Raw genomic sequence first — 185,648 nt, 5'->3', positions numbered from 1 at the left:
TTGGATAGATATCATTTCAGAGCGCACCAGGGAATAGATCGAAAAAAGCCTGCAGAGCTGTTTGAAATGTGCGCCTAAAACAACTAACAAACCTAAATTAGTGGTCTAACATAATCGAGGTATCATAAACAAACACATTACTTGCACAAACAACCACCAAGAAAAACGACCTATATCTAAACCAAGAACTTCCAGGTGTAGTCCCAGTTATTTTTGCCCTGGATTTAATTTCGTTGAAAGATCGGTATGAATATGGATCAGTGTTTTCGAAAGATGGAAAGGAGTTCTACTATGCTGTAATTGTGAATGGAAAGCCGCAAATCCAGTGTAGCCGCTATGATAATAATAGCTGGACATCTCCAAAGACTGTTATCGGCAGTGCTGATTACGAGTATAATGATCCGTTCCTGTCACCGGATGAACAACGGTTGTATTTCATTTCAGACCAGAACAAGGACGGAAAAGGAGAAAAGAAAGACTTTGATATATGGTATTTAGAACGGGAAAATGACATGTGGTCACAAACTCCCATTAACGCTGGCCCAAATATCAATACAGAAAAAAATGAGTATTATATGTCATTTACGCAAACCGGCATGATGTATTTTTCTTCAAACGGCTATGCGGATCAAACAACCGGTAATAACTATGATATCCGTTCATCCCCTTTTTTGGAAGGTGGATTTAAGCCTTCTGTCAAGCTGACTAATGCTGTTAACTCAGAGCACTATGAAGCTGACGTCTTTGTAGCTCCTGACGAACAGTACATAATTTTTTGTTCAGAACGGCCAGGCGGTCTTGGAAAAGGTGACCTATATATTAGCTTTAAAAACATAGAGGGAAAATGGGAAAAGGCAAAGAATATGGGCAATGTAATCAATACAGAGGGATATGAATTTTGTCCATTTGTTACAAGTGATGGAAATCATCTATTCTTTTCACGCGATGGTGATATCTATTGGCTGCAAGCAGAGGTTATTAATTCATTAAGGTAAGACAATCAATTCTCACCTTCCGTGTAGCCCTCAATTACCACTACTTTACATTGTAAATTTATGGGTGCCAAGATCTATAATAAGTTAAAAGCATTATAAGTTGAACATTAACTAAGCATCTGCTCTCTTTGCCCAAACAGGAACGTTTTTTTATACACGCATTTATATTCCACACGATCATTATTGAAGTACTCCCTACTTTTCAGACCATCAGTTGATTATTGATAATTAAGTTAAAGCAGCATTCAGGTAAAGATTTACTGGTTTTTTGCAGTTAATATCTTGATGCTTTCTGCAATTATATTGTTTAACAAAACGATTAATTCCTTGGTATAGATCAAGGCCGTTTTACTCGGGATTTATATAAATATACTTTTGCTTGATTGTCCGAAACCAACGCTCGATGAACGCATTATTGGTGGCTCTACCTTTACCATCCATACTAATCCTAATTTTAAGGTCATTCAGTGTGCTTACCCAATGCTCACAAGTATATTGAGAACCCTGATCCGTATTAATTATTTCTGGCTGTAATAGTCCCCAAAATTGAGACCATCGAACGGAAAAACATGCTGATGAGAAAAGTAGAAACTAAAAAAATGGCTGTCTGATAAATGGGGTACTTACATAAAAAATAATCGCAGTTTTGTGATTTAACTGACAGTGCTGCGAATAATTGTTTGTACATAAAGTAATTATTAGTCAAAATAAATACCAGATGCTGCTTCAACGAAATACAACCAATTTCCTGAATGTGATCGAGGAAAACAAGGGTATTATCTACAAAGTGGCAAATGCATACTGTATGAATAAGGAAAACAGAAAAGACCTTATTCAAGAAATTACGGTGCAACTCTGGCTGGCCTTTCCCAAGTATGATGATCAATTTAGGATTACGACCTGGATGTATCGCATTGCCTTAAACGTATCTATTTCCTTTTACCGGAAGGAGTCGGGCCGCAGTAAGCGCAATCATCCGCTAACTGACGAAATAATCAGCTTGGTAACTGACGATGAGCAGTCGGAGCTTGAATTTGATTTGTCCATACTGCACAGTTTTATCCGGCAACTGAAAGAGTTTGACCGTGCAATTATTTTACTGTTTCTGGAAGAAAGAAGCCAGCATGAAATAGCGGAAATCTTGGGTATCACTCCATCAAATGTATCAACGAAGGTTGCCAGGATCAAAGAACAACTCAAACAAAAATTCGCCACATTAAAACTCTAAGAATATGCAGGAATCCGAATTGATTGCCTTATGGCGGTCCTATGATCAAAAGCTGGAAGAGAACCTTGTGTTAAACCGGCAAAATGCAAGTGCCATAACGCTTATCAAAATCCAGTCTTTGCTAAGCACAATGGCTCCCATAAAAATCCTTGTCATTATCGGCAGCTTACTCTGGGTTACATTCCTGGGTATTGTTCTCTATAATACATATGCTTATGCAAGCCCGTTTTTCTGGTTTTCGATAGCCACACATGCTGTGACACTAACTATTGTAACCGGAATTTACATTTATCAGGTTATTTTGATTTACCAGACAGATCTTAGTGAAGCGCTGCTCAAAACACAGTACAGACTGGCCTATCTGAAAAGTTCTACACTTTGGATATATAAGTTGATGTTTTTACATGCGCCGGTTTGGACAACTTTCAGCATCCAACAAAAAATGTTTAGTAACCCGGCGTGGCTAACTGCCCAGGTAATAGTAACATTTATTTTCTTGGCGGTAGCGTTTTGGCTTTTCTGTAACATTAAGTATGAAAACCGAAACAAGAAGTGGTTTCAATTCATTTTTAGTGGAAAAGACTGGTACTTTGTCATTAAGTCAATTGAGATGCTCAAACAAGTTAAAGGTTACAGAAATGCTATACCTGATCCTGCATAAACTTCCTTACAAAACGCCTGTTATTCAACAAACATAATCGATCACGACGTGCTGACTGAGTGAAAATGCTGTTAGGAAATTAAGTATCGCTGCATGCGAATTCTACTGAAATCCATTGATAATTCTTGACTTTACTCCCTTCATGCTTTTATGGCCTGAAAAACTGGCATAGTTCAAATTAATTTCCGCCGTTTTCTTAATGTGTCATAGAACCTCAAAATTTTTAGTAACAAAAACGAGGGTTTTCTTTACTAAGGGTAGTTAGCAGTAAAAAGACGAAATACTGTATCAAAAACAGTTAATAAACTTGGTAAATAAATCAACGTAAAGTATATTTAAATTTTAATGAGTTTATTTACTAATTATGCTGATAGGTTACGCCAGGGTCTCGACTCTTGATCAAAAGCTGGACGCCCAGGAAGATTTATTCCGGGCTGCAGGATGTGAAAAGATAATAATGGATACAGTAAGTGGCACGGCAACCGAAAGGGCTGGGCTCCACGAGATCAAAAAGATTCTCCGCTCCGGAGATACATTGGTAGTCTGGCGGCTGGATCGGCTGGGCCGTTCACTCAAAGACCTTATTGATTGGGTTGCTTACCTGGAAAATCATGGAATAGCCCTGCACAGCCTGCATGAATCCATTGACACGTCTACTTCGACTGGCAAACTGGTTTTTCATCTTTTTGGGGCGTTGGCTGAATTCGAACGAAATTTAATTAAGGAACGAACCATGACCGGTTTGTCTGCTGCCCGCTCCCGTGGCCGACTGGGTGGACGCCCCAAGCAGTTGAATGCAGACAAGCAGCAACTGGCCGTCCAACTGTATGAGGCTAAAAAGACGTCAGTCAAAAAGATATGCGAGATGCTTGAAATCAGCAAGCCTACCCTTTATGCATATATAAGGGAAAGTACAAAACAATAATATTCTCTTAACTGTTTGTCCTCATTAATATAGCAATTCCATAAGAGTTTTGGTCGAAATAATTGACTTAATGGATGACTACAAAGTTGGCTACGCTTGGAGTGACGGACGCTACGAAAAATATGATTTTCGACAAGAACTTTTAGGTGAGAATTCTTGACAAGTGAGTAAAACTGCCACCAACATGGGTTTTGAAATATTGGGGCGGACAAACAAAGTATTGTACATTTGTTTTTCAAAAAAAGGCATTTGTTGTTGGTTGGTCTGACGTTCAATGAATGCCCCAATATCGCAAAGTACTGAAACGTTAGCGGCAACTCATGGCGACAAATACAACATTTGAATTAGGCTCTAAGGAACTCTTAAAAGAGGGATATGTTGCCTTACAAGGACAACTGAAAGTAATTGAAAGTGCGTTTAAAAAGTTAATGACAAGCGATGAGGAGCTTGCTTTGAATCTTTACACACTTTTATTTTCGGTTTATGATTCCTGCAAAACCATTTTAATATTAACGCCTCATTATCAGGTTAGAGATTGCTTTTTAACTGCAAGGACAATTTATGAACTTACACTCAATATAGGATATATTGCAGCAGGCGGCAAGGAAGCTCTAGACAAAGCACAAAGGCATTTGCAGCAAAAATCATATCGTGATCTGCAGCGAGAATTGAATATCGAGAGTATTAATATTTCTGTTAAGACTTTAGGAATTAAAAATCTGATAATTAGCAAGGATTTGCAAGACGCGTTGGAAGAGTTTACTACGAAAAAAGGATTTGAAGTTCGTTCTTGGACTGGTGACAATGTCTTTTACAAAATAGAAACAATTTCAAAAAAATATGGACAAAAAATAAAAGATATTTTGAATATTGGACTCTTTAATATTTACAGACATGCTTCTGAAATTGCTCATGGAACATTGTTCGGACTTTTCTATATTATTGGCGCAACAGAAATGAAAAAACGACCACAAGACACACAACAATTATTGACATTTCACCGTCAACATTTAACTCTAATCATATTAACAATTTGCTTGCTTATAGAGGCGAATCTTACATTTATGAATGATTTCTCTGACTTGAAAGATGAAATTAGCGAATCAGAAAAAATTACCCTTTGTTTCTCTGCAAAATCTAAGCGGACGGATTGAGCAGCCGTTAGTAGTGTGTTCATAAAATTGTGTCTGGACGTTAAGCATTCAACTTTAAATCATTATTTTGATTTTGGGGTTAATTTCAACTGACGGTTTTCAATTGCCACAACTTCATAAACACTTTAACGTAAGCGACAAGCTTAAAGACCATCATCATGCCAGATCAAAATATTAAACGATTTCAGGAATCAATAACAAGAGAACTCAAACTAACAAAAGACCGTGTTAGAGATTTAATTGGTAATGCAAATTGGGGAGCTGACGGAGGATATAAGGAAGCAATTTTGCGAAAAACAATATCGCAGTTCCTGCCTTCTAATTTGAGCATTGGTACAGGTTTTATAATCGGCAATACCGACCATTACCAAGGTCAGTCAGGGAGAATATCTACACAACTCGACATTATTATTTATGAAAATAAAACACCAGTAATTTTTCGTGAAGGCGAATTCATCATAATCACCGAAACTGCTGTAAGGGCAGTTATTGAAGTAAAAACAAAAATCACAAATTATAGCGATCCTGAATCTGGAAATGGACAAAACACTTTAAACAAAATCATAAACAAAATAAATAAACTGATGGATTTTCCATCTTTTAATCCTCTCAATCAGCAACGAAAGAAATTTGTTGGAATATTCTCTTTTGAATATGACCAAGATTTTATGAACGAACGTGTTGCACCTGCGCTAATCGCTTCTAATGGCCTTGTAAACCACATTTCATTAGGGGCTGACAAATTTATTAGATATTGGAAAAATAGCCAAGGATTAAATTTGCCCGACAACTATATAGGAAGATGTTACATCAGGTATAATCTAAGAAATTTATCATTTTCGTACTTCATTTCCAACCTTCTTCATATCGTTTCTGATGAAGACCCAATTGAAAGATATTGGTTTTCATTTCCTATTGAGGGCACAAAAGAAATTTACAGGCAGGAACCAATAGTTCAACTTGCATAACAGTTGACCAGACCAAGCCTGCCACTTACATAGGTTTTGGCTTATAATATACTGACGAACAAAGGCTTACCTTTAGTTTTTCAATTGGGCTTTTGGCTATGGGCTAAGCTGACGTTCTCTGATTCCTACCACAATACAAAGCCCTAAACCGTTGACTGAAATTTTTTAGAACCACTTACTATATGACACTTTGTTTAGCTTGGAAGAACAATAATAATTTAAGCCTTATGTCGGACTCAAGGCTTACAGGACCCAATGGTGTTATTACAGACAACGCAAACAAAGTCTTCACAATTAAAATTACGGTTTCAAAGAATAATGATGTAGTATTTGATTCTGCTTACGGAATGTGTTTTGCAGGTAGCTACTTAAATGGGAGTAACCTAGCAAATACAATTGCTGAATTAACTTCTGAAATTAAAATATATAATGATGAAATAATCAACTTTGATGGAATATCTGAAATATCATTTATTTTATATGAATACATTTCTAAACACTTAGTTGGAATAAATAGAGAACGAGGAGTTTCAGAAGTTTTCTTTACAGGTGTTTGTCCAGAAACTGGTGAAATTAACTTATCTAAATTTTATTCAAAAATAGGTGAAGAGGGAATTTTAGAGTTCCAAAGAGAAAATATTGAGTTAGACAATAACCAATTTATATATCTTGGGGACTCTAATGCCATTGAAATGGCAGAACAACTTAAAGCGAAAATCAAGCATTCATATACTGAGTTTCATTTACTTGATGAAATCATTAAAAATGAAAATATTTCAACTGTAGGTGGATGTATCCAATATGGCTGCATAGTTGCGGACAAATTTAGAACTTACGGTATAGTTGATTATGAACTATATATTCCTCAAAATGAAACAGAAACATACAAAGAAAATTACAGGGTTATAGATAAATTCAGCTTTAGGTCAATACCATTCAATTGGGAAGATTCAAAACTTAGTAAATTAAAAATTCATTTAGGTAAAGTATTTATGGCTCCATTTATTGACAGAAAAAATACTATACAAGAAGAATCAGATAAACAAAATAAGCTTAAAGATGAAAAATAAAATTACAGCCATCTGGGGCTTGATGCTATGGGATAGAAGAACATGGGATGTAGTACAGTATTTCAATTTATCTTTGGTTGACACTATCTCAAAATCTGTGTAAAGTTTAAATCGGGGTTTTAACTCCGATTTTTTACTTTTAACAAAACATAGTTTATGAGACCAGAGGATTTGTTGACAGATGAATTTTTGAAGCAGTTTAAGAGCCGTGACACGCTCAATGACTTTCTTGGCCAGTTGCAGAAGCGAGGCCTTGAAAAGATGCTTGAAGGGGAACTAGACGTGCATTTGGGCTATGATAAGCATGAGCAATCGCTGAACAGTAATTCCCGGAATGGCTATGGGAAGAAGCGTGTTAAGACCAGCTATGGCGAATCGGAAATACGTATTCCCCGTGACCGTGACGCTAGTTTTAATCCTATGATCATTCCCAAACGGGAGAATATGGTAGATGGCATCGAAGAAGTGATTGTGTCACTGTATGCCAAAGGAATGAGCGTTGCTGATATTGAAGACCAGATCAGTGACGTTTACAACTTTGAAGTATCGACATCTACGATCAGTCGCATTACTTCCCGGATAGCAGAAGATATTGTCAGTTGGCAAAACCGGCCTTTGGAGCCCGTTTATTTGATTGTCTGGACTAGGCGTCCCCGATGTCCGGAATTGTCTTCAAAGTGCGTGAGAATAGCAAGGTGGTTAACAAGACAGTTTATATAGCAGTAGGACTTAAACGGGACGGTTACAAGGAAATCCTGGGCATGTGGCTTGGCAAAAATGAGTCTGCCGCCTATTGGATGAGTGTTTTGACGGACATGAAGGCACGCGGACTGCAAGACATCCTGATCACGGCCACCGACAATCTCAACGGTTTTACCCAGACGATCCGGTCTGTTTTTCCTGAATCCGCCACTCAGATCTGCGTCGTTCACCAGATTCGGAACAGCTGCCGTTACGTGGTTTGGAAGGACAAGAAAGAGTTTAGTCGTGATTTGAAAGACATTTACGGAGCTCCAACCCGGCAGGCTGCCCTGGCAGCTCTGGACAATATGGAGCGCAAATGGAATAGCAAATATTCATACGCGATCAAAAGTTGGAGGGAAAACTGGGATGAGCTGACAGTCTTCTTTGATTTTCCATTAGAGATTCGCCAGATCATATACACCACAAACCTTATTGAGAACCTGAATGGGAAAATAAGAAAGTACACGAAAAATAAGCTGTCGTTTCCTACTGATGAAGCAGTAATGAAATCCGTATATTTAGCACTTAGAGAAGCTTCGAAAAAATGGACCATGCCCATTCGGAATTGGGGCATGATCCTGAATCAATTTTTGACTATTTTTGAAGACAGGGTCCGGCTGTAAGCTTTGCCCAACCCCGATTGAAAAGTTTACACAGTTAATGCGATAGTCTCCTTTGGTTTATGGGCTGGGCTGATGAGCCTTAATTTTCCCCATATCACCAGCCATAAACATTGGCTGCAATATAATTGTGTCATCCTGTTTTATTTTAAGCTCCATTTTACTAGTTGTCAACTCGTCTTCTTCTCAGCCAGTATTTATCACCTGTAGTACTCCCCAAAATTGAGACCATCGGTTAAGTTTAGTAACTTGATTTAAAACCGATGAACAAAATGAAACAGAGCCGGAGAAAATTTACATCAAAGTTTAAGGCGATGGTAGCCGTTGAAGCCTTAAAAGAGCGGCAATCGCTGAGCGAATTGGCTTAAATTTAATTGTCAATGATCAACTGGTGGTCCGAAAAGTAGGGAGTACTTCATATCTATATACCTAGTACCACATTACTGTATTTTAAAAAGGCAACTTATAAGATGCCTTTTTCGTTAAAACTTATATAACTTTGTGACAAATGCAGTAATGTTAGGAGTGTATTAGTAAAAAGACATCAAGTGGGTGACAGCACATTATTGAAGGTTGACAAGATTAAGATAGTTGTTCCAAAGACGCTTTTATCCGCCCAGTTTTTTGGTAGTGAGAAAGACGAGTTAGCTCGTATTTTTAATCTATGGAGAAATGTGATACATCTAGAAGAGTTTTTTGAAGAAAATTATTCTGATCTAAGTGCCAAATATTATAATATACACTCAGTTGAAGAAGCTGTTTTTAAAACGATTGAGCAGGCAACGAGTTTTCGAAACCTTATTATTCAACATGCAAATAGTAATAATGAAAATAACCTAAGTAAGCTGTTTGTACCATATCATAATAGTTCTGTTAGCTTAGCCAGGGAAAGTAGTAAGGCAAAAAATTCATGGTTAAGAATATACGCCATAAGGCTGGATTACAATTTGTTTATAGTGTCAGGTGGTGCTATAAAATTAACTAGGCGAATGGATCGCAACCATTTGCAAATTGAAGATAAAAAAATGAAAATTCTGCAGGCATATTTAAAAGCAAACCATATTGACTCAGGGGATGATTATGGCTATATAGACCTAGTATAATTATGAGCAATAAAGAAGATTTTTATACCAAGATCCAGCATTTGATTTCGGATGAACCGAGCGACTGGCTGGAAGATGAAAAATTTCAGGAAGAAAATAAGGAGTGGTTACACCACTCGCAGCAAGTAGCATTGCAAGTTCTGCGACAGCTTCGAAAAATTGGAATGAGTCAAAATGAGCTAGCATTAAAAATGAATGTTTCGCGGCAACAAGTTAATCGATGGTTAAAAGGGTCAGAAAATTTTACTTTTGCAACCGTAGATAAGTTGAGAAAAGCTGTTGGTATAAACTTGATGTCTACTGATTTGAACTCGGTAGAATCCAAGCCAACTGAGATTCGTGGAGCATCTGAAGCCGTAATTTTAATGGGTACAATCATTTATGCAGCAATGCTAAGAGAAAGGTATGAAATTTCTCAGCCAATAGCTTCTTCAAATTATGAAGAATTACACGAAGTGAACAATGGAAGAATTATGCAGTTGTATCCAAATATAAAATTACTTCAAAGTCAATAATATAGCATGATGAACAAAGAAGTAACCTATCAAATTTCAAAAGTCGTTACTGATCAATTTGCCACAATGTCAGATGTTGAAATTGATGAAAGAAATATGTCGATTTTTGCAGGTGTTAATTACCAAGTAGATTCCAAAGTTTACTCTATAAGATGTTTTACGGACTTTGGTATTATGTCCAATGGAAATGCTTTTATAAAAATATCCGTTTCAGTTTACTACTTTATCAAGCCTGAAGATTGGAAAAGATTTGATATCAAAGATAAACAAGTAGAAATACCAATGTCATTTGTCAAGCATCTTGCAGATTTGACACTAGCAACAACCAGAGGTATATTACATGCTAAGACGGAAAATACTTCCTATAATAAATACATAATGCCATATCTGAATGCAGATGCATTAGTTAAAACCAAAGTACTTGTTAGCTAGGCTTGAATAATTTTCAAATAAAACTGGCTTAAAAACGGTATTCTGTTTTCAATAGCTATTATACCTGAAGAAAACATAGTGATAATTCCGGAGTACAATGACATACACCTGATTAAGGTAGTACCATACCATGATGTCTGACATCGTGTTTGTTTGAAGTAGTACTTACAGCCTGCACATAACTGAGTGGGCTGTTTTTGTTAAAAACTTGTATTTATAAATTTAAAATAAATAAGTGAAAATCTCCCCTGTTGCGTCAGTAATAATAGCCTCCCAATTTCTCGACTGAGGGTTGTAAGTGTCCCTAAAAACCAGACAGTTTAAAAGTTGAGAAAAACACTTAATTTTAAACTGATGAAAAAGACGCGATTCACAGAGACGCAGATCGTCTCAATTCTCAAACAACAGGAATCTGGAATTCCTACAAAGGAAATCTGCCGCTAACATAGTATTTCTGAGGCAACTTTTTACACTTGGAAAAGCCGGTATGGTGGTATGGAAACTTCTGACGTCAAACGGCTTAAAGATCTGGAGGAAGAAAATGCCCGATAAAAGAAGCGGCCGCCGCTGCGGATGTATGCCGATTTAAGTCTGGACAATCATATCCTTAAAGAACTTTTTACAAAAAAAGGCTGGGCTCTGCCGCAAAAAGGCAATTAACGGAAGAGATTGTTCAGGAGCATAATATTGCCGTAAGCAGGGCCTGTAAAATAGTTAAACTAGTACGCTCCCAATATTATTATAGAAGCAAAAAGAATGATACCTTAGTTATCGATTCCCTTCAGGAACTGGCCTTTAAGCATCCATCCTATGGTTTTCGGAAGCTATTTGCCTATCTGAGAAAATCAGGGAAGGCCTGGAATCATAAGAAGGTGTATAGGATTTATAAGCTGTTAAAGCTAATTAAGAAACGAAAAGGGAAAAGAAGGTTGCCAGTAAGAGTTAAACAACCTTTGGTAGAACCAGACCGGGTTAATAAAAGCTGGAGTGTAGATTTCATGAGCGATAGTATGGTCGGAAACCGGAAATTCAGGACGTTTAATGTAATTGATGACGGTACAAGAGAGGCCTTAGTAATTGACGTTGATACTTCCCTATCATCTAAGCGTATTATCAGGACTTTGGAGAAAGTTATCGCGCAAAGAGGTGCTCCTGATTCTATAAGATCCGATAATGGTCCTGAATTTACCTCAAAAAATTTTCAGTTGTGGTGTGAAGATAAAAAGATTGCAAATCAATTTATCCAGCCAGGGAAACCAATGCAGAACGGTTATATTGAACGTTTTAACCGTCTTTACCGGGAAGCGGTGCTCGAGCATATTTGTTTTTGATCTCGACCAAGTCAGGCAACTGACAGAAGAATGGATCGATGAATACAATCATAGGCGGCCTCATGAAGGACTTCAAAACATGACGCCAATTGAACGGAAACACATACTGATGAGAAAAGAAGAAACTAAAGAAATGGCTGTCTGACAAATGGGGACACTTACAATGAGTAAATAGGATAAAATGGATTCTATGAAAATCTATTTGCCTAGGTTCGCTTATGAGATGGTAAATATATCCCTTTACTTGAGGTGTATTTAAATCCATTCGAAAGCCTGGCGCCGCCCAAAACTGACAGTGCTTTTCTGAATGATGAGGCTCCTAAAAACTAATTCAGGTAGTTCAAAAAATCTAAAATCACTAACAACTAACTGTCACGTTTCCAAGGCAACTTGTTATCCGTTAATAAAATAATTTTTTGATAAGAAAAGACTAGTTTTATGGCATGAACCTTCCGCAAACAGGTTGGATATGAAAATCTAATGCTGGTTGCTTCTATACCGTAAAAATCGCTATATGTACATATCCAAAATCATTATTGAGGGATTCAGAAATTTCCCTAACAATACAGTTGAGTTTAATGATGGCGTAAATGTAATTATCGGCCATAACAATGCCGGAAAAACCAGTTTACTAAAAGCGATAGGCCTTCTCATAGATCACAACATGCCCAAAAGGCTAGAGATCGATGATTTTTCCAAGAATATTACATTGGGAGAGTTGCAGGCAGAACCTCCACAGGTCAGCATCACAATGGTGATAGATCAGACCACCGGTGAAGATCTAACGGGCGATGACTTGGTTACGGTGGCCGATTGGTTGACTAAGCTTGACGAGCCTTATAAGGCTGTCTTGACCTATAAGTTCTTCCTTCCCTATGAGAAACACGAGGATTACAAGAACACCCTCGCTACATGCGCGAATAAAAATGACGCATGGATTGCCATTAGACATGACTTTTTGAGATTCTACACTAGTAAAATCTATGGCGGAGACCCGAACAACAAGTTAGTTGCTGACAGCAATGCGCTCCAGAAATTTGACTTTCAATTTTTGAATGCTATTAGGGATGTAGAGAGGGATATGTTCACGGGAAAAAACACAATGCTTCGTGACGTCCTCGATTTTTTTATGGACTATGAGATCAAATCTGCCGATGAGAGCATAAAAAGCAAAACTGCGAAGCACGCAGAAATTAAGGGTCTAAAGTCTGAGTTCACAACAAAGGCAGGCAGACTTATCGAGGACCTGCAAAATCGCATGAGAGCAGGCAAACGACATATTTTATCGTATGCTACCCAGACAGGAGCCACGTTCAATAACGCGCTTCCGGACTTCGACGGCGCGATCTCCGACGTAGAACTGTACTCCGCGCTAAAACTTATTATCGGCTATTCCGGACTGGACATCACCATACCTGCAACGCACAATGGGCTGGGATACAACAATCTTATTTTTATGTCCCTTTTGCTTGCCAAAATGCAAGTCAACGCCGACGGCAATTATCTAGGCAGCAATGCAAAAAATTTTCCAGTCTTGGCAATTGAAGAACCAGAAGCTCATCTCCACCCTTCAATGCAATATAAGTTTCTCAAGTTTCTGAAAGAAAACATGAGTGAACGCAAGGTAAGGCAGGTATTCGTGACGACTCATTCAACCCAAATTACCTCTGCTGTTTCGTTGGACGAGATTATTTGCCTGCATAATGAAAATGGCATTATCAGCGCCGGGTATCCGGGAAAGGTATTCCCGGATACTCCTGATGGTAAAGAAGCAAAGGCGTATGTTCAACGTTTCCTCGATGCAACACGATCCGATATGCTATTTGCTCAGAAGGTTATGCTGGTCGAAGGACTAGCGGAGGAGCTGCTGGTCCCTACACTAGCAAAGTACTGCGGTAAACACCTTGAGGACCACCATATTGCTGTCGTTCCAGTCGGAGGCAGGTTTTTTGACTATTTTCTCATGCTTTTTGATACTGACAACCCCTATGCTATTCCTAAAAAAGTCGTTTGTATCAAAGATCGTGATCCGGAACGAAAGCTAAATGATGATTCTTATTTTGTTAGGTGCTACCCGTTCGAATTTGAACAGGATGCCGCGAATTATACTTATCAGGATCATTTAACCACGAAAATATCGAAGTACATTGCTCACCGTAACATCCGATTCTTTGGGCAAAACCATGCTAAGGGCAAAACATTTGAGTATGAACTTAGCTTATCAAACGCAAACTCGAAAATACTTTTAACCAAGTCAATCACAAATAGAAAAGAGCTCGTGGATCTGATAGATTTTTATCAAAAAGGGAACCCATTGAGTGATTTTTTGAACCGACTTGGACGGAGCGATTCTAACACCCTATTAAAGGCGTCAATTAGCGCCAACGTGGATCCCTCTTGGACGGATGAGGATAAAAAGAAAGCTTTGATAGCTACACGATATCTAAATTCTGTCGGTAAAGGTGAGAATGCACTCGAACTTGCCAACCACCTCGAAGCAAATCTTAAATTGCCGACCGTAGTAACTGCTAGTCCTCAGGGAGGCCCGGCTATGCCCACCAGGGAAGCATTCAATGTTCCTTTCTATATACAAGAATCAATTAATTGGATATGTCAGTAACTACCATTGCGTCAGATGATGCAATTGATATTGAGAAGCCTTTCAAAGTTAAAGCAGGTCCAGGGGCGGGAAAAACCCATTGGTTGGTAGCTCATATAAAAAACGTACTCACAAACTCTAGAAGATTGGGGTCTTATCGAAAAGTTGCCTGTATCACCTATACAAACACTGCAGCGGACACAATAATTAGCAGGCTTAATGAAGGCGCCGATAGGATCGAAACTTCTACCATACACAGTTTTATATACAATAATATCATCAAGCCTTACATGCATTTCATTGCCAGTCAATATGACTTCAATGTCAAGTATATGGACGGCCACGACGAACATTTCATTTCCCGTAAGTACATAAAGGAATGGGTCGATGCTCATCCTAACCTTGCGAGGCTAAGCAATCCATACACTAGAAACCAATTGCTGAAATTGGAAGGCAATTTGAAGGCATTAGGTAATTGGTTGTCGTCCATTGATTACAAATTCGAGAGCAGGGACCTACTAATCTCAGCAGATAATTCCAAAGCATATGACATCGCAACAAATACACGCCTGGGAAAAACGGGATGTCTAGATAAGCTGGCACCGGCATTGCTCGAGTATAAGAAGATCTTCTGGCGTAAAGGGAGGCTACATCATGAGGATATATTGTTTTTTGGACATAAGCTCATAACTCAATATCCCTTCATTGTCACCGTCTTGCAAGCAAAATTCCCGTACTTTTTTATCGATGAGTTTCAGGACACAAACCCGGTACAAACGGAAATTATTAAGCTTATTGCACAGAAAGAGACCATCGTAGGGGTTATCGGAGACAGGGCACAAGCGATCTATAGTTTCCAGGGAACATCCTCTGCGGACTTCGACAGGTTCACTTTAGTCAATCAACAAGATTTTCTTATTGAAGACAATAGACGAAGCACCGACAAAATTGTTCAGGTGCTGAACCACCTTAGGCCTGACCTTCGGCAAAAGCCTTTGCGAAATGTTCCAGGTGCAAAACCAGTACTTTATGTGGGCACCAAAGAACACGCTTTCACTTATGCACAAAGTATTTGTGGGAACGAAGCCCTTATAAGTCTTTCGCGAGACAACGTTATGGTCAATGCCATGAAACGACTTTACAATGCCGCTATTCCAAGCGTAAATCTTTTGGACGAGCTTTTTGCCAAGGACAATGCCGATCGGGTGAAGGTAGTTGTTCGATGCATTAGGGCTGTGGAGCTAGGCGTTGAGGGCAGATATAAAGAAGCAATAAAAGAAATGGAAAAGAACAATAGCGGTATTTCGGACAAAGTGCTACGGAGGAAAAAATCCTTCCACCAGTTGTCGTTGCTACTGTCCCGATACTCCTCATATAATAATGAGCCGCTCTATTCTTTTTACGAACTTGTAAAAACACATGTCAATGCTTCGATCCCTTCACTTATACGTGGAACGATCAAAGACTTTTACACGAACAATACTTTTGCTCAGGTAGGATTATTTGTGGACACAAAAAATGACGTGTCTCCCTGTAAAACGATCCATAAGGCGAAGGGTGATGAATTTGACAATGTGTTTGTGACCATGCTTGGCAGCTCCGACGTTGGCTATCTGATGTCTCCGGATTTGAATGCTGAGGAACAGCGAGTGAGGTATGTCGCTTTGAGTAGGGCAAGAAATAGATTATTTATTAGTGTTCCTTCTCTAACGGCCACTCAGGAAGCTACCCTCACGACATTATTTGACATCCAGCGGCCGATTTAGAGAGCTTTATCATCAACTGTTACTGTTATTTATTAATCTTATGCAAATCGGATGTATTGGGTGGGGATCTCTTATCTGGAAGCCCGGCGACCTTCTGGTCGATAAAAATTGGCGCGACGATGGGCCTCAACTACCTATTGAGTTTCTAAGAACGTCGCAGGACGGCAGACTCACGCTGGTAATTTGCGATTTGTTCCCCCTTACTTTCACCTACTGGTCATTGATGACGACAAGCAATATTCCGGAAGCAATTGAATCGTTAAGAGACCGAGAAAACTGCCCGACGGCCAAGCCAATTGGTATGCTAAAGAGGCTTGACCTAGTCCCTGAAAATGCCGTCAAAAAGACAATACATAGTTGGCTTCAGAGCAAGGATATTGATGCCGTTATTTGGACAAATCTCGGGCCCAAGTTTAACGATGAAAGAGGGCGAATCGCAACAGTAGAAGAAGCATTGGATTATCTGTCTAATCTGTCTCTCAAAGAACAAGAGCTAGCTGAAGAATATGTTCGGAAAGCACCTGGAAAAGTTGCTACCGTATATCGCTCTAAGTTTGAAGAGGCGTTCGGCTGGCTACCGATCTATCCTGTACTATAATCGAGCATTCCGCAGCGCCAATCAGGTCTTAAGGTTTACATTATGTGCTCGTCCATCTACCAAGGTATTTTGGAGTTTTCGGTTGCTATTTACATGTCGGCCACGTCCACCAAGCCGGATTGCGTAAGCGTGTCGACAATTTCCTTTATTGCACTTACCTTTTGAATACGAATGTTTCCATAGCCATCCGTTCTGGATTGGGAGAACGTGAAAACCACCCTTTGCTTCGCCCGCGACAGCGCCACAAAGAAAGTGCAGTTATCTTCGCTAGCTTGGTTTTTATAAGTCCAAAATGCTCTGTCTTCCAACCCCACAAAAATTACTGTGTGATATTCCAGGCCCTTGCTTTTATGAACCGTCATTACTGGAATTGTATTTTCTCCAGCAAAACGTTGTATTGCCCTTACGATGCCTTGACCGGGAACCACAGTTAGTTTCAGCTCTTGAATGAACTGGGTAATAGTCAGGTCCAGAAAGGTATCATTCGTATAGATTGGATAAGCATTTTTTATACGGCTCCTTCCTGCAAATTCTATCAATTCTTTAACAATCAGATCAATTTCACTCTTCTTAGAAGGTTTATAAGTCTCCCGGACTTTGCGGGTAAATTTATAGAACGATTTTTCTAATGAAAGCAGATGCTCGTCAGTCATCTCGGTGCTAGTATTAGCCAAAAACGAGAGACAGATCCTTTTTGACTCTCCCGACCTTTCGTCATAGATGACATAAAATGCGTGAATAAAGTATTGCACCAGCTCCTGGCCAATCAAATCCTGCAATAGACTTTCATCCCTAGCAGCTAAGCCATTTTTCTGAAAATAAGCAATTAGATTGCCCACATATGTTTGCAGGCTCCCTTTGACCAAGATGCAGATTTCGTTTGCTTTTAGTCCGTCAATTTCAATCCAATATTTAACTTGTTTTAGAAGGGAGGCCATTTCAGCTTTCTCTGAGCTATAATTCCAGAGAAAACACTCGCCCTCATCCAACGGTTTCCGGCTGTCCGGTTCCGCAAAGTCAGTTTTCCCTAAAAGATGTTCGGTTAAATAATTAAGCAAGGCTACTAGGCGTGGTGCACAGCGGAAATTCATTTTCAACGTTTTCAAAATCGCTTGCAGTTCTTTTTGATAATCTTCAAAAACAGTTTCCTTCGCACCTGCCCACAACATTATCCGCTGTTTGTCGTCACCCACGGCTGTAACCTGGCAATCACTTCCCCAAAAACAGCTCTTAAAGAACTCGTACTGAATGGACGTAGCATCCTGAAACTCGTCGAGAAACACATGACTATAGGTCTGTCTAAGGAAAGACCTTACCGGTTCATTGCTCCTGATGATATATTCGGCTAGCCGCATGATCATCTTAAAAGTCAGCTTGGAAGGAGTCGAGCCAAGCATTTGTCGCCAGGTATTTACTCGCGCAATGTCTCCTTTTGAATTACTATGAAGAGGAAATGCTGAATGGGTGTGAAATGACATTAGCTTGGTGTCTTGGTTCTGAAAGCGAAAGTCGCGATCAACACCTTCATAATAGTCCAATATCGTCTTCTCATTCAATAATACCTGGTAGTCCTTCGAAACTTTTAGGTCATGAGGCAGTTGGTTACGAAAGTGGTCGAGTAGTAGCTTTGCGAACGTATCAAAAGTCCATGAATCAAAACGCAATGAAAGCTCCTTGCCGCAGCGAAGGCGGACACGATCCTTTAAGTTATAGGATGCATCCCGTTTGAAGCTTATGGCCAGAATACGTCTAGGATATTGACATTGATTGGTTTGTAGCAAGAAAGCTGCTTTCTGAGCAAGTAATTCAGTTTTTCCAGCTCCCGGACCTGCTACGACCAAAAAGTGCCCGGCCTGGGTGATTACGTCAATAGCTGCTTGTTCAAGCCGAAGACCATCGGCCGGTACCCAATCCGTTGCTTTAATTCTTCTCATCCGCTTCGGTTCTAAGAAGTCCTTGTATCCTCTTGAATATTTCTTTAAAAACCGATGGCAAACCTTTCCTAATTTGTTCGTCCGTCATCAACGACATCGCCTCAATATGTGTCGCGGGCTTTCCCCTGCCCAGAAAATGATAGTTATACCAGATCATTAGCTCCTTTTGTTGCTGGCTATACAACTTTCCTACCGCTTTCTCTGACTTTAGGGTAGCCTTTACTGCGGCCTTTATTTTTTTATCAAAGGCATCCGGATCACCGCCAGGATCAGGAATGTCCGGTCCACCTCCATCTGGGATTGCCTCCTTATAAAACTCATCATAGCTAGTCAACATCAGGAAGTCGATATCGAGCGGACCTGAGTAGAATACATCATATTTCTTAACACGATTTACCCACGCATTCAAATTTGTCTCGTTCCCAATATCCCACGTGTGCATAGTATCGAGATCTTGCTCGGACATTACACTGTCGTCACTAAGTAACAACAGGTCATTTCGCTCAAACCCAATCAATAATAATTGTTGAAGAGCATATTTGATCCGACCCCATGCTCCACCAGTTCTTTCAAGGTCAAAATCCAACAATGTCACATACGGGATACCCAAAGTATCTAGCAACTTCCAGATATGGTTCACAAACCTATGACCAAGCGGAGCAAACGTAATCATATTGTCGTCAAAGTCGAGGTCGAACACGCGCATTAGCCGATTAAAAATAGCCCCTTCACTATCGCCTTCACCAATAACCACCACCTTGGCGAAATATATCTCCGGATAGTTAATTACTGCTTGGCGTACATATTTATACGCATCTGAACTTATTTTTGGCAAAGATATCTTACGCACTTTCGTCTGATAGGACCTACTTATCCGAAAATGCCTAATAGCTTCCGGGTCAATCCTTTTTATGATGGCTGGTGTATGTGATGAAAGGATTACTTGCGAGGTGCCGGTTTTGGAAATCCTATCGAGAATACGAACAACCCTCCCTAACAATTGCGGAGCGATATGGTTTTCAGGCTCTTCAATGGCAAACAATGTCAGCAATGGCCGGCTTTTTCCTATTTCATCTTCGTCGGCCTTAGCGGCAAATTGTTCTTCGATATCCAGTAATGAGCATACAAGGGTCAGGTAAAATAGCGAGCGGAGTCCATCACCAAGTTCATCGAGCCGAAAGTCATTCGTTGTCGCGGTAGGACCGAAGGAAATCTCGAGTTTTTTCAGGATCGAATCGAAGTCGCTGTCACCAAATCCAACGTAGGTCTCCCGGTACCGTTCTTCCCTGTGAAACTGCTGCCAGAATTGGTTAATCGAGCGTTCGACTGTATCGAATTCCGGCAATGCTTTAAATCCATTATTTATTTCTTTAATCTGTTGCTTAAATGTTTGGGTAAAAGCCTCAGACCATTTTATTTTTCTTAAAACCCGGTGTAACAGGCTGCCGGATGCATACTTCAGCTGTTCGGATGGACGACGGATGGCTGGTACGTATATGACTTGGATAAGGCTTCGCAGGTGACCAGGAAAGGGAAGCTTATCACCATCTGAAACTTCCTCTCCCTCTGGTACCCGGATGGTATACATATTTGTCTCTATCTCACCATCGGGTTCAATCTGGGATTTTTTCCAGCAGGACTCCAGCCTAACCCTCAGATAAGGAGTCTCTCCTGGGTTTCCGGCTACCATGCCAGAAAAGAAGTGCGGTATCGCGTCGGGATTGTCACCGAAACTAAAATGGGTCTCAATGGATAAAAAACGTTCTGCTAGATCCTCGATTACTTCGCCCTTAAAATGGTGGAAATCTTTCGTCTGGAACTCGCGCTCGGAAAATGTCGAACTAAACATTTTTCTGAGTGCGTCCATCGCGGATGTTTTGCCGGAACTGTTCAATCCAATAAAACCCGTCAGGTCCGGTCTTATTTTAATGGTAATTTGCTTACCAAAAGAACGAAAACCTTTGATTTTTACTTCGGCCAATTTCATTGGAATATTAGGGAGGTTAGTAAAGTTTGTTGTTCTTGACCAAATAAAAGCTAGTAATGTAAGTATCTATATGGATACATTAGATCGCGTGTAAACCAATCGAGGTATGAAATTCAATAACGTTACATTATAACATTTTTTGAAACTTTAGGCCTATTTGATAATTCTGAGTCATGCTAATTAAACTTCTCTTTATTATTTCTCTCCCAACCCTCAATCACAATTCCTTCATGTCGAAGATAATTGTATAAAGTCGCTTTACTACCTATCTTCAATTGCTCACAAATCTGCATGGTTGTATATTTTTTACTCAAGTACAGAGTTGCAGCTAGGCCTACAAGTTCCTTTGATTTTTGAGTGAGTCCTTTTGGCCGCCCCCCTACCCTGCCGCGGGCCCGTGCCGCTTCCATACCTGCCAGGGTATGTTCCATCAAAACCTCTCTTTCATTTTCGGCAAAGACTGAACTGAGCATATACCACAGCCTGCCCATTTTGGTAGAAGTATCAATCCCCTCTGAAATACTCTGGAAGTCCACTCCCATTTCCTTCCATTCAATCATGAGCTTGATCAGCTCATAAGTAGTTCGACCCAGTCGGTCAATTCGCCAGACAACTATGACATCCCCTTTCCGAAGCTCCGAGATCATCCTTATATATTCTAGTCGTTGCACGGAAGCACCCGAAACCTTTTCATTATATATTTTCTCGCAACCTGGTTTTTTGAGGGAGTCAAATTGAAGGTCCTGGTTTTGCTCAGTCTTTGAAACCCGTATGTATCCAACCACCATTCTAAATAGTACAGTTTAACGTGGTAGTTTGCTATATACAGTAAATAGTTTTGATGTACCACAAATCTGTAATTTCAAAGTACCAAAAATGGCAGTTTTTAGAACTAAAAGGGAAGAAAATTTAGGTGTCTGAGAGTACAGTTTAACCACCGAATTTTTTGATAATCGTTTTATATAGATTTTGTTTATAACTCAGCTTTTTAGCTGAATTTTGAAAGTTTCGAAAAGCATTCTATTATATCTTTATCAAAAAGAAAGCCTGCACTATGAGAAAGAAAAAGCTTAATCATTTTTGTTGGCAAAATCCTGGTGATCTTAATAGCTCTATCCTTATTACTGCATACTAATAAGCTCCTGTGAACATTGCAGAAGTTGTACAATCATTTTCTATCCTATTTTCCGCCGAGATTCAGCATGCAGTAATTTATCTAGTAAGTAACTTTTGTATAATGTTCAGTACAAATCGTGATATATTACAGTCTAATAAAAGAAGATCCTAATTCATTCGACTCTACATTTCAGCTAACTTCAATGCAATCATTTTTACAATCAGATTTCCACCTTATATCCAGCTATGTCCAGGTGACATTCTCATGGCTTCAATCCTTAAATGGTTTTGGCCCTATTTACAGACCGAAAACTGCACGGTTTAAATTTTTGTGGCCTATAGTTCTATTTTATTTTTCGTCCCCTAGCCTTATGGCGCAGCCCGCAGTAGAGTGGGATAAAGTTCATTCACTGCCACCGAAATTCAACCTTTCTGAAAGTTTGACTAGGCCTACGCCTGATGGCGGTGCCATCATGGGGTTTTCTTCAAATTCAGGAGACTGGGGTTATTTCATCAATAAATTCGACCAGAACGGCACAAAGCAATGGGAGAAAAAATTTGTCGGAGACCAATATGATTCAGTGCAAGAAATTCTTTCAACCTCAGATGGAGGCTATCTGCTGGGCGGTTACTCCAATTCCGGTGCAAGCGGAGACAAGTCTGATCCTTCATTTGGCACATTTGACTATTGGATCGTCAAGATTTCCGCAGACGGAACCAAACAATGGGACAAGACTTTCGGGGGAGTTGAATTAGACTATATTACCTCAATGAAACAGACAGCGGACGGCGGGTATATCCTTGGAGGCACTTCAAGCTCACCTGCCAATGGCATAAAAACAGAGAATTCAATTGACCTTGATTACTGGGTTATTAAGATCAGTGCAACCGGAATCAAACAATGGGACAAGACGATTAGAAGTACAGGTTGGGATAGACTGACCTATGTAGACCAAACAGTAGATGGAGGCTACCTTGTGGGTGGTTATTCCTATTCCAATGCGGGTGGGGACAAATCCGCTAATAGCAAAGGTGGTTTCGACTATTGGGTAGTCAAGCTGGATTCCAAGGGCTCTAAATTGTGGGACAAAACTTATGGTGGCAATAGCAATGAGGAATTTGTACAAATCCAGCGTGCAAAAGGCGGTGGTTATATACTAGCAGGCCGATCAACATCCATCGTTAGTGGGGACAAATCAGCAACTCCCTATGGTTATGAGGATTTTTGGGCTATCAAGATTAATTCAGATGGAGAAAAGCAATGGGATAAAGCATTTGGCGGAACGGGTCCGGAATATGTTACAACACTTGCACAAACAGCAGACGGCGGCTACCTGATTAGCGGACAATCTTTTTCTGAGGTGAGTGGCAATAAGACCGATGCACCAAAATCAAGTGGTGATTATTGGGTTGTGAAAATAGATGCTAATGGAAATAAGATATGGGACAAGAGTATCGGCGGTCACAAATGGTCGAGCAGTTATTTAACCGGAGCTTTTCAGGCGCCGGATGGAGGATATACTTTATGGGGAATAAACAATAGTGATAGCACAGGTGGTGATAAGACCCAAACCGGGTCAGATATATGGATTGTAAAGATCCTGTCTGAGTCAAACAACAAGAAGCTGGCATTTTCTGCTGATTCACTGGATTTCAGCCTTACAAACACAACGCCTGACTCTTTACAAAACGTAAGTCTTTCTTCCAATAGTGGTATGCCGGCCGTTACAATTAGCAAATCATCTGCAGACTGGCTGGGTTTACCTTCACCGGCACTGGGATCTTTGCCATTCACGGTTAGAACTAATGGTGTTACAGCAGGCAAGTATAACGCCATTGTTGCCGCAACGGCACCGGGGTATGCCAGGGCATTGCTGAGTGTTAATCTGGTGGTAAACGATGTGACCATGGTTCCGGTACTCAGGCCTATTGGTGAGAAGGAGCTCATGCCAGGCGGCTCACTCCAGTTTATTGCAACTGCATCAACCGGATTTGGACAAACCAAGTCGTTTTCACTTCTGAACGCGCCAGCAGGTGCCGCGATTGATGCCGCTACAGGTGCTTTCAGCTGGGTTGCACCTCAGCAACCGGGTACTTATGAAATCACCGTTAGAGTGAGCATTGTTAACTTCTCTGAACTTTATGACCAGGAAACAATTAAGGTAAAAGTGCTGGACCCGGTAGATTATCCTGTTGTCCGGATTAATGCAGGCGGCAAGGCTTTCACCGCTTCCGGCGCAAGACTATTCGGGGCTGACCGGTACTATGCCGGCATTGACCGCACCAGCTCGGTGGCTACTGGTGATATCCTGAACACAACGGATGATGAACTCTACCGCTCAGGCCGCTGCTCACCCTCTTTCAGCTACAACATCCCGGTTGCTAATGGCAAGGTAAACGTGATCCTGCACTTTGCTGAAATCTGGTACGGCATTCCGGGAAAAGGTGCCGGCGGAGCAGGTAAAAGACAGTTCAACGTCACCATCGAAAACAGCCGAAAGCTGACCAACTTTGACATCTTTGCTGCTGCCGGCGGGGCGATGCGCGCTGTGCAGAAATCCATTCCGGTCACTGTTACGGATGGTATGCTGAACATTGACTTTACAAGTGGCGCAGCCGACCTGCCCCGCATATCCGCCATTGAAGTCGTCAGAACAAGTTCCACGCTCAAACCACTTGCTGATTCCTATGTACGGGATGGAAGCTACAATGCAACTAACTTTGGCGCTGCTATTAATCTGGATATCAAAAACAACATCAATGATCTTGCAACCGTACGATCCACTTATCTCCGGTTTAAGCTGCCAACGGCTACCGCTGTTTCCTCCGCCGTTCTGCGGATCTACGGCCATAATCATGAAAGCAGCAAGAATATCTCTGTACATGCTTACGGGGTAGATGAGGACCTTTGGACTGAAAACGGCATTGTCAACAGCAATGCCCCTGCTGCATCCACACGTTCACTGGGCTATGTAGCAGTCAATGATGCTTACAAGTATTATGAAATAGATGTGACCAGCTATGTAAAAGCCCAGCAGCAAGCAGGCGAAACACTGGTGAGTCTGCAATTGGCAGATCCGAATAGCCGGAATACCCGCGTTGTCTTCAACAGCAAAGAAAGCAGCTCCTACCCTCCTCAGCTGATTGTTCAGACCCCACCTGTTGTAATAAGTAACACACGGTTAAGCAAAGAAGAAATCAGCACAAACCTGAAAGCAGAACCTGAGTCCTCATCGGTTTACCCCAACCCGGTCAGAAACAAGTTTACGATACAAATTTCCGGCAAACACAGCGCAGATGTTACGCTTGATCTTACAAACAATTCAGGCCAGAGCTATCAACTTGTAGCAGCTCAGAAAGTGATTGCTGGTCAGAAAACAGAAGTGGATATTTCAAATCTGCCTTTAAGCAAAGGAGTTTATCTGCTGAAAGTACAGTCGAGTAACACCTCGGAGGTATTGAAGGTGCTGGTTACAGAGTAGCTTAATTATTCAAATGCCCGGACCAGATCACCGGGCATTTTTATTTATTCTGATTGAAGTTAACCCGTTCTTTTTAACCCTTAACTGCTGCAATTTATGCTTTTACATTTATCCTTAAAAATGAATTTACCAGGAAATTTTCTACAAAGGACTTTTCCCAATTACCTGAAATGGTGTATGATTTTGATCTTAGTCCCATTCTTGACCGGAAAACTGCTTGCGCAGCCTGCGGTGGAATGGGATAAGCTGCAAACACTTACGCCCGGTTTTGGACCTTATCCCACAGTAGCATGTCAAACGACGGATGGCGGGGTGATGATCGGATTAGCAGCCGGTGGTAATGCGGGTTCTAAATACTTTATACTTAAACTGGATCGTAAAGGAAACAAAGAATGGGAAAAAACATATGGTGGAAATAAAGACGACGAATTAAAGTCTGTTATCCAGACATCCGATGGCGGATACCTGATCGGAGGCCAGTCCGATTCTGATGCCGGTGGCGATAAGTCAGATTCGGCCTATTCCATTAGTACTGATTACTGGATTATCAAGATTACCGCAGACGGAACCAAACAATGGGACAAAACGTATGGCGGAACAGGCTCTGACAATCTGGGAACAGCAATACAGACTTATGACGGAGGATATCTCGTTGGCGGTTTGTCAACTTCTCCTGCCAATGGCATTAAAACCGAAAATTCGTTTGGAGAATCCGATTGCTGGTTGATTAAACTTGATGCAAACGGAAACAAGCAATGGGACAAAACCCTGGGCGGATCCTTGAGGGACGATGTTTCATCTATAATACAGGTACCGGATGGAAGTTTTATCATAGGTTGCAATTCCGATTCAGAAATCAGTGGAAATAAGACAGCAGGTTCCAAGGGTTCGTATGATTACTGGATTGTAAAACTTTCAGCCAGCGGCATCAAACAATGGGACAAAACCTATGGCGGCAATGGATTCGACAGCAATCCTATTATTGTTCAAACAGAAGACAACGGGTATTTGCTTGCCGGTGACTCCTGGTCCGATGCAGGTGAATACAAATCGGCTCCCGGTTTCGGCTATTACGATTTATGGATCGTTAAAATCAATTCAGAAGGAGAAAAGCAATGGGACAAGAGCTATGGCGGAAACGACCCTGATCTGATTCAATCCATTCAGCCAACACCTGATGGCGGATTTCTGATCGGCATGGTATATTATTCCGACCTCGGTGACACCAAGGCAGATCCAACAAGAGACCTGGATGATAACTGGATTATTAAAATAGATGCCAACGGGACCAAATTATGGGATAAAAACATTGGAGGCAGTCCTCGTTCAGTCAGCACGTTAGCTGGTGTTTTTACTACTTCTGATGGCGGGTATCTAACAACCGGAAATTCATATAGTAATAACATAGGCGGTGATAAGACCGAAGTTGGGCAAGGTGTCTGGACTGTGAAGTTGCTTGCTGAATCAAACGACAAAAAGCTTGCTTTTTCTACCGATTCACTGGATTTTGCACTTTCAAGTATCCCAACTGATTCTACCCGAAATGCCATCCTTTCTGCTAATACAGGCTCGCCAGAAGTTACATTTCGTAAATCTGCTGCCGATTGGCTGGATTTGCCTTTGCCTGCACTGGACACATTGCCGTTCACCGTTACTACTTCAGGCATTGCGTCGGGTCAGTATAGTTCGGTAGTTGCCGCAACGGCTCCCGGCTATGCCAGGGCATTGCTGAAAATCAACCTGAATGTAAATGAAGTTTCCATGCCACCGGTACTCAGTCCCGTAGGTGACAAAGTATTGCTGCCAGGCGGAACGCTCAGGTTTACAGCTACCGCAACGACAGGATTTGGACAAACCACGACATTTTCAGTTTTGAATGCGCCTGCTGGTGCCGTCATAGATGCTGTCACGGGTGCTTTCAACTGGACTGCACCTTGGGAAACAGGTTCCTATCAACTTACAATCCGGGTTGGTGTCGCCGGATCCCCAAACCTTTATGATGAGGAACTCATCACGGTGAGGGTAGTAGAACCGGCTAATTTTCCTGCTATCCGGATCAATGCGGGCGGAAAGGATTTCACGACTGCTGACGGACGGGTATTTATGGCGGATACTTTCTTTGTCGGCAATACGCGCACCAGCACGGTCAAGGATATCGATATTGTAAATACGCAGGATGACGAACTGTACCGTTCAAGCCGCTGCGATCGCTATTTTAGCTACCGGATTCCGGTACAATCCGGAATTTATAAAGTCACCCTTCATTTTGCAGAGGTATTCTGGGGCGTTTACCCCGGCAAACCCGGTAACGTTTCCAGCAGGCTCTTTGATGTTGCAGCAGAGCGTGCATCCAAACTCAATTTTTACAGTATCATCCAAAAAGCAGGCGGACCGCTCAGGGCAGTAACTGAAAGTTTTGAAGTAAAGGTCACCGACGGTTTTCTCGATCTGGACTTCGACTATGCGGACGCTGATCTTGCCAAGGTGGCAGCCATTGAAGTGGAAGTAATCAGCCCATTGACAGAGTTTTCGATAGGACCCGTTGCAGACGCCTATGTACGACATGGAAACAATTCGCAGACTAACTACGGCCTGGAACAAACCATTGACCTGAAAGCAACTACAAAGGCTGAACTCGCACGTGCGGCTTACATCAAGTTCTCCCTGGCCAGTCTGAGCGAAATCACAAGCGCCAAGCTTCGCATTTACGGCAGGAACTATGAAGGCACCAACCTGATCCGGGTCGGGCTCACAGGCATTGACAATGACAGCTGGTCGGAAACCGGCATTACGGCAAGCAATGCGCCAACGGGCTTCTCCACCTTTCTGGGATCTTTTGACATTAATGACCAAAAGCACAGGCCACGGTTTTTTGAGGTTGATATTACTGAATATGCAAAAGCGCAGCTGGCTCAGGACAAAATGCTGACGCTCATGCTGGCAGACCGAGGCGAGACTAACAAAAGGGCAACTTTCAACAGCAGGGAAAATGCGGTAAACCCACCCGAGCTGATCATTATAACCTCAGGCCCCATAACTCCAACCGCCAGAATAGCCCATACACCGGTACTCACTAAAACTGACAACAAGACTGAAAACGAACTGACTGCTTCCACCATTTACCCCAATCCGGTACAAAAACATTTCACTGTTCAGATCGGGAACCAGCATCAGGATAACATTTCATTACAGCTGATCAATGCGGCTGGCCGGAGCTATCCGGTCAAAACAAATGAGGAACTGCATGCCGGCAGCAAAGCCGAAGCGGATGTTTCCGGTTTGTCACTGAGCAAAGGTATTTATTTACTAAAAGTACAATCGAGTAAGACCTCCGAGGTATTGAAGGTGCTGATTACAGAATAGTTTGAAAATTCAAAATGCCCGGGAAGCTCCCGGGCATTTATTTATTCTGATTCAAGTAAATTTTATGATAAGATTTTCAAACGCCATCTTCACCTAATTTGTACTTAGTCCATTTTGTCTAACAATGCCATTCGCAAAACTATTTGAATTGAACTCAAACGAATTAATTCCACAACGCTAACAGATATACGTATTTACTAAACTACAAATAGTTTCTTGTAGCTAGCTGGGTCTTGTATCATCTCTATTTCACAAAGCACATCCATTACCGCGCTCAGTCCCTTGTACTGGTCTTCCATAATCTCCTGTTTGGTGTGACCCGAATAATTCTTGTAGTGAATTTCTGTGTTGGTGTCGAAGACATACTCGATTCTGGCCAACTCATCCGCCGAATACCCGGTTTCCTTGATGCATATTTTCACAAACCATTCTTTCTCTTTTTTATAGTCCCTGCTCTGAATACCATCTGTTGTGGAAAAGGCCATTCCCCACAGATCATTGGTTACTAAATCAGAGATATAAACTGGCTCCAGGCACTTTCCTACCTTTACCCCTGCCCCCCATGCAACCATCGTACCTACTGCGCAGGCACTGCATGTTCCCTTGGCCAGCGTTTCATTAAAGAACGCATACATTAATGCGTCGACCGCATTCTTGAATCTCTTTGTCATTGGAGTGATTGAAATTATTAGTTTAAATAATAGGATCTCCTGCTTTTTAGTCCAGGATAGATCTTTATGAATGAAAAAATGAACCTTTACTTCTGATACAAATATTCCCTTGATGACTCCTGATGCGCGTCAAACCACACGCTTAACAGTCCGTGTTAAGTAGTCAAGCATTAGCAAACAGCCATATGCCTATTAACCGCATCCAAAAAAGCATACGTAATAATAGAGTTAGTACTATAAAACTGGATGAAAATAGTTTAATCCTATTTGCTGAGCCAGCTAATCCTTACAGAACCTTGATCTCATCAAGCATGAAAAGATATGAAATCTAATTTTTGTAACCGGTTATAAATGTAATTAATTAACCATTAGTTAACTACTCATTCGCAAGTTTAAGTAGGCTTTAATGCATGCAATTTTCATATTCTTATTTAACGGTAATAATTCAATCCTCAACTGTTTTCATAATGACCTATATTACAGAAGATTATTGTATTATTTTTACAATTGCCTTTGCTTAAACGGTATTTTAAAGAAAATTATAGTATCTCAATAATCTGGAGAGATCCAGCATAAAGATTTTACAAATAAAAGATTTAATGATTGCCTGAATGCTTGATAGTACAATTTAGTAGCAGCCTTTATTACAAGACACTTGCTTTGCTAAAACTTGGAATTTTTATAATATCAGATTAATTTTTTAATACCTGTGCTAAAAACGTTAAAGCCGTCCTATTTTCACAGAACGGCTTTTGCACTTATGATGATTAATAATTCTTTTAACCACTTCTCAGGATCATTCCGTGATTAGCATTTTAATTACTTCTGTCACAGCTTCCGACTTGATCATGAGCATGTAAACTCCGGTGCTTAGAACATGCTTTGAAATATCTACTTCTACCTTCTGCCCAGCCCTTGCTTTCTCTGGTAGCTGTATTTTGTAGCTTTGGCCATTTTGGTTTACCAGGTTAAGATCAATATTTTCACTATGCTTGCCGGAAAGCTCTACGTTAAAATGCTGTGTGGCCGGGTTGGGGAATACAGTTGATTGCCCCGGCTCTTTCTCCAAATTGGCAGTAATTTCCTGCTGTCCTGTTCTGGCCGCAGCACTTGCCTGCTCTACGGTCTGTATGACGAGCTGCGGCGGGTTGACTGGATTTTCCCTGCTGTTAAAAGTTAGCCTGCTGTTACGGGCATTGTCGTCTCTTAGAAGAAAGTTAATCAGTAAGTCACCTGCCTGCTGTTTGGCCTTTACATAACCGGTTACATCCAGCTCATAGTACTTGGCCACATTGGTGACGCCAACCGAGCTTAACAAAGGCGTTGAAGCAGCAGGTGCAAAAGCATACCTGAGAAGCGATTCGACCCACATAGGAACATCATAGCCTTCTTCCGTACCATAAGCATGCAAGAATACTTCCCGGGCGTTTTCATAATTGTAGCCATACAAACGCAATTTAGCAGAGCCCACCTGCCCTACGCTAGCCAGTGTAAACCTTAGATAGGACATACGTTTTGCATCCGGGCTTCCATCTACATTTTTTACATCCAGATTGGTCTCCTTCCCAAAATTATTATATTGGTAACTGCCACTCCGTACATAGGAATCTTCAATGGGCTTCAAGCTGACACTGTTTACCTGTACTTCTATGGCCGAAACTCGTGGCTGGTCTGCTGATCCGGTCAAAAAGTCTATGTTCAGCATGCCGTCTGTTACGGTCACCGGAATTGTCTGCTTTACTGCCCGCATCGTTCCGCCTGCACGGGCATAGATATCATAATCGGTCAGCTTGCGGCTGCCTTCGATATTGACATGAAACTTTCTTTTACCCGCTTCCTTAAACCAGATCTCGGCAAAGTGCAGCACGACATTCACCTTGCCATTGGCGACAGGAATATTGTAACTGAACGATGGCGAGCAGCGGCCTGTGCGGTAAAGCGCATCGTCCATAGTATTAAAGATATCACCTGTGGCAACCGAGCTGGTGCGGTCGGTGCCGGCATAATACAGATCTTCTTTAAACTGCTTACCGTTTGATGCGGCATAAGCATCTCCACCTGCATTGATGCGCAGGTATGTGTTAGCAGCTTCTTCGCTGACTATCAAAAGCTTTACCGGAATCTGTACCCTGGTGTAACCTGGTGCGGTAATGGTAACAAGCGTGCTATAAGTACCCTCAGCCAAACCCGTGGCATCAATGCTGAAAGATAATGGACCGGTCGTTGTAGCCTGCGGGAGTTTCAGCCAGTCACTATCCTCAGGTTTGAAAAAGGTAAGGTTTTGTTTGCTTGTGCCGGCAGAAAGTGTAATCTCCTGTGCCGGGATCATACTGCCGGATTTATACGTAAATAAAAGCGAGGGAGTAGATGCTGTGAGTACTTTCTGGGATTGTTCTGCATCCAGCTTTACAATCCAGTAACTATAACGGTCATACCTGGAATAACCGGTTTCAGTTTTATCAAAACCTGCAGGTGAATCTGATTGTCCACCTAAAACAAAGCCCTTGTCGCTGGTCTGCTGGACATATTTTAGTGATTCATTAAACGTGGCTCCAATTGTTCTGTCCCATACAGCCTTACCATCCGGTGAGAGTTTGATGATCCAGAAATCTGAACCATACTCAGTCCCTCCTTCAACTTTATAATCTTCGGTTTTATCAATGCTTTTAGGTGAATAGGACCCTCCACCTACTAGATAGCTTCCATCAGCCAGTTGCACAATACTGCTTACGCCATCAGAGTCTGATCCTCCTAAAGTCTTATCCCACTGCTTTGTCCCGTTTTTGTCGACCTTGATAATCCAGTAATCATAACTCCCTCTGGAATCTTCGGACTTGTCCCTGCTTTTACCAGATAAAGAAGAACCTGCCAATAGATATCCCCCATCACTGGTTTGTATCACACTTTTAAAACTGTCAGTACTACTTCCTCCATATGTTTTATCCCACTCTGTTTTGCCAAGAGCTGTTAACTTGATTATTCTGTAATCATATTCTGGCAATATAGTATTACCACCAACTATATACCCCCCATCATTTGTTTGCTTTAAAATAGATACATCTATATTCGTGTACTTGTCAAGTGCTAACTTCGATTTTACATTACCTTCTGAGGTGATATTTACAATTTCTAAATCCGGAGTGGAAGAATAGAAAGGAGATTGACCACTTAACTGATAACCTCCATCAGCGGTAGTATTAATTGAAAGCAATCTTTCATACCCAGTTCCGCCAATGGTTTTGTCCCACTGCTTTGTCCCGTTTGCGGCCAGCTTTATAATCCAGTAATCCGTACCACCATTGCTTTCCTGCGATTTATCCGTTCCTGTACCAGCCGTGTAACCTCCCACTAAATAACCTTCATCTGGTGTTTGTAGAACAGTCGTATAATAATCATCATGACTGTTATCAGGAGTCGTGGCTAAAATTTTATCCCATTCTTTGCTGCCATCTGGCCTGAGCTTTACAATGTATAAATTACGCCGGGAATTAAGACCCGGCGTAGTGCCACCTAAAATGTAGCCTCCATCACTAGTTTGTTGCATAGTGCCGAATATATTGCTGTTACTGCCCGGTTTTAGGTCCGATTCGATTGTCCTGTCCCACTGGATACCGGGCTGAGCTGTAAGGCTATCCTTGAAAATAAAAAGCAGTAAAAGTACCAGCACAGGTTTAATCCAAGAATAGATTTGTTTGTTAGAGCTGATATTATCAGTAAAACTTTTAGTTTGTAAGAGTAACTGCCCAGGGGCATTTGCCGGCAAGCGGCAGCTTGTAAGTAGAGTTGTTGACATGATTGTAGGTTTCTTAGAATGGATTTTTTGTTACGAGAAATACTTTGTAATCTATAACCTGAAATATAGCACTATTTACTACATGGATCTCTTCTGCAATGCTCAGTATTCATTATTGAGCCAGAAGGCAAAAGAAACCAAGGCAGGTAAGCATCGACAGGTTTAAAGTACAGATCATCATAAAAAGCCGCCCTTTGCTTAAAAGGACGGCTCTTAAAAAAATTGCTCTATTAATTAATGCTTTTCAGAATCACTCCGCAATTAGCATTATAATTACTTCTGTTACAGCTTCTGATTTGATTTTTAGCATGTAAACTCCTGTACTTAGTAAATAATTGGTAATATCAACTTCCACCTTTTGGCCTGCTTTTACTTTCTCTGGCATTTGTATTTTGTAGCTTTGGCCATTTTGGCTGGTAAGGTCAAGATCAATATTTTCACTATGCTTGCTCGACAGCTCTACTGTAAATCGCTTTGTGGCCGGGTTAGGAAATACGGTTGATGGCTCAGACTCTGATTGCATAGTAGTTATCATTTCCTGCTGACCTGTTCTGGCCGCAGCACTTGCTTCCTCAACGGTCTGTATGACAAGCTGCGGGGGGTTGACTGCATTTTCCCTGCTGTTAAAAGTTAGTCTGCTATTACGGGCATTGTCATCACTTAAAAGAAAACTGACCAGCACATCACCGGCTTGCTGCTGCGCCTTTACATAACCGGTTACATCCAGTTCATAGTATTTGGCCACATTGGTTACTCCTACCGAGCTTAGAACAGGTGATGATGCAAATGGAGTTGATGAATAATTCATATACTTTTCTGTCCAACGGTCATCATCGATGCCATAAGCATGCATATAAATCTTTTTGGCATTCTCATAATTGTAGCCATACAAGCGCAGCTTGGCAGTACCGACCTGTCCGGCGCTAGCCAGTGAGAATTTCAAATAAGATGAACGTATTGCATCCGGACTTCCACTTACATTTTTCACATCCAGGTTAGGTTTTGAACCAAAATTGGTGAATCGGTAACTGCCGCTTTGTACATAGGTATCCTCAATTGGCTTTATGGTTATACTGTTTACCAATACTTCAATGGCCGAAACTCGTGGCAGATCTGCGGATCCGGTCAAAAAGTCGATGTTTAGCATGCCGTCTGTGACAGTTACCTGGATTGTCTGCTGTACTGCACGCATGCTTCCGCCTGCACGGGCATAGATATCATAGTCAGTCAGCTTGCGGCTGCCTTCGATATTGACATGAAACTTTCTTTTACCGGCCTGCTTAAACCAGACCTCGGCAAAGTGCAGCACTACATTTACCTTGCCATTGGCAACAGGGATCTTGTAGCTGAATGATGGCGAGCAGCGGCCTGTACGGTAAAGCACATCATCAGTGGTGTTGAGAATATCGCCTGTTGCAACCGAGCTGGTGCGGTCAATGCCGGCATAGTACTGATCCGCCTTGAACTGCCTGCCGTTTGATGCTGCATAAGCATCTCCACCGGCATTGATACGCAAATACGTATTCGCAGCTGCTTCACTGACCACCAAAAGCTTTACCGGCAGAACTACCCGGTCGTAACCCGGTGCAAACAAAGCAACCGTAGTGTTATAAGTACCCGCCGCCAGGCCACTGCCATCAATGCTGAAAGATAAAGGTCCGGGAGAAGGCTCCGGGATTGTAAGCCATTGACTTTTTTCTGATTTATCAATTGTTAGTTCCGGTGTGCCTGAACTGGCAGAGAGTGTGACAACCTGCGCAGGCGTTTCACTGCCTGGCTTATAGGTAAATGAAAGTGACTGTGAGGACAGCGAGAGTGTTTTCTGTGGTACTTCAGCAGCTAGTTTGACAATCCAGAAATCATAATAGCCACCTGTCTCTGATTTATCAAATCCAGCGTCTGATGCCGAGACCCCACCTAAAATAAAGCCCTTGTCACTGGTCTGCTGAATGTATTTAAGCTGATCGATATAACCGCCTCCGATTGTTTTGTCCCATATTACCTTTCCATCCTCTGACAGTTTAAGAATCCAGAAATCCTCCCGTTCATCAGGACTTCCATTGCCTATATAATTTTCGGTCTTATCACCACTTTTAGGTGAAAAGGACGTGCCACCTACCATATAGCTTCCATCTGCCAGTTGCACGATACTGTTCAAAGCATCAGAATCCGACCCTCCCAAAGATTTGTCCCACTGCTTTGAACCGTTTTTGTCAAGCTTGACAATCCAGTAATCATAATGCCCTTTTGAATCTTCGGACCTGTCCCCGCTTTTAACAGAAAATGAAGAACCCGCCAACATATAACCTCCATCATTGGTTTGTATAACACGCTTTAACTGATCATCATTACTACCTCCAAAAGTCTTGTCCCATGCTACCGTGCCATTAGATTTAATCTTGATTGCCCTGTAATCCACTATTCTTACGGGCTCATTTGGATCTAATGTATTGCCGCCAAGGATATATCCACCGTCATTGGTCGGCTGTAAGGTAGTAACTGAGATATTATCGTATTTGCCAAGGTTTACTTCTGACTTTACATTACCTTCAGCTGTTACATTTACCAGCCATATGCCAGAAGGAGAAAGTCCACCTAATTGGTAGCTTCCATCCGGGGTATTGATAACTGAGAGTAAACGCTCGTACCCAGTTCCACCGATGGATCTATCCCACTGTTTTGCTCCATTTGCTGCCAGCTTTATAATCCAGTAATCAAATCCGCCATTACTTTCCTGTGATTTATCCTTTCCTGAACCAGCTGTATAACCACCAACTAAATAACCGCCATCTGGTGTCTGTAAAACGGTCGTAAAATAATCTTCACCATTTGTACCTAAGATTTTCTCCCATTCTTTGCTACGATCCGGCCTTAGTTTTACAACATAATAATCAGTTCCACCAGTGTTATAATTTATTGTTCCTCCTAATATATATCCGTCATCAGTAGTTTGTTGCATAGTGACTAATACTTCAATATTTTCTGTTCCAATCGTTTTGTCCCATTGAATAGCAGGCTGGGCTGTAAGGCTATCCTTGAAAAAGAAAAGAAGTAACAGTGCCAGCACAGGTTTAATCCAAGAATAGGTTTTCTTGTTAAAGCTGTTATTATCAGTTGAACTTTTAGTTTGTAAGAGTAACTGCCCAAGGGCAATTGCCGGCAAGCGGCAGCTTGTAGGTAGAGTTGTTGACATGATTGTAGGTTTTCCTGATTGATTTCTGTTATGACAAATAATTTATAGTATATAAACTTAAATATACTACTCTTTACTGCCTGGATCTCTTCAGAGGATTAATCATCCGGGCAGAAGATAACAAAAATCAAGGCCTGTGAGCATCTGATAGATTATAGATAATTCTTAAAGTCAGTAATAGCAAGTGTTGTTAACTCTATTCATTAGAAGAAAATGGGCTTATTTTGTAAAAGTAGCATCCTTAATTTCTCAGGTGCTTATTAATGGTCGACCTAAATCAAAATCTTTAAGGGTGCAGATTTACAATTACGATTAAACCAGGTCAAAATCAATGTAAGTGTAAATTTTAACTTACAATTACCTGAATATTAAAATATTATATCATTTTGAAGTAAATACTAAATTTTACGATTATACCACCGAATTTTTTGACAATCATTTTATATAGATTTTGTTTATAGCTTAGCTTTTTAGCTGAAGCTCTCCTAAAAACCATTCTATTATATCTATATCAAAAACAAAGCTTGAACTACAAGAAAGAAAAGCTTTATTATTACTTGCTGGCAAAATCTTGGCAATCTTAATAGCTCTACTGCTTATTACTGCATTTTAATAAGCTCCTCTGAACAATGCAGAAAATTTGTACAATCATTTTTCTATCCTATTTGCCGCCAAAATTCAGCATGTAGTAATTTATTCAGTAAGTAACTTTGTATTAAATTCAGTACAAATCTTGATATATTACAGCTTACAAAAAGAAGATCCTATTTAATTCAACTCTACATTCCAGCTAACCTTAATGCAACCATTTTTACAACCTGCTTTCCGCTACATGGCCAGCTATGTCCAGATAACATTTTCATGGCTTCAATCCTTTAAATATGATAGCCATACTTACAGGCTTCAAACCGTATTATATGCATTTTTGCTATCAACAGTTCTCTTTTCTCTCTCGTCTTCAAATCTAATGGCCCAGCCTGCTTTTCAGTGGGATAAAACATTTGGAGGTGCACAGGATGATAATCTTTCATCTATCCGGCAAACTCCGGACGGTGGGTACATTGCAATTGGTGATTCTAAATCCGCCCAAAGCGGTGACAAAAGCCAGGCAAGTTATGGAGGTTATGAAGATATCTGGATTGTAAAAATGGCAGCCGATGGAACCAAACAATGGGATCTGACCCTAGGTGGTGATCGGGGTGATTCCAACGGTTATATTGAACTTACGCCGGATGGCGGATATATTGTTGGTGCAACATCCACTTCCGGAGTAGGTCCAATTAAAAGCCAGCCTCCCTATGGCACCGACTACGAGGAAATGTATGATTACTGGATCATTAAGCTTAGTGCCAGTGGTACCGTTGAATGGGACAAAACGATTGGAGGCCCAAAGCGTGAATTTCTTCAATCGCTGAAACCAACAACAGATGGTGGTTATATTCTGGCAGGTGTGTCCAGGTCACCCATTGGCAATGACAAGACAAAAGCCCCTTTTAATTCATATCTTTTTGACCACTGGATTGTAAAGCTGTCTTCGTCGGGGAAAGTACAATGGGATACTGTACTTAGAAGACCTCAGGATTATGATTTCAACAGTACTAATACAACTATTGAGCTCACATCAGATGGAGGTTATATCGTGGGTGGCTCTCAAGGCTCTGAGCAACCCGATCAGGGAGACTACTATCTGGCCAAGTTAAACCAGAATGGCGTGGTACAATGGGAGAAGAACTATGGAGGGGCAGATTATGACGAACTGAGGTCTGTACTTCAGACCAACGATGGCGGCTATCTCCTGTCAGGATGGTCAATTTCTGACATTGGAGGTGATAAAAGTGAGGCCAGTTACCCTTTTTCTGATTACTGGATTGTAAAAGTGGATGCCAATGGCAACAAATTATGGGACAATACCATTAGTGCAGGATTAATTACTGATCCAATCAATAATTCAAGTAGACTATGGTCCGTTTCCAAGACTAGTGACGGCGGATTTTTACTGGGTGGAAGTTCATACGGCCGTGAAGGAAGGGACAAAACAGAACCTTCAAGGAACCCGGAAATACCAGTGGAACAATTTTACCTTGCTAGAAATGATTACTGGGTTGTTAAAATAGCTGCCAATGGCAAGAAGATCTGGGACAAGACTATTGGAGGGCCTAGTAATGATGAACTCAGATCGATAGCAGTAACGATGGACGGCGGCATTATCCTCGGCGGTGTTTCTTACAGTCCAAAGGGGTACGAAAAATCAGAAGATGGACGTGGAGGAACTGATTTCTGGATTGTCAAGCTAGCTCCTGAGCCACTTGATAAAACTTCAATCCGTATCAATGCAGGCGGAGCGGCTTTTACCGCCTTCGGTGAAAGAAAGTTCAGTGCAGATCAGTACTATCAAGGCATTGACCGCACCAGCACAGTAGCCACTGGTGATATTCTTAATACCGCTGATGATGTACTTTACCGTTCAGGGCGCTGCTCACCCTCTTTCAGCTACAACATTCCGGTTGACAATGGCAAGGTAAATGTGATCCTGCACTTTGCTGAAATATGGTTTAAGGAAGCAGGAGAAAGACAGTTCAATGTCACCATGGAAAACAGCCGCAAGCTGACCAACTTTGACATCTTCTCTGCTGCCGGTGGAGCGATGCGCGCTGTTCAGAAATCCATTCCGGTCACCGTTACAGACGGTGTGCTCAACATTGACTTCACAAGTGGCGCAGCCGATCTGCCACGCATATCCGCCATTGAAGTGATTAGAACCAGTTCCACACTGCAACCTCTTGCTGATGCCTATGTACGCAATGGTAGCTACAATGCTACAAACCTTGGCTTTGCTCCAAATCTGGATGTAAAAAGCAACGCAGCCGACCTTTCATCAAAACGCTCATCATACCTGCGTTTTCAGTTGCCGCAAGCTGCCATCACTTCTGCTAAACTGCGTATTTACGGCCATAATCATGAAAACAGCCAGGATATTTCCGTTCATGCTTACGGCGTGGATGACGACCTTTGGACTGAAAACGGCATTGCCAGTAGTAATGCTCCTGCTGCATCCACACCTTCGCTGGGATATGTTGCTGTCAATAGTGAATATAAGTATCATGAAATAGATGTGACCAATTACGTAAAAGCGCAGCAGCAAGCGAGCGAAACGCTGGTAAGCCTGCTGTTGGCAGATCCGAATAACCGCAACACCAGAGTCGTCTTTAACAGCAAAGAGAACAGCTCCTACCCGCCTCAGCTGATCGTTCAAACTCCGCCTGTTGTAATAAGTAATACACGGCTTAGCCAGCAGGAGCTTTTAACTGAAACAGAAGTACAAGAAAAGCAGGAATCCGCTATTTACCCCAATCCTGTCAAGGACAAGTTTACAGTTTCGCTTTCCATGCAGCATGCCGGCCAGATCTCTTTTGAACTCATCAGCCAGTCGGGAAAAAGTTATGCAGTGCCGGCAAATAAAAGCGCCAGTGCGGGAGAAAAAGCAGAAGTAAATATTTCCGGCTTAACACTGAGCACAGGCATTTACCTGCTGCAAATCAAGTCGGATGCATTCACAGAAGTGGTCAAGATGCTTATTACAGAATAAGTGAAATGTAAGAAGTAAAATGCAATATAAAGAAGCAAGCCATTCATTTTTACAGGTGGACGGATTGCTTCTTTACGGATCAAATACACCAGAACCCTTACGGTTTTGATCAAGACTTATGATTTACAAGTGTCAATGCAAAAGGGGAAATGCGTAAAAGTACAGAAGCAACACGGTACTAAACGGTAACCCTTTACGATCAACAAGCCTGGACTTCGAAAGCATAATCAGGTTTAGTACTGGATATTTTAACAACTTTAATTTATTCAATCCTTGCAGCCGCTATCATAATTTATAAAAGTATCATACCGGATTTAAATCAATAAAAATCAGAACACCTTTTAACAAAAAACCTATTTATCTTACATGAGACCTGAACAATTAACTCAATTATTAATCAACAAACCATGAACAGAATTGTACTGTATTTAGTCTTAATCCTGATAAGTACGCAGCTGCTTTTAGCACAGGAAGGTACGCTTGTCAAAGACATTAATGTTTCGGGCCAGGTTACGAATAATGCCAAACCTCAATCCGTACCACTTGGCTTTACCCAAGTTAACGATGTGGCCTACTTTTCTGCCGATGACGGAATTCATGGCCGCGAGTTGTGGAAAACCGATGGCAGTACAGCAGGTAGCGTGCTGGTCAGTGACCTACAAAATGGGGCAAGCAGCTCCAATCCCGAGCAAATCACCGACGTAAACGGGACTGCATTTTTTGTTACCGTCGGTCCCTCACAGTTGTATAGCTTATGGAAAACGGGCGGAACTGCGGCCACTACCATTAAGGTCAGGGATTTTAGAAATTATGGGATAAAAGGGCTGATTAATGTAAACGGCACACTGTTTTTTGGATTGTATAGTTACAGCGGCAACATGCAGCTTTGGAAAAGTGACGGCAGTTCGGCCGGAACACAGCTGGTCAAAACCTTTCCTCAAACCAGTAATTTTTCACCTGTTACCTTGAACGGGCAGCTGTACTTCATCGCATACGACGGCATCAACAGCCTGGACCTTTGGAAAAGTGACGGAACTGCCCAGGGGACAGTGTTGGTAAAAGATGTGGCTGTTAGCCGGAACAACAGTGTATACGAAGGCAACATTCTGTACGAAACCATTGCAGTGGCAGGCAACTTTGTGTATTACATTGTATCCCAAAAAGCTACTGAACCAAGGGATAGTTACATTCTGGTTAAAAGTGACGGAACTACGAATGGAACAGCAGTTATCAAACAGTTTTCTACTGAACATGTCTATTTTTCCAGGCTCACAGCAGTAAACGATCTGGTATTTTTTATAGAAGTTGACACGAATGCATTTGATGATAATCTCGGTGAGGTAGTATGGAGAACCGATGGTACGGACAAGGGCACTTTTCCCGTAACAAAAGTGCATACTGATACTTATACACACAACTTCACAGCTGCAAACGGCCTGTTCTACTTTGCCCCTCATCTAGAAAAGCAATTATGGAAAAGCGACGGTACCGTTGAAGGCACCAGGGCAATAGAAAATATAAGCTCGCTGGAATACGGAGCATCAATCGAACATATGGCAACAATCGGTAAAACGCTATATTTTACAACCCTGGATCAAGCAAAAGGAGTTGAACTCTGGAAAACAAATGGCACCGCTGAAACCACCAGCCTGGCTTACGACATGAACCCGAACGGCTCTACGCAGTTTTACGAACTCGCAACCTTAAACAACACGCTTCTGATTTCAGCTGATAATGGCATGTACGGCACAGAGCTCTTCAAATATCAGCGATCTACTACTGCCAATACAGTCCGGATTAATGCAGGCGGACAGGCTTTCACTTCCGCTGCCCAAACGCTGTTCAATGCCGATCAGTATTATGCCGGGATTGACCGCACGAGCTCGGTTGCAAGCGGAGACATTTTGAATACGACCAATGATGAACTCTATCGCACGGGGCGCTGCTCGCCATCGTTCAGCTACAACATTCCGGTTCCTAATGGCAAGGTGAATGTGATTCTGCACTTTGCCGAAATCTGGTATGGTGTGCCAGGAAAAGGTGCAGGCGGTGCTGGGAAAAGACAGTTTAACGTCACCATGGAAAATAGCCGCAAGCTTACCAACTTTGACATCTTTGCCGCGGCAGGCGGAGCGATGCGTGCCTATCAAAAAACGATTCCGGTTACCGTTACAGATGGCATGCTGAACATTGATTTTACAAGCGGCGCTGCCGATTTGCCAAGAATATCTGCCATTGAAGTCATTACCACAAGCCAGACCTACAAAGTAGTGGCTGATTCTTATGTGCGTGAAGGAGGTTTCAGCGCGGCTAACTACGGAGACTTGCCTGAGCTGGATATCAAGAATGTAGCTGGTGGTGATGCATCCACAAAACGTTCAGCATACATCCGTTTTAAGCTGCCGCTAACATTTGCTATTGGATCTGCTAAACTGCAGATCTACGGACATAACCATGAAAGCAACAAAGATACTTACCTGCATGCATATGGCGTAGATGATGATAATTGGGCCGAAAACGAAATTGTCAAAAATAATGCGCCTGTCGCCTCCACTCCTTCGCTTGGCTATGTGGCTGTAAACAATCAATACAAGTATTACGAGATTGATGTGACCAGCTACGTAAAAGCTCAACAGGAATTCGGCAACGATCTTTTGACTTTGCTTTTGGCAGACCCAAACAGCCGAAATAACCGGCTTGTTTTTAACAGCAAAGAAAACAGCGTTAATGCTCCTCAACTGGTTATTCAGCCTGCATCTGTAAGCAATAGTGCGGCTCGGTTTAATCAGGAAGAGATTGCAGAAAATGCGCAATCTGAGCAAGAATCTGTCATTTTCCCTAATCCAGTAAAAGATCAGTTTACGGTTTCACTTTCCATGCAGCATGCAGGTTCTATTTCTTTTGAGATGATTAATCCAGCTGGAAAAAGCTATTCATTACGCAAAGCTGAAAATACCGGAGCGAGAAAAAAAGCAGAAGTAGATATTTCCGGCTTAACACTCAGTACAGGTATTTACATGCTGAAAATACAGTCGGATACCGCTACGGAAGTGATCAAAATGCTGGTTACCAGGTAAGAAGCTAAAATGTATGACAATCAGGAAAGCTGCGCATTTAAAAGATGGGCAGCTTTCTTGTTTATGTATCCTGTTTGTTCTGATTTTCACTTCGTTTTTGATTCAATCATTTGAAAGTAGATAGTAATAGTACCTTTAAAAAGTGGTGCGATTAAAATTACATTTAAACCCGTCATACACACACATTTAATAAATTAAAACACTTATAACTCATTCATTTTGAACAGAATAATAACTTGTAAATTTCTGGTATTAAGATAAAAAACCACCGGATAATTCTTGCGATTAAAATTATAGATCCTATCTATTACTCAACTTCTATTATGGCTCATAGAAGGATTTTGTCTTTCAGTAAAGGAAGCTGTATTAATCTGATTCAATTACGACGCATGCAAATCCAAATGCACTATTTAATTATAGTGACATTTTGAACAAAGCCATTTTGACATTCTAAACAAAACTGAGAGCACCTACACCCCATAATTTTGCTTCATAAACAATTTTGAATATGAAAGCAATTATTTTGAAAGAAGTGGGTGAACCAGAAAATTTGGTCCTGGCAGAAGTACCGATTCCCACAATATCAGAAAACGAGGTATTGGTGCAAGTAAAAGCGATCAGTGTCAATCCGGTTGATGCCTACTGCCGCAGAACTAAGCCCTATCTGGACATCATTTATCAGACTACCGGTACGGAGGAGCACATTATCCTGGGCTGGGACGTGGCCGGTATTGTGACTGAAACCGGAAAGAATGTAACAAAATTCAAAGCAGGCGACCAAGTGTTTGGAAATTTCAAATTCATTGGTCAGGCCAATGCTTATGCGGAATATGTGGCCGCGCCTGAAAAAGAGCTCGTCATAAAGCCAGCCAACGTAAGCTTTGAAGCTGCCGCCGGCGCCACGATGGCTGCAATGACGGCCTGGCAATCTTTGGTAAACATTGGGAAGGTAAAAAAAGGCGATAAGGTCATTATCCACGGAGCTTCCGGGGGCGTCGGGCATTATGCTGTGCAGTTTGCCAAGCATTTCGGCGCGTATGTGATAGGCGTTTCTTCGGAAGAAAACCGCGATTTTGTATTAGGGCTTGGAGCCGATGAATTCATCGATTACAAAACGCAGGTTTTTGAAGAGCTTGTCACCGACGCGGATATCGTACACGATACGGTATGGACCGAAGATGACAAACATGTTGAACGTTCTTTTAAAGCATTAAAGCCGGGGGGGACGCTGCTCAGCCTGATCGTATATCCCGAACCGGAATTTATCGAAAGAGCGCTTAGGGAAAAGAATGTAAAAGTGCTGCGGGTAAATGTAACTCCAAATGAAAACTATGAAGAGAACATGGAATATGTAGCACGGCTGCTATCGTCGGGCGAGGTCAAAACGCATATTTCGCACGTTTTTCCATTAGAAGAGATGTACAAAGCCCACGCGCTCATCCAGTCAAAAAATACAGTGGGGAAAATCATTGTGGTACCATAATCCAACTTGTCATGTCTAATCAATCCATCGTTAGGCTCCATGCAAAGGCTTCGGTCAATCCCAATGACTGGGAAACCTTCAAGCAAATGGTGTCTGCAACCAAAATCATTGTAGCAAAAGAGGGACCGGAGGCGGTGCTTTTACATGAATGCTATTATGACCTTGAAACCTTCGAATGCCTGATCATTGAAGGTTATGCCGATGAAGCAGCTTTTCTCAGCCACTTAGAGCTGATCAAACCACTATCCTCCAAATACCAAGTAGATTGGAAAATTGAGCGGTTAGAACTGCTTGGGCCTTATTCGGAGAATGTAGTAGCGGCCATGCGGGCCGGTAATGAACATGCTTTTTCCCATTACAGTGCTTCATTGAACATTTAGATCAGACTGGTTGGCGCATATCCAAACTGCTTTTTAAAGGCAAATGAAAAGTGGGACAAATTTTCAAACCCTGCTTCGAGGTACACGTCAACCGGTTTTCTATTTTTTTCAGTCAGCTGATAATAGGCAAGATCCAGACGCTTTTTAGTAAGCCATTTTTGTGGCGATGTATAAAAAACCTTTTTGAAATCCCGGTGAAAGGTTGACAGACTGCGCCCGGTCAGGTAACCGAACTTTTCCATCGGCATATTGAACATATAATGTTTCTCCATAAAATCTACCAGGTTAATCTTCCCGGGTTGGGAAAAGTCAGCCAACAGACCGTCCACAGTTTTGTCGAGCGCGCGCAAAATGGAGACGGCTTCCTGAAATTTCAGCGAGGCGATGTTCTCCGGCAATTCATCTTCTAGTTCAAAAATTGACATTAAAGATGCAAAGAAACCGTCCAACAATGGATGTTGGTTGAATTTCTTGGTTCCATAGTGAATCGCATGAACATTCTGGATTTTGTTTGTGGTGTAAAACTCTTTCAATCGATCGGTCGTCAGCCCGAGCACAACGGCTTTATAGGGCCTTCCGTCCTTGGGCCGCTTGATGACGGCCGACAGGTGGTTACGCGGAAAAAGCAGCGTATCACCAGCGCCGAATGTGTAGGAGTTATCCGCCTGGACTACCCTCATTTCCCCGGAAATAATCCGGACGAAGGAGTGAAATTCAAGGATAATCTCGTCTTTGAAGAAATTGTCCTCAGTGACGGTCCAGACGATTTTAGCAAATCTATTTTGCTGCTGTTCTGCCATGTTTTTGATGTAGATAAAGATCAAAAATACATCGATTTTTTGGGAGTAACTTTGCTTATAATGTCAACAATGTTTTGTTCTGCATCTCAATAGTCCATTGTAAAGCAGCTACCTTACGCTTGTAGGGTTTTTTCTGATGATCAATATTCCTTGTTCGTCAATTTGGAAACAACCTTCCTCGATCTGGAAACATCTTCAAGTTTTTTGCAGCCCAACTTTGCATTATCAAATTAATCAGACTAGATCATGAAAAAAACAATTTTCATTACCGGGGCTTCATCAGGATTAGGAAAAGCCACTGCCAGATTATTTCAAAGCAAAGGCTGGAAGGTCATCGCAACCATGCGGAACCCGGCGTCAGAAACAGAGTTGAACCAGCTCGACAATATTACACTGCTGCCCCTGGATGTGACGGATCCGCTGCAAATCACAGAAACCGTCGGCAAAGCGCTTGCCTTGGGCGATATTGACGTGGTTTTTAATAATGCAGGATATGGGTTAATGGGGCCGCTTGAAGCATTGACAGACGAGCAGATTGTGAAAGAAGTCAATACGAATTTACTTGGCGTGATCCGTGTCACCCAAGCTTTTATACCTGCTTTCAGGGCAGAAGGAAACGGGACCTTCATCACGACGACATCCATCGGCGGCTCGGTAGCATTCCCGATTTCATCCATTTATCATGCTACTAAATTTGCCCTGGAAGGCTGGTCAGAAAGTATGTGGTACGAGCTGAAAACATTGAATATCGCCATCAAGACTGTGGCTCCTGGCGGCATTTACACCGACTTTGCCAGCCGTTCTCTGGAATACAACACGCTACCCCATTATGCGGATTTGACAGAAAGCATGTTCGGATCTTTTGAGAAGTCTATGCAGTCGGCGTCTACGCCTGAATTCATTGCTGAAACGGTTTTCCAGGCTGCTACCGACGGCACAGACCAATTGAAATACGTAGCGGGAAATGACGCCATAGCACTTTACGACAGGCGCAAGGAAATTGGACAGCTGGCAACCATGCGGGAGATCAAACAATCATTTATCGGATAAATTTGTAGCCATGCAGCTTATAGAATCCATTTCCGAATTTCACCGTTTGCTTTCGCTCCCGGCCCCGCTACACCCGCTGGTGAGTGTGATCAATGTCAAGGATGTAAAACCGTTAGATAGCAATGTCTGGGCCAAATTCGCAGCCAATTTTTACTCCGTTTCCATTAAGCATGATGTGAAAGTCAAAGTGAAATACGGGCAGCAGTACTATGATTTTGACAAAGGGGTCATGAGTTTTTCTTCTCCCAAACAGGTGCAGGCCGTCGAGCTTGATGATTTAAACTCGCTGATCCAGGATTGTGGCAGTGGCTGGATGCTTTTGTTCCATCCCGATTTTTTATACGGGCACATATTGGGCACCACCATCAAAAGCTATGGCTACTTTTCATACGAATTCAATGAGGCGCTGCATCTTTCAGATAAGGAAGAACAGACCGTCGCCGAGATATATACAAAAATTGAAAGCGAATATCAATTCATCGACGCCCATACGCAGAACATCATTTTGACACAGATTGAGCTGATGCTGCAATACTGCGACCGGTTTTACCAAAGACAATTTATCACCCGGAAAAAAGCCAGCAACGCCCTATTAATTCAGTTCGAGAAGATTGTAAACCGATATTTCGATTCTCAAATTGCAATAGACAGAGGTTTGCCGTCCCTGGAAGATATTGCATCTCAACTGAACATTTCGCCCAGATACATGAGTGATATGCTGCGTACGTTAACGGGTCAGAGCGCCCAGCAGCACATTCAGGAAGTAGTTATCGAAAAGGCTAAGGAAAAGCTTTCAACTACAACCCTTTCCGTTGCCGAGATAGCCTATGAACTAGGTTTCGAGCGGCCTCAGTCTTTCAACAAGTTATTTAAAAACAAAACAAACCGGACACCCCTGGAATTCCGGGCAAGTTTTAATTAAGCACATCCCCGTCAGTTAAAGCTGACCTATAATCAAAATTTTCATGGAGAAGTGGACTACAGATAATATCCCGGATCTGTCCGGGAAGACTATGCTTGTTACCGGAGCAAACTCCGGGATTGGATTTGAAACCAGTTTAGCATTAGCCCAAAAGGGAGCGCTGTAATCATGGCCTGCCGTGATCAGAAAAAAGGAAATGAAGCAAAAGAGCGGATGACACGCTTGGTGCCGGATGTCCGGATTACGCTGGTTACCCTTGACCTGGCTGATCTGGATTCGGTCAGGAGATGCGCGGAAATGGTTGTGCAAACGCATGAGAGGCTGGATGTGCTCATTAACAATGCCGGGGTGATGGCCACGCCGTACTCCAAAACAAAACAAGGTTTTGAAATGCAGATCGGCACCAATTATTTGGGGCATTATGCTTTGACAGGTTTACTGTTACCACTCTTGCAAGCCACGCCAGGTTCCCGGATCGTCTCACTTTCAAGTTTGGGTGCCAATTATGGCAAGCTTGATCTGGACGATATCATGAGCGAGCATAAGAAATACAGAACCTACGACGCTTACAGCCAGGCGAAGCTGGCCAACCTGGTTTTTGCATTAGAATTGGCCCGAAAGTTGGAAGCTTCCCGGTTTGACACCATTTCTATTGCAGTGCATCCGGGCGGCTCTCCCACTAATTTGCAACGTTCCAGCGGTTTTTTGATGGCCAGGATCATTACGCCACTGCTTTCTCAATCTGCCGACAAAGCCGCTTTGTCCTCCCTGCTTGCAGCGACAGATACTTCCGCTACAAACGGCAGCTACTGGGGACCGGCAGGATTTATGAAGCTTAAAGGTTTCCCCGGTCCAGCCGCAATCCCCAAACAGGCAAAAGACCTGGGGGCAGCCAGCAAGTTATGGCAGCTGGGAGAGCAGTTGACTGGGGTTAGATACACATTTTAAGCCTAGGTGTGACTAGTCGAGAAGAAGCGGTTCCTGGAAATTACGCCTAATCTGATCGTCACAACAAAGTGAATTTGAACTTCACAACAAAGCTGGGCCTGCTGTAATGCACCAAATTTGCATCAGAATCTAATGAATCAAACTATGAACAATCAAACCGTATTAGTTACCGGCGGGACCGGATTTGTAGGGATCCATTCCATTTTACAACTTTTGCAGCAAGGATATATCGTTAAAACCACACTCCGGACATTATCCAAAACGCAAAGTGTCATTGACTCATTGAAAGAAACCGGGATTACCGATCTGTCGCAACTATCTTTTTTTAAAACAGATCTTACCAGCGACGAAGGCTGGGACCAGGCTGTGGAAGGCTGTGATTATGTGTTGCACGTTGCCTCCCCTTTTCCACTGGCAGAACCCGAAAACGAGAATGACCTAATTATCCCGGCGCGAGATGGATCCCTGCGGGTCTTAAAAGCAGCCAGAGATGCCGGCGTTAAACGGGTCGTGCTTACTTCCTCCTTTGCGGCGATCGGTTATGGCGTGGATCGCAAAGGCCATGTTTTCGACGAAAATGACTGGACAGACAAAACTGCCTCCATTCCAGCTTATATCAAATCCAAAACCGTCGCAGAAGAAGCTGCCTGGCAGTTTATCAAAGATCAGGGTGAAGGTATGGAGCTGACAGTGATTAATCCGGTTGGAATCTTTGGCCCGATCATTGGCGGCATTTATCCTGCTTCTTTTGAGGGGGTAATCCAGGCAATACTGGATGGTAAGATCACGGAAAACCCGCCTTTCACATTCGGCGTCGTGGATGTTCGCGATGTGGCCGATATCCATATCAAAGCGATGCTGTTACCCGATGCGGCCGGGCAACGTTTTCTGGCTACGTCGGAGGGAGCTGTGAGTTTTTATGATGTAGTAGAATTGATTAAAAAACAGCGCCCTGAAAGCGCTTCTCTGATTGCCGACCTGCAACCAACTGCCGCAGAAGCTTACACGAAAATGTCGAACAAAAAAGCGGTTGAAACCTTTAACTGGCATCCGCGCAGCAAGGAAGAAGCGATCCTGGCAAGTGTAGACACCCGGCCAATGTGATCAATTTTGCTTGAAATTTGTTACTGGAAAGTGGAAACCGACAAAATATATTCCTGCTACCTCGGCCCCGAAATTTCTCCGGAGTACTTCATACCCGAGCACTTTTTCATGTTCCTGTTGAAGGGTTCTATCAAGGCGTATGATGGTAATAAACGCTACTCGGTTTTTCCGGGCGACTACTTTGTCGCCCGGAAAAACCATTTGATCCATTATACCAAGTATAAAGAAGATGACCAGTTTGAAAAGATTATCATCGCTTTGGACGAGCCGTTTTTCAGGCGTTTTTTGGAGCGGCATCCTTATGTTGCCCAACCGTCGGACTATTCGGATTCTTTTTTGTTCGTAAAACAGAACCACTCATTGAAACACTACATCCAGTCTTTAGAGCCCTATTACCTGGGTAACTTCAAGCTGGATGAAACTTTTGCGGATCTTAAAAGGGAGGAACTACTGCTGATTTTACTTAAATCTCAGCCGGATCTTGCCAATATTTTCTTCAATTTCGGAATACCGGATAAAATCGACCTGGAAGAATTCATGAACAGGAATTTCCGATTCAATATCAGCATTCAGCGCTTTGCATTTCTGACGGGAAGAAGTGAGTCCTCATTTAAACGTGACTTTCAAAAGACCTTCGGAATGACACCCGGAAGCTGGCTGAAAAAGAAACGTTTAGACGAAGCCTATTTTCAGATCACCAGCATCATCAGCGGCCAAGCGATGTTTATCTGGAAGTTGGCTTTGAAGACCTGTCCCATTTTTCATACGTTTTCAAAAAACAGTTCGGTAAAGCACCTTCGCAACTAGCTTTGTAGCGTGACTTCTTTTATATCATTTGCTTGTACAATTTAACGTCACAGGCTTAGCTTAAATTGTACTCTTATGCTCATCCATTAGCGTTAAATGCAGATTTCTTGATTCTTCGTAATTTCACTTAAACGACGGTATTCATGTACACTAACAAACACTCAACACAAACCTTTAATCATCGTACCCCATCGAACCAAACCTCATATCTTAACTATTAAATATTAAATTGATAGTTTTTATAACGACAATCCTTTCTTGACAGACTTGACCTTTTCAACTGCCGTATTCAAAAGTGCAAACTGATTTTTTAGATTTTGTAAACTGTATTCTCTTGATATGTCAGACCCCTTGATCCGTTGGTTTGTCTGGCCATGAATGAATGTCAAACCCCGGCCAATGTCACATTTAACTCCTTGTTTTTTCATACGTGCAGTAAACTCGCTGAAATGTTTAGACTCTTTCACCACCTGTGGTAGTTTCAGCAAAAGCTCAGCTTTAAAATCAATTCCCATAATTAACTTTTCCTTTTTACCGCGCTGCTTCATTTCTGGCGTGATGCTTAACCCCATTTCGAGTTCAATCTTCCGGCAAAAATCTCCGGTACGGCGATAGTTGTTAAAATGATCTGCCGTATTCTTTCCGCTAGCGGCAATCCGGTTTGCTACAATGTGAAAATGCTGGTGAGCAGTATCTCGGTGGATAAAAGCAATCATTTGATTATTCCCGAACCCGAATTCTTCCGAAAACCGTTCACAAATACTCCGCACCGTTTCCGTTTTGACCTTCTCTTCAGGGGAAAAGCTGAACGTCTGGTGCCACACGAACTTGCTAAGATTTTTGTTATGGTTTTGGTTATGAACAAATTGCTTGGACAGATAATCAATGTTCAATCTCCCATCCGGTTTGAAATCAATTCCGAGATTTTGAATATAAACCAGTTCACCACGGACATCATTGATGGTTAACGTCTCCCGTTTGCGTTCTGAAAGATTGTTTTTTTCATAGTAGCAGTACTCTAAAATTCCTTTTGCGTAGTTGCCCAATCCAGCTTTACCAATCATAAGGATTGCAGAATTTGCTTGATCTCATTCTGAATTTCTGCATGAACATCTTCAACTACCGTGACTTTGTACGTTTGAAATATGGACAGATCGTGATCCAAGCGACTATAATAGCTTTTGTACTTCCCAAAGGTCAGCTCATTTATCTTGTAGAGTTTATAAACTTCGGAAAGGTAAATTCTTTGCTCTTCGGTGTCCTCCCCTGATCCAATCAAATGAAGTAATTTCTCAAATGAATGGATGTTGGTCTCGAAAAAATTCCTTAGTGCTGGTATTTCGAATTGTTCGAAGAGCCACTTTGAAACCAGTTCAGATAGTCGTCTAATTACCTGAGAACTCTTCATCCATTCGGAAGTAATCAACTGCTTGTCTTTTGTCCGATGTGCATAAAAAGCAAGGATACCTGATAGTTTTTCCAGGTTAATTATCTGCCGTGAAATGTGATCCGGAATGTCCCGGCGGGCTGGTAATTTCACTGGTACAAGTTCAAGCTGCGCCAAGATATATTGACTGGCAGAAAGATTACTTTTTGAAATACGTTCATCAATCTTCTGTTTTTGTTCTTCATTTAACCATACAGAATAATGAAGTCTCTTTTTCCTTTTAGAGGGCAATGATGGTCTTCCTTTTATCTTTTCCATTTCCTTTTTTTAAATATGAGCTTAAGCGAATATTGGGGTTTGGGGTTTCCCCAACAAGTTCTCGCCGGTACGCTCGCTTTTCGCGACGTACAGGCGATAGCTTGCTTTTAAACCATTTGCATAGGATGGTTCAACCGGGATCAATTAGGTTTAAACCGGTTTAATTGGTTTCATTCTCGTCTAATTGGGATCAATACACGATTGTTCTTCTTGTCATACAGATAGTTACGAGCAAATTCCACTTTATCTCCTTCGATTGGTTCAACTACAAGAAACTCATATCCATTTTGGCTGATAGTCTTACCATTCAGATAAATGTTTTTAAATTTCTCGATGGAAGGGTGTTGATTAACAAACTCTCTCCTTTCAGAAAAATCTTTTTCGGTGGTGTATATCCAGATAATTGAACAGATACCGAGAATGCCGGTCAATCCATAAAGTAAGTGGTTGCCCAATCCATAGAAAAAAGCCTCTTGTTTGTTATCAAAACGGACCTGATGTACCTGACCTGTAATTTTTTCAGAAGCAGCGCTGATTTCCTGAATACTTTCAGAAAGTTTTGAGCTGTTTTCCTGTCGTAATAGTGTAACCGCTTCGTTCACCTCGTGCAAAATGATTGCAGTCCAGTCATCCATGACAGTGGCATATTTTTCCGTATACCGACCTTTAATCCGGTTGAGATACTCTTGGTTAACCTCTTGCATCGATCCTAAAAATTAATGTTTTCAGTGAGTTCTTTCCGCATTCGGAGTTTCGATCCAGGGCTATACTCTTCAAGAGGAATACCCAGTCGTATAGAATCCAGAATCTGTCCTCCCAAATGGCTTTGAGGGTCAAAATCTCCAAACTTGCATAATTTCAGACCCAACTTATCACAGTTCTGCTGCAACTCTTTTAGGAGCATTGGTTGGTGATTAAAAGTTGTGATTGATGCCCATACCGTGAGGGATGTTTTATTGTCAACGATCCGGTAAAGGTTCTGCAGAAACTGGACTGAAGGGATATAAGCGCTTCCACCACCAATAACAATATGATAGTTAACTTTCATTTGAAGCATGTCCATAAATTCCTCAAATGGCAAATCTCTTTCGATCAATGCAGGAAACTGCTCTGACTCAGGCGCTCCAAAATCAAAGATGATTTCTTCAAACGGTGTGTTTACTAGGCTCTCGAGATATGATACTAAATTATCCCGCACCAAAACCTCCTTTTCATTAAGAAGAGAAACAGCCTCAAGTCTGTTTCCTCCCAGAAATTTCAGTTGTCTCATCGAGGACTTGGTGCTGCAATCCAGGTCAACGAAAGCCGTGGATTCTGAATTTTGACTTTTTAAGCCGATTAAAGCTGCTAGCAGGCTTTTGCCTACTCCACCTTTGCTCTGCATGATAAAATGTACTTGTTTCATGATCATTGGGAAAATTTAGTTTTTAAACTATTTTGATTGCTGCCTACTTCATCTGGGTTCGTCCAGGAAATACTTTCGGTTGTTGGAGTATGGTCGAAGCTTTCGAAAGCTTTGGGATGATTAACTAAGTTTGGCTTTGATGGCTTGTTAATTCGGGTTTTAAAGTGGTGCCTCGCATATTTGATTTCCCGCTCGGTAACCAAATCAAAACCCAAATCTTTGTTAATCCGATCTCGGATAAATTTCAGCGATGTATCCATTAAGATCCACTCGGAGTATACACTGAACAACGCAATCTTCCTTTTCCGGTCTCCACGCTGATATAGCTCTTTTAATAACTTTTTGTCCATTGTTCTGTTTTTGATATGCTAATTGGCTGACCCGCTCTCTCGTTTACTCTCTTACTGCTATTCACTTTCTACTTTTCAGGAATTCATTTAAATCCTTGTGATCAGAGTATAGGAATCTCTGGTCTTGTGCCATTGTAAATTGCTGTTTAAGTAGTTCTGTTGCCCTATCACCTGCGTCATCATTGTCAAAAAAAAGTTCGACACTTGCATAGCCCATAGGATTTCTTGCAAACCTTTGGATCATCGACACTGAGTTAAGCACTACATAATCAGCATCTCCATGATTCGAACTATTGTTAATTACCTTGAACGATAAGTAGTCAGACCAGCTTTCAAACATCCGGAGGATGCTTTGTGCATTGCAAATGCTGGTAATGTCCTTTCGCCCCAAGCACCGCTTAAACTTCAATGCATTCGAAATTTCATAGCCGCCTGAATCATTTTTAAATCCCACTCCAAAGAAGGTTTTCCCCAAATTGCAATAGCGAATTTCAACAAGCTCCCCTATCTCCGTATTGAGCTTTCGCCTGGTTAAATAATCTATCAGTGCAGGATGCTTTACGTCCGTAACTGCATCTATACAATTTGTGTCTGCTGCGACATCCCAACCGGGTGTTGAGAAGGTTTGAGAAAAGTTATTCAAGGATATAAAACTCAGGGCTTCTGCTACACTGCACCGTTTTATCAATTGAACGATACTAATGACATCGTACTTTTTCCCGGTGCCAAAATCAAATGCGGTATTATTAGAATAGTCGACCAATAAACTAGGAGTCCTTTCTTCCCGATCCAATGCAAAATAGAATGCTGACTTACGATTCTGTTTGCTTGGAAAAAGAGAGAAGCTTTCCATAATAATGCTTATCGGGACAGCGTTGGCTTGCTTGCAATTCATGTCATTTTTGGTAAGGTTGAAATTTCTTGCTTTTTTGATGAATTGATGAGAATTGCATTTAACTGGGTCGTTATTAGAAGATTTACCCTTCATCAAACGCTCATCAAGCACTCATCAAATCATTAAAGTCACTATTTGGCCTCATCAAACGCTCATCAAAAAGTGCGATGGATCAAATTTGATGAGCACTTTGATGAGAGGTAACTCATTGATTTTATCCAGCTTACGTCCTATCTCATCAATTCATCAAATTTTTCTAAGATAAATGAGCGGTTTATTGAAAAATAACGGCCTATTGCGCTTCCAGAATAAAAGCCCCCAGCATGATCAACAGTGTAACGCACGTACGTAAGCGAATTCTTCTGAGGTTCGATTTTCCAGACATCTTTGAGCACTTTTCGAATATCATTTATAGAGCAAAATCCCGATTTATGGAGCCTATTAACCATTTGGAAGACATCCTGAGGAATCACTGAAACTGCTTGCTCGTCGGTCTGTTCAAATAGTTCAAAGAAAAGCTCAATAAGCTTGGCCTCCAACCTGTTATTGTTTTTCCAAAGGAGTCTTTTTAAGGCCGTAGTTTTAAGGTCCTCTTTCTTAAACCACATTCTGCTTGAATTCTGTCTCAAAAAAGGCCGGTCCATAAGAAGTCGAAGGAAATATGGAATTTCCTGAATCAACCCATTCAAAAAATTTGTGTTCTCTTCCTTAATTGAACTAATCTTAAGAATCCAAAAACGAATCTCTTCTTCATCAATCTGGATAAAATTGTCTTCGTTGTTTGAACAGAGTATAAACTTGGCGAAAAAGTCAATTTCCTCTCTATCCTTTCCTTTTTGTTCAAGCTTATCTTTGTTGGTAGTGCTCAGGTATTTCAGTCTTTCAGTTATCTCCTTTTTATCGAAAAAAACTTCATCAATCGCCACCAGGAGCATCGAAGCCCAATCGCTATTGAACTGACTTGCAAACGAATCCCCTTTTATGTAAGTCATATTTAAGCCAAATATTTCTTTTAACCACTTTAAAAAGGTGGATTTCCCAGTAGATCTCTCTTTACTAACCAGACACACAATTGGCAACGTTTGAGTCGGAAACAAAAACAGAACCTTCAGATAGTCTAAACCAAGTTCAAACTGCGACCCGAAGATATGTCGGACGAAAGTCAACGATAAACTGCATCGCTGCATCAGATCTGAAAGCGTCAACTCTTCACTAGTTGGAAGGTAACCTATTTGACTATACGTATTATAAAAATCGCCAATAACCTTTTGGTAATCGGTATGGTTTGGGATACAGCAAAATCCAAGATACTTGGGGACCTTTAGGAGATAAGACTTTTTATGATCGTGTACGATTGTATCCCTTGACCACTTGACCAAAGTTGCCAGTGTCTCCCCTGCTATGGACGGCCGTCGTATTTCTCGGTAGTAGTTTATACCTACCCTTACATATGGAATTTCATCATTCATTAGAAAAATGTGATTTTAACTCCGTAACTTCGTTACACAGAGTTGTTAGAAAAAAGATTATCTGGCGTAACCATGGCGGTGGTTACGCTTTTTTTTGACCCCGTTTTCTCCCATATTCGAGTAACTCTGCCTTTGAATAAAGGTATCTACCGTTAAAGTTATAATGCGGTAAGGCTTTATGCTTGCGCCACTCTATAATGGTAGCGACAGAAATCTGCATAACTTTTGCTGCCTCCGCCTGTGGGATCAGTTCATCAAGTTCTTCCGCTGATTTTTTTTCTTTTACAAGCGATAAGCTGTTTGCCTTTTGAAGGATGATTTCAACGGCCTTTTCTAAGTCTCCCTTAGCGTGGGAATAAAGTTGGACTGACATGATTTTTAACTGGTTTAAATGAAACATGCATGACCTTAATGATCAATGCAAATTTCTAGTGAAACCAGTCAGATTTGACTTGGGACCCAAAGTGGCGAACTAAAACCTTGGAAATCAGCATTTAAATTAATAATCAATGGTTTTTGTTATCCCATTTACTTAAACCATTTTTAATTGTCTTTTCAGAATTAAAGGAATTTGGAAGTGCGTGGAAAAGAATTTCGGCCAGTTTTGTCTTAGTGATTGACTTAAATTCATTGGATAGTGCTGCAAAGGCTGTATAAATGCTATCCCTATTGTTTTTGAAAAATTCCTCATCCTTATACGGGCCGGTTGGCATGTTATATTTTTTACTGCCTTTTTCAACAAAGTGGTCATTAACTAGTTTTCGGATATCAGATATATTATTGCTTTTGAGCACCACGATTTTGTCACTCTCCAACTGCGTGATAAGGTATTCAGAAATATTCTCTTTCTTACACTCGTCTATTTCACAAATAATCCTGGGAGTAAGAGTGTACAATAATTTTTCGATCTTATCATTCTTTTGAGCTAGAACATCCAGCTTTCCTTCAAGTAGATTACTAATACCTGCCTCTACTTTGCGGAGTTCTTCGGCTGTCGCAAAATTCTGGCGCCTAGAAGGTTCATTGATCAAATCAGAGATTGATCGATTCAACTCTACCAGATTCTCCTCAGTAGCGCTATTCAGTTTAATCATTCTAATGTCTTCCAAGATCTCGTCCAACCTTTCAACGAAAATTGTCAAATCCTGATTGGACTGATTTGTTTTAACGGAATTTTCCACATACTCCTTTACGTCGGAAATCTTCAAGGCACGGTTACTATTTTGGGCGATGCTTTGTAGGCGACGCTCTATTTCACATAACCTATCATCCAAGATTTTAGATGCACTTTCTTGCCGGTTTAAGGCTACTATTTTACTGAATTGATCACTTACCAAACTAGATTCATAATGCAATCCAAAGTTGTCATCGAATTTAATAGAGCTGGGTTTTAATAGTGTGGATACTAAAAGAGAAAGATGATAATCATGAAGATCAACCGCCTCATTCAATAATTGTATTTCACGCAGCTCAGAGTAAATGTTCTTTCTGAATTTTGAATAGAAGAGCGTTCCAGTATAGTGCCGAGATTCTGAGTTTTCCAACCAATAATCGAACCTTTCAAAACTTATTGCTAAACCAAGCCTGGCGATATAATTTTCCTGAAAAAAGTCAACGAGCCCACCCTGCCCTAAATGTCTAATATCTAGCTTACTAAGCCTTCGTAAAACAACTCCGTAGACCTCTCTGCGCTCAGCTTCTGTAAGTGAATTATAATATCTAATACTCGATGAGTATTTATAAAATAGGAAGAAGTCCTTATCTGCACTGATCACTAAGTGTAATTTATACGATAATATGATAGAACAACAAAACAGACCCGCAGAAAAACAAATTGTTACCCAGTTTGCGCTGATATTCAGGAGGCTATATACGACAAAAACATTAACAAGAATGTTAAATCCAGGAAAACTGTAACGAAACCAACCAAAGGAACGAAAGAACAAGAAGTTCATGATTTTCTGAGATTCAATCTCAAAAACACCTCTGCTCAAATACATAAAATATTTTTGTACAAAAAAAGTCAGCACTGTCACTGCTATTCCTATCACAATGTAACTCGTCATTTCCATGCGTTGTCCATTTGAGAATCAGTAAATGCTTCTGTGACTTTCATATATTTATCTAGAACCGCATCTCTCTTGATGTTTGCAATCTTCTTGATCGCTTTCGGCTCCATACCTAGAAGTAAAGAGTTCGTAATAAAAGTTTTACGGGCAGTATGACTGGTAATAAATTTGTACTTGGGCTGCGTGATTGATTTCTTCTCCACCCCAACAAACCAGTGTGCAGTGAATTGCTGGTCAATACCTGCTAACTCGCAACACTCCTTAATATAATCATTGAATTTCTGAGAGGATATAGTGGGCAAGGGCTCATAAACAGTATTTTTATACTTCTCAAGGATTGCCTTGGCATATCTATTCAGCTTGATAGCGTGATTTTGAGTTTTTGTCTTTTGAATAGATATCACAATGTGCTCATCACTGATATTTGCTAAATGCAGCTTGGATAGGTCTGAAAATCTTAATCCGGTGAAACATCCCATGCAGTAAAAGTCACGCACATGTGCCAGTCTATTATTTTCAAAATCATGATTGTACAAGCACATCAGCTCCTCGAAAGTAAGGTAAACGATGTCTACATCATGTTCCGAAGCCCGAAAATCCTCAAAATTCCGATTCCCGTTATAGCCCTTCTTGATGCTCCACCTGAGCATGCTTTTCATAACCGCTACTATTTTTGCGAAATAGTTGTTTTTGATTTTCCTCTCTTTAATAGCGTATCTTGAAAGCTCTTCAAAAAAGACGTCATTAATGGAATCAAACAAAATTTTCGATGCGAAATCCGTTTCAAACTGCTTCAAGAAATTCATTACTGAGGTTTGCGCCTTTACGGTATTATAGGTTTTGGTAAGCTTTCCACCATCAATAAACTCACGAAAGCATTCGAAGAACTCAATCGTAACTGCTTTAATTTCAACCTCACTGTCGAACTTACTCAGGAACAGCTCCTTTGAGAATGGTAGTTTGTTTGCTCGGAAAAAGAAAAAGATATCATTTATCCTCTCCTCTACTTTCTGCAATTCATCATTGATGTGATGATAGTTATTGCTCGGTTCTTTTTTAAGGTTTGGTTTAACCCTGGATCCGTCCCAATATTTTTCTTGAACCGATACACCTACATTACGCCGGATTCGGACGCTATCAGCCCGCAGAACAAACTGCACAGGTATTAATCCACTTGAACTAACTTTTTCTTTTCTAAGCTCAAAACTTACTTTCATCTCTATTAAAACCAGTTAAGTGTAGTTAAAGGGTGGTCAAAAGGGTGGCTAAATGTAAATCAAAAGTAGATGAAACCAATGCTAAGCCCCCTACCAAAAACCCTACAATACTCAAATATACTGATATATAGATGATTAAACCTTGTTAAAAGCAGTTAAAAAAGTATGGTACTCCGGCTCCGGGTACGAAACGGAACTTAGACTGAAAATCGTCAAAAGTTCCGTTTTTGCTTTTAACAGGTTTCCGAATCTTCAGATTACAAGCCCGGCAACTTTACTGATTTTTCCGGTTTGCCAGCATCCATTTTTCTTTGGGTGGTCTTTTACTTTTACTCCTTTGATATAACAATAAAATTTGTCCTGAAAGCTGGATCTTCATTGTAAAACGGTCTCTTGATAAACAACTGCCATGCATCGTTCTTGAATTGACAACAAGTCTGTCCCATTAACTTCAAGAACTGTAAATGGAATTTTCCTATACACATGTTCGGGATAAAGTGCTGACTAAAAGCTTTCCACACGAACAAAACAGGCATGGCGTTTGTTTTATTTTGGCTACGAATGTCCTTGATCCGGTTACAGCTGAACAATGCAGATTCCCGAATGTTGCATTGTTCATTTACCAATTGACAAATTTATGAAACATCAAACCGGAGCATCCGCACCGCTGCAATTCCGGTCGGCTTTTCATTAACGGCAGCATTCCGGTTTGATTTGCTGTTAAGCCATGGAATAATCCGATTCTTCATATTCATTCCAAACCGTATGGACCCGAATTTACAATGTGCCGGATAAGTTGCGTAACTTCCGTTGAATTTCAAATGCAAAAAGCATCCTGCTCGTAATATTGGCATTTTATTTATCTTTGCACTCTCAAACCATTGCAAGCTTCATGTAAGAGCATCTTTCTTTCTGGAAAAATCAAATGGCGCCACCAACTGCGGCAGCCCTATTCATTTACGCTAACAAAAGAAAGAAATCATGCTTTTTCTTCAAGATGTCGCTTACGCACATCCGAACCGTGACCTTTTATTCTCTGATATAAACCTTGCTGTCAACAGGCAGGATAAAATTGCGCTTGTAGGCCACAACGGTACGGGCAAATCCACTCTTTTGAAGATACTGGCCGGAGCGTTAGTACCAACAGAAGGAAGGGTAATCGCCGGTTCAAAGCCTTATTATGTACCGCAGCTTTTTGGGCAGTTTAACGATTACACCGTTGCACAGGCACTGTGCGTTTCCGACAAACTGAATGCACTGAAAGCCATACTGGAAGGTGAACTTACGGATTCAAACCTTTCATTGCTGGCGGATGACTGGGCAATTCAGGAGCGTTGCGAGCAGGCGCTGGCGCACTGGAAACTGGATGGGCTGGACCTGAACCAGCGTATGGAAACATTGAGCGGCGGGCAAAAAACCAGGGTTTTCCTGTCAGGCATTATGATCCATAATCCTGAAATGGTGCTGCTGGATGAACCCAGCAATCATCTGGACCGGCAAGGAAGGAACATATTGTATGATTACATTACATCCACTCCGGATGCACTGCTGGTGGTAAGCCATGACCGCACCTTGCTTAATCTGCTGCATATCGTTTTCGAGCTTGACAAACGCGGCATTTCGGTTTATGGGGGCAATTATGATTTTTATGCCGGTCAAAAAGCCATTGAAAGTGACGCTTTAAACCAGGACCTGAAAAGTACGGAAAAAGCTTTGCGCAGAGCCCGGGAAACGGAACGTGAAACCATGCAGCGACAACAAAAACTGGATGCCCGTGGCAGGAAAAAGCAGGAAAAAGCCGGCCTGCCAACCATTGTAATGAACACTTTGAAAAACAATGCCGAGAAAAGTACCTCAAGAATCAAGGGTGTTCATGCGGAAAAGACAGAAGCCATAGCCAGAGATCTCGGTCAGTTGCGCAGCCAGCTTCCTGATACCGGGAAAATGAAACTGGATCTCGACAATTCCGCCCTGCACAAAGGAAAAATCCTGGTGACCGCAGAAAATCTGAATGCAGGCTTTGAACATTTACTTTGGAGAAAACTCCTGAACTTTCAGATCCTGAGCGGTGACCGGATGGTGATAAAAGGACTCAACGGAACCGGAAAGACCACCTTGATCAAAATGATTCTGGGCGATATCTTACCGGTTACAGGAACCCTGGAACGCGCGGACTTCAGAGCCATTTACATCGATCAGGATTATTCAGGGATTGACAATCATCTGAGCGTTTATGAGCAGGCTCAACGATGCAATACGACTGCATTGCAGGAACATGAAATCAGAACGCGCCTGAACCGGTTTTTATTTACCAGGGAATACTGGGACAAACCCTGCTCTGCACTTAGTGGCGGTGAAAAAATGCGATTGATGCTTTGTACACTCACCATTGGCAACCAGGCGCCGGACATGATCATACTGGATGAACCCACGAACAACCTCGACATGCAGAATATTGAAATCCTGACCAGCGCGGTTAATGAATACCAGGGAGCGCTGCTGATTGTGTCACATGATACTTATTTTCTGGAACAGGTACGAGCCGGAAAAATAATCGACCTCGACGAACTTGTATAAACGCAGATGATGATCAAAGCAGGCACTTGGATCAAATGCCTGCTTTGATAGGATTGTATACGAGGGCCTGTCTCGGGTCTTGCGGCACTCGCAATTTGCAGAAAGTGAATACCAAAAGGGATTATGTTATAAATTGTCAAACTTTTCCTGAAAATGCACAACGATGTTCTTGTAAAGGAGTGAATTTAGAAATGCACTTCAGGGCAGCCTAATTAAACTGATCCTTACAGGTCGGACTTGCAGGGATGATAAACAGAAGAAGGATCGTGGAGAAAAAATATGCGGGGATACTCACCATCGTGATCGGCTTGTTACTTGGCCTGGCTTTACCCGGTTTGACTTACGGACAAGGTTTGGGCCGGATAACAAGATATTCCATTCAGAATGGCCTTTCGTTTGGTGTCGTAAACAGTATCGCCCAGGACAACAAGGGTTTCCTGTGGTTTGCCACCGGCGATGGACTGAACCGGTTTGACGGCTACTCATTCAAGGTGTTCAGGCACAATCCGGAAGACAAATCCAGCCTTTCGGGAAATTACGTCAAATCTGTACTGAAAGACCGCAATGGTACCATCTGGGTTTCATCACGCAGCGGGCTTAATGAATTTATTGCTGCAAAAGAAAACTTTGCGCACTACGTTCCATCCCGGCAAAAACACGGCATTTCGGATGATGTAAGTGATATTTCCCATGCAGGAAACGGTGATCTGTGGGTGTCGCTGAACGGTTCCGGGTTTGCTGCTTTCAATAAGAAAAGTAAAAAATTCCGGTATTATGACCAGAAAACGCTTCCGGGACTACGCACCAATTCCATCCTGAATGTTTTTGAGGATTCCCGCGGACTGCTCTGGCTCGGGACCCGTGACTCCGGTATCGAGCTTTTTGAAATAGATAATGATAGAAAATTAAAAAAATCGGGTATTGATTTCAGTTTACTTCCAAAAGGCCGTATCAACCAGATTTATGAGGACCATTTTCACAACATATGGATAGCTTCGGGCAAAGGACTTTTTTTCTACAAGAGAAACGAGGCCAAATTCTATACGCTGCATATCAGCACCTTTCATAACAGCAATATTTATCTGTCGCTGGTTGAAAATCAGTCGGGAAAGCTGCTGGTCGGCGTTCAGGACGGCGGCGTATACAGCCTGGACCTCAAAGCCGCACAGCAGACAGCCCCTGAAAATTATTTGTTCGAACAGGTCAAGAACACCCGTAATCAGGGAATTACCCAACGCTCGGTCCAATCTCTTTATCTGGACAAGGACGATAATATCTGGCTGGGGACTTACGGCGAAGGCGTGTATCTGATCGGCAGCATACCCGAAAAATTTCGTCTGTTTGAAAAAAAAGTGACCGACAGCCGGGCAGAAACTTACCTCAGGTATTACGGCATGTGTGCCGACAATGAAGGAAATCTCTGGCTGGGAACGGACGGTGACGGGATTTACAAAACCAGTTCGTCCGGTCAGGTGCTCAAACATTACCGTGCCGACGGCAGCCCCGGAAGCATTACCGACGGCGCCGTCATTTCGGCATACAGGGACAGCGGCGGCAATCTCTGGTTTGGTACTTATTCCAAAGGTTTGTTGCTGTACAATCCATTCAGCGACTCATTTACACCATTTTTGAACGATCCTGAAAAACCGGAAAGCATTCCGGCCAATGATGTAAGGGTAATTTTTGAAGATTCCAGAAAAACAATCTGGGTGGGGACGAACGGCGGCGGACTGGCGCGCCTGGATCGCCGTACAGGAAATTTTACATGGTTTATCCCGTCCAACAGCAGCATCAACTCAAACGACATCAGGGCCATTACGGAGGACAAAAAAGGCAATCTCTGGATCGGAACGTACGGCGGCGGCCTGAACTATCTGGATACCCGCACCATGCAGTTCACCCCGTTCTTCAACAATCCGCGTCAGAGCATTTACCTGTCAAACCAGATCATATTTTCGCTGTATCTCGATGCCCGCGACAGGCTGTTTGTAGGATCGGAAGGAAACGGTCTTCTGATATATGATACGAACAGGAAAACAGCAGTACAATATCTGGAAAAGAATGGTCTGGCCAATAATGTAATCAATGCAATTCAGCCGGAGAGCACGGATAAAATCTGGGTCAGTACCAACAAGGGACTTTCCAGGATTGACCTTTCCAGCAATAAAATAGAAAACTTTGACCAAAGTGACGGACTGCAGTCAGGCCAGTTTAATCCGGGCTCGGTGCTGCATAATGCCAAAGAGGGCTATATCTGCTTTGGAGGAACCGAGGGCTGGAATTTATTTTATCCAAAACAGATCATTACTTCCAAATACAAGCCTTCCGTATTGGTTACCGGCATTCAGTTGTTTGGGAAAAAAGTGGAAGTCGGCAGCAGACAAAACGGCAAAGTCCTTCTCAATGAACCAATCGGGGATAAAACCAGAATTACGCTGGAACCGGACCAGTCGGTTTTTTCCATCCAGTATGCTGCCCTGAATTACGCTTATCCCGAAAAAAGCCAGTTTGCCTACAAGCTCGAAGGCCTGGATAAAGACTGGAACTACGTGCAGTATGAACGCACTGCCACTTACAGATATTTGCCCGCGGGCGATTATGAATTCAAGGTAAAATCTGCCAATCAGGATGGTGTCTGGTTTGAAGATTACAGCAGCCTGTACATCCGCATTCTGCCTCCCTGGTACCAGACCTGGTGGGCTTACCTGCTTTATGTAACGGCTGTCGGCGCAATGATCTATTATTACCGGAAATACCAGGACCGACAGGCAAAACTGAAATATGAAATCCAGCTGGCGCATTTTGAAACGCAAAAGGAAAAGGAACTGAACGAACGCAAGATTTCGTATTTCACCAACATCTCGCATGAATTCCGGACGCCGCTTACCTTGATAATCAATCCGGTAAGAGAATTACTCAACAATGACCCGAACCAGGATGCAGCAAACCTCAATATCATTCACCGGAATGCAAAAAGGCTGCTTAGCCTTGTGGACCAGCTGCTGCTTTTCCGTAAAGCCGACCAGAAACAAGACGAGCTGAACCTGGGCGTTCACGCCCTGCCCGTGCTGATCAAAGATGTGTTTCAATGCTTTCTGCACCAGGCTGAACAGAAGAATATTCAGTATGAATTCGTATGCGAAAAAGAAGATCTGGAAATCACAGCGGACATCGAAAAACTGGAAATTGCACTGTTCAATCTCATTTCCAATGCCATTAAATTCACACCCGACCATGGCCGTGTGACGGTCAGGCTTTCGGATAAAGGCGAGCAGATCGAGATTCGGGTAGAAGATACGGGCATAGGAATTCCTGCTGACGCCGGCGATCAGATTTTCTCTGTGTTTCATCAGTATCCCGACAAGCGGGCCGTATCCAAAGGCGGATTCGGCATCGGTCTTTTTCTGGCAAAAACCTTTGTACATAACCATTTTGGTGAACTCACGTACACATCCCGACCATCGGAAGGAACCACTTTTAAAATGCGGCTCTGGAAAAATCACCCCGAGTTGAAATTAAGCAAAGCCGAAGAAAATCACTTGCACCATTTCTCGGTTTTCCTGGAAGAATTATCCGTTCCGGACATGGTACCTTCCGGCGAAACGGACAGCGAATCGGAAAATACAAAACCAGTTACCGAACAACTGAATGCGAAAAAGCCCACCATGCTGATCGTGGACGACGATGACGAAATGCTCAAATACCTGGCCGGAATGTTTCAGGAAAAATACAGGCTCATCGAGGCCGGAAGCGGCGAACAGGGATTGCTGCAGATCAAAAAACATGCGCCGGACATTGTCATCAGCGATGTGATGATGGGCGGCATGTCGGGCATAGAAATGTGCTCGAAAATGAAAGAGGACATGGCGGTAAGCCACATCCCGATTGTATTGCTGACAGCAAGTTCATCGCCGGAATCAAGGCTGAAAGGGATTGAAGGCGGAGCGGACGATTACATCAGCAAACCTTTTGACAAGGACCTTTTAATTGCCAAAGTTGCTTCCATTCTGAAAAACAGGAACGATCTTCAGAAGTATTTTTATAATGAGATCACGCTGCAATCCGGTGATACCAAGATTTCGCCGGAGTACAAGGAATTCCTGCAGCGCTGCATTGCCATTGTAGAAAGCCACATAACCAATCCTGAATTCAACATCAAAGTGCTGGCATCGGAAATCGGGATGAGCCATTCTACTTTATACAACCGGATCAAGTCCATTTCAGGTCAGTCTACAAACGGGTTTATACGGTTTATCCGATTGCGGCGCGCGGCTGAAATAATGATCAGCAGCGACATGACGATTATGGAAACGGCGGAACAGGTGGGCATCAACGACATCAAGTATTTCCGGGAACAATTCAGCAACCTGTTCGGCATGAAGCCTTCTGAATATATAAAAAAATACAGAAAACCTTTCCACCGACAACATCCGCTCAGCAAGGAAATTTTCAAACCAAAATGAAGGTTTGTCACCAGAATATTGAAATATGTTAAGTTACAAATGCCTGATTCCAATAAAATCAGGCATTTTTATTGATATACCCCCCTTTTAATGTGAAAATGCCCCCTGCCGGCAACATTCAAATAATCCTACTTTTGGTTGGTCAGTTAATAAATCCGGATCCGGTTTCAGGAAATGATTATTATTCCAAGATCGGCATTTGTCCAGCCGCTCCTGTCAAGAAAAAAGAGCCTCACCCGGGATTATTGCTGATTCACAAGCCCATTATTTACCCATCAAAATCATTTACGTATGAAAAAAATTTTTCATAAACACGCTGTATATTGTCAGCTGTCTTACGGAAAACTCAGATCGGCCGCGCTGTTAACCATGCTGCTCTCAGCGCTGTCTGCATTTTCCTATGGACAGGCATTTACAGTAAAAGGAGTAATCACCGCCGAGAACGGCGAAACGCTTCCCGGAGCCAGTGTGATCCTGAAAGGAACCTCCACCGGTACCACTACGGATGTGGACGGAAAATATGCGATTAACCTTGCCGACGGCAACGGCACGCTTGTATTCACCTACATCGGCTATGTGGCGCAGGAAGTGGCCGTTGCAAACCGCAGCCAGATCGACATCAAGCTGGCCGCAAACGACAAGACGCTGAACGAGATCGTCGTTGTCGGATACGGAACGCAGAAAAAAGCAACGCTGACGGGTTCGGTGTCAGAAGTAAAAGGGGCCGACATCGTGAAAAGTCCCCAGCCCAATCTTTCCAATTCACTGGCTGGACGATTTTCCGGTTTTGTGGCCAACAACCGCGGCGGCGAACCGGGATATGACGGGTCGAGCTATACGATACGCGGTTTTGCTTCGACGGGCAACAATGACGTACTGATCGTGGTGGACGGAATTCCCGGACAGGTCGGCGGTCTGGATCGCCTTGACCCGAATGATATCGAAAGCATTTCCATTCTTAAAGATGCTTCGGCAGCCGTATATGGCAGCCGCGCTGCTAACGGCGTTATTCTGGTAACTACCAAACGCGGAACAACCGGAAAACCTGTTATCTCGTACAGTTTCAATCAGGGCTTCTCCTCTCCTACCCGTTTGCCCAAACTGGCCGATGCAGCAACTTATGCAACGATCCTGAACGAAATCGATTATTACAATAATCCAGACGGCGGAATGAACCAGTATTATTCGGCTGAGGAAATTGAAAAATTCAGGAACGGATCGGACCCTGTGAATTATCCGAATACCGACTGGCAAAAAGTGGCGCTGAAAAACTTTGCACTACAAAACCAGCACAATCTGGGTATCAACGGCGGTACCGAAAATGTTAAATACTACGTCTCGCTCGGAACGATTTATCAGGACGGGCTTTACCGCAGCGGCGCTACGAAATACAAGCAATACAACTTCCGCTCGAATATCGACGCCAACATCACAAAAGATTTCAAAGTGAGCCTCGGGTTGTCAGGACGGCAGGAAAACAGAAATTTCCCGATTTCTTCCGCTGAAAATACATTCCGTTCCATTTACCGCGCCTACCCTACTGTCATTGACCGTTTCCCGAACGGAAATTACTCAACGGGTGTCGAAAACAGCAATCCGGCTGTCCTGGGAACCGATATAGGCGGTACCAGCAGCAATCCGACTTCGATTTTCAACGGGATTGTGAGAGCGAGTTACAACCTGCCTTTCATAGACGGCTTGTCGGTGGACGGTTTTTACTCGGTAGACAAATCGTTCAATTTCACAAAGACTTTCTCCGTTCCGTATACGCTTTATAATTACAACAAAACCGCTGACAGCTATTCGCAGGTTGTAACGGGCGGTTCTGCGGGCAAGGCATCACTTGCCCAGAAGCAGATTAACCTGACCAACATTACGCAGAATATCAGGCTGAGTTATCTGAAACACATTGGCAAGCACAACATCAATACGTTTGTGGCTTACGAGCAGAACAAGAGAAATGAAATCACTTTCGAGGCATCGAGGATCAACTATCCGACGGTATCAACGCCCGAACTTTCGCAGGGCGGCGCTGCTGCAACGGACAAGAACAATTCCGGAAGCAGTTACAATTTTACCCGGAAAAGCTTTATCGGACGTTTTGCATATGATTTCAGTGAAAAATACCTGGCGGAAGTACAGGCTCGCGTAGACGGATCGTCTATTTTCCCGAAAGGCAAGCAATATGGCTTTTTCCCTTCGGTTTCTGCCGGGTACCGCATTTCGGAAGAAGACTGGTTCAAGAATACGGTCCGTTTTATCGATGACCTGAAATTCCGCGCTTCCTACGGATCACTGGGTAATGACAACGTGGGACAGTTTCAGTTCTACAACAACTATTCTTTCAACAATCAGTATGTACTTGGCAATAACGTTATTACGCCTGGAATTGACCTGACCAAACTGGCGAACCCGAACATTACATGGGAAACGGCCAAGAAAATGGATATCGGCCTGAACGCCATATTCCTGAAAAACTTCAATGTTGAAGTCATCTATTTTAATCAGAAACGTTCCAATATCCTGGCTGCGCGCAATGCATCGATCCCGAACACTTCCGGAATTGTAAACCCGCACGGCTCCGGTGCTCTGGTGCCGGATGAAAACCTTGGAAAGGTGAACAGCAGCGGCTTTGAAGCAACGCTGGGCTACAATCATGCCGGAACATTCAGATATAACATTTCGGGAAACATCACTTACGCCAAAAGCAAGATCATTTTCAAAGATGAAGCGCCCGGCGCACTGGATTACCAGCGCGAAACAGGCGGACCGCTTTATACGTATCTTGTTTATAAAACAACGGGCATTTACCGCACGCAGGCTGATCTGGACCAGTACCCGCATCTGGAAGGCGCCCAGCCGGGTGACCTGATTCTGGAAGATTACAATAAGGACGGCAAGATCACGGCAGACGACAAAGTAAGAACGGAATACGGAAATGTGCCTTTGCTTACATACGGTGTGGTTTTCAATGGCGGATACAAGGCATTTGATCTTTCCGTTGTTTTTTCAGGACAAGGGATGGTAAGCCAGTATGTACTTCCCGAATCGGGCCAGGTCGGCAACTTTTACAGCAGCTGGGCCGATAACAGATGGAGCCCGTCGAACCCGGAAGGAAGTTTTCCGCGCGCCGATACCCGTGCTTCGTCGTCGATCAACGGCGGGTTGAACCAGAACGATTTCTGGCTGAACAATGCCTCGTTTGTAAGGCTTAAAAACGTGGAACTGGGCTATACGCTTCCGAAAGCGGCTTTGTCCAAAATCAAAATCTCGTCATTAAGAATATATGCCAGCGGATTCAACCTGTTCACCCTGACCGGTGTAAAAGATTACGATCCGGAAGGAAGTCAGGGAAGCGGACAGTTTTACCCGCAGCAACGAATCATGAACCTTGGACTGAATATCAAGTTTTAATTGAAAAGAAAAATGAAGTATATAAAAAGAATGACCGTTTTATCAGCGCTTGCTGCGTCGATGTGCCTGGTATCCTGCAAGGAAAATTTCCTGGATGTAGTTCCTACCGACCGCGTATCAGATGCTTCCATCCTGTCGGACTCGGTGCTGTTTGAGGCTTTTGTAACCAACCGTTATATGGGAACCAGGCTTACAGACAAAGAAGCCGAAGGAACATTGCCCGGTTTTGGACGCGGTTTTGAATACGCCATGTGGTCATCGCTGACAGATGAATCCATTTACAATAACGACGACAACACCTGGCTGATCCAGCGCGGACAGATCGCTCCCGAAAACACCGGCATTGCAGGTACTTTCTGGGGAAGAAGCTACCGCAGTATCCGCGAAGTAAATTATGCGCTTGCCAATATAGACAAGGTCCCGATGAGTGAAGGGAAAAAGAAGATGCTCCGGGGCGAACTGCAGTTTATCCGCGCATTCCGTTATCATGACCTTATCCGCAATTACGGCGGTGTGGTGCTGATGGGCGACAAGGTGAGCGAGATCAGCGATGACCTGACAAGCCAGGATCTTTTCAACCGTGCAGACATCAAAGCCAGCATCGACTACGCAACGGCGCAGCTTGATGAAGCGGCTGCATTGCTGCCGGAGTCCAATGACAACAATACATGGAAACTGGGCCGGGCGACAAAAGGCGCAGCCATGGCGTTAAAATCAAGATTATTGCTTTATGCAGCCAGTCCGTTGTACAATGCCGGCACATGGCAACAAGCGGCTGCGGCAGCCAAGGCAGTAATGGATATGAATAAATACAGCCTGTACACAGGCGGTTATGGCAGCCTTTTCACCACAACGGATAATCCGGAAATCATCTTCGGAAGATTGTATGCCGTCGGTGCGCGCCACGTATGTCTGGAAATAGCCAACGGTCCGAACAGCTATAATGCATGGGGCGGCAATGTGCCTTTGCAGAACATCGTGGATGATTACGAAATGATGGACGGCACCAAAATCACCGATGCAAAAACAAGTTACGACCCGCAGAATCCGTACAAAAACCGTGATCCGAGGTTTTACGCAACCATTTTGTACAACGGTGCAACGTACAGAAACAGCATCATCGAGACTTATACGCCGGGCGGCAAAGACAGTAAAGACGGCCCTTCCAACTGGAATACTTCCAAAACGGGCTATTATCTCAGAAAATTCATGAACGACAATCTTCCCATTGACAATCCGTGGGACGTAGCCGGGACACAAACATGGATTTACTTCCGTTATGCAGAAATCCTGCTGAATTATGCCGAGGCACAAAATGAAGCGGTTGGGCCGGATGCTTCTGTATATGCAGCGATCAATGCAATTCGTCAGCGGATCGGGGTTGCCATGCCGGCGCTTCCTGCCGGACTTACACAGGCTCAGATGAGAGAACGCATCCGCAACGAGCGCCGCATTGAGCTGGCTTTTGAAGAGCATCGTTTTTATGACGTGCGCCGCTGGAAAATTGCGCTGGAAAAAGAGAACAAACCTGCTTACGGCATCGAAATCGGCAAGAATGGAACAGCTTATACCTACAAGCAAAAAGAAGCGCTGACAGGCAAAAGCTTTACCGAAAAGCAATACTGGCTGCCGATTCCCCGCGCGGAAATTCAGGCATCGAACAATAAGCTTACACAAAATCAGGGATATTAATTGAATAAAAACGGCCCTTTTCTCTAACCGGGAAAAGGGCTTTTTATATACCTCAGCCATGCCATCAGACAGCATTTACAGAAATTTAACTTTTTTATGTTTTTTCCTGACCGTCGTTTCCTGCAAGTCCGCCGAAAAAACAGCCGGGATCCCGAAAACGGACCAGGCACTGACCATCACCATCAATCCTGCCAGAACGTATCAGTCCATAGATCATTTCGGTGCCTCGGATGCATGGGCGTGCCAGTTTGTAGGCAACTGGCCGGATGCAAAAAGAAATGCCATTGCGGATCTTCTTTTCAGTCAGGAATCAGGCGCGGACGGCCAGCCAAAAGGCATTGGCCTGTCAATCTGGCGCTTCAATATCGGAGCAGGCACAGCCGAACAGGGCGAGCAAAGCGGTATCCGGGACGAATGGCGCCGGGCCGAATCCTTTCTGAATAACGATGGAACTTATAACTGGGATAAACAAGCCGGCCAGATCTGGTTCCTGAATGCAGCCAAGGCGCGGGGCGTCAATGAATTTCTTGCCTTTCCGAACAGTCCGCCGGTGCAGCTTACGGTCAACAAAAAAGGATATGCGCATAACGGAAAGCCCAACCTTGCGGCCTCTAACTTTCCTCAATTTGCAACGTATCTTGCCGATGTAATCACGGGTGTCAGCAAGAAAACGGGCATCACTTTCAATCACATCAGCCCGGTCAATGAACCGCAATGGGACTGGAGTGACGGCGGCCAGGAAGGAACGCCTTTTTACAACAATGAAATTGCGCAGATTACCCGGTCGCTCAGTTCCGCTTTATCCGGACAAAAACTCAGCACAAAGATTGACATCGCCGAAGCGGGACAAATTGAATACCTCTATTCAGAGCATAACAAACAGGATCGTCAGAATCAGATTTATGCATTTTTTGACAAAGCCTCGGCAAATTATGTCGGCGACCTGCCGAATCTTTCCAGATCCATTTCGGGACACAGCTATTTCACTACATCACCGTACAAAGCCGCGGCTGACAAAAGAACCAAGCTGGCCGAAAGCCTGAGAAACGTTGACGGTCTGAAATACTGGATGTCGGAATATTGTATTTTGGGCGACAATGAAGGCGAAATTAAAGGAGAAGGAAAAGATCTGGGCATAGACGCCGGATTGTACATAGCAAAAGTAATACACAATGATCTTGTAAATGCCAACGCTTCTGCCTGGCACTGGTGGCTGGCCATTTCGCCGTATGATTATAAAGACGGGCTGATCTCGATTGATAGAAACAAAACAGACGGAAATCTTCAGCCTACCAAAATGCTCTGGGCACTGGGCCAATACAGCCGATTTGTACGTCCGGGTGCGGTAAGAACAGCCGTTACGGTGGCCGGAGATGAAAAGGATCTGCTGGTCTCTTCCTTTTTAAATACGAACGGAGAACTTGTCAGCGTCATCATCAATTCCGGAACACAAGCCAGGGAATTTACCCTGAAATCGGGTCAGGAAAATTTTCAGGTTAAAAGTGCATACCAGACTTCCGGTAACGCCAGCCTTGAACCGGTAAATACAACCGGCTTTTCAAAAGGAATTTCAGTTAATCCGAAAAGCATTTTAACAATCATCGGAAAAGCAGATAAATAAGTAATTCGATGCAACGGATACGCTTTTGGTTCATTGCATAAATTCATATTCAAAAGGCCCGGCGAACTGATTTTCAATTAGCCGGGCCTTTTTCATTAACAAAATTTGCATGCAATCAAAAATCAAATTTCACATTTTACATCTCACATCTCACAAAAAACTTCAAAAATTACATTCATTCCGTAACAAGCACTTTCAACACTTCAATTGTGGCGGCAGAACGGACTTTCAACAAATACAGCCCTTTGCTCAGCGATAGCCCGGAAATGTCTACTTCGGTCTTCGCCGATTTTTGTTCAGGCAATGCAAGATCATAAGTTCTTCCCGGCTTGCTGATCAGCTGCAACGAAACGGCGCCTTCATGTTTTTCCTTGCTGTGAAAATACATTTTCCGGTTTCTGGCCGTAGGGTTTTTCAAAATAATGCTCACGATCCGATCAGATCCAAACTGCGCACGGACATGTTCGGTCACATCCAGTTCATAATATTTGGCTTCGTCATTAACATCTGCATAGCTCAACCAAATATAATTATGATATATGTGCAGATAGTATAACTATTCAATAAATACTGAATTTAATTCGGGAAATTTCAGAGGCAGCAAAGTCGTTTGGGATTAATATAATTGCATGGGAACAATATGTACAACAGCCATGTATTTTTTTACAAAATGAAGTAGTTTTTCCATGTAATTGCCCGCTGTTACACAAACACTTTTCGTTTTATTGATATGCCTGAAAAATATCAAAGCTTTTCAAGCCACTTTTGTAATCTCGTAATACCTTTTTACCAATCCGTTAATAAATCTTTTCAGATAATTCTCATTCAGAAAGACATTTGAATAGTTTTCAAACCGCTCGCATTGAACACCCAGATAAAAAAAATACAAGCTTAATCCCAGCACCGGAACAAGCGCTTTTTCATTTGTGCTGATTTTTGTAACCGATTCATACCCAGAAAAGAAGTTCTCAATTTTAGGCGTGTAATCCTTTGCTTCATACTTTTCAATATTGTGCAGTTGCATGACATAGTAAGCAATGTCAAAACAAAGCCAGCCGTTTCCGCAAAAATCAAAATCAAAGATTGTTATTTCGTTTTTATCCGTCACATTCAGGTTGTCAAACCAGATATCCAGATGCACAATTCCATTACGGATTGTATCGCCGTTTACTTTTGAAAATTCATGCAGCAAATACTTTTGCATCGACTTCATGAACTGCATTTCCGCTGTTTCCGGCGGTAGAAACAATTCCAGTTTTTTCAGTGCATCCACAAGTACGATTTCCGGTGTGTAATGAACCCTTTTCAATGTCCGGTTAAGCGTAATTTCATGAAAACGGCCTATTAACTGTCCTATTTTATAATGGGTTTCTGCCGGAACATCGTGCAGCTTTTCACCTTTTGCATAACTAAATAAAACAGCAAACCTGTCACCTTCCGGTGCATTCAGTATTTGAATGAAATTGTCTGCATGATCCGCAACCGGATAAGAAACAGAAATCTGATTGACACGTAGCAAGTTCAGTAAATTCAGTTCTTCCTCGATTTCAATCCTTGTCCGCCAGCCTGCGCTGTAAACCCTGAAAACAAACTGCTGCAAATCATCATTAACGAGATATGTGTCATTGATGCCCGCCCGGATCAGCCTGCATCTGGTGTTTTTACCCAATGCATATTTTGTTTGTATAAACAGCCCGAGATGTTCGGCAGAGAGATTGGAATTGGTTACCGGAAAGTGCGCCATTTGTGCCTGGAATATAAAATGGCTAAGTTAATTATTATATGCTGTTATTGGCAATTTGTATTTGGTTGTCAGCTTTTTGTTCCGGCAAATTACATATGGTAATTTATTCTTGCTCCGGAGGAGCATTCTGTTTTTTGCATAAGGAAACCCCGTCCGGGGTTAAAATCTTTTTTCATGTATTTCACATTTTCTACAAACAGGAAACCGCTCTGCGGTTATTGGTTGCTCCGGAGGAGCTCTCTGTTTGTAGCAATTCAATGCGGTATTTTGATTTTTTTGTTCCGGAGGAGCATCCTGTTTCTTGCTTAAGGAAACCCCGTCCGGGGTTAAAATCTTTTTTCATGGATTTCACATTTTCTATAAACAGGAAACCGCTCCGCAGTTATTGGTTGCTCCGGAGGAGCCCTCTGTTTGTAGCAATTCAATGCGGTATTTTGATTTTTTTGCTCCGGAGGAGCATCCTGTTTCTTGCTTAAGGAAACCCCGTCCGGGGTTAAAAACCATTTTCATGTATTCCGTATTTTCTACAAACAGGATACCGCTCCGCGGTTATTGTTACTTATCTCCGATTCGATATCATTTATACATAAATAAAAAAATAAAGACCTTCACAGGAAGGTCTTTATTAACGCTAAAACCAGAATAATTTACTTTATTGACGCTGCTTCGTTTTTTGCTTTTTCGTAATCATAAAACCATTTGAAATCCTTGTCATAGGGTTCCGCGCCCACTCTTTTGTACCACGCTGCATACTTTTCTTCCAGCTCTTTAACCACTTCCGGATATTTTGAAGAAAGATCGGCCAGCTCGGTGCGGTCTTTTTCTATGTCATACAACTGCCATTTTTCCGAACGTTCGGCGACCAGTTTCCATTTTCCGTCCCGGATGGCCCGGTTGCCTTCATGCTCCCAGAAAATCGGGTTTTTCCGGCTAATCGGTTTTCCGGTAAATGCCGGCCTCAGACTGGCGCCTTCCAGTGGCTGAATGGGCTGGTTATTGTATGTTGCCGGATATTTTGCACCGCCAAGATCAACCAACGTAGCCATGATATCAATGATGTGTGCGGGCTGTTTTTCAAATTTCCCGTTCCGGCTTGCCGGTATTCCTGCCGGCCAGGAAATGATGCCCGGCGACGAAATGCCGCCTTCATGCGTATGATGCTTGTAAGCCCAGAATGGTGTACAAGCTGCTTCTGCCCAGCCCTGACCGATAAACACCGCGGACTCTGCCGAACCCGGTTTTTCTCCTTCAAACTTCCCTTCAATGCCCGGCTCTGCATTGCCGCCGTTGTCCGAAACAAAAAGGATGACGGTATTATCAAAAACGCCTCTCTTTTTCAAACCGTTGACCAGATCCCCGATACTCTTGTCGAGCCTGTAAATCACAGCGGCATAAATTGCCATCATATGGTCGTATTTTTCCTTCTCTGCCTGGCTCAGACTTTCCCATTTCGGCACATTGGGATTAATCGGCGGCAGTTTCCATGACGGATCAATAAGGCCGAGCCGGATCTGCTTTTCATAGCGCTCCTGACGAAGTTTTTCATAACCTTTCAGATATTTTCCTCTGAATCTGGCTATGTCTTCTTCCGGAGCCTGTAAAGGAAAATGCGGTGCATTGTGCGCCAGATACAGCATAAACGGCTTTTTGGCAGCAATTCCTTCATCGATAAACCGGAGCCCGAAGTCGGTCCAGAGATCGGTTGTGTACCATTTTGCAGGCAGCTTGTCCGAATCATTGGCCAGCTCTTCGCCGTTCAGAAACAGCTTGGCTCCTTTTCCGGCACCGTAATAAAATCCGCCTGCGGGCGCATTCAGCGAACGGTCAAAACCGCGCTTCCACGGAACGGTTCCGTGCGGCTGCCCTACATGCCATTTTCCCGTCATGGCCGTAAAGTAACCTGCGCTTTTCATCACTTCGGCAATGGTCACACTTTTATCGTTCAGCTGTGCACGGTAAGCGGGATGATCTGCGCCTTTGTCTTCCATCATGTGGCCGATCCCGGCCTGATGGCTGTATACGCCTGTCAGCAACGCAGCACGGGTCGGGCAGCAGCGTGCCGTGTTATAAAAACTGGTCAGCCGTACTCCGTTCCGGGCAAGATTATCCAGGTTCGGCGTCGGGATTTCACTTCCGTAACATCCAAGATCGGCGTAACCGAGATCATCTGCTAGAATGACAATGACGTTCGGCTTTTGCTGGGCAAAAGAGGTATAAGTTGTAAAAAGCATCAACAGTAATACTGATTTCAATTTTGTATGCATGTTCCCTGCGTTTAAGTCCGTTTTAATATTTATTTTAAAAAAATTGATCTGTTACTCCCAGAGAACATTCTGCTTTAATAGCGGGTTGTTATCAAGCTCCGTCTGCGGGATCGGGTACAGGTAATTTTTCTCGGTCGCATTGGTTTTACCTACTTTTTGCAGGCTTTTCAATAAAATTCCGTTGCCGTCTGCGTCTTTCTCACGGATCAGGTCAAACCATCTCTGGTATTCATATACGAGTTCCAGCCTTCTCTCAAAATAAACCGAATCACGAAACTGGTTTTTTGTTAACCCAGCCGTCAGGTTTGGCAGACCGGCTCTTGCCCGCACTCTGTTGATTGATTTATAGGCTTTTACAGTCGGGCCGTTTACTTCATTTTCAGCTTCGGCGTGGATCAGCAGCAGTTCCGCATAACGGATGATCGGCACGTTGGCTTCGGAGTTTGAGGTTACAGCCGTGTTGTTCGGGTCCCACCATTTGTTCCAGAATGGCGTGGAATCATTTGGAACAGCCGGGTTCACAAGCGGCAATGCGTATTTTTTTCCATTGGCCGGACTGGTAAAACTTCTTACAAAAGTTACAGCCCTGCGCTTGTCCGTAGGTTTGAAAAGTTTGTAAATACTGAAAAACTTATCCTCTCCTTCCGTGTAGTAACGAACCATATGCGCATAGTTTCCGGTCAGGCCGGGAATGGCGGAGAAAATCGCACGGGACATTTCATTATTTCCCTGATTATAGGAATTTGCTTTCATCTGCGCAGAAAATATGTGCTCCGTGCCGTTTTTAAAAGCCGGCAGGAAAACCTTTGCATAATCCGTTGCCAGATCATAACCGTAAACCCCCGTTCCGCCGTCGGCCGGCGACAAGGCTTCTTCCGCTTTGGAAATGGCCTTTTGGTAATTTTCCGCCAGCTTTAAGGGAAGCGATGCCTTGATCAGATATACTTTTGCCAGCAGCGCTTTGGCAGCTCCGGAAGTTGCTCTTCCCAAATCCGGCGAACTGTAAGAAGCAGGCAAAACGGCTGCGGCTTCGGTTAAATCTTTCTCAATCTGTGCATATACATCAGCGGACGGGCTTTTTGCAATGGCATAATCAGACGGTGAAACGTAATTCTGATATTCGGTAACCAGAGGCACATCGCCGTAAAGCCGTACAAGGTTGAAGTAAAACAATGCTCTGAGAAATTTGGCTTCGCCCAGAATCCTTTCCTTATTGCCCGGAATACTGAAACTGATTGCCGGAATTTTGTTCAAAACCACATTGTCCTTACGGATAGCGGCATAATGCTGCTGCCAGATTTCATAAACCCGCAGATTACTGGAAGAATGCGACTGCACCGCCAGCGACCGTACGTCCGGATTCGTTGCGCCGGGTCCCGGATCTTCGTCATCGCTGCCCATGTTCATGCCCGTGTTGAACAAAGTATTGTAGGGCGTCTGAATCCTTCCGGAATTCAGGAAAAAGTATACGGCATTAATCGCGGTATTGGCATCGGATTCCGTTTTGTAATACTGTTCTTCGGTTATTACCGAAGCGGGTTCTTCGGTCAGGAATTCTTTGCAGGAAGCAATGAACAGCGTGCTGAGCGCGAGAGCGAGGTAAGAATATTTTTTCATTTTAAAAATCAATTGGAATGGCTATCAGAATGTCAGCGATAAACCGACCTGATAAGATTTGTTGTTCGGGTACACACTGTCGTCCACGCCTTTGTTGATCAGGCTTTGTCCGTTGGAACTCACTTCCGGATCAAAACCGGTGTATTTGGTCCAGGTGATGGCATTCTGGGCAGACACATAAATCCGCAGCGACTGAATGCGCACTTGCGAAAGCAATGCTTTTGGCAGTGAATAACCGAATGAAATATTTTTCAGCCTGTAATAGGTAGCATCTTCAATGAAGCGGTCCGAAATGGTGATCGCAGGGTCCTGATAAGCTTCTTTCACGTCCGTATCGGTGTTTGTCGGGGAATAGCGGTTCAGAAGTTCACGCGATGCATTGGTGTAACCCGTTCCCAGTTCAAGGTTTGCACGGTTTACATTGTACAGTTTGCCGCCAACGGAAGTCTGGAAGAAAACGGCCAGATCAAATCCTTTGTAATTGAAAGTGTTGGTCAGTCCGGCAGTGAATTTGATCTGGTTGTCAATGACTTCTCTGTCGCCGGCCTGCGTGATTTTGCCGTCGCCGTCCAGATCTTTGAACTGCTGTCCGCCCGGCCCTTTGTTGGCCTGCGGCGTCAGTGCGGTTTCACCATCCTGAATCACGCCGTCGGTTTTATACACGATGAATGAACCCAGCGGATGGCCGACTTTCGCGATGGATGGCGCCGAACTGGAAGGAATATACTGGTTTACGCCTGCGCCCAGATCCAGGATTTTGTTTGTATTGCGTGCAAAAATGAAGATCGAATTCCATTTCAGATCACCCGTCAGATTCTGGGAATTAATGGCCAATTCAAAACCCTTGTTTGAAACCGCGCCTACATTCTGGTAAATCGTGGAACCTTGCCCGGAATAGAAATCGGATAATCCTGATGTTCCCGGTACCGTTCTCGTAAGCAGCAGATCCGTGGTTTTCTTGTAATAATAATCCGCAGTAATGTTCAGGCGGTCTTTGTACAAACCGATGTCCAGTCCGGCATCCACCTGAAAAGTCTTTTCCCATCCCAGATTTTTGTTGGATACCGTACTCGGCGCATAACCTGAAACTGTACTCGATGAAAAATTATACGGATAATAAGTCAGCTGCGCAAGCGACTGATACGGCGGAATGCTCTGGTTCCCGGTCGATCCGGCGCTCAACCGCAGTTTCAGCAGGCTGACTTTCGTGATATTTTTGAAAAATTGTTCATTGGCAATGTTCCAGCCCAATGCTGCGGAAGGAAAGTAACCCCATTTATTTCCGGCCCCGAATTTGGAAGAACCGTCTGCACGAAGCGTGAACGTCACCAGATAACGGTCGTCAAAAACATAATTGATACGGCCCAGATAAGATGCCAGCGCAAAGTCGGTCGAAGATGAGCCCGGCGTTCTGTTGGTGATTCCTGTTCCAAGATTATTGTAGCCGAAAGCGTCGGATGAAAACCCGGCTGCCTCGGCAATGGCTCCTTTTGACTGTGACTGCTGGGCAGTAAAACCGATTACGGCGTTGATCCTGTTTTTATCATTAAGCTCTTTATCGTAACTTAATATATTTTCATTCAGCCAGTTCGTCGTAAAAATGGAACCTACCAAAGCATTTCCGTTCAGAGCCGTGCCTTCGTAAGTCGAAATCGGCAAATAGCGGTTCTGCTTGTTGTCCACGACATCCGCCCCGACCAGCACTTTGGCTTTGAGGCCTTCAATAATCGTATATTCAGCCGAAATATTTCCTAAAAAACGATTGGTAATGGTTTGGTTCAGCTGATTGTAAAGTGAATTGATCGGGTTGGCATAAACGGTTTCAAACGGACTGAACTTGACGAATTTTCCGTCTTCCTGATAAATCGGCAGAGACGGCGGCGTCAGGACCAGCGCGGAAACGACCGATGCGGGAGCCACGTTGGCTTTGGTATGGCTCCCGGTAATGCTGGACGTAAACCTTAACTTATCGCTGTAACTGTGATCAATGTTGAAGCGGGCCGAAAGCCTGTTGAAATCGGTATTCTGAAGAACGCCATTCTGTTTCAGGTAATTGGCTGAAATCCCGAGCCTTGTTTTGTCCGAACCGGAAAGAATGGAAATGCTGTGACTTTGCTGCGTCGCCTTTCTGAAAGCTGCCGCCTGCCAGTCGGTCCCCGCTCCCGTTGTATCCAGTGAAAACCCGATTACGCTGGGCAGAACCGGCGTTTTGCCCGAGTTAAAGGCTGCATCTTTCCGGAGCTGCCACCACTCGCCTGCATTCATCAAGGGCAAAGTCCGGATCACTTCCTGTCTTCCGAAATAGGATTCATAAGTAATCGAAGACTTGTTTTTGGAACCGCCTTTTGTTGTGATAATTACAACGCCGTTTGCTCCTCTTGATCCGTAAATTGCGGTTGCCGAAGCATCTTTCAGTACGTCAATGGATTCAATATCAGCCGTGTTCAGAAAGGAAAGCGGATTGATTTTGGAACCGGCCGTTACACCGGCATCGCTCACACCGTAATCATTATTGATCGGAAAGCCGTCGATTACATACAACGGATCGCTTCCTGCAGTAATGGAGTTGCTCCCTCTGATCTGGACGCTGACGCCACCGCCCGGCTGCCCGGAGGTCTGCGTTACGGTTGCACCCGCAATGGAACCCTGAAGTAACCTTTCTACGGAAACAACAGGCTGCGATTTGATTTCAATGGGAACGGAAGAAACGGAACCGGTAATGTCCTTTCTTTTTTGCTCGCCATAACCGATCACCACCACTTCATTCAGCAAATTGGCCGTTTTCAGGACCACTTCCACCGGCTCCTCCGACAGTTCATAAATTTCAATTTCCTGCTGCTGAAAACCGGTAATATTGATTTGTAATGTAAACGGAAATTCTTTGGAAGCAGGAATACTGAACTTTCCATCCAGGTCGGTAACGGTGTTTTTGGACGTGCCTTTTTCAATGATGGTAGCGCCGGGCAATCCCATTCCGGTTTCATCCTTTACAACTCCGGTGATGATATCCTGCGCATTTGCGAAAGTAGAGGCAAAGAGCAAGGTGCCCAATACTGCTATCAGGTAAATGTTTTTCATGATGACTTTTTTTAAAATAACTGCTCTGAACTGTTTCAGATGCGAATGGGTGATGGCAGGTTTTCAGGAAGTTTTTCGTTTTTGACTTCATCTCCGACCATAGGGCCGTCAGCAGCCAGTTCACTGCCGCTTTTCTTGGATTTCAGTATTGGCCACAACAATTGTGCATACCATTCTTCTTCCTTGTAATGCTTGATACCGAATGAAGTCGGGTATCTGCGGGTAATAATGCCGGTTCCGAAAATAATGTCCCAGAGAAAAAACATGTTGCCGAAATTGCCTTTGTAATAACCTACGCCGTCATCGGTTGTATCCGCATGATGCGCATAGTGCGTGGCAGGCGTTGATATAAATCGTTCCAGAACCCAGCCAATCGGGCTGAGCCATTTGATCGTATAAAACGGTTTATCCCATGGAATACTGGAATGCGCACCGGTTACAATCAGCGATTTGACCACTTTTACAAACAAAGCCGCATAGCCAAGTCCGACGTAGGTCAGCGCTACGGTCAGATAGGTCTGGGAAAAGAAAATGGTGTAGATGATGTTCTGTCTGCCGGCCATCGCCATACCCATGTACGGAGCGCTGTGATGTGTCCTGTGGAAACGCCATAACCAGGGCAATTGATGATGCAGGCGGTGATACCAGTATTGCGTGAGGTCGTCGGCTACGGCTATGATCGCAAATGCCCACCAGAAAGGCACCCATGAAAAGTTATCTTTGATACCGGGCAGAACTTTCGGAAGCAGTTCCAGACTGAAATACGTTACCAGCGGCGCAATGATGATTTTGGGAAGCACATAGCATGCAATATCCAGAAAGCGTTCGTTTTTGGTCCATTTGTTTTCGTAAAGACCGGCAATGAATTCAATAATGCCGAGCACAAGTACAATAACCGGAAGCCCCCACGAACTCAGATGCGTAAAAACGCCTTCGATAAAGTGAGGAACTTTGAAAGGCAGTGCGTTGCTGCCGGCCCAGGGTTTGTAATCCGTAAGATAAAATGCGGCAAACATTAAAAACACGGGTGTCAGATATAGTAATATACTGATCAATGCATCGCGCCTGATTTTCTGCACGACCTCTTTTTCAATTTTCATGATTGACAAGGATAACTGGATTGAAAATGATTACCGGATAATGCTATACGCAAGCCAGATTCCTCCGGCTATCAGAACAAACGGAACGATGGTGAGCAGGATACCGACTGCGATTTTTTTGGCAAGAAGTATTACGTCAGCAAATGTCATAACTGAAATAGCTATATTGAATATGAATACCAGAATACCCCACGGACAGTCCGCCAGTTAACGCAAATTGACAACCACCGAAAATTTACCTGAATGGCGGTACTGCCAAATGGGATATTCCAGGATATAACCGAAACAAAAAGATATTACATGCTACAACAATCCGCGCTGAATGGATTGGATTGTAAGAAAACCACCGTATTTGTCATGACAGACAAATCTGAAGAATGTAAAATAACCGCTTTCATATATAAATGATTTCAGGTTTACTTATAGTGCAGGGTGGTTCAGAACTATAAGTCTATAAAATTGATAGACAAAGTAATGTTAATGCATTTTAAATTGCAAGCGTTTGGATATTTATTTTTGATAAATGCATTTACATCCTGATTAATCCACTTTATGCCCTGCTGAAAACCAATCAGATAAGTGTACAAGATGCAATGTAATTTTATTCCGAGGTATACCGGTATTTGCGGCAAAAAGGCCGGAATCATCAGCTTTTGTATTTTAACCGCTATCAGATCATTAAGCTCCGAACCGGCTTACAACTGATTGTCAATAGCCGTAACCGGCACTGCATAATATTTTAACGCCTCCGAAAGCTGTTCCGAAATGCGCTTCTGCAGACTTGGCGGGCCTAAAATCCGGAGTTTGGGCCCAAAGCCAAGCAGCTCCCGTTCGAGCTCATAATTGTAAATTACCTGAATGCTGAAAACAATGCCTTCATCGTTGTTGCTCACTATTTTTTGCGTGGCATGCAGCGGCTTGGTGATTACATATGGCGCTTCGGTGTGGCTCATCCAGAAAGTCACTTCCATGCTGCGCTGGCCGGGGGTTTTAGTAACACCCAAAACATCCGCATAGTAGGTCGCAAGATCAATGGTCCGGTTTTCACGGTAATTTTCATGAAGGCTGTTTTCCAGTGACTGGAACCTGTCCAGTGCCAGCGTAAGCAACGGCGCATGCCGCTGATGCGGTTGCCCGAGTACAAACCACCGGTTTCTGTATTCTTTCAGAAGATACGGACTAAAACAGAATGTATTTGGCTGCTTTGCCTTGAACGACTGATAAGTTACACAAAGCACCGTTTTTGAAATAATGGCTTTGCGAATTCCTTCAATAAATTCCAGCCCTTTCAGATGATCGTTTTTCTCAAATTCAACCACAGGAAAACTGTGGGTTTTCTGCGCATAAATCCGGTCTTCCAGCTTGCTGACCATTTCCGACAGATCGCTAAAATGGCTGAATCCTTTAAATTGTTTCAACAAGCCCGAAACTTCACCGAGCACTTTCAGATCTTCATGGCTCAGAGGAATATTGGTAATGCTGTAATGCCTGTCGGAATACGTATAATATTTTTTATCAACGACCACAATCGGTGCTTCGTAACCAAGCTTGTCACTCCGCATCATTTCAATATCCGCCTGAACAGACCGGCGGCTTACGCCTTTGTCAATGCCTTCAAACTCGTAAAGTGCAGCGGAACAAGCTTCAATCAGATCGTCCAGCGTCCATTTGCGAAAACGGTTCTGCAGACAATTGTCAATCGTACGGTAACGAATCAGTGCGTTGCGGTTTACAGGCATAAAAAATATTTTCGGAAAATATAAAAATAAATCCTTCTGCGCAAAAAGACTGCGCAGCCGGGCTTTTGGTTTGCATTGTCAAAGAGAAAATGTACACAGCAAATTAACGAAAGGAGGTTACTATGAAATTCAATACGCAGAAAAGCAGCACGCGGCAGACCAGAAATCACGAAGGAGCAAAAGCATTTGTAATGAATCCTGAAATGCAGCTTTATACCGCCGTAGTAACCTGGTCGCTGAATGATACCTTCTATGAAAAAAACGACGAACGGCTTCACCGGGTTCGGGCGCTGATTGCTTCATGCGACCCGTTATTTGTAGCCAGACTTGCCGTATATGCCCGTCATAAAATGTACATGCGCTCTGCTCCGCTCGTACTGCTGACCGAACTGGCCCGGATTCACTCCGGCGATAACCTGATTGCCCGAACAACGGAAAAAGTAATCGCCCGTGCTGATGAAATTACGGAACTGCTCGCCTGCTATCAGCTCCTGAACGAACGTACCGGTCTGAAAAAGCTGAACCGGTTTTCCAAGCAGTTACAGAAAGGATTGTCGGCTGCATTCAACCGCTTTGATGAATACCAGTTTTCAAAGTACAACCGCAACGGAGATGTCAAGTTACGCGATGCATTGTTTCTGGTCCATCCGAAAGCCAAGGATGAAATGCAGCAAATGCTTTTTGACAAAATTGCAGGAAACAAACTGGAAACCGCTTATACGTGGGAAACGGAATTGTCTGCACTGGGCCAGAATCATTTTGAGAATGAAACCTCCCGTGCCGAAGCTTTCAAGCATAAATGGGAAGAACTGATCGATAGTAATAAAGTCGGCTATATGGCCATGCTGCGGAACCTGCGGAATATCCTTCAGGCAGGCGTTTCGTACGGACATCTGCAAAAAGTTTGTGAAATCATTTCATCAGCTGAAAAAGTGGCCAAAGCAAAGCAGTTTCCTTTTCGGTATCTGGCTGCCTACCGCGAATTACAGGCCGAAATGCAGGTAACGGCACCGCACTTTTCAGATAAGATCAAAAATCTTTTGTTTGGAAACACGGGTTATACGGGTGATTTGCTGGAAGCTCTTGAAAAAGCCGCCGCCCGCAGCGCGGCTTCCATGGCCGGCTTTGACCAGCATACAAGGGTTCTGCTTGCGTGTGACGTTTCGGGCTCCATGCAAATGCCGGTTTCACCCAAATCTAAAATCCAGCTTTTCGACATCGGGCTGATGCTTGCCATGCTGCTGCGCTCGCGCAGTAAAAATGTGGTTGTCGGAATGTTTGGTGACAAGTGGAAAACCATTACCGTACCTAAAAACAGCATTCTGGCCAATGTGCAGGAATTTTACAAACGCACGGGTGAAGTCGGGTACGCGACAAACGGCTATCTGGTGATAAAGGATTTGCTGAAAAGGAAAATAATCATGGATAAAGTCATGCTGTTTACCGACTGTCAGCTCTGGAACAGCAACGGCAGCCCGGAGCATATCCATGCGCTCTGGATCCGGTATAAACGTGAAATTGCACCCGATGCAAAATTGTACCTTTTCGATTTAAGAGGTTACGGCCAACCGCCTTTGCAGCTTGTGCAGAATGACGTGTACTTGCTTGCCGGATGGAGTGACAAGATTTTTGACGTCCTGCATGCGCTTGAAAACGGCCATTCCGCTTTGCACGAAATCAATTCAGTCATGCTTTGAATTGCGGATACCTGATAAATATGTATACGTTTCAACTAAAATATTTTAAAATGACAAATAGCCCAAAATTAAAACCCTGACAGCTAAAAGCTAACGGCCAAAAGCGGATCAACAACCATTAAGGATGCCGTAGAAACAGGATACTTCGCTGCACTTACGGGGTGGGCATTATGGTGAAAGCCAGGATGGAGGTTCGAGTCCTCAAAGCGGTTCCCCGGCCTGTTTTGCCTGTTGCTCCTTGAAAGAAAAAAGGTGTCGTAAATGCGTGTTACTTCGATCTGTCACATCCCGGGTCGCCGGTTCGAGTCCGGCTCTGTTGCGCAAGCTGCAGGTAGCTCAGTTGGTAGAGCAGGGCACCGCAAGGTGCATGTCACGCATTGATTTTTACCCTTTTTGTTATTTGAAAGATGTCGTACGAATGTGTTACTTCTTCTGGTAGAAACCGTGCAAACGGTCAGGTTCGAATCCTGTTTCACACATTTGGTTTGTTACTCTTTTGATTTTTCAAATTCATTTTAAACCGTTAGACTTTTTCATAACAGACGGAATACCAGCAGATTTCCGGCTGCTATGGATAAGTTTGTATGGCATCTCATATTTACAAATCACGTCTCTATTTCCAGCTATTTTTCCAGATCAATCCGGAGCCCGGTCTGAACGGAGATATTGGATTTCAGGTATGGATTCCCGATAACCCAGCCTTTTGTTTTTGCATTTACCCGGACGAATCCCGACAGGCTTCTGGTCATTGCATACCTTGTTATCATATCCACGGCTCCGCCGGCTGCGTAGTTGTTTTCCAGAAAATTTTCAGGTTGTTCCCAGGCATGAAGTATGATGTCTGCTTCCACTCTTTGGGCAACAGCATGGTTTAGAATGCCTAACTCCGCACCAAAACGGCGTTTTTCCAGATTGCTGTACCGGTGGAACGCGAACAGCAGATCGCGCCTTTTCAGCTGTACGGGTATAAACAGTGCCACATCGTTCCCGAAATGTGTGGGCGCATATTGGGTAAAGAAATTAAAAGCAAAATGCGAATTGATCCTGATGCGGTTGATAAAAAATATGGCCGGATTGATGAAGTTCAGCAAGGAAAGTTTTTTCTGTTTCAATAAATAATCCTGTGCTCCGGCAGACAGTTCTGAAAACCCGATTCTTCTGTTTACGCCTTCGCCGTCCGGAAATTTAGCACGCTCGGTAAAGGCTGTTTTCGGGCTGAACATGTCATAAGCCCATGCCGTAAGGTCCGCACCGGCAAAATCCCGTTCGGAAGCAACCGGACTTTCATGCGGCGCTGCCCAGATCTTCACTGAATCACTTTCCGGACTTGTTGAAAACCTGAAATAATTGTGAACATACCAGGCATTGTAAAGCAGCAGCGCATTTTTATAGAAAGTACGTTTCCTGTAAAAATTGTCAGTTGTATTTCTTTGGTTCATTAGCACTTCGGACTGTATGCCTGCCGTATAAGCATAAAGCAACGCATTCGGGTCTGAGCGTTTAAGATTACCAAGCGCTTCGTCGCTGATGCCGTACACCGTTCCGTCCCATCGGCTCAGAAACCAGTTGCCGTTTTTGGAAGCAATACCGTTTACGCCGAGAACGGAACGGTGAAATTCCTCATGCGCCCACACGCCAAGCGGTATCGGCAACTCACTTCCGTACCTGGAAAATCCCAGGCTCATGGCATATTTCAAAACGCCGTTCAGTACATTTCTGCCCACTGCGCCGGACTTCGGACGGACGATCCAATTGCCCAGCTTGTCTATTCCGGCAAAGGAAAGTTCATACATGCCGTTGGCCAATTCGATGGACTGGTTCATGGAAACATAACGCTGCGGCAGATCCTTGTTCTGGGGAAAATCCAGCAACGGGACCGAAATCCTGAGCTGGTAACGCGACGTATCCTGAGCGGATAAATTGAAACAGGCGCAAACGGCAAAGAGTAATAAAACAGACTTCCTGATTTTCATGGCTTATGATTGATTGGATTGTAAATGCTTGTAAAAACATGATTTTTCAGGCACGGCAAAGCGCTGTGCATGCATAAAAAACCCCGGGCAGAAGCAAAGCAGCGGCAATGTGCAAGCGGTGATTCATTTCCCTGATTTTTCCGCAATTTTGATCAAAGAAAACGGTCTGATCGTCTTTCCCGACAAGCTCAGACCTTATTATTCATTCCTTTAAAGCGCTGACAAATTGATTTCTGCCATTTTGATTTCCGGAATCCTGCAGGGAATATTTCTGATTTTTCTGCTTTATAACAAAGGGCTGAACAAGGTTCCAAACCGCATCCTGTCTGTCCTGATTGCAGTGCTGATCGGACATTTATCGCTGATTTATCTGGATGTAAAAGATCTGTTTCTGCAATTCCCGCATTTAAGCAGGTTATCGTGGCTGCTTCCGGTTTTGTACGGGCCGCTCCTGTTGATTCTTACGCAGAGTGTTGTTGATATTGATTTTTCCTTCAAGCCCCGGCATCTTGCATATCTTGTACCCTTCGCAATTTATTTGATCCTGCTTCTCCCCTATTTCACTGCCTCCGCTTCCTATAAGCTAGACATTTTAACAGATCCCGTCCGGCTTGCGCAAGCGGATTTCGGCTGGATGAATCATTTAACCACGTATCTGCATATTGCTTTTGTAACGGCGGCTTTGCTGTTTTTTTATCAGAGCAAAAAAAAGCGTGTTCTTTTCTTTTCCGACGATACGCATGTCCATGTTCGCTGGCTGGAAACGTTCCTCTGGCTTGTTCTGGGCGTTCTGGTTTTCTCGCTTTTCACTTTTTATGCACGCAAATACCAGCTTCCTTATTTTTCAGGAATATACCCGTCCCATTTTATTCTGGTCGTACTGCTGATTTACTGGATAGCCTACAAAATGATCCAGGGAAAAACCGAATGGCAGGTTGAAGTTGTTCCGGCAACGGAATTACAAGATGAAGATCAGATTGCCAAACCTGTAAAATATTCCAAAAGCGGGCTTTCCGACGAAGCTACAAAGACGATTGCCGTACAACTGCGCGATTTCATGTCAGCTGAAAAACCTTACCTTGATCCTGATTTGAACATTACAGAACTGAGTGTGCTGATCAATTTGCCCAGACATCAGTTATCGCAGGTTATCAATTCTGCATTTAACTGCAACTTTTTTGAGTTTGTCAATCAGTATCGTTTACAGGAATTCAAGCGGGAAGCTGTCAATCCGGCGAATAATCATTTGTCGCTGCTGGGTATTGCGCTGGAATGCGGCTTTAATTCAAAAGCTACATTCAATCAGGTTTTTAAGAAATATGAAGGAACCACACCATCCGGATATATCAGAAAATACAAGTCTGAAAGTCCGGTAAATTAAGAAGGAATTGGTTTGAGAAATCAATAGGATTTCAGGCACACGGAATAAAACTTCATTCGCGGTGACTGTTAACGTATCAACCGGAATGGTGTTTTAATGAAATAAACGGGCTCGGCCTATTCCTTAAAACTGCGCAATTTGTTCCCGAAATTTTCAAGAATCACCTGATGGATATACTGACTATTGTTACAGCGCTGATCATAACCAGTGCGGCATTTTCCTACCTCAACCAACGTTTTCTCAGGCTTCCGGGAACCATCGGCGTCATGACGATTACCAAGGTGGTTTCGCTTTTTATCATACTGATCGGTAAAACAGGTTCTGAAAACTCCGGACTGATCCAAACGCTGACCTATAACATTGATTTTTCAAAGGTACTGCTGGATGTCATGCTGGGATTTCTGCTGTTTGCCATGGCCATGCATTTTGATTATGAGGATCTTAAAAAGCTGAGAGCGCCTGTCATTTTGCTAAGCACCATGGGTGTTATTGTTTCCGCCGGTGTATTCGGCGGACTTTTTCATCTGGCAACCGTCTTGTTGAATGTTGAAGTTCCGCTGGTTTATTCATTCGTTTTCGGAGCGCTGATTTCACCCACAGACCCGATTGCCGTTGCATCCATTTTGAAACAGTCCAGAATTCCTGCCCGGCTGGAAACCATCATTTCGGGTGAATCCATGTTCAATGACGCCGTGGGTCTTATTCTGTTTGTCACCTTGCTCAGCATTGCCGATCAGTCGCAGGAAAGCTTATCGCTCATGCAATCGCTGGTACTTTTTTCACAGGAAGTCATCGGCGGTATTGTAATCGGTCTGATGGCAGGTTATACGGGTTACCGGCTTATGAAATCAATCAGCGATTTTCAGACAATATTTCTGATTTCGGTTGCGCTTGTCCTGGGGCTTTCGGTTGTAGCCGGACGTTTTCATGCGTCTGTTCCATTATCGGCTGTAACTGCCGGCCTCATCATCGGGAATAACCGTTTTGGAAAATCGCATCCGGCAGAACAGTCACTTAGCAAGGTTTGGCAGCTGCTGGATGAAGTTCTGAACACGATTCTGTTTGTCATGATCGGTTTGCAGCTTATCCTGCTTCCTTTTTTCAGCAATTACCTGCTGATTGGCTGTGTTTCGGTTCTTATCGTTCTCTTTGCCAGAATGATCAGTATTTCTATTCCTGCTATTTTCATTTTGCGCAGACTGAACCCGGACAACCTTGCCATCCTGACGTGGGCCGGACTGCGCGGCGGCATATCCGTTGCCATGGCGTTGCTGCTTCCGGCTTCTCCGTACCGGGAAGCGATTTTGTCATGCTGTTACTTTATTGTGATCTTTTCCGTCATTGTCCAGGGCCTTACACTAAACAGCGTTGTGAATAAATTTGCAGGCGACGAGGAGCAGTAATGCTTGTATTTTGTACAGCAAGCCGCGCATTTTGAATACATAATCGATTCTGTTTCCAGGATATAAATGGCATCGGTATAATAAAAGCAGATTCCGCTTTTCTGTTTTATACACCTATAACACAGAATTCTTTTATGAAATTTACAAAAATGCGGCATGCCGCGCTGGTCCGGATTCTTGCATTATCCGTTTTCTTTTTACTGCCAGCTTCGGGCTTTTCACAAACTGCTTCGAACATCATTCCCTTATGGAAAAACGGACCTCCCGGATTTGAGAAAAAGTCGGCAGAGCCGGAATCAGCCAAGGATTACTGGGTTAAAAACATCCATAATCCTTCTCTTCAGGTTTTCCTGCCGCCTGCCGGAAAGGCCAATGGAACCGCTGTTGTTGTTTGTCCCGGCGGCGGTTTCCGGCTGCTGGTTTACAACGCAGAAGGCATTGAGCCGGCAGAATATCTTGCAAAACTCGGCATCACCGTTTTTGTATTGAAGTACCGGCTTCCGCGGGAAGAAGGCTCGCCCTACTCGCTCGACAGGCATCCGCGCGAAGACGCACTGCGAGCGGTACGCATGGTTCGCAGCCGCGCCAAAGAATACGGCATTGATACAGCACGTGTCGGAATGCTCGGCTTTTCGGCCGGCGGGGAAGTCGTTGCTGCTGTGGCCTATGCTTCCGGCAAAGGTGATCCGGCTGCGAAAGACCCGATTGACAGGCTAAATGGAAAACCTGATTTTCAGATGCTTGTTTATCCCGGCCCGCTCGGGATTCCGGACGTCGTGCCCGCGGATGCGCCGCCTGTATTTTTACTGGCAGCCAACGACGATCCGTGCTGCGGCGTAACAACGGCCAGTCTCCTGATTAAATACAGGGAAGCCAGGCGGCCCGTTGAAGCGCATCTTTACACCAAAGGCGATCACGGGTTCAACATGGGAAACCGCTCTGAACTCCAGAGCATTAAATCCTGGCCTCAAAGAATGGCAGACTGGCTCAACGACAGCGGTTATCTGGAGAAAAATTAAATCAAGCGGTTAACTTTTAGCATTCCCTTTTTAACAAGCTGCATACATTATTTTTGTTTTTGCTACGGTAATTAGCAGCTCCGGAACGGCATACAAGACTGTTGCCAAGGAGTATCTGCTCTCTTCCCTTCACACTCCAAATTCAAGATCTTTATCGGAAATGTCAAATCTTTAACAACATACGAGGAGCATTCTGGTTATAGGAAGTTGCCTGCAGTATTTTTGTTTTTGCTTCGGAGGAGCATCCGGTTGAATGCAAAAGGAAACCCCGTCCAGGTTTTACAATTCATAATTATGCATTTCCTTTTTCTACAAACAGGCAACCGCTCTGCGGTTCTTTGCAGCTCCGGAGCATTCTGTTTATTGGAATTGCATCCGGTATTTTTGTTTTTGCTCCGGTAATTTGCAGCTCCGGAGGAGCACCCTGTTTATAGAAAATTGCATGTGGTATTTGTTTTTGCTCCGGAGGAGCATCCGGTTGAATGCAAAAGGGAACCCCATCCGGGGTTTTAATTTTTACAATTACACATTTCCTTTTCTATAAACAGGAAACCGCTCTGCGGTTATTTGCAGCTCTGGGGGAGTATTCTGTTTGTAGGAATTTGCATGCGGTATTTTTGTTTTTGCTGCGGTTATTTGCAGCTCCGGAGGAGCACCCTGTTTATAGAAAATTGCATGCGGTATTTGTTTTTGCTCCGGAGGAGCATCCAATTGAATGCAAAAGGGAACCCCATCCGGGGTTTTAATTTTTACGATTACACATTTCCTTTTCTACAAACAGGCAACCACTCTGCGGTTATTTGCAGCTCCGGAGGAGCTTTGGCCTAACAGCTTTTAACTGCCAACTAACCATTTAACTAATTGCCTCTACCCAATTTCTGACAATAAATGACTTGCAATAGATAAAAACCGATGACTAATTGAAAATATCAGTAAATGGTCAGAAATGACCAAGTTAAAAACCAGCAAAAACGGACAAAAATGGCCAAAGACCACTGATTATAACCAGTAACAACCAATGACTGAAAGCCAATAGCTAAAAGCTAACAGCTTATTTCAACGATTTAATAAACAATGTAACGGATTCAATGTCGGAATCTGACAGGACGCCGACGAACGAAGGCATTTCTTCATTATAACCTTTTACGATTTTTTTACCCGGTGTCAGGATGGATTCGCGGATGTAATTTTCATCTGCAATGGCCGTTGTGCCGTCTTCAAAATGCCTTTCCGACTTATACAGATGCTGAAACGGCGGGCCGTACATACCGTCTGTTTTCAGTCCTTCAGAATGACAGCCCGAGCATGCCATTTTCTGGAACAATGCTTTTCCTCTTGCTGCCGAAACAGCTTCTTCCTTTTCTGTTGCAGCCGGCTCTTCCTGTTTTTTTACCGATAGCAGCGCCAGATCCACATTCTGAAATCCGAAATCTTTTGCATTCAGTTCAGACAAATTATTTACCGTAAACCAGAAACCGTCGTGCATTATCTTGCCATCTTTGGCTTTCAGCCGGTAAGCGACGTCCATTTGCATGATTTCGGTCATATCCGGCACAAGCAGCAGTATTTTCTTACGGTCGGCCGACAAGTAGGAAGCTGCAACCTTCATCGATTCTTCACCCGAACTGCCGTTTGTTTTAAAATGGCCCGATCCGTACTCTTCCGTGCGTTGATAATTCCATCTTTTCACATCAAAACTGGAAGGGTTAACCGCGCTTTCGGCGTCTAGCTCCGCATCAAAGCCAAGAACAATTCCCTGCTTTACGGCCCGGAATTCGTTAGGCATGTAACTCTGTTTTCCCGTATAACGCAGCCTCAGCAATGCACTGATGCCGTTGGAACTGGAACCCCAGAGATTGAAACCGGCAATATACAACTGACCGTCAGCCGGATTGATTGCACCTTTGGATGTCGGGGCCGGATAGTCGGCATGAATGACAGCAACTCCGCCCTGAATGATACTGGAAGAACTGTCGATCAAAACCCTGAACAATCCCGGCCGCCCGAATGAAAAATGGACAAGGCTGCCGTTCAGCGGCCCCATTTTATTTCCCGTAACCCACGCCTGCCCAAGACTCGAACGATCCACGCTATGCGGAATCCATGTAAGCGGAGGCGCAACTTCGGGATGATCCGTACGATGCATTGTAGGCTCCACGCCGTAATAATCGCCCTTTTTAATCCAGAAAATCGGAGAGGAAGGCACAAAATTACCCTGCTGGTCGGTAGCTGTCAAAATTCCCTTTTCTGGATGAATTCCGAGATAAGGTCCCCTGAAGCCGGTTGCAATGACTTCAAACTGCTTTCCGTCCGGCGAAATACGAAGTACGGTTCCATTATGCTGCGATCCTGTACGAAAGCCTTTTCCGGCCTTGTCCGTCATGCCCGGACCGTTGTCCAGGCTGCCGCCCTTTGCGATGTAAAAGCTTTTGTCCGGCGCATAAACCATATCCGCAGCCCATTCCCTCGACTCCGGCGACTGATCCATTACATTGGAGAAATTCTCATAAAAATCGGCTTCGCCGTCTTTGTTCAGATCATGCAGACGAACAATGCCTTCCCTTCCGAAAACATAGATCGTATCTTTTATTACTTCCACGCTCATCGGCTCGTGCAGCCCGGATGCAAACCTGCGCCATTTGATATTCTGAAGATCGCGGTTAATGCCTTCAATCGTCCAGACGTCCCCTTCAAACGTTACGGCGGCAGCCCGGCCGTTGCCGAAAAAAGCGATATCTGCAACCCGGACGTTTCGTTTCCAGCGGTTTGGAAGCGGCAATGCAAGCTGGTCCGTTACGAATGCAGCCGTATCCGGCGATAATTTCCCCTTAGTCACAGCAGCCTCGCCCCAATGCGCTGTTCCGCCATTGCGGAATTCAGGCAGGTTTATACGTGTTTTAGCACACCATTTTTCAAAAGCAGCAAGCTGGCCTGCAGGTCCTTTCCAGATGGCCAGGGCAGCTTCCGGTTTTTTACCCGAAGCAACGCGAACGGTCAGGTAACGGTCAGCAGTTACTTCGGGTTTCAGCATGGAATGATCTTTCCCGAGAATGCCGATGGCCGTAACCGTATCTTTGCCGGAGCCGTGATAAATGTAGGCCATGCTGCCTTTTGTAGCACCGGAATTTCCGTTCACAACCTCGGCAGCAGTCAGGTAAAGTTCATTTTTTACATTGTTAATCCGGAAAGCTCTTGTAAAAACCGTCTGATCCGCAAACTTTGCGCTGCCCGGCATTTCGTACACTTCCGCATTTCCGACGGTGTAACTGAGTATGGCCTTGTTTCCATAAACAAAAACCCCACTCCATCTGCCTTTTTCCGCCGGCATCGCTCTCCAGAGCGGCTGGGTTGTGCTACCCGATGCTGAAATTCTGCCTGTGAAATCCGGTTTGCCGCTTGTCCAGCCGGGATATGAACCCGTTGCAATGGCAGGGTTGCCGGTCACAGTCGGGATCTGATTATTTTTATTGAAAAAGTCCTTGTATGAAATCTGCGCCATCAGAACCATAGGCAGAAACTTGCCCGTCCATGCCACGGACCATCTTAACAGATCGGTATCAAAACAGATATAAGCGCTGTCGCCCAGCGGCAATGCAAGCGTTCTGGCTGCGATGTTGTCGTCCGGAAAATGCGTTCCAAGTTTTCTTGCATCAATGGAAGTCGAAATAAAAGGAAAACCGGGTTCTGTAAACGAGTTCAGGTCAAGGGAATCAGCCGCATTGAAACTGCCGTTTTTGCAGCCGGTGTAACCAAACAGAAATACCGAAGCCAGAAACAGCATCCCGAGCCAGATTATACCCAGATTTTTGTAGTTGCTTTTAAAATAGGAAAACATATTATTATAAGGAATTTAGGAATAAGCTTAAAAGTCCGGAACGCTTTTGTTCTTACTGGAAAGCCCCGCCAAAATACTATTTAAATAGCAAATGCCATTGAAACAGCATGGCAAATTCCGGTTTGCATAGCCGGCAATTTTTAAAAACAGGCGCTAACCGGTATATTTGGAAGAAACCCGCTGCTATGTTCTCCTTTTTTGAACTGAAGAAAAATAATGTTTCACTATCCACAGAAATCCTGGCCGGCATTTCGTCATTTCTGGCAACAGCGTATATCATCGTCGTCAATCCGTCCATTTTAAGTCAGACCGGCATGCCGTTTTCGGCCGTTCTTACGGCAACAGTACTGGTTTCTTTTTTCAGCAGTCTGATGATGGGCGTTTATGCAAACAATCCCATTCTTGTTGCGCCCGGCATGGGGCTCAATGCATTTTTTACTTTTACGGCGGTATTTACCGAAAAACTGAGCTGGCAGGTTGCGCTTGGAACCGTTTTCTGGTCGGGTGTTTTCTTTCTGCTGCTGTCTGTTTTCAACATCCGGTCCTATATTGTCAAGGCTATTCCCAAAGCGCTCCGGTTTGCAATAGCAGCCGGAATCGGGTTGTTTATTACACTGATCGGTTTTGCCAATGCCCGGTTTATCGTTGCCAATCCGGCCACGATGATCAGTCACGGCAGCCTGAATGCTTCCACGCTTACGTTTATCGCCGGTTTGCTCCTGACGGTTGTTTTACTGATCCGAAAAGTAAAAGGCAGCATTCTGATCGGGATCGTGCTGACAAGCCTGCTCGCATGGCCGATCGGCCGATGGTGGGGCGGCCCGGAAGCTGTTGTTACAATCAATCATATTGTTTCCAGACCGGATTTCAGCCTTTTGTTTGAGCTTGATATGGTGAATTCACTCAAATGGAGCCTGGCGCCGATTATACTTGCATTTGTATTTACCGACATGTTCGACAGTCTGTCCACTTTCGTCGGACTGGCAGAAGCGGCCGATCTGCTGGATGAAAACGGGGAACCGCGCAACCTGCAGAAGTCACTGATTGTGGATGCATTTTCCACAACCGTCGCCGGACTGGTCGGCAGCAGTCCGGGCACCGCTTACATCGAGTCCGCAGTAGGAATAGAACAAGGCGGAAAAACCGGGCTTACAGCCGTAACAGGTGCTATTTTATTTCTTCCGTTTCTGTTTTTGTCGCCTCTGATCAGCGCGGTTCCTGCCATTGCAACGGCACCGGCTCTGGTACTGGTCGGCGTGTTCATGATGAAACCGGTTGTCAAAATAAACTGGAACCAGCTTGAAGAAGCGTTTCCTGCTTTTATTGCCATGGTGCTTATACCTTTCACTTATTCCATCACGCAGGGTATCATCTGGGGATTTCTGAGCTGGACGGCGCTGCATATTGCAACCGGAAAAATCAGGGAAATCAGCCTTGCTTTGTGGATTATTAACGTATTTGCGGTTCTCGCGCTCATTTTTTAAACCAACATGAAAAAGAATTTACTGCTTATTTTATTTTTTATCAGCACTTCCATTCTTCACGCTCAGGATATTACAGGCATACTCGGCGCTTTTCCGCCCGAACTCGTACTGCTCGAAAGTAAAATGGAGCACAAAAAAGACACGCTGATCGGACAAATGCGGTTTATAAAAGGCACCTTGAACGGCAAATCCGTCGTACTGGCGCAAACCGGCATCGGGAAAGTGAATGCAGCAATCGCCACTACGCTGATGCTGGAACATTTCAAACCCAGAGAAATTGTTTTTTCAGGCATTGCCGGCGGCATTGATCCTGCGCTTTTTCCGGGAGACATCGTGATCGGGACGCAGGTTACATACCATGATTACGGTGCCATTGAAGACCGCGGCATGCAGTACACCCCTACCCGCAATCCGTTCAGCATGGAGGCAAATCCGGTGGTTTTCAGCTGCGATTCAGTGCTGGTACAAAAAGCAGTCGCTGTTTCCCAAAGCCTGACATTTACCAAAATAAAACGGGAAAACGGAAGCTTTGCTCCGGCTGTAAAAAAAGGAGTTATTGTTACCGGCGACGTGTTTGTATCGTCCGTCATAGCCACGCAGCGATTGCGGAAAGACCTGAATGCAGCAGCCACCGAAATGGAAGGTGCCGCCATTGCGCAAACCTGTTTTCAGCAACACACGCCTTTTCTCATCATCCGCAGCCTGAGCGACAATGCCAATGACAAGGCCAGAAACGATATGCAGGCATTTTACAAGATCGCTGCCGAAAATGCCGCTATTCTGGTGATGGCCGTTGTAGGCAGCCTTAAATAAGGCTGCAGCCTAATTCCGGTAATTGTTTTTATAGAATGTTTTGATCAGGTCGATGACTACATTCTGGTTGCCGGGATCTTTTGCATACGGGTTTTTTACAATCGGGGCAATTTCTTTGATATGGCTGAATTCCCTTGCAGTCAGTGTACTGTAACCCATAGACCAGTTTTCAAATGATCGCTCCGGTATGTTTTGCATATATAAGGGCATAACCTGCGTATGCCTGCGGTCTCGGCTGATGACGTTGTAAAGTGATCTGACATTTTCCTCGTCGCCTTCCAGCACCTGAATAATGCTGCCGTTGAAATAGAGCAGTACGCCGGTGATATTGTATGAAGCATTATTAACGCGGCTTTTCTGTAAAATCGTTAACAGTTCTTCCTGGGAAAGCAAGTCTGTTGATGAACTGAGATATACAATACAATAATCCATTATGACGTCAGTTTGGTGCGAAATCGGATAAAAAAGTCATTGCAAGCTATTAACAAATGAGTAGAAGTACTTCTAAAATCAAATTTATATTTTTAAATATCCTGCCGGTAAAAAAAGCAGGAATATACGCATGGAACCATTTTTCAGTTAAAAAGCAATTCAGATTATCCTATCGAAACAGGTTCGGTATTTCCATTCTGCTGTTATTTTCCCACAGATTAATTCAGAGCACATTTCAGGATTAACCGGAAGGAACATTCACATAAAAAAATCGTGCTTTTTACGGTAATCGCCTTTATTGAATAATTAAAAACAAGTACAGAAGCCGGATTTGCACACCTTCATACGCATTACGGCACGTAATTTCAGCAGTCAGAATGACAAGAAAAATAGTGATACTTATTTGATACGATAAAAAATTAATTCTATTTAATTGTAGTATTATTAGTTCATATGATTTAAATTTCGGATGACTTTGGTAGTTCCTTTTGTTATTCAATCCTGTAAATCAGATTTTGATGATTGAACGACATGGAAGTGCCTGATTCATAATTTTAGGTAGTATTATATAAAGGAAGTTCTCCATGAGGGCTTCCTTTCTGTCTTTTTCAGCAGCCTGCACTGTTGCCCGGAAAGTAACGGAAGTTTCCTGTTGTGTGTAAATAAAGATTGATGTCGATGTAACTGGTACGATTTTTCAGCAACCACCTGTAACATGCAATCTTGGACTATGAATTCTGCAGAACAAAAAGATTTTGAATATATTACACCTACCGAAGAGGAAATTGACGCCACCATTGCAGTGATCAGCGGGTTACTTTCCTCATCCGAAACATTTCACTCCGAAAACAAAGATTTGCTATAAGGCTACGAAGAAGCAGAACGACTGCTGACTTCCCGTAAAAACAGTTATGACGAAATCAATCCGGCACTGGCCGGTACAAAGGGAAAAGCTGTTGCCGTACTGGCCGTCAAATACCTGAACGGCGAATGCAGCAGCGCTGTTTTAACGGACTTGTTCCGCAAATAACCCGTTATAGCGGTGTTTCGTCCGAAGATTATCCGCTGCGTTTCTGTTGTAAAATACACTTACATGGCAGAAAGTATAAATATTTTGCTGTTATTGAAGCGACAAACGGATTGTAAAACAGGATTCAGGCTGTAAATTGAAATCTGAAATCGTAAATATGGCATTGATTTTATAGCAAAATGACCCCGAAGTTAATCGGCTAATGTAAAAAGTAACCTTTATTCCATTCCATATGGACATAGAAGATCAGAAATATCAGAGGCTCAGTCAACTTTTTAATCGCTTGCCCAATGGAATTATTCTGTACAAGGTACTTTGTAACGAAACGGACATGCCTTGGGATTTCAGAGGAATTTATGCCAATTTAAAATCGGAGGACATTTTTGGTCTGCCTGTGGATCGTATCCTGAACAGCAATCTGAGCGAGCTGGATGCGGACTTCAGGCTTTTGCTCGAACATTGCAGGCTGGCAGCCAACAACCGGCAATCCATTTCCTTTTCCTGGGAACGCAATTACGCAGCTTACAATGGTTTTTCAGCAGCTGCCCGCTGGATCGACGTCCATATTGAATTGCTGGATGAAGACCTGTTTTGCTCTTTTACGGACGCAACAACTTATAAACAGGCCGAACTGGAAGCGCACCGCAATGCAGCGGCCCTGCAGTTTGTACTTGATTCTACTCAGTCCGGGGTTATATTGTACCGTCCGGTTTATGATGGCAAAAAACATATTACGGATTTTGAAATGCTGGCCTCCAATCAGGAAGCGTCCGGCGCTTTTCTTTCTGACCAGTTTGTACAAACCTTTTTGCCTGACGGAAACCGGAGCGAACTTTACCCGATTTTCAAGGAAGTTGTTGAAACCGGCAGGTTCCGGCGCTTTGAACGGCATTTTCAATGGCAGGAAACCGAAGTCTGGTATGAAGTTACGGCGAGCCGGACTTATGAAAAAAGCAATGCTTCCAACCTTTTAAGGCTTACTTTCATTGATATTACCAAAAGAAAGAAAGCGGAACAGGAAAAATTCAAGAACCTGATATTACTTCAGCAGACTGAGGATCTGGCCAATGCAGGAAGCTGGGAATTCAATCGAACCACCGGAATCCACACATGGTCTCCGGGAATGTACCGGTTATTCGGACTGACGCCCGGAACGGAGGTGACGCCAGACATCTACACTTCCCTAGCCATTGAGGAAGACCGTGACATTGCAAACCGGATCGTAAACCAGATGCGGCATGGCATGCAGGCGTTTGAAGAAGTACTGACCGTCAAAGTAGGTGATTCAAAAAAAATTATAAAGGTCAAGGGCGAGGCTGTCAACATGGAAAAAGACGTAACGGTCTGCTCCCTGGGTGTTGACCTTGACATTACGCAGCTGATTGAAACACAAAACAGGATTACGAGAATTGCAGACAATCTGCAGGCAGTCCTGAATTCCTCACCGGCATTTATCGGCATGCTGAAAGCCATCCATCATCCTGGCGACCATGCAGAAATAGTTGATTTTGAACTTGTGGTCGGAAACCAGAAACTGGCTGAATTTTACAATATGCCTTTGCCGCAACTGGTGGGAATGCGTGTGAGCAACCTGGCAGGAAAACTGTGGCAGGAAAAAACGGTTAACAACATGCGCTCGGTTTACCTTTCGAGGGAAACGATGTACATCGAGTATCAGATCATTTCTGAAAATGGCGAAGATCAATGGCTTGCTGTTTCCATTACGCGGCAGCAGGAAGGCGTGATACTGACCGGACTGGACATTACAACCCTGAAACACGGGCAGGAACAATGGCTGCAGCAACTGGAGCAATCCGATACAAATCTGAAATCACTGGATGAACTTAAAGAATACCTGAAGCAGCGCGGCGAACTGCTTCGTGCAACTTCTCACGACCTCCGGGGAAATTTCGGAGCTATTGCCAGTCTTGCCAGCCTTCTGATGATGTCCTCTTCGGATGAAGACCGTGCAAAAATGCTTGGAATGCTGCAGAGTACCATTACTCAGACGACCAAAATGCTTACAGATCTTTTGAACTATGCCCGTCTGGAATCCGGCAAGGAGGCCCGGAACATCGGTATTTTTAACGCATCCGAAGTATTGACCAATTTGGGAGAAAGCATCAGGCCGTTTGCCAGCGAACGCAATCTGGACGTGCGTATCAATGAAAATCCGGAAATTACGGTTGAAGGCGACGAGCTCAATGTGCTCAGGATTGCCCAAAACCTGCTTCTCAATGCAATCAAATATACAGAATCGGGTTTTGTTGAGTTAAGCTGGGGATTCGGAGAAACAAAAGAATTCTGGTGGTTCAGGGTAAAGGACAGCGGGCCGGGTTTTCCGGAGGCGTTTGTAAAGGAATGGGACCAGCATAAAAACGGCCAGCTGGCCAGCAGCCCGGTTCGGAATGCTGAAAATGAATTGCCGGACCCGAATATTTCCTGGACACCTTTGCACGGAGAAGGAATCGGGCTGAGAATTGTAAGACAACTTGGACAATTGCTGGGAGCCAATATCGTACTCAAAAGCAGCCCCGGTGCCGGTTCGGAATTTACCGTAACATTACCCGCAAAGTATTAATATCAGGTGTAAAAAACATTTAACAATTTTAAAGTTAAATTGAATAATTCCATTTTATTTATACTGTGGATTTGACGCCACAACCTATAACTCCCCATAAATCAGCAATTTGTGGCAAAAACAACATCTGCTGAATTTGCTTTCATTCTTCTGCTCATAAAGTCCTGTTTTGTACCGGTTCCTATGACCTGGAATCATGCATACACGTCATTTTAACTTTCCGGGACCAGCCTTTATTCTCAAAAACAAGACAGATACAAATCCGGGAGTTTGATATATTGCCAAATTGTTGTGGGGACTACGTATAACTGGGCAGGTTACCAACCGGGTTGTTTGTCCAGCAAATCGTTTACTTACTTTCCAGTTTCGTTCTTTCTGAATACCGCTATAACCAGCGGATTTACGGGTTTCTTCTGGTATGCATTTTTAACAGATGCTGACCAAAATAGGAACTTTCAACCTGCATTGTTGCACATTTCCGTATTGTAAATGTCATATGGAACGGACAACAAGGTATTAAACAAATGATAAATGGATTTTATAGAAGTACTGGGATTGGCCGCAGGAATTTGTACATCTTCAGCAATTATTCCACAACTGGTTACTACCATAAAAAAGAAAAAAGCGAGCGATGTTTCAGCACTTATGTTTATCGTTTTGCTCACAGGCAACGCACTGTGGGTTTATTACGGGATTGACAAAAAGGATATTCCCATTATTTCAACCAACATTTTCACCTTGCTGCTGAATATTGCAATGCTGTTTCTGAAAGTAAAATACAAGAAGAATGACGAGAAAGATAACAACTAACTGATTATTGTCACGCCGCAAGAAACTGACGGCCTTAATTACCCGAAACAATGGAAGAGAAGAATTACACAAACGTCATCCCCGGACAACAGGAAGGCGAAGTCATCAATGCTGAAAGCTCCGTAGAAACCGAAAACATCCATACGGCAAAAAAGTTGTTTGAGCGTGCCAAGCTGAAATTGATGGATGTTAACAACTGGCAGAAACAGGCTGGTGAAGCTCTGGCGGCATTTCAGCTTACCGATGCAGAAGGAAATGATGTGGCGGGCCCCGTGAAAGAAGGATATCATTTCAAAATTGATGTCCCCGGACCGGGATCCAAAGCAGGAGAAGGCTTTGACTGGGTTACTGTTGAAAAAATGGAAGAATATAACTCCGGCGATATAGAAAGCATAGGCATACGCGTAAGGCCGGCCTCCAACCCTACTACGGACAACGATGAAACAGCCCATTTTTATTCCAGTGATTCCACAAGCACATTCACTGTTACAAGGGAAGGAAACAAAGTGACTGCTGCTGTTTATGACCGAAATACAAAGGCCAATGCGGAATCGGAGGGAATTATTGATAAAATCCGGGACGTGCTTGTCGGCACCGCGGGCATTGCCACTTTTTCCAAAATTCAGTGGAAAAACCTTACTAACGGCCTGCTTGAACAGGATTGATTGATTCTATCTTTGATTTATAAAACAGCATAAAAAATGCGGGCAGAAATTTTAATTCCGTCCGCATTTTTTATTGGTGTTCTTTAAGCTGAAATCCGGTAATATTATGGATTTGAAGTAGAACCCGATGTGCCCGAACCAGAAGTTCCCGAACCGGAAGTAGAGCTGGAAGAACCGCTTTGGTTTCTACGTTGCTTTTTGGAGCTTTTCTTGTTGGAATCCATGTCTGTGCTGGTTCCTGATGAAGAATTCACACTTCCTGATCCGGTCGATGTACCTGCTGAACCCGTAGAGCCGGAACCTGATGTTCCTGTAGAGCCCGAAGTGCCCGAGCCGGTAGAACCTGTGGATGAGGACTGACCGGTGCTGCTACGAGGCTGGCCGCTGGTTCCTTGTGACTGACCGCTGGTTCCTTGTGACTGGATTGAACTTTCTGAATTGGATGTTCCCTGGTTTTGAGAACCGGTTCCCTGAGAACTTGTACCCTGCAATGATCCGGTTGACGAATTCACACCTGATTGTGTTGCACTGCTACCCGTTGTTCCCGATGAGCTGTTGTCTGACTGTACCCCGCTCGTTCCCGCGCCTGAACTTTGAGACTGTCCGGAAGTACCCTGTGATCCTGTTGTGGAACCCGTTCCCTGCGTAGTCCCTTGTTGAGACGAGCTGCCCGAAGTACTTGTCTGTGCGTAAACAGTTCCGGTAAGTACCATCAAAAATGTTGCGATGCTTATGGTTATCTTTTTCATTTTATTCCTAAATTTTATAATGGAAGTAATAATTAATTTGTTGATGCCATGATGGTTATAAAAACTGTTCCAGCAGATAAATAAATTTTGTTTTGCCTTGTTTCTTCGCGGTTCTTTTTGGTGTGCCTGAAAAAACTTCACATAAAGTTCATTTTAAACCTTCCCGAGGTGGTACAATTTTTTATCAAGCCATTACCTAAAATTTTTATCACCTTAACTGTTAATCATATGTTTTATCATGACGGAAAGCTTCAGTACAATGTAAGAGTAGATAAACCGAACCCTCAGTTTGCAAGGTTACTTCAGCAGGCGATCGGCGGCATTGAAGGCGAAATGCGTGTTTGTCTTCAATACCTTTTTCAATCCTGGAATTCAAGAGGCCCGGTAAAATACAGGGATATGCTGATGGAAACCGGAACAGAGGAGATTGCTCACATTGAAATGCTGGCAACAGCTGTTTGTCTGAATCTGGAAGGCTCGTCTACTGCGGTAAAAGACGAAATGGCGATGAGCAATCCAATGATTGAAGCTGTAATGGGTGGCCGCGATCCGCGTCATATTCTGTCTGCCGGACTTGGTGCAATGGCATCCGATGCGAACGGAGTACCGTTTAACGGTTCATGGGTTGTAAGCAGCGGAAACATTGCAGCAGATATGTATGCAAACGTAATGGCCGAGGCAACCGGACGTGTACTGGCTACCCGTTTATACGAACTTACCGACGATTCCGGTATGAAAGACATGCTTTCTTTCCTTATTGCAAGAGATACCATGCACCAGAATCAATGGATGGCCGTATTGGAAGAACTTGGCGTCAATGCCTCGCACCCGATTCCTAACAGCTTCCCTGAAAGTCTGCAGAACAACGATGTCAGCTATACATTCTTCAGTACAAGTGTAGACGGAAACACTTCGGCACAAGGCCGCTGGACACAAGGTACTTCCATCGACGGAAAAGGCGTATTCCGTATGGAACGGGCAGTTCCTACCGGCGGAAAACCTGTGCTGTCACCTGCCGACAAGGAAGTACATGCGCAGGTTGAGCAGGGCGTAAAGCCCGACAGCGGTTTTATTGATCAGGTAAAAGACTTTCTGAGCTGAGAAATGCCTTGCGGTTTGCAGAATAAACTGCACTGAATAAAATTATTAAGCAATGAAAAAAGACCGGATTTGACCGGTCTTTTTTCATATGCAATAAACCTTATCCCGTAAAGGATGCCTGAGGCCAGTATTTACTCCGGATTAAATCACCATGCAGCCAATATCTATGGCAGGAAAATTATAGTTTCAATCAATAGTGACTTCATACTGGCAGGACATTAAAAAAGATAATGAAAAAAACACTTCAGTTTTCCAACATCATTGCGCTCATTATTACGGTTGTTATGAATTACCTGTCCAACACGGGTATTTTCAATGGAAATACCATGGCAACCGTTTCAGCAAAATACCAGAATTCTTTTACACCTTCCGGATATGCATTTTCAATCTGGGGAATTATTTATCTGGGATTAGCAGCATTTGCTATTCACCAAAGCAAGGGATTATTTAAAAAAGTTGAATCGCCGTCCGTTGTCACGAGCATCGGCTGGCTTTTTGTTATTTCCTGTGCGGCCAACTGCGCCTGGATCCTTGCGTGGCTTTATGATTTTACAGGACTTTCGGTCATAATCATGGCAATCCTGCTGTTTTCCCTTTTACGCATTGTGATTACCACACGGATGGAACTGGATACGGTTCCTTTTAAAAAAGTAGCGCTGGAATGGTGGCCTTTTTCCATTTACACCGGTTGGATCCTTGTGGCTATAATTGCCAATATTGCGGCTTATCTTACCAAAATAAATTGGAACGGTTTCGGCATTTCAGGGGAAAGCTGGACGATCATCATGATTTGTCTTGCCGCAGTTATAAACCTTTATCTGATCTGGAACAGGAATATGCGGGAAACGGCACTTGCAGGTGCCTGGGGTATCACTGCGGTAGCTGTGGTTAACTGGAATGAAGCGCAGTCTGTTGCCTATACCGCCGTAATTGCAGCAGCATTTCTTGTTCTAAACACCGCTGTGCATGCATACCGGAACAGAGGAAATTTTTTCATTCTGAAATGATCAATGAAAGAGTACATGTTTTTAGCATGTACTCTTTCATTGAAGTAATAAAAAATTTTATCAAATGTATTTTTAAGGAACATAAACCCGTTCTAGATCACCGTTGTAGGTTCCTGCTTGGATAAAAATTTGATCCTTACCAGTGTTCCTTTTCCCGGAGCGCTTTCTATATCCATTGTGGCTTTCATCAGTTCACAGATTTTCTTGACAATATATAATCCAAGCCCTTCACTTTCCTTCATATTGCTTTCCTGTGCTTTTTCTGCCGGATTGCTGTTTGGCGGCGGCTGAATCATCTGAGATTCCTGATGGTTGGCGCTGTTTATGATAACGGGTTTGAGGTGTTCTGCCAGCAATGCAGTCCGGCTATTGGCGGAAAAACCCGGACCTGTATCCTGCACGCTCATGATCCATCGCGATTCATTTTCCTGGGTCCATGTAACATATATCCCACCCTTTTCGGTGTATTTCAACGCATTATGAAGCAGGTTTTGCAGTATACGCTGCACTTTTACCGGATCACTGCTGATTTCAAAAATCTCGGAACCTTCTGCCTGCAAAAACAATTTGCGGTTTTCAGCCAGCGGGCGGGCACTTTCAACGGTTTTCCGGATCAGACTGGCAACATCAAATTTTTTGATATCCAGCATTTCCTGGCCTGCCTCAATCCGGGCAAAATCGGTCAGCTGCATGAGCATATCCCTTATGGAAGACAGGTTTTTGTTCAGCATATTCATCAGCTGGTCCCGCTCGTTTTCCGTACCCGGCATTTCAAGCAGCTGCGAAGCCATCATCAGTATACTGAAACTGGAACGCAGATCGTGCGAACTGTGCCGCAGATGTTCGCTTCGCTGTTTGCCGAGTTCAAGCAACTGATCCAGTGCATTCTGCAGGCTGGCCGCCTGTTCCGCAGCGGTTGCCTGCCTGAGTTCCTGATAATAGGTTACGCTTCCGCGCGTAGACTCGGAATAAATGCGGAATACTTCCCTGTAAACTTTGGAAAAAGCATCCGGATGCAGGCTTGTGACGGTTTGATTAAAAAGCTGAATCTCTTCAAGCAGCACGGAAAAAAGATGTTCCATTTCAATGACCAGATCCGAAAGCGGATATCCCGACTGCCAGCGGTGCAGGCCATGCTCGTTTGCTATTTCAACCGGATCAGAAAGCACAGGTTCATTGTTCAGACGCTGATGTAAAACGTTGAGCAAAATAGGCATCTGGTCATTAAATTCCTCACGGGTAAAGCTGCTTTTACTGCTCAGGGCAGGATCTTCCTCGCATACATTTCGCCATCGGATCAGCAGGATTTCCCGCCTGCTCCGCAGAAACTCGACCAATTTACCAATTTCATTCTCGTTATCTGATTTGGTTTTAGCCATGATTAGCTTTTGATTTATTTTTTAAGCTGTGTAAAACTGAAATATAATGCTGCGGATTCTCTATTCAAAACAGATGCCTGACAACTCCTTTCGACAATTATCATATAAATAATAACACCTACACCGTTCTTCCCATATTTTTTAAACTGCCATGCCAGATTAATTGGGTTATCCAATACATGCTGTATTACAAATTTACGGCCAGAAATTTCCTTTGATATTGCAAGAGGATGTTAAATTACTTTTTCCTTTGTTAAATTAAGTAAACACATTCTGTCAAATCATTTTGAATGTTTTAACTTGCGTCTGATTACTACGGTTCAATTAGTAAAGTTATTTCCACATCCATAACGGCTGGTCTCCTGATGATTTCAGAGCTAAAAAATACCAAAATTTACATTGCCGATGATGATGAAGATGACCGTATGCTCATACGGGTGGCAATTGAAAATGTAGTACAAAATGTAACCATTATAGAAGCAGCTGACGGCAATCAGCTTCTGTCTTTTCTGAGTAGTGAAGAAACGGGAAGACAGCTTGTTATTATGGATATGAACATGCCGGGGATGAGCGGGCTGGAGACACTTGCCGTTATCAAATCGAATGACGGCACGCGGCATATTCCGGTCATTATGGTATCGACGGCATCAAGCCCCGTACTGGTAAAAAGAGCTTATGATCAGGGGATTAATGCTTATATGACCAAACCGCTTTTCGCAAATGAATACCAGAAAATTGCCAATGTAATAAACCATTGTTATCTCAACGATCATTCTTCTGCCATAGTCAAGTCTGCCGGAAAATATATGCGGGAAAAGAATATCCTGGTTATAGAGGATAACTTCGATCACCGGACTTTGATCAATATGGCACTGAAAGATAATTTACCATTGGCACAAATAACCAGTGTCAAGGATGAAACGGATACAATTGACTTTTTCACTTCGGTTTGGAATAACCTTGCCCCGCTGCCGCATCTGATTCTTCTGGATCTGTACCTTCCGAACCGGCAGAACGGCCTCCATTTACTTGAACTGATCCGAAATTTCCTGAAATCACAGAATCTGCTTAACGTTCCGATTATTGTATTGAGCAATTCAGACCATCCTGATGACATTACCGAATGTTACAGACATAACGCCAATGCCTATATGATCAAGTCGCAGGACCTTCAAACGTGGCGTTCATATTTTTCCAACTTGTGCCATTTGTGGCTGGAAACAATCAACTTGCCATCCGTGCTTTAAACTGTAACCTGAACACATTACGGCCTTTATTCGCCGGTCGTTTCTCCTGACATTCTTAAAGCAGTTGCTAATGCGGCGAGCAAAGACGGCATTTCACCTTCCGTACCCATGTCTGGTGCCAGAACAGCAACCTTTTCGGCAATATGGTTAAGCTGAGCTGTTACATTTTCCTCATTAACTGGCTGTGCCTGCAGCAGAGACTTTAATTTCTGAACTTCTTCTGCAATCGGTTTGGTATTCTCGGAACTTTGCAGCGGCCCAATCCATTGATCTGCAAGCAAAATTCCTTTTTCTGCAGTAAGTGTTTCAGTTCCCGCCATCAACTGAGAAATCGTTTCTTCCAGCAATGCCGTAATATCAGCTAAATCTTCCATGTTCATTATTTATTTGTATAATTTCGTTATCCGGATTTTATTTCAGACACATATTTTATGCTGATACATTCGAATTTTATGATGTATTAAAATACAGAAATACGAAATAACGGTAATCTATACAGGCTTGATAAACTTGATCTGAGGCAATGCAATCAAGTGTAATTTATTATGTCCGGATCAGGATAATCTTACAGAATAAATCGGCTTAAGAATACGTGGTCTTTTGCCTTCTTTTTTTACCGGCTGAGTAGAATAAGTTGAAAGAAACGGGTTAGTGCTTTCTTTGTATTGGTTCATGCTGTCAGCGAAATCGCCCATGCCTAAGTTTGTAGTCTTATTTGTAAATTCCATTTGTTTGTTGTTTTGTTTTATACCTGGATTATTTATAAAACCGTGCCTGTACTATTTCTGCAAGCCTGTTCAATTAATTTTTCCAGGATTTTTTTAACTGTTTTTTTCGTCTTAAATGATTTTAAATTAAAATAGCGAGCCACATCATAAGTAACTTGCTGAAAACTAAAATCTTATCGATACATTCCGAACAATAAAGTTTCATCCCTTTTTTCAACAATTCTTCAAGGAAATTTTCCACACCTGTGTAATGCATCCAATTTCCAATGGTCAAAAAGCTTCACATAGCACGAGAACCGCAGCGCGGTTACCTGTTTGCAGAAAAATGATATTGCATGAAATTGATTTTAGGAACCTCGGCGAGGTTTTCCCTTTGTCATTAATCAGGATGCTCCTTCGGAGCAAACAATTAAAATACAACATGGCATTGGCTACAAACAGATTGCTCCTCCGGAGCACTTTGTTACCGCAGAGCGGTTACCTGTTTGTAGAAAATAATCATAAATCAAAATGGATTTCGCAACCCCGGACGGGGTTTCCTTTTGTCATTAATCAGGATGCTCCTCGGAGCAAACAATCAAAATACCACATGAGACTGGCTACAAACAGATTGCTTCTCCGGAGCACCTTATAAGCCGCAAATTGGTTGCCTGTTTTAACTTGATTTATCCTTTTCTAAATTTTAAATTTTCTTTCAATTCCTCGAATGTCTTTTTATAAGGGGCGGGAATTTTTTGAAGATCTACCGGAACAGAATGGCCATTTACTTCCAGATAATGGCTTGTAGCATCCCTTGCACCCGGATCTGCATTTTCATTTCTGATAATACTTTCGAGCAGATTATGTATCTCCTGCTCCGACCAATCCACTTCTGCGGTTGCTTCTTTCATTACCGGCAACAAGCCTCCAAAACGCTGCAGTTTTATTTGCATGACTTTCAATGGTTAAACTTTTGCTTCTTTCCAGCCATCAACCACAGCTTTGGATTCCAGACTTCCGGCACCAAATAACTCATCCGCTTTTTGCAAAGTTGCCTCTTTAAAAGCAGCAAAATCTGTATTTTCCGATACCAATGTGCGGTCAGTCAATGCTGCATACCAGATCTTTCCGGCCTTTTCCCATGAAAAACCTCCCATATTAAAGGCTGTAACATAAAAGGCAAAATTTGGAATACCGGAATTGATGTGCACGCCGCCCCAGTCACCCCGTTCCGTGTCAGGCAGCGACACAAAGTGGTCATAAGTGGCAGGTTGCGGGTCGGTTCCGAGGTCCGGATGATCCACGTATGCAGTTCCCGGTGCTTTGAGGCTGCGGAGTGCATATTTGGTTCCTTTCAAAACATTTTCTCCTATCAGCCAGTCCGATTGCTTTACGTCCTGATTCAGTAAGCGCTGTTTGATCATTATCCCGAATACATCCGAAACCGATTCATTAAGGGCTCCGCTCTGATTATGGTATTCCAGATTGGATTCGTACTGTGTAACGCCGTGTGTCAGTTCATGACCGATAATATCTGCATCAGCGGTAAAGCTGTCAAAAATTTTTCCGTCGCCGTCGCCATAAACCATTCTCATCCCATCCCAGAATGCATTGTCGTATTGATTGCCGTAATGGATATAATGCTTCAGTATCATGCCAAGATTATCCACGGAATTCCGGCCAAAAATCTCGAAATACAGTTTCCAGGTAGCAGTACCTGCCTCAATTACATTCGTTGCATCTTTGTCCAGACCTGTTCTTGATTTTCCGTTTTGCCAGATTAATTTCGCATCGCCCAAAACCGTATCATGCTGCATATCATAAACATGCATTTTCATGGCCGGTTTTTTCAACGGCTTTGACGGTGGATTGAATACCGAACGCTGCGTTTCATTGAGCTTACTGAAAAAAGACCGGTCACTGCGAAATCTGGAATTCCGCAATGCATCATTGACTACATCCGGAAGTTTCCTTTTACTGGCCTCCGACAGCAATTTTTCTGAAATATAAGGTGGTATAATACATCTAACCGGGTTATGCGAATCGTGATTGCACATATAGTTTGTTTTTAGAAATGTATTTAAGTGTTTACTCAAAAATAAAAATTATTATACCAGCATACGTACGGTTTTACAGGCTTTTGCGCCTTGGAATAAAAAGAAATCAATTAAAAAATACATGAAGAGCACCTATATGATTTTCAATAAAAAATCTTTGTTCACCAAAGTTTTTGATAAACAAAGATTTCATGTCAATACGATGAATTGACTTTTCAATTTTTCTGCTTCGCAATCAGCTTTATGGATTCTTCGGAAGTTATTGTCTCAAACGGATCAAATTCTTTTCCGGCCTGCTCATTATAGTTTTTGAAGAAATTTCTCAGCTGTTCAATAATACGCTCGGGCAACTGATCGACACTGGTTACGTCTCTGAACAATTCCGAAACAACCGGAACCCCTAAAAACCGGTCATTACGCATCTTTTCTCCATTTCTTTCCGTCTGAAATGCCTTTATGGCACCAACAATCCTGCATTCCATGGCACAACCGGGAAAACTCCGGAATTCCGAAATTACAACAATATCCAGCGGGTCACCGTCTTCTCCGAGTGTGTCCGGTATAAAACCGAAATCGAACGGAAACACCATTCCGGCAGGTAAAATTTTCACAAGTTTGAATAACTTCATTTCCGGATCAAAATCATATTTCTGACCGCTGCCTTTCGGACTTTCAATTATGGCTGTTATGTTACTCATTCATTATTCGTTATTTATTTCCACATGTTTATCAATGGCACACAGATCCTGCACGCTTGCGCGCTGGTACAAATATTCCCAGTTCAGGTAATGGCACAAACCCGACAGTTCAGGAAAAAGCGTATGCGCATTGAACCCGAGCATATTCAGATGATCCATCAGCATGCGTTTGATACCCGGAACAATGGTGAACTCAATGACATTCAGCTTCACATCCTCGTCGATCTGCATGGGGATAAATCCTTTGTTTTCTTCTGAATACGGATGTACCGTAAACCAGCCCGACTGTGCAATAATCCGTTCGTTATTAAAGGAAGGCCTCAGCACTTTAAGCTCCGTAATGTTAAATGGCGAACTGAATTCTTCCTGTGCCGGCACCTGATCCTTATCAATCACCTGATCATTGTTACCCATAAAAGCGTACACAAATGACGGTGTCTCTGAATCGTCTATATCCCGGATGGCAAAATACAAGGCCACCAGCGGATTACTTGACCAATCCAGCAGTCTCGTTTTAAGTCCGTAATGCTGTGCCAGAATCAGAAGCTCCCATTCTTCGGCCATGGTATTGGGCAGAAGCAGTTTGCCTCTGTTTTTCAATTCCATAAGCATCCTTTTTTCGATAGCAGTAATGTCATCATTATGAAAATACCTGGCTATGGACGGAACCAGCGGCGCATCTACGCGCTGACCTCTGAATATCAGGAAATCAAAATCATTCTTCCTCAATCCCACTATTTCCCGTATAAACTGATCAATTGCAGTTATTTCTACTGATTTCATAGATGCACTTTTATAATTTTCAAATCTTTTCGGCACCGTTGTTATCAATAATTATTCCAGGCACTGCTTCTTTCCGGCAATGTGACGTTTTAATTTAATTTCCGGCTTAAACAAAAATAGCGGGTCCAAAATGGACCCGCTATTCGATTATAGTATGTGACTCATCAATTCAAACAAACTGCTATTATGATACTTTCCGACTGCTTTTTATATTTTAATCAGGTGTGTTATGCCGGCTTTTGCCGCATTATTTTCAGGATTCTGTGTGTATTTCAGTTTGTGTGCAATACTTTCAATGTCTGCGAGAAGTTGTCGCAGCTTACTTTTACAAGCAGGATGCCGGTCGAAAGCTGCGGTACATCCAGTGTGTAAGATTCGGTTGCCTGGTTTTTTGCAACCTGTTTTTTCACCAGTGAACGTCCCTGCAAATCGTAGATTTCGATGGTCGGGTTGCTGTTCATCGGGCCTGTGATCTGCGTCATTACTTTTCCTGCACGTACCGGATTGCCCAGGATCACGGCTTCCCACTCTGCCTCTACTTCGCTTTCATTGGCCTGAACGGCCGGCAAAAGAAAGGATCTGGATGTTTCCTGCTCAATGAAAACCGTCAGGTTCGTAACACCGTCTTCGGCCGTGTAGCGGATCACGCAGGGTTCCGCCGGTATTTGCAGTTTGCCGGTTTCATTGCTGATTTCGACAACCTGTTTTTTGCCGTCTACCACGAAGGCGTACTTGCCGTCAGCTACGGGCATCTGGATGGTCAGCGGTTTTGTTTTGGTAAATAAAGGAGCACTGAAAGAGGAGGATACAGCTGTAACGATCAATAAAACAATGAAGAGGAGGTTTTTACGTGCAGTGTTCATGTCAGTAATATTAGCAGGTGTTGTTTGATTTGATGATTCAAAATTAGGCACAAGCCCGACCTGAAAACATGACCTACATCATACTGAAAACTAACTTTGATTGACTTGTCGAAATTATTCCTCCTTGGCAGAGAAAACACGGTTTTGTTCAAGTCGAATTGCCAAAAACATTATTGCTGCAATTACAACTACATTGGGAACCCTGTGCAACTAGCCCGGAATTGAATTTATTCGATCAAATTACAAGAATATACCACAAAATAAACTACGTACAAATTAATATTGAAATAGTGCACAAATAGTGTAAAAGCCGCTTATTTTTACTAAAAATTGCATTTCCGGCAACGGGAATCAGTCGGTTCAGCACACTTTACATGGCATCTTTCAGCAACCTTTTGCACCATTTACATAACCTTATTTACAAAAAACCCTGCTTCTATGAGAATACTTTACAATGCCCTTGTTTGTGTACTGTGTATTTTTTTCCAAACTGCTGTACTGGCCCAGCAGATGCCTTTTGAAACGGTTGCCGATCTTAAAAAAACGGGTGTATCGTCCGACAGAATCCAGATACTCAGCACACCCAAGCTGAACAATGCAGTAGAAAAGGGAATAAAGCCGGGGGCGGCTGTGACAAACCTGGAACTGGACCGGCTCAAACTGGAACGGTTAAAATCATCGGATCAGAGTCCATTGTATGAGTTTGTACTGCCCACTGCAAACGGCTCCATGCTGACGCTGGATATTTTTCCCGTAACGGTACTTGCTCCGGATTTCAGTATTTCCGTTTTGTCCGCACAGGGAAATACTGCACGGGAATTGCCATATGTACGGTTTTTCCGCGGTGTCGTTTCAGGTGAGGCTAATTCTGTTGTTTCCCTGACGATTGTAAATGATGAAATTTCGGGCCTGATATCGGATCATACAGGCACCAGGATTCTGGGCAAAAACAAAAAACCCGGCAGCAAGGCAGAAAATTACAGCATGTATTATGACCATGACCTTGTTAAAACTTCCAGTTTTTCCTGCGGAACCGACGGCCTCAAAATACCCGAAGGAAAAATAATGCAGCAGCAGAATCAGTTTCAGGAAAATACTTCGTGCCGATGGGTCGGCATATATATAGAAACGGATAAAGCCACTTTGGATTCCCTTGGCAATCTGACGTCTGTTGAACATTATATCATGAATCTTGTCAATGCCGTTTCCACTACTTTCAGCATTGAAGGAATTGCGGTGCGCTTGTCGGGATTGAGCATGTGGACGACAACGGATCCTTATGCCGGCAAGAATGATGATGAATCACTCAATATCTTCAGGGATTTATGGAATACGAAATCGGATAATTTTCCAGGCCATTTTGCACATTTGCTTAAAATGGGCAATAACAGCGGACTCGCTTACGTACCCAGCGATGTTTGCAGCCGCAGTTATAATTACGGTCTCAGCACCATCAATGCAAAATATTCATTTGTCAGCTATCCGGATATTTACGGCGATGTGGATGTAATCTGTCACGAGCTTGGCCACAGCTTCGGCAGCCTTCATACGCAAAGCTGTACATGGCCCGGCGGACCGATTGATAATTGTGCCGCTGTGGAAGAAGGAAATTGTGAACGCGGGCCTGCGCCGGTAAACGGCGGCTCCATCATGAGTTACTGTCCTTACCGCAAGCTTGCAAACGGCTTTGGCCCGTTACCGGGAAATCTGATCCGTAACCGTATACATTCGGCAGAATGCCTGCCGGTTTCGGATAGCAAACCGTCGGGCTTGCAGATTGATCATGTGTTTGCATCCGGCGCCCGGATCAAATGGAAATATACCGGCAGCAATACGCTGCACAAGCTTCAGTACCGCATGGCAGCTACAAAAAAATGGACTGAAGTAAAAACACCAACCAATTCCGTTTCCATCTTCGGGCTGAGACCAAACACAAAATACGAATGCAGGGTGGGTGCTGAATGTTCCGGATTTTCGGGTTCAAAATCTTTTACGACCAACAGCAATCCGCCCGAATACTGCCTGGCCAGCGGCAATTGCGAAGGTTACGGAATTGGTTTGAGTTCAATAAAACTGAATGATGATTATCTGAGTAATGCTTCGGGATGTTCAGCAAACGGCTATAACTTTTTTTCGGATATCAGTACGCCCAAAGTAAGCAAGGGAGCAACCAATAAACTGACGATAGACTTGCTCGGCTACTACAATGCCCAAACTGTGAAAGCATGGATAGATTATAACAACAACGGCGTTTTTACAGAAGATGAAGTTATTTTCAAAACAGATTCAACCGCGTCGTCTGCACAGGAATGTACTTTTACAATTGCAAGTAACATTGCCGAACAGACTACAAGGATGCGGATTCAGTCGCGGTATTTTCAGGAAGCGACGGATTGCGGAAATATAGGTTACGGCGAAACTGAAGATTATCAGATAGAAATTATTTCCGGACCATTGCCGGTATCTCTGGTTTACTTCAAAGCAGACCTTACACCTGAGAACAAAGTGGAACTGACCTGGCGTACGGCCCGGGAACTGAACGCCGCCTATTTCAGCATTGAACGCAGCACAGACATGCGAACATTTGAACCCGTTGCACAGCTGGAAGCAGCCGGCCGGTCCGATACGCTTGAAACCTATACTTACCTGGATGAATTTCCTTTCAATAACCTGAGCTATTACCGGCTGCGGCAGACAGATACGGACGGGACAGAAGTGTTGTACCGCGCGGTTGCCGTACGGGTTCCCGGAAAAGACGCTCCTTATCCAAATCCTCTGACGGGCAATCTGCTCAACATCCGGGCAACCGGATCAGCGCAGATCCGGTTGCTGGATATTTCAGGCAAAGAAATTCCTTTTTCAAAAATCCCGCTTCAGAACGGTATCCTGCAGATCGTCCCGAAGCAGCGGCTTGCGCCCGGATTGTATGTCATAACCAATGGCAATGCCGTTTACAAGTTCGCTGTCGAGTAAAGTCCGAAATCATTTCTGAAGGCCGGGTTTGGTAGTTACAGGCACTTTCTTGCGGAAAACAGGAAATGTCATCGGACTCCGGGCCGGCCTTTCATCACCCAGTAATACGCCCCATTGTTTGAACATGTCCGTACGGTCAAAAATGACTTTGAGCACCGCAATGATCGGCATGGATAAAAACATGCCCGAAACGCCGGCAATATTTCCGCCGATGATCACGCCAAGTATGGAAAAAAAGGCATTGATCTTGACTTTTGAACCGACAATACGCGGCATCAGGATATTGTTGTCCAGAAACTGCACGGCAGCAATAACACCCAGTACCGTTACAACAGGCCACAGTTCCGTTGAAGAAGTAAGCGTAAGCAACGCACCGATTACATTCCCAAGCAGGGCACCGATGTATGGAATCAGATTCAAAAAAGCAAAAATAACGCCGATGAGAAAAGCATGCTTAATGCCGATCAGCATCAGGATCCCTCCTACCAGAATAGTCATGTAAGTAACCTGGATCAGCAATCCGACCAGATAATTTTTAATGATCGATTCGGTTTCATAAATGGCTTCCTTTACACGCGGATGATAATCAACGGCAAACCACATGAAAATAAACCGCAGCAGAATGTCCTTGTAAAACAGGATCAGGTAAATGTAGATCGGCAGAAGCCCGACAAAAACAAAAAGCCCGCTCAGTGTCACCGCCGCGCCGCTGGCTGTTTTACCTGCAATCCCCAGAAGATCGTTGGCATTTTTATTGATAAAGTCCACTTGTTCCTTCGTAGAATAACTGCTTATAGAAGAAATCCAGTTACTCAGCGATTTCAGGTGTATGTTCACATTGCTCCTGATTTTCGGAAAATCGGCAACAAGCAAACTGACTTGAGAAGAAAAAAACCAGATGATACTTCCCAGAATAACAATCAGCAATAAAATGGGCACTACGATTGCCAGCGCTTCGGGCACTTTGTGCCTTTTGTTGAACCGGTAAACCGGAAGCAGTACAATGCTGATAAAAAATGCCAGAATAATGGGCATTATAATATCTTTACCTATTGATAAAATGCTGATTATAAGTACGATACCTAAAAGTTCGATAGACCGTTTTACGGTTAAGGGTAAACTGTTCATAAAAGTAAGTTCATTAATTTAGCGTTCTGTTCGTTTATAAATAAGTGAATCGAATCTTTCAATCCAGACAGAAAACGGAGAAATTCCCGTTTTTTGAACTGTGCCAAAAGTCAATAAATAAACCAGAACAATTTTCGAGCCAGTGGCGATTGCACGGCGGTCATTCAGCAAATTATTTTAGAGGTGCCGTGTAATAATGCTGGAAAATACCTATTGTGCATTCACTGAAAGCGGTGTATTCAGCGTGGATTTGCTGATTCCGTAGACCATGGAATCAACAATGGTGTAAAGATAAAGCTGATATTGTGCAGGATCGGCCGGAACGATAAGGTTTAAACGCGGCCCTTCTCCGACAGCATTGATTTCGACAGGCATTCCGAACCGGTTGTTCTTCACCAGTTTCCATTCAAAATGCATCGTGCCTGTGTTGCCTTCCGGCAATTCCCATCGGCCATTTTTGAAAATCAATGCATGATATGCAAGATTATAGCCTGGAATCGTCACCAGTGCAGGTTTCAGTATCTTGATTTCCGGTAATTGTCTGGGCGAAGGCGTACCTTTCCAGATATGGCTGAGCTGAAGGTAATTCCGTTTCTTACGGCCGTTATGATCTTTCAATCCCGAAAAATTCACGCTGTTCGCCATTCTCGCATCCTGCCAGCCAGATACAAAAGTGCCAGTTCCGGCAGTTTGCATGGCGGCAATAACAGGCACTTCCGCATAGCTGATGAAAAACGGAATCTGAAGTTCCCTGATGCGGGCAAGTATCTCCGGATTTGTTTCCGCGATCTGCAGGCCGAATGAGTTGATTTCAGGAATAAACCGGCTTACCCGGCGAAGCAGTCCGGGTGTTTTATGCGATAAATATAGGTCGGAAGTGATGATTCTTTCCGGATCAATTTTCCTGATCTGCTGCACGACGTCTTTGAGCCACAGCATGTACGCCTGCTCCTGATATAGCAGTTCCGGTTTGTAAAACTGGGTTTCCAGTTGTCTGAACACCGGACTTCCGAAATTCCAGGAACGGATTTCCGGACGGTCTTTCAAATCCTCCACGGCATTCAGGATCTGTTTTTTCAGTGTTTCCAGCTGATCCGAGTCATTTATAAAATTGATTTCCGGATCAATCCAGAAGCTGTAATGTACCTGAAGCTGCAGGTTTCCTGCCGCTTTCAGCATGTTGTAATCATAGAAATCCGAACCGTAGAATTTGATGGCATTGGCACCCAACCCCTTTATTTCCTGTAAGTCACTTTCCAGTTCATTCCTGGTCAGTGCATGATAATCTTCGGTCCAGTCAAGCCCTTTGTTGTAATTGATTCCTTTTATGCCGCTCAGGTAAAATGCCGGGTTATTTTTCGTTTTCCTTTTTTCAGGGATGTTCAAAGATTCGTCAAGCAATTCAGGCGCTGTTTTATTTTGAAGTTTCCGAAAATTCGAAAAGCGTTTTATCGGCGTACTTTCCTCAGCATTCAGCTGCAAAGCAGCAAGGAAAGCGGGTATGTTCCCTTTTGGCAGAAGGGTGTCGAATACAACGGCTTTGATCTCGGGAAACCTGCGCCTCGCATCGGCAAGTGCATGTTGAAAGTAATGCTGCTTCCTATTTTCAAAGTCGGGAGTCTTTGAAAAAGTCAGCATAACGGGCAAGCCGGATCTGAAAACATGATTCCGGTGATACGGCGCATAAGATTCTGTGATGGAAACTGAAATGTCTGCTTTCAGATCCGCGTCCGGATGTGATACGGCGATCCAGTCTACATATTGCCAGCCCGGAAAGTAATCGTCAATAGCTGCCGCTTCCCACGGATTCCACACCCATATGACATTGTAAATCTCTTTACCGGAAAAGAAACGGTGAATATATTTCCATGCCGCTCTGAATTCTTCCGGCGTGTTCCTGTTCTTTTCAGACCATTGCTTTTCAGGGTTGCCGGCTTCACGGGCAAAACAGATGTAAACAGGTCGATGCAGCTTTTTCACCTCATCCGAAAATTGTCCGAGATAAGCATCGTATTCGCCGTTGGTGATGCGGCTGAAAACCCTTCCACGTTTCTCCGCTTCATTTTGTTCAAACAAATCCTGCCGAGGTTCCCAGTTGATCATGGGAACCGAGCCGTTTTCATAGATGGATTCAATGGTCTGCATCGGCAACCTGCATTCCTTTTCTGATCCCCACGGCAGATCAAGCGAGACCAAATCAAAACGTACATGATTTCTCTGCTGGAATTCCTGAACCGGTTTCAAGGAAGATGCCCCGTGATCCGCGTCGGGCAAAAAGGCTCCGGTATAAAACAGGTTCTCTTTGTTATCACCAAGTGAATTATAAGTTACGGCATGCTTTGTTTCCCTGAAATAGACCATTGCGGAAAACAGCACAACGGCAGTAAGCAATGCAGTGCTCCGTACGCCGGTATAAACCTTTCTGCGTATGATCCAGAAGCTTCCTTTAACGTGTTTTATCCAGTTCATGACGCTGCTCAGCCCTTTATTTCGGGATACAACCGTCCTGAACTGCTGCTGTCTGCTGGCCGCCACGGTGAATGCCATAAACATGCTGTTCATTACTGCGTATAAGGCCATGATCAGGTTATACGGGTTTCTGTCGGTATAGAGTCCGTATGTCGCTGCAAACAGGGAAAGAACCAGAATAATGAGGTTTGGAACGTTCAGCGGCCAGTTGTTATCTTCATTTCCATCCTTTGGCGTAGGTACGTAAGGCACATCTTTCCGGAGCAGCGTATATACAAATCCAAGAATGAAAACCCACCACGTCCCGATCTGCAGAAAACCGCCAACTACGTGAAAACCCCGTTCCTCGTCTTCCATTACCCACCATTGAACAAAATGCCGGATCAGCAGTGTGGCCGTCACAAGCGGCAGTACGGTTGCTGCAAAATCATGAATACCCATATGCATGGGTGAAACGCCGGAAAACAGGGCCACAATGGGAATGAGAAAGTTGATCAGGAACACGATTCCTGACAGATAATGCAGCGGAATCGTGGCATAATGAAGTTTCTGGCGCCATGTAAAATTCCTGTAAAGTGCCGGGTATGCCGTTACAAACAGGTCAAAAACGCCGCGCGACCATTTAAGCTGCTGTTTGTAGTAAGCCGAAAGCGTTGACGGAACCAGCCCGCGCGCGAGCACCGCCGGCACATACACCGATTTCCAGCCTCTGGCATGCAGCTGCATGGACGTATGCATGTCTTCCGCCAGACCAGCGGCATGTCCGCCGATTGATTCCAGTGCCTTGCGGCGGAACGTACAGTTTGCCCCGATGGCCAGCACGGTTCCGTAATGGTTCATGGTCATCATCATCGGACCGTAAAACTGATAAGTCTGCTGGGCGGCGCCTTTGGCAATCAGCCCTTCATCATTGTTTTTATAAGCCTGAACAACTTGTACAAACCCGATTTCCGGATTGTTGAAATGCGTAACAATCGGGTCAAGAAAATTCGGGAACGGAACATGGTCGGGGTCCAGAACAACGCAGAGTTCACCCGAGGAAAGGTTCAGTGCATTGTTGATGTTGCCGGCTTTTGCATCGATCTTTTTTGTCCGCGTCACATGATATACACCGATTTCCCTGCAAAAATTTCTTAAAAATGGGTCGTCGGCTTCATCGCACAGGTAGGTTTTGTGCGGATAGGTGATCGCCTGAATGGCGGTCAGCGTTTCGACGATCATTTCATAAGGCTCTCCTGCACAGAAAGTGGTGAATATATCCACTGTGAATACTTTCTTTTCGGGCGGCGTTTCCGGCACTGTGATATGAAGGTAATGGTACCATTCGTGCAGCAGCTGTAGACAGGTAAAAAAGAAGCTAAACATCAGCATCCAGTACAAAGGGCCGTAGCCGCGCACAGCTTCCGAAAGTATGCTTTCCAGAAAAATGATCATGGAAGCCACCCCCAGAAAGATCATCAGTCTGAGCGTTAGCATCTGCCTTCCTGTCGGCGGCTGAACGTTGGGCGTGTGTCTCATCTGGTGCTTAGTACATAAAAAGGCGTGTTACACGTCGCGAGGTTGCCTTTGTGATCGTAAACTGTCGCGAATATCCGGTACGGGCCTTCCTGCGCGGGCGTAGTGAAAACGGCTTTCAAGCCTTGGTCTGCTTTCATAAGCTGGCTTAGCGGCTTCAGCAACCGGGTACTGTTCTCGTTGTTCTTTTTAAACCAGTCTTCCTTGAAAATCTGCCATTTGATCGTTTTGATACTGTCTGCACTGCTCAGCAACGTGACTTCCGCTTGTGATTTCCGGTTGGGGACAAGAATAATATTCTGATATGCATCTCTGTTTTCGACGCGCATGTGTTTTATTTCGGGAAAGGTTTCGTTCAATGTTTTTCCGGTCCACAGATATTTCATCGTTTTCACAGCAGCCGTTTTCCTTCCCTCGGCATCGAATATACTGAACCATGTATGCGTGGTTTCCTGTTTATTCCCCCAGAAAAAGACAAATCCGCCCAGAAACCGCTGGCTTTCCAGCGGCATGTAACGCAGATAACGTTCCCCGTAAATGGCCGCTTTTTCAGTACTTGTCTTTTCAATGTACGCACCCCATGCAGTTTGCATGGTTCCCTGCCAGGGCCCGTCTATTCCCCATTCCAGAACCATGTACGGCCCGTTCCAGAGCCAGAGGTGATGTTTCAGGTTTTCTCTGAAAGTGTCCAGCAAACTGAATATATTGAATGAAATCAGATCAATATCACAGCGGATCTGCAGGGTTGCGATGTATTTGGGATTGAAGTTCAGTACGGTAGTCGTAACCGGATGATGCGGGTCGTCCTGATGGATCATGTCCGTAAGATCGTTGTACGCCCTGTAAAAACGGTTATAGGACAAGCCATAGGGAAAATCCAGTTCATTGCCTACGCACCACATCAGCACGGCCGGATGCTTTCTGAAGCGGTTTACGATTTTTTTAAAAGCCCTATGCTGCGCTGCAATCCGATCCGGATCTTGATACATGTCAGCAACATTGCTGTTTTGTACCGGCAAACCCACGATTACAGATATATTGTTGGCATGCGCACTGTCCAGCACAACACCCAGATTGGTTGTATCCCAGATTCGGATAGCATTGCCTCCCAGCTGTTTCAGCAAATTCAGGTTAGCAGATCCGCCGGCTCCTTTTATAAAAAACGGTTTGTTGTTTTTGTACAGAACATACTTTCCGTTCTGTTTTCTGATGTGAACGCGACGTTCAGTCTGATTGTATCTTGATTCGGAACAGCCGGAAAACATGATGGTTACGAACAAACAGCTAAGTAATGCCTTGAACATCCAAGTACTGATTGATACTGCATTAATTTACAAAATTGTTCTAAACTTATATAAAACTAATTTATCAAGCAATAGAATTATATTGGAATAGCAATCATTTACAGCCGGGATAATCAGCTGCCCCCGTTCTGATCCGGCTTTGGCAAATGGCTGCTGCAATCATTTTTAAAGGGCATTTATGGATGGTGTATGCTGTGGAACAGGCGGCAACGTGCATCCGACGTGCTTTCGACTGCAACAGATTTCATTGTCCCGGATGGAATATTTACCGTAACATTGCCGTTTAGGTTTGACTTGAATAAAGGACGAAAGGAAGATCTCACTTATTTAACGGTAATAAGTAAGCCGTTTTTCTTGGCCGTTAAGCGTAGTTTTATTAATTATGGCAAAGAATTCTGCCGGCCTGCTTTCGGTACAATGCCTTATAATCACAATTACTCAATGAAAAAATCGATCTCTGTTATCTTATTTCTTCTGATCTCAACGGCTTCATTTGCCGGGCGGTACGTCATTACAGAAGCTTATGGAAAGAAGTTGCTTACGCCTGCCTATTTTTATGTAGGAAACCGCAGCGTATGGACGCTGGACTACCGAAACGGCACCATGCAGAATTACAAGATTCTGCTGCGCCGCCCCGACGAGCCGGAATGCAATATTGAAGCGATGGACGATAAGGGGGTCAAATTCCAGATATGCATCACCAGGGAATTTGGCCGGGAATCAGTGATCACTCTGAAATACAAGGACGCCACCTATGAACTAATCGGGCGTTATTACGCAGAATAATTTCGTGCATCTATATTCAGGGCGTTTCAAGAAATGAAATTGCCTCATAAAATAAGGATTGTCATATTGAGCAAAACAGCTGTAAAAGCCAATAAACCCGGCCCTTCACATCGCTCAAAATGACAATCCAAATCAAAAAAAACCAATAACAACCAATGACTATTAATGACAACCATTAGCTATAAATGACAGCCATTGACCATAAATGACAACCAGTAACAATCAATCGGAGCCAATAACAACCAGCACTACCCCTTACTTCTCCTCCAGCCCTGCCCTGACAAAATCTTCCAGCTCTTTCCCGTGGAGATTTAACGCAATAATATAGCCATCGCCGTCAACCACCACGTTATAAGGAATTCCTTCCAGGTTGTACGTTTTTGCTACGGGCGAAGACCAGAATTTAAGATCACTCACTTGCGGCCATTTTATATCGAATCTCCGGATTGCTTTTTCCCAGGCCGGTTTTTTACTGTCGAGCGATACGCCGTAAATTTCCAGCTTTTTACCCTTTTTTATGGATTGATGGTAGGTATCGTACAGCCTTTTCAGCTCCGGCTGTTCCTCCACGCACGGTGCACACCAACTGGCCCAGAAATCGATCAGCACCAGATTTCCGCGCAGCGAAGAAAGAGAAACCATTTTTCCCTGCGGTGTAGGCAGGGAAATTTCAGGCGCCATTACGCCTACTTTTATTTCATTTTCCTGAGCCTCGGCACGGTAACCGCAGCTCAGCACAATCAGCATCAGTATAATTGAAGCGGGCCTTTTCATATATCGGGTTTACTGGTTTACCGGATACCCTTTGTCGATCCAGTCTACTTTAATGTTTTTTGGTACGTTCAAAAGTTTTGCATTGACGAATCCCAGCTCTTTCAGCTCATTGAAAGCCGGCCTGATATTCGGGCATCTGTCGAACGGGCAGCAGCCGCAATAAATGACAACTTCACGTTTTTTATCCACCTTGGCAAGCGTCTTGTCCAGCTTGCCGATATTTTCTTTTTCCTTTCCCGGGCCAACATCCACCGAACCTTTAATGACCGATTGCGGGCCGATATTGATAATCAATGGTTTATCTTTGCCTGAATTGTTGATTTTATCGGCCAGTTCCTGTGTCGGCATGAGTTGAGCATCTGTCCAGGGTTCCTGTTTTTCCTGTGCCTGCGTGGTGATGGAAAATAACAGCAGTAAAATAAACCCGAATTGCTGAATTCTGTTTTTCATGATCTGATTTGGTTGAAATGTGAGTTAAAAATGGAAACAGGCAGGGAAAACATTCCGCCGTCTGCTCCTCGAATCATTTTATACAACGGTTATTACCGGCCCGTCGTCCTTGGGTTTCAGCCAGCCGAATGAAACCGCATTGAGACCGAGTACTTCCAGCTTTGCTTCAAACGCAGCCGTATGTTCTTCCGTAACTGCAACGAGCAAACCGCCGCTGGTCTGCGGATCGGCCAGTATGTATTTCTGGTGATCGCTTACCGGTCCGATTTTATGCCCGTAGCTGTTCCAGTTGCGCTGCGTTCCGCCGGGAAAACAGCTTTTTTCAAGATAATAAGGCAAAGAATCAATCACCGGAACCTTGTCAAATTCAACAACGGCTGACAAACCGCTTCCGTCGCACATTTCGGAAAGGTGCCCGAGCAAGCCGAATCCGGTAACATCGGTCATGGCCTTCACAAATTCAAGCTGCCCGAAAATTTCTCCGGGTTTGTTCAGTGTAACCATGCTTTTCAGCGCAATGGCTGCATCTTCTTTCAGCAGTAAGCCTCTTTTCTGCGCAGTGGACAAGATGCCGACACCAAGTGCTTTGGTAAGATAAAGCCTGCATCCGGCCGTTGCCGTTGAGTTCTGTTTAAGCTGCGGAATATTCACCATCCCGTTGACAGCCAGCCCGAATACAGGTTCCGGACAGTCTATGCTGTGGCCGCCCGCCAGCGTGATGCCTGCTTCGGCGCAAACAGCCCTTGATCCTTCCAGCACTTTCCGGGCTACTTCCGGCGCAATCTTGTCAATAGGCCATCCGAGAATTGCAATGGCCAGCACAGGCTTGCCGCCCATGGCATATACATCACTGATGGCATTGGCGGATGCAATGCGTCCGAAATCGAAGGCATCGTCCACAATGGGCATAAAAAAATCGGTTGTGGAAATAAGTGCCGTTCCGTTGCCCAGGTCCAGCACAGCAGCATCGTCCCGTTTGTCATTTCCGACAAGCAGTCGCGCATCGGGCTGCATGGCTACGGAACTATGCAGTATTTTGTCAAGAACCGCCGGGCTGATCTTGCAGCCGCAGCCCGCACCGTGGGAATATTGCGTAAGTTTAATGTCGTCTGTATTCATAATTGAGCGCTATAACGGACTGGTTACAGCAATTGAACTGGTAAAATTTAAAATCTGCAATGCGTTTTCCGGCACATTGCCGTCGGTCAGCGTTAAGGAAAAAACGTGTTCCGCATTCCGGTTATGGAGGCACGTCTGATATGTTTTGTCATAATAAACCAGAACGAGACGGATAAAATCCTCCATTCTGTCATCATATATAGCAGCTATGGCCTGCTTGGTCTGCAACGGGCCGAGCCTTTTATGAATCCGTTCGGTACAGGCCGCCAGAAAATCCTTGTCCAGCACGCCGTATTCTTTCACAAGATCACTGACCCGCTGTTCCGTACTTACTTTAACTTCAATGAGCATGGCCGTTTTCATTTGCTGCCTGAAGCCGTTTGGAATCAGTATTTTGCCGATATTCAGACTTTCATCTTCCACCCATATTTTACGGTTTGCATCCAGTTCTTTCAGCTCATCGGCCAGATTGTTTTCAAACTGTTCCTGCGTGGGCTGCACCAGCCTGTTCATGGTGCCATACGACGAACCCTGATGCTGCGCAAGCTGTTCCAGGTCAATAATCTGCTCACCCGCCGACCGGAGTTCATGCAGGATACGCGTTTTACCGGACCCCGTTCTGCCGCCCAGAATCCAGAGCTGACAGGGCACTTCAAACTGCCGGTGAACCCATCTGCGATAGTTTTTATAACCGCCTTCGATCAGATATACTTCAAAACCGTAAAGGTTCAGCGCCCAGGCCATGGCTCCGCTGCGCATGCCGCCGCGCCAGCAATGAACGCCTATTTTTTTGTCGGGAGCCATTTCCAGCGCCTGCCGTATAAAACCCGACCATTTGGGACCTGTCAGGTCAAATCCCAGCATGATGGCTTCTTCCCTCCCAACCTGCTTGTAAGTTGTCCCGACCAGCACCCTTTCGTCGTTACTGAACAAAGGCAGATTGAACGCGCCGGGAATATGCCCGTGCGCAAACTCGGCAGGCGTACGAACGTCGGCAAGCGGGATGCTGCCTTTAAATTGAAGAAAATCCTCTATGGTTGTATTTTTAATCATCAGCTAAGGAAAAGCTTTTCAAATATGCAAAGCAGTTTACTTTAATAAAAACAAAGAAATCGCGCTGCATACTATTCAGGGCATTTTTATTATCATCTTTTTCCTGCAAAAATCTGTAAAATACCAGTATGCTGTTTTCAGGTTTGTTCAGGTGCCTGTTTCGTACCGGCAGGAGAACCAATGCAATGATAACTAAACAAAAATTCATCTGTTGCGTTCAATGCGGTTCCGGGAAATGAGAAAGAACTTTCCGGTTTCTGCATGCAACCGGAAAGTTTGAAGCAAGATATCCTGCCTAGCAAGAAAAGCTGAAGTGCCGGACAAACCCGGCATCAGTTTCCGGCGTGTGCTGCATTTTGTTTTCTGCTGTCGTAAGCCTTCTGAAGTGCCGTTTTTATCTCGTTTAACCTGAGCGGCTTGGAGATATAATAATCCATACCCGCCTGCAGACAATCCTCCTGATCTTCACGCATGGCATTGGCAGTCATGGCTACGATGTAAGGCTGTTCCATTGGCTGGCTGCGAATCCGGCGTGTCGCTTCCAGTCCGTCCAGTTCGGGCATTTGCACATCCATAAAAACGGCATCGAATCTTTCCTCCAACGTTTTTTCAAAAGCTTCCCGCCCGTTCCGGGTAACGACGGGCACGTAGCCCAGCTTGCTGAGGATATTGATAAAAAGTTTTTCGTTCACCGGATTGTCTTCCGCCATCAGAATATGCAATGGAAAATGGCCGGCAAATTCTTTTGAAAGACTGGAAGGCGAAGGCTGGCGCTCGCTTACATCCGTTTCCTTCTGCGCCTTCAGTTCCATCTGGATCAGCTTTCCAAGCTGGTTATGCCGGACGGGCTTGGTCAGGATGGCAGCAAAAAGGTCCTTATGGTTACGCCCGGCTTCATCACCGACCGAACTCAGCAGGAAAATGGGAAGCGCGGGATATTTGCTTTTTATAATGGCTGCAAGATCGATTCCGTCCATTTCCGGCATTTGCTGATCTGAAATCACCAGATCAAACCTGGCGCCGCTGTCGAGTATCTGAAGCGCCTGTTTTCCGGATGAGGCCAGCGTCGGAATGAGTTTCCATTGTTCCATCTGAACCTGTAAAATCCGCAGGTTGGTATCATTGTCGTCTACAATCAGAATGGATTTTCCCTGATTTTCGGTTGTATTAAAAAATACATACTGGCGTGTCGGCTGCGTGCTGATCTGTGCAATGATCGTAAAATGGAAATTGGTGCCTTTGTCCACAACACTTTCCACGCCAATGGATCCGCCCATCAGATTGACAAGTCTCTGGCTGATGATGAGCCCCAGACCCGTACCGCCGTATTTACGCGTATGGGAGGAATCAACCTGTGAAAAGGCCACAAAAAGCCGGTCGAGCTTGTCGGCCGGAATGCCGATGCCGGTATCCTGTATGTCAAAACGGATTTCTATATCCTGTGCGTTGATCTGCCGTAAAAGGCGTACATGAATAAAGACTTCGCCCTGATGCGTAAACTTGATCGCATTGCCGACCAGATTGATCAGAATTTGTCGCAGCCGCTGACTGTCAGCGATAATCTGGCTCGGAACCAGCGCATCGATTTCATAAACCAGGTCCAGGCCGATAGCAGCCGCTTTGGACGAAAACAGGTCCAGAACGCCTTCAATGCATTCGCGGAGGTCAAAACTGATGAGTTCAAGCTCCATATTGCCGGATTCGATTTTGGAGAAATCCAGAATGTCGTTGATCACCGTCAGCAGACTGTCGCCGCTGCTGATGATCGTTTCGGTATATTCTGCCTGTTCCGGCGTCATCTTTGTCTGAGAAAGCAGCATGGCCATTCCGATCACGCCATTCATCGGCGTACGGATTTCGTGGCTCATGGTCGCCAGAAAAACGCTTTTGGCCATATTGGCTTTTTCGGCCTCTTTTCTGGCTAGCTGTTCCTGATCGTTTCGGACCTGCAGTTCCTTGTTAAGTTCCTGCAGATGCTCCGACTGCGCCTGAAGTTCATGCTTCTGCCTGCTTATTTCTTCAGTTCTATCGTGAACCTGTTTTACAAGCATCCTTTTCTGTGCCCGGATCACACGCATTCGCAGCCTGTGAACGCCGTATAACAATCCGATCACAAGCAAAACGGCAAGGATGCGAAACCACGAAGTACGCCAGTACGGAGGCCAGATATGCAGCTGTAAACGCGTTATTTTCGGGTTCCAGACACCGTCGTTATTGGATGCTTTCACTTCAAAAACGTAGTCACCGGCATCCAGATTGGTATAAGTGGCCCTGCGCATCGTTCCGCTGTAAATCCAGTCGTCGTCAAAACCCTGTAACCGGTAAGCATACTGGTTCTTTTCCGGCATTGTGTAGTTCAGTGCGGCAAATTCAAATGAAATGACAGACTGCTTGTAAGAAAGCCGGATGCTTTCCGACTGACTGATGTGTTTGGTCAGCACGGCATTTTTACCCCCGATTGCTACCTGTTTGTTAAAAATCAGAAAATCTGTAATGTATACCGGCGGAATATAATGATTGTCCACAAGGCGGTCCGGATAAAAAGTACTGAAACCGCGTACGCCGCCAAAGAACATTTCCCCGTCGCCTGCCTGAAATACAGCATTGCTCCTGAATTCGGTGCCCTGCAACCCATCCTCCACACCGTAGTTACGGAATGTTTTGGAAAGGTAATCGAACCTGGAAAGTCCGCTGTTCGTACTCAGCCAGAGATTGTTCTTTTTATCTTTGGCAACGCCGTAAATGACATTGCTCGCAAGCCCGTCCTGTTCGGTGTAAGCCGTAAAAACCTTCTTTTTCCGGTCAAAATAATTGAGTCCGCCGCCCAGTGTTCCGATCCACAGATCGCCGTTATCGGCTTCATGTATCGACTGGACTTTGTTGCTTGAAAGGGAATGCTTGTTTTTGCTGTCAAACCCGAACCTTGTGAAATGCTTCCGGTCTGCGTTCAGCATGTTCAGCCCTTCGTACGTTCCGGCCCAGATGTTGCCGTCACGGTCCTGAAAAACTTCCGTTACAATGTCGGAGCTCAGACTGGTTTTGTCGTCGGGATTATTGCGGTAATGCGTGAATTTTCTGCTTTTCACGTCATAGAATTCCAGTCCGCCTTTCCACATGCCCAGCCAGATGTTGCCGTCACGGTCGCGGAACATGTTGTTTACATCCGAACTCGAAAGGCTGTTCGGATCATTGGGGCGCGGCATATGATGCTCGAACGTTCCCGTCCTGACATTGAAAAAATCGAATCCGCCGTTGTGATAACCCAGCCCGAGAACATCCTCGGAAACCTGAATAACCGCAATCACATAATTGTTACTGACGGAATTCGGATTGGTTTTGCTGTGCTTGTAATGTGTAAATTTCCTGGTTTTTCTGTTGAAAAGATTCAGTCCGCCGCCGTCCGTTCCCAGCCACACATAATCCGGATTGCTGTCGCCGCAAATGGCAAGTATGATGTTGTTGCTCAAACTGTTCGGGTCGTGCGGAACCTGCCGGTACGACCGGAACTTTTTACCGAATCTGGGCAGGAAACTGATTCCGCCTGCAAAAGTCCCGATCCAGATATTTCCAGCCTTGTCCGGATAAATGCAATAAACCGAATTGTTGCTCAGGGAAGTATTGTCGTCCTCGTTCTGCTGATAGGTTGTAAAACGGTTTGCCGTCATGTCATAAACACTGATTCCGCCGTTTTCCGTACCGATCCACAAGTTGCCGTCGCTGTTCTGGGTAATGCTCAGCACATCGTTATGCGCTATGCTGCTGCTGTCGTTCCGGCTGTTCAGGAAACTCCGGAACGTATTGCTTTCCGGCAAATACAGAGACATTCCGCCGCCATGCGTTCCGATCCAGATGTTGCCTTTTTTATCCTTATACAATGCTTTGATCCAGTCCGAATACAGCTGTCTGTCGCCCGCGCCTTTGAAATAACTTTTATACCGGCCGTTTTCAGGATTCAGCTGATAAAGGCCGTATTCCGTTCCTACCCAAAGGCTGCCTGCATTGTCTTCTGCAATGCGCGTAACAAAGGAAGCACCTTTATTTTTGCCGGCTTCTTTAAACGGCGGATAAATCCGAATCGAACCGTTAACCGGATCAAACAGGATCAGCCCTTTATCGGAACCAAGCCACATCCTTCCTTTACTGTCCTGAAAGATATCGTTGATGCCAATGTTCCGGCTGCCGAAAGTATATTGTCTGAAACGGTTTGCATCCCGGTCAAACTTGTTAAGCCCCGATGAAGTCCCGATCCAAAGATTTCCTGCCCGGTCTTCCAGCAAATCCAGGATATAGCTGTCATTGATGCTGGTGCTGTCGGACACGACATGCTTGTAGTGTTTGAAAGTATAACCATCGTATAAATTCAGGCCGTCTTCAGTTCCGAACCACATAAAACCCTGCTTGTCCATGAGTATGGAACTGACATGATTCTGCGATAAACCCTGATTGGTAGAAAGCTGCCTGAAGCCTGGCTCCTGCGCGAAAAGCATGGCAGGATAAATGGCTAATGTGTACAGCCAGCGCTTACATATAGCGTTTTTAAAATTCATTATACGACTTATTTTTACATAAAGTAGTAAAAATTGTATGTAATATTATTATTTATTTGAATTAATGTAGCATATACCGGAAATTATTATTTCCCGTTTCCGGAATTTTCAAGTGCCCGATCTGTAAAAAGAAAATTCTTTCCCAATCCCGCTGCATCTTTCTGATGCCGGAAAAAGAGGATTATGGCTTTGATTTCCAGTAATCATACGTGATGCTGAGGCAGCAGATCGAATCTGACTGCATGCGGTCGTTTGCGCTGGCGTGGAAATTGTTAGCATAATCCGGATAAAACATGACACCAGAATTCCCCGATTTTACAACAACCATCCATTTTTTGTCCATCAATAACCAGCATTCATTCACTTCACAGATTATGTTAAAAAAATTTCTTGCACCGGTATTTTTACTGATTTTCTTCGCCAGGTCCGTTTATGCGCAAACCGGGCCGGCAGCACCCAATGTAAGCCTGAAACTCATCAGCGATGCGCTTACGCACCCGACTGCCTTGGCAGTAACCAAGAAAAATCCCGAACTGCTTTTTGTGTGCGAACAGGAAGGCCGCATCCGGGTTATCCAGAATGAAAAACTGGTCAAAACGCCATTTCTGGACATTACAGACGTCGTTCTGAAAAAAGAAGGGTATGACGAACGCGGTTTGCTCGGACTGGCTTTTCATCCGGATTATGCTTCCAACGGAAAGTTTTTTGTTTATATCAGCGTTGCAGCAAACGGCGAAAAAGACGTTGACCACCATTCGGAAATCCGCGAATACAAAGTCAGTAAAAACAATGCGCTGGTTGCCGAGAAAACCGGCATGCGGAAAGTACTGACATTTAACCAGCCGGAATCCAACCATAACGGTGGCGATCTTAAATTCGGCGCAGACGGTTATCTGTATATTTCCAGCGGTGACGGCGGCGGCGGCGGCGACCGGCACGGTGAATACGGCAATGGGCAGAACCTGAATACGTTGCTGGGTAAAATCCTGAGAATTGATGTAAACCAGACGCCGTACGGCATTCCGAAAGACAATCCGTTTGTAAACCGGAAAGATGCACGTCCGGAAATTTTTGCATACGGGCTGCGCAATCCGTGGCGCATCAGTTTTGACCGTCAAACCAATCAGCTTTTTGCAGGCGAAGTCGGGCAGGACAAGTATGAAGAAGTGGATATTATCACCAACGGAGGAAATTACGGATGGCGTGCAATAGAAGGTTTTCACGCATTCAAACCCTCCGATCCGCAGCCCGCAAAAGCGATCAAACCGATTTATGAATACCCGCATACCGATGGCATCAGCATTACGGGCGGCTTTGTATACCGCGGCAAGGCCATTCCTGCGCTTGCGGGCAAGTATGTTTACGGCGACATGATGGGTCCGATATGGGCACTTGCACCGCAAAGCGGAAATAAATGGACACGGACGAAGCTTTCCGTTTCAAGAGATCCCGGTTACTGGCATGTTTACAGTTTCGGTGAAGACGTTTCCGGTGAAATGTACGTGCTTACACAGCTTCTGGAGGATGGAAAAGGCGCTGTTTACAAGTTTGTACAGCAATAAATCCAACAATTTAAAATCATATCTGAAAAAAAACAACCTGACGACTGACTATGGAATACAGACAATTGGGCGCTTCGGGCATTATGGTGCCCGTATTATCTTTCGGAACCGCCACGTTTGGCGGCAGTGAATCCTTTAAAGCCTGGGGAAATACACAAACCAAAGAAGCCACAAGACTGGTGGATATCTGCATGGATGCCGGCATCAATATGTTTGATACCGCAGATATTTACTCCGAAGGACTTTCCGAAGAGGTGCTGGGACAATCGCTGGCACACAGACAAAGGGACAAAATCATCCTTTCGACCAAGTCCACTTTTACTTTCGGGGAAGCACCGAACAATCAGGGTTCGTCGCGCATTCACATGCTGAAATAGGTGGAAGGAAGCCTGAAAAGATTGCAGACGGATTATATCGACATTTACCATATGCATGGGTTTGACGGAAATACGCCGGTTGAAGAAACGCTGAGAACGCTGGACGATCTGGTTCAGAGCGGAAAAGTAAGATACATTGCTGCATCCAATTTTTCGGGATGGCATCTGATGAAATCACTGGCGGTTTCCGAGAAATACGGCTGGAACCGCTACGTTGCGCATCAGGTTTATTACTCGCTGACCAACAGGGAATACGAATGGGAACTCATGCCGCTCGGCATTGACCAGAAAGTGGGCGCTATTGTATGGAGCCCGCTTGCAGGCGGCCGTCTGGGCGGCAAGTTCAGCCGAAAGAAGGAATGGCCCGACACCGGACGTGTTGCGGAAGGCGGAAGCCCGGTGCCGGAAACGGCAGTTGAAAAAGAACACCTTTTCCGGATTACGGATGCATTGGAGGCCATTGCGGAGGAAACGGGAAAAACGGTTTCACAGGTTGCTATCAACTGGCTGCTTCAGCGGCCGGCCGTCGCAAACATTATTATCGGTGCAAGAAACGAAGAGCAATTGATGCAGAACCTGGAAGCGGTGGGCTGGAACCTTTCCGTGGATCAGGTTAAAAGACTTGATGAAGCAAGTAAAATCCCCCCTGTTTATCCGTACTGGCACCAGCGCCAGAATCTTACCCTGAACCCGCCTCCGAAGTTTTATTGAGAAGCATGTTTCCGTATCCGGCCTGAGAAATACAGGCTGATTTTTCCAGGCCGGATACGGGTCAATAAGAAATGTTTTTATCTGCGTACCGTATTAAGGCTTTTTCTTAAGCTTGCCATTCAACAGCACGGAAAATAGCCTTCTTGCTCCTGGGATGCTGTTTTTGTCAGTTATAACAATCTTCAGAATACATTTTTTTCAGGAAACCTGGGAAACTGGGTTCTTTTCAGGTATGAAGTTTTTAGAGCTGGATTCCATTTTAATTCGGCGGATCAAGGTTAAGCCGTTTCCAATGACTTTTGCTTTATAAATCAATAGTCCGGGCTTATGGATGGATGCCGAATGTATACCTGATTATGAAACTTATGCAAGCGATTCAAAAATACGATGTTGTTATTGTCGGCGGAAGTTATGCCGGGCTTTCAGGAGCAATGGCACTGGCCAGATCCATCCGGACAGTGCTGGTTATCGACAGCGGAAAACCCTGTAACCGGCAAACGCCTTACTCGCATAATTTCCTAACGCAGGACGGCAGCACGCCCGCAGCCATTGGCGACCTGGCCCGATCACAGGTTCTGGCGTACCCGACTGTTGAAATCTGGGATGATACCGTTATTGCGGCGGATGGTGAAAACAATGATTTTACCGTTTCCACGCTGGCAGGCAAGCAGGCTTCTGCTAAAAAAATCCTGTTTGCAACCGGTGTCACCGATCAGATCGACAATATTCCCGGCCTGGCCGAATGCTGGGGAATTTCCGTCATTCATTGTCCTTACTGCCATGGCTATGAATACAACGGGCAGCAAACCGGCCTGCTTGCCAATGGAGACTCAGCCGTGGATTTTGTGCGTTTGATCCGGAACTGGTCGGACAAGCTTATTATTTTTACCAACGGGAAATCCACCATCAGCGAAACGTACACACAGCAGCTGCTGGACAGGAACATAACCATTATTGAAAAAGAAATCAAACAGCTGATCCATGATGAAGGCAGGCTCCGGGCAGTTGAATTTTCAGATGATGAAACTTGTGAACTCGATGCACTTTACACCCTATTTCCGGTGGAACAGCATTGTGACATTCCGGAAAAAATGGGTTGTGCCGTTATTGAAAGCGGGTATATCGAAATTGACAATTACCAGAAAACCACGGTGCCGGGCATTTATGCTGCCGGTGACAATACTTCTGCGTTACGTTCTGTGGCAGCGGCCGTTGCGTCCGGTTCCAAAGCCGGTGCATGCATTCACCACGAACTGATTTCCGACGACGTCTGGACCTGAAATTTGAACGGAAAGCAAGTAAGTTTTAAACCTGGCTGTCTTAATAAAACCAGAGTGACAAGGTGCAGCTGAAAAACACGTCGCAGCAGGCCGGATGGCCGGCAAATAGATAAAAACCGGCTAACTTTGTACTGCTCCGGCCCTGTTCCGGACGCTTGCTGTTTAATTCCCTTCTTTCCAGTTCTATATTCTGATTGTCGGTATGAAATATTGTTTGCTGAAAGTCCTGTTCTTTGCCCTGCTGCTTTTTCTGGACAGTTGCATTGAGCCGTTTTCACCACCGGAAGTAAGTTCCGTTGAAAATTTTCTGGTTGTGGACGGTTTTCTGAATGTGGGTACGGATACCAGCAGAATTGAACTGAGAAGAACACAAAATGTAAATGCAGAGCAGAATCCGAATTATGAAACAGGTGCATCCATTTCCGTCGAGGCAGAATCCGGCGAAAGTTATGCGTTCAGCGAAGCGGGATCAGGCCTTTATCTTCTAGCCCCTAAACAATATAATACGGCGGGCAAGTACAGGCTGCGAATCCGGACAACGGATCAAAAGGAATATCTTTCCGAATACGTTTCCGTAAATGTAACACCGGCCATCGACAGCCTGACGTATAAACTGGATGAAGTTCAGAATGCCATGATTTTTTACGTCAATACGCACGATCCAGCCAACAAAACGCAGTTCTACCGCTGGAAATTTGATGAAACGTGGGAATACCGGGCGGCCTATTTTTCAGCACTGGAAGTTATTAACAAAAAAATTGTAACCAGAAGCCAGGACATTAACCAGTGCTGGGGAAACCAGAAATCAGGCGGGATTTTACTCGGCAGCACCGTCAAGCTGAGCAGTGATGTCATCAAGGACCTTCCGCTTTTCAAGGTACCGGTTCCGACCAACAAACTTTATATCAAATACAGCGTGCTTGTAAAACAGTACGGACTTTCCAGAGAGGCATTCGAATACTGGACCAGCCTTGCCAAAACCACGCAGGGAACCGGAAGTCTTTTTGATCCGCAACCATCGCAGGTTACAGGAAACATCACCAGCACAACCGATTCCGGAGACCTTGTTTTCGGATATTTCAGTGCTTCCACAGAAACGGCAAAGCGAATCACCATTACGCCGAAACTGGGAAGTTACCCGACCTGCATGCCGCCGGATACTTTTGATATTGTGTGCATGCCTATCAGCAACCGGCAATGTGCGCTGGAAACCAGTGCCTTGATGCTTTCCTACGGCGGACAAAGATCCGAATATCTGCTGGGTGCGCCTCCCAGCTGCGCCGATTGCCGTACGCAGGGCGGAACGACGGTAAGGCCGCCATTCTGGTAACAATGCATTCCTACGGGATATCAAAATAACTTCATACAGCCTCGTTGAAAAGTCCGCTTTTAACCGGTCACTAAGTTATTCTACATTTATATGGAATAATTTAGCTACTAATTAAAATATCTTTTTCCTTTCCATTACTTTGCTTTCCATTTGATCATTCCATTTGACAAGGCAAAGTTCCAATTGTTCCAACTGCATAATTAACTTCCTATGCAAAAGTCGCTGTTGTTGTCAGGTTATCTTTTGTTGCTGTTTGCGGCTGCCTGTGCTCCCAAGGTCCGCACCAATGTAACTCAGAAATACGAGCCGCTGGATTATAAGGAAGCTGTGCTGGTCATTGAATTACAGGATAAAGCGCCGGAATCTGCCGAATCGCTGGGAACAGTGAAAATCGGCGATGCCGGTATGAGCGTTCAGTGCAGCTATGCACAGGTGCTTGAAAAGGCAAAAGAAGAAGCACGCAAAGCCGGAGGGAACGCGATCCGGATCACAGCACATAAAACGCCGGATTTTATGAGCAGCTGTCACCGCATTTCCGCCGAAGTCCTGCGAATAGATGCAGCAGCGCTTGCTGCATTGAAAGCTGACAATGAAGAAGTTGATCCGGGCATTGACTATGCCGTACTTTACGTATACCGAACGGGCGGCGCGGGCATGATCATCAACTATAACCTCAGCCTCGGCGATTCGGTGATCTGCCGGGTGACAAACCGGTTCAGTCAGGCGATCAAAATCTACAAGCAAGGCCCGACCGAACTTTCTGCAAAAACAGAAGCAAAATCGGTGATTCCGATTGATATACAGAAAGGCAGAAGCTATTACGTAAGATGTTCCGTCATTCCCGGCATTACAATCGGCCGTCCGGGCCTTGAACTGATGAGCAAAAAAGCAGGCAGCCGCGAGTATGAATTAGCAAAAACCAAATCCAAATGAAAAAACTATGTACCCTCTTTATCCTTTTTACATTGATCTGTAACCGTATTCAGGCTCAGGATCTGATTGTTACGTCGGACGGAGATTCGCTGAACTGCCGCATAACCAAACAGAATGCACAGTTTGTTTATTTTACCTTTGCAAAAGACGGCCAGCCCGGCAATACGCTGCTTCCTGCCAGCAAGGTTTCGTCTGTAAAAAAAGCGTTTTACGGCAGTTCACAACTTCCCGAAGGCATGCAGCCGCTTTCCGGAAAAAGTTACAGCCAATGGCAATTCGGCATACGCGCGGGCTATGCTTACCGTACCGCAAAGGTCAGTGATCAGGTTTCTTCCCAGTACAAGGATTATATCAAAAAACTGAAATCAGGTTTTGTACTTGGAGGCGACTTGCATTACTTCATTTCCGAACCGTTGGGATTTGGACTGAAATACAGTTTCAACAAGCATAAACATGATGACGGAACCGATTTGAAGGACGATATTTCCATGCATTACATTGCAGCCTCCATGCTCAACCGGTACATCCTTGCCAATCCGAAAAGCAGCATTTTACTCGGCATCAATCTGGGTTATCAGTCCTACAAGGATAAAACCGTTCTTATGGGCACTGCGCTGGATATGACCGGCGGAACGGCCGGATTTGGTCTGGATGCAGGATTCACACATCAGCTGAGTGCGGGCACGGCTGTTCATTTTGGATTGTCGTATACGACGGCAACGCTTTACAACATCAACGTCGGACAAGGTTCAAACAAACAGAAGATCAAGCTGGAAAAAGGGCAGTATGAAGGTTTGTCCCGGCTGGAACTGACCGCCGGATTCAGATTCGGAAAGTAGCCGGAGTTTATTCATCCGCATCATCCGTTTCCATATTCAGCTTTTCATGATACCGGATGATCTTGCTCAGCACGTCAACGGTTATATCAAATTCCTTGTCGCCGACAAGCTTGCGATATTCATCAATGAGGCCCAGCATTTTGGTATTGGAATCGTTTACAAACTTTTTGCCATCGTCCGTCAAGTGAATTTTGTAGCTTCTTTTGTCTTTCTTCAGAGGCTGTGAAGTTATCAGTCCTTTTTCTTCCAGTTCTTTCACGGTCCTGCTCATTGCCTGCTTGGCAATGAGCGCTTTTTTTGATATTTCGGTATTCGTTATTCCGTTCTGCTGCACATTGAAAATCAACGGCATATACGACAGTTTCATTTGCCCGTAGTCCGGCCTGATGTTCCGGTGAGACCAGATATCCAGATGCTTTTTTGCTATATAAATCAATCTTCCCCAGTGTTTCTCATCGTCATACTGCAGAATACCGGCTTTCTTCGGCTCGTCCATATCATCGTTTTTATGTAAATATAAAAATTAATTTAGTAAACATTTATTACTAGATAATAAACATTGTTTACATTTGTTTGCTTGTGATGTCAAACAGAGGCAGCAGCAGGCAATTGTAATGGACGAACTATAAACCAAAACGGTATGAAAACGATAATACTGGTTGCAGGCGCCACGGGCGATCTGGGCGGCAGGATTGTAAAATCACTGATTGAAAAAGGGGCTGACGTACGGGCACTGGTGCGCAGCGGGACAGATCGTGAAAAGGTCGAAAAGCTTAAACAGCTTGGCGCAACGGTCTTTGAAGCGGATATGAACCATATCGCTGATCTTGAAAAGGCTTGTAAAGACGTTTCCTGTGTGGTTTCGGCACTTCAGGGTTTGCATGATGTAATTGTTGACATGCAGTCACTTTTACTCCGGGCGGCCGTAAACGCAGGCGTCCCGCGCTTCATTCCTTCCGATTTTTCCACGGATTATACGCAGCTTCTGCCCGGCGACAACCGCAATTTTGATCTGAGACGTACATTTTTCGAACACATTGACCAGTCGCCGATTGCAGCAACGACGATTTTCAACGGAGGATTTGCGGAGCTGCTGCATTACAACCTTCCTTTTCTTGATTTCAAAAACAAAAGTGTCGGTTATTTTGAAGATCCTGAATGGCGTATTGATTTTACAACCAAAGACAACACGGCTGAATTTACTGCTGCCGCCGCACTGGACTCCATGACGCCAAGAATTCTGCGCATTGCGAGTTTTCAGATCAGTGCAAAGGAAATGCAGACGGTTGCCAATGAAATAACTAATGAAGAGTTTAAACTGATCCGGCTCGGAAGCCGTGAAGAACTGGCTGCCCGGAACAAACAGGACCGTGCGGCCAATCCGGAAGGCGAAAATGAAGTTTATCCGCGCTGGCAGCAGGCGCAATACCTTTACGGCATGTTCAGCGCACAAAACCGGACCACGGACAACGACCGCTATCCGGAAATAAAATGGACGAATGTGCGGGAACTGCTTTCTGCACGCAGGTAACATTTGAAATTCTTCACCAAATTAAATCAGACTGAGCGAACTGCCGGGTAACCAGAAGCCTGTACAAACAACTTATTGACAAAAACCCGATGCCGCTCAGTCTGAAAATCATCAGAAGATCAAAGATCTTCCAAGTCCCGATCCATAACTATACATGACAAAAATCAACAATCATTGACTATCAATGACAACACCTGACAATAAGTGTCACAACTTCCCTCCCGCCCTTTCAAACCGGCAGCCATTTCAAAATAGCCGGGCCCCAGTAATAAATCGTGAAAAAATAAGTACCCACCAAAATGAATGCCGTTGCAAGAAAAAGTAAAAATGAAGCAGAAATCCTCAGTAACGCCGAAGCATTGTATTTACGCGCTCTGATAAACGCTTCGGCCACAACAAGATTCGGAATATAAAAGAAGAAAAACATGACCGTATCGAACGGCCCGTTAAAATGAGGAGTATGTCCCAGTCCGTCCGTCAGCAGCAGCCAGAAACCATAATCCATCCGGTATAGCCACGAACCGATTGCCAGTGCATACAAGCGCAGCGCCCATGCACGGTGAAGTTCCAGACGCCTGGCAACGGCATAACGGAAAGTCTGGATGGCTGCCACGAACATCAGCGCGCCGTATAACCCGAAACCGATGTCCATCGCCGTACCGCCGATGGTTCCTTTCAGCAGGATAAATGCAATTCCGCCGGCGGCTGCAAGCAATGATGCAACAATGTAAACCCGCCCGAGCCAACGATGAACCGCGGGATATTGAAGCCTTACTTTTTCTATCAACTGAATACTTCCGAGGACAAGAATAATCCCGCCTGCAGCAAAATGAAAGCCGATCCCGGAAGTTGCAGCAACGGAATTCCTGTTGTAAAGTCCCGGCAGAACCTTGTTCCAGCGCTGCATATCGTCTTCATAAAGTGCGGCTGCATAAAACGCCAGAATGTACAGACCAAACAACGCGGCACTCGTCCAGACAGTAATGACCAGCATTTTGCCTGACCAGTTCAATAAAATACTGCTGATTTTTGTCAATCTCCGGCTGCTTGTCTGCGGAGTAACGGAAGGGTTCAGAACTTTGGCCATAACTGCTTCTATCTGTAAGCTTTCACTTACGTAAAGATCGAAGATGTTATCCAGAATTCATCCGCAGGAACAATGCAAATTTTTGATTTTCAAAAACAACTTTCCTGAAACCCGGCCAGAACGGTCATATGCTGATAAACCAGCTGACGGCCAGCCAGTATTGCTGTGACTGAACCGATTTGTTGAATTCATTGACGCGGTATTCAAACCCCATTTCGATCCGGTTGTTATCCGTGGCATTGTAACCCAGCGCCAGCAACGCACGGATTTCAAGGTCAGCCGATTTGTCTTCATAAATGCCCAGGTACTCGTTATTTAATTTGGCATAAAATTCCTTCGGGTCAATGTTGACTCCGTTCAGTGCCTTTTCAAAGCCTATCCGGTACCGCAGCCTTACCTGAACCGCACTGTCTCTTCGGAACGTTTCGTCCGTCACAATGCGGTGTGCAATCCGGGCATATTCATGATTGGTTACATTATTGAACTGCTGTATGAGTCTGTGGGCAAACCGTCCTTCTTCCAGCCGGATTAGATAGCCGCCGCCAAGGGTGTTGGCAGCCGACAATTTGCGTGTAAGAATCATGGTAAGGTCCGCCCGTTCGTACCGGAACCTGTTACGGGCCTGCTGCTCCTCTTCCTTTTCCGAAAAAATCTGACGGGATTCCAGTTTGTTGTTCAGTTTCAGATTGTCCGAGATCTTGATGTTTACGTTGAGCTGCGGAAGCGTGCCCGCCCTGTAAACTGCCTGGGAAAATACCGCAGCCGGAATACAGATCAGCAGGAAAACAGGTAAAACAGATTTATACATCAGTAAATCAGGTTATCAGAGTTACGTTGTACAACTTCATGAATGCTTATGACGGAGCCTTTCTGATTGCAAAGGACTTCAAAATAATTCATTGCTTTTTTCCTGACCGCGTTCAGTATCAATTCATAATGAATTTCAACATCGTCAGGGACTTTGTCCGACTGCATGGCTTTTTTCAGATCGCTTTTACTTCCTTTATACTGAATCTGCGTTTTCACGACTTTGTACTTTGTAAATTCCTTTTCCAGTTTTTTATGGATTGTTTCCCTCGTTTCCGCATCAATCCGGCTGAACCTGCTGAGCAGTTCCACGTCCTGGATTTCGCCTGACTTGTCAAATTCAATGCTGTAATGTTTGCCGCCGCTTTTCAGTTTGGCTTCAATCGTGGTTTCTTTCAGGCTTTCTTCGCCGTACCAATGTATTTTTTCCTTTTTGAACACCGATCTTACAAATTCCACAGCTTTCTCAGGAACTGCACTTTGCCTGATTGCATATTCGCGCTCATACTTTTTCTGGGCATGGCAAGGAATCCACATGCTGGCAGCCAGCAAAATGAGCAAAGGATATAAATAATTCTTGATAGGAATCACAGTTTATTGAATTACAAGTCGTTAAGTTCAGAATATGCCTTATGCGGCAGTTTCTGCAATAAATACACCGGACATATGGCGCAACTGCTACAAACAACATGCCTGCAACATATTTCGGGCGTGGATATTTCCTGTTGGCCGATGCAGAAATGCGATTTTACTTGAAGCTGATGATTTCCTTTGTATTTGCCAGAATTTCATTGAGCGACATCAGATACTGTTTTTTCGCTGAAATCTGCCAGATGACCGTCAGCATATCCTGCTCTTTGCTCACATGTATCTGCTCCATCTGAACATGATTGTTCGTCAGCTTGTCTTCCAGCATTTTGATTTGCCTGAAATCCGCGTTCCTGAAAGTCACGGTCAGCATTTTATGCTTCTGCAGTTTCCCGATCAGCCGCTCAATTTTGCTGACAAGCAAAAGGATAATCAGTGTAATAATCGTAAATAAAAATGCAAGTGCGTGATAACCAATGCCGGTTGTCATTCCAATGGCAGCGGAAGTCCAGATGACGGCAGCCGTTGTGAGGCCCCAGACTGTAAACCGGTCTTTGAAGATCACACCTGCACCGATAAAACCGATTCCGGTAATGATGTTGGCTGCAATACGGTCGTCCGTGTTGGACCCGTGCCCGGAAACAATGGTGAAAATAGTGGAACCCAGCGTAATGAGCACAATCGTTCTGAATCCGGCCGACTTGTTTTTAAACTCCCTTTCGAATCCGATTATGCCGCCGCAAAGCACGGACATCAGCATGCTGTATAAATCTTTTTGTTCAATACCAAAATCCATTTTCTCTTACTTTAAAATTTGTATGATTGTCTGCCGCTCAGTTCGCATGCAGCAAAAATGCGCTGAATTCTAAAAATCTCATTCCAGATAACCGGAACTTTTGAATAATACCCGGCCGGTAAACCAGGATAATGGCTTGTACGGAACAAACAGCGGCTTGCTTGCGGACCTTGATCCATTTCAGCCATTTCTATGCGTCGGATCGGTTCCGGGCAAGGAAAATAATCCATGCATCCTTACTTTCTGGAGAATGTTTTTTTCCTTTACATTTCAAGAAAACAGCCGATTACATATGCACAACCATCTTGCTTTTCTGGATCATTGGGGAAATAACAATCTGGATTTTAAAAATAAAAGCAATACGCGCAAGAAAGTTTCAACCCATTTCATCGTCACGGCTTTAATCATTCCCAGACAGCAGCTTTCCGAAGTAAGTGAGGTTGTGCGCAATGTACAGCAAAAGTATTTTACAAACGGCCGGATCGATACCCGGATTACAGGCAACAATCCCAAGCTGCGGAAACAGATTCTGGAAGAACTTGTAACTGCGCCGTTTCAGGTTTTTGCATTGATCGTGGACAAGCGGCAGCTCGTTTCTGAAGGTTTGCGTTATAAAGGCTCTTTTTACAAGTTTATACACGGACTTGCAGACCGAGAACTGTTCCGGGTTTTTCCGGATCTGGAAATGATGGCGGCGGCGGAGCAGGAAAGCGATTCATTCATGTCGGGATTCATTCATTTTGTTCAGCAAACGCATATTCCCAATCTTTTCAACGAATCGGCTTTCGGATTTGTACAGGTCAGCCATGAAGAAGTCCTGCAGGCTGCCGGCTACATTGCGGACACGCTCGCCCGCTGCTATGACGAATCGGTACTTTCCGATCAGCGGCGGGAATTCGTGAATGTGCTGCAGCCCCGGCTGCTTACGATCCGTTTCTGGCCTGATGTTTTTCTTCCCGATCTTGTCAAGACCAATGCGGAAGGTTCAGGATTTAACAAAATACTGGCGGAACTGAGCATTAATAAAGCCAGTGACTTCCTGCAGCGGAAAGCGCCGAGCCAGACGCTGCATATCATGGATCAGCTCACGACGCTGAGTTATCTTCTGTTCCATTTCCGGCATATCAATCCATTGCGTTACATTTCCAGTTTCGAGCTTATGGAGCACATAAAAACCCGGCACAGCCGTCCGGTTTCGCTGCATTATTTTCAAACCAAAGTGATTGCGCCGCTGCGTGATGCAGGCGTGCTCATTGCAAGCAGTTCAAGAGGTTACAAGCTGCCGGCCAGTGAAGCGGATCTCTACGATTTTGTCAATCACAGCAATGCCATTATTGAACCCATGCTTTCACGTGTCCGGAAATTCAGGGATTCGATCAGGGCGGCTACGAACGGCGAACTGGATGTGCTGGCAAATGAAGAATACAGTCTGATCAGAAAAGGCATTGAATAAATCTTTCCTGAAATCAGAAAGGAAGTGAATAAAGGTGTTCAGGCAACCAGAAGCGACTAACTGCCTGAACAACCGAGCGCTTATTGCGGGCTGCTTTCAAAAAGTTTCAGCGCTTCGTCATCCTTGTACTTGATGATATCCGCTTTCAGCTGTGCTTTCAACGAAGCCGTTATTTTCTCGTAACCTTTTGCGCCATACATGTTTTTAAGGTTCTGGGGATCTTTCTGAATATCGTATAATTCCCAGAAATCTTCCGGTCCGTAAAAACGTGCAAGCGTGTAACGGCTTGTGCGCAGACCAAAATGCGGCGCTACATGATGCGGCTGCGGAAATTCATAATAATGGTAATAAGCCTGTTCCCGCCACGGCGCTTTTTTGCCCGCCAGCAACGGCAGAAACGATTCGCCCTGAATATCTTTCGGAACGGCAGTGCCTGTCATATCCAGTATGGTCGGAGCCCAGTCGATGTTGGAAACTACATTCCGAACTTGACTGCCGGGCTTGATCATGCCGGGATAACGGATCACAAACGGTGTTTTCAAAGATTCTTCATAAATCCAGCGCTTGTCAAACCAGCCGTGCTCGCCGAGGTAAAAACCCTGATCGGAAGTGTAAATAACGACCGTATTTTTCGCAAGGCCGCTTTTATCCAGATAGTCAAGCAGTTTTCCGATGTTGCGGTCAAGCGAATTGGCCGTTGCCAGATAATCTTTCAGATAACGCTGATACTTCCATTCCACCAACGCTTTGCCGCTGAGTTTCTTTTCATCAAATTCCTTGCTGATCTTGTTTTCATAATAGTCGTAATAAGCCTTTTTCTGTTCGGGTGACAGGCGGCTGTACGTTCCGTTCGGATTGGCGTTGTCGTAATCGGCATGTATTTTCAGGTCCGTTTTCAGGATCATGGTTTTTTCAATGCTCATATCCTGTTTCTGGGCGGCAAGCCTTCCTTCATACTGATCGTAAAAAGTGGGCGGAATCGGGAAATCAACATGGTCGTAAGCACCGAGGTCTTCCAGGGCAGGCAGCCATTCGCGGTGCGTTGCCTTGTGCCCCACAACGAGAAAGAAAGGCTTGGAGTTATCCCGTTTTTGCAGCCACTCGGTTGATAGATCCGTAATCACATCCGTAACATAGCCCGGATAGCGAACGGTTTTGTTGTCCGAATTGACAAAATCCGAATTATAGTAACTGCCGTGACCGGGCAGTACATTCAGGTAATCAAACCCGTGCGGCAGCGAGCCAAGGTGCATTTTCCCGATCCATGCTGTCTGATAACCGTTTTTCTGCAGTTCTTCCGTAAATACCGGCTGATCGATATTGAATTGCTTTTCATTCAGTTTGTAGCCGTTCATATGGCTGAACTTGCCCGTCAGCAGCGTGGCACGGCTCGGGCCGCAAATGGAATTGACCACCACATTATTGTAAAGAATGGCGCCTTCTCTGGCTATGCGGTCGATGTTCGGCGTTTTGGCAAGTTTGCTGCCGTAAGCGCTGATGGCCTGGGAAGTATGGTCGTCGGAAATGATGAAAATGACATTCGGGCGTTCGGGTGCTTTTACAGGCCGGCCGGAGGGCGTAAAGCCCGGCGAAGCGATCAGCAGGATGCCAAGCGCCATGGCACTCAGCAACAATACAGGTACAAATCGTTTGTTCATGTAAAAAGGTTAAGATTTCAAGCAGGACTGGTTTTTACCAATTAATTTGCCGCAATATATTCAAGAAGTTCCAATTCGTTCAGGCATACTGTTTGAAGTAAAAGAATAGCAGCCATGAAAAGCCGCAGCTGAAAAGGTATAACGGGATCATGCCGAATAAACAGGTTGTGTTCCCATGACTGAAAGATGCCGTAAACAGACAATGACGAAATCCCCTATTTTCAAGCATGGAAAACAGCATCCGGCAGGATTCCGAACGAACGCACAACCCTTTTGACAACATTGCACTGGCGTTATCCGGCGGAGGTTTCCGGGCCGCTTCTTTCAGCCTGGGCGTACTCAGTTATCTGGATACATTGAAGCTGGAAAGCGGCTCAACGCTACTGAGCCGGGTCACTTACATTTCATCGGCATCCGGCGGAACAATGGCTGGCGCCATGTATACGCTGAACAATGCCCGGGGACTTCCTTTTGGCACTTTTTATAAATCGCTTCTGGAAAATCTGGAAGGTACCGACCTGCTGGACAAGGTTTTTGGAATTCTGAACGATGACAAACAATGGGAACTCAGGCCGAACAAGCAACGGAATATCATAAACGCATTTGCACTTGCCTACGACTCGGCACTCTTTGATGCAGCCTTGCTCGGCGATCTTTACCAGTCCGGATCGCCGGCACATATTCAGGAAATCTGTTTCAACGCAACCGAATTTTACAAAGGGCTTTTATTCAGGCAGAATATCAAAATGCAGCCCGACCCGCTTTACAAATCGGACGAGCAGTTCCGGTTCGGAAACAGGAATATCAGCCTTTCTTATAAATCGGCTAAAAGGCTGAAACTTTCGGATTTGCTGGCTGCTTCCTCGTGCTTCCCGGCTGGCTTTGAACCCGTTGTTTTTCCGGACGATTTCACTTACAATGCCTATTCATCCCATGTAAAAACCGCTTTGCCGGAGTTGAACAAAAGAGAATTGCTGGACGGGCTATTTGTCAGGCTGAAAGAATATGACAAAACCGAACTGGAAAGACTGTATGGAAAACCTGCTGCCGAACAGATCATTGCTTCCCTTCCGCCCGGCCCGGAACCGGATGATATCATCCGGCTTGCAAGCCAGTTTCCTTTTGTGGACGATTTCAAAATCGGCATGATGGATGGCGGCATTACGGATAATCAGGCGCTGGAAAGCATTCTGGATGCACAGGAAAGAAGGAAGTCGGGAAAAACGGTTTTCAAACCCTTTGATTTGATGCTGATCAACGATGTCGGAAGCGATTTTATAGACCCGTACATTCCTGATGCAAAAAAGGACGCATACACGGGTATCAAAGGCATTACAATCCATAGCATCATCATCTTGCTTCTGATTGCAGGCACGCTTTCCGCTGCTCTGACGGCATCCGGATTTTTGTATATACAACCAATAAACCAGGCCAAAATCGCGATTGCAGCCGGAACGGCCTGTTTTCTGGTGAGCGCAATTGTGCTGGCCGCACTGTTGCTGGTCCGGTCTTACATCAAGGGAAATATTCATTTGATCGGCGGCCTGAACCTGGACAAGAACTTTTCCAGAAACATTGTCACCAATCTGTTCAGTCACTTTGGTGCCACGCCGCTGCTGGTGATTGTCCGGATGTTTCAGGAACGGATCAGCTCGGTTCTGCTGCTGAACAATGACGTATTTTTAAAGCGCATCCGTTATTTGCTTTATCACAATGCCTATGAAAGCAAGAAGTACATTTACCGCCTCAAAACAAACCATATTTACGATCTTTCATTTTCCAATGATTATGTCAGGCAGAATATTCCTTCGTTAAAGCCCGGCAGAGCGGTTCAGATTGTTGCCCAGGCTGCATTCGAAACGGGTACAACGCTCTGGTTTGATGCATCCAGCCAGCAGTCGGGAAAATTGCCGGCACTGATTGCCTGCGGCCAGTTTACAACCTGCTACAACCTGCTGGAATATATTTACCGCATGAAATCGGTCCGGAAAAACAAGGCCTCTTATTTCAGTTCGCTTCCCGTTGCAGAACAGGAAAAAATCAATGCGCTTGAAAAAGCCCTGAAAGCAGATTATGCCCGTTTTAATTCTGATCCTTTCTGGCTTTACAATCAGAGTGGAACGCAGTTCGAGATTAAAGGATTCAAGCCATGGGACATGTCAGGCTTTCCTTTTCCGGCTGTATTTGAAGGGTTGAGGTAATGAAATTTTCAGCAATGCTGCGTTTAGAGCATCGGGGGAACTCCGATAATGCCTTTTCACATTTTTGTTAGCTAAAAAAACAGCCGGACTCCCAAACGGAATCCGGCTGCAATACGATTTTTGTCAGCTTACTTATTGAATGCCTTTTTAAATTCAGCCGCGGCAAAAGCCTGCGCATCTTTTGCATCCGGCACAACGGCTGCCGCACCAAAAAATTCATGCGTTACGCCTGTATACAGCCTGGAAGTCACTTCCACGCCCGCAGCTTTCATTCTTTCGGCCAGCAAACTTCCTTCACTCTGCAACGGATCAATTTCAGCCAGAATAATGGTTGTAGACGGAAGTCCGCTCAGATCCGCATTCACAATTGAAATCTTCGGGTTCGTTACTTCGGAAATGGTGTTCAGGTAATTTCTGAAAAACCATTGCATAGACGGCTTGTCAAGCGGTTTGGCCGCAGCATATTTCGTATAAGAAGCCGATGTCGTGTCCGAATTGGCAATCGGATAAACCAGAAGTTCATGAACAGGCAGACTCACATTGCTGTCACGCGCCATGATGCTTACGTTTGCCGCAAGGTTTCCGCCTGCACTTTCACCGGCCACGCCAATTTTGGTGGTATCGCCCCGGAAAGTTGCCGCATTGTTCATTACCCATTGATAAGCCTGAAATGCGTCGTTATGCGCTGTCGGGAATTTTCTTTCCGGACCTTTTCTGTAACCTACGGAAACCACAATCGCACCGGTCTGCTCGGCCAGCGCACTGGCAGAAGCATCGTACACGTCAATATTGGCAATGACCCAGCCGCCGCCATGGTAATAGACAATGACCGGAAACGGTGCGCTGCCAGTTTTCGGCGTATAAACACGTGCATGAATGGATCCGCCGGTTACCGGAATATCTTTTCCGGCCGTATCCACCTGCGGAGCCGGCACAGCAATGTTGAATTTGGCTACAAGATCCATTACGGCATCCTTGACCGTATGGTTCATACGTGCCTGTTGAGGTGTAAGCGTCGGAATCGGTTTGTCGCCGTAACTTAGTAACTGCTCCACAACGGCCCACATTTCATTGTCAATATCCGGGGCCCATGCCGGCTTGGCACCAACCGGTGTTACTGTCCCCGGCGCCTGCGGATTGTGGTCTTCCAGTGAGCAGGAAACCAGACTGAAAAACAAACCGGAAACAAGGAGGTAATAAAAAATTCGGACTGAGCTTTTACGCGGGTTAAATCTGATTTTCATGAATTTGCTGTTGAATAATTGTTAATTTCAAAAGCATGATTCAATTACTGTACCTTATTAAATACAAGCTGTAACCCGTAAATAAATTTCCAGTTGAGGCATATTTTCCTCTATTTACGTATACCGACGTTTACTGTTCTGCAAAACCGGGATTGTACTTTCCCATATATTCATTTTTAATTGCTGAAAAAGGCAAATGTCAACATGCTGATGAAAGCTTTTTCAAAAGTTGGGTTACCTTTTTTTACATCATGATATTTCCTTTTTTCCGGAGCACTTTCTTTGTCACTTAAATTCAGAGCAAAGGCTGTTAGCTGCTGGCTTTAAGCATTCAGCATGCAGCCGTTCACTCTGAGCCAATAGCTGTAAGCCTGAAGCAAATGGCTGTCAGAACAAATGCATTTCGTGCAATCTGTCTTTTGTCTGGCATTATTTTATTTGGAAATTCACAGAAGCGTATATGGAATTCACAACATTGTGATAAATGTTTTTCGGAATAAAAACCCGAATGAATTTATTTAACGGTTTGACTTTATTCAAAATAGTTGAACAAATGTTCAGTAATTAGCTATCTGTGCAACAATCAGCTAATTTGCAGCTTTTTTCGTACTAATTGCTATTTGATTATATGATTTTCAATATATTGCTGAAATAAATCGGGACACAATACCGGGTTTACACTCTGCAAGTCATAAAAGATCTTTGTTGTAACCCATCAAGAGAATGCCCTGTTCAGGTATTCTCTTTTTTTTGTAGCAAAGATTCTGAACCTGAAATTACCTCATAAATAATGAACCGAATTGAAGCAGCTGTTAAAAAATACAAGTGGCTATTATTATCTTATCCCAAAGGCTGGTGGCATAAGTTTGTGCTCCGTGAAGTCATCAAACTCCGCACCTGGACCATCAGTAACTTCGGCGCAAGTACATGGAATCACTGGTGCGAATCCATGAAAGTAAAGCCGGAAGAACCGGAATAAACAGGAACGTTTACTGTAAAAGGCTTTTGAAATCCTTTTACAGTAAACGTTCCTGTTTTAAAACATTTTGTTGTACGGCATTTCATTTTTATAGAAAAACCAGCGCATGCATTTTACCAGAAACGGAATCCGAAACGGCCTGCCGCCCTGCGGAAATAGGCTCCGCTCGGCGTAGTGGTATTGATATTCTGATTTGCAATACTTTTATTATACAACCCTCCTATTCCGTAATTCAGACTTCCCTCAATAAAAAAACCGAAATGTTTTCTTTGCATTTCCAGTCCGAACCCGCCGATAATAGAAGATACGGTTTTCTTTAATTGCTTTCTGTCCTTGACAATAACCGAAGTGGCATAATTCTCAAATTCATAATTTACCGGAATGATTTCCTCTCTTCCGATTTTGATATAAGGTCTTATTTTATTCGGATTGGTGTTGGAAAGATGAAGTTTTACAGCCAGTGACAAACTTACGCCTTCCAGCTTGTACCGCGCCGTTGTGTATGCTTCATTATCCAGTGCATAATAAAAGGAATTGAAATATTCAGCTCCGGCCACTACGTCAATCGGATTATGATGATCAATAAACGACGCATCAATTCCGCCTGTTGTAACCAGGCCGTAACTCAGTCTTTTATTCGAGTACGCCGGTTTATTGGTACCCACGCTCCCCGTCAGTCCGATGCGGTACATCGGACGAATTTCTCTGGATTTGATTTCTGCCAGTCCTCTTCGTACTTCCTGATCCCGTTCCGTCACATTGCAGACATCCAGCGCAGCCATTTGCTGATATTTAAGCCTGGCATCTTCAAACTTTTTGTCCTGGGTAAGTTTTTTTGCGTCTGCCAGATAACCCTCCAGCGTACGCGCATCGGCACTCATCTGATGGATGGAATCCTGCAGACTCTGGTAAGATTCGAGTATGTCGTTTTTCTGTTCACAATTTCCAAGCTGCCGTGAAATATTGTCCCATATCCTTTTGGCTTCAGACGGTTTGCATGCTTTCAGGTGCTCTCTTACAATGATGATTCCGCGGTTGAAAGCCGGTGCTCCTGCACAGGGTGCCGGCGCTGCATCGATATTGACTTCCTGGCCTTGCGCAATGGCTTCATACTTTCTGGCAACACTTACATTGCCCGATTTCCGTGCCTGATCCGCATAGGCTTCAAAGGTTCTGGTTTTATCATTTCGGATACATTCCTCAAGACTGGCTTTTACATCTTCCGGCAGTTCCTTGATGGACCTCACCATGCTGTCAATACTGTAATAGGCACTTTTTACGGTTCTGGAATTTTCCGCGCTGGACTTTAACATGCCGATTTTATACTGGATGCTTTTGTACTGGCTTAGTGTACTGACAAGCGATTGGGAATACGCAAGCTGCGACTGGTTTTGGCTGATGTAATTCAGCAGCAGATCCGTTTCGCAGTTCTGCGCATAGCTCAGCATGGAATTGCTGCCTTCTATTTTTGCAATAATTTCCTTGGTCTTTGTTTCAACGGTATTGATTACCGGAACTCCCTTGATTCTGCGGTAACTTTCCAGCAGTTCCTTTTCCTGTTCAAGCGACAATTTCTGCGACTTTGACATCCTGTATTTCCGTCCCCATTCCCGCAGTTCCTTCGTAATTTTCAGGCCTTCTTCATACTGCTCCTTTAACGTTGCTGAAAAATTGCCGCCGTACTTTTTAGCCATGCTGTAATCCCTTTCCGCGCCCAGCGTATCCAGATCACGCAGCTTTTTCTGGCCTTTATAAGCCAGTTCGCTGGCCAGGATTCTTCTTTCAAAATCTTTTGTACCCGAATTGTTGGAGCCCGCCATTTGCGCAATGCATTCGTCAATTTTCGTGTCAAATGCCGTCAGGCTGCCTACGCCTTCAAAACTCCTGTGCTTTTTATACACATTAATGGCCTCCGGATATTTGCCTGCTTTCTGAAGTCTTTGTCCTTCGATGTAAAGTTTTTTCAACCCTTCGGCCTGTTTCAGCCGGTACGAAAAACTGGGTTCGTAAGCGCGGTATAAAACAATCGCATTGTCAAACTGACCGGCTTCCAGCTTCTTTTCGGCTTCTTCCCAGACTGCCCACAATTCGCCGGATTTGTTAACCGGCTTTTGCGCCATACCCGAATGAATCCACAAAAACATTCCGGCAATCACGTACATTACTACTCGCATACTTTCGGTTCAGAATTGGTTAAAGAAGCTGCATATTCGTAATATTCATTTGCGATATGATACAGATGCGGCGCATTTGCAGCTTTAAATGCCTGACATTTCTCATCTCCCTGTTTGTTGTAAAGTTCAGCCAGTTCTTTTTTCGAAAGGCTTTTATTGGATTCTTCAATGGAACTGATCCCGCTCCCGACCGGAGCTTTCACTCCATTTTCCTTGCTTTCCATTTTCACTGCATCCTGTTTTTCACTTGCTGTTTTTACCGCATTTTGTTTTACACTTTCCGTTTTGACCGCATCCGGCTTTTCTGCGGGACGCTCAACAGACGTCAGCGACGCGATCTGCTCTTCTTCTGGAAGCCATGTTTTCAGATCCTGCTTTTGCTTGTCGTTCAATCCAGTTGCTGAAAGTTTCTGCTCGATTACATTTTTCCATTCCGGATTGTCTACAAGATCTTCTTCATATTGCTGCCATACCCCTTTTATTTCTCCGTATGATCTTGCCTCACTCAGCTTGTCTTTTGCCATTTCCAGCACAGTAGGCCGCACAAAAAGCCAGACAATAAAGCCCAGCATTATTAACAATGAAATGATATACTTTAAATATCTTAATCTGAAACGCATGTTGGTTAATTGTTGATTGACAATTTAAAATAGCAGGCTATTTAATTTGCCATATATTACCTTGAATGATGTACTTTTTAAAAGCTGTTAAACTGAATTTAATGTGTCTTTTAATTAAACTAAACTTTAAACATTTAATGAAATGTACTGCATTATCAAACTAGTTAGTATTACAACTAGTACTATTTTTACAACATATAATTTTAGTTTTTAATAAATTATAAAGATTATTTTACATGTATTATTTACTTCTAATGCATTCATAATCAGACTAAAAAATCATTCCCTTTCTGATTACAAAGCGCAGGAAGCCAAAAAATGTATTTCAAAAAACAAAAGTAAAATATATCCGCCAGAATGATTCCGAAATAAACAATTCATATTTCACATACAGCGGTTTATTTCTGGTAATAAAAGCAATTTGTTCCGGTTTAATCTTTTACAAATTGGCGCCGTCTGTATTGTTTCCATTTACGGATTTCAGCCTCAAAACGATCTTTGTTTATCATTTTAAAATCCGGCACAGGAAGATTTTACGGTAAAATCCTGCCGGTAAAGCGCATGTTAAAAACGGCCATTTTATATCTTTTGCAAAAACGAACCGAAAAGTTGATAAATAATACAGGCATGCATACAAGCTGAAAAACAGGATTATAAAAAAATTTCCCTGATCTATCGGCTGACAAATCAGGGAAATCCTTTTATATAAAATAAATTACAAAAAGCCGCTCAGAATTCTTTTTCTCCGAATTCGCTGGCTGGCAGCTTTGACTTTTTAGAAGTCTGGTTCAGGTTGAAAACAAGGTTCAGCTGAAAAATATCTATTTCCTGAATGTAATTGGTTGTTGTAAAAAAATCCCTTCCGGATGTTGTAATCCGCTGCCTGTTGGTGCCGAGCAATCCGAGGTCTATATTTTGCCATTGCAGCGTTGCGGCAAGTTTTCCGTTCAGAAACGTTTTTCTGGCCGACATGCCCGGTGTAATAAACCGTGAATCTTCACCCTGTGCGGTCACTCGTTTGGAAAGGTAATTATACGATGCCTGAAGCTGAAAAGACGGCGAAATCCGGAACGTGGTATTGGCATTGACCGTATAAACCAGACTGGCCGTATTCACCTGAACATCATTATTGAACAAAGAACCTTTTATCCGGTATTGATACACATTTGCACCCGCATAAAACTGCCACCATTTTGCAATATTCAGCGTGCTGCCCGCTTCCAGCCCCCACGAGGTGGCCAGGCCGGCATTGGTATAAATCCGGTTCAGAATGGTGTCGTTATAAACCGAATTCACACGGTTTACAACGTTTTTTATGCGCTGGTTATAAACGGTTGCAAAAACGCTTCCTTTGCCGAAATCCTTGGTTATGCCCACTTCGCTCAGGTCAATGAATTCCGGCAGGACATTGGGATCGCCGGATTCGAGCGTTTCGGAATGTTCGCGTTCGGGAAACGGATTGAGCTCACTGTTTGTCGAGCGCTGTACTCTTTTGCTGTACCCGGCCTTGGCCCTGAACGAATTGCTGAACTGATATTGTAAATTAAGCGTCGGAAAAAGATTGGACAGATCAAGATTGCGCGCGGGCTCACTTCCGGCTGTAAATGCGCGTGTGGCATATTCATAACGAAGTCCGGCGATATATTCCAGTTTTCCCGGTTTGGCAGAATACTGGCCGTAAAGCGAATGGATTTGATTGACAACTTCGGTGTTGCTGCTGAACTCCGGAACAATCTGAAACAAACCGCTTTCCGTATCCAGGTCGAGATATTGAAAATTTCCTTTCTGAACCTGATTTCTGAACTGGTAACCTGTTTCCAGCCTGCCTTTTCCCAAATTCACCGTGTAATCCGCCCGGAGCCTCCACGCATTCAGCGGATTCCGGCTCGGGTTTCTGCTGCTCTGCAGTATTTCCTGCCGGCCGGGGAGGGAAAGATTCTGATTGGTTGTCAGCCCGTCCAGATCCGCTTTTTCAAATAAGCCGGAAAATGTCAGCGCTGATTTATTGGCAAAAAAGTGGGTGTAGTCCAGATTTCCCAGCATGATATCGCCTGATTTTTCGGCTACATTGGAATTGAAATAGGTAATCTGTCCGATGGTTTTGCCGGTCAAAAGGTCCGTTTTGGTATTGTTATAAACAATGTCCGCACGCCGCGATTGTGAACGGAAGCCTTTGTATAAACCGGCGGAAAAAGCATTGCGCGAATCGGGCGTAAAGGAAACAGCAGCGCGCGCAGTGTAGTTATATCTAATAAAACTTCTTTCGCCCTCGGATGGAAAAGCGGTAAATACATTTTGGATTGTCGTATGCACGTCCCCGATCCGGCGTCCGGCAATGTCGTTGCGAAGGTAATTGGCGCTTGCGCTGAAATCCCATTTTTCAGAACGGACATTAAAAGCAGCATCCGCACCGAAGCGAAGCGGATGATGAAGGTTGTTGTACGTATATACCGCAGGCAGCCCGCCTGTTATCCCCGCTGAAAACGAACGTCTGCCGGCCTGCGCCGTTTTCGTGGAAATATTGATGATTCCTGCTTTTCCGTCCGGATCAAAACGTGCCGAAGGCGATGTGATCACTTCAACATTTTCAATCGTATTGGCCGGAATCTGGTTCAGAATGGTTGCCGCATCGGCCTGAACGGGCTTTCCGTTCACCAGAACCAGAAATCCGGAAGATCCGCGCAAAGTAATTTCACCTTCACTGTTAACCGTCACTGAAGGCGTATTTCTGAGCACGTCAATCGCTGTACCGCCCTGACTGTTCAGGAATTTATCTGCACGGTAAACCTGCCGGTCTATTTTGTTTTCAACCGTTTGCCGTTCCGACGTAACATTCAGTTCCTGAAGTGTTCTTACATCCGGTTCCAGGGCAATGGTCTGCAGATCAATGATCGATTTTCCAGCTGACATTTCAGGCAATGCGACAACGGATTTGCTGTATCCGATATACTGTGCTACTATATAGTATTTTCCCGAAGGAATGTTTTTAAATGCAAACCCGCCGTTTTCGTTGGCAAGCAGGCCGTTCACAATGGCAGAGTCCAGCGGATTAAAAAGCGCGACGGAGCAGAACGGCAGCGGCTGTCCGGACCGGTGATCGGTTACTTTTCCGGTTATGGTAAAATTTTCCTGTGCGCGGACGGATAAAGCGGAAACAAAAATGCCAAGGATCAGCAGAAGTAATTTCATTGCGGGTAAGTTGCCTTTTAGGATGTTTTATAAAATGGCAAATATAACCCTACCAAACCGCTAGACTTTGTACATTCGTGCCGATTTCTGGTATATTCAGGAAATTCCTTTGCGGTAAATGCCCGGCAATACGCCCGTTTGTCGTTTGAAAAACTTGTTGAAGTGCGAAGGATCAGTAAATCCAAGTTCGTACGCAAGCTCGGTCAGATTTTTGTGGGAGTACAAAAGCTGCTTTTTTGATTCTGCAGTCAACCTTTCATTGATAATGGCACCGGCCGTTTTTCCCAGAAATTTTTTACATCCGGCATTCAGTGTCTTGGCCGTTACATTCAATTGATCCGCATAAAAACCGATTTCGTGCCGGGTCCTGAATTCCGTTTCAAGCATATCAAAAAACTTCTGCAGCAAGAAAGGATAAGGCAGTGCTTCATCCGATCCCGTATGCCTTTTTAGAAGATTGAACAACAGCAGCAAATAGGTTTGGATAACCGCCTGATAATTGAACTCGCGCCGGTTATACTCCGCTTCCATATCATTGAAAATCCGGGTAAATGTTTCATTTTCGTCCCCTATCTGAAAACCGCTTGGAAAAGGAAGCGGGAAAGTCTGAAACAAGGCATTATACAGCGGATGATCCAGTAAAAAATCCTTTTGCATCATGGCCACATAACCTTTCGGAATTTCCGTTAACTCCCAGCTGTGAATCTGCCCGGGCATCACAAGGTAAAGGCTGTTCGGCTGAACAGGAAAGCGGTTAAAATCAATCTGGTGAATTCCTGCTCCCTGCTGAAGGTAAATGATTTCAAGATAATCCTTATGCCCGTGCGGATCGGTCGTTTTGATAACTTCCTTCATTCTTTTGATCCTGAAAAGCTCGTTTTCATGGAGCTTGTTCTTTATTGGAACGTTCATTGGCAACTTTTTGGATGATATAACAAATTCGGACCTGAACATGATTCGCTTTTACAAATGACTTCAAAATTCAGGACTTGGCATCAACAATTTTTATTCCAGTGTAATTTTTAAATTGAAGCGATAGACTTATCGACGGATTTTGCTTTTGAAAGCGAAATTCAACAGCTGCGTTATATGCACGAGAAAAATGACCTTGACAGAAACCGCCCGATCAAAGGCAGAACGGAGCAAGGAAGAGGCCATTCGGTAGATATGGCATCCGGCGACAGGCTGGGCCGTTCACCGGAAGCCGGCGGAAAACGGATGCGTTACACGGATATGCCCGGTAATTGAAAAGTTTATTGCAAATACGGAAAACCGGATAATGACTGAAAAAATCCATGTTTGTTAATCCGTCGCTAAACTTTTTACAGGATTCATCCATGCTGCTTTGATTACCTTGAAACCGACCGTCAAAAAAGTTACGGATAAAATTATAATTCCGCCCGAAGCCAAAATCCACCAGTGAAAATGAATGCGGTATGCAAAGCCGTCAAGCCAGTTTTTCATCACATACCAGGCAATTGGCGCAGCAATGATGAAGGCTGTTGAAACAAGAATCAAAAACTCTTTTCCAAATAGTAAAATAATATTGTTAACGCCCGCGCCAAGCACTTTCCTGACACCGATTTCCTTTGTTTTATGCGTAACCATAAAAGAAATCATTCCGTATAAACCGAGGCAGCAAATTAAAATGGCAATCATGGCAAAGGATCGGATCAATGTGGCAAGCTGGTCTTCCTTTTCGTAAAATTTTTCGATTTTTTCGTCTACAAACTGATAGGTAAAAACCTCTTCCGGGTAAATTTTCTGCCAGGCATTTTGAATGCGAAGTATTGATCTGGAAAAATCTTCAGTATCCAGCCTGACCGCAACTTCCTTGTATAGTTTGGGATGATGAAATAGGGCACATGGCTTAATTTCTTCCTGCAATGATTTCAGATGAAAGTTGTTTACAACGCCCACAATTTTACCTTCCAAACCGGAATTTCCATCCACAAACTGCTTTCCGATCATGTGCTCCGGATTACGGATTCCTGCCTTTTGCATCAATTCCCTGTTCACCAAAAATTCGGTGACGGAATCACGAATGATGAAATTACGTCCGGCAAGCAAAGGGATTTTATAAGTATCCAGATAACTTTCATCGCCAAAGCGGTCGCTGATCATAAACTTTTCCCAATCTGCACGATTATCAAACCGGACAGAACCGCCGTAACCCATTGTGGACATAGGCGCTTCATACTGATAACTGACCGTTTTAATATCCGGAAAATGCAGCAAACTGTTCTTTAATAATGACCGGACCTGCTGAGTGGAATCACTTGCAGGAAGCGGAATTGTAATCACCGCATTCTGGTTAAAACCCGGATCTGCATTCCGGAAAAAATTCAGCTGAAGAACTAATACCAATGTACCAATAACCAGAATTTGTGCGATAATTAATTGGAATGCAATAAGCGAACGTCTTAATCCGAAACTTCCCGATTGCTGCATTCCAGTTTTATTTTTCAATGCAATAACCGGGTTAAAACCGGAAATGATTACGGCCGGATAAAACCCGGCAGCCATCATCACCATGGACATTGTTAAAAACCAGAATAGCAGAAGTCCGGGCTGGAACAATACTTCAATATTAAATGCATGTGTATTTGTCCAATCATTCAGCAATGGTAAAAATACGGCTGAAAATGCGAATGCAAGCAAGGCCGAACACATCGTCAGAATGGCTGTTTCCAGCATGAATTGCCAGAATAGCTGACTTCTGGTTCCGCCCAGAACCTTTCTGACGCCGATTTCCCTCGAACGTTTTAATGCCTGCGCCGTTGCCAGATTCACAAAATTAATGCATGCGATCAGCAGCAGAAATCCGCCGACACCGGCCAGAATCCACAGGATGGAACGACGTATTTTTCCGTCATATCTTTCATCAAAATGGACTTCGGACAAAGGCTGTAATTTGTGATTGTAATATTTTGCAATTTCACCGTAATATTTTTTCCCATTTACACGGATCTGCCTTTCCGTGCGTGCAGCTTGTTCTGCATTTTTCAGTTTTATAAACGTTTCGTTGCGCGCACTTAACCAGCTGAAATTATCCATTTCATACGATGGATCAAACTTTTTCAATGTGGGCAGGGAAATGTAAATTTCATCGTTCAGGTCAGTTGGAAATGCATTGTTTTTAATAATGCCCGCAACTTTCAGATCCAGTTTATTATTAAGTCGTAAAATCAGGCCCGCTGCGTTTTTTTTCCGAAATATTTCTCAGCCTGCCTTTCACTGATGACAATATGATACGGTTCTTTCATGATTGCAGGACCAGACTTTTCCAGCCATTCAAAGGCGAACATATCCATGAAATCCTGATTGGCGAAAGCAATTTTATCCTTTTCAATAAAGCGATGAACACCATTTTCCTGAACTGAAGAAAGCGTGGCATCCGGCAATTTCCGGATCAAACCGGCCTGTTCAATCTGGGGATAATCCTGCGATAATGACATGGCTAACGGAACAGACGAATCCGTTCCGCGCTGTATTCCTTCATCCAGCATCATATCCAGAACGACCCGGTATATACGATCAAAGTCAGGCTGATGCCTGTCTGTTTTTAAATGAAACTGCAGAAATAAAAAGATGAGAACGGCGCCGCACATTCCCATACTCAGGCCCAGTACATTCAGCAGAAAATAGGATTTGTTTATGCGCAGATTCCGGATTGCAATTCGAATGTAATTCTTTATCATTTTTTTGGATCATTTTTAAATTCAGTCTGCATACAATGATAAATATATCCAATCCGGTATCCGCAGCTGAGCAGTTATAAAGGCCGTTTTTAACATGATTTAACAGGTCATTCCTGTTTATACCCGTTTTATCCTGCTCTTTTTTAATTCCGGATTTTTATTGCTGCAAGTTCCGCAGGCATTTTGTTTCTGCTATTTACCGCCATACCGGATACAGCAGGACAGTCGGATAACTTTATACCAATATAATTACAAATAATATAATTCTAATCTTAAATAGAACTATATTTATTTATTACCTGAATAATATCATTATTTAATGATTTATCCATAATTACTTCCGCATCGAATTTTCATTTTAGTTTACCTAAACCATCCATAATGAATAAAAACGTGTTCAGATCAAAATTAGTTTTTAATGAAATTATCATTATTTCAAGAACAAGTATTCATGTTTGTCAAACTCTAACCTTTCAAGCGTATGAATTCACATCGACTCTTAAAATTCAGACGGTCCGTTAAGATCACAGCCCAATCTGTCCTGCCGTTCATTTGGCTGTTGATTACTTCTATACAGGCAAGCGCTGCAAAAGAAAATTCCGGCACCAAAAGCACGGAGCGTATAAACCTGAACGTTGACAAACCCATTTCCGGGAAAGTCAGTGATGAAAAGGCAACGGGATTGCCGGGTGTCAGTGTGATTTTAAAAGGCACCAGTACAGGAACTGTAACCGATGCGGAAGGAAACTACTCGATTCAAGTCCCCGAAACCGGCAGCCCGGTTCTTGTTTTTTCGTTCGTCGGGTACCTACCCAGAGAAGTTCCGGTCGGCAGCGGATCCACCATGGATATCCAGATGGCCGTGGATAACAAGGCATTGGAAGAAGTCGTGGTGGTCGGTTACGGAACGCAGCGGAAACGGGATATTACGGCCGCTGTTTCGGTCATCAGTATGGAAGATATCGGCGAAGTTCCCAAATCCAACGTTACCAGAATGATTCAGGGACAGGCTCCGGGCGTCATTATCAAGCAGAAAAGTGGCACGCCCGGCCAGCAGTTTGAAGTAAAGGTTCGCGGGATCAGCTCATTGGGAGCGGGCAGCGATCCGCTGTATGTTATCGACGGCTTTCCGGTCGGGATTTCAGTCGGGCAAAACCTTAACCCCAATGATATTGAAACAATTACAATCCTGAAAGATGCTGCTTCCACGGCCATTTACGGTGCGAGAGGCTCCAACGGGGTAGTGCTGATTACAACAAAAGGCGCAAAAGCCGGAAAAACAAGCCTGAATGTTTCCTTTGATTACGGCGTCCAGAATGTTCCGGATTCCAGAAAAACGCATGTTCTGAACGGACGGGATTTTGCGCAGTTTAAAAAGGAGGTATTTATCGGAAGATACGTGCTTGCCAACAAAGTGCAGCCGACCAACGACCAGATTCCCGAAGATTTCAGAAATCCTGAAAACACAAGGTACTCCACAAACTGGTACGACCTTATTCTGAATAACAATGCGCCTTACAAGGACATCAACGTAACGCTGACTTCGGGAAGCGGACCGGTCAAGTCGATGATTTCCGCCGGTTATTATAAAGAGGCAGGCTCGCTGCAATACACCGGGTATGACCGCGCTTCCGTGCGTGCAAACCTGGCCGGCGATGTGAACAAATTCATTACGCTGGGCCTGAATGTTGCCGGAAGTTACTCCAAATCGAGTCTTGCCAATACGGACGGCCGCAGCAATGTAGTCGGTCTGACGCTCATCAGTGACCCGCGTTATCCGGCGTATGATGAAAAAGGGGAACTGATCCCGTACTACAACGGCGTCGGCGACATTTTCGGATTTCCAAACCCTTTGTACATGCTGAAAAACATCAAGAGAAACCGCTATATCGCGGACGTTCTTGCCAATGGGTATGTGGAAGTCAATATTGCCAAAGGGCTGAAATTCAGGTCATCGCTGAATACCAAGATCAATTACAATACTTACAAGGAATACGTGCCTTCCACCATCGGACTGGCCATCGCAACGGGTAGCGCCGGCGCCCCGCCCAGAATTGCCACCGAACGGGACGATTCCGAAGAACTGATCAATTATTCTGCCGACCAGCTGCTTACTTACAATACGAATTTTGGCGAGAATCACCATTTTGATGCATTGCTGGGTTATACCGCACAGCAGGAAACGGTAAAAGGACTTTACGGCTCGGGCAATACTTTTCCCGACGACCTTACACCCTATCTCGGCAATGCAACCATCCGCTCTTCCAATTCCATCGAAAGAAAATGGACGATGATTGCTTACGTAGCTCGTCTGAATTATTCCTTCAAGGATAAATACCTGCTTTCCGCCACCATGCGCCGGGAAGGAAGTTCAAGGTTCAGCGAAGGACATAAATTCGGGAATTTCCCGGCGGTTTCACTCGGATGGAGACTTTCGGAAGAACCCTTTATTCCAAAAGCAGCCTGGCTTACAGATTTCAAACTCAGGGCCAGCTGGGGTATGACCGGAAACAACAGCTACTCCGTCAGTGCAAACAACAACTTCGGCATTGGGCAAAATGCCGGCGACGACGGAAACTATGCAAGTCTGGCTTTTCTGGGAATCAACAACTACATTCTCGGAAATACGCTTGCATCGGGAAAAACGGTGACACGCTTTGCAAATTCGGAACTTACGTGGGAAAAATCGGATCAGCTGGACGTCGGCTTCGACCTTTCCACCTTCAACAACCGGCTGGTATTTACCGTGGAATATTATAAAAAGATTACGGACGACATGCTGCTGGGTTACAACATTCCCGCTGTTTCAGGATTTACAACTACTCTGAAAAATCTGGGTAAAGTTCAGAATCAGGGCGTTGAAATTGCGGCAACGTACCGTATCAAAGTCGGACAAGTAAACCTGAGAACCAATGCGAACATTACTTTCAACCGAAACAAAGTACTTGCGATCAGAGGCCAGAACGACTTTATTCTTCAGGGAAGCCAGTACGGAGGGTACAATATCCAGCAGGTCGGACGTCCGATCGGAATGCTTTTCGGTTATAAAAAACTGGGCATATTCAACACGCAGGCTGAAATCGACGCTGCGCCAAAACAGGACGGTGCGGTTCCGGGTGCCATGAAATTTGCCGATCTGCACGGCGCACCCGACGGCGGACCGGACGGGATTGTTTCCTATGACACGAAGGATATGACCGAGATCGGTAACCCGAATCCCAAATTCAACTGGGCCTGGACCGTAGGCGCAGATTACAAGCGTTTTGACCTGAATGTCCTTTTGATGGGCGCTTACAAATTTGACATTTACCGGAACATTGAAGCCTCCACGATGAACATGGACGGCGTTTTCAACGTGCTGGAAAAAGCCAAAGACCGCTGGAGATCGCCTGAAAACCCGGGCTCCAACCCGAATGCCAAAAACTCGCAGGGCGGAACGGATTACTTCAAATGGTCGCGTGAAAGCAGCGAGCGGTATGTTTACGACGGCACGCACATGTGGATCAAAAACGTTACAATCGGCTATACGCTGCCGAAACTGGCAAATGTATTGTCCGATGCGCGTGTGTTCGTGAATGCGGCAAACCTGCTGATCGTAACCAAATATCCCGGAAACAACCCGGATGCGGGCGTAAGAGGCGGAACGGAGCTTAACAATGACGACGAGTCCTACCCTGTTCCAAGAACATTTTCTGCCGGTATCAAACTTAATTTCTAACCTTGATGAACATGAAAAATATAACCGCCATTGGTATCATTGCATTGATGCTGCTTCATACTTCATGCAGTGAGGATTTTCTGGATCAGACCGATCCGACGAAAGTGGGCGTTGATCTGTTTTACAAAAATGAAGCACAGGCAAAACAGGCGCTGAACGGCGTTTACGGCTCGCTTCAGAATATTACAAACAACGCGTATCTGTTCGGCGAATTCCAGACGGACAACACCACCGTGGACCTCAACCCTTCCGACCGCGGAGGTGCCGGCGGCTGGGAAGCATTTGAATTTTCAACCGTAAACTCCGGAAACGGTGAAATCGCAACGCTCTGGAATTCCTATTATGCGGCGCTGTACAACCTGAACCTAACGCTGGAAAAACTGGCAACCGCCACAATTGAAGATACCCCGAAAAAGGAAATTGAAGGGCAGCTGAAATTCCTGCGGGCATACCTTTACTTCAACCTTGTTCAGTATTTCGGTGACGTCGTGATTGTTACTTCTACTTTGGCCGTGCCCGATCCTGCATTTGATCTGGTTCGTTCGCCGCAGGCCGAAGCATGGGCATTGATTGAGAAAGACCTTTCCGAAGCTGTTGCTGCACTTCCTGCTGCTTACACCAATGCGGCTGACAAAGGAAGGGCTACAAAAGGCGCTGCGCTCGGTCTGCTCGGCAAAGTATATCTCACCAACAAGAAATACGCCGAAGCCGTAACGACCCTGAAAGAAGTTACGACACTGGGCTATTCCCTGAATGCGAACTATGCGGACAACTTCGATCCGTCCCCGGCCAAAAAGAACGGTCCGGAATCGTTGTTTGAAATTCAGTATCAGGGCGATAACGACCTTGGCGAACAAAGTTCATTTGAGTATGTATTTGCACCGAGGGTTTCCAAAGGTGCCGTTACGGGTTATTCTGCCGGGGCCAACGGCGGCAGAAATGCACCGACAAACGACATTATCGCGGCTTATGAAAAAGGGGATCTGAGAAAAGACCTGTCGCTGAAAACCGGATTTACGCTCGACGGCGTCTTTTATCCTGTGACTTATGTAAGCAAATACAATTATCCGCATACGATTGTACAGCGCACCAATACGAACTGGCCGGTGCTGCGTTATGCCGACGTGCTTTTGATGCTTGCCGAAGCCATCAACGAACAATCCGGCCCGACAGCCGAGGCTTACGGTTATCTGAATCAGGTCCGTAAACGTGCAGGACTTGCAGATCTGACCGGACTTGACAAAACAACTTTCAGAACGGCTGTTTTAAAAGAAAGAAGAGTGGAACTGGCTTTTGAAAACCATAGATGGTTTGACCTGAAAAGAACGATGACACCGGCTGAATGGGCTGCGTTCATGAATGCACATGGCGCCAGGGAAAGAGCGAACCCGACCATTGCAAGAGGAAATGTGCCTTTTAATACAACGGATTATGTGTATACCGAAAACGAATATTACCTGCCGATTCCTGCACCTCAGATTCTGATCAATTCCAAACTGACACAGAATCCGGGTTACTGATAGGACGCTCATTTTGATTAGATTACGCATAAAAATGCTTTTGAATGGATATAGCCGGGAGAAATTTCGCCGTTCCGGATTTCTCCCGGTTTTTCAAACTATAATGAAATTGATTCGTTAATAATTTATATTATTTAAATAGCTGTCTGAGAATTAATTATTTGCAGACAAATTCATTGAAATCCTAAAACCCTTAACTTTTATAATTGTGTTACTTCAGGCAAATGAAACTTTCTGGCTCTGGCAACTTTTCGGAAGATTACACCCGCTGTTTGTGCATTTTCCGATCGGACTTCTGTGCGTCGTGCTTTTACTTGAAATACTGGACTGGAGAGGCAAATCGGGCCGATTGCGTGATGGCATCCGGATCCTGGTCTGGGTCGGTGCGGGAAGTTCCGTGCTTGCCGTGATTTTCGGCTGGCTGCTCGCCGGTGAAGGCGAATACAGCGGCGACAGTCTCGAAATTCACCGCTGGGCGGGAATTGCCACGATGGTTTTGTCCATAATAACCGCTTTTTCACTTCGAACCAATCTTTTTGGAATCTATCGTTCACTGCTTTTTCTGACTGTTTTCGGCGTTTCCTTTGCCGGACATTACGGCGCCATGCTGACGCACGGCGACGATTATATTTCAAGCGTGCTGCCTTCTTCGCAAAAATACCTGGCGGCAACAACCGAAGTCGATTTTGTCGCAAACAATTCCGGCCCGATGAGCGAGCAGCAGATTCAGGACCTGAATGTACAGGTACGGACGATCCTGGCGCATAACTGTTACAGCTGTCATGGTGAAGGCAAAAGCAAGGGCGACCTGCGGCTGGATTCCAGGGACGGCATTATGAAAGGCGGAGAAAACGGGTTTGTAGTCGTAAAAGGCCATCCGGAACAAAGTGAGCTGATCCGCAGGGTTTCACTTCCCAAAAGCGACAAGGAAGCCATGCCGACCAAAGGCAAACGCCTCACGGAACAGGAAATCAAGGTTCTTCAGTACTGGATTGAGAAAGGCGCTGTGTGGCCGGAAGGAAAGGAAAAAAGCATCTACCGCGTAGCTGCGCTCGAACCGCGCATGCCGCAGGTTCCGGTGCCGACGGGTGATCTTGTAAAACCCGTTGACTTGTTTGTAAATGCTTATTTTGTCAAAAACAAAATCGGCTGGAAACCGGTTGTGGACGACCGTATCTATATCCGCAGGGTTTATCTTGACATCATCGGATTGCCGCCGCCGCCGGAAAAAGTGGAAGCATTTGTTGCCGATACCCGCCCGGACAAGCGCGAAACCCTTGCAAAAGAATTGCTGAACAGGAATGACGATTATGCCCAGCACTGGATGTCGTTCTGGAACGATGCGTTACGGAACGATTATTCCGGAACGGGCTACATTACAGGCGGAAGATTCGACATTACCAAATGGCTTTACAGATCCCTGCAGGTCAATAAACCTTATAACTGGTTTGTAAAAGAACTGATCAGCCCTAATAAAGAATCTGAAGGATTTATAAAAGGCATCAAATGGCGTGGTACGATCAATTCCAGTCAGCGGACCGAAATGCAGGCGGCGCAGAACGTTTCGCAGGTTTTGCTGGGACTCAATCTAAAATGCGCTTCCTGCCACGACAGTTTTATCAGCGACTGGAAACTGGAAGATTCCTATGCATTCGCCAATATTTTTGCGGATACTTTGCTGGAAATCAACCGCTGCGACAAACCGACCGGAAAAATTGCAGGCACCAGAATACTGTTTCCCGAACTTGGCGAAATCAGCGTTAATGAAAGTACGGAGAAACGGCTGCGCCAGCTGGCCGATTTTCTGGTGCAGCCGAAAGACGGACGGCTTTACAGAACGGTTACGAACCGGATCTGGGCGCAATTGATGGGCCGCGGCATCGTGGAGCCCGTCGATATGATGGACAACATGCCTTGGAGCGAAGACTTGCTCGACTGGCTGGCTTCCGATTTTGCTGCGAACGGCTATGACATCAAAAAACTGATTTACACGATTGTTACTTCCAAAACATATCAATTGCCTTCTACTTCTGTCAAAGAAGCCGGCGATATCATGGCCAATGAATACAAATTCACGGGCATGGTCCGGCGCAGGCTTACCGCGGAGCAGTTTACGGATGCGATCAGTTTTGCATTCAATCCGATGTATGCGGACACCGCCATTGTTACCGACCTTTTGCCAAAAGATATCAAGAAAAAACTGCCTTTTCCGCGTGCCGGATTTGTCAAGAACGATCCGTTCCTGACTTCACTCGGAAGGCCGAACCGTGAAACCGTAAGCACAAGCCGCACTTCGCAGGCTAATTTGTTGCAGGCGCTGGAACTCACCAACGGCAATAAATTTACCGAAACGCTGAAAACGGGTTCGAAACAATGGCGTGAAAAATACCCGACTTCCGAGCTGCTTGTGACGGAACTGTACAGGAAATCACTGGGACGAACGCCACTGCCCAAGGAAATTGCCGTAGCGAAAAAAATGCTGGGGCCGGTGCCGAGTGAAGAAGGGATTCAGGATCTGATGTGGGCCATTGCACTCATTCCGGAGTTTCAACTGATTTATTAAATGCAGAAATAATAAAGACTTTTAGCTGACTTTCAAGCATTCACCATCATGAATACCAACTGGAACCGAAGAGAATTTTTACAGCGTGCCAGCGCAGCGACCATGGCGGCACTGGCGGCAGGCGCTCCCGTTTCGGGCCTGCTTTCCGGCTGCAAGCGTTTTTCCGGACCTGATTCCACGGCCGATACCGTTATCCTGTTATGGATGGCCGGCGGCATGGCGCATACCGAAACTTTTGACCCGAAGCGTTATACGCCTTTTGAAAAAGACATGGAAGGCAACCGCGTGCTGAGTACGTTCAAATCCATGCCGACTATTCTGGACGGAATCCATTTTTCGGACGGGCTGCAATCCATCGGGAAAGTAATGGATAAAGGAACGCTGATCCGCTCGTACGTAGCGGCCGATATGGGCCATATCTTGCATTCCCGGCATCAGTATCACTGGCATACGTGCTATGAACCGCCGCAAACGGTTGCCGCGCCGCACATCGGTTCGTGGATCGCAAAAGAACTCGGGCCGAAGAACCCTGTGATTCCGGCTTTTGTAGATATTGGTCAGCGCTTTACCGTTGGCGAAGCCGAAGAACTCAAAGCTTTTCACACAGCGGGATTCCTTGGAAATGAGTTCGGGCCTTTCTTTATTCCCGATCCGAGCCAGGGCCTCGACAGCGTACGTCCGCCCGTCGGAATGGATGCCAAGCGTTTTGAAAGAAGAAATCAGTTGTACAACGAACTGGTCAATAACAGCCCGATCGGGGAATTTGGCAGCGATTACCAGCGTGAATCCCTCAAACGTTCGATGGAACAGGCTTATGCATTACTCAATTCACCGGAGTCCAAGGCTTTTGACCTGAGTTCGGAACCCAAGGAGAGCTATCAAATTTACAATACCGGAAAGTTCGGGCTGGGCTGTCTGCTTGCGCGCCGACTGACCGAACAAGGAGCCCGATTTATCAGCGTGACTACCGAATACGAGCCGTTCAAAGGCTGGGATACGCACGAAAACGGCTACACGCGGCTGATAGAAATGAAAAAGCAGATTGACGGCCCGATTGCGCAGCTGGTTAAAGACCTCGATCAGAAAGGACTTCTCGACAGAACCATGATTGTACTCGCCAGTGAGTTCAGCCGCGACATGATGGTGGAAGGAAAGCCGGACGCCAAAGTGCTGGAACAGGTTAACCAGCCGGACATTTTATCGGACCTGAAATTTTACGGCATGCACCGTCATTTTACGGATGCAGGTTCCATGCTGCTATTTGGAGGCGGGATTAAAAAAGGGTTTGTATACGGAAAGACCGCAGACGAACGTCCGTGCAAAACCATCGAAAACCCGATCAAAATAGATCAGGTGCATCAGACGATTTATCATGCGCTGGGTATTACGGGCGATACGCATTACGAAGTTGAAAAACGGCCATTTTATACCACTCCTGACGGAAAAGGATTGCCTGTGATGGACTTGCTGGCGTAACGATTGGAATCCAGCTTTCCGTTATCCATGTTCCTGTTTTTCCAGTTATTTTCATGAAAGCCGGCTCCGAATGCCGGCTTTTTACTTTGATAATATACTTTACCGGGTTAACCCCATTAATTCCGGCAGTCACCACAGTAATTACAGGTTTGAACAAATATTGCAATATCTTTCTAGAAGTAAACCACAGGCAAACTTTCTGTAAATCCTCTTTTCAACAAATTTACCCATGCAGATCATCAACTCCCTATCGGACCCGATCCGGTTGTTCTTTCGCCAGTATTATACTGAAGTCTACTTTGTAATGTGTGCATTTATGCTGTCCTTTTTCGCAGTCATGGCCATGTTTGCAAACTCTGAAAGTAAAAGACTTTAATGCCATGCCGTTTTCAGGTCAGGAAACATCTAACGCAAACTGAGAATCTTATTCCGAACAGAAACAACCAAATTAAAGCTTTTTCACCAAGTTACTAAATGCCGTATTCCTCGATCTTGCGGTAAAGCGTGGCAATGCCGATTTCCAGCAAACGCGCCGTTTCCGCCTTGTTTCCCTTGCAATGATTCAGGACTTTCTGTATATGCAGTTTTTCGGCACTTGCCATGGAGAAAGCAGACATGTATGTGTTTTTGGAAGGAACGGACTGCTGGATTTCAAACGGCAGGCTTTCAGGCTGCAGTTCGCCGTCGCTGATGATAATGGACCGTTCGATGACGTTTTTCAGTTCGCGAATGTTTCCGACCCAAGCATAGTTTTCCAGCAGTTTGAGAAATTCCCCTGAATAACCCGGATTCTTTTTATTGGTTTGTCTGGCAAAATAATTCAGATAGTACTCCACAAGCAGCGGAATATCTTTCACCCTTTCCCTGAGCGGCGGCAGCAGGATCTGGAACACGTTGAGCCGGAAATACAGGTCTGACCTGAATCTTTTCTGTTCGGATTCAGCCTTTAAATCACGGTTAGTAGCGGCGATCAGGCGAAAATTGGATTTAACCGGCTTTGTATCACCCAGTTTTATGAACTCGTGCGTTTCCAGCACACGAAGCAGCCGCGCCTGCAGTTCAAGCGGAAGTTCCCCGATTTCGTCCAGAAACAATGTGCCGTTATGCGCTTCTTCCAGAAGTCCTTTTTTGTCTTTGAGTGCGCCGGTAAAAGCGCCCTGCTTGTAACCAAACAGTTCGCTTTCCATCATTTCCCGACCGAAGGCGCTGCAATTGAGCGCAACGAAATTCTTGTCCGCACGGGAGCTGCTGTGATGAATGGCCTGCGCAAATACTTCCTTTCCCGTTCCCGTTTCCCCGGTCAGCAACACTACGGTATCGGTATGCGCAACTTTTCTGGCAAGATCAATTACATTTTTCAGCGTCTGGGAATTGCCGATAATCGCATCAAATGAATATTTACTCGAAACCAGGGATTCCAGCTTCTGAAGCTTTTTCTGCAGGTGTGCTTTTTCCACCGCTTTGGCCAGTAACGGCAGGATTTTATCATTGTCGTCCCCTTTCACAATGTAATCCATCGCACCGTTTTTCATTGCTTTTACGCCGTCCGCAATATTTCCGTTGGCCGTTAAAAGGATGATTTCAGCAAGCGGGTTTTTCGCTTTCAGCAAGCCGATCATTTCGACGCCATTCCTGTCCGGCAGCCTTACATCGCAAAGCACAGCGTCTATTTCCTGATTTTCAATCTGCTTCAGGCCCGAATGGCCATCCGCAGCTTCCACTACCTCAAAGCCTTCTCCTTTGATAATCCTTGCAAGCAGAGACCGGAGTTTGTCCTCGTCATCAATGATTAATATCGTCTTCAATCTTAAAATGTTAACGTTGAAATTGGAAAATAAAAATTCTGCAAACCGGAAAGCTCTTTCCAACAATACAAAGATTGCTCAAACCAGCCAAAACATTTCACTTTTTACATTTCACATTTCACAAAATACATTCATCGCTGTCATGCACAATTAAAGCCAGTGATCTTTCCAAACTATTTAACAAATGCCTTATACAAGAAGTTTTATACTATGTAGAATTATTACTTTTTCAATAATTCATATGAAAAATTCAATTGCAGATAGCTTTTTTATTATTATGTTTATTCTGAAAATCACTCAACGTTTATTTTGGCAAACTTACTTACATCCAGCCGGGGTATTTTATTATTGTCTGTTATTCTGTTTGCCTTTGTATTACTGACCACTTTTCCGAAATATCTGGAAATCCTTGCCGATCCTTCTCCGTATAATACTTATTCCTATTTTTTTCATAAAGTAAGCGAGCCGTTGAAAGCCGTTCCGATTGCGCCGGATACACACGGTTCCAAAATTGCATTCCGGCTAACGGTACCGTTGCTTGCGAAGTTGCTTTATCCCGGAGATTTCGGCAGCGGCCGCAGGATTGTTATTTTATATCTTATCCAGTCTTTTCTGCTGATTCCATTCTTTTACATACTGATCAAGCTGTTGAAAAGATTTACGAATTCTTCTACTTTACTCTATTTTTCCATTGCCTGCTCTTCGGTTTATTTATCAAAGGCATTCTTTTGGGATTACGACTTCTGGTTTGACGGATTTGCTTATTTTTTCCTGTTGCTCGGCATGTATTTCCGTAATAAGGCGGGCATATTCATTGCATTGCAGCTGGCCTGCTGGACAGATGAACGTGCCGTCATTGCATTGTCTTCCATTTACCTTTTTCATTTGCTTCAGGAAAACAGTTTCAGCATATCAAGCCTGCGGCAGCTATTGAATCGTGAAAGTTTAAAACAGCGGTCTTTTGTAGTCGTACTCGCCGGCCTGGCATATGGAATTGTCCGTATGCTTCTTGCTTATCAATTTGATTTGCATACCCCTTTTGGAGAGAATTCGGGCGTGGCATTAAGCCTGATTCCATACCAGTTTAAACACCGGCTGATCGGGATTTTTCTTGCATTTGAAGGATTGTGGCTTTTGCTTTTGTCGGCCGCACTGCTCATGTATAATCAGCGCAAATCATTACTTCTCGTATTGCTTTCGGGTATTTTAATGCTTCATATTATTGTCGCTTACAGTGTATTTGATATTACAAGAAGCCTGTCATATGCATTTCCTGTATTTATCATTTCCGGCATTTATGTTTCATTAAACCGCACCAAAGTTCACCAACGGATTTTTCTGATTACTGCGGCACTGTGTCTTTTGATGCCGACCCAGTTTCTGATTTATTTTCCAAGACAAATTCCCTGGACGATCCTGTCTTATACCGAAATCAAAAATATTTATGTTTCAAGTACTGAAAATGAAGAAGGATATATTTCCAATAATTATAAAAAGTAATTCACTGAACAAGGTTGATGTTTATTCAGTAAAACGAGTTATTAAACCGGATGTTCAAACAAAAAAGAGACTGCTTTTTCAAATAAAAGCAGTCTCTTTTTTATACAGTAAATCCCGGGATCGCGGCTATTCTTTTACCACTTTCATCACTTTCATTTCTTCACCGATCCTTACATTCAGCAGATACATTCCCGGCGCAAGCTGCGGTAAACCGTTCAGTACGGCTTCGCCGGAGGCTGAGATACCGGAAATATCATGCCGGAAAAGCTCGCGCCCGTTCATTGCGGTAAGCCATACCTGACCTTTTGCGGCTGCGGGCGTCTGTGCAAAGCGCAAGGTAAGTATGCTGCTGCTGCCGAATGGATTCGGAGAAACAGAAATGGCATGATCCGCAAGAAAATCATTCGATCTGATTGCTATAATTTTTGTGTAATCCAGCTTTCCGTCTGTATCCTGCTGCTTGATTCTGTAATAAAGCGTTGCGGTTTCTTGTGGAAGCTGGCTGTCCATAAACCTGTAATTCTGCACCTGACTGCTGTTCCCAACCGACTTCACCCGTCCGATTTCTGAAAAGACTCTGCCATTAGCCGAACGTTCAATCACATAGACATCCGCATTTTCCTCCGTTGCTGTTGACCAGTTCAGAATATTTCCTTCCACCGAAGAACGGCCTTCGAATGAAATCCATGTAACCGGAAGCGGCTGTCCGTCCAGCCTCAGAACCGTGGCTTTTCCATTATTGCCGTAATCCGCATAGGCTACATACGGGGTGCCCGTACTGTTTATTGACATGGATAAATAATCGGCTTCTCCGGCCGTAAAGGCGGCCGAAGCAACGGTTTGCCAGTTTGTGCCGTTAAATCTTTTCACAGTTGCCTTGGATGCATTGCTTACTTCGGTGTAAGCAACAAACGGTGTGCCGGAAGCGTCCAGAGCAAGCGTTGAAAAATCTGCGCTTCCTTCGGAGATTCCCTGTGCGCCTACTGCCGTCCACGCTGTTCCGCTGTATTTCAGTACCGTAACTTTACCGTCATTTCCATAATCCTTGAAAGATACGTAAGGTGTGCCGGAAATGTCCAGAACCATTGTGATGTAAGAAGCGCTGTCGGCCGACAAGCCTGCTTTGCCCAATGTTTCCCAATCGGTACCGCTAAATTTGGCAACGGTTACCTTGCTTCCGTTTGCTGCATCGGAGTAAGCCAGGAACGGCATTCCAAAGCTGTTGACAGAAAGCGACACATAATTGGCGTTTCCTGCCGAAAAATCGGCGTTGCCGACCGGAAGCCAGGCTGTACCGTCAAACTTCATGATATGGATCCGGTTATTGTCCGCTGCATCTGTGTAGGCCACATAAGGTATTCCTGAATTGTCAAGAACCAGCAAGGTTCTGGAAGCAGAGCCGGTCGAGAATCCCGGTGTACCGACTGCTTCCCAGTTGCTGCCGCCATACTGCATAACGGTGACCTTGTTATCGTTTCCGGCATCGGTAAATGCCACGTACGGTGTACCTGACGCATTCAGCGCCAGTGTTGTATAACCTGCGGAATCAATGGAGATACCCGGTGTTCCTACCGGCCCCCATGCATTTTCGCTGAACTTCATGACGGTTGCCTTGTAGCCATTTCCCTGATCGGAATACGCCATGTAAGGTGTGCCGGAAGCATCCAGCGCCAGGGAGGTATACAGTGCTGTTCCTTTGGAAAAACCTGCATTTCCGGTTACCTGCCACGTCCTGACATTGTCAAAAGCCGGTGTATTTACGGTTAATGCCGCTGTATCTGAAATCAAAACATTACCGTTGCTTACCTGTACACGAAACTGATACCCGTTCAGCGAAACCGGTGCGTTGATTACATTGAGGGTGGGAAGATTGGCCCCGCTGTAAATGCCGCCGTTGGTGACGTTGGTAAAAGTATTGCTGTTGTCGTAGCTCACCTGCCACTGATAAGTTAATGCTTCATCGTCCGCCGTTGCATTAACAGAAAAGCTGGCAGCTTGCCCGCCTGTAATGGTTCTGGCAGCCGGCTGTGCAGTAATGGCCGGCATAACCGGCATTACCAGTTTCATGACCGTTGCCTTTCCGCCGTTACCGTAATCCGAATAAGCTACATAAGGAATGTTTGAATTGTTGATCACAAGTGAAAAGTAGTAAGCTTCACCTGCTGAAAACCCGGCTCCTCCTACCGTTTCCCAATCTGCTCCGTTGTACTTCATTACCGTTGCTTTGTAGTCATTGGTCACTTCGGTATAAGCAACATAAGGTACGCCTGCGTTGTCAAGCGCAAGTACAGGATAATCCACGTCTCCTTCCGAAAAGCCGGGTGTTCCTACCGTTTGCCAGCTGTTACCGTCAAACTGCATGACGGTCACCTTGCTTTCGTTGGCGTCATCTTTAAAAGAAATATAAGGCTTGCCTGAATTGTCCAGCACCAACGAAGTATAAGGTGAGCTGCCTGCAGAGAATCCAGCCTTGCCCACTATTTCCCAATCGGTACCGTTGAACTTCATAACGGTAGCTTTATTGTTGTTGCCATAATCAAAATAAGCAACATACGGTGTGCCGGAACCATCCAGTTTCAGCGAAACATAGCCGGCATAATTTTCAGAAAAGCCCGCCATGCCCACCGGAACCCAGGCTTCACCATCAAATTTCATAACTGTTGCCTTGTAACCGTTTCCTGCATCCGTATAAGCGACGTAAGGTGTGCCGTTATTGTCCAGAACCAGCGATGTACTGGAAGCATTGCCGTTGGAAAAACCAGCCGGCCCCACCGACTCCCAATCCGAACCGTTAAACCTCATTACCGTAGCCTTGTTGTCATTGCCCGCATCCGTAAATGCCACATAAGGCATTCCGGATTTGTCGAGTGCAAGTGATGTAAAATACGTCTCGCCGATGGAAAATCCGGGTGTTCCGACCGGGTACCATTTGGAGCCGTCAAATTTCATAACAGTCACTTTATAGCTGTCGCCCTCGTCGGAGTAAGCCACGTATGGCGTACCGGAATTATCCAGAACCAACGATGTATAGTATGCCTCACCTGTGGAAAAACCGGCTTTGCCTGCAAGCTGCCATGTCTGCCCGAAACTTTTTCCGTAAACCAGAAACAAAAAGAAGAGCGGTAATAAAACGTGAGTAAATGATCTGCCTGCAGACCTGAGAAAAAATGGTACTGATATGTTCATGTTGAGTATGTATGTATTGAATACACAAGTTAAATATTGTACTACATATAATTACAAAGTGTCAACTTTTATACAATATATTCTACAATAAATACAGTTATTTTTATAAAACAAGCCACAACAATGCCAAAATTGTATATTGGAAATTACCCGTTCAGGACTGCATAATTTGCGGTTTGTTACGAACAATGGTGATTTGCCGGAAGCTATCTTTCAGGTTGAAAATTGCCTGCAATGTCCGAGTTGCTTTCATGCCTGAAATTGCATTTCGTGCCGGAATTTGATCGGCATCAAAATTGTCTCTTGTCAAAATTGCTTGTGCCAAAATTACTTCCATGCCCAAAATTATCTCCCGACCATTTTTACGCAGATTCATATGAACAAGTAAATTCAATCGGCAGAAGTTGAGCCGCTTCAAAAAGATAATCAATATTAGTTTTGAAACTGATCCAGGTCATAATCTCAACACATCTGCCTGACTAATTTTGATGCATACTTAACAGGGTTTGAAGGTACTGAAAATCCGGAAAATTGTACAGGTATCCAACTCATCACAAGCAACAACCATGATTCACGAAAAGATATTTAACCTTAAAACCGGCAGATCGGTGAAGGTTATCATCCATGATGTAAAGCAAACGGAAATTTCGGAGTTAAATATTGACGTGTTGATCAAAGAACCCAACGAACCGGAATTCAGACGGCCTATTCACCATAGTCATCCGCAATACTGGAAGCTCCGGAGATTAGATCGTGAGCATGCCAGCAAGTTACAAATCCTGTACAGCGGCATCAAGAAAAAGCATATCAAATCGGCTATAAACGAATTTTACGCTGCAAACAACTGGAACAGTTACATGCACCGGAATTAAAAATTTCTGACATTATTTTTTGTATTATCCTCCTCTACTAAGTATTACCCTCCTCTACTTATTTAGATTATCAGTAAGCATGAATGCCTTAAACCGCATTTCTGAAAAGCAATCAACCAAAACCATTCACCTGAAAACCTGACTATACTATTGAAAACAGAAAATTGACCATTTACAATCTGATCCGTTTTTTCACAATTCGTTAACAATCGCGTAACTTTCAGGTGAAGCTAATTTCTGTTTTTTGCACCCTAAATGCAAAAAACAGAACATGCTAAAAAAACTTTTACTTTCTGCCTTCCTGATTTCCTTTGGTGCTTTTAACAGCATTGATGTTAATGCCCAGACTACACAGGCATCTATTTCGGGTACAGTTACCGACAATCAGAACGCTGAACTTGCCGGTGCCACGATCCAGGTCAAAAATGAATCCACCGGCTTTACAACGGGTACGGCCACCAACGCAAAAGGTGAATATGCCTTCAAGGAACTGCCGCTCGGCGGGCCGTATACAGTGATTGTAACTTATATCGGCTTTGGCGAACAGAAACAAACCGGTTATATTCTCCATCAGGGTGATGCCATCCGCATCAAAACGAGCATGAAGGAAAATGACCAGACGCTTGAAGTTGTGCAGGTTGTTGCTTCCGGTATCAAAAACAAAATCGAGAACATCGGTGCTTCTACGGCTATTTCGGCCAAAGATATTACGCGCCTTCCCGTGAACGGCCGTAACTTCACTTCGCTGATGGATCTTTCTCCGTTAAGCCGCGGCGGCAATATTTCCGGTCAGCTTGGATCTTCCACCAATTATACCATTGACGGTATGAATGCCAAAAACCCGACTTCGGCAGGATCCACGACAAGCCGCAGCGGTGCTCCTTACTCCATTTCTATTGAAGCAGTACGTGAATTTCAGGTTGTTACAAACCAGTATGATGTAACTTACGGCCGTAGCGGCGGAGGAACGGTAAGTGCCGTTACCAAATCCGGAACCAACCGGCTGAGCGGAAGTGCATTCAATTACAGCAGAGCCAGCTGGCTATCAAGCCCTTATGATATTCGCGGCAATAAGCTGAACACCAAGTTTTCAACCAATCAGTTTGGATTCTCACTGGGCGGCCCGATCATCAAGGACAAGCTGCATTTTTTTGTTGCCTGGGATCATCAGCAGGATACGCGTCCGTTCGTTATTGCCGATGTGCAAACGGCCGCAGATGAAAACCGGTTTAACATCACCAAAACAACGCTGGATAAATATGTTGACATTGCACGCTCCAGATACGGCGTTGCCAACACGCCCCAATACGGAACCTTTGACAAAAGTCGCGGCTCGGATGCGGTATTCGCAAGGATTGACTGGCAAATAAACAGCAAAAACCTGCTGACGATCCGTGACAATTATACCAATGACAGAAACAAACTGGGTCTTCAGGATAACACGGCCATTAATATTTACGAGTCCACAGGAAATGATTACAACGTGGATAACAGTCTGCTGGCTTCGCTTCGTTCTTCCATCAATCCACGCCTCACGAACGAACTGAAGGTTCAGCATTTATATACGTATCAGAAAAGCAGCCCGGGCGATCAGCTTCCATCTGCCAACATTCCCCGTGCCATTGTTGAAAACGTCGTTTCTACGCTGAGTGACGGAACTTCCAAATCCACGAACATTCAAATGGGCGGGCACCGTTTTGCACAGGAAGGTTTCAAAAACAATGTAATTCAACTGGTGGATAATCTGTATTACAATACGGATAAAGTAGAATACACGTTCGGGATTGATCTGATGTACACGCGGGCGCATTCGCGTTACGGCAGCGAAGTGAACGGGCGTTTCCATTACATTTCGGATGCGGCCAATACTTCACTTGAAAAGTTTGAAAACCTTCAGCCGTACCGTTATTACCGCGAAGTTCCATTAATGGACGATTGGTCCGTTGACGGAAATATCCTGAATGCAGGAATTTACGGTCAATTGAAAACCCGTCTGGCCACAGGGCTGGATATGGTTGCAGGTCTGCGCCTGGATTATGCACATTATCCGACTTCGCCGCTGAACGAGACGGTTTTACAGGAACTGAACATTCGTACGGATCACCGATTGAAGTCGTTTGTCGTGCAGCCCCGCGTGCAGTTTACGTGGGATGTTAATGAAAGACATACGGACATCATCCGGGCCGGTGCCGGGATTTTTGCCTCAGACATCAACAATTATGTCCTGATCAATAACCTGACATTTGACGGAAAACATCTGGCCACGGTCGATGTACGTGCCCCGAACATCCCAACGCCCGATTTTGCCGCATACCGCAACAATTACGCCAACATTCCAAGCCTGGCCGCATTCCAGCTTCCGACCATCAATACCAACGGCCCGGATGCACGTGTTCCGGTTATGTACAAGGCAAATGCTTCTTACAGCCATTATTTTACAGACAAGCTGAGAGTCGGCGTTGCCGGTTACATGACATTAGGCCGCAACAATTATTTTTATGTGGACAGAAACATGGTTGACGAGCCTTTTTTCAGGCTGGCCGATGAAGACAACCGTGGTGTGTACGTGCCACTGAATTCGATGCCGGCAAACGGCGCCGGTGACTGGCTGCAGGGCCGCAAAAGCCAGAAGTTCGGACGTGTTCTGGAACTGAACAGCGAAGGAAAAGTAAATCAGTTTGCCTTTGTAGCCGATGCCACTTATCAGTATTTCCGGGATGGAGAAATTACAATGAGCTATACTTATAACGATACAAGGGACAATACTTCTTACAATGGAAACGTGGCTAACACTGCTACTTTGTCATTACCGGTAAAAGATGATCCGCGTGATCTGAGCCGCATGAGCTATTCCGACAACCATTTCCGTCACAAAATCGTGTTCTATGGTTCTTTGCCATCTTTTTACGGCATCAATGTCGGTATCCGTTATTCAGGAATTGGTGGAACGCGTTATACGCTTTTGTCCGGTGCCAACAGCAATGCGGACTTTGTATCCGGAACCAATGATCTTGCCTTTATTTTCGACAGAAACAATCCGTCTGTTCCTGAAAATGTAAGAAACGGTTTGCAGGCAATTATGGACAACCCGAAAGCAAGCCAGAGCGTGAAAGATTACATTAATGAGTACTCGGGAAAAATGGCAGCCAGAAACGGAGGTATCAATCGTTTTTACGGCATTTTTGACATCAGGGCGACAAAAAGATTCAGAATTCACAAAAGCCAGAACATCGAACTTTCTGCGGATATTTTCAATGTTGCCAATTTGCTGAATAAAAGCTGGGGCGTAAACGAATCTCTTGGAAATCAGGCACTTTATGCGCTTGGAATTCCTGCAACAACCAGTTCGCCTGCGATCCCGGCATTTGATAAAACCAATCAGAAATTTGTTTACCGGGTGAACACGGCGGGCATTGTTACGCCGTCAGGAAATCCGTATCAGTTTCAGCTTGGATTGCGTTACAGCTTTTAACCAAATGTTTCTGACATCGGGTTTGTAATTTTTTAATTACTTTATCCGTCAATTTATCCAATAAAAAATCGGCTGTAATTTCTGAAGGTCCAGAAATTACAGCCGATTTTTTCATTTCTCTGTTTTGTTATTCTGCCGGTGGAAAACCCTTTTTCAATAAAATCGCCAGTTCACTTACTGTGTCTGCATAAGAACTTTCCCTGGCCAGATTATTAAATTCATCCGGATCTTTCTGGTGATCATACAGCTCTGCTCCTGCCCTGCCTTCGTCCCATTCCGTATACCTGAAACGTTCTGTACGTACGCTGCGGCCAAAAATCTGATTTCTTCTGACCTGCGTGTAAGCCGGTTTGTCCCAGGCGGCTTCGGGATCTTTCAGCAGAGGGACCAGGCTTTTTCCCTGTAATTTTTGAGGCGGAGCAAGTCCGCAAAGTTCGGCCAATGTCGGGTAAATATCCAGCAGCTCAACCGTACGCCCGGAAGCTTTTCCTTTTGTTCCGCCCGGAACGGAGATAATCAGCGGAACCCGGGCCGAATTTTCAAAAAGGCTTTGCTTCATCCATTGTCCGTGCTGCCCGACGTTATATCCATGATCGCTCCAGAAAACGATAATCGTGTTGTTTGCAAGCTTGTTTTTTTCCAGTGCGTCCAGCAATTTGCCGACTTGCGCATCCATAAAGGAAATGGTTGCATAGTAAGCACGCAGCGCTTCTCTTCTTTCCGGTTCGCCCAGCCCCCAATGCGCCGGTTTGGTAAATAAGGCAGCTTCCGGAACATCGTCCAGGTCATTGGCAATTTCTTTCGGTAACGGAACCTTGTCGACGGGATACATATCAAAGTATTTTTTCGGGGCAACATAAGGCGAATGCGGACGGTAAAAGCCAACGGCCAGAAAGAACGGTTCTGACTTCTTTTCCTCCATGATCTTGATGGCTTCATTGGCAACCATGCCGTCGGTATGCTCGTCGTCAGTTCCTTCTGTGGCAAGGTAGGCAAGCGCGCTGCCAAGCGGGCGCGCAGCCGTCATATTCTTGACAAGCGATTCTTCGGTTTTATCTCTTCCTTTCGGGTTTACTTTATGGTCCCATGAAATCGGATCGTCCAGCCCGTCGGTTCCGATTTGTCCCGGCACGCCGTAGTGATAAATTTTGCCGACCCGCGCACTATAATAATTGTTGTTTTTAAATAGCTGAGGCAAAGTTACAACGTCCGGAAGGTTTTTGCGGAAATGGGTTTGCAGTTCATAAATCCCTGTAACATCCGGCCGCTGGCCCGTGAGAAGTGAAGACCGGCTGGGACTGCAAAGCGGAAACTGGTTATATGCCCGGTTAAATCGGACGCCCATTTTCGCGAGCCTGTCAATATTGGGTGTTTTTACAAATGTATTCCCGTAGCATCCGATATCATTGTTCAAATCGTCTGCAGCAATGAAGAGAATGTTGTATTTCTTTTTGGGTTCCGCTGCCTTTTGCTGTGCCGAAATTTCTGAACACGGAAATAAAAACAATGCAAGGATCCCTAGCGCAACGGTAATAATGTCCGCAAATTTCTTCATTTCATAATTTGATTTGATTCCTTAAGTCTGATCTTGATTTTGACTATAACTAAATTGCTCTATAGCTTCATTTTTCTGCGCATACTTTTCCATTACTTCCGCAAGTCCCTATACGCAGCACGCGAGAACAACTTGATCAGCAGCAACATGGCAGGAATTTCCAGAACAAAACAAGTCTTATTTCACAGCCGAGAATCTTTCCAGCTTTTCCTTTTCATCCTGCAGACGTTTTGGCTCCGGTTTCAGATAACCAAACTGGCGCAAATCCTGCTCACCGTGTGATGCAACCCATAGCAGAAATTTTTTGGCTTCCGGATTGCTGTTGTTTTTGGCAATGGACAAATGAATGTATTCAACGGGCACATTTCTGACTTTTTCGGTTTCAAGCTTGTCAATTACCTGATCAAGATTGTCGATCTGCTTTTCTTCTTTTGTAATCCGGCCATTGTTGTCCAGATCAACCGGAATGATCGTAATTCCGTCCACAGGTTTGCGGGTATTGAGATCATAAGCAAGTCCCGGAACCGTATAAGTGATGCCGGTTTCATCTTTCAACAGCGCTTTGATCAAATGCTCGTCGGCTCCTGCAATGGTTTTTCCTTTGATCTGCTGCTGTTCGTAGCCAAAGTACTTTGCAAATGTCACCGGCGCCCCGGCTTTCTGCAGACGTGTATAAACCGTAAAAGGAGTTGTGATTGATTGATCCTTTTCAGCATAGATATCATGAAAAAATATTTGTTTGTAAGTCTTTTCATTCAATCCTTTTTCGGCATACTCTTTTGCAAATTCAGACTTTGAATTAGCAACGGGAAGCAATGCATAACGGCCGATCGAAATCACTTCTCTGTTTTCTTTTACAATACGTTCCTGGTCGTAAGCTTCAATCAGCACGTCGTATTTTTCGGGATCCGTAATCGTCCGTGTTTCAATAATAACCTGCGCCTGAGGATTTTCGGCAGAATACCCTTTGATCCATTTTTCAAGTAACGGATACGCAAAACGGACGCCTGTAACGACTACTTTGTTCTGTGACGATTCCTGCGCAAACAGGAATGGACTTGATACAATGGCCAGGCCGGTTGCAAACAGGAGTGAATTTAACTTTTTCATGATGTTTTAGCAGATAAAAATAGGATATGTGACTGGGACCGGCCGCTTTACAACTGACCGGTTAAATGGATTATAAATCAAACCGCAGAAACGGGCAAAGGCTGGATTTCAGCAACAACAGCCGGTGCAGAAAAGTCTGAAATGTAAAACCACCCGGGGCGCAAGCATCAGCTGCGAAGAATATGTATTCATCGTTGTCTTTTTTTAAACGAATTCCGGAACGTTCTTTCGTATTGGTGGCTAATAGGAAGAACATTACCCTACTATATTGATAGACAAAGTAAGTTTATTGCTTTTTGATTAGCAAATGTTTTTTTGCTTTTGTTTGATCATGGATCAAACCGGATTGGTATGCAGAGGCTGATTTGGAAGTTTATACAATTTCAGTCAGACATTCTGACTTTACAAAAGAGCTTAACAAAAGTTGAAAATGATCTGTTTGATAACCTGTAACCAAGTCAGGAACTTCCCTTAAACAGCCAATCAAGGCTCAGCCAGTTTGGACAATACGAAAGCGGAAAGAAACCCGATTACCGTAATGATACCGATGATATTATGTCCTTTTTCAAAAGCTTCCGGAATCATCGTGTCAGCAAGCATGGTCAGGATTGCTCCTGCCGCAACGGCAATGGTAGCGGCAACGACCGTGTCCGGCAACTGACTGAAAACCGTGTAGCCCAAAATGGAAGCAATGCCTGTCAGAATTGCGATAATTCCCCAAACGCTGAATATAAACAGCTTCGACCTTCCGGCATCCTTCATACCGGCAGAGCTTGACAGCCCTTCCGGAATATTGGAAATGAAAATGGCTATGACCGTAGCAATACTCACTGCGCCGCCTTCAATCATGCTGATGCCGATCGCAATGGCTTCCGGAATGCCGTCGAGCAGTGCACCCAGTGCAATGGCCAAGCCGCTTCCGGACTGGCTTTCTTCGGAGGATTGATGTTCTTTGCTTGAACGCTTGCGATGCTTCGCCCCGTTTCTGGATAATGCGTAATTAGCTGCGGAATAAATAATGGCCCCGGACAAAAACCCGACTGCAGTTGAATAAAACCCGCCTGTTTGATATGCTTCGTCCATCAGTTCAAAAGACAATGCAGAAATTAACACGCCTGCGCCAAAGCCCATGATGATGGCTATGAATTTCTGGGA

The 185,648-nt window shown here is 44.3% G+C and carries 126 protein-coding genes and 4 pseudogenes (1 of these 130 running past the window's edge); 67 read left to right on the top strand and 63 right to left on the bottom strand.

The annotated features are described in order from the left end of the window. Positions 1-260 precede the first annotated feature (260 nt). The 15 genes and pseudogenes from FEM33_RS20460 to FEM33_RS20385 all read left to right on the top strand — a co-directional run bounded on the left by FEM33_RS20460 (position 261) and on the right by FEM33_RS20385 (position 16,709). A complete protein-coding gene (locus FEM33_RS20460; RefSeq protein WP_229214326.1) occupies positions 261-995 on the top strand; it encodes a TolB-like translocation protein in 735 nt (244 codons plus the stop codon). Between the two features lie 718 nt (positions 996-1,713). Continuing rightward, positions 1,714-2,223 (top strand): sigma-70 family RNA polymerase sigma factor, encoded by a 510-nt coding sequence (locus FEM33_RS20450; protein ID WP_139013846.1) that lies wholly within the window; start codon positions 1,714-1,716, stop codon positions 2,221-2,223. Positions 2,224-2,353: 130 nt separating this feature from the next. Next, positions 2,354-2,884: a hypothetical protein gene (locus FEM33_RS20445; RefSeq protein ID WP_139013845.1), complete on the top strand. Its 531-nt coding sequence runs from the start codon at positions 2,354-2,356 to the stop codon at positions 2,882-2,884. A 364-nt stretch (positions 2,885-3,248) separates the two neighbouring features. After that, positions 3,249-3,809 carry a recombinase family protein gene (locus tag FEM33_RS20440; protein ID WP_139013844.1) on the top strand — a complete coding sequence of 187 codons (561 nt, stop codon included), beginning with the start codon at positions 3,249-3,251 and terminating at the stop codon, positions 3,807-3,809. A gap of 320 nt (positions 3,810-4,129) precedes the next feature. Next, positions 4,130-4,963, top strand: coding sequence for a DUF5677 domain-containing protein (locus FEM33_RS20435; RefSeq protein ID WP_139013843.1), 834 nt, complete (start codon positions 4,130-4,132; stop codon positions 4,961-4,963). Between the two features lie 158 nt (positions 4,964-5,121). Beyond that, the gene (locus FEM33_RS20430; RefSeq protein ID WP_139013842.1) at positions 5,122-5,931 is read left to right on the top strand and encodes a DUF6602 domain-containing protein; all 810 of its coding nucleotides are present in this window, start codon (positions 5,122-5,124) and stop codon (positions 5,929-5,931) included. Positions 5,932-6,113: 182 nt separating this feature from the next. Further along, on the top strand, positions 6,114-7,001 hold the full coding sequence (locus FEM33_RS20425; RefSeq protein WP_139013841.1) for a hypothetical protein: 888 nt from the start codon (positions 6,114-6,116) through the stop codon (positions 6,999-7,001). Between the two features lie 156 nt (positions 7,002-7,157). Next, positions 7,158-8,368: pseudogene (locus FEM33_RS27145) on the top strand (IS256 family transposase). A 545-nt stretch (positions 8,369-8,913) separates the two neighbouring features. Next, positions 8,914-9,468 carry a hypothetical protein gene (locus FEM33_RS20415; protein WP_139013840.1) on the top strand — a complete coding sequence of 185 codons (555 nt, stop codon included), beginning with the start codon at positions 8,914-8,916 and terminating at the stop codon, positions 9,466-9,468. 2 nt (positions 9,469-9,470) lie between these two features. Continuing rightward, positions 9,471-9,983 (top strand): helix-turn-helix transcriptional regulator, encoded by a 513-nt coding sequence (locus FEM33_RS20410; RefSeq protein WP_139013839.1) that lies wholly within the window; start codon positions 9,471-9,473, stop codon positions 9,981-9,983. Between the two features lie 6 nt (positions 9,984-9,989). Further along, positions 9,990-10,415, top strand: a complete 426-nt coding sequence (locus FEM33_RS20405) for a hypothetical protein (protein ID WP_139013838.1) — start codon at positions 9,990-9,992, stop codon at positions 10,413-10,415. A gap of 354 nt (positions 10,416-10,769) precedes the next feature. Beyond that, positions 10,770-11,891, top strand: a pseudogene (locus FEM33_RS20400) (IS3 family transposase). Positions 11,892-12,260: 369 nt separating this feature from the next. Further along, positions 12,261-14,366, top strand: a complete 2,106-nt coding sequence (locus FEM33_RS20395; RefSeq protein ID WP_139013837.1) for an ATP-dependent nuclease — start codon at positions 12,261-12,263, stop codon at positions 14,364-14,366. After that, positions 14,357-16,111 carry a UvrD-helicase domain-containing protein gene (locus FEM33_RS20390; protein WP_139013836.1) on the top strand — a complete coding sequence of 585 codons (1,755 nt, stop codon included), beginning with the start codon at positions 14,357-14,359 and terminating at the stop codon, positions 16,109-16,111. Before FEM33_RS20395 ends, FEM33_RS20390 begins: the two co-directional genes overlap by 10 nt. A gap of 40 nt (positions 16,112-16,151) precedes the next feature. Then, entirely contained in the window at positions 16,152-16,709 is a 558-nt protein-coding gene (locus FEM33_RS20385) for a hypothetical protein (RefSeq protein ID WP_139013835.1), read from the top strand. A gap of 89 nt (positions 16,710-16,798) precedes the next feature. Here the strand turns inward: FEM33_RS20385 and FEM33_RS20380 are convergent, their stop codons facing one another. The 3 genes from FEM33_RS20380 to FEM33_RS20370 all read right to left on the bottom strand — a co-directional run bounded on the left by FEM33_RS20380 (position 16,799) and on the right by FEM33_RS20370 (position 21,418). Continuing rightward, positions 16,799-18,643: a UvrD-helicase domain-containing protein gene (locus FEM33_RS20380; RefSeq protein WP_139013834.1), complete on the bottom strand. Its 1,845-nt coding sequence runs from the start codon at positions 18,641-18,643 to the stop codon at positions 16,799-16,801. After that, positions 18,630-20,630, bottom strand: a complete 2,001-nt coding sequence (locus tag FEM33_RS20375) for an ATP-dependent nuclease (RefSeq protein WP_139013833.1) — start codon at positions 20,628-20,630, stop codon at positions 18,630-18,632. Before FEM33_RS20375 ends, FEM33_RS20380 begins: the two co-directional genes overlap by 14 nt. 176 nt (positions 20,631-20,806) lie before the next feature. Then, a complete protein-coding gene (locus FEM33_RS20370; RefSeq protein WP_139013832.1) occupies positions 20,807-21,418 on the bottom strand; it encodes a recombinase family protein in 612 nt (203 codons plus the stop codon). A gap of 699 nt (positions 21,419-22,117) precedes the next feature. Here FEM33_RS20370 and FEM33_RS20365 point away from each other — a divergent pair. Both FEM33_RS20365 and FEM33_RS20360 read left to right on the top strand, forming a co-directional pair. Next, the gene (locus tag FEM33_RS20365) at positions 22,118-25,228 is read left to right on the top strand and encodes a CBM96 family carbohydrate-binding protein (protein WP_161597203.1); all 3,111 of its coding nucleotides are present in this window, start codon (positions 22,118-22,120) and stop codon (positions 25,226-25,228) included. Between the two features lie 177 nt (positions 25,229-25,405). Then, positions 25,406-28,591, top strand: coding sequence for a CBM96 family carbohydrate-binding protein (locus FEM33_RS20360; protein WP_161597202.1), 3,186 nt, complete (start codon positions 25,406-25,408; stop codon positions 28,589-28,591). 197 nt (positions 28,592-28,788) lie between these two features. On the opposite strand, the gene FEM33_RS20355 is transcribed toward FEM33_RS20360, so the two are convergent. From FEM33_RS20355 to FEM33_RS20345, 3 genes are all read right to left on the bottom strand, one after another. After that, the gene (locus FEM33_RS20355) at positions 28,789-29,262 is read right to left on the bottom strand and encodes a hypothetical protein (RefSeq protein WP_139013829.1); all 474 of its coding nucleotides are present in this window, start codon (positions 29,260-29,262) and stop codon (positions 28,789-28,791) included. A 796-nt stretch (positions 29,263-30,058) separates the two neighbouring features. Continuing rightward, entirely contained in the window at positions 30,059-33,055 is a 2,997-nt protein-coding gene (locus FEM33_RS20350; protein WP_139013828.1) for a CBM96 family carbohydrate-binding protein, read from the bottom strand. A 250-nt stretch (positions 33,056-33,305) separates the two neighbouring features. After that, positions 33,306-36,248 (bottom strand): CBM96 family carbohydrate-binding protein, encoded by a 2,943-nt coding sequence (locus tag FEM33_RS20345; protein WP_139013827.1) that lies wholly within the window; start codon positions 36,246-36,248, stop codon positions 33,306-33,308. A 967-nt stretch (positions 36,249-37,215) separates the two neighbouring features. Between FEM33_RS20345 and FEM33_RS20340 the strand changes: the two genes are divergently transcribed. The 4 genes from FEM33_RS20340 (at position 37,216) to FEM33_RS20325 (ending at position 44,774) form a co-directional block, all read left to right on the top strand. Next, on the top strand, positions 37,216-39,834 hold the full coding sequence (locus tag FEM33_RS20340; protein WP_161597201.1) for a CBM96 family carbohydrate-binding protein: 2,619 nt from the start codon (positions 37,216-37,218) through the stop codon (positions 39,832-39,834). A gap of 407 nt (positions 39,835-40,241) precedes the next feature. Beyond that, positions 40,242-42,911: an ELWxxDGT repeat protein gene (locus FEM33_RS20335; RefSeq protein WP_139013825.1), complete on the top strand. Its 2,670-nt coding sequence runs from the start codon at positions 40,242-40,244 to the stop codon at positions 42,909-42,911. 508 nt (positions 42,912-43,419) lie between these two features. Further along, on the top strand, positions 43,420-44,394 hold the full coding sequence (locus FEM33_RS20330) for an NADP-dependent oxidoreductase (protein ID WP_139013824.1): 975 nt from the start codon (positions 43,420-43,422) through the stop codon (positions 44,392-44,394). Between the two features lie 11 nt (positions 44,395-44,405). Continuing rightward, positions 44,406-44,774, top strand: coding sequence for a hypothetical protein (locus FEM33_RS20325; protein ID WP_139013823.1), 369 nt, complete (start codon positions 44,406-44,408; stop codon positions 44,772-44,774). Here FEM33_RS20325 and FEM33_RS20320 read toward each other — a convergent pair. Continuing rightward, complete coding sequence (locus tag FEM33_RS20320; protein ID WP_229214324.1) at positions 44,771-45,598, bottom strand: AraC family transcriptional regulator; 828 nt, start codon at positions 45,596-45,598, stop codon at positions 44,771-44,773. The two genes, FEM33_RS20325 and FEM33_RS20320, sit on opposite strands and share 4 nt — an antisense overlap. 222 nt (positions 45,599-45,820) lie before the next feature. On the opposite strand from FEM33_RS20320, the gene FEM33_RS20315 reads away from it, so the two are divergent. The 6 genes and pseudogenes from FEM33_RS20315 (at position 45,821) to FEM33_RS26915 (ending at position 50,413) form a co-directional block, all read left to right on the top strand. Next, on the top strand, positions 45,821-46,624 hold the full coding sequence (locus FEM33_RS20315) for an SDR family oxidoreductase (RefSeq protein ID WP_139013822.1): 804 nt from the start codon (positions 45,821-45,823) through the stop codon (positions 46,622-46,624). Between the two features lie 10 nt (positions 46,625-46,634). Continuing rightward, entirely contained in the window at positions 46,635-47,546 is a 912-nt protein-coding gene (locus tag FEM33_RS20310) for a helix-turn-helix domain-containing protein (protein ID WP_139013821.1), read from the top strand. Positions 47,547-47,687: 141 nt separating this feature from the next. Then, positions 47,688-48,494, top strand: a complete 807-nt coding sequence (locus FEM33_RS20305; protein WP_262712001.1) for an oxidoreductase — start codon at positions 47,688-47,690, stop codon at positions 48,492-48,494. A gap of 144 nt (positions 48,495-48,638) precedes the next feature. After that, positions 48,639-49,598, top strand: a complete 960-nt coding sequence (locus FEM33_RS20300) for an SDR family oxidoreductase (protein ID WP_139013820.1) — start codon at positions 48,639-48,641, stop codon at positions 49,596-49,598. Between the two features lie 108 nt (positions 49,599-49,706). Next, a pseudogene (locus FEM33_RS26920) lies at positions 49,707-50,207 on the top strand (AraC family transcriptional regulator); the annotation flags it as partial. A 44-nt stretch (positions 50,208-50,251) separates the two neighbouring features. After that, positions 50,252-50,413, top strand: coding sequence for an AraC family transcriptional regulator (locus FEM33_RS26915; protein WP_310588831.1), 162 nt, complete (start codon positions 50,252-50,254; stop codon positions 50,411-50,413). A 231-nt stretch (positions 50,414-50,644) separates the two neighbouring features. Here FEM33_RS26915 and FEM33_RS20290 read toward each other — a convergent pair whose 3' ends face one another. From FEM33_RS20290 to FEM33_RS20245, 10 genes are all read right to left on the bottom strand, one after another. Beyond that, positions 50,645-51,469, bottom strand: a complete 825-nt coding sequence (locus tag FEM33_RS20290) for a relaxase/mobilization nuclease domain-containing protein (protein ID WP_139013819.1) — start codon at positions 51,467-51,469, stop codon at positions 50,645-50,647. Then, positions 51,466-52,110 carry a hypothetical protein gene (locus FEM33_RS20285; protein WP_139013818.1) on the bottom strand — a complete coding sequence of 215 codons (645 nt, stop codon included), beginning with the start codon at positions 52,108-52,110 and terminating at the stop codon, positions 51,466-51,468. Before FEM33_RS20285 ends, FEM33_RS20290 begins: the two co-directional genes overlap by 4 nt. A 170-nt stretch (positions 52,111-52,280) precedes the next feature. Next, the gene (locus FEM33_RS20280; RefSeq protein WP_139013817.1) at positions 52,281-52,814 is read right to left on the bottom strand and encodes a hypothetical protein; all 534 of its coding nucleotides are present in this window, start codon (positions 52,812-52,814) and stop codon (positions 52,281-52,283) included. A gap of 5 nt (positions 52,815-52,819) precedes the next feature. After that, positions 52,820-53,515 (bottom strand): P-loop NTPase family protein, encoded by a 696-nt coding sequence (locus tag FEM33_RS20275; protein WP_201747812.1) that lies wholly within the window; start codon positions 53,513-53,515, stop codon positions 52,820-52,822. Positions 53,516-53,517: 2 nt separating this feature from the next. Further along, on the bottom strand, positions 53,518-53,865 hold the full coding sequence (locus FEM33_RS20270) for a hypothetical protein (RefSeq protein WP_139013816.1): 348 nt from the start codon (positions 53,863-53,865) through the stop codon (positions 53,518-53,520). A gap of 61 nt (positions 53,866-53,926) precedes the next feature. Further along, positions 53,927-54,871, bottom strand: coding sequence for a DUF8464 domain-containing protein (locus tag FEM33_RS20265; RefSeq protein ID WP_201747811.1), 945 nt, complete (start codon positions 54,869-54,871; stop codon positions 53,927-53,929). A 119-nt stretch (positions 54,872-54,990) separates the two neighbouring features. After that, positions 54,991-56,229, bottom strand: a complete 1,239-nt coding sequence (locus FEM33_RS20260; RefSeq protein WP_139013815.1) for a primase-helicase family protein — start codon at positions 56,227-56,229, stop codon at positions 54,991-54,993. An 82-nt stretch (positions 56,230-56,311) separates the two neighbouring features. Beyond that, positions 56,312-56,602 carry a helix-turn-helix domain-containing protein gene (locus FEM33_RS20255; RefSeq protein WP_161597200.1) on the bottom strand — a complete coding sequence of 97 codons (291 nt, stop codon included), beginning with the start codon at positions 56,600-56,602 and terminating at the stop codon, positions 56,312-56,314. A 133-nt stretch (positions 56,603-56,735) separates the two neighbouring features. Continuing rightward, positions 56,736-58,301: a hypothetical protein gene (locus FEM33_RS20250; RefSeq protein WP_139013813.1), complete on the bottom strand. Its 1,566-nt coding sequence runs from the start codon at positions 58,299-58,301 to the stop codon at positions 56,736-56,738. Continuing rightward, complete coding sequence (locus FEM33_RS20245; protein WP_139013812.1) at positions 58,292-59,515, bottom strand: site-specific integrase; 1,224 nt, start codon at positions 59,513-59,515, stop codon at positions 58,292-58,294. Before FEM33_RS20245 ends, FEM33_RS20250 begins: the two co-directional genes overlap by 10 nt. Before the next feature lie 981 nt (positions 59,516-60,496). Between FEM33_RS20245 and FEM33_RS20240 the strand changes: the two genes are divergently transcribed. The 5 genes from FEM33_RS20240 to FEM33_RS20220 all read left to right on the top strand — a co-directional run bounded on the left by FEM33_RS20240 (position 60,497) and on the right by FEM33_RS20220 (position 73,282). After that, entirely contained in the window at positions 60,497-62,092 is a 1,596-nt protein-coding gene (locus FEM33_RS20240) for an ABC-F family ATP-binding cassette domain-containing protein (protein WP_139013811.1), read from the top strand. A 245-nt stretch (positions 62,093-62,337) separates the two neighbouring features. Then, positions 62,338-66,555: a hybrid sensor histidine kinase/response regulator transcription factor gene (locus FEM33_RS20235; RefSeq protein WP_139013810.1), complete on the top strand. Its 4,218-nt coding sequence runs from the start codon at positions 62,338-62,340 to the stop codon at positions 66,553-66,555. A gap of 291 nt (positions 66,556-66,846) precedes the next feature. Further along, positions 66,847-69,969 carry a SusC/RagA family TonB-linked outer membrane protein gene (locus FEM33_RS20230; protein ID WP_139013809.1) on the top strand — a complete coding sequence of 1,041 codons (3,123 nt, stop codon included), beginning with the start codon at positions 66,847-66,849 and terminating at the stop codon, positions 69,967-69,969. Between the two features lie 30 nt (positions 69,970-69,999). After that, complete coding sequence (locus tag FEM33_RS20225) at positions 70,000-71,661, top strand: RagB/SusD family nutrient uptake outer membrane protein (RefSeq protein ID WP_229214323.1); 1,662 nt, start codon at positions 70,000-70,002, stop codon at positions 71,659-71,661. A gap of 58 nt (positions 71,662-71,719) precedes the next feature. Then, a complete protein-coding gene (locus tag FEM33_RS20220; protein WP_139013807.1) occupies positions 71,720-73,282 on the top strand; it encodes a glycoside hydrolase in 1,563 nt (520 codons plus the stop codon). A gap of 175 nt (positions 73,283-73,457) precedes the next feature. Here FEM33_RS20220 and FEM33_RS20215 read toward each other — a convergent pair whose 3' ends face one another. From FEM33_RS20215 to FEM33_RS20185, 7 genes are all read right to left on the bottom strand, one after another. Beyond that, on the bottom strand, positions 73,458-73,802 hold the full coding sequence (locus FEM33_RS20215; protein WP_139013806.1) for a CBM96 family carbohydrate-binding protein: 345 nt from the start codon (positions 73,800-73,802) through the stop codon (positions 73,458-73,460). A gap of 234 nt (positions 73,803-74,036) precedes the next feature. After that, positions 74,037-75,026 carry a phosphotransferase gene (locus FEM33_RS20210; RefSeq protein WP_139013805.1) on the bottom strand — a complete coding sequence of 330 codons (990 nt, stop codon included), beginning with the start codon at positions 75,024-75,026 and terminating at the stop codon, positions 74,037-74,039. Positions 75,027-75,673: 647 nt separating this feature from the next. Beyond that, the gene (locus FEM33_RS20205) at positions 75,674-77,278 is read right to left on the bottom strand and encodes an arylsulfatase (RefSeq protein WP_229214322.1); all 1,605 of its coding nucleotides are present in this window, start codon (positions 77,276-77,278) and stop codon (positions 75,674-75,676) included. 63 nt (positions 77,279-77,341) lie between these two features. Then, positions 77,342-78,907 (bottom strand): RagB/SusD family nutrient uptake outer membrane protein, encoded by a 1,566-nt coding sequence (locus tag FEM33_RS20200; RefSeq protein WP_139013803.1) that lies wholly within the window; start codon positions 78,905-78,907, stop codon positions 77,342-77,344. Between the two features lie 24 nt (positions 78,908-78,931). Further along, positions 78,932-81,985: a SusC/RagA family TonB-linked outer membrane protein gene (locus tag FEM33_RS20195; protein WP_229214321.1), complete on the bottom strand. Its 3,054-nt coding sequence runs from the start codon at positions 81,983-81,985 to the stop codon at positions 78,932-78,934. Positions 81,986-82,020: 35 nt separating this feature from the next. Further along, positions 82,021-83,085 (bottom strand): sterol desaturase family protein, encoded by a 1,065-nt coding sequence (locus FEM33_RS20190; RefSeq protein ID WP_139013801.1) that lies wholly within the window; start codon positions 83,083-83,085, stop codon positions 82,021-82,023. Positions 83,086-83,780: 695 nt separating this feature from the next. Then, positions 83,781-84,824 carry a helix-turn-helix transcriptional regulator gene (locus tag FEM33_RS20185; protein WP_139013800.1) on the bottom strand — a complete coding sequence of 348 codons (1,044 nt, stop codon included), beginning with the start codon at positions 84,822-84,824 and terminating at the stop codon, positions 83,781-83,783. 122 nt (positions 84,825-84,946) lie between these two features. On the opposite strand from FEM33_RS20185, the gene FEM33_RS20180 reads away from it, so the two are divergent. Beyond that, positions 84,947-86,521, top strand: coding sequence for a TROVE domain-containing protein (locus FEM33_RS20180; RefSeq protein ID WP_139013799.1), 1,575 nt, complete (start codon positions 84,947-84,949; stop codon positions 86,519-86,521). A 623-nt stretch (positions 86,522-87,144) separates the two neighbouring features. Here FEM33_RS20180 and FEM33_RS20175 read toward each other — a convergent pair. Continuing rightward, complete coding sequence (locus tag FEM33_RS20175) at positions 87,145-88,494, bottom strand: hypothetical protein (RefSeq protein WP_139013798.1); 1,350 nt, start codon at positions 88,492-88,494, stop codon at positions 87,145-87,147. A gap of 226 nt (positions 88,495-88,720) precedes the next feature. Here FEM33_RS20175 and FEM33_RS20170 point away from each other — a divergent pair, with 226 nt between their 5' ends. From FEM33_RS20170 to FEM33_RS26465, 4 genes are all read left to right on the top strand, one after another. Further along, entirely contained in the window at positions 88,721-89,875 is a 1,155-nt protein-coding gene (locus FEM33_RS20170; protein WP_139013797.1) for a helix-turn-helix domain-containing protein, read from the top strand. Positions 89,876-90,042: 167 nt separating this feature from the next. Continuing rightward, positions 90,043-91,278, top strand: coding sequence for a cation:proton antiporter (locus FEM33_RS20165; RefSeq protein WP_139013796.1), 1,236 nt, complete (start codon positions 90,043-90,045; stop codon positions 91,276-91,278). 134 nt (positions 91,279-91,412) lie between these two features. Beyond that, a complete protein-coding gene (locus FEM33_RS20160; RefSeq protein ID WP_201747810.1) occupies positions 91,413-92,297 on the top strand; it encodes an alpha/beta hydrolase in 885 nt (294 codons plus the stop codon). Positions 92,298-92,779: 482 nt separating this feature from the next. After that, entirely contained in the window at positions 92,780-93,043 is a 264-nt protein-coding gene (locus FEM33_RS26465) for a hypothetical protein (protein WP_161597199.1), read from the top strand. 305 nt (positions 93,044-93,348) lie between these two features. Here the strand turns inward: FEM33_RS26465 and FEM33_RS20155 are convergent, their stop codons facing one another. Beyond that, on the bottom strand, positions 93,349-96,132 hold the full coding sequence (locus FEM33_RS20155) for a DUF6797 domain-containing protein (protein ID WP_139013795.1): 2,784 nt from the start codon (positions 96,130-96,132) through the stop codon (positions 93,349-93,351). Between the two features lie 185 nt (positions 96,133-96,317). Between FEM33_RS20155 and FEM33_RS20150 the strand changes: the two genes are divergently transcribed. After that, entirely contained in the window at positions 96,318-97,616 is a 1,299-nt protein-coding gene (locus tag FEM33_RS20150) for an NCS2 family permease (RefSeq protein WP_139013794.1), read from the top strand. Positions 97,617-97,622: 6 nt separating this feature from the next. Beyond that, on the top strand, positions 97,623-98,429 hold the full coding sequence (locus FEM33_RS20145; protein WP_139013793.1) for a 5'-methylthioadenosine/adenosylhomocysteine nucleosidase: 807 nt from the start codon (positions 97,623-97,625) through the stop codon (positions 98,427-98,429). A gap of 9 nt (positions 98,430-98,438) precedes the next feature. Here the strand turns inward: FEM33_RS20145 and FEM33_RS20140 are convergent, their stop codons facing one another. Then, positions 98,439-98,861, bottom strand: a complete 423-nt coding sequence (locus FEM33_RS20140; RefSeq protein ID WP_139013792.1) for a BLUF domain-containing protein — start codon at positions 98,859-98,861, stop codon at positions 98,439-98,441. Between the two features lie 730 nt (positions 98,862-99,591). On the opposite strand from FEM33_RS20140, the gene FEM33_RS26875 reads away from it, so the two are divergent. From FEM33_RS26875 to FEM33_RS20125, 4 genes are all read left to right on the top strand, one after another. Beyond that, entirely contained in the window at positions 99,592-99,726 is a 135-nt protein-coding gene (locus FEM33_RS26875; RefSeq protein ID WP_262711998.1) for a hypothetical protein, read from the top strand. A 397-nt stretch (positions 99,727-100,123) separates the two neighbouring features. Next, a complete protein-coding gene (locus tag FEM33_RS20135) occupies positions 100,124-102,472 on the top strand; it encodes a PAS domain-containing sensor histidine kinase (RefSeq protein ID WP_139013791.1) in 2,349 nt (782 codons plus the stop codon). A gap of 531 nt (positions 102,473-103,003) precedes the next feature. Beyond that, positions 103,004-103,282 (top strand): SWEET family sugar transporter, encoded by a 279-nt coding sequence (locus FEM33_RS20130; RefSeq protein WP_139013790.1) that lies wholly within the window; start codon positions 103,004-103,006, stop codon positions 103,280-103,282. Positions 103,283-103,332: 50 nt separating this feature from the next. Continuing rightward, a complete protein-coding gene (locus tag FEM33_RS20125; protein ID WP_139013789.1) occupies positions 103,333-103,947 on the top strand; it encodes a hypothetical protein in 615 nt (204 codons plus the stop codon). 104 nt (positions 103,948-104,051) lie between these two features. On the opposite strand, the gene FEM33_RS20120 is transcribed toward FEM33_RS20125, so the two are convergent. Beyond that, positions 104,052-104,696: a hypothetical protein gene (locus FEM33_RS20120; protein WP_139013788.1), complete on the bottom strand. Its 645-nt coding sequence runs from the start codon at positions 104,694-104,696 to the stop codon at positions 104,052-104,054. Between the two features lie 228 nt (positions 104,697-104,924). Between FEM33_RS20120 and FEM33_RS20115 the strand changes: the two genes are divergently transcribed. Both FEM33_RS20115 and FEM33_RS20110 read left to right on the top strand, forming a co-directional pair. Next, the gene (locus FEM33_RS20115; RefSeq protein ID WP_139013787.1) at positions 104,925-105,797 is read left to right on the top strand and encodes a manganese catalase; all 873 of its coding nucleotides are present in this window, start codon (positions 104,925-104,927) and stop codon (positions 105,795-105,797) included. Positions 105,798-106,027: 230 nt separating this feature from the next. Then, positions 106,028-106,804 (top strand): TspO-related membrane protein, encoded by a 777-nt coding sequence (locus tag FEM33_RS20110; protein WP_139013786.1) that lies wholly within the window; start codon positions 106,028-106,030, stop codon positions 106,802-106,804. Between the two features lie 92 nt (positions 106,805-106,896). Here FEM33_RS20110 and FEM33_RS20105 read toward each other — a convergent pair whose 3' ends face one another. Next, a complete protein-coding gene (locus tag FEM33_RS20105) occupies positions 106,897-108,183 on the bottom strand; it encodes a sensor histidine kinase (protein WP_139013785.1) in 1,287 nt (428 codons plus the stop codon). A gap of 365 nt (positions 108,184-108,548) precedes the next feature. On the opposite strand from FEM33_RS20105, the gene FEM33_RS20100 reads away from it, so the two are divergent. Further along, positions 108,549-109,430, top strand: coding sequence for a response regulator (locus FEM33_RS20100; RefSeq protein WP_139013784.1), 882 nt, complete (start codon positions 108,549-108,551; stop codon positions 109,428-109,430). 26 nt (positions 109,431-109,456) lie between these two features. On the opposite strand, the gene FEM33_RS20095 is transcribed toward FEM33_RS20100, so the two are convergent. The 4 genes from FEM33_RS20095 to FEM33_RS20085 all read right to left on the bottom strand — a co-directional run bounded on the left by FEM33_RS20095 (position 109,457) and on the right by FEM33_RS20085 (position 111,975). After that, entirely contained in the window at positions 109,457-109,804 is a 348-nt protein-coding gene (locus tag FEM33_RS20095) for a hypothetical protein (RefSeq protein WP_139013783.1), read from the bottom strand. A 180-nt stretch (positions 109,805-109,984) separates the two neighbouring features. After that, on the bottom strand, positions 109,985-110,158 hold the full coding sequence (locus FEM33_RS26460; RefSeq protein WP_161597198.1) for a hypothetical protein: 174 nt from the start codon (positions 110,156-110,158) through the stop codon (positions 109,985-109,987). A 665-nt stretch (positions 110,159-110,823) separates the two neighbouring features. Further along, positions 110,824-111,090, bottom strand: a complete 267-nt coding sequence (locus tag FEM33_RS20090) for a hypothetical protein (protein WP_139013782.1) — start codon at positions 111,088-111,090, stop codon at positions 110,824-110,826. A gap of 12 nt (positions 111,091-111,102) precedes the next feature. Further along, positions 111,103-111,975 (bottom strand): M4 family metallopeptidase, encoded by an 873-nt coding sequence (locus FEM33_RS20085; protein ID WP_201747809.1) that lies wholly within the window; start codon positions 111,973-111,975, stop codon positions 111,103-111,105. Here FEM33_RS20085 and FEM33_RS26580 point away from each other — a divergent pair. Further along, positions 111,974-112,147 carry a hypothetical protein gene (locus FEM33_RS26580; protein WP_201747808.1) on the top strand — a complete coding sequence of 58 codons (174 nt, stop codon included), beginning with the start codon at positions 111,974-111,976 and terminating at the stop codon, positions 112,145-112,147. The genes FEM33_RS20085 and FEM33_RS26580 overlap by 2 nt on opposite strands. A gap of 262 nt (positions 112,148-112,409) precedes the next feature. On the opposite strand, the gene FEM33_RS20080 is transcribed toward FEM33_RS26580, so the two are convergent. The 3 genes from FEM33_RS20080 to FEM33_RS20070 form a co-directional block, all read right to left on the bottom strand. Then, positions 112,410-112,892 carry an inorganic diphosphatase gene (locus FEM33_RS20080; protein WP_139013780.1) on the bottom strand — a complete coding sequence of 161 codons (483 nt, stop codon included), beginning with the start codon at positions 112,890-112,892 and terminating at the stop codon, positions 112,410-112,412. Between the two features lie 3 nt (positions 112,893-112,895). After that, positions 112,896-113,675 (bottom strand): FRG domain-containing protein, encoded by a 780-nt coding sequence (locus FEM33_RS20075; protein ID WP_139013779.1) that lies wholly within the window; start codon positions 113,673-113,675, stop codon positions 112,896-112,898. A gap of 272 nt (positions 113,676-113,947) precedes the next feature. Then, the gene (locus tag FEM33_RS20070) at positions 113,948-114,538 is read right to left on the bottom strand and encodes a T9SS type A sorting domain-containing protein (protein WP_139012011.1); all 591 of its coding nucleotides are present in this window, start codon (positions 114,536-114,538) and stop codon (positions 113,948-113,950) included. A gap of 438 nt (positions 114,539-114,976) precedes the next feature. Here FEM33_RS20070 and FEM33_RS20065 point away from each other — a divergent pair, with 438 nt between their 5' ends. Further along, positions 114,977-117,511 carry a GEVED domain-containing protein gene (locus tag FEM33_RS20065; RefSeq protein ID WP_139013778.1) on the top strand — a complete coding sequence of 845 codons (2,535 nt, stop codon included), beginning with the start codon at positions 114,977-114,979 and terminating at the stop codon, positions 117,509-117,511. Positions 117,512-117,520: 9 nt separating this feature from the next. Here the strand turns inward: FEM33_RS20065 and FEM33_RS20060 are convergent, their stop codons facing one another. From FEM33_RS20060 to FEM33_RS20050, 3 genes are all read right to left on the bottom strand, one after another. Next, positions 117,521-118,639: an AI-2E family transporter gene (locus tag FEM33_RS20060; RefSeq protein WP_139013777.1), complete on the bottom strand. Its 1,119-nt coding sequence runs from the start codon at positions 118,637-118,639 to the stop codon at positions 117,521-117,523. Between the two features lie 210 nt (positions 118,640-118,849). Continuing rightward, positions 118,850-122,626: a glycosyltransferase gene (locus tag FEM33_RS20055; protein ID WP_139013776.1), complete on the bottom strand. Its 3,777-nt coding sequence runs from the start codon at positions 122,624-122,626 to the stop codon at positions 118,850-118,852. Beyond that, the gene (locus FEM33_RS20050; RefSeq protein WP_139013852.1) at positions 122,623-123,888 is read right to left on the bottom strand and encodes a glycoside hydrolase family 2 TIM barrel-domain containing protein; all 1,266 of its coding nucleotides are present in this window, start codon (positions 123,886-123,888) and stop codon (positions 122,623-122,625) included. The genes FEM33_RS20055 and FEM33_RS20050 overlap by 4 nt, the downstream gene beginning before the upstream one ends. A 480-nt stretch (positions 123,889-124,368) precedes the next feature. On the opposite strand from FEM33_RS20050, the gene FEM33_RS20045 reads away from it, so the two are divergent. Then, on the top strand, positions 124,369-124,713 hold the full coding sequence (locus FEM33_RS20045; RefSeq protein ID WP_139013775.1) for a hypothetical protein: 345 nt from the start codon (positions 124,369-124,371) through the stop codon (positions 124,711-124,713). Between the two features lie 255 nt (positions 124,714-124,968). On the opposite strand, the gene FEM33_RS20040 is transcribed toward FEM33_RS20045, so the two are convergent. The 5 genes from FEM33_RS20040 to FEM33_RS20020 form a co-directional block, all read right to left on the bottom strand. Continuing rightward, a complete protein-coding gene (locus FEM33_RS20040; RefSeq protein WP_139013774.1) occupies positions 124,969-125,487 on the bottom strand; it encodes a TlpA family protein disulfide reductase in 519 nt (172 codons plus the stop codon). 9 nt (positions 125,488-125,496) lie between these two features. Next, the gene (locus tag FEM33_RS20035; RefSeq protein WP_139013773.1) at positions 125,497-125,937 is read right to left on the bottom strand and encodes a rhodanese-like domain-containing protein; all 441 of its coding nucleotides are present in this window, start codon (positions 125,935-125,937) and stop codon (positions 125,497-125,499) included. A gap of 78 nt (positions 125,938-126,015) precedes the next feature. Beyond that, entirely contained in the window at positions 126,016-127,056 is a 1,041-nt protein-coding gene (gene selD, locus FEM33_RS20030) for a selenide, water dikinase SelD (RefSeq protein ID WP_139013772.1), read from the bottom strand. Between the two features lie 9 nt (positions 127,057-127,065). Beyond that, positions 127,066-128,109 carry a tRNA 2-selenouridine(34) synthase MnmH gene (gene mnmH, locus FEM33_RS20025; RefSeq protein ID WP_139013771.1) on the bottom strand — a complete coding sequence of 348 codons (1,044 nt, stop codon included), beginning with the start codon at positions 128,107-128,109 and terminating at the stop codon, positions 127,066-127,068. Positions 128,110-128,441: 332 nt separating this feature from the next. Next, the gene (locus FEM33_RS20020; RefSeq protein ID WP_139013770.1) at positions 128,442-132,656 is read right to left on the bottom strand and encodes a hybrid sensor histidine kinase/response regulator; all 4,215 of its coding nucleotides are present in this window, start codon (positions 132,654-132,656) and stop codon (positions 128,442-128,444) included. 293 nt (positions 132,657-132,949) lie between these two features. Here FEM33_RS20020 and FEM33_RS20015 point away from each other — a divergent pair, with 293 nt between their 5' ends. The 6 genes and pseudogenes from FEM33_RS20015 (at position 132,950) to FEM33_RS19990 (ending at position 139,688) form a co-directional block, all read left to right on the top strand. Further along, positions 132,950-134,218, top strand: a complete 1,269-nt coding sequence (locus FEM33_RS20015; protein WP_139013769.1) for a PQQ-dependent sugar dehydrogenase — start codon at positions 132,950-132,952, stop codon at positions 134,216-134,218. A gap of 50 nt (positions 134,219-134,268) precedes the next feature. Continuing rightward, positions 134,269-135,306, top strand: a pseudogene (locus FEM33_RS20010) (aldo/keto reductase). A gap of 365 nt (positions 135,307-135,671) precedes the next feature. After that, positions 135,672-136,586 carry an NAD(P)/FAD-dependent oxidoreductase gene (locus tag FEM33_RS20005; RefSeq protein ID WP_139013768.1) on the top strand — a complete coding sequence of 305 codons (915 nt, stop codon included), beginning with the start codon at positions 135,672-135,674 and terminating at the stop codon, positions 136,584-136,586. A gap of 202 nt (positions 136,587-136,788) precedes the next feature. Next, complete coding sequence (locus FEM33_RS20000; RefSeq protein ID WP_139013767.1) at positions 136,789-137,916, top strand: DUF4249 domain-containing protein; 1,128 nt, start codon at positions 136,789-136,791, stop codon at positions 137,914-137,916. A gap of 210 nt (positions 137,917-138,126) precedes the next feature. Next, entirely contained in the window at positions 138,127-138,849 is a 723-nt protein-coding gene (locus FEM33_RS19995; RefSeq protein WP_139013766.1) for a hypothetical protein, read from the top strand. Further along, entirely contained in the window at positions 138,846-139,688 is an 843-nt protein-coding gene (locus FEM33_RS19990; protein ID WP_139013765.1) for an outer membrane beta-barrel protein, read from the top strand. The genes FEM33_RS19995 and FEM33_RS19990 overlap by 4 nt, the downstream gene beginning before the upstream one ends. 7 nt (positions 139,689-139,695) lie before the next feature. Here the strand turns inward: FEM33_RS19990 and FEM33_RS19985 are convergent, their stop codons facing one another. Further along, the gene (locus FEM33_RS19985; RefSeq protein WP_139013764.1) at positions 139,696-140,184 is read right to left on the bottom strand and encodes a MarR family winged helix-turn-helix transcriptional regulator; all 489 of its coding nucleotides are present in this window, start codon (positions 140,182-140,184) and stop codon (positions 139,696-139,698) included. A gap of 144 nt (positions 140,185-140,328) precedes the next feature. Here FEM33_RS19985 and FEM33_RS19980 point away from each other — a divergent pair, with 144 nt between their 5' ends. After that, on the top strand, positions 140,329-141,219 hold the full coding sequence (locus FEM33_RS19980; RefSeq protein WP_139013763.1) for an NmrA family NAD(P)-binding protein: 891 nt from the start codon (positions 140,329-140,331) through the stop codon (positions 141,217-141,219). Positions 141,220-141,448: 229 nt separating this feature from the next. Here FEM33_RS19980 and FEM33_RS19975 read toward each other — a convergent pair whose 3' ends face one another. The 4 genes from FEM33_RS19975 to FEM33_RS19960 all read right to left on the bottom strand — a co-directional run bounded on the left by FEM33_RS19975 (position 141,449) and on the right by FEM33_RS19960 (position 144,497). Next, positions 141,449-142,306 carry a DUF2306 domain-containing protein gene (locus FEM33_RS19975; RefSeq protein WP_139013762.1) on the bottom strand — a complete coding sequence of 286 codons (858 nt, stop codon included), beginning with the start codon at positions 142,304-142,306 and terminating at the stop codon, positions 141,449-141,451. A gap of 124 nt (positions 142,307-142,430) precedes the next feature. After that, positions 142,431-143,114 (bottom strand): DUF2490 domain-containing protein, encoded by a 684-nt coding sequence (locus FEM33_RS19970; protein ID WP_139013761.1) that lies wholly within the window; start codon positions 143,112-143,114, stop codon positions 142,431-142,433. Then, positions 143,114-143,704, bottom strand: coding sequence for a hypothetical protein (locus FEM33_RS19965; protein WP_139013760.1), 591 nt, complete (start codon positions 143,702-143,704; stop codon positions 143,114-143,116). Before FEM33_RS19965 ends, FEM33_RS19970 begins: the two co-directional genes overlap by 1 nt. A 157-nt stretch (positions 143,705-143,861) precedes the next feature. Then, positions 143,862-144,497, bottom strand: a complete 636-nt coding sequence (locus FEM33_RS19960; RefSeq protein ID WP_139013759.1) for an MgtC/SapB family protein — start codon at positions 144,495-144,497, stop codon at positions 143,862-143,864. A gap of 100 nt (positions 144,498-144,597) precedes the next feature. Here FEM33_RS19960 and FEM33_RS19955 point away from each other — a divergent pair, with 100 nt between their 5' ends. After that, positions 144,598-145,950: a DUF3800 domain-containing protein gene (locus tag FEM33_RS19955; protein ID WP_139013758.1), complete on the top strand. Its 1,353-nt coding sequence runs from the start codon at positions 144,598-144,600 to the stop codon at positions 145,948-145,950. Between the two features lie 80 nt (positions 145,951-146,030). Here the strand turns inward: FEM33_RS19955 and FEM33_RS19950 are convergent, their stop codons facing one another. Then, the gene (locus tag FEM33_RS19950; RefSeq protein WP_139013757.1) at positions 146,031-147,608 is read right to left on the bottom strand and encodes a sulfatase family protein; all 1,578 of its coding nucleotides are present in this window, start codon (positions 147,606-147,608) and stop codon (positions 146,031-146,033) included. Positions 147,609-147,835: 227 nt separating this feature from the next. Between FEM33_RS19950 and FEM33_RS19945 the strand changes: the two genes are divergently transcribed. Continuing rightward, complete coding sequence (locus tag FEM33_RS19945; RefSeq protein WP_139013756.1) at positions 147,836-149,809, top strand: patatin-like phospholipase family protein; 1,974 nt, start codon at positions 147,836-147,838, stop codon at positions 149,807-149,809. A gap of 128 nt (positions 149,810-149,937) precedes the next feature. Here FEM33_RS19945 and FEM33_RS19940 read toward each other — a convergent pair whose 3' ends face one another. After that, positions 149,938-151,053: an alpha/beta hydrolase gene (locus FEM33_RS19940; protein WP_139013755.1), complete on the bottom strand. Its 1,116-nt coding sequence runs from the start codon at positions 151,051-151,053 to the stop codon at positions 149,938-149,940. Between the two features lie 790 nt (positions 151,054-151,843). Between FEM33_RS19940 and FEM33_RS19935 the strand changes: the two genes are divergently transcribed. Then, on the top strand, positions 151,844-152,032 hold the full coding sequence (locus tag FEM33_RS19935) for a hypothetical protein (RefSeq protein WP_139013754.1): 189 nt from the start codon (positions 151,844-151,846) through the stop codon (positions 152,030-152,032). Positions 152,033-152,145: 113 nt separating this feature from the next. Here the strand turns inward: FEM33_RS19935 and FEM33_RS19930 are convergent, their stop codons facing one another. The 4 genes from FEM33_RS19930 to FEM33_RS19915 form a co-directional block, all read right to left on the bottom strand. Next, positions 152,146-154,206, bottom strand: a complete 2,061-nt coding sequence (locus tag FEM33_RS19930) for a hypothetical protein (RefSeq protein ID WP_139013753.1) — start codon at positions 154,204-154,206, stop codon at positions 152,146-152,148. Then, positions 154,197-154,826, bottom strand: coding sequence for a hypothetical protein (locus FEM33_RS19925; protein WP_139013752.1), 630 nt, complete (start codon positions 154,824-154,826; stop codon positions 154,197-154,199). Before FEM33_RS19925 ends, FEM33_RS19930 begins: the two co-directional genes overlap by 10 nt. A 729-nt stretch (positions 154,827-155,555) precedes the next feature. Continuing rightward, positions 155,556-158,015: a TonB-dependent receptor gene (locus FEM33_RS19920; RefSeq protein ID WP_139013751.1), complete on the bottom strand. Its 2,460-nt coding sequence runs from the start codon at positions 158,013-158,015 to the stop codon at positions 155,556-155,558. A 96-nt stretch (positions 158,016-158,111) separates the two neighbouring features. Then, the gene (locus tag FEM33_RS19915; protein WP_139013750.1) at positions 158,112-158,927 is read right to left on the bottom strand and encodes an AraC family transcriptional regulator; all 816 of its coding nucleotides are present in this window, start codon (positions 158,925-158,927) and stop codon (positions 158,112-158,114) included. A 177-nt stretch (positions 158,928-159,104) separates the two neighbouring features. On the opposite strand from FEM33_RS19915, the gene FEM33_RS26455 reads away from it, so the two are divergent. Next, positions 159,105-159,263: a hypothetical protein gene (locus FEM33_RS26455; RefSeq protein ID WP_161597197.1), complete on the top strand. Its 159-nt coding sequence runs from the start codon at positions 159,105-159,107 to the stop codon at positions 159,261-159,263. A 54-nt stretch (positions 159,264-159,317) separates the two neighbouring features. On the opposite strand, the gene FEM33_RS19910 is transcribed toward FEM33_RS26455, so the two are convergent. Together FEM33_RS19910 and FEM33_RS19905 are read right to left on the bottom strand one after the other, a co-directional pair. After that, the gene (locus FEM33_RS19910) at positions 159,318-161,099 is read right to left on the bottom strand and encodes an FtsX-like permease family protein (protein WP_139013749.1); all 1,782 of its coding nucleotides are present in this window, start codon (positions 161,097-161,099) and stop codon (positions 159,318-159,320) included. A 104-nt stretch (positions 161,100-161,203) separates the two neighbouring features. Next, positions 161,204-161,716, bottom strand: a complete 513-nt coding sequence (locus FEM33_RS19905; RefSeq protein WP_139013748.1) for an ABC transporter permease — start codon at positions 161,714-161,716, stop codon at positions 161,204-161,206. Positions 161,717-162,197: 481 nt separating this feature from the next. On the opposite strand from FEM33_RS19905, the gene FEM33_RS19900 reads away from it, so the two are divergent. The 4 genes from FEM33_RS19900 (at position 162,198) to FEM33_RS19885 (ending at position 170,993) form a co-directional block, all read left to right on the top strand. Further along, entirely contained in the window at positions 162,198-165,434 is a 3,237-nt protein-coding gene (locus FEM33_RS19900) for a SusC/RagA family TonB-linked outer membrane protein (RefSeq protein WP_139013747.1), read from the top strand. Between the two features lie 11 nt (positions 165,435-165,445). After that, positions 165,446-166,954: a RagB/SusD family nutrient uptake outer membrane protein gene (locus FEM33_RS19895; protein ID WP_139013746.1), complete on the top strand. Its 1,509-nt coding sequence runs from the start codon at positions 165,446-165,448 to the stop codon at positions 166,952-166,954. A 208-nt stretch (positions 166,955-167,162) separates the two neighbouring features. Further along, positions 167,163-169,517 (top strand): DUF1549 domain-containing protein, encoded by a 2,355-nt coding sequence (locus FEM33_RS19890; protein ID WP_139013745.1) that lies wholly within the window; start codon positions 167,163-167,165, stop codon positions 169,515-169,517. Positions 169,518-169,565: 48 nt separating this feature from the next. Next, positions 169,566-170,993 carry a DUF1501 domain-containing protein gene (locus tag FEM33_RS19885; RefSeq protein WP_139013744.1) on the top strand — a complete coding sequence of 476 codons (1,428 nt, stop codon included), beginning with the start codon at positions 169,566-169,568 and terminating at the stop codon, positions 170,991-170,993. A gap of 470 nt (positions 170,994-171,463) precedes the next feature. Here the strand turns inward: FEM33_RS19885 and FEM33_RS19880 are convergent, their stop codons facing one another. Then, positions 171,464-172,798 (bottom strand): sigma-54-dependent transcriptional regulator, encoded by a 1,335-nt coding sequence (locus FEM33_RS19880; protein WP_139013743.1) that lies wholly within the window; start codon positions 172,796-172,798, stop codon positions 171,464-171,466. Between the two features lie 309 nt (positions 172,799-173,107). On the opposite strand from FEM33_RS19880, the gene FEM33_RS19875 reads away from it, so the two are divergent. Next, on the top strand, positions 173,108-174,298 hold the full coding sequence (locus FEM33_RS19875; RefSeq protein WP_139013742.1) for a hypothetical protein: 1,191 nt from the start codon (positions 173,108-173,110) through the stop codon (positions 174,296-174,298). Between the two features lie 126 nt (positions 174,299-174,424). Here the strand turns inward: FEM33_RS19875 and FEM33_RS19870 are convergent, their stop codons facing one another. After that, a complete protein-coding gene (locus FEM33_RS19870; RefSeq protein ID WP_139013741.1) occupies positions 174,425-177,484 on the bottom strand; it encodes a hypothetical protein in 3,060 nt (1,019 codons plus the stop codon). Between the two features lie 154 nt (positions 177,485-177,638). Next, positions 177,639-177,878 carry a hypothetical protein gene (locus tag FEM33_RS19865; RefSeq protein ID WP_139013740.1) on the bottom strand — a complete coding sequence of 80 codons (240 nt, stop codon included), beginning with the start codon at positions 177,876-177,878 and terminating at the stop codon, positions 177,639-177,641. A 172-nt stretch (positions 177,879-178,050) separates the two neighbouring features. On the opposite strand from FEM33_RS19865, the gene FEM33_RS19860 reads away from it, so the two are divergent. Both FEM33_RS19860 and FEM33_RS19855 read left to right on the top strand, forming a co-directional pair. Further along, positions 178,051-178,356 carry a hypothetical protein gene (locus FEM33_RS19860; RefSeq protein WP_139013739.1) on the top strand — a complete coding sequence of 102 codons (306 nt, stop codon included), beginning with the start codon at positions 178,051-178,053 and terminating at the stop codon, positions 178,354-178,356. A 271-nt stretch (positions 178,357-178,627) separates the two neighbouring features. Beyond that, positions 178,628-181,828, top strand: coding sequence for a TonB-dependent receptor (locus FEM33_RS19855; protein WP_139013738.1), 3,201 nt, complete (start codon positions 178,628-178,630; stop codon positions 181,826-181,828). A gap of 127 nt (positions 181,829-181,955) precedes the next feature. Here the strand turns inward: FEM33_RS19855 and FEM33_RS19850 are convergent, their stop codons facing one another. From FEM33_RS19850 to FEM33_RS19840, 3 genes are all read right to left on the bottom strand, one after another. After that, positions 181,956-183,383 carry a sulfatase gene (locus tag FEM33_RS19850; protein ID WP_139013737.1) on the bottom strand — a complete coding sequence of 476 codons (1,428 nt, stop codon included), beginning with the start codon at positions 183,381-183,383 and terminating at the stop codon, positions 181,956-181,958. A gap of 177 nt (positions 183,384-183,560) precedes the next feature. Then, complete coding sequence (locus tag FEM33_RS19845; protein ID WP_139013736.1) at positions 183,561-184,493, bottom strand: hypothetical protein; 933 nt, start codon at positions 184,491-184,493, stop codon at positions 183,561-183,563. A 483-nt stretch (positions 184,494-184,976) separates the two neighbouring features. After that, positions 184,977-185,648, bottom strand: partial view of a ZIP family metal transporter gene (locus tag FEM33_RS19840; protein WP_139013735.1) — the 3' portion only. 90 nt of this gene lie beyond the right edge of the window; only the last 672 of its 762 coding nucleotides appear in the window; the start codon falls outside the window, past its right edge; its stop codon occupies positions 184,977-184,979.

The organism is Dyadobacter flavalbus, assembly GCF_006149045.1.
GTDB lineage: Bacteria > Bacteroidota > Bacteroidia > Cytophagales > Spirosomataceae > Dyadobacter > Dyadobacter flavalbus.
Note: the sequence above shows the minus strand (reverse complement) of the source record. Positions and strands in the feature narration are given on the sequence as shown.

Excerpts from the sequence above, each read along its gene's own strand:
- FEM33_RS20450 (WP_139013846.1), top strand. The coding sequence starts at position 1,714 with ATGCTGCTTCAACGAAATACAACCAATTTCCTGAATGTGATCGAGGAA.
- FEM33_RS20445 (WP_139013845.1), top strand. The coding sequence starts at position 2,354 with ATGGCTCCCATAAAAATCCTTGTCATTATCGGCAGCTTACTCTGGGTT.
- FEM33_RS20440 (WP_139013844.1), top strand. The coding sequence starts at position 3,249 with ATGCTGATAGGTTACGCCAGGGTCTCGACTCTTGATCAAAAGCTGGAC.
- FEM33_RS20435 (WP_139013843.1), top strand. The coding sequence starts at position 4,130 with ATGGCGACAAATACAACATTTGAATTAGGCTCTAAGGAACTCTTAAAA.
- FEM33_RS20430 (WP_139013842.1), top strand. The coding sequence starts at position 5,122 with ATGCCAGATCAAAATATTAAACGATTTCAGGAATCAATAACAAGAGAA.
- FEM33_RS20425 (WP_139013841.1), top strand. The coding sequence starts at position 6,114 with ATGACACTTTGTTTAGCTTGGAAGAACAATAATAATTTAAGCCTTATG.
- FEM33_RS20410 (WP_139013839.1), top strand. The coding sequence starts at position 9,471 with ATGAGCAATAAAGAAGATTTTTATACCAAGATCCAGCATTTGATTTCG.
- FEM33_RS20405 (WP_139013838.1), top strand. The coding sequence starts at position 9,990 with ATGATGAACAAAGAAGTAACCTATCAAATTTCAAAAGTCGTTACTGAT.
- FEM33_RS20395 (WP_139013837.1), top strand. The coding sequence starts at position 12,261 with ATGTACATATCCAAAATCATTATTGAGGGATTCAGAAATTTCCCTAAC.
- FEM33_RS20390 (WP_139013836.1), top strand. The coding sequence starts at position 14,357 with ATGTCAGTAACTACCATTGCGTCAGATGATGCAATTGATATTGAGAAG.
- FEM33_RS20385 (WP_139013835.1), top strand. The coding sequence starts at position 16,152 with ATGCAAATCGGATGTATTGGGTGGGGATCTCTTATCTGGAAGCCCGGC.
- FEM33_RS20380 (WP_139013834.1), bottom strand. The coding sequence starts at position 18,643 with ATGAGAAGAATTAAAGCAACGGATTGGGTACCGGCCGATGGTCTTCGG.
- FEM33_RS20375 (WP_139013833.1), bottom strand. The coding sequence starts at position 20,630 with ATGAAATTGGCCGAAGTAAAAATCAAAGGTTTTCGTTCTTTTGGTAAG.
- FEM33_RS20370 (WP_139013832.1), bottom strand. The coding sequence starts at position 21,418 with ATGGTGGTTGGATACATACGGGTTTCAAAGACTGAGCAAAACCAGGAC.
- FEM33_RS20365 (WP_161597203.1), top strand. The coding sequence starts at position 22,118 with ATGGCGCAGCCCGCAGTAGAGTGGGATAAAGTTCATTCACTGCCACCG.
- FEM33_RS20360 (WP_161597202.1), top strand. The coding sequence starts at position 25,406 with ATGATTTTGATCTTAGTCCCATTCTTGACCGGAAAACTGCTTGCGCAG.
- FEM33_RS20355 (WP_139013829.1), bottom strand. The coding sequence starts at position 29,262 with ATGACAAAGAGATTCAAGAATGCGGTCGACGCATTAATGTATGCGTTC.
- FEM33_RS20350 (WP_139013828.1), bottom strand. The coding sequence starts at position 33,055 with ATGTCAACAACTCTACTTACAAGCTGCCGCTTGCCGGCAAATGCCCCT.
- FEM33_RS20345 (WP_139013827.1), bottom strand. The coding sequence starts at position 36,248 with ATGTCAACAACTCTACCTACAAGCTGCCGCTTGCCGGCAATTGCCCTT.
- FEM33_RS20340 (WP_161597201.1), top strand. The coding sequence starts at position 37,216 with ATGGCCCAGCCTGCTTTTCAGTGGGATAAAACATTTGGAGGTGCACAG.
- FEM33_RS20335 (WP_139013825.1), top strand. The coding sequence starts at position 40,242 with ATGAACAGAATTGTACTGTATTTAGTCTTAATCCTGATAAGTACGCAG.
- FEM33_RS20330 (WP_139013824.1), top strand. The coding sequence starts at position 43,420 with ATGAAAGCAATTATTTTGAAAGAAGTGGGTGAACCAGAAAATTTGGTC.
- FEM33_RS20325 (WP_139013823.1), top strand. The coding sequence starts at position 44,406 with ATGTCTAATCAATCCATCGTTAGGCTCCATGCAAAGGCTTCGGTCAAT.
- FEM33_RS20315 (WP_139013822.1), top strand. The coding sequence starts at position 45,821 with ATGAAAAAAACAATTTTCATTACCGGGGCTTCATCAGGATTAGGAAAA.
- FEM33_RS20310 (WP_139013821.1), top strand. The coding sequence starts at position 46,635 with ATGCAGCTTATAGAATCCATTTCCGAATTTCACCGTTTGCTTTCGCTC.
- FEM33_RS20300 (WP_139013820.1), top strand. The coding sequence starts at position 48,639 with ATGAACAATCAAACCGTATTAGTTACCGGCGGGACCGGATTTGTAGGG.
- FEM33_RS20290 (WP_139013819.1), bottom strand. The coding sequence starts at position 51,469 with ATGATTGGTAAAGCTGGATTGGGCAACTACGCAAAAGGAATTTTAGAG.
- FEM33_RS20285 (WP_139013818.1), bottom strand. The coding sequence starts at position 52,110 with ATGGAAAAGATAAAAGGAAGACCATCATTGCCCTCTAAAAGGAAAAAG.
- FEM33_RS20280 (WP_139013817.1), bottom strand. The coding sequence starts at position 52,814 with ATGCAAGAGGTTAACCAAGAGTATCTCAACCGGATTAAAGGTCGGTAT.
- FEM33_RS20275 (WP_201747812.1), bottom strand. The coding sequence starts at position 53,515 with ATGAAACAAGTACATTTTATCATGCAGAGCAAAGGTGGAGTAGGCAAA.
- FEM33_RS20270 (WP_139013816.1), bottom strand. The coding sequence starts at position 53,865 with ATGGACAAAAAGTTATTAAAAGAGCTATATCAGCGTGGAGACCGGAAA.
- FEM33_RS20260 (WP_139013815.1), bottom strand. The coding sequence starts at position 56,229 with ATGAATGATGAAATTCCATATGTAAGGGTAGGTATAAACTACTACCGA.
- FEM33_RS20255 (WP_161597200.1), bottom strand. The coding sequence starts at position 56,602 with ATGTCAGTCCAACTTTATTCCCACGCTAAGGGAGACTTAGAAAAGGCC.
- FEM33_RS20250 (WP_139013813.1), bottom strand. The coding sequence starts at position 58,301 with ATGGAAATGACGAGTTACATTGTGATAGGAATAGCAGTGACAGTGCTG.
- FEM33_RS20245 (WP_139013812.1), bottom strand. The coding sequence starts at position 59,515 with ATGAAAGTAAGTTTTGAGCTTAGAAAAGAAAAAGTTAGTTCAAGTGGA.
- FEM33_RS20240 (WP_139013811.1), top strand. The coding sequence starts at position 60,497 with ATGCTTTTTCTTCAAGATGTCGCTTACGCACATCCGAACCGTGACCTT.
- FEM33_RS20235 (WP_139013810.1), top strand. The coding sequence starts at position 62,338 with ATGATAAACAGAAGAAGGATCGTGGAGAAAAAATATGCGGGGATACTC.
- FEM33_RS20230 (WP_139013809.1), top strand. The coding sequence starts at position 66,847 with ATGAAAAAAATTTTTCATAAACACGCTGTATATTGTCAGCTGTCTTAC.
- FEM33_RS20225 (WP_229214323.1), top strand. The coding sequence starts at position 70,000 with ATGACCGTTTTATCAGCGCTTGCTGCGTCGATGTGCCTGGTATCCTGC.
- FEM33_RS20220 (WP_139013807.1), top strand. The coding sequence starts at position 71,720 with ATGCCATCAGACAGCATTTACAGAAATTTAACTTTTTTATGTTTTTTC.
- FEM33_RS20210 (WP_139013805.1), bottom strand. The coding sequence starts at position 75,026 with ATGGCGCACTTTCCGGTAACCAATTCCAATCTCTCTGCCGAACATCTC.
- FEM33_RS20200 (WP_139013803.1), bottom strand. The coding sequence starts at position 78,907 with ATGAAAAAATATTCTTACCTCGCTCTCGCGCTCAGCACGCTGTTCATT.
- FEM33_RS20195 (WP_229214321.1), bottom strand. The coding sequence starts at position 81,985 with ATGAAAAACATTTACCTGATAGCAGTATTGGGCACCTTGCTCTTTGCC.
- FEM33_RS20190 (WP_139013801.1), bottom strand. The coding sequence starts at position 83,085 with ATGAAAATTGAAAAAGAGGTCGTGCAGAAAATCAGGCGCGATGCATTG.
- FEM33_RS20185 (WP_139013800.1), bottom strand. The coding sequence starts at position 84,824 with ATGCCTGTAAACCGCAACGCACTGATTCGTTACCGTACGATTGACAAT.
- FEM33_RS20180 (WP_139013799.1), top strand. The coding sequence starts at position 84,947 with ATGAAATTCAATACGCAGAAAAGCAGCACGCGGCAGACCAGAAATCAC.
- FEM33_RS20175 (WP_139013798.1), bottom strand. The coding sequence starts at position 88,494 with ATGAAAATCAGGAAGTCTGTTTTATTACTCTTTGCCGTTTGCGCCTGT.
- FEM33_RS20165 (WP_139013796.1), top strand. The coding sequence starts at position 90,043 with ATGGATATACTGACTATTGTTACAGCGCTGATCATAACCAGTGCGGCA.
- FEM33_RS20160 (WP_201747810.1), top strand. The coding sequence starts at position 91,413 with ATGAAATTTACAAAAATGCGGCATGCCGCGCTGGTCCGGATTCTTGCA.
- FEM33_RS26465 (WP_161597199.1), top strand. The coding sequence starts at position 92,780 with ATGCAAAAGGGAACCCCATCCGGGGTTTTAATTTTTACAATTACACAT.
- FEM33_RS20155 (WP_139013795.1), bottom strand. The coding sequence starts at position 96,132 with ATGTTTTCCTATTTTAAAAGCAACTACAAAAATCTGGGTATAATCTGG.
- FEM33_RS20150 (WP_139013794.1), top strand. The coding sequence starts at position 96,318 with ATGTTCTCCTTTTTTGAACTGAAGAAAAATAATGTTTCACTATCCACA.
- FEM33_RS20145 (WP_139013793.1), top strand. The coding sequence starts at position 97,623 with ATGAAAAAGAATTTACTGCTTATTTTATTTTTTATCAGCACTTCCATT.
- FEM33_RS20140 (WP_139013792.1), bottom strand. The coding sequence starts at position 98,861 with ATGGATTATTGTATTGTATATCTCAGTTCATCAACAGACTTGCTTTCC.
- FEM33_RS26875 (WP_262711998.1), top strand. The coding sequence starts at position 99,592 with ATGAATTCTGCAGAACAAAAAGATTTTGAATATATTACACCTACCGAA.
- FEM33_RS20135 (WP_139013791.1), top strand. The coding sequence starts at position 100,124 with ATGGACATAGAAGATCAGAAATATCAGAGGCTCAGTCAACTTTTTAAT.
- FEM33_RS20130 (WP_139013790.1), top strand. The coding sequence starts at position 103,004 with ATGGATTTTATAGAAGTACTGGGATTGGCCGCAGGAATTTGTACATCT.
- FEM33_RS20125 (WP_139013789.1), top strand. The coding sequence starts at position 103,333 with ATGGAAGAGAAGAATTACACAAACGTCATCCCCGGACAACAGGAAGGC.
- FEM33_RS20120 (WP_139013788.1), bottom strand. The coding sequence starts at position 104,696 with ATGAAAAAGATAACCATAAGCATCGCAACATTTTTGATGGTACTTACC.
- FEM33_RS20115 (WP_139013787.1), top strand. The coding sequence starts at position 104,925 with ATGTTTTATCATGACGGAAAGCTTCAGTACAATGTAAGAGTAGATAAA.
- FEM33_RS20110 (WP_139013786.1), top strand. The coding sequence starts at position 106,028 with ATGAAAAAAACACTTCAGTTTTCCAACATCATTGCGCTCATTATTACG.
- FEM33_RS20105 (WP_139013785.1), bottom strand. The coding sequence starts at position 108,183 with ATGGCTAAAACCAAATCAGATAACGAGAATGAAATTGGTAAATTGGTC.
- FEM33_RS20100 (WP_139013784.1), top strand. The coding sequence starts at position 108,549 with ATGATTTCAGAGCTAAAAAATACCAAAATTTACATTGCCGATGATGAT.
- FEM33_RS20095 (WP_139013783.1), bottom strand. The coding sequence starts at position 109,804 with ATGGAAGATTTAGCTGATATTACGGCATTGCTGGAAGAAACGATTTCT.
- FEM33_RS26460 (WP_161597198.1), bottom strand. The coding sequence starts at position 110,158 with ATGGAATTTACAAATAAGACTACAAACTTAGGCATGGGCGATTTCGCT.
- FEM33_RS20090 (WP_139013782.1), bottom strand. The coding sequence starts at position 111,090 with ATGCAAATAAAACTGCAGCGTTTTGGAGGCTTGTTGCCGGTAATGAAA.
- FEM33_RS26580 (WP_201747808.1), top strand. The coding sequence starts at position 111,974 with ATGGCCGGTTTTTTCAACGGCTTTGACGGTGGATTGAATACCGAACGC.
- FEM33_RS20085 (WP_201747809.1), bottom strand. The coding sequence starts at position 111,975 with ATGAAAATGCATGTTTATGATATGCAGCATGATACGGTTTTGGGCGAT.
- FEM33_RS20080 (WP_139013780.1), bottom strand. The coding sequence starts at position 112,892 with ATGAGTAACATAACAGCCATAATTGAAAGTCCGAAAGGCAGCGGTCAG.
- FEM33_RS20075 (WP_139013779.1), bottom strand. The coding sequence starts at position 113,675 with ATGAAATCAGTAGAAATAACTGCAATTGATCAGTTTATACGGGAAATA.
- FEM33_RS20070 (WP_139012011.1), bottom strand. The coding sequence starts at position 114,538 with ATGAACACTGCACGTAAAAACCTCCTCTTCATTGTTTTATTGATCGTT.
- FEM33_RS20065 (WP_139013778.1), top strand. The coding sequence starts at position 114,977 with ATGAGAATACTTTACAATGCCCTTGTTTGTGTACTGTGTATTTTTTTC.
- FEM33_RS20060 (WP_139013777.1), bottom strand. The coding sequence starts at position 118,639 with ATGAACAGTTTACCCTTAACCGTAAAACGGTCTATCGAACTTTTAGGT.
- FEM33_RS20055 (WP_139013776.1), bottom strand. The coding sequence starts at position 122,626 with ATGAGACACACGCCCAACGTTCAGCCGCCGACAGGAAGGCAGATGCTA.
- FEM33_RS20050 (WP_139013852.1), bottom strand. The coding sequence starts at position 123,888 with ATGTTTTCCGGCTGTTCCGAATCAAGATACAATCAGACTGAACGTCGC.
- FEM33_RS20045 (WP_139013775.1), top strand. The coding sequence starts at position 124,369 with ATGAAAAAATCGATCTCTGTTATCTTATTTCTTCTGATCTCAACGGCT.
- FEM33_RS20040 (WP_139013774.1), bottom strand. The coding sequence starts at position 125,487 with ATGAAAAGGCCCGCTTCAATTATACTGATGCTGATTGTGCTGAGCTGC.
- FEM33_RS20035 (WP_139013773.1), bottom strand. The coding sequence starts at position 125,937 with ATGAAAAACAGAATTCAGCAATTCGGGTTTATTTTACTGCTGTTATTT.
- selD (WP_139013772.1), bottom strand. The coding sequence starts at position 127,056 with ATGAATACAGACGACATTAAACTTACGCAATATTCCCACGGTGCGGGC.
- mnmH (WP_139013771.1), bottom strand. The coding sequence starts at position 128,109 with ATGATTAAAAATACAACCATAGAGGATTTTCTTCAATTTAAAGGCAGC.
- FEM33_RS20020 (WP_139013770.1), bottom strand. The coding sequence starts at position 132,656 with ATGAATTTTAAAAACGCTATATGTAAGCGCTGGCTGTACACATTAGCC.
- FEM33_RS20015 (WP_139013769.1), top strand. The coding sequence starts at position 132,950 with ATGACACCAGAATTCCCCGATTTTACAACAACCATCCATTTTTTGTCC.
- FEM33_RS20005 (WP_139013768.1), top strand. The coding sequence starts at position 135,672 with ATGCAAGCGATTCAAAAATACGATGTTGTTATTGTCGGCGGAAGTTAT.
- FEM33_RS20000 (WP_139013767.1), top strand. The coding sequence starts at position 136,789 with ATGAAATATTGTTTGCTGAAAGTCCTGTTCTTTGCCCTGCTGCTTTTT.
- FEM33_RS19995 (WP_139013766.1), top strand. The coding sequence starts at position 138,127 with ATGCAAAAGTCGCTGTTGTTGTCAGGTTATCTTTTGTTGCTGTTTGCG.
- FEM33_RS19990 (WP_139013765.1), top strand. The coding sequence starts at position 138,846 with ATGAAAAAACTATGTACCCTCTTTATCCTTTTTACATTGATCTGTAAC.
- FEM33_RS19985 (WP_139013764.1), bottom strand. The coding sequence starts at position 140,184 with ATGGACGAGCCGAAGAAAGCCGGTATTCTGCAGTATGACGATGAGAAA.
- FEM33_RS19980 (WP_139013763.1), top strand. The coding sequence starts at position 140,329 with ATGAAAACGATAATACTGGTTGCAGGCGCCACGGGCGATCTGGGCGGC.
- FEM33_RS19975 (WP_139013762.1), bottom strand. The coding sequence starts at position 142,306 with ATGGCCAAAGTTCTGAACCCTTCCGTTACTCCGCAGACAAGCAGCCGG.
- FEM33_RS19970 (WP_139013761.1), bottom strand. The coding sequence starts at position 143,114 with ATGTATAAATCTGTTTTACCTGTTTTCCTGCTGATCTGTATTCCGGCT.
- FEM33_RS19960 (WP_139013759.1), bottom strand. The coding sequence starts at position 144,497 with ATGGATTTTGGTATTGAACAAAAAGATTTATACAGCATGCTGATGTCC.
- FEM33_RS19950 (WP_139013757.1), bottom strand. The coding sequence starts at position 147,608 with ATGAACAAACGATTTGTACCTGTATTGTTGCTGAGTGCCATGGCGCTT.
- FEM33_RS19945 (WP_139013756.1), top strand. The coding sequence starts at position 147,836 with ATGGAAAACAGCATCCGGCAGGATTCCGAACGAACGCACAACCCTTTT.
- FEM33_RS19940 (WP_139013755.1), bottom strand. The coding sequence starts at position 151,053 with ATGAAAATCAGATTTAACCCGCGTAAAAGCTCAGTCCGAATTTTTTAT.
- FEM33_RS19935 (WP_139013754.1), top strand. The coding sequence starts at position 151,844 with ATGAACCGAATTGAAGCAGCTGTTAAAAAATACAAGTGGCTATTATTA.
- FEM33_RS19930 (WP_139013753.1), bottom strand. The coding sequence starts at position 154,206 with ATGCGAGTAGTAATGTACGTGATTGCCGGAATGTTTTTGTGGATTCAT.
- FEM33_RS19925 (WP_139013752.1), bottom strand. The coding sequence starts at position 154,826 with ATGCGTTTCAGATTAAGATATTTAAAGTATATCATTTCATTGTTAATA.
- FEM33_RS19920 (WP_139013751.1), bottom strand. The coding sequence starts at position 158,015 with ATGAAATTACTTCTGCTGATCCTTGGCATTTTTGTTTCCGCTTTATCC.
- FEM33_RS19915 (WP_139013750.1), bottom strand. The coding sequence starts at position 158,927 with ATGAACGTTCCAATAAAGAACAAGCTCCATGAAAACGAGCTTTTCAGG.
- FEM33_RS26455 (WP_161597197.1), top strand. The coding sequence starts at position 159,105 with ATGCACGAGAAAAATGACCTTGACAGAAACCGCCCGATCAAAGGCAGA.
- FEM33_RS19905 (WP_139013748.1), bottom strand. The coding sequence starts at position 161,716 with ATGATAAAGAATTACATTCGAATTGCAATCCGGAATCTGCGCATAAAC.
- FEM33_RS19900 (WP_139013747.1), top strand. The coding sequence starts at position 162,198 with ATGAATTCACATCGACTCTTAAAATTCAGACGGTCCGTTAAGATCACA.
- FEM33_RS19895 (WP_139013746.1), top strand. The coding sequence starts at position 165,446 with ATGAAAAATATAACCGCCATTGGTATCATTGCATTGATGCTGCTTCAT.
- FEM33_RS19885 (WP_139013744.1), top strand. The coding sequence starts at position 169,566 with ATGAATACCAACTGGAACCGAAGAGAATTTTTACAGCGTGCCAGCGCA.
- FEM33_RS19870 (WP_139013741.1), bottom strand. The coding sequence starts at position 177,484 with ATGAACATATCAGTACCATTTTTTCTCAGGTCTGCAGGCAGATCATTT.
- FEM33_RS19860 (WP_139013739.1), top strand. The coding sequence starts at position 178,051 with ATGATTCACGAAAAGATATTTAACCTTAAAACCGGCAGATCGGTGAAG.
- FEM33_RS19855 (WP_139013738.1), top strand. The coding sequence starts at position 178,628 with ATGCTAAAAAAACTTTTACTTTCTGCCTTCCTGATTTCCTTTGGTGCT.
- FEM33_RS19850 (WP_139013737.1), bottom strand. The coding sequence starts at position 183,383 with ATGAAGAAATTTGCGGACATTATTACCGTTGCGCTAGGGATCCTTGCA.
- FEM33_RS19845 (WP_139013736.1), bottom strand. The coding sequence starts at position 184,493 with ATGAAAAAGTTAAATTCACTCCTGTTTGCAACCGGCCTGGCCATTGTA.